Source organism: Nonomuraea sp. NPDC003560 (assembly GCF_042878785.1).
GTDB lineage: Bacteria > Actinomycetota > Actinomycetes > Streptosporangiales > Streptosporangiaceae > Nonomuraea.
In genome coordinates this window covers 111,441-340,347 of the sequence record NZ_JBIAOF010000010.1, presented here as the reverse complement: position 1 = coordinate 340,347, position 228,907 = coordinate 111,441, and the positions used below count along the sequence as shown (strand labels likewise).

General features: G+C 72.6%; 188 protein-coding genes and 1 tRNA gene (2 of these 189 only partly in view). 72 read left to right on the top strand and 117 right to left on the bottom strand.

Annotated features, from left to right (window positions below):
• The 7 genes in view from ACFYUV_RS35025 to ACFYUV_RS34995 are tightly spaced (each overlapping or abutting the next) and all read left to right on the top strand, a layout consistent with a single transcriptional unit that may run on beyond the window.
• Positions 1–3,441, top strand: the 3' portion of a protein-coding gene (locus ACFYUV_RS35025; protein ID WP_387676354.1) for an SDR family NAD(P)-dependent oxidoreductase. The gene continues 1,968 nt to the left of window position 1, outside the view; 3,441 of the gene's 5,409 nt are visible here — the last part of the coding sequence; the start codon falls outside the window, past its left edge; the stop codon is at positions 3,439–3,441.
• Positions 3,438–3,653, top strand: a complete 216-nt coding sequence (locus ACFYUV_RS35020; protein ID WP_387676351.1) for an MbtH family protein — start codon at positions 3,438–3,440, stop codon at positions 3,651–3,653. The genes ACFYUV_RS35025 and ACFYUV_RS35020 overlap by 4 nt, the downstream gene beginning before the upstream one ends.
• Entirely contained in the window at positions 3,646–6,786 is a 3,141-nt protein-coding gene (locus ACFYUV_RS35015; protein WP_387676348.1) for an amino acid adenylation domain-containing protein, read from the top strand. Before ACFYUV_RS35020 ends, ACFYUV_RS35015 begins: the two co-directional genes overlap by 8 nt.
• Positions 6,783–9,914, top strand: a complete 3,132-nt coding sequence (locus ACFYUV_RS35010; protein WP_387676345.1) for an amino acid adenylation domain-containing protein — start codon at positions 6,783–6,785, stop codon at positions 9,912–9,914. The genes ACFYUV_RS35015 and ACFYUV_RS35010 overlap by 4 nt, the downstream gene beginning before the upstream one ends.
• Entirely contained in the window at positions 9,907–12,939 is a 3,033-nt protein-coding gene (locus ACFYUV_RS35005) for an amino acid adenylation domain-containing protein (RefSeq protein ID WP_387676342.1), read from the top strand. Before ACFYUV_RS35010 ends, ACFYUV_RS35005 begins: the two co-directional genes overlap by 8 nt.
• The gene (locus ACFYUV_RS35000) at positions 12,936–16,556 is read left to right on the top strand and encodes an amino acid adenylation domain-containing protein (protein WP_387676338.1); all 3,621 of its coding nucleotides are present in this window, start codon (positions 12,936–12,938) and stop codon (positions 16,554–16,556) included. Before ACFYUV_RS35005 ends, ACFYUV_RS35000 begins: the two co-directional genes overlap by 4 nt.
• Positions 16,537–17,805, top strand: a complete 1,269-nt coding sequence (locus ACFYUV_RS34995; protein WP_387676335.1) for an MFS transporter — start codon at positions 16,537–16,539, stop codon at positions 17,803–17,805. The genes ACFYUV_RS35000 and ACFYUV_RS34995 overlap by 20 nt, the downstream gene beginning before the upstream one ends.
• Here ACFYUV_RS34995 and ACFYUV_RS34990 read toward each other — a convergent pair.
• From ACFYUV_RS34990 to ACFYUV_RS34945, 10 genes are all read right to left on the bottom strand, one after another.
• Complete coding sequence (locus tag ACFYUV_RS34990) at positions 17,774–18,793, bottom strand: LLM class F420-dependent oxidoreductase (RefSeq protein WP_358297780.1); 1,020 nt, start codon at positions 18,791–18,793, stop codon at positions 17,774–17,776. The two genes, ACFYUV_RS34995 and ACFYUV_RS34990, sit on opposite strands and share 32 nt — an antisense overlap.
• Positions 18,772–19,506, bottom strand: coding sequence for an alpha/beta fold hydrolase (locus tag ACFYUV_RS34985; RefSeq protein WP_358297783.1), 735 nt, complete (start codon positions 19,504–19,506; stop codon positions 18,772–18,774). Before ACFYUV_RS34985 ends, ACFYUV_RS34990 begins: the two co-directional genes overlap by 22 nt.
• On the bottom strand, positions 19,503–23,471 hold the full coding sequence (locus tag ACFYUV_RS34980) for an amino acid adenylation domain-containing protein (protein ID WP_387676331.1): 3,969 nt from the start codon (positions 23,469–23,471) through the stop codon (positions 19,503–19,505). Before ACFYUV_RS34980 ends, ACFYUV_RS34985 begins: the two co-directional genes overlap by 4 nt.
• A complete protein-coding gene (locus tag ACFYUV_RS34975; RefSeq protein ID WP_358297791.1) occupies positions 23,468–23,779 on the bottom strand; it encodes an acyl carrier protein in 312 nt (103 codons plus the stop codon). Before ACFYUV_RS34975 ends, ACFYUV_RS34980 begins: the two co-directional genes overlap by 4 nt.
• Before the next feature lie 226 nt (positions 23,780–24,005).
• The gene (locus ACFYUV_RS34970) at positions 24,006–25,682 is read right to left on the bottom strand and encodes a (2,3-dihydroxybenzoyl)adenylate synthase (RefSeq protein WP_387676329.1); all 1,677 of its coding nucleotides are present in this window, start codon (positions 25,680–25,682) and stop codon (positions 24,006–24,008) included.
• The gene (locus ACFYUV_RS34965) at positions 25,663–27,702 is read right to left on the bottom strand and encodes an acetate--CoA ligase family protein (RefSeq protein WP_387676326.1); all 2,040 of its coding nucleotides are present in this window, start codon (positions 27,700–27,702) and stop codon (positions 25,663–25,665) included. The genes ACFYUV_RS34970 and ACFYUV_RS34965 overlap by 20 nt, the downstream gene beginning before the upstream one ends.
• Before the next feature lie 95 nt (positions 27,703–27,797).
• Positions 27,798–29,354, bottom strand: coding sequence for an FAD-dependent monooxygenase (locus tag ACFYUV_RS34960; RefSeq protein ID WP_387676323.1), 1,557 nt, complete (start codon positions 29,352–29,354; stop codon positions 27,798–27,800).
• A gap of 6 nt (positions 29,355–29,360) precedes the next feature.
• Entirely contained in the window at positions 29,361–31,130 is a 1,770-nt protein-coding gene (locus tag ACFYUV_RS34955; RefSeq protein ID WP_387676320.1) for an FAD-dependent oxidoreductase, read from the bottom strand.
• Between the two features lie 27 nt (positions 31,131–31,157).
• Positions 31,158–32,018, bottom strand: a complete 861-nt coding sequence (locus ACFYUV_RS34950) for a VOC family protein (protein ID WP_387676317.1) — start codon at positions 32,016–32,018, stop codon at positions 31,158–31,160.
• 25 nt (positions 32,019–32,043) lie between these two features.
• A complete protein-coding gene (locus tag ACFYUV_RS34945) occupies positions 32,044–32,877 on the bottom strand; it encodes an alpha/beta fold hydrolase (protein WP_387676315.1) in 834 nt (277 codons plus the stop codon).
• Between the two features lie 237 nt (positions 32,878–33,114).
• Here ACFYUV_RS34945 and ACFYUV_RS34940 point away from each other — a divergent pair, with 237 nt between their 5' ends.
• Entirely contained in the window at positions 33,115–34,275 is a 1,161-nt protein-coding gene (locus ACFYUV_RS34940) for a PucR family transcriptional regulator (RefSeq protein ID WP_387676312.1), read from the top strand.
• Between the two features lie 61 nt (positions 34,276–34,336).
• Positions 34,337–34,849, top strand: coding sequence for a hypothetical protein (locus ACFYUV_RS34935; protein WP_387676309.1), 513 nt, complete (start codon positions 34,337–34,339; stop codon positions 34,847–34,849).
• Between the two features lie 48 nt (positions 34,850–34,897).
• Here the strand turns inward: ACFYUV_RS34935 and ACFYUV_RS34930 are convergent, their stop codons facing one another.
• The 3 genes from ACFYUV_RS34930 to ACFYUV_RS34920 form a co-directional block, all read right to left on the bottom strand.
• Positions 34,898–36,127, bottom strand: a complete 1,230-nt coding sequence (locus ACFYUV_RS34930; protein WP_387676306.1) for a serine hydrolase domain-containing protein — start codon at positions 36,125–36,127, stop codon at positions 34,898–34,900.
• A 195-nt stretch (positions 36,128–36,322) separates the two neighbouring features.
• The gene (locus ACFYUV_RS34925) at positions 36,323–37,582 is read right to left on the bottom strand and encodes a serine hydrolase domain-containing protein (RefSeq protein ID WP_387676303.1); all 1,260 of its coding nucleotides are present in this window, start codon (positions 37,580–37,582) and stop codon (positions 36,323–36,325) included.
• A 108-nt stretch (positions 37,583–37,690) separates the two neighbouring features.
• Complete coding sequence (locus ACFYUV_RS34920; protein WP_387676300.1) at positions 37,691–38,854, bottom strand: pyridoxal phosphate-dependent aminotransferase; 1,164 nt, start codon at positions 38,852–38,854, stop codon at positions 37,691–37,693.
• 108 nt (positions 38,855–38,962) lie between these two features.
• On the opposite strand from ACFYUV_RS34920, the gene ACFYUV_RS34915 reads away from it, so the two are divergent.
• Positions 38,963–39,733: a GntR family transcriptional regulator gene (locus tag ACFYUV_RS34915; protein ID WP_387676297.1), complete on the top strand. Its 771-nt coding sequence runs from the start codon at positions 38,963–38,965 to the stop codon at positions 39,731–39,733.
• Between the two features lie 82 nt (positions 39,734–39,815).
• On the opposite strand, the gene ACFYUV_RS34910 is transcribed toward ACFYUV_RS34915, so the two are convergent.
• From ACFYUV_RS34910 to ACFYUV_RS34860, 11 genes are all read right to left on the bottom strand, one after another.
• Entirely contained in the window at positions 39,816–41,309 is a 1,494-nt protein-coding gene (locus ACFYUV_RS34910; RefSeq protein ID WP_387676629.1) for a CoA-acylating methylmalonate-semialdehyde dehydrogenase, read from the bottom strand.
• Between the two features lie 71 nt (positions 41,310–41,380).
• Complete coding sequence (locus ACFYUV_RS34905) at positions 41,381–42,175, bottom strand: SDR family NAD(P)-dependent oxidoreductase (RefSeq protein ID WP_387676294.1); 795 nt, start codon at positions 42,173–42,175, stop codon at positions 41,381–41,383.
• Positions 42,172–43,356, bottom strand: a complete 1,185-nt coding sequence (locus tag ACFYUV_RS34900) for a glycine C-acetyltransferase (RefSeq protein ID WP_387676292.1) — start codon at positions 43,354–43,356, stop codon at positions 42,172–42,174. Before ACFYUV_RS34900 ends, ACFYUV_RS34905 begins: the two co-directional genes overlap by 4 nt.
• 28 nt (positions 43,357–43,384) lie before the next feature.
• The gene (locus tag ACFYUV_RS34895) at positions 43,385–44,713 is read right to left on the bottom strand and encodes an MFS transporter (RefSeq protein ID WP_387676289.1); all 1,329 of its coding nucleotides are present in this window, start codon (positions 44,711–44,713) and stop codon (positions 43,385–43,387) included.
• Positions 44,714–44,750: 37 nt separating this feature from the next.
• Positions 44,751–46,466, bottom strand: coding sequence for a hydantoinase B/oxoprolinase family protein (locus tag ACFYUV_RS34890; RefSeq protein WP_387676286.1), 1,716 nt, complete (start codon positions 46,464–46,466; stop codon positions 44,751–44,753).
• Positions 46,463–48,541, bottom strand: coding sequence for a hydantoinase/oxoprolinase family protein (locus ACFYUV_RS34885; protein ID WP_387676283.1), 2,079 nt, complete (start codon positions 48,539–48,541; stop codon positions 46,463–46,465). Before ACFYUV_RS34885 ends, ACFYUV_RS34890 begins: the two co-directional genes overlap by 4 nt.
• Before the next feature lie 114 nt (positions 48,542–48,655).
• A complete protein-coding gene (locus ACFYUV_RS34880) occupies positions 48,656–49,534 on the bottom strand; it encodes a hypothetical protein (protein ID WP_387676280.1) in 879 nt (292 codons plus the stop codon).
• A 73-nt stretch (positions 49,535–49,607) separates the two neighbouring features.
• Positions 49,608–50,015, bottom strand: coding sequence for a hypothetical protein (locus ACFYUV_RS34875; RefSeq protein WP_352325006.1), 408 nt, complete (start codon positions 50,013–50,015; stop codon positions 49,608–49,610).
• Positions 50,012–50,938, bottom strand: a complete 927-nt coding sequence (locus ACFYUV_RS34870) for an NAD-dependent epimerase/dehydratase family protein (protein ID WP_387676276.1) — start codon at positions 50,936–50,938, stop codon at positions 50,012–50,014. Before ACFYUV_RS34870 ends, ACFYUV_RS34875 begins: the two co-directional genes overlap by 4 nt.
• Positions 50,939–51,048: 110 nt before the next feature.
• Complete coding sequence (locus tag ACFYUV_RS34865) at positions 51,049–51,405, bottom strand: ArsR/SmtB family transcription factor (protein WP_387676273.1); 357 nt, start codon at positions 51,403–51,405, stop codon at positions 51,049–51,051.
• Positions 51,402–52,316, bottom strand: coding sequence for a ketopantoate reductase family protein (locus tag ACFYUV_RS34860; RefSeq protein ID WP_387676269.1), 915 nt, complete (start codon positions 52,314–52,316; stop codon positions 51,402–51,404). The genes ACFYUV_RS34865 and ACFYUV_RS34860 overlap by 4 nt, the downstream gene beginning before the upstream one ends.
• Positions 52,317–52,547: 231 nt before the next feature.
• Between ACFYUV_RS34860 and ACFYUV_RS34855 the strand changes: the two genes are divergently transcribed.
• Complete coding sequence (locus tag ACFYUV_RS34855; protein ID WP_387676266.1) at positions 52,548–53,450, top strand: endo-beta-N-acetylglucosaminidase H; 903 nt, start codon at positions 52,548–52,550, stop codon at positions 53,448–53,450.
• A 63-nt stretch (positions 53,451–53,513) separates the two neighbouring features.
• Here the strand turns inward: ACFYUV_RS34855 and ACFYUV_RS34850 are convergent, their stop codons facing one another.
• From ACFYUV_RS34850 to ACFYUV_RS34835, 4 genes are read right to left on the bottom strand one after another with little or no spacing between them, the layout of a single operon-like run.
• Positions 53,514–56,510: an alpha-mannosidase gene (locus ACFYUV_RS34850; RefSeq protein ID WP_387676263.1), complete on the bottom strand. Its 2,997-nt coding sequence runs from the start codon at positions 56,508–56,510 to the stop codon at positions 53,514–53,516.
• A 30-nt stretch (positions 56,511–56,540) separates the two neighbouring features.
• On the bottom strand, positions 56,541–57,455 hold the full coding sequence (locus tag ACFYUV_RS34845; RefSeq protein ID WP_387676260.1) for a carbohydrate ABC transporter permease: 915 nt from the start codon (positions 57,453–57,455) through the stop codon (positions 56,541–56,543).
• Position 57,456: 1 nt separating this feature from the next.
• Entirely contained in the window at positions 57,457–58,356 is a 900-nt protein-coding gene (locus ACFYUV_RS34840; protein WP_387676257.1) for a carbohydrate ABC transporter permease, read from the bottom strand.
• Positions 58,353–59,633, bottom strand: a complete 1,281-nt coding sequence (locus ACFYUV_RS34835) for an ABC transporter substrate-binding protein (protein ID WP_387676254.1) — start codon at positions 59,631–59,633, stop codon at positions 58,353–58,355. The genes ACFYUV_RS34840 and ACFYUV_RS34835 overlap by 4 nt, the downstream gene beginning before the upstream one ends.
• Positions 59,634–59,731: 98 nt before the next feature.
• Here ACFYUV_RS34835 and ACFYUV_RS34830 point away from each other — a divergent pair, with 98 nt between their 5' ends.
• From ACFYUV_RS34830 to ACFYUV_RS34815, 4 genes are read left to right on the top strand one after another with little or no spacing between them, the layout of a single operon-like run.
• The gene (locus ACFYUV_RS34830) at positions 59,732–60,763 is read left to right on the top strand and encodes a LacI family DNA-binding transcriptional regulator (RefSeq protein ID WP_352354547.1); all 1,032 of its coding nucleotides are present in this window, start codon (positions 59,732–59,734) and stop codon (positions 60,761–60,763) included.
• Between the two features lie 46 nt (positions 60,764–60,809).
• A complete protein-coding gene (locus ACFYUV_RS34825; RefSeq protein ID WP_387676251.1) occupies positions 60,810–62,030 on the top strand; it encodes a glycosyl hydrolase in 1,221 nt (406 codons plus the stop codon).
• Between the two features lie 45 nt (positions 62,031–62,075).
• Positions 62,076–66,287: an NEW3 domain-containing protein gene (locus ACFYUV_RS34820; protein WP_387676248.1), complete on the top strand. Its 4,212-nt coding sequence runs from the start codon at positions 62,076–62,078 to the stop codon at positions 66,285–66,287.
• On the top strand, positions 66,284–67,255 hold the full coding sequence (locus ACFYUV_RS34815) for a hypothetical protein (protein WP_387676245.1): 972 nt from the start codon (positions 66,284–66,286) through the stop codon (positions 67,253–67,255). Before ACFYUV_RS34820 ends, ACFYUV_RS34815 begins: the two co-directional genes overlap by 4 nt.
• A 276-nt stretch (positions 67,256–67,531) precedes the next feature.
• On the opposite strand, the gene ACFYUV_RS34810 is transcribed toward ACFYUV_RS34815, so the two are convergent.
• Positions 67,532–68,182 carry a TetR/AcrR family transcriptional regulator gene (locus ACFYUV_RS34810; protein WP_387676242.1) on the bottom strand — a complete coding sequence of 217 codons (651 nt, stop codon included), beginning with the start codon at positions 68,180–68,182 and terminating at the stop codon, positions 67,532–67,534.
• 140 nt (positions 68,183–68,322) lie between these two features.
• On the opposite strand from ACFYUV_RS34810, the gene ACFYUV_RS34805 reads away from it, so the two are divergent.
• Both ACFYUV_RS34805 and ACFYUV_RS34800 read left to right on the top strand, forming a co-directional pair.
• Positions 68,323–68,670, top strand: a complete 348-nt coding sequence (locus tag ACFYUV_RS34805; RefSeq protein ID WP_387676240.1) for a nitroreductase family deazaflavin-dependent oxidoreductase — start codon at positions 68,323–68,325, stop codon at positions 68,668–68,670.
• A gap of 28 nt (positions 68,671–68,698) precedes the next feature.
• On the top strand, positions 68,699–69,382 hold the full coding sequence (locus tag ACFYUV_RS34800) for a DUF4386 domain-containing protein (RefSeq protein ID WP_387676237.1): 684 nt from the start codon (positions 68,699–68,701) through the stop codon (positions 69,380–69,382).
• 72 nt (positions 69,383–69,454) lie between these two features.
• Here ACFYUV_RS34800 and ACFYUV_RS34795 read toward each other — a convergent pair whose 3' ends face one another.
• On the bottom strand, positions 69,455–70,930 hold the full coding sequence (locus ACFYUV_RS34795; RefSeq protein WP_387676234.1) for a S41 family peptidase: 1,476 nt from the start codon (positions 70,928–70,930) through the stop codon (positions 69,455–69,457).
• A gap of 167 nt (positions 70,931–71,097) precedes the next feature.
• Here ACFYUV_RS34795 and ACFYUV_RS34790 point away from each other — a divergent pair, with 167 nt between their 5' ends.
• From ACFYUV_RS34790 to ACFYUV_RS34775, 4 genes are all read left to right on the top strand, one after another.
• Positions 71,098–72,342 (top strand): sensor histidine kinase, encoded by a 1,245-nt coding sequence (locus ACFYUV_RS34790; protein ID WP_387676230.1) that lies wholly within the window; start codon positions 71,098–71,100, stop codon positions 72,340–72,342.
• A complete protein-coding gene (locus tag ACFYUV_RS34785; protein WP_387676227.1) occupies positions 72,339–73,043 on the top strand; it encodes a response regulator in 705 nt (234 codons plus the stop codon). Before ACFYUV_RS34790 ends, ACFYUV_RS34785 begins: the two co-directional genes overlap by 4 nt.
• A gap of 323 nt (positions 73,044–73,366) precedes the next feature.
• Positions 73,367–73,948 (top strand): RNA polymerase sigma factor, encoded by a 582-nt coding sequence (locus ACFYUV_RS34780; protein WP_387676224.1) that lies wholly within the window; start codon positions 73,367–73,369, stop codon positions 73,946–73,948.
• Complete coding sequence (locus tag ACFYUV_RS34775; protein ID WP_387676221.1) at positions 73,936–74,553, top strand: hypothetical protein; 618 nt, start codon at positions 73,936–73,938, stop codon at positions 74,551–74,553. The genes ACFYUV_RS34780 and ACFYUV_RS34775 overlap by 13 nt, the downstream gene beginning before the upstream one ends.
• Before the next feature lie 17 nt (positions 74,554–74,570).
• Here ACFYUV_RS34775 and ACFYUV_RS34770 read toward each other — a convergent pair whose 3' ends face one another.
• From ACFYUV_RS34770 to ACFYUV_RS34760, 3 genes are all read right to left on the bottom strand, one after another.
• Positions 74,571–75,119 (bottom strand): hypothetical protein, encoded by a 549-nt coding sequence (locus ACFYUV_RS34770; protein ID WP_387676218.1) that lies wholly within the window; start codon positions 75,117–75,119, stop codon positions 74,571–74,573.
• A 90-nt stretch (positions 75,120–75,209) separates the two neighbouring features.
• Positions 75,210–76,253, bottom strand: a complete 1,044-nt coding sequence (locus ACFYUV_RS34765) for a DUF5937 family protein (protein ID WP_387676215.1) — start codon at positions 76,251–76,253, stop codon at positions 75,210–75,212.
• Between the two features lie 57 nt (positions 76,254–76,310).
• A complete protein-coding gene (locus ACFYUV_RS34760) occupies positions 76,311–76,730 on the bottom strand; it encodes a hypothetical protein (RefSeq protein WP_387676212.1) in 420 nt (139 codons plus the stop codon).
• Between the two features lie 168 nt (positions 76,731–76,898).
• Between ACFYUV_RS34760 and ACFYUV_RS34755 the strand changes: the two genes are divergently transcribed.
• The 4 genes from ACFYUV_RS34755 to ACFYUV_RS34740 all read left to right on the top strand — a co-directional run bounded on the left by ACFYUV_RS34755 (position 76,899) and on the right by ACFYUV_RS34740 (position 82,445).
• Positions 76,899–79,586 carry an ATP-binding protein gene (locus ACFYUV_RS34755; RefSeq protein ID WP_387676209.1) on the top strand — a complete coding sequence of 896 codons (2,688 nt, stop codon included), beginning with the start codon at positions 76,899–76,901 and terminating at the stop codon, positions 79,584–79,586.
• A 144-nt stretch (positions 79,587–79,730) separates the two neighbouring features.
• A complete protein-coding gene (gene bla / locus ACFYUV_RS34750) occupies positions 79,731–80,702 on the top strand; it encodes a class A beta-lactamase (protein WP_387676206.1) in 972 nt (323 codons plus the stop codon).
• A 95-nt stretch (positions 80,703–80,797) separates the two neighbouring features.
• Entirely contained in the window at positions 80,798–81,397 is a 600-nt protein-coding gene (locus ACFYUV_RS34745) for a GNAT family N-acetyltransferase (RefSeq protein ID WP_387676203.1), read from the top strand.
• Between the two features lie 109 nt (positions 81,398–81,506).
• Positions 81,507–82,445, top strand: coding sequence for a hypothetical protein (locus ACFYUV_RS34740; protein WP_387676200.1), 939 nt, complete (start codon positions 81,507–81,509; stop codon positions 82,443–82,445).
• A gap of 71 nt (positions 82,446–82,516) precedes the next feature.
• On the opposite strand, the gene ACFYUV_RS34735 is transcribed toward ACFYUV_RS34740, so the two are convergent.
• Positions 82,517–83,782 (bottom strand): valine--pyruvate transaminase, encoded by a 1,266-nt coding sequence (locus tag ACFYUV_RS34735; protein ID WP_387676197.1) that lies wholly within the window; start codon positions 83,780–83,782, stop codon positions 82,517–82,519.
• 204 nt (positions 83,783–83,986) lie between these two features.
• A complete protein-coding gene (locus ACFYUV_RS34730; RefSeq protein WP_387676195.1) occupies positions 83,987–84,673 on the bottom strand; it encodes a hypothetical protein in 687 nt (228 codons plus the stop codon).
• A gap of 246 nt (positions 84,674–84,919) precedes the next feature.
• Between ACFYUV_RS34730 and ACFYUV_RS34725 the strand changes: the two genes are divergently transcribed.
• The 4 genes from ACFYUV_RS34725 to ACFYUV_RS34710 are packed head-to-tail and all read left to right on the top strand — an operon-like array spanning position 84,920 to position 93,954.
• A complete protein-coding gene (locus ACFYUV_RS34725; protein WP_387676192.1) occupies positions 84,920–88,582 on the top strand; it encodes an amino acid adenylation domain-containing protein in 3,663 nt (1,220 codons plus the stop codon).
• Entirely contained in the window at positions 88,575–92,279 is a 3,705-nt protein-coding gene (locus tag ACFYUV_RS34720; RefSeq protein WP_387676189.1) for a type I polyketide synthase, read from the top strand. The genes ACFYUV_RS34725 and ACFYUV_RS34720 overlap by 8 nt, the downstream gene beginning before the upstream one ends.
• Complete coding sequence (locus ACFYUV_RS34715; protein ID WP_387676186.1) at positions 92,276–93,718, top strand: amino acid adenylation domain-containing protein; 1,443 nt, start codon at positions 92,276–92,278, stop codon at positions 93,716–93,718. The genes ACFYUV_RS34720 and ACFYUV_RS34715 overlap by 4 nt, the downstream gene beginning before the upstream one ends.
• Positions 93,715–93,954: an acyl carrier protein gene (locus ACFYUV_RS34710; RefSeq protein ID WP_387676183.1), complete on the top strand. Its 240-nt coding sequence runs from the start codon at positions 93,715–93,717 to the stop codon at positions 93,952–93,954. Before ACFYUV_RS34715 ends, ACFYUV_RS34710 begins: the two co-directional genes overlap by 4 nt.
• Positions 93,955–93,995: 41 nt before the next feature.
• On the opposite strand, the gene ACFYUV_RS34705 is transcribed toward ACFYUV_RS34710, so the two are convergent.
• The 9 genes from ACFYUV_RS34705 to ACFYUV_RS34665 all read right to left on the bottom strand — a co-directional run bounded on the left by ACFYUV_RS34705 (position 93,996) and on the right by ACFYUV_RS34665 (position 103,377).
• Complete coding sequence (locus ACFYUV_RS34705; protein WP_387676180.1) at positions 93,996–94,658, bottom strand: hypothetical protein; 663 nt, start codon at positions 94,656–94,658, stop codon at positions 93,996–93,998.
• 25 nt (positions 94,659–94,683) lie between these two features.
• Complete coding sequence (locus ACFYUV_RS34700) at positions 94,684–95,415, bottom strand: BTAD domain-containing putative transcriptional regulator (protein WP_387676177.1); 732 nt, start codon at positions 95,413–95,415, stop codon at positions 94,684–94,686.
• A 74-nt stretch (positions 95,416–95,489) separates the two neighbouring features.
• Positions 95,490–98,570 carry an amino acid adenylation domain-containing protein gene (locus ACFYUV_RS34695; protein ID WP_387676174.1) on the bottom strand — a complete coding sequence of 1,027 codons (3,081 nt, stop codon included), beginning with the start codon at positions 98,568–98,570 and terminating at the stop codon, positions 95,490–95,492.
• A gap of 17 nt (positions 98,571–98,587) precedes the next feature.
• On the bottom strand, positions 98,588–99,256 hold the full coding sequence (locus ACFYUV_RS34690; RefSeq protein ID WP_387676171.1) for a hypothetical protein: 669 nt from the start codon (positions 99,254–99,256) through the stop codon (positions 98,588–98,590).
• Positions 99,257–99,353: 97 nt separating this feature from the next.
• Positions 99,354–99,590 (bottom strand): Lrp/AsnC ligand binding domain-containing protein, encoded by a 237-nt coding sequence (locus ACFYUV_RS34685; RefSeq protein WP_387676168.1) that lies wholly within the window; start codon positions 99,588–99,590, stop codon positions 99,354–99,356.
• Positions 99,591–99,624: 34 nt separating this feature from the next.
• Positions 99,625–100,260: a hypothetical protein gene (locus ACFYUV_RS34680; protein WP_352324698.1), complete on the bottom strand. Its 636-nt coding sequence runs from the start codon at positions 100,258–100,260 to the stop codon at positions 99,625–99,627.
• Positions 100,257–101,030 (bottom strand): HisA/HisF-related TIM barrel protein, encoded by a 774-nt coding sequence (locus ACFYUV_RS34675; protein WP_387676165.1) that lies wholly within the window; start codon positions 101,028–101,030, stop codon positions 100,257–100,259. The genes ACFYUV_RS34680 and ACFYUV_RS34675 overlap by 4 nt, the downstream gene beginning before the upstream one ends.
• A gap of 11 nt (positions 101,031–101,041) precedes the next feature.
• Positions 101,042–102,061, bottom strand: coding sequence for a zinc-dependent alcohol dehydrogenase family protein (locus ACFYUV_RS34670; RefSeq protein WP_387676162.1), 1,020 nt, complete (start codon positions 102,059–102,061; stop codon positions 101,042–101,044).
• Positions 102,062–102,126: 65 nt separating this feature from the next.
• Positions 102,127–103,377: an FAD-dependent oxidoreductase gene (locus ACFYUV_RS34665; RefSeq protein ID WP_387676159.1), complete on the bottom strand. Its 1,251-nt coding sequence runs from the start codon at positions 103,375–103,377 to the stop codon at positions 102,127–102,129.
• Between the two features lie 194 nt (positions 103,378–103,571).
• Here ACFYUV_RS34665 and ACFYUV_RS34660 point away from each other — a divergent pair, with 194 nt between their 5' ends.
• Complete coding sequence (locus ACFYUV_RS34660; protein WP_387676157.1) at positions 103,572–104,411, top strand: universal stress protein; 840 nt, start codon at positions 103,572–103,574, stop codon at positions 104,409–104,411.
• A 28-nt stretch (positions 104,412–104,439) separates the two neighbouring features.
• On the opposite strand, the gene ACFYUV_RS34655 is transcribed toward ACFYUV_RS34660, so the two are convergent.
• The 9 genes from ACFYUV_RS34655 to ACFYUV_RS34615 form a co-directional block, all read right to left on the bottom strand.
• The gene (locus ACFYUV_RS34655; RefSeq protein ID WP_387676154.1) at positions 104,440–105,720 is read right to left on the bottom strand and encodes an aminotransferase class I/II-fold pyridoxal phosphate-dependent enzyme; all 1,281 of its coding nucleotides are present in this window, start codon (positions 105,718–105,720) and stop codon (positions 104,440–104,442) included.
• The gene (locus ACFYUV_RS34650; protein ID WP_387676151.1) at positions 105,704–106,564 is read right to left on the bottom strand and encodes an arylamine N-acetyltransferase; all 861 of its coding nucleotides are present in this window, start codon (positions 106,562–106,564) and stop codon (positions 105,704–105,706) included. Before ACFYUV_RS34650 ends, ACFYUV_RS34655 begins: the two co-directional genes overlap by 17 nt.
• Positions 106,565–106,573: 9 nt before the next feature.
• On the bottom strand, positions 106,574–108,010 hold the full coding sequence (locus tag ACFYUV_RS34645) for an amidase family protein (RefSeq protein ID WP_387676148.1): 1,437 nt from the start codon (positions 108,008–108,010) through the stop codon (positions 106,574–106,576).
• Positions 108,007–109,410, bottom strand: coding sequence for an aspartate aminotransferase family protein (locus ACFYUV_RS34640; RefSeq protein ID WP_387676145.1), 1,404 nt, complete (start codon positions 109,408–109,410; stop codon positions 108,007–108,009). The genes ACFYUV_RS34645 and ACFYUV_RS34640 overlap by 4 nt, the downstream gene beginning before the upstream one ends.
• Before the next feature lie 60 nt (positions 109,411–109,470).
• Complete coding sequence (locus ACFYUV_RS34635; RefSeq protein WP_387676142.1) at positions 109,471–110,925, bottom strand: tryptophan 2,3-dioxygenase; 1,455 nt, start codon at positions 110,923–110,925, stop codon at positions 109,471–109,473.
• 271 nt (positions 110,926–111,196) lie between these two features.
• Positions 111,197–111,592: a carboxymuconolactone decarboxylase family protein gene (locus tag ACFYUV_RS34630; RefSeq protein WP_387676139.1), complete on the bottom strand. Its 396-nt coding sequence runs from the start codon at positions 111,590–111,592 to the stop codon at positions 111,197–111,199.
• Between the two features lie 34 nt (positions 111,593–111,626).
• The gene (locus ACFYUV_RS34625) at positions 111,627–112,454 is read right to left on the bottom strand and encodes a tryptophan 2,3-dioxygenase (protein ID WP_387676136.1); all 828 of its coding nucleotides are present in this window, start codon (positions 112,452–112,454) and stop codon (positions 111,627–111,629) included.
• Positions 112,448–113,314 carry a pyridoxal phosphate-dependent aminotransferase gene (locus ACFYUV_RS34620; protein ID WP_387676133.1) on the bottom strand — a complete coding sequence of 289 codons (867 nt, stop codon included), beginning with the start codon at positions 113,312–113,314 and terminating at the stop codon, positions 112,448–112,450. Before ACFYUV_RS34620 ends, ACFYUV_RS34625 begins: the two co-directional genes overlap by 7 nt.
• A complete protein-coding gene (locus ACFYUV_RS34615; protein ID WP_387676132.1) occupies positions 113,311–113,607 on the bottom strand; it encodes a hypothetical protein in 297 nt (98 codons plus the stop codon). Before ACFYUV_RS34615 ends, ACFYUV_RS34620 begins: the two co-directional genes overlap by 4 nt.
• Positions 113,608–113,830: 223 nt before the next feature.
• Between ACFYUV_RS34615 and ACFYUV_RS34610 the strand changes: the two genes are divergently transcribed.
• Together ACFYUV_RS34610 and ACFYUV_RS34605 are read left to right on the top strand one after the other, a co-directional pair.
• Positions 113,831–115,273 carry an amidase family protein gene (locus tag ACFYUV_RS34610; protein ID WP_387676129.1) on the top strand — a complete coding sequence of 481 codons (1,443 nt, stop codon included), beginning with the start codon at positions 113,831–113,833 and terminating at the stop codon, positions 115,271–115,273.
• Positions 115,270–116,487 carry an amidohydrolase family protein gene (locus ACFYUV_RS34605; protein WP_387676126.1) on the top strand — a complete coding sequence of 406 codons (1,218 nt, stop codon included), beginning with the start codon at positions 115,270–115,272 and terminating at the stop codon, positions 116,485–116,487. The genes ACFYUV_RS34610 and ACFYUV_RS34605 overlap by 4 nt, the downstream gene beginning before the upstream one ends.
• Positions 116,488–116,601: 114 nt before the next feature.
• Here ACFYUV_RS34605 and ACFYUV_RS34600 read toward each other — a convergent pair whose 3' ends face one another.
• A complete protein-coding gene (locus ACFYUV_RS34600; protein ID WP_387676123.1) occupies positions 116,602–117,657 on the bottom strand; it encodes an LLM class flavin-dependent oxidoreductase in 1,056 nt (351 codons plus the stop codon).
• 69 nt (positions 117,658–117,726) lie between these two features.
• Entirely contained in the window at positions 117,727–118,812 is a 1,086-nt protein-coding gene (locus tag ACFYUV_RS34595; RefSeq protein ID WP_387676120.1) for a DUF5937 family protein, read from the bottom strand.
• A gap of 100 nt (positions 118,813–118,912) precedes the next feature.
• On the opposite strand from ACFYUV_RS34595, the gene ACFYUV_RS34590 reads away from it, so the two are divergent.
• The 4 genes from ACFYUV_RS34590 (at position 118,913) to ACFYUV_RS34575 (ending at position 122,758) form a co-directional block, all read left to right on the top strand.
• Positions 118,913–120,157, top strand: coding sequence for an MFS transporter (locus ACFYUV_RS34590; protein ID WP_387676117.1), 1,245 nt, complete (start codon positions 118,913–118,915; stop codon positions 120,155–120,157).
• A gap of 52 nt (positions 120,158–120,209) precedes the next feature.
• Positions 120,210–120,731 (top strand): carbonic anhydrase, encoded by a 522-nt coding sequence (locus ACFYUV_RS34585; RefSeq protein ID WP_364338469.1) that lies wholly within the window; start codon positions 120,210–120,212, stop codon positions 120,729–120,731.
• Positions 120,732–120,858: 127 nt separating this feature from the next.
• The gene (locus tag ACFYUV_RS34580) at positions 120,859–121,599 is read left to right on the top strand and encodes a helix-turn-helix domain-containing protein (RefSeq protein ID WP_387676113.1); all 741 of its coding nucleotides are present in this window, start codon (positions 120,859–120,861) and stop codon (positions 121,597–121,599) included.
• A complete protein-coding gene (locus ACFYUV_RS34575; protein ID WP_387676110.1) occupies positions 121,589–122,758 on the top strand; it encodes a cytochrome P450 in 1,170 nt (389 codons plus the stop codon). The genes ACFYUV_RS34580 and ACFYUV_RS34575 overlap by 11 nt, the downstream gene beginning before the upstream one ends.
• Here the strand turns inward: ACFYUV_RS34575 and ACFYUV_RS34570 are convergent.
• Positions 122,748–124,223, bottom strand: a complete 1,476-nt coding sequence (locus ACFYUV_RS34570) for an SDR family oxidoreductase (protein ID WP_387676107.1) — start codon at positions 124,221–124,223, stop codon at positions 122,748–122,750. The genes ACFYUV_RS34575 and ACFYUV_RS34570 overlap by 11 nt on opposite strands.
• A gap of 170 nt (positions 124,224–124,393) precedes the next feature.
• Here ACFYUV_RS34570 and ACFYUV_RS34565 point away from each other — a divergent pair, with 170 nt between their 5' ends.
• Positions 124,394–125,644, top strand: a complete 1,251-nt coding sequence (locus tag ACFYUV_RS34565) for a cryptochrome/photolyase family protein (RefSeq protein ID WP_387676105.1) — start codon at positions 124,394–124,396, stop codon at positions 125,642–125,644.
• Positions 125,645–125,659: 15 nt separating this feature from the next.
• Here the strand turns inward: ACFYUV_RS34565 and ACFYUV_RS34560 are convergent, their stop codons facing one another.
• From ACFYUV_RS34560 to ACFYUV_RS34550, 3 genes are read right to left on the bottom strand one after another with little or no spacing between them, the layout of a single operon-like run.
• The gene (locus tag ACFYUV_RS34560) at positions 125,660–125,926 is read right to left on the bottom strand and encodes a DUF3303 domain-containing protein (RefSeq protein ID WP_387676102.1); all 267 of its coding nucleotides are present in this window, start codon (positions 125,924–125,926) and stop codon (positions 125,660–125,662) included.
• Positions 125,926–126,321: a hypothetical protein gene (locus ACFYUV_RS34555; protein ID WP_387676099.1), complete on the bottom strand. Its 396-nt coding sequence runs from the start codon at positions 126,319–126,321 to the stop codon at positions 125,926–125,928. Before ACFYUV_RS34555 ends, ACFYUV_RS34560 begins: the two co-directional genes overlap by 1 nt.
• The gene (locus ACFYUV_RS34550; protein ID WP_387676096.1) at positions 126,318–126,719 is read right to left on the bottom strand and encodes a rhodanese-like domain-containing protein; all 402 of its coding nucleotides are present in this window, start codon (positions 126,717–126,719) and stop codon (positions 126,318–126,320) included. The genes ACFYUV_RS34555 and ACFYUV_RS34550 overlap by 4 nt, the downstream gene beginning before the upstream one ends.
• A 98-nt stretch (positions 126,720–126,817) precedes the next feature.
• On the opposite strand from ACFYUV_RS34550, the gene ACFYUV_RS34545 reads away from it, so the two are divergent.
• Positions 126,818–129,166 carry an ATP-binding protein gene (locus ACFYUV_RS34545; protein WP_387676093.1) on the top strand — a complete coding sequence of 783 codons (2,349 nt, stop codon included), beginning with the start codon at positions 126,818–126,820 and terminating at the stop codon, positions 129,164–129,166.
• A 57-nt stretch (positions 129,167–129,223) separates the two neighbouring features.
• Here ACFYUV_RS34545 and ACFYUV_RS34540 read toward each other — a convergent pair whose 3' ends face one another.
• From ACFYUV_RS34540 to ACFYUV_RS34515, 6 genes are all read right to left on the bottom strand, one after another.
• Positions 129,224–132,049, bottom strand: a complete 2,826-nt coding sequence (locus tag ACFYUV_RS34540; RefSeq protein ID WP_387676090.1) for a BTAD domain-containing putative transcriptional regulator — start codon at positions 132,047–132,049, stop codon at positions 129,224–129,226.
• Positions 132,050–132,076: 27 nt separating this feature from the next.
• Positions 132,077–133,894: a potassium transporter TrkA gene (locus ACFYUV_RS34535; protein ID WP_387676088.1), complete on the bottom strand. Its 1,818-nt coding sequence runs from the start codon at positions 133,892–133,894 to the stop codon at positions 132,077–132,079.
• Positions 133,895–133,896: 2 nt separating this feature from the next.
• Positions 133,897–134,853: a hypothetical protein gene (locus ACFYUV_RS34530; protein ID WP_387676086.1), complete on the bottom strand. Its 957-nt coding sequence runs from the start codon at positions 134,851–134,853 to the stop codon at positions 133,897–133,899.
• A gap of 209 nt (positions 134,854–135,062) precedes the next feature.
• Positions 135,063–135,422 (bottom strand): hypothetical protein, encoded by a 360-nt coding sequence (locus tag ACFYUV_RS34525; protein WP_387676083.1) that lies wholly within the window; start codon positions 135,420–135,422, stop codon positions 135,063–135,065.
• 100 nt (positions 135,423–135,522) lie between these two features.
• Positions 135,523–135,900, bottom strand: a complete 378-nt coding sequence (locus ACFYUV_RS34520) for a hypothetical protein (RefSeq protein WP_387676080.1) — start codon at positions 135,898–135,900, stop codon at positions 135,523–135,525.
• Between the two features lie 87 nt (positions 135,901–135,987).
• Entirely contained in the window at positions 135,988–137,901 is a 1,914-nt protein-coding gene (locus ACFYUV_RS34515; protein ID WP_387676077.1) for an NB-ARC domain-containing protein, read from the bottom strand.
• 105 nt (positions 137,902–138,006) lie between these two features.
• Here ACFYUV_RS34515 and ACFYUV_RS34510 point away from each other — a divergent pair, with 105 nt between their 5' ends.
• A complete protein-coding gene (locus ACFYUV_RS34510; RefSeq protein WP_387676074.1) occupies positions 138,007–139,842 on the top strand; it encodes a BTAD domain-containing putative transcriptional regulator in 1,836 nt (611 codons plus the stop codon).
• A 143-nt stretch (positions 139,843–139,985) separates the two neighbouring features.
• Positions 139,986–140,804, top strand: coding sequence for a DUF4344 domain-containing metallopeptidase (locus ACFYUV_RS34505; protein WP_387676071.1), 819 nt, complete (start codon positions 139,986–139,988; stop codon positions 140,802–140,804).
• On the opposite strand, the gene ACFYUV_RS34500 is transcribed toward ACFYUV_RS34505, so the two are convergent.
• A complete protein-coding gene (locus ACFYUV_RS34500) occupies positions 140,794–142,605 on the bottom strand; it encodes a BTAD domain-containing putative transcriptional regulator (RefSeq protein ID WP_387676068.1) in 1,812 nt (603 codons plus the stop codon). The two genes, ACFYUV_RS34505 and ACFYUV_RS34500, sit on opposite strands and share 11 nt — an antisense overlap.
• 553 nt (positions 142,606–143,158) lie before the next feature.
• Between ACFYUV_RS34500 and ACFYUV_RS34495 the strand changes: the two genes are divergently transcribed.
• The 4 genes from ACFYUV_RS34495 to ACFYUV_RS34480 are packed head-to-tail and all read left to right on the top strand — an operon-like array spanning position 143,159 to position 149,731.
• Positions 143,159–145,393 carry a TOMM precursor leader peptide-binding protein gene (locus ACFYUV_RS34495; RefSeq protein WP_387676065.1) on the top strand — a complete coding sequence of 745 codons (2,235 nt, stop codon included), beginning with the start codon at positions 143,159–143,161 and terminating at the stop codon, positions 145,391–145,393.
• An 11-nt stretch (positions 145,394–145,404) separates the two neighbouring features.
• Positions 145,405–146,727: a SagB family peptide dehydrogenase gene (locus ACFYUV_RS34490; RefSeq protein ID WP_387676062.1), complete on the top strand. Its 1,323-nt coding sequence runs from the start codon at positions 145,405–145,407 to the stop codon at positions 146,725–146,727.
• Positions 146,724–148,994, top strand: coding sequence for a lantibiotic dehydratase (locus ACFYUV_RS34485; RefSeq protein WP_387676059.1), 2,271 nt, complete (start codon positions 146,724–146,726; stop codon positions 148,992–148,994). The genes ACFYUV_RS34490 and ACFYUV_RS34485 overlap by 4 nt, the downstream gene beginning before the upstream one ends.
• Positions 148,991–149,731 (top strand): thiopeptide-type bacteriocin biosynthesis protein, encoded by a 741-nt coding sequence (locus ACFYUV_RS34480; protein WP_387676057.1) that lies wholly within the window; start codon positions 148,991–148,993, stop codon positions 149,729–149,731. The genes ACFYUV_RS34485 and ACFYUV_RS34480 overlap by 4 nt, the downstream gene beginning before the upstream one ends.
• On the opposite strand, the gene ACFYUV_RS34475 is transcribed toward ACFYUV_RS34480, so the two are convergent.
• Complete coding sequence (locus tag ACFYUV_RS34475) at positions 149,717–150,652, bottom strand: LuxR C-terminal-related transcriptional regulator (RefSeq protein WP_387676054.1); 936 nt, start codon at positions 150,650–150,652, stop codon at positions 149,717–149,719. The two genes, ACFYUV_RS34480 and ACFYUV_RS34475, sit on opposite strands and share 15 nt — an antisense overlap.
• A complete protein-coding gene (locus ACFYUV_RS34470) occupies positions 150,640–151,833 on the bottom strand; it encodes a cytochrome P450 (protein ID WP_387676051.1) in 1,194 nt (397 codons plus the stop codon). The genes ACFYUV_RS34475 and ACFYUV_RS34470 overlap by 13 nt, the downstream gene beginning before the upstream one ends.
• A 223-nt stretch (positions 151,834–152,056) precedes the next feature.
• On the opposite strand from ACFYUV_RS34470, the gene ACFYUV_RS34465 reads away from it, so the two are divergent.
• Positions 152,057–152,599, top strand: coding sequence for a hypothetical protein (locus ACFYUV_RS34465; protein WP_387676048.1), 543 nt, complete (start codon positions 152,057–152,059; stop codon positions 152,597–152,599).
• 22 nt (positions 152,600–152,621) lie between these two features.
• Here ACFYUV_RS34465 and ACFYUV_RS34460 read toward each other — a convergent pair whose 3' ends face one another.
• Positions 152,622–153,209 (bottom strand): helix-turn-helix domain-containing protein, encoded by a 588-nt coding sequence (locus ACFYUV_RS34460; protein WP_387676046.1) that lies wholly within the window; start codon positions 153,207–153,209, stop codon positions 152,622–152,624.
• Positions 153,210–153,343: 134 nt separating this feature from the next.
• On the opposite strand from ACFYUV_RS34460, the gene ACFYUV_RS34455 reads away from it, so the two are divergent.
• On the top strand, positions 153,344–154,165 hold the full coding sequence (locus ACFYUV_RS34455) for an MBL fold metallo-hydrolase (protein WP_387676043.1): 822 nt from the start codon (positions 153,344–153,346) through the stop codon (positions 154,163–154,165).
• Positions 154,166–154,264: 99 nt separating this feature from the next.
• Here ACFYUV_RS34455 and ACFYUV_RS34450 read toward each other — a convergent pair whose 3' ends face one another.
• The 3 genes from ACFYUV_RS34450 to ACFYUV_RS34440 all read right to left on the bottom strand — a co-directional run bounded on the left by ACFYUV_RS34450 (position 154,265) and on the right by ACFYUV_RS34440 (position 156,897).
• Positions 154,265–154,969, bottom strand: a complete 705-nt coding sequence (locus ACFYUV_RS34450) for a hypothetical protein (protein WP_387676041.1) — start codon at positions 154,967–154,969, stop codon at positions 154,265–154,267.
• A 432-nt stretch (positions 154,970–155,401) separates the two neighbouring features.
• Entirely contained in the window at positions 155,402–155,920 is a 519-nt protein-coding gene (locus ACFYUV_RS34445; protein ID WP_387676038.1) for a hypothetical protein, read from the bottom strand.
• Between the two features lie 47 nt (positions 155,921–155,967).
• Positions 155,968–156,897 (bottom strand): zinc-binding dehydrogenase, encoded by a 930-nt coding sequence (locus ACFYUV_RS34440; RefSeq protein WP_387676035.1) that lies wholly within the window; start codon positions 156,895–156,897, stop codon positions 155,968–155,970.
• 75 nt (positions 156,898–156,972) lie between these two features.
• Between ACFYUV_RS34440 and ACFYUV_RS34435 the strand changes: the two genes are divergently transcribed.
• On the top strand, positions 156,973–157,614 hold the full coding sequence (locus ACFYUV_RS34435; RefSeq protein WP_387676032.1) for a TetR family transcriptional regulator: 642 nt from the start codon (positions 156,973–156,975) through the stop codon (positions 157,612–157,614).
• A 20-nt stretch (positions 157,615–157,634) separates the two neighbouring features.
• Here ACFYUV_RS34435 and ACFYUV_RS34430 read toward each other — a convergent pair whose 3' ends face one another.
• Complete coding sequence (locus tag ACFYUV_RS34430; RefSeq protein ID WP_387676029.1) at positions 157,635–158,222, bottom strand: TetR/AcrR family transcriptional regulator; 588 nt, start codon at positions 158,220–158,222, stop codon at positions 157,635–157,637.
• A gap of 17 nt (positions 158,223–158,239) precedes the next feature.
• Between ACFYUV_RS34430 and ACFYUV_RS34425 the strand changes: the two genes are divergently transcribed.
• On the top strand, positions 158,240–158,677 hold the full coding sequence (locus tag ACFYUV_RS34425; RefSeq protein ID WP_387676027.1) for an MFS transporter: 438 nt from the start codon (positions 158,240–158,242) through the stop codon (positions 158,675–158,677).
• Here the strand turns inward: ACFYUV_RS34425 and ACFYUV_RS34420 are convergent.
• On the bottom strand, positions 158,592–159,143 hold the full coding sequence (locus ACFYUV_RS34420; RefSeq protein ID WP_387676024.1) for a GNAT family N-acetyltransferase: 552 nt from the start codon (positions 159,141–159,143) through the stop codon (positions 158,592–158,594). The two genes, ACFYUV_RS34425 and ACFYUV_RS34420, sit on opposite strands and share 86 nt — an antisense overlap.
• 256 nt (positions 159,144–159,399) lie before the next feature.
• On the opposite strand from ACFYUV_RS34420, the gene ACFYUV_RS34415 reads away from it, so the two are divergent.
• Both ACFYUV_RS34415 and ACFYUV_RS34410 read left to right on the top strand, forming a co-directional pair.
• Positions 159,400–159,864 (top strand): polyprenyl synthetase family protein, encoded by a 465-nt coding sequence (locus ACFYUV_RS34415; protein ID WP_387676022.1) that lies wholly within the window; start codon positions 159,400–159,402, stop codon positions 159,862–159,864.
• Positions 159,840–160,301 (top strand): hypothetical protein, encoded by a 462-nt coding sequence (locus tag ACFYUV_RS34410; protein ID WP_387676019.1) that lies wholly within the window; start codon positions 159,840–159,842, stop codon positions 160,299–160,301. The genes ACFYUV_RS34415 and ACFYUV_RS34410 overlap by 25 nt, the downstream gene beginning before the upstream one ends.
• A 30-nt stretch (positions 160,302–160,331) precedes the next feature.
• On the opposite strand, the gene ACFYUV_RS34405 is transcribed toward ACFYUV_RS34410, so the two are convergent.
• Positions 160,332–161,645, bottom strand: coding sequence for a hypothetical protein (locus ACFYUV_RS34405; protein WP_387676016.1), 1,314 nt, complete (start codon positions 161,643–161,645; stop codon positions 160,332–160,334).
• A 221-nt stretch (positions 161,646–161,866) separates the two neighbouring features.
• On the opposite strand from ACFYUV_RS34405, the gene ACFYUV_RS34400 reads away from it, so the two are divergent.
• A complete protein-coding gene (locus tag ACFYUV_RS34400) occupies positions 161,867–163,687 on the top strand; it encodes a M4 family metallopeptidase (RefSeq protein ID WP_387676014.1) in 1,821 nt (606 codons plus the stop codon).
• 61 nt (positions 163,688–163,748) lie between these two features.
• On the opposite strand, the gene ACFYUV_RS34395 is transcribed toward ACFYUV_RS34400, so the two are convergent.
• Positions 163,749–164,090 (bottom strand): hypothetical protein, encoded by a 342-nt coding sequence (locus ACFYUV_RS34395; protein WP_387676011.1) that lies wholly within the window; start codon positions 164,088–164,090, stop codon positions 163,749–163,751.
• 122 nt (positions 164,091–164,212) lie between these two features.
• On the opposite strand from ACFYUV_RS34395, the gene ACFYUV_RS34390 reads away from it, so the two are divergent.
• Entirely contained in the window at positions 164,213–165,055 is an 843-nt protein-coding gene (locus tag ACFYUV_RS34390; protein ID WP_387676009.1) for a universal stress protein, read from the top strand.
• 16 nt (positions 165,056–165,071) lie between these two features.
• On the opposite strand, the gene ACFYUV_RS34385 is transcribed toward ACFYUV_RS34390, so the two are convergent.
• A complete protein-coding gene (locus ACFYUV_RS34385; protein WP_387676007.1) occupies positions 165,072–165,710 on the bottom strand; it encodes a TetR/AcrR family transcriptional regulator in 639 nt (212 codons plus the stop codon).
• A gap of 97 nt (positions 165,711–165,807) precedes the next feature.
• Here ACFYUV_RS34385 and ACFYUV_RS34380 point away from each other — a divergent pair, with 97 nt between their 5' ends.
• Positions 165,808–167,328: a carboxylesterase/lipase family protein gene (locus ACFYUV_RS34380; RefSeq protein WP_387676004.1), complete on the top strand. Its 1,521-nt coding sequence runs from the start codon at positions 165,808–165,810 to the stop codon at positions 167,326–167,328.
• Between the two features lie 25 nt (positions 167,329–167,353).
• Here ACFYUV_RS34380 and ACFYUV_RS34375 read toward each other — a convergent pair whose 3' ends face one another.
• Entirely contained in the window at positions 167,354–168,205 is an 852-nt protein-coding gene (locus ACFYUV_RS34375; protein WP_387676001.1) for an alpha/beta fold hydrolase, read from the bottom strand.
• Between the two features lie 69 nt (positions 168,206–168,274).
• On the opposite strand from ACFYUV_RS34375, the gene ACFYUV_RS34370 reads away from it, so the two are divergent.
• Positions 168,275–169,249 carry a DUF5937 family protein gene (locus ACFYUV_RS34370; protein ID WP_387675998.1) on the top strand — a complete coding sequence of 325 codons (975 nt, stop codon included), beginning with the start codon at positions 168,275–168,277 and terminating at the stop codon, positions 169,247–169,249.
• Between the two features lie 55 nt (positions 169,250–169,304).
• Here ACFYUV_RS34370 and ACFYUV_RS34365 read toward each other — a convergent pair whose 3' ends face one another.
• On the bottom strand, positions 169,305–169,892 hold the full coding sequence (locus tag ACFYUV_RS34365; RefSeq protein ID WP_387675995.1) for a TetR/AcrR family transcriptional regulator: 588 nt from the start codon (positions 169,890–169,892) through the stop codon (positions 169,305–169,307).
• A 102-nt stretch (positions 169,893–169,994) separates the two neighbouring features.
• On the opposite strand from ACFYUV_RS34365, the gene ACFYUV_RS34360 reads away from it, so the two are divergent.
• Positions 169,995–170,435 carry a DoxX family membrane protein gene (locus ACFYUV_RS34360; RefSeq protein ID WP_387675992.1) on the top strand — a complete coding sequence of 147 codons (441 nt, stop codon included), beginning with the start codon at positions 169,995–169,997 and terminating at the stop codon, positions 170,433–170,435.
• Between the two features lie 62 nt (positions 170,436–170,497).
• Here the strand turns inward: ACFYUV_RS34360 and ACFYUV_RS34355 are convergent, their stop codons facing one another.
• A complete protein-coding gene (locus ACFYUV_RS34355) occupies positions 170,498–170,845 on the bottom strand; it encodes a hypothetical protein (protein ID WP_387675990.1) in 348 nt (115 codons plus the stop codon).
• Between the two features lie 107 nt (positions 170,846–170,952).
• Between ACFYUV_RS34355 and ACFYUV_RS34350 the strand changes: the two genes are divergently transcribed.
• On the top strand, positions 170,953–171,405 hold the full coding sequence (locus tag ACFYUV_RS34350; RefSeq protein ID WP_387675987.1) for a hypothetical protein: 453 nt from the start codon (positions 170,953–170,955) through the stop codon (positions 171,403–171,405).
• Positions 171,406–171,504: 99 nt separating this feature from the next.
• A complete protein-coding gene (locus tag ACFYUV_RS34345) occupies positions 171,505–172,410 on the top strand; it encodes a S41 family peptidase (protein WP_387675984.1) in 906 nt (301 codons plus the stop codon).
• Between the two features lie 45 nt (positions 172,411–172,455).
• On the opposite strand, the gene ACFYUV_RS34340 is transcribed toward ACFYUV_RS34345, so the two are convergent.
• From ACFYUV_RS34340 to ACFYUV_RS34325, 4 genes are all read right to left on the bottom strand, one after another.
• Positions 172,456–174,507, bottom strand: coding sequence for a WD40 repeat domain-containing serine/threonine protein kinase (locus ACFYUV_RS34340; RefSeq protein ID WP_387675981.1), 2,052 nt, complete (start codon positions 174,505–174,507; stop codon positions 172,456–172,458).
• Between the two features lie 242 nt (positions 174,508–174,749).
• Positions 174,750–176,414 (bottom strand): TROVE domain-containing protein, encoded by a 1,665-nt coding sequence (locus tag ACFYUV_RS34335; protein WP_387675978.1) that lies wholly within the window; start codon positions 176,412–176,414, stop codon positions 174,750–174,752.
• Positions 176,415–177,049: 635 nt separating this feature from the next.
• On the bottom strand, positions 177,050–177,187 hold the full coding sequence (locus ACFYUV_RS34330; RefSeq protein WP_387675975.1) for a hypothetical protein: 138 nt from the start codon (positions 177,185–177,187) through the stop codon (positions 177,050–177,052).
• An 82-nt stretch (positions 177,188–177,269) separates the two neighbouring features.
• Positions 177,270–177,869 (bottom strand): TetR/AcrR family transcriptional regulator, encoded by a 600-nt coding sequence (locus ACFYUV_RS34325; RefSeq protein ID WP_387675972.1) that lies wholly within the window; start codon positions 177,867–177,869, stop codon positions 177,270–177,272.
• A 65-nt stretch (positions 177,870–177,934) separates the two neighbouring features.
• Between ACFYUV_RS34325 and ACFYUV_RS34320 the strand changes: the two genes are divergently transcribed.
• The gene (locus ACFYUV_RS34320; RefSeq protein WP_387675969.1) at positions 177,935–178,627 is read left to right on the top strand and encodes an SDR family oxidoreductase; all 693 of its coding nucleotides are present in this window, start codon (positions 177,935–177,937) and stop codon (positions 178,625–178,627) included.
• 299 nt (positions 178,628–178,926) lie between these two features.
• Here the strand turns inward: ACFYUV_RS34320 and ACFYUV_RS34315 are convergent, their stop codons facing one another.
• From ACFYUV_RS34315 to ACFYUV_RS34290, 6 genes are all read right to left on the bottom strand, one after another.
• Positions 178,927–180,198, bottom strand: coding sequence for an FAD-dependent monooxygenase (locus ACFYUV_RS34315; protein ID WP_387675966.1), 1,272 nt, complete (start codon positions 180,196–180,198; stop codon positions 178,927–178,929).
• Positions 180,199–180,389: 191 nt separating this feature from the next.
• Entirely contained in the window at positions 180,390–183,290 is a 2,901-nt protein-coding gene (locus ACFYUV_RS34310; RefSeq protein WP_387675963.1) for a tetratricopeptide repeat protein, read from the bottom strand.
• A 319-nt stretch (positions 183,291–183,609) separates the two neighbouring features.
• On the bottom strand, positions 183,610–184,863 hold the full coding sequence (locus tag ACFYUV_RS34305) for a hypothetical protein (protein ID WP_387675960.1): 1,254 nt from the start codon (positions 184,861–184,863) through the stop codon (positions 183,610–183,612).
• Positions 184,860–185,378, bottom strand: coding sequence for a SigE family RNA polymerase sigma factor (locus ACFYUV_RS34300; RefSeq protein WP_358298005.1), 519 nt, complete (start codon positions 185,376–185,378; stop codon positions 184,860–184,862). Before ACFYUV_RS34300 ends, ACFYUV_RS34305 begins: the two co-directional genes overlap by 4 nt.
• Before the next feature lie 83 nt (positions 185,379–185,461).
• Positions 185,462–186,691 (bottom strand): cytochrome P450, encoded by a 1,230-nt coding sequence (locus ACFYUV_RS34295; protein WP_387675957.1) that lies wholly within the window; start codon positions 186,689–186,691, stop codon positions 185,462–185,464.
• A gap of 51 nt (positions 186,692–186,742) precedes the next feature.
• Positions 186,743–187,684 carry an RNA polymerase sigma-70 factor gene (locus ACFYUV_RS34290; protein WP_387675954.1) on the bottom strand — a complete coding sequence of 314 codons (942 nt, stop codon included), beginning with the start codon at positions 187,682–187,684 and terminating at the stop codon, positions 186,743–186,745.
• 172 nt (positions 187,685–187,856) lie between these two features.
• Between ACFYUV_RS34290 and ACFYUV_RS34285 the strand changes: the two genes are divergently transcribed.
• Positions 187,857–189,044 carry an NAD(P)/FAD-dependent oxidoreductase gene (locus tag ACFYUV_RS34285; RefSeq protein ID WP_387675951.1) on the top strand — a complete coding sequence of 396 codons (1,188 nt, stop codon included), beginning with the start codon at positions 187,857–187,859 and terminating at the stop codon, positions 189,042–189,044.
• Positions 189,045–189,172: 128 nt separating this feature from the next.
• Here the strand turns inward: ACFYUV_RS34285 and ACFYUV_RS34280 are convergent, their stop codons facing one another.
• The 6 genes from ACFYUV_RS34280 to ACFYUV_RS34255 are packed head-to-tail and all read right to left on the bottom strand — an operon-like array spanning position 189,173 to position 197,870.
• Positions 189,173–192,799, bottom strand: coding sequence for a carbohydrate-binding protein (locus ACFYUV_RS34280; RefSeq protein WP_387675948.1), 3,627 nt, complete (start codon positions 192,797–192,799; stop codon positions 189,173–189,175).
• Positions 192,799–193,764: a Gfo/Idh/MocA family protein gene (locus tag ACFYUV_RS34275; RefSeq protein WP_387675946.1), complete on the bottom strand. Its 966-nt coding sequence runs from the start codon at positions 193,762–193,764 to the stop codon at positions 192,799–192,801. Before ACFYUV_RS34275 ends, ACFYUV_RS34280 begins: the two co-directional genes overlap by 1 nt.
• Positions 193,761–194,771, bottom strand: a complete 1,011-nt coding sequence (locus ACFYUV_RS34270) for a Gfo/Idh/MocA family protein (protein ID WP_387675944.1) — start codon at positions 194,769–194,771, stop codon at positions 193,761–193,763. Before ACFYUV_RS34270 ends, ACFYUV_RS34275 begins: the two co-directional genes overlap by 4 nt.
• Positions 194,768–195,619: a carbohydrate ABC transporter permease gene (locus ACFYUV_RS34265; protein ID WP_387675941.1), complete on the bottom strand. Its 852-nt coding sequence runs from the start codon at positions 195,617–195,619 to the stop codon at positions 194,768–194,770. The genes ACFYUV_RS34270 and ACFYUV_RS34265 overlap by 4 nt, the downstream gene beginning before the upstream one ends.
• Entirely contained in the window at positions 195,616–196,584 is a 969-nt protein-coding gene (locus ACFYUV_RS34260) for a carbohydrate ABC transporter permease (protein ID WP_387675938.1), read from the bottom strand. The genes ACFYUV_RS34265 and ACFYUV_RS34260 overlap by 4 nt, the downstream gene beginning before the upstream one ends.
• Positions 196,581–197,870, bottom strand: coding sequence for an extracellular solute-binding protein (locus tag ACFYUV_RS34255; RefSeq protein WP_387675936.1), 1,290 nt, complete (start codon positions 197,868–197,870; stop codon positions 196,581–196,583). Before ACFYUV_RS34255 ends, ACFYUV_RS34260 begins: the two co-directional genes overlap by 4 nt.
• 95 nt (positions 197,871–197,965) lie before the next feature.
• On the opposite strand from ACFYUV_RS34255, the gene ACFYUV_RS34250 reads away from it, so the two are divergent.
• The 3 genes from ACFYUV_RS34250 (at position 197,966) to ACFYUV_RS34240 (ending at position 201,098) form a co-directional block, all read left to right on the top strand.
• On the top strand, positions 197,966–199,153 hold the full coding sequence (locus ACFYUV_RS34250; protein WP_387675933.1) for an ROK family protein: 1,188 nt from the start codon (positions 197,966–197,968) through the stop codon (positions 199,151–199,153).
• Between the two features lie 27 nt (positions 199,154–199,180).
• Positions 199,181–200,428: an alpha-L-fucosidase gene (locus ACFYUV_RS34245; RefSeq protein ID WP_387676627.1), complete on the top strand. Its 1,248-nt coding sequence runs from the start codon at positions 199,181–199,183 to the stop codon at positions 200,426–200,428.
• 127 nt (positions 200,429–200,555) lie between these two features.
• Positions 200,556–201,098, top strand: a complete 543-nt coding sequence (locus ACFYUV_RS34240; protein WP_387675931.1) for a hypothetical protein — start codon at positions 200,556–200,558, stop codon at positions 201,096–201,098.
• 42 nt (positions 201,099–201,140) lie between these two features.
• On the opposite strand, the gene ACFYUV_RS34235 is transcribed toward ACFYUV_RS34240, so the two are convergent.
• The gene (locus tag ACFYUV_RS34235) at positions 201,141–201,542 is read right to left on the bottom strand and encodes a DUF4345 domain-containing protein (protein ID WP_387675928.1); all 402 of its coding nucleotides are present in this window, start codon (positions 201,540–201,542) and stop codon (positions 201,141–201,143) included.
• A gap of 60 nt (positions 201,543–201,602) precedes the next feature.
• Between ACFYUV_RS34235 and ACFYUV_RS34230 the strand changes: the two genes are divergently transcribed.
• The 3 genes from ACFYUV_RS34230 to ACFYUV_RS34220 all read left to right on the top strand — a co-directional run bounded on the left by ACFYUV_RS34230 (position 201,603) and on the right by ACFYUV_RS34220 (position 204,462).
• Positions 201,603–202,202 carry a TetR/AcrR family transcriptional regulator gene (locus ACFYUV_RS34230; RefSeq protein WP_387675925.1) on the top strand — a complete coding sequence of 200 codons (600 nt, stop codon included), beginning with the start codon at positions 201,603–201,605 and terminating at the stop codon, positions 202,200–202,202.
• A gap of 455 nt (positions 202,203–202,657) precedes the next feature.
• Positions 202,658–204,088: an endo-1,4-beta-xylanase gene (locus ACFYUV_RS34225; protein ID WP_387675923.1), complete on the top strand. Its 1,431-nt coding sequence runs from the start codon at positions 202,658–202,660 to the stop codon at positions 204,086–204,088.
• Positions 204,089–204,243: 155 nt separating this feature from the next.
• Positions 204,244–204,462 carry an EF-hand domain-containing protein gene (locus tag ACFYUV_RS34220; RefSeq protein WP_189654025.1) on the top strand — a complete coding sequence of 73 codons (219 nt, stop codon included), beginning with the start codon at positions 204,244–204,246 and terminating at the stop codon, positions 204,460–204,462.
• Between the two features lie 31 nt (positions 204,463–204,493).
• Here ACFYUV_RS34220 and ACFYUV_RS34215 read toward each other — a convergent pair whose 3' ends face one another.
• Complete coding sequence (locus ACFYUV_RS34215; protein WP_387675918.1) at positions 204,494–204,730, bottom strand: hypothetical protein; 237 nt, start codon at positions 204,728–204,730, stop codon at positions 204,494–204,496.
• On the opposite strand from ACFYUV_RS34215, the gene ACFYUV_RS34210 reads away from it, so the two are divergent.
• Positions 204,635–204,865 carry a helix-turn-helix domain-containing protein gene (locus ACFYUV_RS34210; protein WP_387676625.1) on the top strand — a complete coding sequence of 77 codons (231 nt, stop codon included), beginning with the start codon at positions 204,635–204,637 and terminating at the stop codon, positions 204,863–204,865. The genes ACFYUV_RS34215 and ACFYUV_RS34210 overlap by 96 nt on opposite strands.
• A gap of 60 nt (positions 204,866–204,925) precedes the next feature.
• On the opposite strand, the gene ACFYUV_RS34205 is transcribed toward ACFYUV_RS34210, so the two are convergent.
• Positions 204,926–205,456: a hypothetical protein gene (locus ACFYUV_RS34205; RefSeq protein WP_387675915.1), complete on the bottom strand. Its 531-nt coding sequence runs from the start codon at positions 205,454–205,456 to the stop codon at positions 204,926–204,928.
• A gap of 216 nt (positions 205,457–205,672) precedes the next feature.
• Here ACFYUV_RS34205 and ACFYUV_RS34200 point away from each other — a divergent pair, with 216 nt between their 5' ends.
• The gene (locus ACFYUV_RS34200; protein WP_387675912.1) at positions 205,673–206,824 is read left to right on the top strand and encodes a twin-arginine translocation signal domain-containing protein; all 1,152 of its coding nucleotides are present in this window, start codon (positions 205,673–205,675) and stop codon (positions 206,822–206,824) included.
• An 81-nt stretch (positions 206,825–206,905) separates the two neighbouring features.
• Positions 206,906–207,580, top strand: a complete 675-nt coding sequence (locus ACFYUV_RS34195) for an alpha/beta hydrolase (protein ID WP_387675909.1) — start codon at positions 206,906–206,908, stop codon at positions 207,578–207,580.
• Between the two features lie 78 nt (positions 207,581–207,658).
• Here the strand turns inward: ACFYUV_RS34195 and ACFYUV_RS34190 are convergent, their stop codons facing one another.
• Positions 207,659–209,254, bottom strand: a complete 1,596-nt coding sequence (locus ACFYUV_RS34190; RefSeq protein WP_387675906.1) for a sensor histidine kinase — start codon at positions 209,252–209,254, stop codon at positions 207,659–207,661.
• Between the two features lie 182 nt (positions 209,255–209,436).
• Between ACFYUV_RS34190 and ACFYUV_RS34185 the strand changes: the two genes are divergently transcribed.
• Positions 209,437–210,453: a nuclear transport factor 2 family protein gene (locus tag ACFYUV_RS34185; RefSeq protein WP_387675903.1), complete on the top strand. Its 1,017-nt coding sequence runs from the start codon at positions 209,437–209,439 to the stop codon at positions 210,451–210,453.
• A gap of 75 nt (positions 210,454–210,528) precedes the next feature.
• Here ACFYUV_RS34185 and ACFYUV_RS34180 read toward each other — a convergent pair whose 3' ends face one another.
• From ACFYUV_RS34180 to ACFYUV_RS34145, 8 genes are all read right to left on the bottom strand, one after another.
• Complete coding sequence (locus tag ACFYUV_RS34180; protein ID WP_387675899.1) at positions 210,529–214,263, bottom strand: SGNH/GDSL hydrolase family protein; 3,735 nt, start codon at positions 214,261–214,263, stop codon at positions 210,529–210,531.
• Positions 214,264–214,316: 53 nt separating this feature from the next.
• On the bottom strand, positions 214,317–216,701 hold the full coding sequence (locus tag ACFYUV_RS34175) for a S8 family serine peptidase (RefSeq protein WP_387675896.1): 2,385 nt from the start codon (positions 216,699–216,701) through the stop codon (positions 214,317–214,319).
• A 37-nt stretch (positions 216,702–216,738) separates the two neighbouring features.
• Positions 216,739–217,749, bottom strand: coding sequence for a hypothetical protein (locus tag ACFYUV_RS34170; RefSeq protein WP_387675893.1), 1,011 nt, complete (start codon positions 217,747–217,749; stop codon positions 216,739–216,741).
• Positions 217,746–218,339 carry an RICIN domain-containing protein gene (locus ACFYUV_RS34165; RefSeq protein ID WP_387675890.1) on the bottom strand — a complete coding sequence of 198 codons (594 nt, stop codon included), beginning with the start codon at positions 218,337–218,339 and terminating at the stop codon, positions 217,746–217,748. Before ACFYUV_RS34165 ends, ACFYUV_RS34170 begins: the two co-directional genes overlap by 4 nt.
• Positions 218,340–218,416: 77 nt before the next feature.
• Entirely contained in the window at positions 218,417–218,953 is a 537-nt protein-coding gene (locus ACFYUV_RS34160) for a hypothetical protein (protein ID WP_387675887.1), read from the bottom strand.
• Between the two features lie 307 nt (positions 218,954–219,260).
• Entirely contained in the window at positions 219,261–219,539 is a 279-nt protein-coding gene (locus tag ACFYUV_RS34155) for an SDR family NAD(P)-dependent oxidoreductase (RefSeq protein ID WP_387675885.1), read from the bottom strand.
• A gap of 362 nt (positions 219,540–219,901) precedes the next feature.
• Positions 219,902–220,750 (bottom strand): CPBP family intramembrane glutamic endopeptidase, encoded by an 849-nt coding sequence (locus tag ACFYUV_RS34150; protein WP_387675882.1) that lies wholly within the window; start codon positions 220,748–220,750, stop codon positions 219,902–219,904.
• 278 nt (positions 220,751–221,028) lie between these two features.
• The gene (locus tag ACFYUV_RS34145) at positions 221,029–221,958 is read right to left on the bottom strand and encodes a phosphotransferase family protein (protein WP_387675879.1); all 930 of its coding nucleotides are present in this window, start codon (positions 221,956–221,958) and stop codon (positions 221,029–221,031) included.
• A 63-nt stretch (positions 221,959–222,021) separates the two neighbouring features.
• Between ACFYUV_RS34145 and ACFYUV_RS34140 the strand changes: the two genes are divergently transcribed.
• Complete coding sequence (locus ACFYUV_RS34140) at positions 222,022–222,810, top strand: BBE domain-containing protein (protein ID WP_387675877.1); 789 nt, start codon at positions 222,022–222,024, stop codon at positions 222,808–222,810.
• Positions 222,811–222,902: 92 nt separating this feature from the next.
• On the opposite strand, the gene ACFYUV_RS34135 is transcribed toward ACFYUV_RS34140, so the two are convergent.
• Positions 222,903–223,139, bottom strand: coding sequence for a hypothetical protein (locus ACFYUV_RS34135; RefSeq protein WP_387675874.1), 237 nt, complete (start codon positions 223,137–223,139; stop codon positions 222,903–222,905).
• A 25-nt stretch (positions 223,140–223,164) separates the two neighbouring features.
• On the opposite strand from ACFYUV_RS34135, the gene ACFYUV_RS34130 reads away from it, so the two are divergent.
• Positions 223,165–223,272, top strand: a complete 108-nt coding sequence (locus ACFYUV_RS34130; protein ID WP_387676622.1) for a hypothetical protein — start codon at positions 223,165–223,167, stop codon at positions 223,270–223,272.
• A gap of 28 nt (positions 223,273–223,300) precedes the next feature.
• Here the strand turns inward: ACFYUV_RS34130 and selB are convergent, their stop codons facing one another.
• From selB to ACFYUV_RS34115, 3 genes are all read right to left on the bottom strand, one after another.
• Entirely contained in the window at positions 223,301–225,040 is a 1,740-nt protein-coding gene (selB, locus tag ACFYUV_RS34125) for a selenocysteine-specific translation elongation factor (protein ID WP_387675872.1), read from the bottom strand.
• Complete coding sequence (locus ACFYUV_RS34120) at positions 225,031–225,441, bottom strand: rhodanese-like domain-containing protein (RefSeq protein ID WP_387676619.1); 411 nt, start codon at positions 225,439–225,441, stop codon at positions 225,031–225,033. The genes selB and ACFYUV_RS34120 overlap by 10 nt, the downstream gene beginning before the upstream one ends.
• A 69-nt stretch (positions 225,442–225,510) precedes the next feature.
• Positions 225,511–225,606: transfer RNA gene (locus ACFYUV_RS34115), tRNA-Sec, on the bottom strand.
• A 147-nt stretch (positions 225,607–225,753) separates the two neighbouring features.
• Between ACFYUV_RS34115 and ACFYUV_RS34110 the strand changes: the two genes are divergently transcribed.
• A complete protein-coding gene (locus ACFYUV_RS34110) occupies positions 225,754–226,338 on the top strand; it encodes a hypothetical protein (protein WP_358298056.1) in 585 nt (194 codons plus the stop codon).
• A 38-nt stretch (positions 226,339–226,376) separates the two neighbouring features.
• Here ACFYUV_RS34110 and ACFYUV_RS34105 read toward each other — a convergent pair whose 3' ends face one another.
• The 5 genes from ACFYUV_RS34105 to ACFYUV_RS34085 all read right to left on the bottom strand — a co-directional run.
• A complete protein-coding gene (locus ACFYUV_RS34105; RefSeq protein WP_358298058.1) occupies positions 226,377–226,937 on the bottom strand; it encodes a hypothetical protein in 561 nt (186 codons plus the stop codon).
• 206 nt (positions 226,938–227,143) lie between these two features.
• On the bottom strand, positions 227,144–227,494 hold the full coding sequence (locus ACFYUV_RS34100; protein ID WP_387675868.1) for a hypothetical protein: 351 nt from the start codon (positions 227,492–227,494) through the stop codon (positions 227,144–227,146).
• Between the two features lie 50 nt (positions 227,495–227,544).
• Positions 227,545–228,099, bottom strand: coding sequence for a hypothetical protein (locus ACFYUV_RS34095; protein WP_352354283.1), 555 nt, complete (start codon positions 228,097–228,099; stop codon positions 227,545–227,547).
• Positions 228,096–228,662 (bottom strand): MauE/DoxX family redox-associated membrane protein, encoded by a 567-nt coding sequence (locus tag ACFYUV_RS34090; RefSeq protein ID WP_358298064.1) that lies wholly within the window; start codon positions 228,660–228,662, stop codon positions 228,096–228,098. Before ACFYUV_RS34090 ends, ACFYUV_RS34095 begins: the two co-directional genes overlap by 4 nt.
• 48 nt (positions 228,663–228,710) lie before the next feature.
• Positions 228,711–228,907 carry the 3' portion of a hypothetical protein gene (locus tag ACFYUV_RS34085; RefSeq protein ID WP_387675864.1) on the bottom strand. 91 nt of this gene lie beyond the right edge of the window, so only the last 197 of its 288 coding nucleotides appear in the window; its start codon lies beyond the right edge, outside the window; it ends in the stop codon at positions 228,711–228,713.

Below are 228,907 nucleotides of genomic sequence, written 5' to 3'. Positions count from 1 at the left end.
GTGCAGCTCATGCCCGACGAGATCGCGCCGATGCTGCCCGACGACGTCTCCGTGGCCACCGTCAACGGCCCCGGCACGTGCGTCGTGTCCGGCCCGTCGGAGTCGATCGCGGAGCTGGCCGAGATGCTGGAGGAGGAGGGCATCGGCTGCACCCGGCTGCGCACCTCGCACGCCTTCCACTCGGCGATGATGGAGCCGATGCTGCGCGAGTTCCGCGAGCTGGTCGCGGCGGCCCGCCCGGCCGCGCCGAGCCTGCCGTTCCTGTCCAACGTGACCGGCACCTGGATCACCGCCGCGGAGGCCACCGACCCGTCCTACTGGGCCAGGCACGTGCGCGAACCGGTCCGCTTCGGCGACTGCGTCTCGACGCTCCTGGCCGACGGTGAATGGATCATGATCGAGTGCGGGCCGGGCCGGCAGCTGTGCGGCCTGGCCGGCACCCAGCTGGCCGCCGGCGCGATCGCCCCGCTGCCGTCGCTGCCCGGCCCGCGCGACCGGGCCGGTGACGTCGCGGTCTTCTCGCAGGCCGTGGGCGCGCTGTGGGTGCACGGCATCGAGCTGAACGACTTCGGCGCCCCCGGCTTCCGCGTCTCGCTGCCGGGTTACCCGTGGGAGCGGCAGCGCGCCTGGATCGACCCCGACCCGCAGGGCGCCTTCGCCGGCGGCGTCGCCCACCCGCAGCAGGCCGACGGCCCCCTGCCGCCCGAGCGGTGGTACGGCGTGCCCGTCTGGCACCAGGCGCCGGCCCGTCCGGGGACGCCGTCGCCGGTCACGCGCTGCCTGGCCTTCGTGGACGAGGACTCCGCCGCGCTGGCCGACGCGCTGCGCGCCTCCGGGGCCGAGGTGCTGGAGGTGCGGCCGGGCGCCGCGTTCGGCGCCTTCGACGGGCACTTCACGGTGCGGCCGGCCGTACGGGAGGACTACGACGCGCTGCTGGAGGCGGTCGGCGAGATCCCCGAGCGGGTCGTGCACGCCTGGGCGCTCACCGGCGGCGAGCAGACGTGGGCGGCGCAGGACCGCGGCTTCTTCGGCGTCCTGGGTCTCGTGCAGGCGCTGTCGGCGGCCCAGCCGCCGGGCGGGGTGCAGCTCGACCTGGTGACCGCGGGCACGATGGACGTCGTCGGCGGCGACCTGACCAGGCCGGAGCACGCCACGCTGGCGGCCTTCGCCCGGGTCGTCCCGCTGGAGACGCCGTGGCTGCGCGTCCGCCACATCGACGCGCCGGACGGGGACGCGAACCGGCCGGCGGCGGTGCGGAGCGTCGCCGCCGAGCTGGGCCGTACGGCGGAACCCGGCGAGGCCGGGCTGCTGGCCCCGGTCGCCCTGCGCGGCGGGAAGCGGTGGCACCTCGGGTACGAGCAGGTGGAGGTGACCAGCGAGCCGGGCGAGCCGCGCGACGGCCAGGTGTACGTGATCACCGGCGGTCTGGGCGGCATCGGCGTCTCGCTGGCCGAGGACCTGGCGGCGCGGGCCCGCGTCGGCATCGTCCTGCTGTCCAGGAGCGGGCTGCCCGACGGCCCGCCGCGGTCGGCCCGCGAGGCGCGCGCCGCCGAGGCGATCGGCCGGATGGAGGCCGCCGGGGCACGGGTGCTGACCCTGGCCGCCGACGTGACCGATCCGGCGGACATGCGCCGGGTCAGGGACGAGACGCTCGCCGCCTTCGGCCGGGTGGACGTGCTCGTGCACGCGGCCGGCCTGCCCGGCGGCGGCATGGCCCAGATCAAGGAGCGGGAGGCGGCCGAGGCCGTGCTCCGGCCCAAGCTGCTCGGCACGCTGGCGCTGCAGGAGGCGTTCGGCGACCTGGAGCTGGAGGCCGTGGTGCTCTGCTCGTCGATCACCGCGGTGGCCGGCGGGTTCGGGCAGATCGACTACTGCGCGGCCAACAACTTCCTCGACGCGCACGCCCGCGCCGGACGAGGCTGGAACGCCGCCCAGATCGTCAGCGTCAACTGGGGCAGATGGCTGGAAGTCGGCATGGCGGTGGAGACGGCGGCGCCCGCCGGATTCGTCGCGTTGCAGCGCGGCGACCGGATCAAGGCGCTCGACCACCCGGTCCTCGACGCGCGGCACGCCGGCGAGATCGGCGGGCTCGACTGGTGCAGCGGCACGCTCTCGCCCGGCACGCACTGGGTGCTGGACGAGCACCGCATCGCCGACGTGCCGGTGCTGCCCGGCACCGGCCATGTCGAGCTGGCCAGGACGGCCGCCGAGGCGGTGCTGCCCGACGGCGGGCTCGTCGAGCTGCGGGACGTGGTGTTCGTCGAGCCGCTGTCGGTGGCCGACGGCGCGACCGCCGAGGTACGGGTGCTCTTCACCCCGGAGGCGGACGGCGCCGAGTTCCAGGTGCAGAGCATCATCGGCGGCTCGCACCGCACCCACGCCAGGGGCACGGCGGCCAAGGTGAGCCCGCCGCCCGCCGACCGCGTGGACCTGCGCGCCATCATGGACCGCTGCGTGTCCTCGGCGGACGAGCAGGGCGGCGTCCCGCTGTCGGGCCTGCTCACGCTGGGCGCGCACTGGCACCGGACGCTGACCGCCACGCATGTCGGCCAGCAGGAGGCGCTCGGGCTGTTCGAGGCCAACGACGCGCTGATGGCCGACCTCGACCGGTGGGGGCTGCACCCGGCCCTGCTCGACGCCGCCACCACCTTCAGCTGGGTCGCGGTCGAGGGCCACTACCTGCCGCTCGGCTACGGCCGCATCACCGTGTTCGGCAGCCTGCCCGAGGCGTTCTGGAGCCATCTGCGCATCACCAGCACCGACACCGACGAGGTGCTGGTCGTCGACGTCACGTTGATCGCGCCCGACGGCACGGTGCTGGTGCAGATCTCCGACTACGTCCTGCGCAGGATCGACACCGAGGCCGTGGTCTCCGGGGTCCGCTCCAGCGCCGGGTCCCAGGTCGCCGCCCCGGCCGCGTCGCCGGTCGCGGCCGACGACGCGGCCGGGATCAGGCCGGCCGACGGGGCCCGCGCCCTGCGCAGGCTGCTCGCCGCCCCGCTCGGCCCCCAGGTCGTGGTGGCGGCCGGCACGGTGGCCGAGCTCGTCGCCGGCGTCGGCTCGCTGACCCAGGAGACCGTCGAGAGCGAGCTCGATCCGGCGGCGGTCGCCGACCGGCAGGACAAGGCGCCCGCCGAGGGCTACGTCGCGCCGCGCAACGACGCCGAGGCCACGATCGCCCGCCTGTGGGGCGAGGTGCTCGGCGGCGACCACATCGGCGTCGACGACGACTTCTTCGAGCTGGGCGGCAACTCGCTCATCGCGGTGCAGCTGATCGCCCTGATCCGCAAGGAGCTCGGGGTCCGGCTGCCGATGCGCAACCTCTTCGAGGAGCCGACCGTGGCCGGGGTCGCGGCCCTGATCGACGCCGCCACGGCCGCCGCCCCCGAGCCCGCCCCCGCCGCCCAGACCATCCCCCGCCTTCCCCGGAGTTCCGCATGAGCACAGAGACCAGCACAGAGACCGGCACGGACACCAAGGTCGTACGCAACGACGAGGAGCAGTACTCCATCTGGCCCGCCGGCCGGGACAACCCCTCCGGCTGGCACGACGCCGGTTTCTCCGGCACCAAGGACGCCTGTCTGGCGCACATCGAGCAGGTGTGGACCGACATGCGGCCGAAGAGTCTGCGAGAGGCCATGGACAGTGAGTGATGCCTTCCCCGCATCCTCCGGCCAGGAGCGGATGTGGTTCCTTTCGCGCTTCGAGCCCGATCTGGCCGTCTACAACATCGGCATGGTCATGCCGATGGCGGCCAGGCAGCCGGTGGACCCCCGCCGGCTGGAGCGGGCGATCGATCTGGTCGTGCGGCGCCATGAGGCGCTGCGCACCACGTTCGACTTCCGGGACGGGCAGGTCGTGCAGATCGTCCACCCCGGCGCGCCGCCCACGGCGCTGACCGAGACGGACCTGAGCCACCTGCCGCGGGCCGCCGCCGAGGCGGAGCTGGCCCGCCTGGCCAGGGCGGACGCGGTGCAGCCGTTCGACATGGAACGGGCGCCGCTGTACCGCGGCCGGCACGTCAAGCTGGCCGAGGACGACCTGCGGCTGGCCGTCGTCTTCGACCACACGATCTTCGACGGCGTCTCCTCCATGGTCTTCATGGACGAGGTGGAGGAGTGCTACGACGCGCTGGGCGAGGACCGGCCGCCGAAGCTGCCCGAGCTGCCGATCCAGTTCGCCGACTTCGCCGTGTGGCAGCGCGGCAGGTTGTCCGGCGAGTTCCTGGAGACCGAGCTGGTGCACTGGCGCGAACGGCTGGCCGGGGTGCCCGCCGACCTCGCCCTGCCGGGCGACCGGCCGCGGCCGGCCCGCCGGAGCTACCGGGGCGGGATCCGGCTCGGCGCCTACTCCCCCGAGCTGTCGGCGGGCGTGGAGCGGCTGGCCAAGGAGCTCAACACGACGTTGTTCACGGTGATGCTCACCGCGTACGCCGCCGTGCTGTCGCGCTGGTCGGGGATCGACGACATCGTGGTGGGCACGCCGGTCGCGGGCCGGCTGCTGCCCGAGACCGAGCCGGTCATCGGCATGTTCGTCAACGCGGTGCCGCTGCGCGTGGACCTGTCGGGCGCGCCCAGCTTCCGCGAGGCGGCCGGGCGCGTGCGGGCGACGGTCGCCGAGGCGCTGGACCACCAGGAGCTGCCGTTCGAGCGGCTCGTGGAGGACCTGCAGCCGGCCCGGGACCTGAGCGTGCCGCCGCTCTACCAGGTGATGTTCAACCTGGCGATCCGCACCAACGAGGGGCAGATCGCCAACGGCACCGCCAAGGTGGACCTCCAGCTCGACGTCAACATGCGCGACGGGGTGCTGCACACCCGGCTGGAGTACGCCACCGACCTGTTCGACCCCGAGACGATCGAACGCTTCGAGGCGAACCTGCGCACGCTGGTCGAGGCGGCCGCCGCCGACCCCGGCCGGGCGGTCCCCGAGCTCCCCGTGCTCGCCGCGGACGAGCGTGCGCGCGTGCTGACCCTCGGGGACGGCGGGCCGCCGGCCGAGCCCGGCACCCTGCACACGTTGATCGAGGCCCGGGCCGCCGCGACCCCCGACGCCCCCGCGGTGCTCTTCGGCGACGTCACGCTCACCTACGCCGAGCTCAACGGCCGCGCCAACCGGCTGGCCCGGCGGTTGCGGCAGATCGGCGTGGAGCGCGGCCGGCCCGTCGCGGTGTGCGCGGAACGCTCGCCCGAGCTGGTCGTCGCGTTGCTCGCGGTGCTCAAGGCGGGCGGGGCGTACGTGCCGCTGGATCCGGAGTACCCGCGGGACCGGCTGGAGTTCATGCTGTCCGACTCCGGCGCGCGGGTGCTGCTCACCCAGCGCCACCTGCCGTCCTTCGGGCCGGTCGAGACGGTGCTGCTGGAGGACGACCACGACCTCGGCTCCGGCGACCTCGACCCGGTGACCGGGCCGGACGACGCCGCGTACCTGATCTACACCTCGGGCTCGACCGGGCGGCCGAAGGCCGTGGTCAACACCCATCGCGGCATCGTCAACCGGCTGGCCTGGATGCAGGAGACGTTCGGCCTGACACCCGGCGACGTGGTGATGCAGAAGACGCCGACCAGCTTCGACGTGTCGGTGTGGGAGTTCTTCTGGCCGCTGCTGCAGGGCGCCTGCCTCGTGCCGGTGCGGCCGGGCGGCCACCGCGACCCCGCCCACCAGCGCGACCTGGTCAAGCGGCACGCGGTGACCACGATGCACTTCGTGCCGTCGATGCTCGCCCTCTTCCTGGAGGAGGCGAACATCGAGTCGTGCACGTCCCTGCGGCGCGTGGTGTGCAGCGGCGAGGAACTGCCGCCCAGGACGGCGGCCCGCTTCTTCGAGCGCCTGCCCGGCGTGGAGCTGCACAACCTGTACGGCCCCACCGAGGCGGCCGTCGACGTCTCCTGGCACGCCTGCCGGCCGGGCGAGACGGTGATCCCCATCGGCCGTCCGATGCCCGGCTGCCGTCTGCACGTCCTCGACGAGCGCCTGGAGCCGATGCCGATCGGCGTGCCCGGCCAGCTGCACATCGGCGGCGTCCAGGTGGCCCGCGGCTACGCGGGACGGCCGGGGCTGACGGCCGAGCGCTTCGTCCCCGACCCGTACGGCCCGCCGGGCGCGCGGCTGTACGCCACCGGCGACCTGGCCCGGCTGCGCGCCGACGGTGAGCTGGAGTTCCTCGGCCGCATCGACGACCAGGTCAAGGTGCACGGCTGGCGGGTCGAGCTGGGCGAGGTCGAGGCGGCGCTGGCCGCGGACCCGCGGGTGCGCGGGGTCGTCGTCGCCCTGCGCGACGACGCGCCGGGCGGCCGCGGGCTGGTGGCCTACGTGGACTGGACGGGCGAGCCCAGCCAGTTGTCGCACGAGCTGCGCACCGGGCCGGCCCGCACGTTGCCGGCGGCGCTGGTGCCGCAGGCGTTCGTGCAGGTCACCGAGTTCCCCCTGGGCCCGAGCGGGAAGCTCGACCGGGCCGCGCTGCCGCCGCCCACCGGGCCCGGCCGCAGCGATCTGGGCACCACCTACGTCGCGCCGGAGACGCCGCTGGAGGAGGAGCTGTGCGCGCTCTGGGGCGAGCTGCTCGGCCGTGACCGGGTGGGCGTCGAGGACGACTTCTTCGCGCTCGGCGGGCACTCGCTGCTGGCCGTCCTGCTGATCACCCGGTACCGGGAGGCGTACGGGATCGACATGGACCTGCGGGTCTGCTTCGAGCTCACCACGGTGGCCGAGCACGCGCTGGCCGTGCTGGAACTCCAGCTCGGCGACGTCGAGCTGGACGATCTCCTGGCGGAGGACGCGGACGGATGAGCGAGGTGAGAGGGCGGCTGGCCCGCCTCAGCCCGGAGCAGCGCGCGGCGCTGGAGCGCAGGCTCCAGCGGCAGCCGAAGGCCCGGCCCGCCGGGATCCCCCCGCGCAGCGATCCGGACGCGCCGGCGCCGCTCTCCTACGGGCAGGAGCGGCTCTGGTTCCTGCAGCGGCTCGACCCCGCCGACGCCTCCTACAACATGTACATGGTGCAGCGGCTGCGCGGCGAGCTGTCCATCCGTGACCTGGCCGGGGCGCTGGCCACCGTGGCGGCGCGGCACCCGATGCTGCGGGCCCGCTTCCCCGCGGTGGACGGCGGCCCGGTCCAGGTCGTGGAGCCGGAGCTGAGGCTCGATCCGGTTGTGGTAGACCTGGCGGACCTGCCCGCCGCCGAACGCGAGGCCCGCGCCACGGCGATCGTGGCCGAGCTGACCAACACGCCGTTCGACCTGGCCACCGGGCCGCTGGTGCGGGTGCACCTGATCACCCTGTCGGCGACCGATCACGTGCTCTGCCTGGTCCTGCACCACCTGGTGGCCGACGGCTGGTCATTGAAGATCATCTTCTCGGAGCTGGCCGCCTGCTACACCGGGAACGCGGCCGGGCTGGGCGTCCCGTCGATCGACTACCGCGACTTCGCGGCCTGGCAGCGCGGCCGCGAGCCGTCGCGGGAGTCGCTGGACTACTGGCGCGCCAAGCTCGACGGCGTGCGGCCGCTCGACCTGCCCACGGACCGGCCGCGGCCGGCCGTACGGGTGGCCGACGGCGACTACTGCGCGCGGCGCATCGGCCCCGAGCTGACGGCCCGGCTGGAGCAGCTGGCCAGGGACGAGCGCGGCACGCTGTTCATGGTCCTGCTGGCCGCCTACCAGCTCCTGCTGGGCGCCCACTGCGGCGCCGACGACCTGACGGTGGGCTCGGTCATCGCCGGCCGCGACCGCCCGGAACTCCAGGACGTCGTCGGCTTCTTCCCCGAGACGCTCGTGCTGCGCGGCGACCTGTCCGGCGACCCGTCCTTCCGCACGCTGCTCGCGCGGACCAGGGCGACGGTGCTGGACGCGTTCGCGCACCAGGACATCCCCTTCGAGCGCCTGCTCAACGACCTCGGCATCCGCCGCGACCTGAGCACGACGCCGCTGTTCCAGGCGATGTTCGTGATCCAGGACAAGGAGGCCGGCGCCCTGCCGCTGCCCGGCGTCGAGGCGGAGATGTTCGACCCGGGCGCGACCCAGGCGAAGTTCGACCTGATGCTGGACGTCACCCAGTTCGACGGCTCCCTCTGGGCGATGTTGTCCTACGCCCGCGACCTGTTCGAGGAGGAGACCGCGACGCGGCTGCTGCGGCGGTGGGAGCGGGTGCTGGAGGCGGTCGTGCGCGACCCGGGCACGCCGCTGTCCGCGCTGCGCGCGGCCATGCTGCTGCCCGAGGACCGGCCGCCGGTCCTCGACACCCCGCAGCCGCCCGCGCGCGACGTGCTGGACCTCTTCCAGGAGCGCGTCCGGCTGGCGCCCGGCGCGACGGCGGTGAGCCACGGCGACCGCCGGGTCACCTACGCCGAGCTGGACGCCATGGCCGCCGCGCTGGCCGGACGCCTGGCCGCGGCCGGGGTCGGCCCGGACACGGTCGTGGGCCTGCGCGCCGGGCGCTCGGTGGAGCTGATCGCCGGGATGCTCGCCGTCGGCCGGGCGGGCGGCGCCTACCTGCCGCTCGACCCCGCGTACCCGCCGGAGCGGCTGCGGTGGATGGCGGCGGACGCGGGCGCGGCCCTGGTGCTGGACGAGGACGATCTCCGCGAGTCGCCGCAGGCGCCGCACGCCGAGGTCGCGGGGCCGGGCTCGCTGGCCTACGTGATCTACACCTCGGGCTCGACCGGGCGTCCCAAGGGCGTGGAGGTGCCGCGCGAGGCGCTGGCGTCGCGGGTGGGCTGGATGCGCGGCCACTACGAGCTCGGGCCGGGCGACCGCGTCCTGCAGTTCGCCTCGCCGAGCTTCGACACGCACGCCGAGGAGATCTACCCGGCGCTGGCCGCCGGCGCGGAGCTCGTCCTGTGCCCGGACGAGCCGCTGCCGGACTTCCTGAAGACGCCGGAGGGCGCCGCGCTCACCGTGCTGGACCTGCCCACGTCGTACTGGCAGGAGCTGGTGGCCATGGGCGTCGAATGGCCGCCCGGCCTGCGGCTGGTCATCCTGGGCGCCGACCCGCTGCCCGGCCCCGCGCTGGCCGCCTGGTACGCGTCCGGCCCGCAGGGCGTGCGGCTGGTCAACAGCTACGGCCCCACCGAGGCCACGATCATCGCCGCCACCGCCGACATGGACCCCTCGGAGGCGCTGCGCCGCCCGGCCGTGGGCGTCGCCCTGCCCGGCACCACGCTCCAGGTGCTGGGCCCCGACGGGCTCCCGGTGCCGGCCGGTGTCGCGGGCGAGCTGCACATCGGCGGCAGCGGCCTGGCCCGCGGCTACCGGGGCGCGCCCGCCCGCACGGCCGAGCGTTTCGTGCCCGGCCCCGGCGGCTCGCGCCTCTACCGCACCGGCGACCGGGCCCGCTTCCGCCTGGACGGCAGGCTGGAGATCCTCGGCCGCCTGGACCGGCAGGTGAAGGTGCGCGGTTACCGCGTCGAGCCGGGCGAGGTGGAGTCGGCGCTGCTCGCCCACCCGTCGGTACGGCAGGCCACGGTGGTGGTCCACGACGACCGCCTGATCGCCTACGCCGTCCACGACGCCGGGGACGACGCGTTACGCGAGCACCTCGCCGCCGAGCTGCCCCCGCACATGGTGCCCAGCGCGATCGTCTCGCTCGACCGCATCCCGCTGACCCCTGGCGGCAAGGTCGACCGGGACGCGCTGCCCGCGCCGGGCCGGCCGCGCGGCGCCGGCTACGAGCCGCCGGCCGGCGCGGCCGAGGAGCTCGTCTGCCTGGTCTGGGCCGAGGTGCTGGGGCTGGAGCGGGTGGGCGCGCTGGACGACTTCTTCCAGCTCGGCGGCCACTCGCTGCTGGCCACCAGGACCACGGCCCGCATCGCCGCGGCCATCGAGCTTGACGTGCCGCTCAAGCTGGCCTTCACCCACCCGACGCCACGCCTGCTGGCCGCGGCCCTGGAACACCTGGCCGAGGAGGCCGACGAGCGTGGATGAACGGCAGGCGCGCGTGCAGGCCCGCTTCCGCAAGGCGATCGCGGGCCTGGGCGCCGCGGAGCAGATCCCGCGACGCGCCGAGGGCAGCGATCCGCCGCTGTCGTTCGCGCAGGAGCGGCTGTGGTTCATGGAGCAGTTCGCCCCCGGGACGAGCGCGTACGTGCTGCCCGTGTCGGCCAGGCTGCGCGGCCCGCTCGACGCCGGACGGCTGCGGGAGTCGCTGGACGCCGTGGTCGCCCGGCACGAGAGCCTGCGCATGACCTTCCCCGCCGGCCCCGACGGGCGGCCGCAGGTGCGGGTGGCGGACCGGGTGCGGGTGCCGCTGCGCGTCGTGGACGTGCCGGACGAGGCGGCGGCCAGGCAGGTGCTCAGCGCCGACGCCGCGCTCCCCTTCGAGCTGGCGGACGGCCCGCTGCTGCGCGCCACCCTGGTACGGCTCGCGCCCGACGACCACGCGCTGCTGGTGGCGGTCCATCACATCGTCGCCGACGGCTGGTCGGCCGATCTCATCCTCCGCGAGCTGCTGACCCCGCCGCAGAGCGGGCCGCCGCTGGGGTACGGCGACTACGCGTCGTGGCAGCGGGAGCGGCTGAGCGGCGACCGGCTGGCCGGCGACCTGGCGTTCTGGCGCGCCGAGCTGGACGGGTTGCAGGTGCTCGACCTGCCCCTGGACCGGCCGCGCCCGCCCCGGCAGAGCTTCCGGGGCGGCTGGCACGACGTCCAGCTCGACGTGGCGGCGTTCGGCGAGTTGTGCCGGGCCGAGGGGGCGACGCTCTACATGGGGCTGCTCGCCGCCTTCCAGGTGCTGCTGGCCCGCTGGTCCGGCACGACCGGCTTCGCGGTGGGGTCGCCGGTGGCCGGACGGACCCGGCCGGAGTTCGAGGACATGGTCGGGCTGTTCGTCAACCTGCTGCCGCTGCGGGCGCGGCTGGCGGGCGACCCCGGCTTCGCCGAGTTGCTGCGCCGCACGCGGGACGGCGCGATCGAGGTCTACGGCCACCAGGAGCTGCCCTTCGAGAAGCTGGTCGCCGAGCTGGACCCCGAACGCGACGTCAGCCGCCCGCCGCTGGTCCAGGTGCTGTTCGCGCTGCAGAGCTACCGCGGCGACGGCGAGGGCTTCGAGCCGGACAGCACGACCACCCGGTTCGACCTGGAGCTCTACGCCGCCGAGCGGGGCGAGCAGCTGGAGGGCCGCTTCGTCTACAACGCCGAGCTGTTCCGGCCGGAGACGATCGAGCGGCTGGCGCAGCGGTTCGCCGCGCTGTTGCGTGCGGTGGTGGCCTCCCCCGACGTGCCGGTGGGGCGTCTGGACATCCTGCCGGACGAGGAGCGGAAGCAGCTCGCGCGGTGGAACGCCACCGACCGGGAGCATCCCGGCGGCACCCTGCACGAGCTGGTCTTCGCGCAGGCCGAACGCACCCCCGACGCGACGGCGCTGGTCTTCGAGGGCGACCGGCTGACCTACCGCGAGCTGGCCGAACGGGCCCGCGCGGTCGCGGCCGGGCTGGACGTGCGGGTGGACCAGCCGGTGGGCGTCTGCATGGAACGCGGCCTGGACCTGCCCGTCGTGCTCCTCGGCGTGCTGGCCGCGGGCGGCGCCTACCTGCCGCTCGACCCGTCCCACCCGGCGGAGCGCACGCGTGGCATGCTGGCCGACGCGGGCGCCGACCTGATGGTCACGGCGGCGGACGTACGGCCGGCTGCGGCGTCCGTGGTGCGGGTGCGTGCGGACAACCTGGCCTACGTCATCTTCACCTCCGGCTCGACCGGACGGCCCAAGGGCGTGGGCGTCTCCCACCGCGCGATCGTCAACCGGCTGCGCTGGATGCAGGACACCTTCCACCTCACCCCCCAAGACCGCGTCCTGCACAAGACACCCACCACCTTCGACGTCTCGGTCTGGGAACTGTTCTGGCCGCTCATCACCGGCGCGACCATGGTCATCGCCCGGCCCGGCGGGCATCGCGACACCGCCTACCTGCGCGACCTCATCAAGACCGAGAACATCACCACCACCCACTTCGTCCCCTCCATGTTGCAGGCGTTCCTGGAAGAAGAGGACGTCCAACTCCCGCCCCGGATCATCTGCTCCGGCGAAGCCCTCCCACCCGGCCACGACCTCCCAGGACTCCACAACCTCTACGGCCCCACCGAAGCAGCCGTCGACGTCTCCTGGCACCCCTGCCAACCCGGAGAAACCACCGTCCCCATCGGCAGACCCGTCGACAACACCACCCTGCACGTCCTCGACGCACACCTCCAGGAAGTCCCCATCGGCACCCCCGGCGAGCTCTACATCGGCGGCATCCAACTCGCCCGCGGCTACCTCGGCAAACCCGCACTCACCGCCGAACGCTTCCTCCCCGCACCGGGCGGACAACGCCTCTACAAAACCGGCGACCTCGCCCGCTGGCTCCCCACCGGCGAACTCGAATACCTCGGCCGCACCGACCACCAAGTCAAGATCCGCGGCATGCGCGTGGAGCTGGGCGAGATCGAGGCCGTGCTGCGCGAGCAACCCGGCGTGACGGCGGCGGCGGCCAAGCTGGTGAACGGCCGCCTGGTCGGCTACGTCGTCGGCGACGTCCCGGACCTGTCCGACGCGCTGCCGGATTTCATGGTCCCGACGGCGTGGGTGCGGCTGGACCGCCTGCCCGTCACCGCCAACGGCAAGCTCGACCGCGCCGCCCTCCCCGCGCCCGACCGCCCGGCCGACCTGCCGTGGGAGCCGCCGCGCGGCGCGGCGGAAATCGCCGTCGCGCAGGTCTGGCAGGAGGTGCTCGGCCTCGACCGGCCCGGCCGGCACGACACCTTCTTCGCCGTGGGCGGCGACTCCATCAGCAGTCTCAAGGTCGTGGCCCGGCTGCGCGCCACCGGCTACGACGTGGAACTGCAGCAGCTGTTCACCCATCAGGCGGTCGCCGAACTGGCCGCCGTGCTGCGGCCGCGGCAGGCCGTACCGGAGACCACGGCGGGAGCCTTCGACCTGCTCAGCGTGGCGGACAGAGAGAGGCTCACGCGATGATCATCGACGCCTACCCGCTCAGCGCCCTCCAGGCCGGGATGCTGTACCACAGCGAGCTGGACGGCGTGACCTTCCACGACCACACCACGCTCACGCTGCGCGGCACGTTCGACGAGACGGCCCTGGTCAGGGCGCTGGATGAGCTGTCGGCCCGGCACGAGGTGCTGCGGACGTCCTTCGACCTGACCGGGTTCAGCGAGCCCGTCCAGCTCGTGCACGACCGGGCGGAGATCCCGCTGACCGTCTCCGGCGGCGAGCCGGAGTACGGGCCGTTCGACTGGACGCGGGCTCCCCTGCTCCGCGTCCACGTGCGGCCCGAAGCCGACCGGTTCGCGCTGACCGTCTACTTCCACCACGCGATCCTCGACGGGTGGAGCGTCGCGAGGCTGGTCAGCGAGCTGCTGGAACGCTATGCGACCCCCGGGCTGGCGGTGGAGCCGCCGGCGGCGCGCTTCCGTGACCTGGTGGCGGCCGAGAAGGCGATGCTCGCCCGGCCGGAGGCGGCGGAGTTCTGGCGGGAGGCGGTCGCCGAGGCGCCGGAGGGCCGGTTGCCCCGGATGCCCGGCTATCCCACCGGCGGGCCGCGCGAGGTCGCGGTGCTCGCCACGGCGCTCCCCGGCGAGCTGGCCAAGGCGCTGGCCGAGCAGGCGGCCGCCGCCCGGGTGCCCCTGCGGTCGGTGGTGCTCGCGGCGCACGTGCGCGTCATGGCGCTGGTCACCGGCGATCCCGACGTCCTGACGGGGATGCTCACGCACAGCCGTCCGGAGAGCGAGGCCGGGGACGAGGTGCTCGGCCTGTTCCTCAACACCGTCCCGCTGCGGGTCCGGGCCGACGCGCCCGACCTAATCCAGCGGGTCTTCCAGGCGGAGGTGGCGGCGCTGCCGTACCGGCACTTCCCGCTCTTCGAGATCCAGCGGGCCAGCGGTCGCGCGCGGCTGCTGGACACGCACGTGGACTTCCGCGACTTCCACGTGAACGGCGCGGCCGCCACGCCCATCGAGGGTCAGGACTTCTTCGAGCAGACCGACTTCGCCTTCAGCACGGCCTTCGTCCGGACGCCGGGCCAGGGGCTGACGCTGACCATCTCCTACGACACCACGCAGTTCCCCGCCGACCAGATCGCGGCGATCCGGGACCACTACCTCCGCGCCCTGTCCAGAGAGATCGGCATCTCGCCGCAGGACGCGGCTCAGCTCGCACGCTGGAACGCCACCGAGCGGGAGCATCCGGGCGGCACCCTGCACGAGCTGGTCTTCGCGCAGGCCGAGCGCACCCCGGACGCGACGGCGCTGGTCTTCGAGGGCGACCGGCTGACCTATCGCGAGCTGGCCGAACGGGCCCGCGCGGTGGCGGCCGGGCTGGACGTGCGGGTGGACCAGCCGGTGGGCGTCTGCATGGAACGCGGCCTGGACCTGCCCGTCGTGCTCCTCGGCGTGCTGGCCGCGGGCGGCGCCTACCTGCCGCTCGACCCGGCCGATCCCGAGGAACGGCGGCGCGGCATGCTCGCCGACGCGGGGGCCGCGACCGTCCTCACCGCCGCGGGCTCCGGAGGCGGGTTCACGCCGCCGTCAGTGCGTGCGGACAACCTGGCCTACGTCATCTTCACCTCCGGCTCCACCGGACGCCCCAAGGGCGTGGGAGTCTCGCACCGGGCGATCGTCAACCGGCTGCGCTGGATGCAGGACACCTTCCACCTCACCCCACAGGACCGCGTCCTGCACAAGACCCCGACCACCTTCGACGTCTCGGTCTGGGAACTGTTCTGGCCGCTCATCACCGGCGCGACCATGGTCATCGCCCGGCCCAGCGGGCATCGCGACACCGCCTACCTGCGCGACCTCATCAAGACCGAGAACATCACCACCACCCACTTCGTCCCCTCCATGTTGCAGGCGTTCCTGGAAGAAGAAGGGATTCAGCTTCCGCCCCGGATCATCTGCTCCGGCGAAGCACTCCCACCCGGCCACGACCTCCCAGGACTCCACAACCTCTACGGCCCCACCGAAGCAGCCGTCGACGTCTCCTGGCACCCCTGCCAACCCGGAGAAACCACCGTCCCCATCGGCAGACCCGTCGACAACACCACCCTGCACGTCCTCGACCCACACCTCCAGGACGTCCCCATCGGCACCCCCGGCGAGCTCTACATCGGCGGCATCCAACTCGCCCGCGGCTACCTCGGCAAACCCGCACTCACCGCCGAACGCTTCCTCCCCGCACCGGGCGGACAACGCCTCTACAAAACCGGCGACCTCGCCCGCTGGCTCCCCACCGGCGAACTCGAATACCTCGGCCGCACCGACCACCAAGTCAAGATCCGCGGCATGCGCGTCGAACCAGGGGAGATCGAGGCCGTCCTGCGCGCCCAGCCGGGGGTCCGCGACGCGGCCGTCACGGCGCACGGGCACAGCCTGGTCGGCTACGTGGTGGGCGACGTGCCCGACCTCCAGGACGTCCTGCCCGACCACCTGATCCCGCGCCGGTGGGTGAGCCTGGACGCCCTCCCCCTCACCCGCAGCGGCAAGCTCGACCGGGCCGCGCTGCCCGCTCCGGAGACGGCGGGCGGCCGGCCGTACGTGCCGCCTCGCGACGAGGTGGAGGCGCGCCTCGCCACGCTCTACGAAGAGGTGCTGCAGGTGCCCGCGGCCGGGATCCTGGACGACTTCTTCGAGCTCGGCGGCCACTCGCTGAGCGCCCTGCGGCTGGCCGCCCGCATCCGCCAGGAGCTGGGGCGGAGCCTGCCCGTGGGCACCGTGCTGACCGCGCCGACGATCAGCAAGCTGGCCAGGGTGCTCCGCCAGCCCGAGGACCTGGCGCCGCCGAGCCACGTCGTGCCGCTCAACCCGGACGGCGACCGCACGCCGATCTTCTTCATCCACGCGCTCGGCGGCCAGGTCTTCCGCTACCACCCGCTGGCCCGCCGCCTCGGCCCCGACCAGCCGGTGTACGCCATCGCCGCGCGCGGGCTGGTGCCCGGCGAGGAGCCGCACGCCACGCTCGCCGAGATGGCCGACGCCTACGTGGCCGACCTGCTGGAGGTGCGGCCGGCGGGGCCGTACGTGCTGGGCGGGTTCTGCATCGGCGGGAACATCGCCCTGGAGGTGGCCAGGCGGCTGCGCGAGCGCGGCGAGCAGGTGCCGCTCGTCGTGCTCCTCTACGCCAACGCCGAGGAGCCCGTGGCCGAGGCGTCGCTGGAGGACGACACGGTCCTGCTGTTCCACGCGCTGGCCGGCGGCCCCGAGGAGACCCTCGGGCTGGACCCGGCCGAACTCGCCGCCCGGCCGCCGGAGGAGCAACTCCTGACGGTCATGGGCGCCGCGTCCGCCGCCGACCGGCTGGCGCCGGACACCGCCGAGGTCGAGCAGGCGCGCCGCTACCTGGCCGTCTTCCGGGCCAACGCGCACGCGGTCGGCGGCTTCCGGCACGAGCCCTACGACGGCGACGTCGCGCTCTTCGCGCCCAGGCGCGAGGACGGCAACTGGCCCTCCGTCGCCAAGGGGCGGCTCGCCCACGTCGCGATCCCCGAGGAACGCGTCCCCATCCTGTACGAACCCCTGGTCGCCGGAGCGGCCACCGAGATCAGAAGGTGGATGGATCATGGCATCCCCGACCAGTGAGCAGACGAGCCTCTGGAAGCACCCCGACTTCCTGCGGCTGTGGGCGGGCCAGAGCCTGTCGCAGTTCGGCTCGGCGATCAGTCTCTTCGCGTTCCCCGTCATCGCGGTCACCGTCCTGAACGCCTCCGAGGCGGAGATGGGCGTCGTCGGCTTCCTGCTGCGGCTGCCGATGGTGTTCTTCCTGCTGTTCGGCGTGCTGGCCGACCGGGTGCGCAAGCGGCCCATCCTGATCTGGACGGACGTGGCGCGTTTCGTGCTGCTGATGCTGATCCCGGTCGCGTGGTTCGCCGACCTGCTCACGCTGACCTGGCTCTACGGCGTCATCTTCGGGCTCGGCCTGCTCAGCACGCTCTTCCAGACGGCCTACCGGAGTTACTTCCCGTTCCTGGTGCCGCGGGAGAACTTCATGGAGGGCAACTCCAAGCTGCAGCTGACCGAGTCGGCCGCCCAGACGTTCGGGCCCGGCCTGGCCGCGGCGCTGCTGAAGGTGCTCGCCGCGCCCGCGCTGCTGATCATCGACGCGGTGTCGTACCTGGCCTCCGCGATCGCGGTGTCCCTGATCAAGCGGCCGGAGGCCCGTCCGGAGCCGGACGACACCACCCCCGCGCAGGTGCACAAGGCGATCTGGCAGGGCATGGGCTGGGTGATGCGGCACCGGCTGATCCGGCCGCTGGCCGTCTCCTCGGCCGTGTACTCGCTGTTCATCCTGGGCTCGATGAACTCGATCTACGCCCTGTACGTGATCCGCGACCTGGACGTGCCCGCGGGCTGGTTCGGCAGCATCCTGGCCGGCGGCGGCGTGGGCGCGATCATCGGGGCGCTGGTCGCCGTCAAGGTGATGCGGCGTTACGCGATCGGCAAGGTGCTGGTGTGGTCGATGGTGTACGGCAACCTGGCGCTCTTCCTCATCCCGCTGGCCGTCGGGCCGGTCTGGGTCTCGGTGGCGATGCTCGTCGTCGCGCAGCTGGTCAGCGGCGTCAGCTCGCAGATCTTCTTCGTCACCAACACCAGCCTGGTGCAGACGGTCACCCCGCCGCACCTCCAGGGCCGGGTGGTGGCCTCGATCTACTCGCTGGGCCTGATCCCCGCCCCGCTGGGCGCGCTCGGCGCCGGCCTGCTGGCCGGCGCCGTGGGCACGCGTACGACGCTGTGGGCGGTCATCGCCGTCGGCGCTCTCGTGCCGATCGCGGCGATGGCCTGGTCGCCGCTGGCCAAGCTCATCGGGATGCCGGAGCCAGACTCGCAATGAGCCGCAGCTGACGGCTGCGCAGCCGCCGGGTGGGCGTGACCAGGCCGACGATCAGCGTGGTCGCGCCCGCCTCCTGGTAGGCCGCCATCCGCTCGCGCACCTTGCCCGCGGGGCCGCACATGGTCATCGCGTCCACGAGCGCGTCGGGCAGCATCGCCATGGCCTCGCCCTGCCGCCCGTCGAGGAAGGCCTCCTGCATGCGGGCGGCCTCCTGCTCGAAGCCGAGCGTGGCGGCCAGGCGGTTGTAGAAGTTGGTCCGGCGCGAGCCCATGCCGCCGAGGTAGAGGGCGAGCATGGGCCGCATCATGTCGTAGGCCAGCTCCTGGTCCTCCTCGACGAGCGTGAGCACCATGGGCGCGACGTCCAGGTCGGCGCCGTTCAGGTGCTTGGCCATGCGGGCCAGGTGGTCGGGCGGGAAGTGGATGGCCAGCCAGCCGTCGGCGAGCTCGCCGGCCAGCGCGACCGTCTTCGGGCCCATCGCGGCCAGGTAGACGGGCAGCCGCTCCTGCACCGGCGCGACGGCCAGCGTCAGCTCCTTGCCCTCGCTGCCGGGCAGGGGCAGCGTCATCGTGGGTCCCTCGTGCCGCACCGGCTCGCCGTCCAGCGCCTTGCGCACCACCTGGAGGTAGTCGCGGGCGCGGGCCAGCGGCCGGTCGAAGCGCTCGCCGTGCCAGCCCTCGACCACCTGCGGGCCGGACGGGCCCACGCCCAGCCGGGCGCGGCCGCCGGAGACCTGGTCGAGGGTGGCCGCCGTCATCGCGGCGACCACGGGCTTGCGTCCCGACATCTGGAGCACGCCGGTGCCGAGCGCGATGCGCTCGGTCTGCCCGGCGATCCAGGCCAGCAGTGTCGCCGGGTCGGTCCCGTAGGTCTCGGCCGCCCACACGGACGAATAGCCCAGGGCCTCCGCCTCGCGGACCAGCGCCAGGTGGTCGGCCGGGCCGAGGCCCGCGCCGCCCCAGTAGCTCATGCTGTAACCGAGGCGCATCCCATCTCCTCAACGATCGCGGCGGCCAGGGCGTCGGGGGTCTCCTCGGCCAGCCAGTGGGTGGAGTCGAGCTCCTTCAACGCGGGCCTGTGCACGCTCTGCCGCCGCCAGCCCAGGAGGCCGCCCCGGGTCAGCGAGGCGTCCCTGGCTCCGTACAGGACGGAGATCGGCACCGGCAGCGGCGGCCCCGGCCGGTGGTGGTAGCCGGCCAGCAGCCCGAAGTCGGCGCGCAGCGCCGGCTCCAGCACCGGCCAGAGCGCCTCCCGGTCGGCCAGCTCCGGCGGGACGCCGCCGAGCTCGATCAGCTGCTCCCAGAACAGCCACGACGGCAACGACGGCAGGCGGCGCAGCAGCAGGGTCACGTCCGGCGCGGCGAACGAGCCCACGACCAGCCGTTCCGGCCGCCCGCCCAGCTCGACCACGCGCCGGCAGACGAGGAAGGCCAGCAACGCCCCGCTGCAGTAGCCGAACAGCGTGTACGGCTCACGCCACCCGGCCAGGTCGCGCGCCAGGTCGTCGACCAGCCCGTCGAGGTCGGTCCGCGGCTCCTCGGCGAGCCTGGCCTGGCGTCCCGGCAGGTTGACCGACCACAGGCCCACCTCGGGCGGGAAGTGCCCGGCGAGCTCGCCGAGCGAGGCCGGACCGCCGCCCGCGTGCGGGAAGGCGACCAGCGCCCGCTCCCCCTCCTTGACCTGGACGTACCACGGCGTCATCGGGCTTCCCCCAGGTGCAGGGCCAGTTCGGCCGGCGTCGGATGGTCGAACACGGCCCGCACCGAGACGGCGCGGCCCGCCAGCTCCTCCAGCGGGCCGATCAGCCGGACGGCCAGCACGGAGTGGCCGCCGTTGAGGAAGAAGTTGTCGTGCGGCCCGAGCCCGGGCCGGTTCAGCGCCTCGCTCCACAACGCCACCACCTGCCGGACCAGCCCGTCGCCCGCCTCCCGCGCCGGGGCGCGGCCCTCGTCGGGCACCTTCAGGTCGCGGTAGGCGATCTTGCCGTTGGCCGTGGTGGGCAGCCTGCCGACGACGATGTACCGGGTGGGGACGGCGTAGTCGGGCAGCCGCGTCCTGGCGAAGCGCCACAGCTCCTCCTCGGCGGTCTCGCCGGTGACCTCCAGGAAGGCGGCGAGCCGTCCGTCGGTCTGCGGGTCGCCGTCGAGGATCACCGCGGCCGTGCGCACCGCCGCGTGCTCGTGCAGCGCGGCCTCGACCTCGCCGAGCTCGATGCGGTGGCCGCGCAGCTTGATCTGCCGGTCGTCGCGGCCGAGCAGCTCCAGCCCGCCGTCGTGGCGGATGCGCGCGCGGTCGCCGGTCCGGTAGAACCGGCCGTACCGGTCGTGGTGGCCGAAGCGCTGCGCCGTCAGCTCGGGCCGGTCGAGGTAGCCCGCGCTCACCCCCGCGCCGGCGACGCACAGCTCGCCCGGCACGCCCGGCGGCAGCTCGCGGCCCGCGGCGTCGGTGACGAAGATCTGGGTGTTGGCCAGCGGCTCCCCGGCGGGCACCGGGTCGAGCGGCGGCTCGCGCAGCTCGGCGGCGGTGGACCAGATGGTCGTCTCGGTCGGCCCGTAGACGTTGAACACCCGGCAGCCCAGCCCCAGCAGGTCCCTGGCCAGGGCGGCGGGCATCGGCTCGCCGCCGCACAGCACCGTGCGCCCGGCCAGCTCGCGCCCGGCCTCCGGCGCGATCAGCCGCCACGCGGTGGGCGTGGCCTGCACGACCTGGACGTCGCTCGCGGCGATCAGCTCCAGGAACCTGCCCGGCTGCACCTGGTCCTCGTCGGAGGCCACGACCACGGTGCCGCCGGAGGCCAGCGGCAGCAGCAGCTCCAGCCAGGAGATGTCGAAGGAGGTGGTGGTGGACCACAGCACGCTGGTGGGCGCGCCCAGCCGGTCGGCGAAGTCGAGCACGAGGTTCGTCAGGTTCGCGTGCGTGACCTGCACGCCCTTGGGCTGCCCGGTGGAGCCGGAGGTGTAGATGACGTAGGCGATGTCCCCGGCCTCGGCGGGTCCGGGCTCCCCCGGCGTGCCGGGCATCGGCACGACCGGCGTCCCGCCCGCCCAGTGCGGACTGCCCGCCGCGACGACCAGCCGCGCCCCCGAGTCGGCCACCTGGAAGGCCAGGCGCGACTCCGGTTGCCGCACGTCCAGCGGCAGGAACGCGGCTCCCGCCTGCCACACGCCGAGGACCGCCGCCACCAGGTCCGCCGAGCGTCCCAGGGCCAGGGCGACGACGTCGCCGCCGCCCACCCCGCGCTCGCGCAGCAGGTCGCGGACCGCGGCCGCGCGTCCCAGCAGCTCGTCGTAGGTGACCTCGTGCCCGCCCTCGCGCACCGCCACGGCCGGGCCCGGCACGATGCGCCCGGCCAGCGTGCCCGGCCAGGTGCGGCCCGTGTCGTTGACCCGGTCGAGCAGCGCCCGGTCGGCCGGGGAGAACACGTCCGGCACGCCGCCGCGCGCCGCCTGCCGCACCACCGCGCACAGCCTGGCGGTGAACGCCGCGATCTCGTCCTCGTCGTGCACCTCGGTGCTGTGCACCATGCGGACGGTGAGCCGGTCCGGCTCCTGGATGACGTTGCACTGCATGTCCAGGCGGCTGCGGTCGATCAGGTTGTCGACGTATCCGGGCACCTCGCCCTGGATGTGCACCTTCTCGTCGCTCCAGGGCCGGTAGTTGAACATGTGCCGGAACAGCGGGACCCGCCAGTCGTCCGTGCCGTGCCCGCGGCGGGTCAGCACCGCCTCCACCGAGGCCCCGGCGTGCTCGACGCCCTCCGCGAACGCCTCCTCCACGCGCCTGGCGACCTGCTCGAAGTCGTCGTCCAGCTCGACGTGGACGCGCAGCGGCAGGGTGCTCACGGCGTAGCCGACGCGCCGGTGCTGCTCGCCCGTCTTGGTGCTGACCGGCATGCCGATCACCAGGTCAGGGCCGGCGCCGTGCCCGCGCAGCGTCAGCAGGAAGGCGGTGGCCAGCACGATGTTGCCGGTGGTGCGCAGCCTGGCGCGCAGCTCGTCCAGGGCCGCCACCGTCTCGGCGTCCACCTGCCAGGAGCAGGTGTGCCCGGCGAACGTCGGACGGCCCGGCGAGTGCCGGCTGCCCGGCAGCACCATGGCGGCGGGGTCGACGCCGTCGAGCCGGTCCAGCCAGTAGCCGATCGACTCCTCCGACGGCTCCCCCGGCTCCAGCATCGGCGCGGGCCCCGCCAGCTCCGGGGGCAGCGAGCCGTGCCCGGTCTGGCTGTCGTAGAAGCGGCCCAGCTCCTCCACCAGGAGCTGCATGGAGGTGCCGTCGATGATGATGTGGTGGCCGGCCAGGCACACCACGGTTCCCGCGCCGTCGGGCAGGGTGAAGTGTCCCACCCTGATGAGCAGGTCGCGGCCCAGGTCGAAGGGCTCGTCCAGGAAGGACTGCAGGTCCGCGACCAGCGTCTCCTCCGTCGTGGCCCGGGTCTCGACCTTCAGCTGGGCGTCCTGCGGGGCCACCAGGTGCCGGACGGGCGTCCCGTCCACCACGGGGAACCGCAGCCGCAGCGCCGGATGCCGCTTGACCAGCCGGTTCACCGCGATCTGCAGCGGCAGCCGGCGCAGCGGCGTCTCGAACCTGAGCGCCACCGCCAGGTTCGACACGCCGCTGTCCGGCGCGAGCTGCTCCAGCACCCAGAACGAGTACGGCACCGCGGACAGCGGGCGCGGCTCCTCCACGGAGGCGGGCAGCTCCGGCTGCGGCCTCGGGATGGGGACGCGTTGCAGCGGATGATCGGGGTCGAGCGCGGCCCAGTCCACCCGGCCGCCGCCCGTCCAGAACCTGGCCACGGCGGCCAGCAGCCCCGCCCGGTCGGGACCCGCCTCGACCGCGGCCCCGTCGGCCCCGGCGTTCGCCCGCGTGAGGGCGGCGAGCGTGTCGTGCGGCGAGGGGTCGTCCGCGAGTGCCACGGGGTCCGGGACGTCCGGCAGGACGCCCCAGGCGGCGAGGGTGGCCGCCAGCCCGTAGGCGGCGGTGAGGGCGGGTGACGCCTGGACGCCGCGGGCTTCGAGTACCTCTTCGCACACGTCCACGGCCTGGGTGAACACCGGCTCCACGCCGTACAGGCCGGCCGTCCCGGCGGAGAGGGTCAGGCGGACCGGCTCCTGCTCGTAGGCGTGCTCCCGGCCCAGCGCGAGGGCGGCCTCCGCGGCGCTCCGGCAGACCACCGCGCCGCGCACGGGGTGGTGGACGCGTCCCTGCTGGAGGGTGCCCGCCACGTCGGCGTAGCGGTCCTCCGGCAGCCCGGCGAAGAAGCCGGCCAGGCCGCGCCGTACCGACTCGGCCTCCTCGCGGGTGCGGCCGGACCACACCACGACCCGCGGACGGCCGTCGCCCGGCGCGTGCACCGGCGGGTAGCCCTCCTCGACCTCCAGGTCGTCGGGCCAGATCACCCGGTGCACCAGGTCGCCGTCGAGCAACGCCCGGTCGAGCAGCCGCAGGACCAGGGTGCCGCGCAGCGTTCCGGACGGCAGCTCGCCGGCGTCGGTCACGGCGAGCTCGCACTCCCCGGCCAGCAGCGCCGCGCAGGCCTTGCCCACCCCGCCGTACAGCCGGACGACCTGCGCTCCGGGATCGTGCCCGGCCTCCTCGACCGCCCCGGCCTCCAGCGGGAAGCGCCCCACCGCGATCACCGCGACGGGCTGTTCGTGCGAGGTCACCGACCTTCCTCGCGGATCCTGGCGCGCACGTCGCGGCGGCTGCCGCCCAGCGGACGGCGGCGGACGCCGTCCTGCCTGGCCGGGGCGGGCGCCTGGCCCTTCGCGATCAGCTGCGAGAGCGCGCGCAGGTTCGGGTGGGTGAACATCGCGGTGACCGGCAGCTTCAGGCCCAGCGCCTCAGTGATCTCCTCGTGCAGCTCGACCAGCGCGAGCGAGTCGAAACCGGCTTCGAAGAAGTTGAGGTCGGGATCGAGGGCGCGGCCTAACCTGCGCTCCACGAGTGATGCAACCGCGTCGGCCTGGGTCATCCGGCGTCCTTCGTCTCGCCTGCGATCGGACGGGATCACCGTCCACCTCCCAGCATCCTTCCCGAGCGCCGTAATCCACCACAAGCCCGTATTTATCGGGATTTCGGTCACGCAAAAAGTCCGTGGAGCCGCCGCGCCGGGCCTGACATGGCGCTACGCGGCCGACGAGCACGCACCGAGCAGGGACGCTCGCCGACCGTACGCGCCGGAGCGGCGGCCGGCTTCGTCACCCCCCGGCAAGCTCGGCCTTGAGGCGGTCGGCGATGTCGGTCCTGAGGGCCTTCTTGTCGATCTTCCCGACCTTGGTCCAGGCGAGCTCCTCGACGACGACGAGCCGTTCGGGCAGCTTGAAGCGGGCGACCTCCGCGCTCTCCATCCGCGCCCGGATCTCCTCCAGCGTGACCGTCGCCCCGGCCCGCGGCACGACGTACACGCACACGCGCTCCCCGAGCACGGGGTCCGGCATGGCCACGGCGGCGACCTGGCTCACGGCGGGCAGCCGGTACACGAGGTTCTCGATCTCCTCGGCCGAGATCTTCTCCCCGCCCCGGTTGATCATGTCCTTGTCGCGGCCGGCCACCACGAGGTTGCCCTCGGGGGTGCGCAGGCAGATGTCACCCGTGCGGAACCAGCCCTCGCCCGTGAAGGAGCGGGCGTTGTGCTCCGCCGCCCGGTAGTACCCGCGAGGGGTGTACGGCCCGCGGGTGAGCAGCAGCCCCGGCCGGCCGTCCGGCACGTCCCGGTCCTGCTCGTCCACGATCCTGATCTCGTCGGCGGGGCAGAGGGGACGGCCCTGCGTGCCGCACACCGTCTCCACGGGGTCGTCGAGGCGGGTGAAGTTCAGCAGCCCCTCCGCCATGCCGAACACCTGCTGCAACCTCGCCCCGAGCACCGGCTCGACCTGGCACGCCAGCTCGTCCGCGAGGCGGGCGCCGCCGACCTGGACGACCCGCAGGGTGGCGAGCTGCCCGGCGCCGTGCTGGGCGGCCCGCTCCAGCCAGCGGCCGGCGACCGCGGGCACCACCGCGGTGTGCGTGACGCCTTCCGCCTCGATCGTGGCGAAGGCCCGTACCGGCTCGGGCGAGGGCAGCATGACCACCCGGCCCCCGGCGAGCAGGACGCCCAGGATCCCTGGGCAGGCGAGCGGGAAGTTGTGCCCGGCGGGCAGGCTGACCAGGTAGACCGAGTCCTTCGTGACCCCGGCGACCTCGGCGCTGGCCCGGGCGTTGTAGGCGTAGTCGTCGTGGGTGCGGGCGATGAGCTTGGGCAGGCCGGTCGTGCCCCCGGACAGCAGGAAGACGGCCACGTCCCGGGAGGAGGGGGCGGGCAGGTCGAAGCCGGTCCGGCCGGTGGGCGGGCCGCACAGGGCCCGCAGGTCGACGCTTCCCGGCGCGACGTCGTCCCCGGCGACCAGCACCCGCCATCCGGCCCCGGTGGCGGCGCGCACGTCGGCCGCGAGGTCGTGGGCGAGCCGCTGGTGGTCGAAGTCCCTGCTCCGGTCGGGGACGGCGATCGCCACCGCCTCGGCGTGCACGGCCAGATACGTCAGCTCGGCCCGGCGATGGGCGGGCAGCGCCATCACCGGCACGATGCCCGCGCGCAGGCACGCCAGCAGCAGGACGACGAACTCCCACGAGTTGCCCAGCTGCATGACGATCCGCTCGCCCGGCGCGATGCCGAGCTCGCGCAGGCGCACGGCGGCGGCGTCGGCGCGATCGGCCAGCTCGCCGTACGTGAGGCGCAGCCCCGGCCCGTCGACCAGCGCGATGGCGTCCGGATGGCGGTCGGCGGCCTCCCGCAGCAGGGTGCCGATCGCGACCCCGGCCCAGTAGCCCTGCTCGGTGAAACGGGTGACGTCGGCGTCGGGCCAGGGCACGGTGTGCTCAGTGATCGGGGTGGGCATCGTCGGCCTTCCTGGTGAGGATGACGGCGTCAAGCGCGATCAGACCTCGCCGCGTGAGCCGGAGCGGATTGACCTCGATCTCGTCCAGGAGCGGGTTGGCGACGAGCAGGTCGCCGAGCCTGGAGACGATCGTGCCGAGGTCGTCGGGGTCGAGGACGGGGCCGCCGCGCCACCCGGCGAGCAGGGCCCGCCCGGCCAGTTCGGCCGCCATGCCGGCGGCTTCGCCGGGAGACAGCGGGGCGAGCCGGACGGCGACGTCGGCCAGGGCCTCGGCCACCGTGCCGCCCAGCCCGACGAGCACCACGGGCCCGAAGACGGGGTCGCGCCGCGCGCCGACGACCAGATCGATCCCGGCCGGCGCCATGGCCTCCACCAGGTAGCGGCGCGCGCCCGCCGCGTCCAGGGCGTCGAGCGCGGCGTCCAGGCCGGCGGAGGTGGACACGCCCAGGTGCACGCCGCCGATCTCCGTCTTGTGCAGGACGTCGGCGTCCAGCAGCTTGACGGCGACCGCCGTCCCGAGGGAGTCGAAGGCGGCGTGGGCGGCGGCCCGGTCCGCGCAGGCGTGGCGGGGCATGGTGGCCACGCCCAGCCGTCCGAGCAGGGCCTTGCCGGTGTGCTCGTCGTACCGGGCGGCCGGGACGGCCGGCGCCTGCCAGGGGGCGGAGGCGGCCGGGCGGGCCGTCCGCGCGCGGGCGTCGGCCAGCAGCGCGGCGGTGGCGGCGGCGACGCCGCGGGCGTCGGCGGCCACCGGGACGCCCGACTCGCGCAGGGCCATGCGGTCGCGGACGACGGCGTCGCCCGTGCCCGCCAGCCCGAGGACGACGGGAACGCCCCCGGCCAGGCCCTCGGTGACGGCGGCGACGACGTCGACCGCGTCCGGTTCGTGCAGGACGTACCCCGCGATGACGTGGACGCCGGGGTCGGCCCCGGTGGCGGCGAGCACCGCGCCCAGCTCGGGCCCCGGACGGCCGGTGTCCACCGGATTGCGCTGGAAGGTCAGCGGCGGCAGCAGCCCGGCCAGGGTCTCCCGGGTGCCGGGAGCGAGCTCGGGCACCCGGATCCCGCGTCCGCGCAGGTCGTCGAGGAGCAGCAGGCCCGGACCCGCCTGGGCGGTCACGACACCCACCCCCGGATCGGCGCACGGGCGGGCCCGCGTCACCGCGAGCGCGCCGACGGCGTCGACGAGTTCGCGTTCGTCGTCCACCAGGACCGCCCCCGCCTGGGCCAGCGCGGCGCGCGTGGTGCGCCAGGAGGTCGCCAGCGCCCCCGTGTGCGAGGCGGCGAAGGCCCCGACGTCGTGGCGGCCGACGACCAGGGCGACGACCGGCCGGGTCGCGGTGAGGCGGCGCACGCTCTCGACCAGCCGGGGCCCGTCCGCCACCGACTCCACGTGCAGCGCGACGGCGGTGGTGCGGGGGTCGCCGGCGAGGTGGTCGAGGACGTCGGGGGCGGTGACGCCGGCCGCGTTCCCGAGGCCGACGGCGAGACTGACGCCGTGCCCCGCCTCGGTCAGCGCGAACGCCAGGGCGTGGTTGACGCCGCCGCTGGCGGCCACGACGGCGACGGAGCCCGGCCGCACCCGGTGGGCGCCGGGGACGAAGCTGGCGGTCAGCCGCGCGTGCGGGGCGAGGAAGCCGCTGGTGTTGGGGCCGAGGAGGCGCAGGCCCGAGTCCCGGGCGATGGCGGCGAGCCGTCGCTGGTGCTCGATCCCGGCGCCGCCCGCCTCGGCGAACCCGCCGCCGCACACGACGGCGGCCCGCACGCCCGCCTCCGCCGCCTCGGCGAGCACGCCGGCGCAGGCCGCGGCGGGCACGCAGAGCAGCGCGAGATCGACGGGCCCCGCCGCGGCGGCGGCGCCGACGGACGGGTGCATGGCGTCGTCGCGTGCGTTCACCAGTGCCAGGAACCCGCCGAAACCGGACAGCGAACGGGCCATGGCGGCGCCCAGTTTGCCGGGGTCCCGGGACGCGCCGACCACCGCGACACCCCGCGGCCCGAACAACGGGCCCAGGTCGCCCATGAGAGCACCCGGACCGGGTCCGAGGCCGTCCACGCGAGCACGCGGACCGGATCCCAGGCCGTCCACGAGAGCACTCCGATCGGAGCCGAGGCCGTTCATGACAGCACTCCGACCAGGTCGGCGCGGCCGGAGAGCACCGTGGTCAGGGCGCGGTCGCGGTCGGGTTCCGGTTCGATCAGCAGTGCGGGCAGTCCCGCGCGCATCCGTGCCTCCTCGCACAGCCGGGTACGGGTCAGGGCCGTGCCGCCGTGCACCGCGACCAGGGTCGCCCCGGCCGCCGCGAATCCGGACAGGTCGGGCAGCCCGTCCTCGGTGTCCGGCGCCTCCACCAGGGCGCCCCACGCGCCGGGCAACGGCGTCGCGGAGAGCGGCAGCTCGTTCCTCCCCCGGACGGCGGCGGGCGCGCCGTCCGCGCCGGGCAGGACGTCGAGCAACCGGCCGGACGCCGACCACCCGGCGGCCTCGAAGCCCGTCTCCAGGGGCGCTGCGCCGTGCAGGTCCCGCCACCGGCGATGGGCCGACGCCACGAACCCCGGCGCGCGTCTGGCCAGGCGCGCGTCGGAGATGCTGCGGGACAGGAAGTGGTAGGCGAACTGCCACGGCTCCAGGGCGTCGTGGTAGCCGCCGAAGCTCTCCCACCAGGCGAGGCTGGGCCGCGCCGAGTCCTGGATGTGCCGGACCGGCGGCTGCGCGGCCCGCTCGTAGCTCGCGAGCGCGGCGGCCAGGTCGCCGGGGTGCCCGGCCAGCGCGCGCGCGAGCGCGACGGCGTCCTCCATGGCCATCTTGGTGCCCGAGCCGACGGAGAAGTGCGCGGTGTGCGCGGCGTCGCCGAGCAGCACGACGGGCCGCGGGGCCGTCGTGTGCCAGTGGCGGGTGCGGCGGGTGCGGAAACTGGCCCACCGGGAGTTGTTGGTGAGCAGCCGGCCGCCCTCGATGTGCTCGGCGAACAGCGTCTCCAGGTACGCCTTGGAGCGCAGGTCGCTCACGCCGGGCGGCCGGCTCTCGTCGAAGGCGTCGAGACCGGCCCGCCGCCAGGACGCCTCGTCGGTCTCCACGATGAACGTCGACATGGCGCCGGAGATCGGATACCCGTGCACCGCGAAGACGCCGTCGGGGCCGCGTTCGTGGACGAAGGTGAGCCCGTCGAAGAGGTGGTCGGTGCCGAACCAGATGAACTTGGCCGCGGCGGTCTCCACCTGGGAGCCGAGGCCGGGGCCGAGTTCCTCGCGGATCCGCGAGGAGGCCCCGTCGGCGGCCACCACCAGGTCGTAGCCGGCCAGGTCGGCGAGCCCCACCTCGGTGGAGAACCGCAGGTCCGCCCCGACCGCGCGGGCCCGTTCCTGCAGGAGCAGGAGGAGCGTGCGCCGGACGACCGCGGCCATGCCGTTGCCGCCGCACCTGATCCGCTCGCCCTTCAGCCGGACCTCGATGTCGTCCCAGTGCCTGCCGTGCTCGGCCAGGGCCGCGCGCAGCACGGGGTCCGCCTCGTGGATCGCCTCCAGGGTGCGGTCGGAGAAGACCACCCCGAAGCCGAAGGTGTCGTCGGCGCGGTTGCGCTCGAAGACGGTCACCTCGGACGACGGGTCCGCCTGCCGGATCAGCGCGGCGAAGAACAGCCCGCCGGGCCCGCCGCCGGCCACCGCGATGCGCATGGCCCGCTACTCCTTGGTCGCCGGGCCGAGGATCCGGCCGAGCACGGCGCCCAGCGCCGCCTCCGGATCGTCCGCCATCGACGCCGACCGCCAGGCCACCATGTGGTCGGGACGGACCAGGAGCACCCCGTCGTCCCCGACCTCGGACAGGGCGCGGTAGTCGCCGTAGCTGTCCTCGTAGTCGCAGCCGCGGCCGATCGACCGCACCCGGACGGGCACGCCCAGCCGCTCGGAGACGCGCTCGGCCGCCTCCCGCCAGGCCGCGCCGCCGATGCCGGTGAGCAGGGTGAACCGGCCCCGCCCGCACAGGTCGAAGGTTGAGACGCGCTGCTGGTCCCTGGTCAGCCACACGTGCGGCAGGTGGCGTCCCGGACGGGTGGAGGCGAAGTAGTAGACCTCCTCGTCCCGCGGCGCGGGCTGCTCGGGCGTGCCGTCGGGCACGATCGCGCCGGACGTGTAGTGCTGGTTGGTCTCGACGCCGTGCGTGTTGAAGCACATGATCGTGGCCTGCATCGCGGCGTCGAACGCCTGCCGCCGCTCGCCGCCCTCGGCCGTCGGCGGCAGCAGGCCGTCGAGGGCGGCGCGCAGCTCCTCCGCGCCGGAGGCGGGCGGCAGGCGCAGCGCCATGAAGAGCTGCGGCATCAGCCCGTCGCTGCGCTTGGCGCGCTGGACGATCTGCCTGGCGACCGGCAGCCGCTCGTCCCGGTAGCTGTCGAGCAGCGCCGGGGCGGCCTCGCCGCGCACCACCATGGCCAGCTTCCAGCACAGGTTGTAGCTGTCCTGGATGGAGGTGTTGGAGCCGAGGCCGTTCATGGGCGAGTGCCGGTGCACGGCGTCGCCGACGCAGATGACCCGGCCCGCCATGTTGTCGGTGGCGTAGACGTCGTTGACCGCCCAGGTGGAGATCGACTCGACCTTCACCGGCACCTGGTCGTCGCCGATCAGCTGGCGGGCGATGCGGACGCCGTCCTCCTCGGTGAGCGTGGGCTGACCGGCCTCGACGTCGTAGCCCCACACGCCGACCCACTTGGTCCACGGGCGCACCATGCGCAGCACGCCGATGCCGTTGCCGTCATGACCGACGCCCGGCTGGACGAACCAGTACATGTCACCCGGACGGTGTTCGACGAAGCGGGTGAGGTCCGCCTCGAACACCACGTTGATCGAGCCGCCGAGCCCCATCTTGCCGACCAGCGGCAGGCCCGCCTGCGCGGCGACGGTCGAGTTGCCGCCGTCCGCGCCGATCAGATACTTGCTGCGGATGCCGTACTCCTGGCCGGTCAGCCGGTCCTTGACCAGGGCGGTCACGCCGTCGTCGTCCTGCGTGAAGGTCAGCAGCTCGGTGTTGAAACGCACCGACGACCCGCGCGCGGCGGCCGCGTTGACCAGGATGGGCTCCAGCACGTGCTGCGGCAGGTCGCACACCGAGCACGGGCTGGCGAGGTCGTGCTCGGCCTTGAAGTGCGGGTGGGTGTACCACGTGCGCAGGCGGCCGAGCTCCTGGCCGGCGAGGCTGGTGGCGTACACGTGCTCGCCCATCAGGTGCTGCGGGGTGGCGTACCTGGTCACCTCGCCCTCCAGCCCGAGGTCGCGCAGCACCTCGACGCCGCGCTGGTTGGTGATGTGCGCGCGAGGCGTGTTCGAGACCCCGGCGTACTTGTTGAGCACCACGTTGGCGATGCCGTACGTCGAGAGCAGCGCCGCGGCGGTGGCGCCCGCCGGGCCGGCGCCGACGATCAGCACGTCCGTCTCCACGACGGGGGTGGGGGTTTCCATGTCAATGGCTCCTAGAAGGGAGGGACGTCAGTGCCGGTGGCCCCAGAGGTCGGGACCGGGGATCTCGGTGACCTGCCAGGTCGCGTCGTCGATGAGCACGCCACCGCTGCCGAACTCGGTGTGCACGCCCACCGGGGACTCGGCGTAGAAGGAGAACATCTGGTCGTTGCTGTGCCGGCCGAGCGTCATGGTGACCGGGACGTCGCGGTCGAGCACCAGGTCGTAGGTGCGCCCGACCTGGTCCATGTCGGGGACCTCCAGCATGAAGTGGTGCAGGAACGGCTGGTGGATGCCGAAGAACGGGCCGTCCACGAAGGCGATGCTGTGGTGGCGCGGGTTCGTGTGCAGGAACGTGGCCTGGAACGGCCTGCGCATCGTGTCGCTGATCTTGAAGCCCAGGACGTCGGTGTAGAACCGCTGCTGGGCCGCCACGTCCGGGCTGGCCAGCACCACGTGGCCGAGGCCGAGGTCGCCCGTGACGAACCGCTCGATGTCGCGCGCCGAGGTGAACTGCCCCTCGCCCGCCGAGGCCCCGTGGAACAGCTCGACCCGGTTGCCGGCGGGGTCGAGGAAGTGCGCCATGCCGGCCACGCGGCGGATCTCCAGCTCGCGCTGGGTCGCCTGGCAGGCCACGACGCCGTGGTCGCTCAGCTCGTCGAGCGCGGCGCTCAGCGCGCCGGCGTCGGCGACCTCCCAGCCGTAGTAGGCGCCGCCGTCCTGCTCGCCGGCCTCGACGGTGATGCGGTGGTGCACGTCGTCGATGCGGAAGTGGGTGGCGCCGTCCTCCCCCGCGACCCGTTGCATGCCGAGGATGTCCGTGGCGTAGGCGGTGAAGGCGTCCGGCTCGCGCGCGGACAGGCCGAGGTAGCCGAGCTGCTTGATGTCCATGCCTGATGTCTCCTGTCGTACGAGGTCAGAACGCGTCGGTGAGGAAGCCCCGCAGCAGCGCCGCGTACTCGGCGGCGCGCTCGATCTGCACCCAGTGGCCGCAGTGCGGGAAGATGTGCAGCTGCGCGTTGGGCAGGTGCTGCTGGAGGAAGACGCTGGAGTCGGGGGTGACGAACCGGTCCTCGCGGCCGTGCACGACGAGGAACGGGTGCGGCATCCGGCGCAGCGCCGACGGCGGCACGGCCATCTCGGCGGGCGAGGAGGAGAAGAAGCGCTCGAAGGAACGCCGCACCTCGGGCCGCATGACCTCCTGGTAACGCGTCTCGGTGATCTCCGAGATCGACGTGCCGAGCGCGTCCTCGTCGTAGACGAACCACTTGGTGAGGTTCTCCAGGGCGCTGATCGTCGGGTCCTTGTAGAAGGACACCATCCGCATGACCTCGGGCGTCGGCTGCGAGTGCCCGCCCGCGCTGCCCATCAGGGAGATCCGGGCGAAGCGCTGCGGCGCCGTCATCACCAGGTGCATGGCCAGGGCGCCGCCCATCGAGTTGCCGACCAGGTGCGCCCGCTCGACGCCGCGGGCGTCCATCAGGGCGAGCACCTGCTCGACGCGCATGCGCATCCAGCCGGTCAGGCTGCCCGGCATGTCCTCGGGATGGTCGGTGCGGCCGTAGCCGACGAGGTCGGGAGCCAGCACGTGGTAGTCGTCGCCGAGGGCGGGCATGAAGCCGCTCCAGTTGGACACCGCGTTGGCGCCGGGGCCGCCGCCGTGCAGCAGGATCACGGTCTCGCGGTTGTCGTCGCCGCTTTCCAGAAAAAACGTGGAATAGCCGTTGGTCTCGACGGTGCGCTCGGTCACTGGAATGGGTTCCTTCCCGTGCTGTACGGGCATTGCCCGGCATGATCTGTTGATCGGGCGGACGGCTGTGATCGGCCCGCGCGGCGACGGCGGGGCTTGCCACCCGCACCCCTCGCATTGCTAACTTGTGCGCTGTCGCACCACCGTAGACGGACACCACGTTGATGCGCTTCGTACGATCTGTCGTTAGTTGTCGGCGCCGATCCGACGCTGTGTCGCAGGAGAGGAGCAACCCCGGTGAGCCTTGATGACGCCGTGCAAGATCTGGCCGATCGCCTGGGCGTCGCGCTCGTGGTGGTCGATCAGGACCTGAGGATCGCGGCGTTCAGCGTCCACGACACCGACGCGCGGCTCGCCCGGCTGGCCCGGTTGCTCGCCGGCTCGACCGCCCCGCTGACGAAGCCGCTGGTGGAGCAGCATCGGCTGCGCCAGGCCAGGCACGGCGTGCGGGTCCCCCAGGACGACGGCGAGCTGGTCGTGCTGCCGTTGCGCCATGAGCAGCAACTGCTCGGCTACGTCTATTACGTCGAGGACCGGGAGGCGCCGCGCGCCGACGACCTGGCGCTGCTGGAATCGGCCGCGCCGGAAATGGGCGCGCTGCTGTCGCTGCGCATCTCCGACCGCCGGCACGGCACCGAGAATTCCCGGCAGCTGCTCGCGGAATTGCTCGGAGAATCGCCGGAGAAACGCGCGGAGGCGGCCGGGAAACTCGTGCGGGACAATCTCATCGACGATGTCGAGCATTATTCGGTGCTCGTTCTCCGGGCCCCCGACTCGGCGCCCAGATCCATTACCCGGCTGGCCGTCGAGGCGACTCTTGAATTCACCACGAGATCGACTACGGTGAAAATCGTCGGCGCCGTTCTCGGGGCCGAAGGAATTGTTCTCTTCCCGCGTCCGGTGAATCGCGACAGGCTCGAACGCGCGCTCGCCGGGCCGGGTCTGGAGGCGGTCGTGGCGGGCGTGGGCGGCGTGCAGCCGTCGCTGGCGCAGGCGGTCGAGTCCTACCACGAGGCCCGGCTCGCCCAGCGTGCCTCGCGCCTCGATCCGCAGCGGTACGGCAAGCGCGTCTTCTGGGACGAGCTCGGCCTCGACCGCCTGTTCCTGCAACTACCGCTCGACCGGCTGACGCCGAGCCAGTTCCCCGACGGAGTGCGGCGCCTGCTGGACGCGCCGCACGGCGTCGAGCTCGCGGCGACGCTGGAGGGCTACCTCGACAGCGGCGGCGAGATCCAGAGCGCGGCGCGGCGGCTGCGCATCCACCGCAGCACGCTCTACTACCGGCTCGACCGCATCCGCGAGGTCATCGGCTGCGACATCACGGACGGGTCGATCCGCCTGGAGCTGCACGCCGGTCTCCGCATCGCCCGCCTCGCCGGCCTGTGGCCGCACGAATGAGCCCGGCGGCGCGATGGGCGCCGCCGGGCGCCCGTCCGCCCGACCTCATCAGGGGAGCGTCATGAGCCTCGACCACACCCGAGCGACCCGGCTGTGCCCGGTGAACGACCTGGACGACCGTCTGCGGGCCGCGGTCACGGAATACGCCGGGCAGCAGCTGCTCGGCGACCTGGCGGAGACGGCCGACGTCTGCTGCGAGACCCGCAGCGTCCCCGTCCTGCCGCCGGGCCGCGGGCGGCGCGGCCTGCTGAGCGGGCTGTTCGGCGCGTCCAGGGCGGCCGGGCCGGAGGTCGGGCCGTTCACCACGGCGGCCGTCGTCACGCCGGGCGTGATCGTGATCGCCACCGTCACCGACCGGGGCACGCAGGTGCGGCTGGGCGCCAGGCTGGCGGACGTCTCGCTGCACGTCGCGGACCCCGCGCTGTACGGGCGGGCCACGGGGGTCGACGTGCAGGCGCGGTGGTTCGGGTCGTCGGAGGCGAGCTCGTACCTGCTGCCGCTCGACACCGGGCCGGCCGGGCAGGCGTTCCTGGCCCGGCTGCGCGAGCTGACCGCCGCGGCCCGGCACAGCTGAGCAGTCAGGCGCGGCCCGTGCCCGCCTCGTCGCCGGAGCGGGCCCCGGTCAGTCGTCGAGGGCCTGGTAGAGGGTGGTCCAGAAGTCGTTCATCAGGTGGGCGGGGTTCGGGACGGAGTAGCCGAGCTGGCAGAGCAGGATGCCGGTGAGCCCGTTGACCGGGTCGGCGTAGGCCGAGGTGCCGCTGCCGCCGTCCCAGCCGAACTGGCCGACCGGGGCGTAGTCACCGCGGTAGGTGCGCACCGCCATGCCCATGCCCCAGCCGCCCTGCTGTCCCTGGCCGAAGGAGATGTGCACGTTGTTCCTGGCCAGGGCGGTACGGGCGTCGTTCTGCTGCGGAGTGAGCCGGTTGGTGGTCATCAGCTCGACGGCGGGCCGGGACAGGACGCGGGTGCCCTGGTGGGTGCCGCCGTTGAGCAACATCCGGAAGTAGGCGTGGTAGTCGTCGGCCGTGGAGACCAGGCCGCCGCCGCCCCCCTGGAACGCCGGCGGCTTGCTCCACCGTCCGCCCTCGGGCTCGTCCCAGACGAGGAACTCGCCGGTGACCGGGTCGGGGGCGTACAGGGCGGGCAGCCGGTCGAGCTGGTCGGCGGGCACGTGGAAGCCGGTGTCGGTCATGCCGAGCGGTTCGAAGACGCGCTCGCGCAGGAACTCCTCGAACGGCCGGCCGGTGACCCGGGAGACGAGCACGCCGACCAGGTCGCTGCTGATCTGGTACTGCCACTGCTCTCCCGGCTGGTACATCAGTGGCAGCTCGCCCAGGCGGCGCATCCACTCGTCCGGCTCGGGCATCTCGACCGGCAGGTTCGGGGTGAGGCCCCGCTCGAAGATCGCGTTCATGATCGGCTTGCCCAGCGCGGTGAAGTCCATGCCGAGCCCGAAGGTGGAGGTCAGCACGTCCCGCACGGTGATCGGCCGGTGGGCCGGGACGGTGTCGTCCAGCGGCGCGCCGGGGCTGGTGAGCACGCGCCGGTCGGCCAGCTCGGGCAGCCACGGGTCGACCACGTCGTCCAGCCGCAGCCGGCACTCGTCCACCAGCACCATGGCCGCCGCGATCGAGACGGGCTTGGACGTGGAGGCCATCCGGAAGACGGTGTCGCGGCGCATGGGTGCGCCGCCGTCGTGCCGCATCGTGCCGATCGCCTCGACGTGCGTCTCCTCGCCGCGGCTCACCAGGGCGACCAGGCCCGGGATCCGCCCCGAGTCGACGTGCCGGGCCAGCACCTCGCGCAGCCTGCGCAGCCCCTGCTCGGAGAAGCCGTTCCCGCCGATTGCCATGATCGTGTCTCCTTGTCGCGGTGGTCGATCCGCCGGATCCGTCACCGGTCCGGCGGCCATGCGTAGACCCTCGCGGACAGCCCTGACACCGAGCCGTCACCGCACTGACACCGCCGCTGACACGACCGTTGCCGGCATGCCGATGCCGCCGGGGTGAGCCGGCGGCATCGACGTGAGCCGTGGTGAGCGGTGACGCTAGCGCTTGACGGAGACCAGCCGGTCCACGGCGAACGGGACGATCTGCGGCTGCGCCGCCGTCGTGCGCGCCGCGCTCTGACCGCAGAGCCCCAGCAGCAGGTGGTCGACGGCGGCGTAGTCGATCGGGCTGATCACGATGTTGCCGTTCTCGTCCAGGCTCTGGTACTTCGTGCGGTTGACGCCCATGGAGAGCTGGCGGGCGCCGTCCGGGCTGGTGTAGGAGTCGGTGGCCATGCCGAAGACGCCGCCGCTGTGGCCCCAGAACCGTCCGCACGGCAGGTCGGTGGCGTAGATGCCGAGGCCGTAGGCGTCCGACACGCCGGCCACGGGCACGGTCTTCTGCATCTCGGCCAGCTCGGCCGGGCCGATCAGCCCGCCGCGCAGCAGCACCCGGTAGAACTGGTTGAGGTCCTCCATCGTGGACACGACGGCGCCCGCCGTGGTGATCCACGACATGTTGTAGACGCTGTAGTCCTTGGGCGGGTCGATGAAGCCGAACATCGACTCGTACGCCTTGGAGTGCGGGCCGGGGATGACCGGCGTGCGCGGGAAGGACGTGTGCCGCAGCCCCGCCTTGCGGATGACGTTGCGGGTGATGTACTGCTCGGCGTTCTCGCCCGTCACCTTCTCCAGGAGCAGGCCGGCGATCAGGTAGTTGGTGTTGGAGTAGATCCCCGGCGTGGCGCCCGGCTCGCCGGTGGGCGTGGCGGCCAGGCCCAGCTCGACCAGCTCCCGGCGGGAGAAGGTGCGGAAACGGTTGTCGTCGAGGCTCTCGAACGTGCCCTGGAGCAGCGAGGGGAAGGCCGGGCCCACGTGGTCGGCGATGTGGCTCGTGTGGTTGAGCAACATCCGCACGGTGATCTTCTGGCCGCGCTCGCCCGGCACCACGTCGGGCAGGTAGCGGGCGATGGGGGCGTCCAGTTCGACGGCGCCGCGGGCCACCTGCTGGAGCAGGGCCACCGCGGTGAACGTCTTGGTGATGCTGCCGACCCGGTGCGCCATGCCGGGGCGCACGGGGCGCTTCGTGGCGACGTCGGCCACGCCGGAGGCGCCCCGCCAGCTGCGCTCGCCGTCTCGGACGGTCGAGTAGATGCCGTACATGCCGGCCTCGTGCACGGCGTCCAGCGACTGCCGCAGCGCCTGCCGGTCGAGGCCGGTCTCCCGAGCCGGGGCGGCCTGGGCGGGGCTGGCCGCCAGCACCATCCCGGCGGTCAGGACGACGGCCGAGGCGTTCTTTCCAAGCGTCCGGATGTTCATGGCGTAAGCATGATCCGAACGCGGTTCCGCGGTCAGTCGCGGCTGTCATCGGCTCACCATGACAGGAGTCATGAACCGTCCCGCCGCCCGTGCCGACGGGCGGGCACGTCAGGACGCTCGGCGGGCCTGTGCGAGGCCGCGGACCAGCTCGGCGAGCGTTCCCTCGTCGGAGCCGAACGTGATGCGGACATGCGTGTCGGGAGCGTGCATGTCGGCGCCGCGCACGGTCGCGATGCCGTTCCGCAGGAGTGCGCGGTCGATGGCGGCCGGGGTCTCACCGAGGCATGAGCAGTCGGCGAGCAGGAAGGCGCCGCCCGTGGGCCGTACGGGCGGGGGGAAGCCGCTGGCGGCGAGGCCGTCGCAGACGAGGTCGCGCTTGGCCTGGTAGGTGGAGAGCGCCAGGTCGAGCCAGTCGCGTGGGCCGGTGAGTGCGGCGACCGCGGCCCGCTGCGGAACCACTCCGCAACACACCGCCTCCCACTCGAAGCGGCGGTTGAGCGCGTCGATGACGGGTGGCGGCGCCAGGACGTAGCCGAGCCGCCAGCTCGCCAGCGCGTAGTACTTGCTGAGGCTGGTGACGGTGACCAGGTGCGGCCAGCGGTCGGCGAATGCCTCCACCGGGTGGTAGCGGTGGCCGTCGTACGTGAAGTGCTGCCATGAGTCGTCGGAGATGACGAGGAGCCCGTGGCGGGCGGCGAGGTCGACCACGGCCGCGAGGGTCGCGGCGTCGGGGAGGTAGCCCGTCGGATTGGTCGGATTGCACAGCAGCACGGCCCGGCTGCGGCTGGTGACGGCGGCCTCGATGCCGGCCAGGTCGAGCGCCCAGCCGTCGCTCTCGCGGGACGGGACGCCGACCGGCGTGGCGCCGGCCTCGCGGATGGCGCCGTCGAAGAAGTAGGTGGGGGTCGGCACGATCACCTCGTCGCCCGGCGCGAGCACCGTGCGCAGCACGAGGGAGAGCCCCTGCATCGCTCCGTGGGTGATCAGCAGGCGGCGCTCGGGATCGACGCGCAGGCCGTGCTCGCGCTCCAGTTCGGCGGCGATCGCGGCGCGCAGCTCCGGCAGGCCGCGGGTGTCGCGGGGGTCGGGCAGGTCCATCGCGCCCGCCACCGCCCGCCGTACGTGCTCGGGCATGGGCAGGATCGGGGCGCCGACGAGCGGGAGCATCCGCACACCGTCGCGTGCGCCGCGCTCCGCGCGGGCGCGGGTGCTCATCGCCCCCAGCGCCGGGAAGTCGCTCGCGGCGGGAAGGGACCAGGAGTTTCGCTGCATGGAACGAAGCATCGCATACTGAGATATCAACAACAAGAATAAATATCTCTATCCGAGGCGGGACGGCCGAGCTGCTGTATCAACGCTGAGAATTGGTATTCTGGCGCGATGTCCGACATCCATGGCGTGGTCAGCGGAACGCCGCACATCCCCGCGCTGCTGCTGGTCGGCACGGACGAGACCGGCCTCGACCGCACGAGCCAGGCCTACCGGGCGATCAGGCGCCAGATCATCGATCTGACCCTGCCGCCCGGCAGCAGTTTCACCGAGACGTCGCTCGCCGAGCAATGGCGGATCAGCAAGACGCCGGTGCGCGAGGCGCTGGCCCGGTTGCGGCGCGACGGGCTCGTGACCGCGCTTCCGCGCGCGGGCTACGTCGTCAGCCCGATCACGCTGCAGGACACCGACGCCCTGTGCGCCCTGCGGACGCTGCTGTCCGGCGAGGCGGCCGCCGCCGCGGCGCGTCTCGGAGTCACGGCGCCGGCGCTCGAACGGCTCGAAGCGCTGTCCAAGGTGCCCATCGCGCTCGCGGCGGGCGAAGTGGAACAGGAGGAGTCGCTCCAGGCCGGCATCGAGTTCGAGGGCATCATCGCCAACTTCAGCGGCAACCCTCGCCTCGGCAAGGCCATCGTCGACGTGCTCGACGAACTGGAACGGGTTCTGCGCATGGCCGCGTTGATCGATCCCGGCATCGCGAGCCCGCCCGGCGAGCTGGGGGCCGTCTACGAGGGGCTGCGCGCGCGTGACGTGGACGCCGCCCGGGACGCGATGCGCGCGCGGTGCGAGCGCGTGCGCCGCGACCTGCTGCAGGTGCTGGCGAAGAGCACGTCGGTGAGCCGGGCGCACATCGAGCTGCCCGGGTCGCGCCCGCGGGCGTAGCCCGCGCCGGGCCGGGGTGGGCCGGGCGGGGGCCGGGCCTCCGGGGTGCGGCGCGAGGCCGGTCGGAGGCCGGGCCGTCCGGTCAGACCGCCGTCGGGAAGGAGAGGTCGCCGCGGTGGCGCGGGCCGTCCTCCCGCTCCTCCGGCCACCGGCTGGTGACGGCCTTCGCGCGCGTGTAGAACGCGACGCCCTCCGGACCGTGCATGTGGTGCGCGCCGAACAGCGACTGCTTCCAGCCGCCGAACGAGTGGAACGCCATGGGCACCGGGATCGGCACGTTGACGCCGATCATCCCGACCTGCACGGAGCGCTGGAAGAGGCGCGCCGCGTGGCCGCCCCTGGTGAAGATCGCCGTGCCGTTGGCCAGGTTGTTGCCGTTGATCAGGTCGATCGCCTCGTCGAGCGAGCCGACCCGCACGACGACGAGCACCGGGCCGAAGATCTCGTCGCGGTAGACGTCCATCTCGGGCGTGACGTGATCGAACAGCGTCGGCCCGACGAAGAAGCCGTCGCCCTCGATGTCGAGCTTGCGCCCGTCCACGACGAGGTCGGCGCCTGCGGCGACGCCGGAGTCAATGTAGCTTCCGATCCGTTCCAGCGCCTCCGCCGACACGACAGGCCCCATCTCGGACCCGGCCTCCAGCCCCGGTCCGACCTTGATCGCCTGCGCCTTCTCGCGCATCAGCTCGACGAGCGGCTCGGCCACGTCGCCGACCGCGACGGCGACCGAGATCGCCATGCAGCGCTGGCCCGCCGAGCCGTACCCGGCCGCGACCAGATGCTCGGCGGCGTGGTCGAGGTCGGCGTCGGGCAGCACGACGGCGTGGTTCTTGGCGCCGCCGAGCGCCTGGACGCGCTTGCCCCCCGCGGTCGCGCGCTCGTACACGTACCGCGCGACCGGCGTCGAGCCGACGAACGACACGCCGTCGATGTCCGGATGGTCGAGGATCGCGTCGACCGCGACCTTGTCGCCGTGGACGACGTTGAAGACGCCGTCGGGCAGACCGGCTTCGGCGTAGAGATCGGCGATGAGGTTGGCCGCCGACGGATCGCGTTCGGAGGGTTTGAGCACGAACGTGTTGCCGGTCGCGATCGCGATCGGATGCATCCACAGCGGGACCATGGCGGGAAAGTTGAACGGCGTGATCCCGGCGCAGACGCCGAGCGGCTGCCGGAACGAGAACAGGTCGACGTCGGTCGAGACCTGGTCGGAGTACTCGCCCTTGAGCAGGTGCGGGATCCCGCAGGCGAAGTCGATCACCTCCAGGCCGCGGACGAGCTCGCCTCTGGCGTCGTCGAGGACCTTGCCGTGCTCGGCGGAGACCAGCCGCGCGAGGTCGTCGAGGTGCTTGTCGACCAGCTCGCGGAAGGCGAACATCAAGCGCGAGCGCCGCATGACCGAGGTGTCGGCCCAGCCCGGCAGGGCGGCACGCGCGGCCCGTACCGCGGCGTCCACGTCGGCGGGCTCGGCCAGCAGCACGTCGGCCTGACGCGCGCCGGTCGCGGGGTTCCATACCGGGGCGGTGCGGCTCGACCGGCCGGCGGTCTCGCGGCCGTCGATCCGGTGCCGGATCATCCTGACTGTCCCTGTGCTCACAGAAAGCTCACCTTCTCGTGGGGTGCTGGTTGCGGGTGTTCGGCAGCGCGTCAGACGATCAGGTCGCCGCCGTTGATGTCGATGGCCGCCCCGGTGATGTACGCCGCGCGGTCCGAGGCGAGGAAGGCGACGAGCTCGGCGACCTCCCAGGGCTGCCCGACGCGGGGCACCGGGAACGACCGGGTGGCGCGTTCGAGCGCCGCTCCGGGCAGCAGCGCGCGGGCCATCGGGGTGTCGATGAGTCCCGGGCAGACGGCGTTCACCGTGATCCCGTCGGGCCCGTAGTCCTTCGCCAGGTGCCGGGTGAGCCCGAGGACGCCGTGCTTGGCCGTCGTGTAGTGGGCGCCGCCCGCGGTGCTGATGGTCTTGCCGGCGGTGGAGGAGAAGTTGACGATGCGGCCCCAGCTCCGGGCGCGCATCGCGGGAAGCGCCTGCCGGCAGCACAGGGCCGTCCCGAGCACGTTGACCGCCAGCACCTGGTTCCACTCGGCCCGGGTGATCTCCTCGAACGGGGTCGGCGGTGCGACGCCCGCGGCGTTGACCAGGATGTCCAGCCGCGACAGCTCCGCCAGCAGCGCGGCGAACGCCCGCTCGACCTGGTCGCCGTCCGTGACGTCCACCGCGAGCGACCGGACGCGGTCCGCCGGCACGGCCAGCGTCGCCGCCAGCTCTCCCGGGCCGGGCGCGGCCAGGTCGAACACCGCGACGGTGGCGCCGCGGCGGGCCAGCGCGTGTGCCGCGGCCAGGCCCATGCCGCGGGCCCCGCCGGTCACGATCGCGACCCGGCCCGCCAGCTCGCGGCCGTCGGCGCTGGTCGGCGCCCGCAGCCCCTCGGCGGTGCTCATGAGCCGGCCAGGACGGCACGCGCGCGGCCGAAGGCGGCCGCCGCCCGTTCGAGCTGGCCGGCGGTGTGCGCGGCCGAGACCTGCACCCTGATCCGCTCCTCGCCGGCCGGGACGACCGGGTGGGAGAGCGCGAAGGCGAGCACGCCCTCGCGGCGGAGCGCCGCCGCCACGTCGCGGGCCAGCGTGCCGCCGCGCAGCATCACGGGGATGATCGGATGCTCCCCCGGCGGCACCTCGTAGCCGAGGTCGCGCAACGCCCGGCGCAGCCAGGCGGTGTTGGCGGCCAGGCGTTCCCGCAGGTCGGGACGCCGTCGTGCGATGCGGATCGCCGCCAGCGCCGCCCCGGCCAGCGCGGGGGCCATGGCGTTGGTGAAGATGTAGGGCCGCGAGACCTGGCGCAGCGTCTCGACCAGCGCGCGGTCGCCCGCGACGAAGCCGCCGGCCGCGCCGCCCAGTGCCTTGCCGAGCGTCCCCGTCAGCACGTCGACGCGTCCCTTCAGTCCGAAGTGCTCGGCGGTGCCGCCGCCGGTCGTGCCCAGCACCCCCGTGGCGTGCGAGTCGTCGACCACGAGCACCGCGTCGTGGCGTTCGGCCAGCTCGCAGAGCCGGGGCAGCGCGGCGACGTCGCCGTCCATGCTGAAGACGCCGTCGGTGACGATGAGGCGGTGGCGCGCGCCGGCGAACTCGATGAGGTGGCGTTCGAGCTCGTCGAGGTCGGCGTGGGCGAAGACGCGCCGCCGGGCCCTCGTGAGGCGGATGCCGTCGATCAGGCTGGCGTGGTTGAGCGCGTCGCTGAGGACGACGTCCTGCGGGCCGAGCAGGGCGTCGAAGAGGCCGAGGTTCGCGTCGAAGCAGGAGTTGTGGAGCACGGCGTCCTCGGCGCCGACCAGCTCGGCGATGCACGCCTCCAGCTCGCCGTGGACGGCCCGGGTGCCGCAGAGCACCCGGCCCGCCGCCACCCCGAGCCCCGTCTCGCGCAGCGCCCGCCGGGCCGCGTCGAGGACCTCCGGGTCGCCGGCGAGCCCGAGGTAGTCGTTGGAGGCGAAGTTCACCAGCCACTCGCCGTCCACGCCGAGCGCCGGCCCCTGGGGGCCCGAGACCACGAGGTCGCGGCGCAGTCCGGTGGTCGCCCGGCGTTCGTCGAGCTCGGCCCGGAGCCGGTGCAGCAGCGCGGCGTTCACGCCCTGCCTCCCTGCCGGTCGGCGGCGGTCATGACAGGCTCCCGTCCAGCCGCTCCATCCGGCGTCCCGCGGTGAGCAGGACGGCCAGCCCGGCGGCCATGATGATCGCGATGGCCAGCAGCGCGTACGTGAAGCTGCCGGTCGCGGACGCGATCGTCCCGGTGAAGTAGGGACCGATGAATCCGCTGACGTTGCTGACGGAGTTGATCAGGGCAATGCCGGAGGCGGCGGCCGCCTCGGTCAGGCCGATCGCCGGGATCCGCCAGAACTGCGGCATCGCGGTGATGATCCCGGCGACGCTCAGGCAGACGGCGAGCACGAACAGCGTGCCGCTGCTGGTGAAGGTCGCCAGCAGCAGCCCCGCCGCGCCGAGCGCCATCGGGACGGCCGTGGCCGTGACCGCCGTCCAGCGCGCGGCCAGGCGAGCCCAGGTCAGGAGGGCGACCGCGGCCACCACGTAGGGGATCGCGGACAGCAGCACGCTGCTGACGTCGGCGGACTCACCGACGCTCTGCGTGAGGGACCTGATCATCGTGGGCAGGAAGAACTGCAGCGGATAGAGCCCGAACGCGATCGCGAACCACGTCACGGCCATCGCCCACACCCGGCCGCTGGTCAGCGCCTGACGCAGCCCGGTGAGCGCCCCGCGGGCGCGCTGTTCGGCGGCTTCGGCGGCCAGGACGTTCTCGATGGCGGCCTTCTCCTCGTCGTCCAGCCAGCGCGCGTCGGCCGGGCGGTTCGGCAGGAAAACGAAGATCAGGACGCTGACGACGACCGTCAGGATGCCCTCGACGAGGAACAGCGCCCGCCAGCCCGCGATGCCGAACAGGCTCTGGCCCCACTCCAGCAGTGCGGCGGCCAGCGGTGAGCCGATGATCGAGGACAGCGGGATCATCACGATGAAGGTCGACAGCGCCCAGGACCGCTGGCGGCGCGGGAACCAGAACGTCAGGTAGAGCAGGATCCCGGCGGCCAGACCGGCCTCGGCGAACCCGAGGAGGAGCCGCGCGGCGAACAGCGTGGCCGGGGAGTTCACGGCCGCGGTCGCCGCCGTGACCAGCCCCCACGTGATCATGATGCGGGCGATCCACTTCCGCGCGCCGAACCGGCTCAGCATCATGTTGCTCGGCACTTCGAACAGGACGTAGCCGATGAAGAACAGTCCGGCGGCCAGGCCGATCTGGCCGCTGCCGAGGCCCAGGTCACGGGACATGGGCGCGGCGATGTAACCGACGTTGGCGCGGTCGATGTAACTCGCCACGTAGGCGAGGCCGACCAGCGGCATGATCCGGACGCCCACCTTGCGCCAGGTGCGCGGTGAGACGGTGCTCGGTGGGGTCGCGACGGGTGAACTCATGGGGGGTTCCAATCGGTGTGGGGGGTGTGCGGCGGCTTCAGCGCGCCCGGCCTCGCAGCCTGGCGGTGGCGTCCCGGTCGATCACGCCGTCCGCGGTGATCACGACGCCGTAGTCCCGTTCGGCTCCCTCGTGGCTCACCTTGCCGTCGAGGACGTCTTCGAGGACCAGTTCAGGGATGCGTTCGAAGGGGACGCCGTGCCCGCCGCCGCCGGCGGTCACGTGCCGGTGGCGGGTCCCCGCGGTCATCTCGAAGTGCGGTTTGGACTCCAGCACCCGTTCACCGGGACCGCCGGGGTCGAGCATGTTGAGCGAGGGGGTTCCCGGCGCGCCGCCGGCCAGCCCGTACGGCAGGAACGTGCGCCGGTCGGACCTGATCTGCACCTTGGCCTCGGCCGCCAGCAGCGTCATGTCGCGGAAGGTCGCCAGGCCGCCGCGCCAGCGGCCCGCTCCGCCGCTGTCGGGGAGGTAGCCGTAACCGTCGATGCGCAGGTGACCGGAGCGTTCCAGCTCCTCGACCGGCGTGTTGGTCAGGTTCGCGCCCAGAGAGCTGATCCCGTCCACGCCGTCGCGGTCGGGACGCGCGCCCCACGCGCCCGCCAGCGGGTCCCACAACACCATGGACTCCCCGTCCGGCCCGACGAGGCCGATCGCGATCCCGTCAGGTCCGCCCTCCCCGGCGGCCGGCACCCGGGCGGGGAACACCGGGGCGAGCGCCCCGAGCACGGCGTCGATGATCCGGAAGCCGACGAGCCCGCGGGCGCCGCGCGCGGCCGGCCGCCGGCCGTTGAGGATGGAGGCTTCCGGGATGACGAAACTGAACGGCCGGTAGAAGCCGCTGTTGGCCGGGATGTCGGAGGCGAGCACGCCCTGCAGGGCGGCGTAGGCGGCCGAGCGGGTGAAGGAGGCCGTCGCGTTGAGCGCGGAGTCCACCTGCGGCGAGGAGCCGGTGAAGTCGAGCTCGATCCCCGACCCGGACAGCGTGACCTTGACGCGGATCGGGATCGGCCCGGCCCCCAGACCGTCGTCGTCGATGTGGTCGAGGAACTCGTAGGCGCCCGGGACGGCCTCGGCGAGCGCGGCGCGCAGCAGGGTCTCGGAGTAGTCGAGCAGCTCGTCGACGAGGGCGGCGAGCCCGTGGACGCCGTGCCGCGCCGCGAGGGCGCGCAGCCCCTCGGCTCCGGTGTGGCAGGCCGCGAGCTGGGATTCGAGGTCGCCGCGCAGCAGCTCGGGCTCGCGGACGTTGCGCAGGATCAGCCGCAGGAACGTCTCATTCACCGTGCCGGCCTCGACCAGGCACGACGGCGGGATCTGCACCCCTTCGGCGAAGATGCTGGTCGACTGCACGGCCATCGAACCGGCGGCCCACCCGCCGACGTCGGTGTGGTTGACGACCGTGACCGCGAAGCCCAGGAGGTCCTCCCCGGCGAACACCGGGGCGACCGCGAAGATGTCGGGCAGGTGCATGCCGCCCAGGGACGGGTCGTTGAGCAGGTAGACGTCTCCCGGACGGATCCGGTCGCCGAACTCGTCGAGGATCGCCTCCATCGCGTCCGGAATGGACCCCAGGTGCACCGGCAGGGTGTTGGCCTGGGCGATCACCCGGCCCCGCGCGTCGCACAGGGCGGCGGAGAAGTCCATGCTGGACGCCACGAGCTGCGAGTGGGCCGTGCGCAGGATCGTGATCGCCATCTCGTCGGCGATCCCGGTGACGGCGTTGCGGAAGACCTCGAAGGTCACGGCGTCGCGGATCATGAGGCGCTCCAGGTGATGACGATGTTGTTGAGCCGGTCGCGGTGCACCCGGGCGCCGGGCGGGACGAGGGTGGTGGCGTCCATGTCCTCGATGACCATCGGCCCCTCGACCGGTTCCGGGCCGAGATCCGACCGGCCCACGACGGGCGTGGGCACGGTCCGGTCGAACCGGCATTCGCGGACGGCGAGCTCGCCGCCGGGGGCGAGGGGCAGGCTCAGCACGTCCGCGATGGACACCTGGGTGGGGAGCCGGCCGCGTACCCGGAGGTTGACCAGCTCCACCAGCTCGTCCGTGCCGGCCCGGCCGTAGGTGCGCCGGTGCTCTGCGTGGAAGCGGGACCGCGTCTCGGCGAGCAGGTCCTCGGTGAGGTCGCCGTCGGGCACCCGGATCCGCAGTTCGAACCGCTGGCCGCGGTAGCGCATGTCCAGGAGCCGGTCCACGACGGCGTCGGCGCCGAGCTGGTCGCGTACGTGGGCGGACAGCCGGGCGAACTCCGCGGCGAGCGCGCCCACGTCGGCGAAGCCGGCCCGGTACGGGGTGAGCTCCTGGCGTTCGGTGTCGGCCACGAGCAGGCCCAGGCTGCTGAACAGTCCCGGGTGCACGGGCACGATCACGGTCGAGATCCCGAGTTCGCGGGCCAGCGCGGCGGCGTAGAGAGGGCCCGCGCCGCCGAAGGCGACCATGGTGGCCTCCCGCGGGTCACGCCCTCGTTCGCTGGTCACCGCCTTGACCGCGGTCGTCATGCTGGACACCGCCACCTGGTACGCGCCGCGCGCGGCGCCCGCCACGTCGTCGCCGAGCTGCTCGGCCACCGGTGACAACGCCTTCACGGCCAGCTCCGGGTGGATCGCCACCCGGCCGCCGGCCAGCGCGTCGGGGCTGAGGTAGCCGAGCGTCACGTTGGCGTCGGTGAGGGTCGGCAGCTCGCCGCCCTGGCCGTAGCAGGCAGGACCGGGACGCGAGCCGGCGCTGACCGGCCCCACGTGCAGGGCGCCCGCCGCGTCGACGGAGATGATGCTGCCGCCGCCGGAACCGACCTCGGCGATGTCGATCGACGGCGCCCGCACCGGATACCCGGCGCCGGAACTGAGACCGCGGGCGCCGTTCATGCCGCCGCCGACCTCGTAGTCGGCCGAGACGAACGGTTCGCCGTGCTCGATCAGGGACGCCTTCGCCGTGGTCCCTCCCATGTCGAACGCGACCACCGTGGACAGGCCGACCAGCTGGGCGAGCTTCTGCACGGCGGTGACGCCGGCCGCCGGGCCGGACTCGATGATCTGCACCGGCCGCCGCGCGACGGAGGCCGCGTCGAGCAGTCCGCCGCTGGACTGCATGACGAGCAGGGGCGCGCGCACCTTCGCCGAGCGCAGCCCCGCTTCCAGCCGGGTGAGGTAACCGTGCACGGTGGGGCCGACGTAGGCGTTGACCGTGGCGGTGCTCGTGCGCTCGAACTCGTGCGGCTGCGGGGAGACGTCGACCGACGCCGTGACGTACACGCCGGGCAGTTCGGCCTGCAGCAGTGCGGCGACCCGCCGTTCCTCGTCAGGGCGGACGTAGGAGTTGATCAGGCACACGGCCACCGCTTCGATGCCGTCCGCGCGCAGGCGTCCGGCCAGCGCGCGGATCTCGTCCTCGCTCGCCGGTGGGGCGAGCCGGCCGTCGGCCGTGATCCGCTGGTCGAGTTCGTGCCGGTCGCGTCGCCGGGCGAGGGGTTCGGGCTTGGACCATGACAGGTCGTAGAGCACCGGCCGGCGCAGCCGTCCGATCTCCAGCACGTCGCGGAAGCCGCGGGTGGTGACCACCGCGGTGCGCACGCCGTTCATCGACAGGATCGCGTTGGTGGCGACGGTCGTGCCGTGCAGCATCGCGACCACGGCCTCGGGCCGGGCACCGGCCAGGGAGAGCACGCCGGTGGTCGCCGCCACCACGCCCGCGCCGTAGTCGGGCGGGGTGGACAACACCTTCATGGGGACGACCTGGCCGTCCGGCCCCAGCGCGATGACGTCGGTGAAGGTGCCGCCGATGTCGGCGCCGACTCGCCAGCCGGACGGTCGAGGATCGTGACTGGGGGGCACTGGATCTCCTTCGTTCTACGGAGCGACTGGGATCACAGTACGAGTGGGTTGAGATATCAGCAATGCCTAGTTGTCATTTTTATGCGAGTCAGGTGATATGACTTGCTTAGGTCGTCAGCGTGCTTCCGGCTGATCCGGCAGGCGCACGACGGCGGTGCCGGCCTGGGACTCGCCGAACCCCCAGCCCGCGACCAGCGAGCAGCCGACCGCCTCCAGGACGTCGGTCCACGGCCAGGGGCCGTCGCCGCAGTAGAAGCCGCCCTCGCTGCGCGCGTCGTCCTTGGCGAGACAGAGCATGCGGAGATGGTCGCGGAGCGCGGGATGCGCGACCGCGCCCAGCCGCGCCTCCCAGGGCTCGACGGCGGAGCGGGCGTACCGCATGTCGGAGACGGACACCAGGTGGCCGGGGCCGCGTTCGGTGAACGTGGCGGCCCGCAGCGCATCGGTGAGGGTGCCGTCGGTGGCGACGCGCAGCAGCACGGTCAGCCAGCCGTTCAGTCTCTCGCACTCCTCGCCGGTCAGATCGACGCCGTGGCGGCCCAGGAGCGGCCCCAGCCGTGCGCCGTGCACCAGGACCTCATCGGCTTCGCCCGTTTCGTCGGCCGCGGACACGGCCCGCAGGTCGGCGACGAAGGCGTCGCCGAACGGCCGGGGGCCCTTGTGCCCGCCCTCGCCCCATGCCCCTGTTCCCGCCACCAGATCGGGGTCGAACCAGAACAGCGACCTGCCCAGGTCGAACCGCCAGGTCCACGGGGAGAAGGGGTGTTCACCGTCCGGATCCGGGAGGCTCCTCGCCTCCCGGCCGGACAGCGCGTCGGCGGTGGCCCAGGCGTTCGGGAACAGGAACTCGTCGAAGGTGTCCGAGGCGTAGTACACGCCGTACCTGGCGGCAGGGTGCACGGCCGGCTCTCCGCCGAGCAGGATCTCGAACGCGCCGGCCAGCGCGGCGTCCCACTCGCTGAGGTCAGCCGCCGGGTACGTCTCGGATGTCACGATGAGCACTCCTTCATGTCATGGCACGCGGATTGTCGCAAGCTATCGGACACCGAGCTGCACTGCCGTTGGCCTACCTCTGCGCCCGTGACCGGCGGCTGAGCTGCCTGCGGTGCACCACGAGGCCGGCCAGCGTCAGCAGGGAGAGGAGGGCGAGCTGCCACCAGTTGTCCGGGTTGCCGCCGAGGTCCAGGTCGGCCGCGTGGTTCACCACGTGCAGCGTGTTGGCGACGAGGAACCCGACCAGCACGACCGACAGCACGTCGCGCCACACCAGCGCGCTCAGCATCATCAGCCCGATGCCGATCTGGAAGACCCCGGCGTCGTGCAGGAAGTGCACGTGATTGGGGAAGCGGGCGAAGACCGCGAAACCTGCCGGGTCGAGGCGCATCCACACGCCGAAGCCCAGCATCGTCAGCGCGCCGACCGCCACGGCCGCCTGGACGAAGATCCTGGCCGGCCTGCTGTAACCGTTCGTCATCTCATGTCCTCCAGTCCGTCGGGAACGCTCGGGTGCACCGGGGTCCAGCCCAGGTCGCGGGTGGCCTTGGCGTGCGAGACCCGCATCGTGGTGTCCATCAGCAGGCAGCCCAGGTACGGCACGGCCAGCCGGACCAGCCATCTCGGAATCACGACGGGACGCGGTGTGCCGTGCGCGCGGGCGACCGCGGTCAGGAAGTCGCGCCAGCTCATCGGCCGGTCGTCCACGATGTTGTACGCCTGGCCCGCGCCGCCGCGTTCCATGGCCGCGACCGCGGCCGCCGCGGCGTCGTCCACGTGGACGAAGCAGGTGGTGCCGGTGCTGCCGCGCGGCAGCACCGGTGCCCGCCTGCGCATCATGTCGGCGAACAGGTCGCTGAAGGCGTTCCTGCCGTAGAACATGCCGTAGCGCAGGGCGACGCCCTCGATGCCTTCGGCGGCGAACACCTGGCTCTCGGTCGCCACGCTGGAGTCGGTCACCAGGTCGGCGACGGTGCCGACGTGCACGCCGAACTCCTCGTCCTCGGTCAGCACGCGGTCGCCGTGGTCGCGGTAGCCGTACCCGGTGATCAGCGACTGGGTGACGAACCGGCGCGCGCCGACGGCCCGCGCGGCGTCGAGCAGGTGCGCGGTCCCCCGGTCGCGCAGGGCGAGGGTGGGGTCGTCGGGGCGCAGCCTGCGCGAGGCGCCGCGCAGCGCCGTGGCCTGGTGCATGACGACGTCGGCGGCCTGCCCGTCGAGCGCGCGCAGCAGCGCGTCCCGGTCGAGCACGTCGGCGACGACGGCGTCCGCGCCGCGTTCGGTGACGAGCCGCCGTTTGGCGGGATCGCGGACGACGGCGACCACGTCGTGCCCCGCCGCGGCCAGCGCCGACAACAGCGGAAGCCCGATCGCGCCGGTCGCCCCGGCCAGCAGTACCTTCATCGCCCCTGCTCCTTCACACGTGGGCCTGGATGGACAGCACTGCGAGGACGGGACAGCCGGTCCCGATGTGACAGACCGGGACGGGAAGGCGCGCGGGCGGACGTCGATCTCTAGTGACCGCCCGGCTGTTCGCCGAGGCCGGAGGCGCACGAGATGATCATCGTGATGAGGTCGCGCAGGGGCGTCAGAAGCTCCGGATAGGCGCCGGCGTTGAGGTCGTACAGCCGCAGGGTGCCCTTGCGCCGTACCGTCAGCAGATCCGCGTCGCGCAGGATCTTGAGGTGGTGGGAGGTGGCGGGCTGGGACAGCTCCAGGTGCGCGGCGATGTCGCCGACGCTGCGGGGCTCCGCGGACTCCAGCAGGTGGACGACGATCTCCTGCCTGCGCTCGTCCCCGAGGGCGGTGAACAGCGGCCGGGTCCGCGCGAACAGCGCGAGGACGTTCCGGGCCTCGATCGGGCCGCTCATGCGGGCAACGAGTCGCGCACGGCGGACAGGCGGCCGACCGGCAGCGCCCTGGCGGCCCCTTCGGCGATCCAGCCGTCCAGCATCAGGCGTGTCTGCGCGCTCACCTTCGTGAAGTGCGTCTCCAGGTAGCGGCGCAGGTCGAAGGGGAGCAGCCGGGGCAGCACGCGCAACGCCAGCCCCACGGCCCAGGACGGAACGGGGACGGGAGCGCGCAGCCCGTGCTGTGCGGAGACCACCGCGACGGCCTCCCGGACGGCCGCGGCGGCGCCCCGCAACCGCGGGCCCGACGCGGGCAGCCGCCAGCCGGAGGACTCCAGCGCGGCGATGTAGGGGATCATCCGGGCGGCGGTGAGCTCCCCCGCGCCGGCCCGCGTCACCCGCCTGGCCCGCACGCCGCCGGCCCGCAGCGCGGCGACGACCTGCGGGGCGCGCGCTCCGGTGACGCCCGTCGCCGTGCCGGGCGGCACCCAGTACGCCACCCCCGGGCCGGGAACCTCGCGCTCCAGCGGCGCCTGGTAGGCCAGCAGCGTCGGCGTCACCTGGACGATCTGCTCCCGCGGCCAGACGCCGGCGAGGGTGCGCAGATCGCCCGGATCCTGGCCGATGGTGACCACCGTCGCCGCACCGGTCACCGCGCGCAGCGCGCCCGTCCAGTCGCCGCGCAGGGCCGGCGAGTCCACGCAGAGCCACACCATGTCCCACCGTTCGCGGGGCGGCTCGCTGCGCACCTCGTACGGCGTGACGCGCTCGGCGACCGGCGCCCGCCCCCGCCTGAGCCGGTACAGCGAAGCCCCTTCCCAGCCCTCCCGGCCCGGCCGCACGAGATAGCTGACCCGGGCCCCGCCCGCGGCCAGCCACGCCCCGAAGACCTGCCCCAGGGCGCCGGCACCGACAATCAGCACCTTCGTCATCACTGCTCCATACATCTAAATATTTGGATATACGGAACATTACCACCGCAGAGATCTCCGGCGCCCGCGGCGTCTTTTCCGCGCCGGCGACACCTTGACAGCGGGCCCCGGGCTGCCGATGATCGAGGCGCTATACCGATTTATCTCCAGCCCCCACACAGCCTCATGAGAACGAGTGGACTGGACTTAACCGATATAGCAATTCATCCCCCATGCCCTGAGGAGCCGATCGTGAGTTCACCGCTCATGCGCAGAAGGACCCTGCTGGCAGCGCTGGCCGCGACCACCGTGGGTGCCGCGTTACCCACCGCGGCACACGCCGAGCGCCGCGCGGCCGGCAAGACCGGCCCGCTCTCGGTGGTCTACATCGAGGTCAACAGCGAGAGCATGACGAACGTCGCGAAGTACACGCTCGCCCGAGGCGGTGCGCAGGTGTTCGACATCGCGGTCATCTTCGCCGCCAACATCAACTACGACGGCACGAAGGCCTACCTCCACTGCAACGAGAACGTGCAGCGGGTGCTCGACAACGTGGCGACCGAGGTCCGCCCGCTGCAGCAGAGGGGCATCAAGGTCCTGCTGTCCATCCTCGGCAACCACCAGGGCGCCGGGTTCGCGAACTTCCCCTCCCAGCAGGCCGCCGACGCGTTCGCCCAGGAGCTGGCCAACGTGGTGACGACGTACGGGCTCGACGGCATCGACTTCGACGACGAGTACGTCGAGTACGGCAGGAACGGCACCGGCCAGCCGAACGCCTTCTCCTTCGTCTACCTGGTCCAGGCCCTGCGCCAGAAACTGCCGAACAAGCTCATCACGCTGTACGACATCGGCCCGGCCGCCGACCGCCTGTCCTACAACGGCGTCAGCATCAACAACACCTTCGACTACGCCTGGAACCCCTGGTACGGCACCTGGTCCGTGCCGAACGGCCCGACCTCCAGGTCCCGCCTGTCACCGGCCGCCGTGTCGTTCACCGGCACCAGCTCGTCCACCGCCGCCTCCCTCGCCCGCCGTACGGTCACCGAGGGGTACGGCGTCTTCCTCACCTACAACCTCACCTCGGCGAACACCGCCTCCTACATCTCGGCGTTCACCAACAAGCTGTACGGGAGCTCCGCCGTCTACACCCCCTGACGGCTCCGCCGTGAACGCAGGTGAGGGGCGCCCGGACGGGCGCCCCTCACCGGGAACGTGCGGTCAGCGGCCGAGCCGCAGGGTGACCAGCTCGAACGGCCGCAACGTCACCGGGATCGACCGGCCGGGCCGCTCGGGCTCGGCCAGCGGGCGCTCCAGCAGGTCGGTCACGGTCACCGAGCTGACGGGGAAGCCGGCCGTGAGCGTGGCCGCCGCCCGGCCGCCGCGCGACTCGTGGAAGCGCACCACGACGTCGCCGCTGCCGTCGTCGGCCAGCTTGACCGCGGTGATCACGACCGCGTCGTCGTCCACCGTGACCAGCGGTTCTACCTCGGCGGCGCCGGACAGCACCCGCTCGGGCAGGTTGAGGAACCAGCCCTCGCGCACCGCGTCGCCGATCGTCGCGCCGGGCAGCAGCGCGTGCCGGAAGGTGTGCCTGCCCTGGTCGGTCTCGGGGTCGGGGAAGCGGGGGGCGCGCAGCAGCGACACCCGCAGGGTCGTGGTGGTGCCGCCGTCCTCGCGCACGGTCCGGGTCACGTCGTGGCCGTAGGTGGAGTCGTTGACCACGGCCACGCCCCAGCCGGGCTCCTCCAGGTGCACGAACTTGTGGTTGCACGCCTCGAACTTGGCCGCCTCCCAGCTCGTGTTGGTGTGGGTGGCGCGGTAGGCGTGGCCGTACTGGCTCTCGGCGGCGTAGCGCTCGGCGCGCACGTCGAGGGGGAAGGCCAGTTTGAGGAACTTCTCCGTCTCGTGCCAGTCGACCTCGGTGGCGATGTCGACCCGCCGCCCGTCCAGCGAGATCACCTGCGTGACGGACGAGCCGCCGAACGAGCGGGTGACGCGGACCGAGCCGGGCCGCTCGCCGGCAGTCACCTCGTCGGCCGCGGTGAGGTCGGTGACCGTGTTGCGGTAGAACTCGTCCACGTCCCAGGCGTCCCACATGTTGGGGAAGTCCTGGTGCAGCTGGAGCAGGTTGGCGGCCTGGCCGGGGGGCAGGGTCTCGCGCCGGGCCCGCAGGTCGTAGGCGGAGACGATCAGGCCGCGCCCGTCCACCTCGACCCGGAGCAGGCCGTTGTCCAGCACGAAGCCGCCGCCCTCGCGGGGCTCCACGGCCGTCGGGGTCCCCGGTGCGGCCGCGGCCGCGCCACCGGCCGGGACGCCGTTGCGGGCGTGCGGGGCCGCGTTGAAGACCAGCTCGTGGGGGCCGTCTCCGGCCAGGGCCCGCTGGGCGTCGTCGATCAGGCCGGTCAGCTCCTCGGCCAGCGCCGCGTAGGTGGCCCTGGCCTCGCGGTGCACCCAGGCGATCGACGAGCCGGGCAGGATGTCGTGGAACTGGTGCAGCAGCACCGTCTTCCAGATGCGGTCCAGCTGCTCGTACGGGTAGGGCGCGCCGGCCCGCACGGCGGCCGTGGCGGCCCACAGCTCGGCCTCGCGCAGCAGCGACTCGCTGCGCCGGTTGCCCTGCTTGGTCTTGGCCTGGCTGGTCAGCGTGGCCCGGTGCAGCTCCAGGTAGAGCTCGCCCACCCAGACCGGCGGGTCGGGGTACTCGGCCTCGGCCTTGGCGAAGAAACCGGCGGGGGTCTCCCAGGTGACGGTGGCCGAGCCCTCCAGGTCGCGCAGCCGGGCGGCCTTGGCCACCATCTCGCGGGTGGTGCCGCCGCCGCCGTCGCCCCAGCCGGTGGGGGCCAGCGAGTGCCGGGCGACGCCCTTGTCCTTGAAGTTGCGGGCCGCGTGCGCGATCTCCCGGCCGTTCATCGAGCAGTTGTAGGTGTCGACCGGCGGGAAGTGCGTGAACACCCGCGACCCGTCGATGCCCTCCCACAGGAACGTGTGGTGCGGGAACGTGTTCGTCCGGCTCCACGAGATCTTCTGGGTGAGCAGCCGCTTCGAGCCCGCCGCCTTGATGATCTGCGGCAGCCCGGCCGCGAACCCGAACGTGTCCGGCAGCCACACCTCCTCGTTGTCGACGCCGAACTCGTCGATGAAGAACCGTTTGCCGTGCACGAACTGGCGGGCCATGGCCTCGGAGCCGGGCATGTTCGTGTCCGACTCCACCCACATGCCGCCGGTCGGGACGAACCGCCCGGCCGCCACGGCCTTGGTCACCTTGGCCCACACCTCGGGCCGGTGCTCCTTGATCCACGCCCACTGCTGTGCCTGCGACATCGCGAACACGAACTCCGGCTCGTCGGCCAGCAGCGCCGTCATGTTGGAGGCGGTACGGGCGACCTTGCGGACGGTCTCGCGCAGCGGCCACAGCCAGGCCGAGTCGATGTGGGCGTGCCCGACCGCGCTGATCCGGTGCGCCGAGGGCACGGCGGGCGCGGACAGCACGCCGGCCAGCTCGGCGCGGGCCGCCCCGGCGGTGGCGTTGACGTCCTGGAGGTCGATCGCGTCCAGGGCGCGGTCGACGGCCCGGGTCAGCTCCGCGCGGCGGCCACTGTCGGCGGGCAGCTCGTGCATCAGCTCCCCCACCACCTCCAGGTCGATGATCAGGTTCCACACCGTCTCGTCGAACACGGCCAGGTCCATGCGCGCCAGCCGGTACTGCGGCTCGCTGCCCGCCGTCTCCTTGTCGCCGAGCAGGGTGGGCACGAACGGCTTGTAGTCGAGCACGACCGGGTTCGAGGCCGCCTCGATCCGCAGCTCGACCCGCTCGCCGCCGGTCACCGGCGCGCCGACGCGCACCCACTGGTTACGCGGGTTGAGCCCCTTCACGGGCGTGCCGTCGGGCAGGTAGACCAGGCCCTCGCACTGGAAGCCCGGCATGTTCTCGTCGAAGCCGAGGTCGAGCACCGCCTCGACGGTCCGGCCCGTCCAGGCGTCCGGGACGGTGCCGGTCACCGTGAACCAGCTCGTCGCCCATGGCGCGCCCCACGCCGCGCCGACCGCGATCGGCTCGGTCGGGGCCGCGAGCCCTTCGGCGACGGGGACGGGCTCGCCCGGCGCGGTCCAGACGCGCACGTCCATCGGCACGGACTCGGGGTGGACGGCCGGGCGCAGACGTTCGTCCAGCACGCGCTTGAGACGGGCTTCGACCAGTGTGCGGTCGTCATGCATGGAGAGAGACTCCTCGTTCTCGGAACCGGCTCAGCCCTTGATCGCACCCTCGGCGACGCCACGGAAGAAGAAGCGCTGCAGCGAGGCGAACAGGAGCACGATGGGCAGGAAGGAGATCATTGTCCCAGCGGCGATGAGACGGGGGTTGGCGCTGAACGTGCCGTTGAGGTACTGCAGTCCGACGGTCAGCGTGAAGTTCTTCGGGTCGTTGAGCACGATGAGCGGCCACAGGAAGTCGTCCCAGGCGCCGATGAACGCGAAGATCGTGATCACGCTCAGCATGCCGCGCACGTTCGGCAGCCCGAGGCGGACGAGCCGCTGCCAGGGGGTCGCCCCGTCGATGACCGCCGCCTCGTCCATCTCCTTGGGGATGGCCTGGAAGGCGGTGCGCATCAGCAGCACGTTCAGCATGCCGATCGCGCCGGGCAGGGCCACGCCCAGCAGCGTGTCGGCCAGGCCCATGCCGCGGACGGTGACGTACTGGGAGACGATCGTCACCTCGCCCGGCAGCACGAGCGTGGACAGGAACAGCACCAGGAGCAGCTTGGCGCCCCGGAACTCCAGCCGGGCCAGTGCGAACCCGGCCAGCGTCGCGCCGACCGCGTTGCCGCCCACCACGATGACCGCCACGATCACCGAGTTGAGCGCGTACGTCCACACGGGGATGGTGTCGGCGACGCGCGCGTAGTTCGCCAGCGTCGGCTGGAGCGGGACGAAGCTCGGGGTCTGCGCGAAGACGTCCTCGAACGGGCCCTTCAGCGAGGTGGACAACTGCCACAGGAACGGCACTATCGTGATCGCCAGGACGAGCAATAGCAGCGCGTACCGCAGGACCAGCTCTCCTGGCGTGGTGGCGCCGAACCCGCCCCGGCCCCGGCGGCGGCCGTGCCGCCCCGGGCGGGCCGCCGCGGCGGCGGGTCGCGCGCTCGCCTTCATCGCCGCCATGTCAGTCCGCCTTCCTGTTGAGCCGGGTCAGCAGGAGCATCGGGCCGATCGTGATGACGAAGAGCAGGATGCTCAGCGCCGAGGCGTAGCCGAAGTGGCCGTAGAAGCCGCGGCTGTACATCTGGATCAGCATGACCAGCGACATCGCCCGCCCGCCCGGCCCGCCGGTGCCGTTGGACAGCACGAAGAGCTCGGAGAACACGCGCAGGGCCGACACCGAGACCAGCACCGACACCAGCAACATCGTGTTGCGCACGCCGGGCACCGTCACGCTCCAGAACCGGCGGACGGCCCCCGCCCCGTCCACGGCCGCGGCCTCGTGCAGTTCGCGCCGCACGTTCCCGAGCGCCGACAGGTAGATGATCATGTAGTAGCCCAGCCCCTTCCACACCGTCAGGGTGATGGCGCTGAGGACCAGCAGCCACCGGTCGGTCAGGAACGGCAGCGGCCCCTGCAGCACGCCCAGCGCCTGCATGAGCCCGTTGATCAGGCCCCGGTCGCTCAGCAGCCAGCTCCAGATCAGCGCGACCACCACGGCGGAGGCGACGACCGGCGTGTAGAAGGCGGTGCGGAAGAACGTGATGCCGGGGATCTTCTTCTCCACCAGGATCGCCAGCAGCAGCGGCAGCAGGGTGAGCACCGGCAGGCAGACCAGCATGAAGACGACGCTGTTGAGCAGCGCGTCGCCGAGCTGGTCGTCGTCGAGCATGCGGCCGAAGTTGGCCAGCCCGGTGAAGTGCCCCCCGCTGAGCGGCTTGGCGTTGGTGAAGGCCAGCACCAGCGTGTTCAGCGAGGGCCAGACGTTGAAGACGAGCAGCCACAGCGCGGCGGGCGCCACCAGCAGCCAGGGGGTGAGCCGGCGGCGGAGGGCGCCCTGTGCGGGAAGAGCGGGGGTGATCACTGGTTGAGCAGCTCGTTGCACTTGGCGACCGCGGCGTCCAGCGCCTCCTTGGCGGAGACCTCGCCGTTGAGCGCGAGGGCGATCTGCTGGCGGATGAACTTGCTCATCGCCTCGGTCACCTCGACCGGCTGCAGCACCTTGGCGGTGGCCAGCGACTTGAAGGCGATGACCTTGGCGTCGCCGGCGTTGGTGCCGTCGCTCCGGGTGAAGAACGGGTCGCCGGCCGAGGCCTTGGTGCTGGGGAAGACGCTGACCTCGTGCGCGAACGCCGCCTGGTTCTCGGCGCTGGTCACCCAGCGGGCGAGCGCGATCGCCGCGGCCGGGTTCTTGCTCTTCTTCGACACCGACAGGCCCTGCACGTACAGCGGCGGGGTGCCCATCGCGGTCGAGGGCACGACCTTGGGCGCGAGGGAGGGGTTGTCGGTCTTGACGGCGATGATGTGGTTGGCGCCGGCCGTCGTCCAGGCCACGGTGCCCTCGTTGAACAGCTTGGCGTTGCCCGCGTAGGTGTCGGTCAGCACGTCGCGCGGCAGTAAGCCCTCCTTGAAGGCGGCCCGGTACTTCTCGATCACCGCGACGGCCTCGGGGGTGTTGAAGACGAAGCTCTTGCCGTCGTCGGACAGCAGCTTCACGCCTGCCTGGGCCAGGTCGCCCAGCTCGGGGCGGCGGCTCATCAGGTAGGTCTTGCCGCCGGACTTCTCCTTGTAGGTCCGGGCCTGCTCGACCAGCTCGTCGAACGTCGTCGGCGGCTTGGCCGCGTCGAGGCCGTTCTTCTTCATCAACTCGGAGTTCCAGTAGTTGACGTCGGTGTTGAGGTACCAGGGATAGCCGTACGTGCCCGGGTAGCCGCGGAAGGTGTAGGCGTCGATGCCGCCCGCGACGTACTCGTCGGCGAGCTTGGGGTCGGCGGCGGCGACGTCGAGCAGCATGCCCTGCTGGACCAGGGGCCTGGCGAAGTCCGGGGGCAGGTTGGTGACGTCGGGGAGTGTTCCGGAGGCGGCCTGGTTGAGTACCTTCTCGGAGTAGGCGTCCGCCGGCTGGTCGAGCCATTCGACCTTCGTGCCGGGGTACTTCTTCTCGAAGGCGGCGACGACGCCCTCGACGTACGCCGTGAACTTGGGCTTCAGGGCCCACGTCTGGAGGCTGACAGTGCCCTTCACCTCTCCCGTGGCCGCCGCGGTCGGGGCGGCGGCTCCCGGCTCGCCGGACCCGCCGAGACCGCAGCCCGAGACGACCATGACGGCTGCCACCGCCGGTCCCGTCCAGTACCTACGCATGGCGCTCTCCTTGGTTACTAAATCGCTCTAGTTGCGGGACTATTCACCTGGCTAGACTCGTGTGTCAATAGCTGAGACGAATTCGTGAAGGAGCAGTGGTGCGCCGACCGACGATCACCGACATCGCCGAGCGGGTCGGGGTTTCCAAGGGCGCGGTGTCCTTCGCGCTCAACGGCCGCCCGGGGGTCGGAGAGGCCACCCGCGCGCGAATCCTGCAGGTGGCGAAGGAGATGAACTGGCGTCCGCACAGCGCCGCCCGCGCCCTCGGCGGGGCGCGCGCGGAGGCGGTGGGCCTGGTCATCGCCCGGCCCGCCAGCGCCCTCGGCGTGGAGCCGTTCTTCGCCCAGTTACTGTCCGGCCTGCAGGCGGGGCTGTCGGCTCAGGCCGTCGCGCTGCAACTGCTGATCGTGGAGGACGCCGAGGCCGAGATGGAGATCTACCGCGAGTGGACCTCCGCCCACCGGGTCGACGGCTTCGTCATGGTGGACCTCATGGTCCGCGACCCGCGCATCGCGGTGCTGGAGGAGCTCGGCGTGCCCGCCGTGGTCCTGGGCGGGCCGGGCAGGCACGGGTCGCTGTCGAGCGTCTGGGCCGACGACCGGGAGGCCATGCTGTCGATCGTGGACTACCTGGCCGCGCTCGGCCACCGCAGGATCGCGCACGTCGCGGGCCTGCCGGCGTTCCGGCACACCCAGCGGCGGGCCCGCGCGCTGCGCGACCGCGCGGGGCGGCTGGCCCTGGAGGAGGCGGTGTCGGTGCACACCGACTTCAGCGACTCCGAGGGCGCCGCCGCGACGCGCGCGCTGCTGTCGCGGCCGCGCCGGCCCACCGCCATCGTCTACGACAGCGACGTGATGGCCCTGGCCGGGCTGGGGGTGGCCGGCGAGATGGGGGTGAAGGTGCCCGACGACCTGTCCATCGTGGCCTTCGACGACTCGGTGCTCACGCGGATCACCCACCCCGCGATCACCGCGCTCTCCCGCGACACCTTCGCCTTCGGCAAGCGGCTGGCCGAGGTGATGCTGGAGGTCATCGCCGACCCTGAGCAGCGCAAGGACGTCAAGACCGAGACCCCTCGGCTGACGGTCCGGGAGAGCACGGCGGCCCCGGGGGCTTGGCAGGGCGACTAAATCGCTTTAGGCTCCGCCGGGAGATCGTACGACCCCCGGAGGACGCGTGCCCCTGCTCGACCCCATCCGCCACGGCGCCAACTACGTGCCCTCCGCCGGCTGGTTCCACAGCTGGCTCGACCTGTCGCTCGACGCGGTCCGCCGCGACTTCGAGGACCTGGCCTCGATCGGCCTGGACCACGTGCGCGTGTTCCCGATCTGGCCGTGGATCCAGCCCAACCCGGGGCTGGTCCGGCAGCGCGGCGTGGCGGACCTGCTGGCCGTGATCGACGTCGCGGCCGAGTTCGGCCTGTCCGTCGCCGTGGACCTGCTCCAGGGGCACCTGTCCAGCTTCGACTTCCTGCCCTCCTGGGTGCTCACCTGGCACCGTCGCAGCCTGTTCACCGACCGCGGCGCGCGCGACGCCATAGCCGCCTACGCCGACCGGCTCACCCGGGCCGTCGCCACCCGCGGCAACGTGTTCGCCGTCACGCTGGGCAACGAGGTCAACAACCTCTACCCCAGCAACGCCACCACCCCCGAGGCGTCCACGGCGTGGGCCGCCGAGCTGATCGACGTCGTGCGTGCGGCCGCGCCCGGCCTGCTCGCCCTGCACTCCCTGTACGACGCCACCTGGTACGACCCGGAGCACCCGTTCCGTCCCGCCGACAACGTGGACCTGGGCGACCTGACCACGGTGCACTCCTGGGTGTTCAACGGCGTCTCCGCGATCGACGGCCCGCTCGGCCCGGCCACCGTCTCGCACGCCGACTACCTGGTCGAGCTGGCCGCCGCCACCTCGCTCGACCCGGCCAGGCCCGTCTGGCTGCAGGAGATCGGGGTGCCCAGGCCCGACGTGCCCGAGGCCGGGACCGCCGAGTTCGTCCGCCGCACGCTCGACGCGGTGACCGCCAACCCCGCCCTGTGGGGCGTCACCTGGTGGTGCTCCCACGACCTGGACCGTTCCCTCTCCGACTTCCCCGAGCGGGAGTACGAGCTGGGCCTGTTCACCGTGGACCACCGTCCCAAGCCGGCGGCCAAGGAGCTCGCCGCGATCATCGACGAGCGCCGCGGCCGTACCGAGGCGCGGCGTCCGGCCCTGCGGTGCGACGTGGACCTGCGGACCGAGCCCGGACGCCGGGCCGAGGTCGCGCCGGGCAGCGCCTTCCACGCCGCATGGGTCCGGCTGCGCCAGTCCGGGCCCGTGGCCATCGTCGCCGGCGACCGCGCCGACGACCCCGGCCACCTCGCGACCCGGGGGATCGGCAGCGTCCTCACCCCGGAGTGAACGACGGGCCTGCCGCAAGATCATCGATTTCCTGAAGGGAAGACCGTGTCAGTCGCCATCGTCTCCGTGGAGTCCACGGACCTGTTCACGGGCACCGAGGACGCCCCGCGCCAGGTGCTGCGCGTGACGCTCGACGGCCCGCCCGCCCGGGTCGTCGTCACCGGCCCGGGCGTGTCCGGAGAAGCGGAGGGCGCGGGCGTGGTCGAGGTCCCGCTGGAGATCGCCGGCCCGGTCCCGGGGGCCGAGCTGCCGGTCGTGGTGACGGCGGGCGGCGCGCGGGCCGAGGCCGTGGTGGTCGTGGCCGAGCCCGGCTGGACGATGTTCCTGGTCTCCCACTTCCACTACGACCCGGTGTGGTGGAACACGCAGGCGGCCTACACCTCGCCGTGGGAGCTGCTGTCCGGGGACGCCACCACCCGCCCGCTGTGGGAGCGCAACGGCTTCGCGCTGGTGGAGGCGCACCTGGACCTGGCGCTGCGCGACCCGGTCTACAAGTTCGTGCTGGCCGAGATCGACTATCTCAAGCCGTACTTCGACGTCCATCCCGAGCGCCGGGCCGACCTGCGGCTGCTGATGGAGCGCGGGCAGGTGGAGCTGGTCGGGGGGACGTACAACGAGCCCAACACCAACCTCACCGGCGCCGAGGTCACGATCAGGAACATCGTGTACGGCATCGGCTACCAGCGCGACATCCTCGGCGGGGATCCGGCGACGGCGTGGCAGCTCGACGCGTTCGGACACGACCCGCAGTTCCCCGGCTACCTCGCCGCGGCGGGGCTGACCGGCAGCGCGTGGGCGCGCGGGCCGTTCCACCAGTGGGGGCCGATCCAGAAGAACTTCCGCGAGGCCAAGGACGACGCCCGGGTGATGCAGTTCCCGAGCGAGTTCGAGTGGATCGCCCCCTCGGGGCTCGGCGTGCTGACGCACTTCATGCCCCACCACTACTCGGCCGGCTGGTGGATGGACTCCGCCGCCGACCTGGCGGGCGCCGAGCACGCCGTCTACGAGCTGTACCGCAAGCTCAAGCCGGTCGGGGCGACGCGGAACCTGCTGCTGCCCGTGGGCACCGACTACACCCCGCCCAACAAGTGGGTCACCGAGATCCACCGCTCCTGGAACGCCCGCTACGTCTGGCCGCGCTTCGTCTGCGCCACCCCGCGCGACTTCCTCGACGCGGTCCGGGCCGAGCTGGCGGCCACCGGACGCCGCCCGAGCCCGCAGACCCGCGACATGAACCCGGTCTACACCGGCAAGGACGTCTCCTACATCGACACCAAGCAGGCGCAGCGGGCGGGCGAGGTGGCCGCCGTGGACGCGGAGAAGCTGGCCACCCTCGCTGCGCTCGAAGGGCTCGGGAGCTACCCCGAGGCCGCGCTGGACAAGGTGTGGCGGCAGCTCGCCTACGGGGCACACCACGACGCGATCACCGGCAGCGAGTCCGACCAGGTCTACCTGGACCTGCTGTCCGGCTGGCGCGAGGCGTACGACCTGGCGGGCGCGGTGCGCGACGTCTCGCTCGCCTCGCTGGTCGCCCGCGTGGACACCGGCGGCGAAGGCGTCGCGGTGGTCGTCGCGAACACGTTGTCGTTCGACCGGTCGGCGCCGGTGGCCGTACGGCTGCCCGCCGGGCTCGACGGCGGACGGGTGCTCGACGACGCCGGCGCGGAGGTGCCGTGCGTCGTGGACCGGGGGACCCTGCGGTTCCTGGCCGAGGACGTGCCCGCCACCGGCTGGCGCACCTGGCGGTTCCTGCCGGGATCGTCCCGGCCCGGTGCGGCCGCGTGGACGTCCGCGCCCGGCGTCACCGTCGAGAACGCCGGCTACCGCGTCATCGCCGACCCCGGCCGCGGCGGCTGCCTGTCCTCCGTCCTGGACAAGAAGGCGGGACGCGAGCTGCTACGGCCCGGCTGCGTCGGCAACGAGCTGCGCGTCTACGAGGAGTACCCCGCCCACCCCGACTTCGGCGAGGGCCCCTGGCACCTGGTGCCCAAGGGCCCGGTCGTCGGCGCGGCGGAGGGCGCGGCCCAGGTGCGGCGCGAGACCTGCCCGCTCGGCGAGCGCCTGGTGATCACCGGGACGGTGGACGGCATCGGCTACGAGCAGACCGTCACGCTCTGGCACGGCGTGGACCACGTGGACCTGACCACCCGCGTCCTGGACTACCGCGGGGCCGACCGGCTGCTGCGGCTGAGCTTCCCCGCCGACCTGCCCGGCGCGCTGCCGGTGAGCGAGGTGGCCGGGGCCGTGGTCGGGCGCGGGTTCGCCCTGCCCGACGTGGACGCCGCCGAAGCGCCGTGGACCCTCGACAACCCCGCCAACACCTGGTTCGGCCTGGGCTCCACCGCCCGCGTCGCGCTCACCGGCCCCGGCGGCCGGCCGCTGGGTGAGCGGGCGCTCGGCGTGGCGGAGGTGGTCGTGCCCGGCCCGGACGACGCCGCCGGCGTGCGCGACCTGCTGATCGCGCTGGTCAGGGCCGGGGTCACCGCGACCACGGCCGGTGCGGACTGGTCCAGGTACGGCTGGCTCGACGTCGACTCCAACCTCCCCGACTTCCGCATCATGATCGGCGGGCCGCGGGAGAACGACGCGGTGCGCGAGCTGCTGGACCGCGCGGGCCCGGCCTATGCCGAGGTCCTGGAGCGGGACGGGCGCGTCTGGGTACCCGCCGCCCGGCCGCTGCGCGAGGTCTGGCGGCCCAACGCCGACCTGCGTGACCTGCGGGCGCTGCCGGCCCTGGTCACCACCGATCCCGCCGCGCTGACCGCCGACCTCGCCGACGCCCGCGTGAGCTCCGCCTGCCCCGGCGAGGTCCCGGAGTCCGAGCTGCTCACCGGCCACACCGTCGCGCTGCTCACCTACGGCCTGCCGGGCTTCGCCGTCGATCCGGCCGGCACGTTGCACCTGTCGCTGATGCGCTCGTGCACCGGGTGGCCGTCCGGGGTGTGGATCGACCCGCCCCGCCGCACGCTGCCCGACGGAGCGGGCTTCCAGCTCATGCACTGGACCCACGAGTTCCGTTACGCGCTGGTCTCCGGCGAGGGCGACTGGCGCACGCTGACGCTGCCCGCCCGGGGGCAGGAGTTCAACCATCCGCTGTACGCCGTGCTCGCCGAGCCGCACGGGGGCCCGTTGCCGCCGACCCGGTCGTACCTGAAGGTCGAGCCGGCCCGGGAGGTGCTGGTCGGCACCGTCAAGCCGGCCGGCAACCCGACCGCGCACGGGTCGGCCGCCGCGGCGGACCCGGCTTCCGGGGTGACCGTGCGCCTGATGGAGTCCACCGGACTCGGCCGCGACGCCGTCCTTTCCGGTGCGCTCGCCCTCACCGAGCCGCACCGCGCCGACCTGCTCGAACGGCGGCGCGAACCCGTCCAGGGGGCCGTCACGCTGACCGGCGCCGAGGTCGCCACCGTGATCGCCGTCCCCGGCCTGCCGTTGGGTGGGTCGGCCCGCGGCGGCGCGGTGCTGGGGCCGGCTGCCGAGGTGGCGCAGCCGGTGCACGCGCGGTACTGGCTGCACAACCGGGGGCCGGCGCCGATGGGCTACCTGCCGGTGAGCGTCACGGCGTCGCCGGGCCTGGTGCGGACCGAGGGCGAGCCCGCCGGACTGTCGGTGGTGCTCTCCTCGCACCTGCTCGACGCCGACGTGGAAGGAGCCGTGGAGATCCTCGTCCCCGAGGGCTGGACGGCCGGTCTGACGCGGCGCCCGTACCGGCTGGCGGCGGGCGGGCACGTACGGTTCCCGGTGACGGTGACCCCGCCCCGGGGCGTCGAGCCCGGCCTGTACTTCGTCACCGCCCGGATCCAGCATGACGGCCAGACCGTCGAGGACGTGGTCACCGTCGCCGTCGGCGACCTGCCCGGCGTGCTGCCCGTGCCCGGTGACGTCCCCGAGGAGTGGGTGGCCGCGCAGGGCAGCAAGGACCGTCCCGGCCGCGACACCGGCCTGTCGGTGGAGGTGACGACGCCGTCGGTGCGCGTCGCTCCCGGCGGGCGTGCCGTGCTGGGGCTGGCGCTGCACAACCGCACGAACGGTGAGATCCGGGGCGAGCTGCAGGTCGTCTCGCCCTGGGGCACGTGGGACCTGATCGCCGCCCCGGTCCGCGGGTTCGTCCTGGCGGCCGGCGAGAGCACGGTCGCCGAGTTCGAGGTGTCCGCACCCCGCGACGCCGTCCCCGGCTCCGCCTGGGCCCTGGGCAAGGTCATGTGGTTCGGCCGCTGCCAGTACGCCCCGACCGTCGAACTGGTGGTGACCCCATGACCCACCGTTCCCACCCCGCCCATCCCCGGCCCCGCGCTGAGACCTCCGCCCCGACGCCCCAGGCGAACCGTCCCACCTCCGTCCCAACACCTCAGGTCAGTCATCCGGACTCCGCCCACGCGCCCGTCACCGGCGAGCCGGTCGCGCCCGGTGTGGGGCCGGTGCTCGGCTGGCTCGACGGCTGCCCGCTCCCCCGCTCTGAGCTGGACCGACGGCTCGCAGCCCTGCGGAGCGGCCCGAGGTCCTCGGCGCTCCCGGCACCGGGCACGGCCGAGGACCGGCAACTCACGCGCTGGGTGGCCCAGGTGGTGCTGACCGAGCAACTGTGCGCCGCCGAGGCCACAGCCCGCGGACTCCCCCTGGAGAAGCCCCCACCACCCCGCCCCAACCAGCCCCCCACCGACGCCCCTGCGGTACGGCGGGACCAGCCCCCCGCCGACGCCCCTGCAGTACGGCCGGGCCGGCGAGCCACCGACGCCATCGCGGTACGGCTCGGCCAGCGGGCGGCGGTTGAGCTGGGTTCGATCGCTGCGGCGGCCTACGAGGGCAGCGCCGCCGTCCGGGCCGTCTACGAGGCCGTCACCGCCGACGTCACGGTCTCCGCGTCGGAGGCGGCCGCGTATCGGGAGGCCACCACGCGCCCGCCCACCGGACCGACATGGCGGCTACGCACTCCGGACGGCGAGTTCGACGCAGACCCCGGTTCGCTGCCCGTCGCCCTGGCCGAAGCCCTGGCCGCCACCGTACCGGGCCAGACGGTGACCGCCGGCCCTTGGACCGCCACCCTCGTCACCCGCCACGACCCCGTCCCGGACCGAGATGCACCCGCCGACGGCCTCCTCGACTCCGCGCGCAGGGTGGCGTTCGTACGCTGGCTCGACCACGCCCGCGCCCACCGGCTACGCCTGGTGCCGGGCCTCGAACACCCCGGCGACCCCGCCCAACCCGACAACCACCACCGCCACTGACGTCACCATCCACCCGGCCGGACCGGTCCGGTCTCAGCCCCGACCCCGCCGACGTACTAGCTCCGTCAACGGGCATGTGGCATGTGCCGGCCCCTGACGTGCTCCCAGGCGGGCGGCGGTAGCCGAGCGCCGACGACGTGGAGCGGCCCGTCCAAGCCCCTCGCCCTCCACCAGACGGCGGCACTGTCCGACACGGCCGGCCGGTCGGCCACTCACGTTGGTGCTCTCGCTCCTGTTCGCCACCCGTATCGAGAAGTTCACCCGGGGTTCGCCCGATCACTGGACGCTTCGGCGCGCTTCGAGGGCGTCCAGGATCAGGTCGAGGCCGTAGCCGAATTCGCTGGTGTAGTCGTAGCCCGGTCGCAGGGCGTGGTCGCGGATCATCTCGGCGAGGTACGGCAACTCCTTCTCCGGCAGTTGCCGGAGGATGTCGCCGGCCACGTTCTCGACGTCGTCCGGCGTCGCCATCGGCAGGTTCGCCTCCTGCAGGACGAACCCGGAGACGTAGCTGTCGATCAGCGACACGGCGTGCGCGGCCATCGGCAGCGTGAACCCCGCCTCCCGCAGGACCCCCAGGACGGCGTCGTGGTGGCGCAGCGTCGCCGGTCCCGGATCGCGGCGGGAGTCCATGAGGCCGAGGGCCCAGCTGTGCTGCGACAGGACCGCGCGGGCGGAGACGGCTCGCGTACGGATCGCGTCGCGCCAGTCGTCGCATTCGGCACCCGGCAACTTGATCGCCGCGAACACCATGTCGACCACGCCGTCGAGGATCGCGTCCTTGTTGGGCACGTGGTGGTAGAGCGACATCGCCTCCACGCCCAGTTCCTGCGCCACCCGGCGCATCGTGATCGCCTCCGCGCCGCCGCGGTCCGCGACCCGGATCGCGGCTTCCAGGACGAGGACTCTGCTGAGCGGTTGCGGCGGCATGACGGCTCCGGGGACGTGTGCGGGTTGACAGCCTTACGAGCGTAAGCCAACCTTACAGACGTAAGCAGCCTTACGGTCGTAAGGCCGTCTGGGGTGCAGAGAAGGAGATTTCCATGCCGATGCCGAGGTGGTGGGGGCACGTGAACAAGAAGGTGTTCAATCCCCGCGCGATGACCGGCGGAAGATGGCCGGTGCTGATTCACGTCGGCCGCATTTCCGGCGCCACGTACCGCACGCCGCTCGACGCGCATCCCGTCGACGGCGGTTACCTTTTCGTTCTGGTGTATGGGTCGCGTTCGGACTGGGTGCAGAACGTCCTGGCGGCCAGAAATGCGCGGCTCCGGGTCGACGGGAGGGACGTGGAACTCACCGCCCCGCGCCTCGTCGGTGAGGACGAGGCCTTCCAGGCCCTTCCCGAGAAAGTGGCACGCCCGCCGAAACTGCTCCGCATCACCGAGTTCCTGCGCATGGACCTGCTCACAGGCTGACCACCACGACGATCTCGGGACAAGAATCGTGCACACGAACAGGCGGGCGACCGCGATTGCCGGTGCCCTGGTCATCCTGGGTATGATCGCCGGCGCACTGAGCGTCGTTCCCGCCGTCGACGAACCACGCCGTCTCGCTCTCGTTTCCGCACACGAGGGCCAGGTCATCCTCGGCGCGGTCGCTCAGTCCATCATGATCCCCGCGTATGTCGGGTTCGCGCTGTGCCTGTATCCGATGGTGCGGGCGGAGAACGACAGACTCAGCGCGGGTTTCCTCGGGTTCAGGCTGATCGCGGCGACGTTCCACTTCATCGGCGTCATCATGCTGCCCTTGTTTCTCGTGCTGGGCCGGGAACTCGCCCAGGCCGACGCCGTGGCCGCATCCAGCATCGAGGTCTTTGGAGAAGTACTGCGGACGGCGCGCGACTTGGTCAATCATGTCGCATTGATCATCTCGCTCAGTCTTGGAGATCTCCTGTTGTTCCGCATTCTGTGGCGGTCGAGATCTGTCCCTCGATGGTTGTCCGGGTGGGGATTCCTGGCAATAGCGGCAGCCGTGTCGGCGAGTTTCCTGGTGCTGCTCGGTGTGACTGACGTCGTAACGCCGCTCTACCTGGCCATGAATGCGCCACTGGCCCTGCAGGGCTTCGTCTTCGCCGTGTGGTTGATGACAAGAGGTTTCGTCACGCAGAAGGCATCTTTGAGGCACTAGCAGCGGGGCCGTTCACCCCGATTCCCATGGCCGGCCGCCGCCCGCGGCCGGCCTGTTCCTGGGGCGGAGGCGCTACCGTCGCCGCCGGCTCGTCAGGTAGGAGAGGGCCTTGGCGAAGGCGGCGTCGTGGCCCCCGTTCAGTTCCTCGTCGCTGAGGACGCCGGGAACGGACAGGTGGGGCGGGATGCCCGTGACGTCGAAGGTGGTCCCGTCGCGGGTCAGGAAACGTTCGTTGGGCAGAGCGAAGCTCCACCCGTTGGGCAGCCTCCGCCACAGGAAGTCGGAGAAGGCTCCCTGCGTGTTCTCCCCGATGCGCTCGGGCCGGGGCGTCCGTCCCATCATGGCCTGGGTGAAGGTCTCGCCCGCGCTGATGGTCAGGCTGCTGGTGAGCATGGCGATGGGGCCCGTGTACACCGGGCCGGTCGCCGGCCGTACGGGTACCGGCTGGGGGCGGGTGAACCCGGGCGGATCGCCGGGGGTGTTGCGGGCCTGCTTGGCGTACGCCTGGTACGGCCTGCCGGTGAGCCTGGAGGCGAGCCGCAGGCCGAGTGCGTCGTAGCCGCCCAGATTGACGCGGACGTCGATGATGAGACCGCGCAGCCGGCCGGGCCCCGAGGTGCGGGACACGGTGAAGATCTCGTCGAGCGCCCGGTCCAGCTCGGCCGCGTTGGGCTCGTAGCCGCCGTCGGCGTAGCCGTCGAACGCGCCCAGCCGCAGGTAGCCCAGGCCGTCCGGGAGGTCGGCGTACCCGATCACGCCTCGTCCCCACTGTTGCAGGGGCTTGCGGGTGTCGTTCTTCTCGACGAACTCCCGGACGCGTTCGTTGAAGGCGATGAAGGCCGGCACCCCGTCCAATTGCCTGGTGCCCGGACGCAACGGTCTGGCGAACTGCCTGCCGCCCGCGATGAGCGCGGTGTGCGCGTCGCCGAGCTCCTTGAGGATGTCGCGCAGGACGGCGAACAGCTCCTCGTCCCCGCTGTCCGGACCGATCCTGGACCGGTACCGGTCCCGTACGGCTCGCCAGTCGACGCCCTTGGTGGCGAAGAACGGGTAGTTCTCGGCGAAGGTCGTCCAGAAGACGTCGAACACCTTCACCGGATCAGCGGGCGTCGGGGTGGCACAGGCCCCGGGCAGGCGGGGCAGCCTCCGCAGGCCGATGGCGCCGACGCTGCCCGCATACCGTAGCCGCGCCCGGCCTGGCCCCCGCGTCTGGACGACGATCCGCCGGCCGCCCTCCTGGGCCGTGAAGGACGCCGAGTCGCGCGTGCGCGCCGTCTGTTCCGCCGAGAGCACCCCACGCAGGCAGCTGATCGCCGTCGTGTCGTAGGTGATGAGCCGCCCCTGGCCGATGCCGAAGACGGTGCCGTACCCGTCGGCCCGCCAGAGGCCGTCCAGCGGCTGCCGTCCGGCGGCGGCGTCCGCGGGCGGTGTGGCGACCTGTCCCGCCACGGCGACGCCCAGCGCGGCCAGTACGGCGGCCAGTCGCCGGAGCGTCCGTCCGCGCCCCCTCTTTCCGCTGTCGGTGCCGAGATCGTTGTTGTCGTTCATGGGGTCCGACGCTAGGCAGCGTGCCCGGCCGGGCACGTCACACCACGGAGCCGTCCATACCGGTCATACCTTCTGGCCATCCGGCCGGCGCGTCATACCCAGGTGGGAGGCCCGAAGTCGGCTCTGGGGCTGATCCGTCCGCGAAGGCCGGCGGCTACGGTGATGGCATGTCGCGCGCCTTCACCACGGCCCCGGCCCCGGCCGGACCGGCGGTCCTGTCCGCGCTCCGGTTCGCGAGGGTGCGGGCCGGAGCGCCCTGGGTGGTCGCCTGCTTCATGTTCGCCATGAACGCGGGGATGCTCGCCACCGTCTACGACGCTCCGGTCGAGCTGACGGTGGCGCTCGCGGCGGCCTGCGCGGCTCCGGTGACGATCTGCGGGCGCCGGCCGGTGACCGCCTGGCTGCTGCTCTACACCGGGATGCTGGTCACGCCGCTGCTGGTCGCGCCGCCGCCGGCGAACAATCCATGGCCGTGGCTGCCGATGCCCGTGGTCGCCTATCTGATCGTGCTGTTCGTGCTGGCGCAGCACCGGCCGCGATGGATGCTGGCGGCCGTGTGGGCGCTGTCCATCCTCGGCGCGCTGGCGGACGTGTCACTGGTGCCCATGTCGTCCACGGACCGGGCCGTGGCGCTGCAGCTCGTGGCGGCCGTCGTGCCGGTGCCGTTGATCGTCGGCGACAACGTGCGCTGGCGCCGCCGGGCCCGGGCGCGGGTCGCCGAGCAGGAACAGGTCAGCGCGGCCGAACGGGCCCGGCGCGAGCTGCTGGAGGAACGGACCAGGATCGCCAGGGAGATGCACGACGTGGTGGCGCACCACATGTCGGTGATCGCCGTACAGGCCGCCAGCGCGGCGCGCAGGCTCGGCGGGGTGCCCGCCGGCGCCGAGCGGGAGTTCGACTCCATCGGGGCGGCGGCCCGGCAGTCACTGGCCGAGATGCGGCGCCTGCTGGGCGTGCTGCGCAGCGACGACGCGCTGCCGCCGCGCGAGCCGCTGCCGGGTCTCGACCAGTTGGGCGTGCTGGTGGAGAGTGCCAGGCGGGCCGGCGCACCCGTCGAGCTGACGGTGAGTGGCCTGCCCGCGCACATACCCCCCGGCATGGAGCTGCCGGTCTACCGGATCGTGCAGGAGGCGCTCAGCAACGTGATCCGGCACGCGCCGGGCGCCGCCACGGCCGTGGCGGTCACCGGGAACGGGTCCGGACTGCGGGTCGTGGTCGAGAACGCGCCGCCCGCGGGCGCGGGGCTCGCGCTCGCCGAGCCCGCGGGCACCGGTCACGGGCTGGCCGGGATGCGAGAACGGGCCGCCATGGTGGGCGGTGTCCTGCTGACCGGGCCGACGCCGCGGGGCGGGTTCCGGGTCGAGCTGACGTTACCCCTGGTGCAGGCCGGACACGAGAAGGAGCACCCATGACGATCCGGGTGCTCGTCGCCGACGACCACGCGATGGTCCGGGCGGGCTTCGGCGCCCTGCTGGCCGCCGAACCGGACATCGAGGTCGTCGGCGACGCGGCCGACGGTGAGCAGGCGGTGAACCGGTCAAGGCGGCTGCGGCCCGACGTCGTCCTCATGGACGTCCGCATGCCCGGCATGGACGGCCTGCGGGCGGCCCGGCTGCTCCTGGCGCCGCCCGGCGGCCAGTACAGGCCGCGTGTGGTGATGCTGACCACCTTCGACCTGGACGACTACGTCTACGAGGCGCTGCGCGCAGGCGCCAGCGGGTTCCTGCTGAAGGAGGCGCCGCCCGCGGACCTGGTCTCGGCCGTACGGGTGGTGGCGGCCGGCGACGCCCTGCTCGCCCCCTCGGTGACCCGGCGTCTCATCGAGGAGATCGCCCGGTGCCGGCCCGCGTTGCCTGGCGCCGCCCCCCTGGTGCAGTCGCTGACCGAGCGGGAGTCCGAGGTGCTTGTGCACGTGGCCCGCGGCCTGTCCAACGCCGAGATCGCCGCGGCCCTGATCGTCGCCGAGCAGACGGTCAAGACGCACATCGGCCGCATCCTGGCCAAGCTCGATCTCCGCGACCGCGCCCAGGCGATCGTCTTCGCCTACGAGAGCGGCCTCGTCGTACCCCGCTCCGACCTCCCGGCGCACGGGAACTGGAGAACGCCGACTTGAGAGGGCGGTGAGAAGTCGGCACACGCGCGCCTGCCCCATTTTGAACGTCCAGACCGAGCCCCGTCTGGCGCAGGCGTCCGCCGGCGGCTGCCCGAGATCGGGAGCAGTCGTACCTGCCCATCCGCCGCGGCCACGGCCTTTATCGGCGTTTTCGCTGGTCGTCGGGTATGCGTCGGACGTTCGGCACATGCTCCGGAAGTGACTGGCCCCCGGACTTTTCGCCGGACCACTTTGCACCTGTGCCGCCCGCGTTCCCCCGTGAAGGATTTCGGGCCGGCGCGGTAAGTACAGGTGACCGCATACGCCAGGAAAGGTCGGTATGCATGACAATCCCTCGCGAAGCAGTCGAGGTCGACGACGCGCTCCTCATCGAGAGATCGCTGAACGAACCCGAGATCTTCGCCACGTTGTTCGACCGGCACGCGCCGCTCCTGCACCGTTACGTCGCCAGACGATTGGGCCCCAGCGAGGCGGAGGACGTCGTCGCCGACACCTTTCTGGCCGCCTTCCAGCACCGCGGCGGCTACGACAGGAATCGTGCCGATGCCCGACCGTGGCTGTACGGCATCGCCTCCAACCTGATCGGCCGACGGCGGCGTACCGAGATGAGCCTCTACCGCGCGTACGTGCGCAGCGGCGTGCATCCGGCGGAGCTGTCCGGCTCCCGGGTCGAGGACGAGGTCAACACCCTGGCCGTCAACCGCCCGCTGGCGCTGGCCCTGATGGAGCTCGCGCCGGCCGATCGCGACGTGCTGCTGCTCGTCGCCTGGGCCGAACTGAGCTACCAGGAGGTGGCCGACGCGCTGGCCATCCCGCCGGGAACCGTCGCCTCGCGACTCAACCGGGCCCGTCTTCAGATCCGGCAAGCCCTGAGCAAAGAAGGAGAACGCCGATGGACGCCCTGAAAGCCATGTGGCAGACCGTTCCCCCCGCCACCCCGGACGAACTCGCCGGCGCACGGCAGCGACTGCTCCGCGGGATGCACCCCCGGCGACGCGTCGTCACCGGCCCTCGGCTGCTGGTCGCGGCCGGAGTCGCGGCGGCGATCACCATCACACCGTTGGTCGCCGGGACCGGGCCCGCCGCCCATGCGGTGACCAGGGGCCCGGACGGCACGGTCGAGGTCACCGTCAACGAGCTGCGTGATCCCGCGGGCCTGGAGGCCAAGCTCGACGCGGTGGGCATCAAGGCCGACGTGACCTTCCTGGCCCCGGCCACGCGGTGCGCGGGCCCGCGATTCACCGGCGTGGACCGCGCCTACGGCGGGGAACCCGCCTCCGACGCGGGCGAGCTGCGTTCACTGGTGGAAGAGTCGCGATCGTACAAGGCGACCCGGGTGAAGTCCGTCCGGACGATCCAGATCTTCCCGCAGTACATCAAACCGGACGAGACGCTCGTGGTGGAGTTCCGCGACAACGGGAACCCGGAAGTGCCCTGGCAGCTCGGCGCCTGGCTGGCCGAGGCGGGCACCCCCGTGAAGCCGTGCACGCCCGTCGCGGGCGCCCAGTGAAGGCCGCCGCGGCCAGCTCACCACCGCTCCACCCCCGCATGCTCTGACCTGTGGGAAGCGGCAGGCGGGGTGGACGGCAGCCGGCCGAGGTGGATGGCGGCGTGCCAGTACGCCGGGTTCCCGGGCACGGTCCACGCCCTCTGCACCACCGCACCGAGCCCGGGCGCGTCCCAGGACTCCGCGCCGTACCGGCTCAGGTCCGTCAGGATCGCGTCATGCACCGCCCCGAACCGGTGCAGGAGCAGCGAGGCCGGGAGGTGCCGGCCCGCCTCCACGCCGCCGATGTTCAGCGCCTGCCCGACGGCGGGGTCCTCCCAGCGTGGGTCGAGGCTCCAGTGCGACCGGCCGGCGGCGGCCTCTGTCAGCACCGCCAGGTTGATCTCGTCCCACATCAGGACGTGCGCGATGAGGTCGTGCAAGGAACGGCAGAAGTCGCCGAGCGGGCCGGAATCCACCAGATGGTCGGCGTCGAGCTGCTGCTCGGTGAGGCCGGTGACGCGAGCGAGGAGGATGTCCCGATCGGCGCGCAGGCGGCCGATCGCCTCTTCCGGAGACAGGATCGTCATGGTGGTGCTCCCTCGATGAAGTGGTTGGGAGGGACTTCAGCACCACCGCGGCCGTCCGGCCAGCGGACTGACGAATGCGATCAATCGTGCTCAGCGCAGCAGCAGCGACAGCACGTCCTTGCCCAGCTCCTCCATGACGTCGGCGGCGAGCCGGTACCGCACGAACCGTCCCTGACGGGCCGTGGTGGCCAGTCCCGCCGCGGCCAGGGCGCGCAGGTGCCGGTTCACCTGGGTCGGGTCGACGTTCCACAACATCGCGATCTCGCCGGCCGTCCGCGGTTCGGTGGCGATCGCCCGAGCGACCTCCAGGCGGCCCTGGTGGGCGAGGGCCTCCAGCCGTCGCCGCACCACGGCGGCGGAGGGCACGGGGAGGCCGGCGTCGACGGGATGGAGGAGAAGGAGCGGCCGGCCGGGAACGTCGGCCACGTACAGGTGGGGACGGATGAAGGTGCTGGGCGCGACGACCAGCCCGCGCCGGGACACGTCATGACGGGCGGCCTGGATCTTGGCGATGCGGACGGCCACCCCGGCCGGGGCGAGCTCCATCGCGGGATCGAGAGCGGCGAGCGCGGGCCCGGGCCCGTGCCGGGAGGCCAGGTCGGCGAAGCGTCGTGCCCGCCCGGCCAGCACCGGCCGGATCCGGGTCCACTCGGCCTCGAACCACTCCTGCCGGCTGCGACGCAGGAACGACAGGAAATCCGCGACCGCGTCCTGCGGACGCCTGACGAGCGCTTCGACGCGGGCCGCCACCGCCGGATCTCGCGCGCGCGACCACTGGAGCGCGACCTGCCGGTCGCCCGAGGGAGCGATCGGCCGCAGCAACTGACCTGCCAGCTCCTGGACGGGCATGGCACGCAGGTGTTCGAGCCGGTCGTCGAAGCTCTCCGCCGGGGGCTCGGGGGTGACGAACGGCGTCGCTCTGATGGCCTGCGCCGTCCACCACCACGATCGGGTCCAGGCCGCCAGGTCAGGGCTCATCGCCGTGAGGATCTTCGCCGCCCAGTCCTCCAGGCCGTGGTGACCGGGGTCGCGCAGGACGTGCAGCGCCGAGCCGAACTCGGTCATCGCCGATACCGCCGGCAGCAGGGACCCCGCCTGCATGCACCGGTCGAGGCCAGTGATCACTGTGGGCATGGAACCGATCCCATCATCCCCGCGGCCGAAGCCGGTACGCCGGGACAGAGGCGCGGCTCAGGCCCTGCGCAGGCCGGCGAACTGCAGGCCGGTGAAGCCCGCCACCACCACCGCCTGGACGATCACGTAGGCGGTGCCCAGACCGGTCAGCGGGAACCACCCGGCGATCAGCGTCTCCACACTGGCGATCACCCATGCCACGTTGACCACCATCACCGCGACCACCGCCGCCCTGTTCACCACCGGACGGGCGGCAAGGCGGAGCAGGGAGGCGGCGAAGGCCACCAGGAACACGCCGGCCGGCACGAGGAGGGCGGCGGGCAGGCCGAACATCGAGCCGAAGATCGCGGCGACGGCCAGGAAGACGAGCCCGTTGGCGCCCGACCCGACGGCGTCCTGCTTGAGCGCGAAACGCAGCAACGTGGCCTCGGCCTTGGACCCGGCGGCGGTGGTGGGCGCGGCGGCAAGGGCAGCCATGATCAGATCCTTTCGTCGGTGCGGGATGCCGTCATCCCTGCTGCCGTCGAAACTACGCAGGCCGGTGGCGCGCCGAATCTGTCATCGTGACGGTAGTGCCAGGTCACGGTCATTGCTCACCGCTCCCACCCGGAAGAGGCACATGTCCGTACCGCTAGATTTTCGGCCATGTTGTATGGGCGGGCTGCGGAGCAGGCGCAGGTGGACCGGCTGCTGACGGACGCCCGGTCCGGACGCAGTGGCGTGCTGGTGGTGCGCGGGCAACCGGGCATCGGGAAGTCCGCCTTGCTCAGCCACCTGACCGAGCGCGCCGCGGGGGTCCGGGTGCTGCACGGGGTCGGCATCGAGTCGGAGGCGGAGCTGCCGTACGCCGCCCTGCACCTGCTCCTGCGCTCCGAGCTCGACCGGATCGACGCGCTGCCCGAACCGCAGGCGGCGGCGCTGCGGGGCGCGCTGGGGATGGGCGCGACCGCTCCGGTGAACCGGTTCCTCGTCGGGCTCGCCCTGCTCAGCCTGCTGGCCGAGATCGCCGGCGACGGGCCGCTGCTCTGCCTGGTCGACGACGCGCAGTGGTTCGACCGGGCTTCCGCCGACGCCCTGATGTTCGTGGCGCGACGGCTGGACGCGGAGGGCGTCGCGCTGGTGTTCGCGGGCCGGGAGGAGTTCGACCCGCAAGGGCTGCCCGAGTTGTGGCTGGACGGCGTGGACCGTGAGGCGGCCGTCGCGCTGCTGACCGAGTCGGCCGGGGATCTGGCGCCGAAGGTGCGTGACCGCGTCCTGGCGGAGGCGGGCGGCAATCCGCTCGCGCTCCTCGAACTGCCGTCCGCGTTCACCGCGGAGCAGCAGGCCGGGCAGCCGAACCCGTTCACCGCGATCCCCGTCGCCGGACGGGTGCAGGAGGCGTTCCGGCAGCAGATCAGGGCGCTGCCCGGCACGGCGCAGACGCTGCTCGCGGTGCTCGCCGCCGACGACACGGGCGACCTCGGGATCGTGCTGCGCGCCGCGGAGTCCTTCTCCGCCCGGCTGGCGGATCTGGAGGCGGCGGAGCAGGCCAAGCTGATCGCGGTGAACGGCGCCACGGTGACTTTCAGGCACCCGCTCATCAGGGCCGCCGCCTACCGGAACGCGCCGTTGACGTCCCGGCTGGCCGTGCATCGCGCGCTCGCCGAGGTGCTCGACGGCGGCGAGCACGCCGACCGCCGGGCCTGGCATCTGGCCGCGGCGACGACCACGCCCGACGAGGACGTGGCGGGCGAGCTGGAGTCGGCCGCGGAGCGGGCGCGCACGCGTTCGGGCTATGCGGCCATGGCCGCGGCCTACGAACGGGCCGCCGAGCTCACCCCCGACACCGCCAGGCGGTCGGTACGGCTGGCCGCCGCGGCCGTGGCGGCCAGCGACGCGGGACAACTGGCCCGTGCGGGCGCACTGGCCGGACGGGCCAGTGAGGAGATCAGGAACCCGCTGGCCCTCGCCCACCTGATCCAGGTGCGCGCCCATCGGGAGTTCGAGCAGGGCAGCCCCGCCACGGCCGGTGACCTCATCATCGCCGGCGCGGAGCGGGTCGCCCCGCTCGACGCGGAACGGGCGGCCTACCTGCTCGTGGAGGCGATGCGGTGCGCGTGGTACGCCGGTGACCCGGGCCTGGCGGCGCAGGCGGCGAAGCTGCTCAGGGCGCTGCCCGAGGTGGGGTCTCCGCTGGTGAGCGGCGCGCTCGGGCTGTCCGCGCTGGCCAACGGCGAGCTGTCGGACGCCGTCCCGCTCATGCGGGGGCTGGTGCTCGCTCCCGATCTGTCCGGGCTTCAGGTGCCGGGGCTGACCTTCGTGGCCCAGCTGTGTGCGCCGATCGGGCGCTACGGCCTGGCCGAGGCCATGGCGGCGCGCGTCGAGGCCGAGTGCAGGGCCCACGACATGGGCGGCTGGCTGACCGTCGCGGTGGAGATCCGGACGGAGGCGCAGATGTTGCTCGGCAGGTATCGCGAGGCGGCGTCCCGGCTGGAGGAGAGCATCGCGGTGGTCAGCGACCTGGGGCAGTGGAACGGAGCCGTCGTGCTCGCCGCGCTGCTCGCGGTGACGCGCGGCGAACTGGGCGACGAGCTCGGTTGCCGGACGACGGCCACGACCGCGGTGGAACAGGCGAGAGCGCGCGGGCTCCGTACGGCCGAGGCGATGGCCCTGGCCGGGCTCGGGCGGCTGGAGCTGGCGCTGGGCCGTCCGGAGGCGTCGCTGAGGATGCTGGAGAGGATCTCGCCCGCCAACGCGCCGGTGTCCGTCTTCTCCGCCCCCGACCGGATCGAGGCCGCGGTCAGGGCCAAGGAGCCCGAGCTGGCGGGCGAGCCGCTGGCGTACTACCTGGACTGGGCGGCCGGTGTCGGCGTGCCGTCCGCCGATGCGATCGCGCTGCGCTGCCGCGCCCTCGTCGAGGACGACGAGCACCTGTACGAGCAGGCCGTCCGGGCGCACGAACAGGGCGAGCAGCCGCACGAGCAGGCCCGCACGCGGCTGCTCTACGGCGAGTGGCTGCGGCGGGCGCGCAGGCGCGCCGCCGCCCGCGCCCAGTTGCGCGCCGCGCTGGAGACCTTCGACCGGCTCGGCATGGCGCTCTGGGCCGAGCGGGCCCGCGCGGAGCTGCGCGCCACCGGCGACGTGCCCGCGGCCCCACGCCGGCCGGACGACCCGCTCAGCGTCCTCACGGCGCAGGAGAGACAGGTGGTACGGCTGGCCGCCACCGGCGCGTCCAACCGTGACATCGCGGCCCAGCTGTACCTCAGCCCGCGCACCGTCGGCTACCACCTCTACAAGGCCTTCCCCAAGCTCGGGATCTCGTCGCGGGCGGAGCTGGCCGCGATCGTCGCCTGAGCGTCGAGGTGCGCGAAGCGATTACCTGGGCGGATATCCGGATCCTTATGGTTCGGGGTCTCATATCGCTATTGGACGTCCCGCTGCCGCCTCTGGTCTCCTGGTCGCGCTCAGGAAGACCCGGATCGAGATCGGGGAGTCGGGATGAGAGACGTTCCTTACGGAGAGCTGCGCACCAGGCTCGGCGCCTCCGTGCTGGCGACCTCCACGGCGATGGCGGCCGTCGTCGGACTGGCGGGGACGGCGGGGGCCGACACGCGCTCGGCGTCCGCCGTCGCCGCCGCGCGGCCGGAGAGCGGCACGGCCGGCGTCAGGAAGCAACTGCGCGCGCTGGAGGACTCCTACCAGGGACGCATCGGGGCCTACGCGATCGACACCGGCACCGGGAAGACCGTCTCCTACCGCGGCGGCGAACGATTCGCCGCCGCCTCCACCTTCAAGGCCATCCTGTGCGGCGCCATCCTGAACAAGGCCCGCACGACCGATCCCGGCCTGCTGGACCGCACGCTGCACTGGACGGCCAAGGACGTGGTCGCGAACTCGCCGATCAGCGGACTGCCGGAGAACGTCAAGAACGGCATGACCGCGGACCGGCTGTGCCACGCGGCCGTCACCGCCAGCGACAACACCGCGGCGAACGTGCTGCTCAAGCAGATCGGCGGACCCGCGGGGCTGACCCGCTACTACCGCTCGCTCGGGGACCCGGTCGGGCGGCTCGACCGCTGGGAGCCGGAGCTCAACGACTGGAAGCCGGGCGAGAAGCGCGACACCGTCAAGCCCGCGTTCATGGCCCGCGACCTGCAGAAGCTCAGCCTGGGCGGCGCGCTCGTCCCCGAGGACCGGCAGCGACTGAACGACTGGCTGCGGGCCGGCGTCACCGGCGCCGAGCGCATCCGGGCCGGGGTGCCGCGGGACTGGATCGTCGGCGACAAGACCGGGGGCGGCACCGGCGCGTACGCGCCGGGCAACGACATCGCCGTCGCCTGGCCGCCCTCCGGCGCGCCGGTGATCATCGCGATCTACACCAATCGCACCGACCCGGCCGCGACCATGGACAACAGCGTGATCGCCAAGACGGCCACCGTGCTGGTCCGCGGGCTCGGCCTCGCCAAGTAGGGCGAATGTGGCTGGTCGGGTCGGGCCGGCCCGGTAGTGACGACCTGGGGTAATTGCCTCGCGCAGGAGCCGTCCCGTGCTCTACCGTCGCGGCCATGACGTCATGCGATGCGTCCGAAGGCTTCCGGACCGCTCCCGATGGTGCCGGGCTGGTGATCCGGCGAGAGACCGCTGACGATCAGCGGGATGTGCGGGAGGTTCACACGCGCGCCTTCGGTGACGGCGAACGGGTTCCCGGGCTCGTGGAGGCGCTTCGCGTTGCGGAGGCCGCGCTGGCGCCGATGTCCTTCGTCGCCACCGTTGACGACCGGGTTGTCGGACATGTCCTGCTGAGCGCGACCCGGTTGGACGCTCCGCGCCGGATCGTGGACGTCCTGTCCCTGTCGCCGCTGGGCGTGCTCCCGGAGTTCCAGCGTCAGGGGATCGGCACCCGGCTCATCGCGTACGCCCTCGACGCGGCCGACAGCCAGGGGGTGCCGTTGGTGTTCCTGGAGGGTTCGCCGCGTTACTACGGCACGCGCGGCTTCGAGGGTGCCTGCGCGGCGGGCTTCCGTTCGCCGTCGCTGCGCATCCCTGAAGCCGCGTTCCAGGTCGCCCGGTTGTCCGCTCACGAGCCGTGGATGACGGGCACGTTCGTCTACTCGGAGCCCTTCTGGGCCTTCGACTGCGTCGGCCTGCGCGACCCCGAGAGCTGAGGGCCCGGTCGAAGCCGAACGGAATCCGGCGCGGGTGTCGCAGGCAACCTTGTGCGGCGCTCACGCGTATGGGGTGGGGACAGCACTTCCCGACCTCTGGAGGAAAGACATGAAGCTCGCGACCGCACGGGTCCGGCCGCTGATCGCCGTCGGCACCGGCCTGGCCGCCGTGGGCGTCGCCGCCCTGCTGGGCCTGCCGAGCGTGGCGGAGGCATCGCAGACACAGCTCGCGGCCGCCGCGTCGGCTCCGGCGGAAGGCGCCTACTGGCATACGCGGGTGCTGACCCAGCGCACCGGTCCCCGCCAGATGGGCGGCGGCGCGAATCGCTACTGGGTGGTGGAGCAGGCGCTCACCGAGGAATGGACGGCACCTGACGGCAAGGCGTGGCTCGGGTACCGGAACGCGGGGGCGTACCCGAAGAGCGCGGCGGACCGGAAGGCGTGGCGTCGCGACGGTTCGCCGTCCAAGTGGACCCGCACGGCCGACGGCCAGGTCGTGAAGCTGTCGACCGAGCCGGACAAGGGGCACGTCGGGCCCGTACGCGGCAGGAACGACAAGTTCTTCCTGGCCGGGCAGTGGCTGACGTACGACGAGGTCCAGCGACTGCCCGCGGACCCGGCCGGCTTGAAGTCCTGGCTCTCCGAGGCCGCGCGGGTCTCACGGGTCAAGCAGGACGACGTGGACCAGTTCGTCACCGGGGCGCTGCCGGAGATGCTCCATCAGCTTCCGGCGCCCAAGAACGTCCGCGCCGCGGCCTACCAGGTCCTGCAGACGATGCCCGCCGTCCGTTCGCAGGGACAGTCCAAGGACGGCATGGGCAGAGCCGGCGCGGCGCTGTCGATCGACCACCCGAAGGTCGTGCAGAAGAACGGACTGACGATCAAGGAGCAGACCGGCCTGATCGTGGACACCGGCACGATGCTTCTGCTGTCCAGGACCCGGACGACCGCGATCAGCGGCAAGCTGTCCCTCAACGAGGCCACGACCGACACCATGATCGAGACGGGCTGGACCGACAACCCGCCGGCCGTGCCCGCCTTGCCGTAGCGGCGTCACGGCGGCGGGGCCGCGCCGGGCCTGGGCTCATGGGAGGCGGCAGGTCCGGGCGGCGCGGGCCTTCAGGAGCCGCGGCGCAGCTCCAGGAGGCCCTCGGCGATCCTTCCGACGCCCTCGGCGATCACGTGTTCGTCGGCGGTGAGGCTGATCCGGAAGCACCGCCTGGCGTGGGACGCGGCCGTGGCGTCCGACGCCGGGGTCGCGAAGAAGTGGCGGCCGGGGACGACGAAGACCTTCTTGGTCTTCAACAGCCGGTACAGGGCCATGTCGTCGAACCAGTCGTGATCGATCCACAACCAGCAGAACATGCCGCCCTCTCCGGCGTGCAGCCGCCAGGTGACGGACTCGGGCAGGAGGTCGGCCAGCAGGCGCTCGGCGTACAGGCGGCGGGCTCGGTAGAACGGGTTGATCACCGTGGCGGCGAGCCGGTCCAGCAGCCCCGACGACAGCGCCCTGGCCGCCACCCGCTGCATGAGCTGCGGCGCGTGCAGGACGGAGTTGGCCATGAACGACACCATCGCCCGGATGTACCGGGACGGCCCGATCGCGAATCCGACGCGTTCGGCGGGCATGCCCGCCTTGGACAGGGTGAAGCAGTTGATCAGGTGGTCGTCCCACTGCGGGGCCACCCGGGAGGCGGCGACGCGGGGGAAGGGGGCGCCGTAGGCGTGGTCGACGATCAGCGGCACGTCGTGGCGCCGGGCCAGGCCGACCAGCCGGGCGAGCTCGTCGCCGTCGATGCTGCGGCCGGTCGGGTTGCTGGGGCTGGACAGCAGGAGCATGCCGACCTCGGGACATCGTTCCACCGCCTCGAAGTCGAAGGCGTAGCGGAAGGACCTGTCGCCGGTCAGCTCGATCTCGGGGGCGATGCCGGTCACGCCGTCGGGGTCCGTGGACAGGCCCAGGTAGCCGGCGTAGTCGGGGGTCATGGGCAGGACCACGCGCTGGAACGAGCCGTCGGCGGTCTGGCCGGAGAACAGCGCGGTGGCGATGAAGAAGAGCATCTGGCTGCCCGGTCCCACCACGACGTTGTCGGCCGTGATGCCCCAGCCGTACCGGGCGTTGAAGGAGGTGACGATCTCCTCGACCAGGGTGGGCATGCCGCGCGAGGGCCCGTAGCGGCTGCTGGTCGCGGCGAAGTCCTCTGCCACGACGGTCGCGGTCAGGTCCCTCCAGGCGTCGATGACCTCCTTGATCTGGGCGGGGTTGCCGATGCTCAGGTTCAGCCAGTCGGACGCGCCCGAGGCGGTGGAGGTCGCGACGTCCTCCATGATGCTCCGCAGGCCCGACATGTCAGACATCTTCTGGCCGCTCCGCGATAACTTCATTCTTGCGTGTCCCTTCTCGGATCTGGCCCGCCGCCGGCACACACCCGCGGTTTGTCGTGATCAAGCGAGTCCACCTCATTAGTCGTCGCCGCACAAGACGGTGACGACGTGCGCCGGCACGGGCGGAGCGCGCCGCCGGGCGTCCTGCACCAAGATCCAGGTCGCGGGGCGGAGAGCCGCGCCTGCGAGAAGGGATCGCCGGGATCAGGGCCGGGGCTCGTACGGGTCGGCGGCCGCGGCGGCCCAGTACTCGCCGATGCTCTCCTCCATCAGGCGGGCGGCGAACACGGCGTCGTCCGCGCTCTGGCCGCGCCGCAGGCCGTGCTCGGCCACCGCCAGCGCCTGCCGTTCGAGCTCGTCGGACTGCCCGCCGCCGTAGTAGACGACGAACTCCTCCGGCACGTCGAGCCCGGTCTTGGACAGGCGGGCGAGCATCTCGTCGCTGTCGGGGAAGTAGCGGACCATGTCCCAGTACAGGGCGAGCGCGGCGTCGGCCTGGGTACCGAGGAAGCCTAGCCAGCCCCACGTCCCGGCCACCTGATAGGCGGCGGGGTCGGCCGGCCAGCGGTGCAGGCGTTCCTCGTCGAGGTCCAGGGCGGCCATCACCTTGCGCAGTTTGGGCCGGGCACGGTGGATCAGGCCGAGCATGCCGTCGAAGAACTCGACCGCGAGCGGGTGCGGGTCGCGGGCGATCAGCGTGGCGAACGCCGTGATCTCGGCGGGGTGGCACTTGTGGGTCACGCCCACGAGCTGCCTGACGTGGTCCATCGTGAGCGTCCCGGCGTCCATGCGTTCGAGGAACCGGTTGCGGACGGGGTTGTCGTCCCGCATCTGCCGCAGCCGCCGTACGGCCTGGCCGGCCAGGGGGGTCTGCTCGAAGTCGGTGTACATGGTTCTCCCCTCGTCGATGGGACGTGCGTCCGCCTCCCTCCTGCCAACCCGGCCTGACATGCGGCTGATCGTGCTGTGACAGGGCTCTGACGTGCGCGGCGGTCGCCGTGTGCCCCCGTGGCGGGCCGGGTAGGGGCGGCGCCCGGCCCGCGGATTCCCGCGAGCAGGCGATCGGACGAGCAAGCCGGCGCGATCACGCGAGCAGACGCTCACGCGACCACCTGACCAGTCGAACGGGAGCTCCCAGTGACACGACGACCGCAGGAAGGGATCGAGGCGTTCCTGGCAGAAGTGGGCGGCGACGCCTCGCCGGGACCGCATGAGACGACCGTGGAACGGCCGATCCCCGTTCCGCCGGACGCGGCGCGGGAGCCGGCGGTCCTCCTCGTGGCGGGCCTCGCCGCCCTGCTGTCCCTGTACGGCGCGGACGGCGGCGTGCGGCTCGCCCTGCACCGCCCCGGCGACGGCCCGCCCCGGACGGTCGAGGTGCGGGTCGGGGTGGACGTCCCGTTCTCCCGGCTGTGCCGGGAGGTGTCGGAGTGCCCCGCCCTCTCCCCGCCGCCCGACACCCTCACCGTACGGACGACCGGCCCCGGCCGGACCGCATCGGGCCCGCTGCACGTGCGCCTGGCCCTGGAGGACGGACGGCCACGGGCCTGGCTGGGCGTGTCCGGCCCCCGCCCGGCCACGGAACGCGTCGGACAGCTGACCGGCCACCTGGGCGCGCTGCTGGACACGGTGGCCGGATCGCCGGACCGGCGGCTGGGCGACCTCGACCTCGTGAACCGCCCGGATCCGGCCCCGGCGGCGCGGGCGGCGTCCGGCGCGACCGTCCACGACCTCGTCCGGGCACAGGCCGAGGCTCGGCCGGACGCGGTGGCGATCGTCGGGGACGGCGAGCGCGTCACGTACGGCGAGCTGTGGCGGCGGGCCACCCGGATCGCGGGCGGTCTGACCGCAGCGGGGGTCCGGCCGGGAGATCCCGTCGCGCTCAGGCTGCCGCCAGCTCCCGCCACCGTGGAGGCCATCCTCGGCACGCTCCTGGCGGGCGCCTGGTACGTCCCGATCGATCCCCGCCATCCCGAATCCCGGGCCTCGTTCATCCTCCAGGACAGCCGCAGCCGGCTCCTGGTCGAGGAGACCCCGTCCGGCGGGAACAGCGCCGTCACGCTCGACGCCCTCCCAGCGGCGGCCGGGCCGTCCGGCGACGGCCCGCTGCCTGAGCACCCGGGGTCGTCGCCCGCCTACTGCCTGTACACCTCGGGCACGACGGGGCGGCCGAAGGGCGTCCTGGTCACCCATGCCAACGTGGTGTCCCGGATCTCGGGCCCGCAATTCCCCTTCGACTTCTCACCGCGCGACGTATGGGCGCAGTTCCACTCCTGCGCCTTCGACATGTCGGTCTGGGAGATCTTCTGCTGCCTGGCCACCGGCGGCCGGCTGGTCGTCATGCCGGACGGGGACGTCCAGAACCCCTGGGCGCTGCGCGAGACGCTGCTGCGCGAGCGCGTCACCGTCCTCAACCAGACGCCGTCGGCCTTCGCCCGGCTGGTCGCCGTGGACGACGCCGCCCCCAAGCCGCTGCCGGACCTGAGGTACGTGCTGTTCGGCGGCGAGCGGCTGGACCCGCCCCGGTTGCGCGCCTGGCGCCGCCGCCATCAGGGCGTCCGGCTGGTCAACCTGTACGGGATCACCGAGGCCACCATCCACGCCACGGCCCACGAGGTGACCGCCGAGGACTGCGAACGGGACGTCAGCCCGATCGGCCACCCCCTCCCGCACACCAGCGTGCACCTGGTGGACCCGCGTACGGGACGGCGGCTCGTCCCGGAGGGCGCGACCGGCGAGATGTGGCTCGGCGGAGCGGGCGTCGCCGCGGGGTACCTGCGCCGGCCGGAGCTCGACCGGGAACGGTTCGTGCGGGACGCGTTCGGCGCGGACGTGCTCCTGCGGACCGGCGACCTGGCCCGCCGCGGCCCCGACGGCGGCCTGCTCTACCTGCGCCGCATGGACGACCAGTTCCAGTGGCACGGCTACCGGATCGAACCGGGCGAGATCGCCGCCAGGCTCCGCGAGCATCCCGGCGTCGGCGACGCGGCCGTGCTGCTGGAGGGCGGCTCCGAGGGCAGGATCGCGGCCTACCTGGTGCTCTCGGACGCGCCGCCGACGCCCGACGAGCTGGCCCGCCACCTGGCCGAACGGCTGCCGCCGTACATGATCCCGCACGCCTACGCCACCGTGCCCGGCCTGCCCCTGACCGTCAACGGCAAGCTCGACGTCGAGGCGCTCGCCGAGAACGCCGCCGACCTGCGCAAGACGGGCGCGGACGAGGCGCCGGCCTCGGCCACCCAGCGGCAGATCCACCTGGCCGACCGCCTGCTGCCCGGCTCCTACCAGGAAACCGTCGCCTGGCGGGCGGCCGGGCGGCTGGACGACGGCGCGCTGCGCCGGGCCGCGGCCGAGCTGACCGGGCGGCACGAGGTCCTCCGCACCCGCTTCCGCTCCGGCGAGCACGGGCTGCGCCAGCTCGTCGGCGAACCCTGGCAACCGGACGTGGACGTGCGGGAGATCCGGGCGCGGGAGGTGTCCGCGGACGACGTCGCGCGGTGGGTGGCCGGGGCTCCCGCTCTGGACCCGGCCGCGGGACGGCTGCTGCACCTGGCCGTCCTGCGACCCACCGCCGGGGACGACGTGCTGGTGCTGCGCCAGCACCACCTGGTCACCGACGGGGGCTCGGTGCGCGTCCTCATGCGCGACCTCGGCCGCTGCTACGCGGCCGCGCTGGCGGGCGGCGCACCGCCGCCGTGGGAGGGGCCGCAGTTCCGCGACGTCGCGGCGGCCGAACTCGCCGGGGACGACGAGGCCGCGCTCGCCCGTGCCGAACGGCGTCTGGCCGGCGCGCCGAGCACGATCCTGCGGCCGTCCGCACATCCCGGCGAGGAGCCCGTCACGGTTCCGCTGCCGCCGGTGCGGGGTGAGGAACTGCGCGCCGCCGGGCGGCGGCTGCGGGCCACCCCGTTCACGGTGGTGGCCGGTGCCGTGGCCGCCGCTCTGCACCGCTGGACCGGGCGCGACGACGTCACCTTCGGCGTGCCCGCCGAGAACCGGGCCGACCCCGCGCTCGCCCAGGCCGTCGGGCCGTGCGTCAACCTGGTGGTCCTGCGTTCCCGCACCGGGCCGGCCGGCACGCCGGACGAGCTGATCGCCGTCCTGCGCGACCAGATCGCCGAAGCCGTCGACGACCAGCGCGTGCCCTACGAGCGGGTCGTGGCCCGGCTGCGACCGGCCCGGCGGCTGGACGCGGCCCCGTTCTGCGAGGTCCTGCTCGCCTTCGAGACCGGCGACGCCGGCGAGCCGGCCGAGCTGGGCGGGCGCCCGTTGACCAGGATGCGCTTCCCGGAGACCCGGCCGCACGCCGCCCACCCCGTCATGATCACGGCCTGGGCGGACGCCGACGGCGGCCTGGACGGGACGATCACCTGCCGTGGCGGCCTGCTGGACGAAGGCGACGCGGCCCGCCTGGCGCGGCTCGTCGCCGCGGCCCTGGACGACCTCGCCCGGGGCCGGGCCACTCCTCTGAGGCCCGGCGGCCCGCCGGCGGCCGCCCCGCCGCGGGCGGACGCGGGAGGCGCCGGCCGCCCGGGCGGGCCGACGGCGGCGCTGGAGGAGCACGTCCTGGGCGTGTGGCGCGAGGTGTTGCGCCGGCCGCGGATCGGCGTGGACGACAACTTCTTCGAGGCCGGCGGCGACTCCGGCCTGCTCACCCGCGTCCAGGTGCGGCTGGAGGACGAGCTCGGCGCCGAGGTGCCCGTGACGGTGTTCTTCGCCTGCCCGACCGTGCGCTCCCTCGCCGCCCGCCTGGCCGCGGACGGCGTGGCGGCGGCCGTCGAAGGAGGCGGGCATGCCTGACCTGATCGCCATCGTGGGCATGGCCTGCCGCTTCCCCGGCGCGGCTGACGTGCGGCAGTTCTGGCACAACCTGCGCACCGGCGCCGACACGATCGAGCGCCGCCCGAGCCCGCGCGGCGGCGCGGACCCGTCCGGCGAGGGGTTCGTCGCGGCGTACGGCGTCATGCCGGGCGCGGCCCTGTTCGACTGGCGCTACTTCGGCTACAGCCGGGCCGAGGCCGCGTCCGTGGATCCGCAGCAGCGGGTGTTCCTGGAGACGGCCTCGCTCGCGCTCGACGACGCCGCCCTCGACCCGGCCCGCTTCGACGGCGCGATCGGCGTCTTCGGCGGCTGCGACCCTCCCCTGGTCAAGGACGGCGCTCCGGAGACCGCCTGGGACAAGGACATGCTGGCCACCCGGGTCGCCTACAAACTCGGCCTGCGCGGACCCGCGATCACGGTGCAGTCGGCCTGCTCGACCTCGCTGCTGGCCGTGCACCTGGCGTGCCGGAGCCTGCGTGACGGCGAGTGCGACGTGGCGCTGGCCGGGGGCGTGCGCATCGGCGTCCATCCGGAGGGCGGCTACCGGCACGCCGAGGGCGACGTGCTCTCGCCCGACGGCTACTGCCGGCCCTTCGACGCCGGGGCCCGCGGCACCGTGCCCGCCGACGGCGTGGGCGTCGTGGTGCTGAGGCGGCTGGCGGACGCCCTGCGCGAGCGGCACGAGATCGTCGCGGTCGTCCGCGGGTCGGCGGTCAACAACGACGGCGCCCGCAAGGTGGGCTTCACCGCTCCGTCCGTGCAGGGGCAGCGGGACGTGACGGCGCGCGCCCTCGACGCGGCGGGCGTCGATCCGGCCGAGGTGTCCTACGTCGAGGCGCACGGCACCGGGACCCGGCTCGGCGACCCCGTCGAGGTGGCGGCCCTGACCCAGGCGTTCCGCGCGCACACCGGGCGGACCGGGTTCTGCGGCCTCGGCTCGGTCAAGGGCAACATCGGGCACGCGGGCGCGGCGAGCGGCGTCGCGGGCCTCATCAAGACCGCGCTGATGCTCCGGCACGAGGAGATCGTCCCGAGCGTGCACTTCGAGCGCCCCAACCCGGACCTGGGCCTGGACGGCGGTCCCTTCCACGTCGCGACGGAGCGGCGGCCGTGGCCCGGCCCCGCGCTGGCCGGGGTGAGCTCGCTCGGCATGGGCGGGACCAACGTCCACGTCGTGCTCGCCTCGCCGCCGGCGCTGACGGCGGGCCCGCCCCGTCCTGGGCCGCGGGTGCTGTGCCTGTCGGCGCACAGCGGGCCATCCCTGTCCGCCTACCGCAAGGACCTCGCCGACCGGCTCGGCGCCGCCGACGCCCCCTCGTTGCCGGACGCCGCCCGCACGCTGAGCCTCGGCCGCCGCGAACTGCCCCTGCGGCGGGCGGTGGTGGCCGAGACGCCGGAGGCGGCCGCCCGCGAGCTGGCCAGGGAGACCACTCCGCTGCGGGCGCGGGACGCCGGCCGGGTCGCGCTGCTGTTTCCCGGCCAGGGCGGTCCGCGGGCCGGCGGCGCCGCCGAGGCGCTGCGGGCCTGCCTGCCTGCCGTGCGGGAGGCCGGCGCGCGCGCCCGGTCCGTCCTCGCGAAGCGGCTCGGGCTCGACCCGGACGTCCTGGACCGGGACGGCGACGACACGCTCGTCCAGCAGGTGAACCTGTTCGTGCTCGGCTACGGGATCGCGCGCCAGCTCATGGACTGGGGCCTGCGGCCGGTCGCCGCGCTGGGCGCCAGCCTGGGCGAGTACACCGCGGTGGCCGCCGCCGGGCTGTGGACGTTCGAGGACGCCCTGGTGCTGGTGGCGGAGCGCGCGACCGCGATGCGCGCCTGCCCGCCCGGCCGGATGCTGGCCGTCGATCTGCCGCTCGACCGGGTGGCGGAGGCGGTGCCCGGGTTCGGGCGGGACACCAGCCTGTCGGTGGCGGTCGAGGACGTCGGCCGTACGGTCCTGGCCGGCCCGCGCGAACGCGTCGAGCGGCTGCGCGCGGAGCTGGCGGCGGCTGGAGTGGCCCACGCGCCGCTGCGGACGGGCCACGCCTTCCATTCCCCGTCCATGCGCGCGGCCGCCGACGCGCTGTCGCGGGCCGTCGCCAGGACGCCCGTGCGGGGCGGCCTCGACTTCACCGTGCTGTCCGGCCTCACCGGCGAGCCCCTGGACGCGGGGACCGCGGCCGATCCCGGCTACTGGGTGGCGCAGCTGTGCGGCACCGTCCGGATGCGCGCCTGCGCGGGCAAGCTGCTGTCCGGCCCGGCCGAGCTGTTCGCCGAGCTGGGCGCGGGGACCGCGACGACGGCCTCCCTGCGGCGCCATCCGTTCTGGAACGCCGATCTCGCGGCCGTCGCCCTCCCCGGCCGCCACGGCACGGACAGGACCGGCGTGCTGGACGCGCTGGGCTACCTGTGGGCCCACGGCACCCCCGTGAACTGGCCGGACGTGGACGCCCCCGACCAGGACGCCCCCACCGGGGACGACCCCGACCAAGACCACCCCGACCGGGACGACGCCGGGGCCTGGCGACGACGCCCGCTCCCGGCTCCGCCGTTCGACCCGGTCACGCCGGACGACGCCGCCGTCCTCCCGCCGCCCCCGACCTCCCACGACCGGCCGGACGCCTCCCGCACGTCTTTGGAGGACCTGTGGCGGGACGCGCTCGGCGTGGACGCGGTGTCCCCCGAGGACGACTTCTACCGGCTGGGCGGCGAGTCCCTGGGCCTGGTCCGGCTGGCCGCCGCCGCGCGGGAACGGCTGGGGGCCGAGATCCCGGTCGGCGTCCTCGCCGACCGCCCCACCTTCGGCCACCTGCTCGACCTCGCCGAACGCCGCACCTTCGGGCATCTGCTCGACCTCGCCGACCGGCCCTCCGCCGGCGACGGGCCGGACGCCGAGCCCACGCTCCTCGCCCGGGGCCCGTCGCCCGACCCGATCTTCCTGGTGCCGCCCGCGTCGGGCAGCTCGCTCGCCTACCGGCCGCTGGCCGGCGCCCTGACCGGCCGGACCTGCCTCGCCTTCGACACCCCCGGGCTCGTCGCCGGGACCCGACACCCCGGCACGGTCGAGGCCCTGGCCGCCGGCCACGTACGACAGCTCCGGCGGGTACGGCCGGACGGGCGGCCCGTCGTCCTGCTCGGCTGGTCGATGGGGGCGGTCGTGGCCCACGAGATGGCCAGGCAACTGACCGGGGACGGCGACCCGGTCGCCCTCCTGATCTGCGTGGACGGGCATCCGCCACCAGGACCCGGCATCCCCGTGGGCGCCCACCCCCGCCACCTGGCCGACGCGCTGAGCCACCTGCGCCACCTGCGCCGTGCCCGCCGCAGCCCCGGCGGAGCCGCCACCGGGACCGCCACCGGAGCCGCCACCGAGGCCGGGCGGCGCATCGCCGGGCTCGTCGAGGCGTCCGGCGACGGTTTCGACCTCGCGGGGGTCTACCGCCGCAACCTGCGCGCGCTCCTCCTCCACCGCCCCCGCCCGGTGCCCTGCCCGGCGATCGTCCTGCGGGCCGGCGCCTCGCCGCGCCGCTGCCGGTGGCTGGAACGGCGACTCTCGTCCCTGTACCCGGCCGGAGTACGGGTGCGGCCGATCCCCGGGGACCACTGGAGCGTGCTGACCGACGAGGGAGCCGCCGCGATCGCCCACGCCGTGCAGGACGTCCTGCCCCCGACCACCCGAGAGGTGAGCCGCCCATGAACGTGACCGTGCCCGACATGGTGTCGCGGATCGCCGCCGCCCATCCCGGCCGCGTCGCGATCGAGGACGACCGCGGCGGCCTCACGTACGGCGAGCTGCTCAGACGCGCCGTCAGCGGCGCCGCGGCCCTGGATCGGGCAGGACCGCCGGGCGCGCCGGTCTGCGTGCGCCTGCCGCGGGGGCGCGACTTCGTGGTCGCCGCGCTGGCGGCCATGTTGTCCGGCCGCCCGTACGCGCCCATGGACGCGGCGCTCCCCCGGCGGCGGCAACGGGCCCTGCTCGACCAGATGGGGCCGGGCACGATCCTGGTGTCCGGCCGCTCCGGCCGCACGCCCGGTGAGCTCGACCGGGGCGGGACGGAGTTCCGGCGGGCCTGGGCCCGGGCCGCCTACATCGTGCACACCTCGGGGACCACCGGGACGCCCAAGGGGGTCCTGGTCGGCCACGAGAGCCTCGCCAACCTGGTCTCCTGGCACCACCGCACCTACCGGACGGGCCCGCGCACCCGCCAGCTGCACACCGCCGGCCTGGGATTCGACGCGGCCGTGTGGGAGATCTGGCCCTGCCTGTGCGCCGGGGGCACGCTCGTGGTGGCCCCCGACGAGGTGCGGGTCTCGCCCGTGGGGCTGGTCGAGTTCGGCCGCGAGCGGGCGATCGACATCCTGTTCGCCCCCACGCCGCTCGCCGAGATGATCGTCGAGCTGGACGCCGACGACGACATCCCCTGGCGCACGATGCTCACCGGCGGTGACGCGCTGCGCCTGCGCCGGCTCCCCCGGGGCTGGAACCTGGTCAACCACTACGGGCCCGCCGAGGCGACCGTCTGCGCCACCTGGCACCCCGTCGGACGGGTGCCGGACTCCGGCCTGCCGCCCATCGGCCGGCCGATCGACGGCGCCCGCGTCGTCCTGGTTGACCCGCGGGGACGGCCCGTGCGAGCCGGGAGCACCGGGGAGGTCCACATCGGCGGCACGGTGCTCGCGCTCGGCTACCATCGCAGGCCCGAGGAGACCGCCCGCCGCTTCGTCACCCTGCCCGGCCTTCCCGGCCGCTGGTACCGGACGGGCGACCTGGCCGCCGCGAACGCCCGCGGCGAGCTGGAGTTCCAGGGGCGGATGGACGACGGCCAGCTCCAGGTGCGCGGCGTACGCGTCGAGGCCGCCGAGATCGAGGCCGCGTTGCTGCGCCATCCGCGCGTCCGACAGGCGGCCGTCGCCACCGTCGGCGACACGCGGGCCCTCGGCGCGCTCGTCGTGGTGTCCGGGCCGTGCCCCACCGTGGGGGAACTGCGGCGCTTCATGTCGGCGGACCTGCCGGAGAGCGCCATCCCCACCCGGGTCGTGCCCGGCCCGAGGATCCCGTTGACGCCCAACGGCAAGATCGACCGGCCCGGCGTGCGGCGCCGGCTGGCGCAGGAGCAGAAGAGGAGCGGGCGATGACCATCCCCCTGACCGGCATGGTGGAGATCTGGCGTGAGGTCCTCATGGTGGACGACGTCGGCCCCCGATCCGACTTCTTCGACCTCGGCGGTCACTCGCTGGCGGCCACCCGCATCGTCCAGCGGGTCGAGGAGGTGTGCGGCGTCCGTCTTCCGGTGTCCGCCGTCCAGGACCATCCGACGCCCGAGGCCCTGACCGCCCTCGTCGCCGGCCCGCCGGGCGCGGGCCGGGGTTAGGGATACGGGCGGGCAGGGTCTGGTCCCGGGCCGCCGGAGCGTCAGCGGGCCGACACCGCTCGCCAGAAGTACCCCATGACGTCGCGCATCACGTCGCTGAGGCGCAACGCCTCGTCCGGGTCGTCGCCGGCGTCGAGCCCGGCCTGGACGAAGGCGACGGCCGACGCGCTCAGCCCCTCCGGCTCGCTGCCGTAGAAGGCCACCGCCTCCTCGGGCGCGCCGATGCCGGAGCTCCGCAACCAGGCGCCCAGCTCGTCGGAGGTGGAGAAGTACGAGCGGACGTCCACCAGCGAGGCGGCGCCCAGACCGGCCCGGTTCGCGTTGAGCGCGAGCCAGCTCAGGTAGGAGCCGTAGGCGTAGGCGGTGAAGCCCTCCGCCCGGCCGTCGGCTCCGGTGCGCGGTTCGATGGGCAGGACGCGCGCGCAGTCCAGGAGCTTCGTCCGGGCACGCGACGCCATTTCCTGCAGGCGCAGGCAGTACACGTCCTCAGGCTTGCCGGTGAACCTGGACGCGGCCAGCGCGTAGGCGGCGAGTTCGGTGCGGTTCAGCCGCACCTCGAATTCCAGCAGCCGCCGCAGATCCGCCGGCGTGAACCGGTTCGCACGCAATTTCGCGACGATCGGATTGTCGATCGGGTTTTCCGCCGTCCGCCGGTCGATCTCCTGCACGAGGGAGACGGCGTCGAGCCTGCGGTCGGTCTTCATATCGGTTTCTCCTTGTCTGGTCCGGCTATTTGGTGGATCGATTGAGAATGGCCAGCATTTGCCTTTCCAGCGCGGGCGAGGGGGACAGCCCGATCTCTTTCGCGAAGGACACGCGGGCGAGCTGGTAGATCCCGAGCGCGTCGGCGGGACGGCCCGCGCGATGCAGCGCGACCATCAGCTGTGAATAGAGCCGTTCTTCGAGGGGGTTCTGCAGCACCAGCGCCTCCAGCTGGGGGATGATCTCGACGTGCCGGCCCAGGTCGAGGTTGATCTCTATGAGGCTGGCGGTGGTCAGCATCCGCCGGCTCTCCAGGAGCTGCGCGGCCTGGTCCCTGATCGGGCCGCGCGGCACGTCCTGCAGCGCCGGGCCGCGCCACAGCGCCAGCGCCTCGCGGAGGAGGGCGACGGCCTTGTCCGGCTCGGCCGACTTCAGCGTGTTCGCCGCCGCGTCGAGCTTTTCGAAGCGCACGGCGTCGATCGCGTCGGCCGGAACCTGGAGGCAATATCCGGGATAGCGCGTCTGCAGGGATATCGGCAGGCCGTGGCGTTCCCGCCAGCGCATGATGGACATCCGCAACCGGGACGCGTGCGCGTGGAGCGCGTTCGCCGCCTGCCTGGGCGGGTCGTCCCGCCACAACTCGGCGACCAGGTCCTCGACCGGGACGACGTCGCCGTGCCGGAGCAGCAACGCGGCGAACAACGAGCGTTTTTTCGGGCCGGCTATCTGAATCCGGTCTTCATCGACCCTGACTTCCAATGGGCCCAGAATGTCAAATGAGATCATCATCGCCCGCATCGATTGTGCCGCGCCCGGCCACTGTAAATATTAACTTACCCACGGAAACCACGTGGAAAATGTGTTTCCCGGGATGCTGTTGTGCTTTGATGCAGGTAGCCGGTTTCGCGCAGCCATCCGATATAGAGGTCGAGCAGTCCGGCGTCCACGGGTGGGCAGGCGGACGGCACGTCCGGGGCCGCCTCGGCCAGGTTCGTGAGATCCGGCTCGGGCAGGGCGCCGGCGAGCTGCCGGGCCGCCACTGAGCCGTCCACGGCCTGCTCGCCGGTGAGCAGAGTGAGGTACCCGGCCAGCGGCGCGGCCGGGTCGGCGGCGCAGAGACGTTCCATCTCCCGCACCCAGTCGTCCCTGGAAGTGACCCGGACGGGGTAGCCCTGCCGGCGCAGCCGCTCGACCAGCAGGGGCAGTGCGGCGGGGCGCGGGTTCGCCAGATGGTAGACGCGGCCGCGCGCGGGCGCCCCGGCCAGCAGCGCCACGACGGCCTCGGCCACGTAGTCCACGGGGACGAAGTCCAGGCGGAGCGGCACGTCCGGCGCGAGCCCGGTCTCGGCGATCGCCTTGATCACGGCGGCCATCATGGTGCCGGTGTTCCACACGCCCCGGTCCCGGCTGCCGGTGATCTCGTACGGCCGGTAGAGGGCGACCGGCAGCCCACGCCCCGCGGCCTCGCCCAGCAGGGCCTCGGCCACCCATTTGGTCTCCGCGTACCCCTGCCGCAGCCGTTCCGGACGCGGCAGCGGATCGTCCTCGCGCACCCGCCCGCCGGCGGGCGGCCCGTCCGCGGCGGCGAGCACGTCCACCGTGGACACGTGGTGGAAGGGGCGCGCGCGCCCGCCGTGGGCGGCCAGGCGGACGAGCGAGCGCACGCCGCCGACGTTGACGTCCTGGAGCCGGGAGTAGGGATAGACGAAGTTCACCCTGGCGGCGGCGTGCAGGACGACGTCCGTGCGGCCGGCGAGCCCGTCCAGCTCCGCCGCCGTCAGCCCCAGGCCGGGCCGGGCGAGGTCGCCGGGCACCGCGGTCACCCTCGTGTCGAGGTCCGCCGTCGGCAGGCCGTACCTGCGCAGGGCTGCGCCGATCCGGCGGATCCCGTCCTCGCCGTCCGCCGCCCGCACGAGGCACGACAGGCGCAGGTCCGTGGCGTCGAGCAGCCGCCGGACCAGGAAGGCGCCCAGGAACCCGGTCGCGCCGGTGACCAGGATCTCCCGAGGGGGCGCCGGGTCCGCCGGGCCGAAGCGGAGGCCGGGGTCGAGCCGGGCCTCCCGGGCGAGGTCCACGTCCCTTTCGCCGTCCGCGCCGTCGGCTTCCGCGCCCCCGCGCAGGGCGGCGATCCGGGTGGCGAACGCCTCCAGCGACGTGGAGTCCAGCAGCGCGCGCACCAGCGCGGGGCCGGGGAGGCCGCCCATGCCGGGACGGGCGCGCAGCGCGGTGACGATCTGGACGGCCTGCAACGACGTACCGCCGAGCTCGTAGAAGTCGTCGGCGCGGGACTCCACCGGCGTCCCGAGGACGGCCGCCCACACGTCGGCCGCGCACCGCTCGACCTCGCCCCGCGGCGGGGCGGCGGGGCCGGCCGGCGGCTGGTCGCCGGCCCCGGCCAGGGCGCGCGTGTCCACCTTGCCGCTGCTGTTCAGCGGCAGCTCGTCAGCGACCGCCACCCGGCCGGGGACCATGAACGCGGGCAGCCGGTCCCGCAGGAACGCCCGCACCCGTAGCGCGAAGGACCGCCGGTCCTCCGCCCGCCGCGGCACCGCCCACGCCACCAGCGCCCGGTCGCCCCGCCCGGACTCCCGCACGGCCACGGCGGCCTCGCGCACCTCCGGATGGGCCGCCAGCTCCGACTCGACCTCGCCGATCTCCACCCGGTAGCCGCTGACCTTGACCTGCCGGTCCAGGCGGCCCAGGAACTCCAGCACGCCGTCCGGCCGCCAGGCCGCACGGTCGCCGGTCCGGTACATGCGCGCGTCCCCGCCGAGGAACGGGTCGGGCAGGAAACGTTCGGCCGTGCGTTCCTCGTCGCCCACGTAGCCGAGCGCCACGCCGTCGCCTCCGACGTACAGCTCCCCCTCCTCCTCGGGCTCGCAGGGGCTGCCATCCTCGCGCAGCACGTAGCAGGTGGAGTTGGCTATCGGCCGTCCGATGGGCACGCGTTCGGCGTCCGGCGGCAGCCCGGTCACCTCGTGGGCGGTGGAGAACGTGCCGTTCTCCGTGGGGCCGTAGCCGTTGACCAGGTGCTCGGGCGGGCCGGCGGCCAGGACGCCGCGCACGCAGTCGGGGTTCAGCACGTCCCCGCCCGCCACCAGATAGCGCAGCGAGGAGAACATGCCGGGATCGGCGAAGCCGAGCTGGTGGAACAGGCCCGCGCTGAGCCACAGCACGGTCGCGCCGCGCTCGCGCAGCTCGCGGGCCAGGTCCGGCGGCGACAACAACGCCTCGGGCTCGGGCACGACCAGGTGGGAGCCGTTCAGGTGCGCCCCGAAGATCTCGAAGCAGGACACGTCGAACGTCGGGTTCGTGGTGGCCAGGACGACGTCGTCGGGGCCGAACGCGGCGCAGTCGGTGCCCGTCGCCAGCCGGACGGGCCCGCGATGCGGTTCGGCGACCGCCTTCGGGACGCCGGTGGACCCGGACGTGAAGATGACGTAGGCCGGATCGGTCGCCGAGGCCACCTTCGCCGGCAGCGGCCCGGCCTCGGGCACCGGCCCGTCCAGCAGCAGCACGTGCCGCGCGTCCGGCAACGGACGCCGGTGGGCGCGCGTCACGACGTGCTCGACGCCCAGCCGCCGGGCCAGCTCGCGCAGCCGGGCCGCCGGGTCCTCGGGGTCGAGCGGGACGTACGCGCCGCCCGCCTTGAGCACGGCCCAGATCCCCACGACGGCCTCGGCCGACCGTTCCACGGGCAGGGCCACGGGCGTCCCCGCCCGCACGCCCTGTCGCCGCAGCACCCTGGCCAGCGCGTCCGCGCGGCCGGCCAGCTCCCGGTAGGTCAGCGTCCGGCCGCCACCGGTCAGCGCGGGCGCGTCCGGGGTCCGGGCGGCCTGGGCGTCGAACAGCTCGGGCAGCACCGCGTCGCGCGGGTAGGGCCGCGCGGTGTCGTTCCATTCCTTCAGGCTCATGTGGGGTCCTCTCCAGCTCAGCCGGTGTGCGCGGCTGCCTTCCAGAAGCTGCCGATGTGCTCCTCCAGCTGCCGGGCGCGGGTGATCGCGGTGGCCTTGTCCTCGCCGTTCCGCAGGCCGTGCTCGACGACCTCCAGCGCCCGCCGTTCCAGTTCGTCGGACTGGCCGCCCTCGTAGTAGTCGACGAACTCCTGCGGCACGTCCAGCCCCTGCTTGCGCACCGCTTCGAGCAGTGCCTGGCAGCCGGGGAAGTAGACCGTCATGTCCGTGTGGAGGGCCAGCGCGTTGTCGGCCTGGCCGCCGTGCAGCGCCAGCCACGAGACGCAGCCGTTGAACGCCTGTGCGTCGGGCCCGGACGGCCACCGCCCCGCCGCGTCCGGGTCCATGCCCAGCGGGCCGACGCAGGCCAGCAGCTTGGGGTGCGCGTCGTACACCAGGCGGGCGACGTCCAGGTAGAGGCCGACGACGGGGCTGTCGGAGAAGCGGGCGATCACGGTGCCGTACGCGGCCAGCTCGGCGGTGTGACACTGCAGCTCGATCCCGACGAGCCGGCGCAGGTGCTCCAGGGTGAGCCCGCCGACCTCGGCCAGGTCCAGCAGGCGGTTGCCGACCGGAGAGCGGTCGCGCAGCCGTTGGAGCTCGGTGACGGCGGAGGTTGCCAGGGCGAGCTCTGCGGTGGCGGTCATGGTGAAGCCTTTCTCTTGTGCGAACCTGTCTGCGTTCCCCGAGGCCGTGACAAGGGCCTGACGCGGACCTGACATCCGGCTGCCGTGCCGCGCGGCCCTAACCGAGCAGCGTGCGGACGATCAGCTCGGCGGCGAGGTCCTGCCCGCCGGCCTGGCGCAGGCGCGCCATCGTCCCCCGGAGCTGCGCGCCGTCCTCGCAGGCCACCCGCACGGTCAGGTCGAAGTCACCGACGACCACGTGCGCGCCGACCACGCCGCTGATCTCGCGCAACCTTCGCTCGTAGTCGCGTGTCGTCACCCCGGGGGCCAGGCGGACGTGCACGTCCGCCCTCATGCCGGGCTCCTGCCGTGGCGTCCGGGCCGTCCCCTCACGTGCGGGCCGCCGCCGTCCAGAGCAGGGCCATGTACCTGTCGCACAGCCGGGCCGCGCGCAGGGCCTCGCCGGGGTCGTCGCCCCGGGCCAGGCCGTCGTCCACGACCGCCGCGGCGTCCTCGGTCAGCAGGGGGTCGGGGCTGTTGCCGTAGTAGGCCGTGAACTCCCCGGGCACCGTCACGCCGTGCTCGTCCAGCAGCCGCACCAGCTCGACGGCGCCGCCGTAGTAGACGCCGTCCGGGGCCGAGTACAAAGACAGGGCCATGGCCGCCTGGCTGCCGTGCAGGGCCAGCCAGGAGACGTACCCGCAGAAGGCGTGCGCGGCCAGGTCGTCGCCGAGGTCCGGCGGCTCGCCCAGGCGCTCGGCCACGACGGCGAGCGCGGCACGCGCCTCGTCCACCAGCCCGGCCACCTTGAGCAGGAAACCGGCGGCCGGCGGGTGCGGGAACTGGGTGAGCAGCTCGCCGTAGGCCACGAGCTCGGCATGGTGGTAGGCGCGCTCGATCGCGACGAGGCGGCGCAGGTGGCCGACGGTGACCCGGCCGTCGGCCGCCAGGGCGAGCAGCGGGTTGGGCGGCGGCGACTGCGCCCGGGCCCGCGCCAGCTCCTTGATCAGCGTCTCGGCGGTCATTCCGCAGCGCCTTCCGCCGGGTTTCTGAGGCCGCCCTTGTCGAGGAACTCGTGCGCCTGGGTCATCGTGGCCTGGCCGCTGTGGAAGAGGTTGTTGACCAGGGCGTGCCGGGCGCCGCCCGTCGTGAGCCCCTCGTACAGGTGCTCGACGGCGCCGGCGCCGCCGGAGGCGATGACCGGGACGCCCACCGCCGAGGCGATGGCCGGGGTCATCTCCAGGTCGTAGCCGTTGCCGGTGCCCTCCTGGTCGAGGCTGTTGGCCAGCAGGCGGCCGGCGCCCAGGTCGGCCAGCATCTTCGCCCAGACGACGGCGTCCAGGTCGGTCTCCTGCTCGCCGCCGCGGATGGCGACGTTCCAGCGGCCGTCGCCGGCGCGGGCGACGTTCATCACGCCCACCACGCGGCCGGATCCGTGCCGCTGCACGAGCGTGTGCAGGACCGACGGGTGCTCCACCGAGGTGGTGCTCAGGCCGACCGCCGCCGCGCCCGCCGCCAGCAGGGCCTCGGCCGCCTCGATCGAGGGCATGTAGCCGTTGTCCACGGTGACCCAGAACGTGCCGCCCGTCCCGCTCAGCGCCTGGATCAGGGGCAGGAACGTCTCGTGCTCCGTCCATGGCTCCTGCACGTCCACGAAGATCGGCCCGGCGCCGTCGCGCAGGTAGACCGAGGCGATCTCGACGGCGTCACCGGGGTCGGCCAGGCCGGGGATGCCCGAGGGGGGCGTCGCCCTGCCGCCGGCCACGTCGATGCACGGGATGATGAGGTCGTTCATGATGTCCTTTCTCATTCGGATCGGGGGTCGCCGACCGGCCCCGGGGCGGGGACGTCCGGTCGTCGTTCGGTGAGCAGCACCTTTCCCGCGCCGCCGGTCCGGGCGCTGTGCCGCACCGCCGCGCTGACCTCGGGCAGCGCGTACCGGCCGGCCACGTCCACGCCGGGCCAGCCGTCGGCGACGTCCGCGACCACCTCCTCGGTGAGGCGGGCGCGGTCGTGCGGCTCCAGCGCGGCGAGCCGTTCGGGCAGCCAGAACCCGCGCACGGTGAGGGAGGAGAAGATGACCTGGCGGGACGGCAGCGGGATCGGCTCGCCGGACAGCGCCCCGAACACGACCAGCCGGCCACCGGGACGCAGGCAGTCCAGCAGGCCCCGGCCCACCTGGCCGCCGACCGAGTCGATCGCGGCGGCCGCCCCGCCCGACGTGACGGCCAGCACCCGGTCCACCCACGGGCCGGCGGAGACGTCGATCACCTCGTCGGCCCCCAGCAGGCGCAGCGGCGTCACCTGTTCCGGCCGCCTGACCAGGTGCAGGCACCGGATCCGGCGTCTGGCCGCGTAGGCCAGGACCATCCGGCAGACGGCCGACGCGCCCGCCGACAGCAGCAGCCACCCCCCGGGCGGCACGTCGAGCTGGTCCACCAGCAGGCGCGCCGCGAACGGGTTCACCGTGAGCTGGCAGGCGACCTCGTCGGGCATGGCGTCCGGGACCGGGATCAGTTCGGCGGGCGCGGCGCTGACGTAGTCCTGCCAGGTGCCGGTGGCGGCCACGGCGACCCGCGCGCCCTCGCGGTACGTGCCCGCCCGGTCGGCCCGCTCCACCACGCCCACGCCCTCGAAGCCCGCCGGCGAGGGGAACGTCGCCTCTCGTCCGTACTCTCCTCGCACGTACATGAGGTCGGAGGGGTTGATCGGCCGGGTGGTCATCCGTATGAGCAGGTCGTCCGGCCCTTTGACGGGGACGGGCACGTCGTCCACGGACAGGACGGCGGCGGGGTCACCGTGATGACGGAACCGCACGGCGCGCATGACATACCTCCTTGCCTCGGTCGGATTCGTCTCGGTCGGACTTGTCTCGGTGGGACTCGCCTCGCTCAGACGGACAGGAGCTGCGCCAGGCGCGGCGAGCGCGGCGCGAGCCTGCGGGCGACGGCGACCGCCGACCGCACGGCCGACTCCTGGCTGGAGACCCACGTGGTGTACTGGCCGGCGAGGTGCAGCCCACCCCGTCCCTGCAGCGCGTCGAGGCGGCGCTGCGCCCGGACGGCCGCGGGCGTGATGAGCAGATGCCGGTAGTCCTCCCGCAGGATCACCTGCCTCGGCAGGCGGTCGCGGTGGGTGAGCTGGCTCTTGAAGACCTCGACGCCCCTGGACGGGCCGAACCAGTCGGTGCTCTCGCTCCAGCCGTCGTGCACCTCGAACGCGCTGGTCGACCAGTGGGCGCGGCTCTCCGGCAGGTACGCGGGATCCAGGTGCAGCGCGTACGTCGTGTCCACCGGCTCGAAGCCGGCCAGGACGTCACGGACCTCCTGGGTGCCCGCCAGCGGCCCGAGCAGCCGCACCGCCTCCCACGGCGGCACCGCGAGGACCAGCTCGTCCACGACGTGCCGCTCGCCGGCGGCGTCGAGGAGCTCGTAGCGCCCGTCCGCGCGGCGGACCTGCCGCACCCCGGCCGCGGTCCTGATCCTGGCGGCGGGGGCCCGCGCGGCCAGGGCCCAGGCCGTGCTCTCCAGCCCCGGGAGGAGCTGCTGCCATCTCGGCTCGCCCGCGGTGTTGACGTAGAAGGCGACGGCGGCGCGGGCCGAGAGGGTCTTGGCCTGTTCGAGGCTGCAGCAGAACAGGAAGGCCGGGCGGGCGTACAGCACGTCCCGTTTGATCTCCTGGCTCACCGGCAGGGGCTCGACCAGGTCGGCCAGCGGTCGTTCCCAGCTGACGTCCTCCTTGTCCCATTCGGTGGCCCGCTGGAGGAAGGCCCCGACCGCCTGCCAGGCCGCCCCGAGCCGCTCGTCCCGGGGCCAGGACGGCTCCGGGGTGTGCGGGCTGACCAGCAGCGGCTCCCGGCGTCCCGCCTTCAGGACGGTGAGCGAGGCCGGCAGGTCCACGAACTGCTCGTCGCCGTACCCCAGCAGCTCCAGCAGCCTGCGATGCGTGGGGAACAGGTCCGGCGAGATGTCCTGGGCGCCGAGGTCGAGTGTCGCCTCGCCGCCGTCGGCGCGGACGCGGACCGACCGCATCGTGCCGCCGACGCGGTCGCGGGATTCGAGCACCACGGTCTCGCAACTGTCGGCCAGGAGCCAGGCCAGGGTGAGCCCCGACAGACCGGCTCCGACGATTCCGACACGCATGTCATTTCACCTTGAGAAAGCTAGAGGGGACGTGCTCCGGTAGCGCGCCATTACCCGTCGCCCTGGTGATCGCACGGCAACTTCCGGGGAAATCGCGAGGCGTACGGCTGATGTCAGCGCGAATTCAGGGCCATGTCAGGAATGCGTGGCAGCGAATTGTCCGGCAATGCCTGCGCGATGAAGGAGGAATTCGTATGAACGGGCCGTCGAACAGGGCTCCTGTGGTGGTCGGCGCCGACGTGTCCGCGCCTTCGTCCGTCGCCCTGGAATGGGCGGCGGAGGACTCGATCCGCCGGAAAAGGCCGTTGCGGATCGTGCATGCCATGGATTTGGCCGGATATTTCGCGGGGCCTCCGGCGGCCAAGGCGTTCGCCGCTCCGATGATCGTCGAGTCGGCGTACGAGATCGCCGTGGGGGTCGCCGCCGACGCGCTGGCCCGGGTCCGCGGCGGGCGGCGGCCCCCGGCGGTGACGGCGCACGTCGCGCCCGGTGCGCCGGCGGCCGTCCTGCGCGACGCGGGGCGGGACGCCGTCGAGATCGTGATCGGCCACCGTCCCCGCAACGAGGTGATCGACCTGCTGTTCGGCTCGGTCGCCCTCGCGCTGACCGCCAGGGCCGACGCGCCGGTGGTCGTGGCCAAGCGCGCGATGGCACGTCCGTACGACGACGTCGTCGTGTTCCTGGAGCCCGGGCCCGCGCCGGACGCCCTCCTCGGCTACGCCTTCCGGACCGCGTCCGCGCACGGCGTCCGGCTGCGCGTCCTGCGCGCCGACTCGGCCGACGGGCCTTCGCTCGGCAGGTGGCGGCGGCTGCATCCGGAGGTCCGGGTGCACGAGCAGCGCTGCGAGGGGGACGCCCGCTCCGCCCTCCTGGCTGCCTCGGTCGCGGCCCGCCTGCTCGTGGTGGAGTCCCGGCGTACGGCGGGGGTTCTGGCGTGGCGGCGGCCGTGGGGGCTGGCCCGGCTGATCCGGCGCTCGGCGTGTCCGGTGGCGATCGTCCCCGCCCCAGCGAACTCCGGGCGGCTCGGGCCCTGAACGGCCGTTCGAACCGCGTCGGCCGGCGTCATGCCCAGCCGAGTCCGTGGCGGGCCAGGCGGTCGAGCGCCTCGTCGAGGATCGGGCGGGGATGGCCCAGGAACAGCCGCACATGGGCGTGGTGGTCGCCGGGAGGGCCGGCGGTGACCATGCTGCCGGTACCCGGCAGCACGCCCGCCCGGTTCAGACAGAGACGGCGATAGCCCTCTTCGCCGCCGGTCTCGTCCACGTACCGGGGCGGGACGCGCAGGCGCAGATAGGACGTGCATTCGCCCGCGTGGCAGGCGTGCCGGGGGAAACCGAGATCGGCGGTCAGACGTGCGGCGGCGTGCCGGCGGGCGTCGGCGTAGTGGGCTCGCATGGCCCGCAGGTAGATCTCGCAGGCGGGGTCGCGCAGCCAGCGGGCCATGGCGGCCTGGAGGGGCAGGCCGCTGCCGTAGGAGTGATGGTGCTGCAGCGCCGCCAGGGCCGCCAGCGTTCCCGGATGAGCGGTGAGAGCGCCGACGCCCCAGCCGTTGCAGTGGAACTGCTTGCCGAGCGTGCGGACGGCGAGCCAGGGCGGCGCGTCCCGCGAATGCCGCCCGATCTCCGCCAGCAGGATCTTCAGCGTGTTGGTGGGCCGGACGCCCGGGTCGTGAACGGCGTAGTAGGCGTCGTCCACGAGGACGGCGGCACGGTGGTCCAGGGCCGTGGCGATCATGGCCCGGACGGTTCGCGCGTCCCAGTTCGCGGCGGTGGGGTTGTGCTGGGCGTTGAGCACCAGCAGCGGGCGGCCGGTCGCCGCCGCTCGTTCCAGCTCCGCCGCCACCTGGTCAGGGACGGGCTGGTAGCCTTGCTCGGCATCGACCGCGTAGTACCGGACACGGCACCCGAGAGGCGCGAAGACCCCGGGGTAGTCCCATCCGGGCGCCGGGACGAGCACGGTGGGCGGCGCCGCGCCGTCGCGTACGAGCAGCCGGCCGAAGTCGAACATGGCCGCCCGGGTGCCGTCCTGGCTCACCGCCACCTCGTAGTCGGCCGGGCCTGACGGGCGCGGCAACCGGTGCGTGGTGGCGATGTGCTCGGTCAGCGCGCGTCGCAGGTCGGGCAGCCCGTACGGCGAGAGCGTGTAACCGTGGCTCAGATCGGGCAACCCGCGGGACAGGGCGGCCACGAGGCCGGGAGCCGCCTGTGTCCAGGTCTCCCCCAGGCTGAGATAGATGAGGCCGGCCGGATCGCCGCCCGAGTCCCGGTAATGCTCGATGAGGCGGGCATCGCCCAGCGGGTTGGCCAGCCGGCCGCTGTCGAGGACGTCATGTAACGCGTGCATCGTGTCTCCTGCCGTGCGCCTCGGATGTCGCCGCGACCCGTCGCCGCAGCGCCGCCAGTTCCTCTTCGCGCAGGACGATGCCGAAGGCGTTCAGCACGTCGGGCAGGCCGTCGGAATCCACCGAGCTCTCCTCGGCGTGCTCCGCGGTGACTCGCGTCAGCGTGTGACCGCGGAGCTTCAGCCGGGTGGCGCCGGACAGCCGCTGGAGGTACAGCTCCCGCTTGAGCATCGAGCGGGGATGCGTGCTGAGGTAGTGGTGCGCGACGGCGAAGTCGACGGGCGGGCGTGCTTCCAGGCTCAGCAGGTACAGGCATTCCCACTCCCCGTTCCGGTTCACCTCCACACGACACTGGTGGTCCCGGTGGGTCCGGACGCGGAACCCGCGCGAGCCCTGTGCGGTCACCTCGCCCGGCCGCAGCGACAGCGGGTCGAGGAAGCCCTCCTCGCCGAAGCCCACATCGCACAGCCAGGCGTCGCCGTCGGCCAGGACCCGCAGGGCCATGTGCGTGCGGGGACGCGGGCCCCGGCCGCCGAGGATGACCCGGGCCGCCAGGCGGTCCACGCGGAAGCCGAGGCGTTCCAGGACGCAGCCGAAGAGCAGGTTGTGCTCGTGGCAGCAGCCGCCGCGCGGCCGTCGGCACATCTTGTCCACGATGTCAGGGACGTACAGGCTCGGCGTGCGGTCGAGGAGCAGGTCGATGTTGTCGAACGGCAGCGTGGTGGCATGGGCGCGGTGCAGCAGGGTCAGCAGGGACGGTCCGGCGGTGCCGGGCAGCGTGCCGGGAGTCACGCGGGCCAGATAGGCGGGCAGGTCGAGCGCGTCGGTGTCCCACAAGTCGGACACGGCTCCTCCTCAAGGGTCGTGGTGGGCGGGGCCGCCGGCCGGTTCGGCGGAGGAACGCCAGGTCCGGGCGCATCGCGCGGCCAGTGCGAGCAGAAATCTGTCGGTATGGGGCGGGGTGTCGAGGAGCAGCCCGACGGGCAGCCCTTCGGGGGTCGTACCGGCGGGCAGGCTGATCGACGGCCAGCCCATGACCGCGGCGAAGGCGGTGTTGCGGATGTAGGAGAGGAAGACCGGCTCGGGCCGGTCGAGGACGCTGACCTCGGCACCGACGTCCGCGGGCGCGGCGGGCAGGATGGTCGTGGGCGACAGGAAGGCGTCGGCCCGGTGCTCGCGCAGCAGGCCGGCGGCTGCGCCGGCGAGGTCGTCCTGAACGCGCAGGGCGTGCCGGTAGCGCTCGGCGGGGACCACTGGGCCGTGCAGCAGGGGAGCGAGCACGTCGGCCACGTCCGGGCTGGCGATCCGGCGGATCAGTTCGCCGGGGTCGCGGCAGGTCTCGCAGCGGGCCAGGTAGAAGGCCAGCTCGTGCCAGGTCTCGTGCAGCGGCACCGGCAGCGCGGCCTCGCCCAGCAGGTCGGCCGAATCGGGCAGGTCGACCTGCACGAGGTCGGCTCCGGCGGACCGCAGCTCCCGCAGGCAGCCGGCGGCCACGGCGGCTACCCGGGGGTCCAGCCCCGTCCAGGCCGGCCGTGGCAGCAGGAGCCGGATCCGCCCGTCAGGGGGCAGCGGCGCCCGCGGGTACGCGTACCGCTCCGCCGGGTCCGCGGCCAGGAGGCCGTCGAGGAAGGCGACGTCCGCCAGGTCCGTGGCGACGACGCCGACGGTGTCCCGGGTCCGGGAGATGCGCAGCACTCCGGCGGCCGGATAGCGACCGGTGGTCGGACGCATGCCGACCAGGCCGCAGAGCGCCGCCGGGATGCGGACCGAGCCGCCGGTGTCCGTGCCGAGTCCCGCCGGGGCGAGCCCGGCGGCGACGGCCGCGGCCGTTCCCGAGCTGCTGCCGCCGCAGATGTGGCCGGGGACGACCGGGTTGCCCACGGTGCCGAAGGCGGCGTTCTGGCCGGTGACGCCGTAGGCGAGCTCGTGCATGCCGGTCTTGCCCAGGGCCAGAGCGCCGGCGCCGGCCAGACGCCGCCACACCTCCGCCGAACGGCCGGGCCGATGGCGGCTCAGGGCCGGAGTTCCGGCGGTGGTGGGCAGGAGGGCGACGTCGATGTTGTCCTTGACGGCGAGCGGGATGCCGTGCAGGGGGCGGCGGGCGGCGGGGTCCGCGCGATCGGCGGCCCGCGCCGCTGTCAGCAGGCGGTCGGCGTCCAGGGTGACGAAGGCGTTGCACGAGGCGTGCTCGGCACACCGATCCAGGATCTCGCGTGCGTGTTCCGCACAGCTCAGACGGCCCTCGCGCAGCAGTCGCGCGGTCAGCGCGAGCGAGCGGGCAGGACGACTCATGGCATCGCCGGAGCAGGCGCCAGGAGATCCGGATGGCGCTCGGCCAGGTAGGGGCGCAACGTGTCGAGGGCGTGGGCGAAGGCGGCGGCGAAGGCGGTCACGTCCGCGTCGTCCATCGGCAGGCCCAGGCACAACAGGCCGTGCCGGGCGGTGAGGAATCCCTGGTTGAGCAGGTGCAGGTGGAGCAGGGCACGCAGGTCCTCCCGTCCGTGCCGCAGGGCGGCCGTCGCGGCGGCATCACGGGGCCGGTCGGCGCCGAAGTGGAAGTAGCCGAGCGAGCCCGCTCCCACGGCGTGGCCCGCGATGCCGCGCTCACGGGCGGCATCGTCCAGCAGGGCACGCAGCCGTTCGCCCATGGCGTTGAGCCGGTCGACGTCGTCGGGGCCGAAATGGTCGAGCGCGGCGATGCCGGCGGCCAGCGAGAGATTGTTGGCCCCGAACGCGCTCGCATGGTAGACGGGGTCCCGCCCGGACGGGTCGAAGATCGCCATGACGTCGGCCCGGCCGCCGAACACGCCGATGGGCAGCCCGCCGCCGATGATCTTGCTGAAGGTGGTGAGGTCGGGCCGCAGGTCGTGGCGGACCTGCCAGGGGCCGATGCGGAAGGTGGCGCACTCGTCCAGGATGAGCAGCACGCCCTCCTGTTCGGTGGCCGTCCGCAGGCCCTCCAGGTATCCGGGCTCGGCGGGCACTCCGCCGCCCACGCCGAGCATCGGCTCGACCAGCACGCCCGCCACCTCGCCGCGGCAGGTGCGCAGCACCCTGCGGACGGCGTCGAGGTCGTTGAACGGCACGGTCACCACGCACTCCAGCACCGCGCGCGGCACGCCTTGGGCCAGGCGGGCGTCGGGCAGGCCGGGAAGCCGCTGCGGGAAGCGCGGACCGGAGGTGATGAAGGCGCTGACATGGCCCCAGTCGTGGGTGCCGTGGTAGCCGCCGTCGATCTTGACGATGAGGTCGCGGCCGGTGAAGGCGCGTGCCGTGCGGATGGCCCACATCGTCGCCTCCGTGCCGGAGTTGCAGTAACGCAGGCGTTCCAGCGCGGGGACCCGGGCGCACAGCCGCTCGGCGTGCTGAATCTGCAGCAGACTGGGGCCGCCGGGCGCGGTGCCCCGGCCGACCTGCTCGCGCACGGCGGCCACCAGGGCGGGATGGTTGTGCCCGTGGACCAGCGCGCCGTAGTTGGACAGCACGTCGAGATACCGGTTGCCGTCCACGTCCTTGACGTGGGCGCCTTCGCCCCCGTCGAAGTACAGCGGGTACGGCGTGTAGGTGATCATCGAACGTGTGTCGCCGCCGGGCAGCACCTCCGCCGCAGCTTGGAAGGCGGCCCGTGAGGAGGGGCTGCGGGCGGCGTAGTCGTCGAGGATGGCCTGGGCCACATGGTCGGCGTCGGACATGGTCTTTTCTCCGTTCGATGGCGGCTCGGCAGGGCGGGATGCGATGCGCGAGGGCGCGGGTCAGCCCTTGTGGCGGGCGGCGGGGCAGTGCTCGGGGTTCAGTGCCGGCCGGGCGTGGTCCGGCCCGAGGTCGGACCTGGCCTGCCACAGCTCGGGGAAGAAACGGTGCTCGACGCTGCGGCGCAGCCAGCCCACACCTGCCGTGCCGCCGGTGCCGGGCACGCCGCCGATGGTGCGCTCGACGGTCAGCAGGTGCCACGAGCGCCATCTGCCGAAGGCGGCGGCCACGTCCGTCAGCGCCTCGGCCAGCCGGAACAGGTCGTCGTCCGGCCCGCGGTCGCGGTAGAGGGCGGCCCATGCCGCGCGCAACGCCTCGCCGCCGGGCTCGCCGGGACGGCCGGGCACACCGGTCTCCGTCCCGCGCCTGGCCAGCAGGGCGGTCGCCTCGTCGTAGAGGCTGGTCTGGCGAAGAGCTCGGTAGACCTGCTCCGCCACGCCCGGCACCCCGGCGTGCCGGCGCGCCATCTGCTCGGACTTGTGGCCGAGCACGAACTCCACCATGCGGTACATGTAGGAGTCGATCCCGGAGGCGCCGTCCAGTTCGCCGCGGAAGGCGCCGAACTCCGGCGGTGAGATCGTCTCCAGCACCGACCAGGCGTCGGCCAGCAGGTCGATGGTCCGGCCCACGCGCCGCAGGGCCCAGGTCGCGTCGTCCACTCGGTCCTCGACCAAGGCCAGCCGGGCGGCGCAGGCCTCCTCGTACACCAGCTTGAACAGCAGTTCCTTGACCTGGCCCACCAGATAGAACGACATCTCGGCCGGTTGGCGGGTGTGCGGGTGCTGCAACGACAGCAGCACGTCGATGCTCTGGTAATCGATGTACGGCGTCCTGGTCACTGTCGTCCCAGGCCCTTGGGCCGCGGCCCGGTAGAGCTCGGCGAAACGTGGGTCGACGTGCGCGGCGTCGCCGCTGTATCGGTCGGCGAAACGCTCCTGGTACGCGGCGAAGGTCGCCGGATCGGCGTGCAGGAACAGGATGTCGTGCAGGGCCATGTGGCGGATCGCGAACAGCGGGCGCGGCGCGCGCGACACCGCGAACCCGGGGTTGCGGGCGGCCGGTTCCGGGCAGCCCGGATGGAACTGGCCGATCATGAGCCCGTCCGCCACCACGTCCCCTTTGACCCGCCGATGCGCTTCGTCCAGCAGCGGCGTGCGGTGCTCGGGCAGGCCCCGCACCAAGGTGACCAGCGTGGCCAGGCCCTCCTTACCGTCGGGCGGCCGCCGCCGGGCGAACCGTCCGGCCTGGGCGCGCATCGCGGCGCACAGCTCGTCCAGGCCCTCCTCCTCTTCCAGCGCGGCCACCTCGATCGTGACGGTCCCCGCGTCCAGGGCCGAGCGCACGAAGGGACACACCGCGTTGTCCCGGCCCAGTTCCGGATGCGGACGGGTGAGATAGTCCTCGAACCACGGCAGGATCGCGGCGGCCTCCGCCGCGGAGGCTCGCTCCAGCTTCATGGGAACTCCTTGGTCATGGAGTCGACGTACGGGACGCCGCGCCGGAAGGTTCCTCCCGGCAGGCGCCGCCTCCTACCCGTCGCCCCATGCCGCGAACGCCGGTCTGACTCGACGTAGGCCGGACGTCAGGACCGGGTAAGGCGCAGGTCAGGATGGCGGAACGGGGACCCGCGTCGTCGCGCCGGCACATGGAGCGGCAAGGCGCAGGTCGCTGCGCCCGCGGCGGCCGTCCTGGTGTGGTGCCGTTCCGTGCGCCGGTGTGCCGGTCGGGTCAGTCCTGGTCCGGGCGCTCCTCCACGATGGCCTTGAGCTGTTCCATCGCGGTGATGACCCGGGGGAAGCCCGCGTAGGGCAGGCACTGGATGAACGTCTCGGCGATGTCGGAGACCGGGACGCCGACGTTCAGCGCGGAGTTGATGTTCGCCCGCATCGGCGCGTCGCCGATGCCCATCGCGGCCAGGGCGGCGAGCCGGACGAACTGCCGTTCGCGCAGCGACAGCACGGATCTGCTGTAGATGTCGGCGAAGGCGAACTCGACCAGGAACCGTCCGAGATCGGGCGCGATGGCGGCGAACTCGTCGAGCATGCGTCCGCCGTCTGCGGGGTCGATCTCGTTCATCAGCTCCAGGCCGCGCTGGTGGCGCGGGTCCTGAGGTCGGTCGCTCATGGCGGGGCTCCTGGGCGCGTGAGTGTGGTGCCGGTCAGGGGTCGAGAACGGTGCGGGCGGCGTAGATCTCGGGGAAGAGCGGCCGGTCGACCAGGGAGGCCAGGTACGGCACGCCGCGGGAGCCGCCGGTCCCCCGCTTGTCCCCGATGACGCGCCGCACGGTGCGCATGTGGCGGAACCGCCACATCTGATGCCGCTCCTCCAGCTCCACCAGGCGTTCGGCCATCTCGTACTCGGCGGCGTGGGCCCGCTGGTCCTCGTAGACGCGGCGGAGCACGGCGACGATCACCTGGTCGGGCTCCTCGTGACAGCTGTGGGTGCGGTCGAGGTAGCGGGCGGGGACCGGATGCCCTGCCCGGTGCAGGAACCGGATGAACTCGTCGTACACCGTCGGCTGCGCGATCGCCGCGCGCAGGGCGTCCTGCCGGACGGACCCGTCGTACTCCTCGACCAGTTCGGGGCGCTTGTCGCCGAGCCGGTACTCCAGCATCCGGAGCTGGACGGACTGGAAGCCGGTGGCGCCCCCGAGCACCGGGCGGAACTCGGCGAAACGGTCGGGTTTGAGAGTGGCGATGACCGACCATTGCTCGATGAGCTGCCGCTGGATCACGAAGATCCGGTCGAGGGAGCAGAACGCCGATCGGAGCCGGTCGTGCCGGAGTTCGCGGATCGCGTCGTCGAGCTCGTGCAGGATCAGCTTCACCCACAGCTCGGTCGTCTGGTGCTGCACGATGAACAGCAGCTCGTCGTGGTGCGGCGGCTCCGAGACCGGGCGCTGGGCGCCGAGCAGCCGGTCCAGGCAGAGGTAGTTCTCGTAGGTCAGGCCGGCGGGGGCGGTCGCGCGCCGACGACGTCTCAGCATGACCGCTCCCAGTTCATCCCGGCCTCCGCCAGCCGGTGCAGCGCCGTCTCGACGCTGCTCAGCGGCGGGCCGAGGAACATCCGCACGTAGGGGACGGCCATGGCCTGTCCCTCCTCGGGCGCCGCCTGCGGGGTCATGGTGCCGGCGCCCAGCAGCACCCCGGCACGGCGCAGGCAGTCGCGGCGGAACCGGGTGACGCCGTCGCACGCGTCCGCCGCGTACGGCGGCGGCACCCGGAACAGGAAGTAGCTGGTGCAGTTTCCCGGGCAGAGCGCCTCGGCGGGACAGCCGAGCTCCTGCCGGAGGAAGCGGGCCGCCCATGCCCGTTTGTCGGCGCATCCTTGCCGGAACGCCCGCAGGTACGGCTCGGACTCGCCGCCGTCCAGCCACCTCGCCATGGCGTTCTGCAACGGCACCGCGGCGGTGAAGGAGCGCTGGAGCTGGAAGTCGTTGACGAGCCTGTCCAGGATCGGCGGCGGCGCGATGCTGACCCCGATGCCCCACCCGTTGCAGTTGAACTGTTTGCCCAGGGAGCGCACGGCCAGCCAGCGGACGGGCCGGTCCCCGGCGCCTGGGCGGGCGAGCCGTTCGGCGAGCAGCCGCAGGGCGCTGGTGGGCGCGGTGCCCGGATCGGTGACCCCGTAGTAGGCGTCGTCGATGAGCAGGTTCGCCCGCGCCTCGACGGTCAGGCGCACCATGTCGGCGACGAGGTCTTCGTCCCAGTTGACGCCGGTGGGATTGTGCTGGGCGTTGATGACGACGATGACCCCGCGCGGATCGCCCGCCCGTGCCAGCGCCTCGCGCAGCGCCTCCGGCACGGGCTGGAAGCCCTGCGAGGCCGCCAGCGGCAGGTAGTTCATCCGGAAACCCAGCCCGGCGAACACCCCCGGTAGTCCCAGCCGGGCGCGGGGGCGATGACGGTGGGGGACGCGGTGCGCGGCGCGTCGGCCAGGATCAGCCGTCCGTAGTCGAACATGGCGTTCCTGGTCCCCGAGCACGTGACGGCGACCTCGAAGCCGGTGCCCGCGGTGAAGCCGGCGGGCAGGGCGTGGGTGCGGGCGACGGCGTCCAGGTATTCCGCCACCCATTCGGCGTCCTTGAAATGGCCGCGCAGCCAGGAATCCTCGGTCACCTCGTCGAGAACGGTTCCCATGTCTACTCCGCCGTCCGATGATTCCGGTGGTCGGCACGATTACCCGGCATATTCGCGTTTTAACAACAGACTTTTCGCGGCTTTCATCACACCGGCCGCAAAAGTCTCCTGAGTGTCCGGTGAACTCTCGTTCCAGCCCTATGACGGGCCCATTCCGTCCCGCCGGTAGGTGTTACGTTGGATTGTGGCCGGCTCGTGCGGCGCCCCTGAAAGGTGAACGCTCATGTGTGACGACGTGGCCGCCTGGAGTTCAAGTGCGGCCGTCAACGCAATTCGGGACAGGCGCATATCCGTTTCCGAATACGCGCAATGTCTGCTCCGGCGATGCGCGGAGGAGTCGCTCGGCGCGTTCGTCTCGTGCGACGAGCGCGTCGTCCTCGACGCCGCCGCGCAGGCCGACACGGCGGACCGGCGCGGCCCCCTGCACGGCGTCCTCATCGCGGTCAAGGACAACGTCGACGTCGCCGGTCATCCCACCACCGCCGGCACGCCGGCGCTGCGCGCCCATAATCCCGGGCGGGACGCCGAGATCTGGCGGCGGCTGCGCGCCGCCGGCGCACTGGCGCTCGGCAAGACCAACATGCACGAGCTGGCCGTCGGCATCACCGGCAACAATCCCGGTTTCGGCCCCGTCCGCAACCCGTGGGCCGCCGATCGGTTCGCCGGAGGCAGCAGCAGCGGCAGCGCCACCGCCGTGGCCGCCTTCCTGGCTCCGGCCGGTCTCGGCACCGACACCGGAGGTTCCGTGCGGATCCCGGCGGCCCTGTGCGCCGTGTTCGGCTACCGCCCGTCCGCGGGCCGGTATCCGCAGCGCGGCCTGCTTCTGCTCTCCCGCACCAGGGACACCGCCGGCTTCCTGACCCGCACCATGCGCGACATCGTGCTGCTCGACTCCGTCGTGGCCGCGCCCGGCCCCGCCCCCGAACCGGTGCGCTGGGCGGGGCTGCGGCTGGGCGTGCCCCGCCGGCCGTTCTGGGAGGGGCTGGACCCGTCGCTGGCCGCGGTGGCCGAACGCCGCCTGGAGGAGCTGAGCTCGGCCGGCGCCGTGCTGGTCGAGGCCGGCCTTCCGGCGGGCGCCGGCGCGTCGCTCGCCCGCGACGCCATGACGGTGGCCCTGTACGAGGCGGCCTGGGAGATCCCCTACTACCTGGCCCAGACGTCGCCCGCGCCCACCCTCGACGAGGTGCTCGCCCAGGTCGCCTCGCCCGGCGTGCGGGCGGCGCTGAACGACGCCCTCGGCCCGGCGCGCGCGTCGGCCGCCGACTACCGGGCGGCGTGCGAGAACCTCTCCCGTCTGGCCGGCGCGCTGTCGGACCATCAGCGGGCCCAACGGCTGGCCGCCCTCGTCTATCCCACCACTCCACTGCCTGCCCAGCCGTTCGCCTGCGAGGAGTCCGTGGTGATCGACGGCCGGGAACATCCCACCTTCCCCACCTTCATCCGGAACACCGACTGGGCCGGCGTCCTCGGCCTGCCCGCGCTGAGCCTGCCCGCCGGCCTGACCGCGGACGGGCTTCCCGTCGGGCTCGAACTGTGCGCGCCTGCCGGCGCCGACGCCCATCTGCTCCAGATGGGCTGCGCCTACGAGGAGATCTGGCCGCCGCCCGCCCTGGAGCCGGCCACCGCCCACCGTCCCGGCCTCCTGCCGAAGGTCCTGGGCCGATGACCAGCCCGGGCGAGCCGCACCTCCTCGTCACCGCCGCGCAGGGCTGGGACGGCCTGCGCGACGACTGTCTGCGCCCCTTCGAGGTGCTCATGCGCGGCGACCGGATCGTCGAGACCGGCACGCGCGTGGAGCGTCCGCGCGGGACCCGCGTCCTGGAAGCCTCCGGGACGGCGCTGCCCGGCCTCATCGACTGTCATGTGCACGTGGCCTCCGGTGACGGCACGGGCGGCAGACCCGCCTCCCGTCAGGCCCTCGACGCGCTGCCCGCGTTACGGACCCTGTTGACGCACGGCTTCACCACCGTCCGTGACCTGGGCTGCCCCGCCGCGGACCCGGTGACGGTGGAGCTGGCCCGCGCCGTGGAGGCCGGGCTGATCGAGGGGCCGCGCATGCTCGTGGCCCCCCACATCATCTCCGCCCGCGGCGGCCACGGCGATCCCCGTTCCACCCTGCAGCCGCCCTACGGAGGCGGCGCGGCGGCGGTCGCGGACGGGGTGGACGAGGTCGTCCGCCAGGTCAGGATCGAGCGCCAGCTGGGCGCCCACTGGATCAAGTTCGCCGCGACCGGCGGCTTCGTCAGCCCCGCGGACGCGGCGGACACCGTCGCCTACACCCAGGAGGAGATGACCGCCCTGGTGGCGGCGGCTCGTGACCTGAACCTGCCCAGCGCCGCGCACGCGCACTTCGACGAGGGCGTCCGCCGGGCCGTGCGCGCGGGCGTCCGCAGCGTGGAACACGGCACCTTCGCCACCGACGAGACCCTGCGCATCATGGCGGAACACCGGACGACTCTGGTGCCCACTCGATGGGCCTGCCACGTCTACATCGACCATCTCGACGACCCGCGGTTCTGGGTGGGCCAGCCGGCGGGCGCGCGGGACAAGGTGGCGCCGGTGGCCGACGACATCCTGCGCAACGCACGCCGCCTGCTGTCGGGTCAGGTCCCCGTCGCCTTCGGCACGGACGCGGGGACCGTTCCGTTCGAGGACAGCTGGCGAGAGTTCGTGGTGCTGGTGTCGGAGGGGATGACGCCCCTGGCCGCGCTCCGGGCCGCCACCTCGCAGGCCGCGCGGCTGCTCGGCCGGCCCGATCTGGGTGTCCTGCGGCCCGGCGCGCGCGGGGATCTCGTCGTCGTCGCGGGAGATCCGTTCGCCGACATCGAGACGATCGGTGAGGTCGCCCACGTCGTCCAGGGAGGGCGGGTGCGCAGCTGAAGATCCCGCCGGCCGGCAGGCGGAAGGGCGGCCTGCTGTTGCCGCCCGGCGGCCCGGCGCGAACGGTGGTGTCGGGCTGCTCGCCGTGCTCGGTCCCGTGCGCGGCGGGTCCGGTCAGGTGAGGAGTTCGGCCAGGCGGGCCATCTCGGCGGGTGGGTCGATCACCGGCTGGATGAGCAGTTCGTCGACGCCGGCCCGTTCGAGGGTGGCGATGCGGGCGCGGAGGTCGTCGCGGGTGCCGACCAGGGCCAGGGTGTTCATCAGCGAGGGCAGGATCAGGTCGCGATCCTCCGGCGCGATGCGTCCGAGGTAGCCGGGGTAGAGCTTGGTGTGCCGGTCGGGCGCGGTGGCGGTGGTGCCGCGCCGCTCGAGAAGTCGCCGCACGGCCTCGCGTTCCCCGGGGTCCAGACGCCCGGCGAAGGCGTCCGTGTCGGCGGCCGTGTCGGCGGCGAAGGTCAGCAGTGACAGGACGAGGTGGCCGGTCGCGTCCCTGGCCGCGTCGCCGCGGGGATCCTCGTCCTCGTCCAGTACGTGCAGTGCGGTGACCACGTAGGAGGCGGGGTCGCGGGGTGCGCCGTGGGCGGCGTGGCGGCGGGCGTCGTGCAGGGCGCGCCAGGCGGTGGGGTCGAGCAGGCCGAAGGAGATCAGGCCGGTGCCGCGGCGGCCGGCGACGGCGGCGGCCTTCGGCCCGGTGAGCGCGGCCACGACGAACTCGATCGGGTCGTCCGTGTCCACGTGCGCCCCGGCGTGCAGGAACCGGACGTCGCGGGCCCGGTCGCCCTCGCGGTACTCGACGCTCCGCCCGGCACACAGGTCCTGCAGCGCGGCGGTGAAGTCCTCCATCGCCGCCACCGACGCCGGCCGCATGCCCAGCGTGCGCCGGGCGGTGTTCCCGGTGCCGACCCCGCAGATGATCCGGCCCGGCGCCAGGGCGTTGAGGCTGGCCAGCCCGCTCGCGGCGGCCGGGGCCGAGCGCAGCGCCGGTGAGGTCACGCCGACGCCCAGCCTGATGCGGCTGGTGGCCTTCGCGCACAGCCCCAGGGCGACGAAGGGGTCCCCGTGGAGCATCGGGCTGTCGTTCACCCAGAAACTGTGCAGGCCCAGCTCCTCGGCCCGCACGGCGAGATCCTCCACACCGGGCTGGGCGGCGACCACGACGCCTGCGCGCATCTGACCTCCACGAGAGAGTCTCCGAGAAAGGATCGGCTCGAACGTCCTCAGCCTGACAGCCGAAGCCGCTCAGCGCAGTACGGCCGCCAGCAGATCCGCGCCCAGCGCCGTCAGGTCGGGGACGTTGACGGTGTATCGGACGTAACGGCCGTGCCGCCGGGCTGTGAGCAGGCCCGCGCGGCGCAGGACGGCGAGATGGCGGGAGACCTCCGGAGGTGAGAGTTCCCAGGCGTCGGCCAGCTCGCCGGTGGTGTGCGGACCGCGGGCCAGGGTGCGCAGCAGCCGCAGCCGCACCGGATGCGCCAGCGCCTCCAGCCGCAGCGTGACCGTCTCCAGCGACACCGGCTCCGACGGGCCCGCCTCGGCCACGGGGTACTGCACCACCGGCTGCCATCCGGGCGCGTGCACCACCACCAGGTGCGGGCGGCCGAAGACGCTGGGGAGGAAGGTGACCCCCGTGCCGTGGGCGGTGGTGGCGTTGTCCTGCAGCTTGTCCACGACGATGCGGGTGCCGTCCGGCGCCAGGGTGACGGCGCCGGAGACGGACGCGAGCGCCGCCCCCAGGCCCTGGCGCTTCAGCAGGTCGTTCTTCAGGCGCAGGTCGGTGGCCAGTTGTGCGGCGACGCCCGTCCAGGCGGCGTCGAAGAACGCCTCGGCGCACTGTTCGAGGGTGTCGCGCACCCGCTCCCGCACGGCGGCCGGGTCCGCGAGCAGCCGTTCCGCGAACGCCTCCTGGAGCGCGCCGCGGGCCTGGGCCAGGTCCAGCGCCCGCTCGCGCGCCGTCACGTCGGTGAGCGGCGACGGCGCGGCGAAATGCACCCGGTTGCTGCCGCACGTGGTGATGAGCGCGGCGGTCACGTAGGTCTCGTCGTCGATCCGGTCGACATCGTCCAGCTCCTCGGCGAGGGTCGGCCGGGGACGCGCGGGGACCAGGAAGTCGGCCCGCGAGGAACGCCAGAGGAACTCCGCCTCCCTGAGCCGCTCGGCCAGCTCCGGCCGCAGCCCGGCCCAGACGTCCCCGGCCCAGCCGGCGAGCTGCGGGTGGTGCCCGGGTTCGGCCAGCACGTGCAGCATCGCGGTCAGCTCGGCCAGCGGGGAGGCGGCGAACCGCAGCCGCCCGGACGGCAGGCCGCCGATGTCGATCCTCAGCGTCATCCCCCCATCATCCCTGGTCGGACGGCCGACGACCGCGTCGGTTGACGGTGTCCGTCAACTGGCGGAGCCGTCCCCCGCGGCCGGACGCATGGTTGACGCCATGGCATCCACCACCACGATCCGGCCGCGCGCCCTCGTCCGCGCCTCCGGAGGCCCCCGCTACGCCGTCGCCCTGGCCGTGGACGCGCTCGGCACCGGCCTGCTGCGGCCCTTCCTGCTGCTCTACGGGGTGACGGTGCTGAGGCTGTCCGCGCCGGTCACCGGCATCGCCATGACAGCCGGCGTCGTCGTGGGCCTGGTGTGCATGCCCGCGGTCGGCCGGTGGCTGGACCGGGGCGCACGCAGCACGGTCGTGGCCGCGTCGATGCTGGTGCGGGTGCTGGGAGTGGCGCTGCTGCTGGCCGCCCCGGCGGGGCACGTCTGGCTGTTCGCGACGGCGGCGCTCTTCCTCGGCATCGGCAACCAGGCATGGCCGGCCGCCCACGCGGCTCTCGTGGCCACGGTCGCCCACGGCCGCGACCGCGACGCCGCCCTCGCGGCGGGCCGCGCCCTGCGCAACGCGGCTCTGGGCGTGGGCGCCCTGCTCGCCACCGCGTGCCTGGCGGGCGGCGCCGCCGCGTTGCAGGCGCTGGCGGCCGTCACCGGGCTCGCCTATCTTGCCGCGGCGGGCTTGGCGTGGTCGGTGCGCCTGCGTGCGCGGCCGGCCGCCGCTCCGGCCACGGACGTGACCGGCGGGCCCGCGCCCCGGATGCGCGCGCTGCTGGCCGCCAACGTGGTCTACGTCTTCTGCCTCAACGTCCCCGAGATCGCGGTGCCCCTGGTCCTGGTGACGCAGATGCACGCGTCCCCGGTGTGGCCGGCGGCCGTCTTCGTGGCCAACACGGTGCTGGTGGTCACCTTGCAGGTGCCGGTGACCGTCCTGCTGTCCCGCTTCTCGCGGCGGACCGTGCTGGCGTTCGCCGGCGTGCTGCTCGCCGCGTCCTACCTCGGCTTCCTCGCGGCCACCTCCCTGGGGCCCGGCTGGGGTGTCCCGGCCGTCGCCATGGTGTCCGTGGTCTGCACCATCGGCGAGATCGTCTACGCCGGCAGCGCGACGGCGCTCGTCACCGCCCTCGCGCCGGCCCCTCTTCTGGGACGCGCCCTCGCCCGCTTCCAGCTCTCCACGGGCTTCGGCCTCGCCGTCTCCCCGGCGGTCATCACCGCCCTCGCCGCCCACGGACCGGCCGCCCTCTGGGGCACCCTCTCCACCGCGACCCTCCTGTCCGCCTCCGCCGTCGCCGACCGCCGTGTTCGCCGTCGGCGCAGGGGGGCTACACAGCGGGGCAATAACCTGTACAGTCAGTAGGGAATGTGGACTATGACCGCGGGCCGCGGCACGTGACAGGAGGACGTCCCCCATGAGCGTCACCGACCAGCTGATCGCCAACTCCGAACGCTACGCCGCCGCCTTCGACTCCGGCGACCTGCCGCTGCCGCCCGCCCGGGGTGTGGCCGTGCTTGCCTGCATGGACGCCCGGCTCAACGTCTACGGCCTGCTCGGCCTGCGCGAGGGCGACGCGCACGTGATCCGCAACGCCGGCGGCGTCGTCACCGCCGGCGAACGTCGCAGCCTGGCCATCAGCCAGCGCCTTCTGGGCACCCGCGAGATCATCCTCATCCACCACACCGACTGCGGCATGCTCACCTTCACCGACGACGGCTTCAAGCACGACATCTACCAGGAGGTCGGCGTCAAGCCCGACTGGTCCGCCGAGGCGTTCCAGGACCTGGAGGCGGACGTGCGCCAGTCGGCCAGGCGCATCCAGGCCGACCCGTTCATCCCGCACAAGGACTCCGTCCGCGGGTTCGTCTACGACGTCGCCACGGGCCGGCTGAACGAGGTCAAGCTGGACGCCGGCCCGCAGGGCTCGTCCGACTGATCGGGTGCGGATCCGGCGTGCCTCGCCGGGTCCCGCGGCTGTGCGCCCGTCGGACGTCCGCGGCCCGGTTAATCCGCGGCCCGGTTAATCGGTGGCGGGCGGGGCGGTCGCCGGGTTGACTGCACGGGTGACCGCGTTGCCCGTGCCCGCCGACCTGGCCCACCTCGTGTCCGGGAGCTGGGTGCTGGCCGGCGACACCGTGCCGCGAGGGTTGCCCTACCCCGCCGTCGACCTGCTCGTCATGCCCGACGGAGAGTGCCGGCTGGCCGGTCCGGAGACGCGCGTCCGGCAGGGACGGCTGCCCGGGGGCGGGCCCCTGGTCGGCGTGCGGCTGCGCCCGGGAACGGTGACCGGGCTGTTCGGGGTGGCGGCCGACGAGGTGCCACTGGCCGGGGCACCCATCGACGTCGGACGGCCGGTGGGAGCGGTGGGCGAACGGCTGGCCGGGGCGCTGGCCCTGGTACGGGCGCGCGCCGGCCGATGCCGGGTCGACGAGCGGGTGCGCGTCGTGCTGACGGCGATGCACGCGGCGCCAGGTGCGCCCGTGGAGCAGCATGCCGCCCGGGCCGGGCTGTCCGAGCGGCAACTGCGGCGGCGGTTCGGGGTGGCGGTCGGGCTGCGGCCCAAGTCCTACGCGCGGGTGGTGCGGCTGCACCACGCGCTCGCCGCCGCGCGCGCCGCGCTGGCCAGGGGCGAGCGCCCCGACTGGGCGGCCATCGCCGTGCGCAGCGGCTGCTACGACCAGTCGCACCTCCTGGCCGAGTTCCGGCACGCGGTGGGCGCACCGCCGACCACGCTCCTGCCCGGTGGCCGTTTTCTCCAAGCCTCGGCCGGCCGGGGGCCAACACACTCGACGCATGACCGATGACGTCGTCAAGGAGATCCTCGACTGGTACCGGCGGACCGCACAGGACGGTCTGGCCGGGGACGGGGTGCGTTTCGCCGAACCGTCGCAGAGCTGGCTGGTGCACGGCTACCCCGAGGTGAAGCAGGTGCTCACCGACCACCGGACGTTCTCGTCCGACGAACTGCGCCACAGCGCGCAACCCCCGCCGCACCGGGACAACCCGCTGCTCGGCAGTCTGTCGGCGATCGACCCGCCCCGGCACCACCTGCTGCGCCGGCTGGTCAGCCGGGCCTTCACGCCCCGCGCGATCCAGTCGTTGCTGCCCTCGATCACCGACACCGTACGGACGCAACTGGCCGGCGTGGACGGCGAGCTGGACGTGATCGGCCGGCTCGGTCACCCGTTGCCCGTGCGCACCATCGCCGCGCTGCTCGGCGTGGAACCGGACCGGCAACCGGACTTCGTGCGCTGGACCGAGGCCATCACCTCCTTCGCCGGCGCGTTCAGTGAGGACCCGGCGCGCCGGGCCGCGTTCCGCGCCGCGCACGCCGAACTGGCCGCGTACTTCGGCCAGGTGTTCGCCGAGCACCGCGCCCGCCCCCGGGGCGACGTGATCGGCGCCCTGCTGGCCGCCGAACCGGACGGCAGCCGGCTCTCCGACGAGGAACTGCTCGACTTCTGCACGCTGCTGCTCGTCAACGGCCACGAGACGACCAGGACCCTGCTGGTCAACACCGTGTTGTGCCTGGCGGCCCACCCGGAGGCGCCGGCCCGGCTGCGCGCCGCCCCTTGGCTGGTGCCCGCCGCCGTCGAGGAGGTGCTGCGGTTCCTGCCCCCGATCGGCGGCACCGACCGCTTCACCACCGGCCCGGCCGCCATCGCCGGGCACCCCGTCGAGGCCGGTCGGCGGGTGGTCGCCATGGTGCTCTCGGCCAACCGGGATCCCCGGGTGTTCGCCGAGCCGCAGGAGTTCCGGCTCGACCGGACGTCCGACGAGCACCTCTCCTTCGGCCACGGTGTGCACTTCTGCCTCGGCGCGCACCTGGCCCGGCACGAGGTCGCGATCGCGGTGCACGCACTGCTGCACCGCTTCCCCGGTCCGTGGTCGCTGAGCCGGATCGCGACCGAGCGCACCCCGGTCGGCATCGACGTGCTCGATCTGGCGCTGGTCAGCTCGTAGCCGCGGATCGATCCCTGCGGCGGGCCGCGGCGGCCACGTTGACCGGCATCCGGCCGAAGATCAGGCCGTGGAAGGGCGAGATCGCCCACCAGTACAGATGGCCGAGCAGGCCGTGCGGATGAAATATGGCACGTTGCGTGTAGATCGTCCGGCCGCCGGAGCGGGTGACGCCGAGCTCCAGCCAGGCCAGTCCGGGCAGCCGCATCTCGGCGCGCAGCCGCAGCAGCCGTCCGGGCAGCACCTCCTCCACCCGCCAGAAGTCGATCGAGTCGCCCACCCGCAGCCGGGCCGGATCGCGCCGGCCGCGCCGCAGCCCCACCCCGCCCACCAGCCGGTCGGCCAGGCCCCGCAACTGCCACGCCACCGGCAACGAGTACCAGCCGTTACGGCCGCCGATGCCCTCGATCACCTGCCACAACGCCTCCGGACTGGCCTGCACGGCCAGGCTGCGGTCGTCCACGAAGAGGCTGCCGCCCGCCCAGTCGGGATCGGTGGGCAGCGGATCGCTCGGCGCGCCCGGCGTGGACGCCGAGGACCAGCGCGTGGCGACGTCGGCCTCCTTGATCTTCATCAGCGCCAGCGACACCGCCCGCCGGAAGCCGACCAGCCCGCCCTCGGGGTCGGGTACGTGGCGGGCGATGTCGTGCTCGCCGCACACGGCCTCGTTGCGCAGCGACTCCACCAGCGGGCGCGCGATGCTCGCGGGGACGGGCGTGACCAGCCCCACCCACAGGCTCGACAGCCGGGGGGTGAGCAGCGGCACCGGGATGATCAACCTCGGCGGCAGCCCGGCCACCTCGGCATAGCCGTGCATCATGTCGGCATATGTGAGGACATCAGGGCCGCCGATGTCGAACCCACGGTTGACCGTTCCCGGCGCATCCGCCCACGCCACCAGGTAGCGCAGCACGTCCCGCACCGCGATCGGCTGCGTCCGGCTGCGCACCCAGCGCGGCGTCGTCATCACCGGCAACCGCTCGGTCAGGTAACGCAGCATCTCGAACGAGGCCGACCCCGATCCGATGATCACCGCGGCCCGCAGCACCACCGCCGGGACCGCGCCGCGCAGGAAGATCTCCCCCACCTCGGCCCGCGACGACAGGTGCGGCGAGAGTCGCTCGTCCGCCGTCAACCCGCCCAGATAGACGATCCGGCGCACGCCCGCCTCGGCCGCCGCGGCCGCGAACGTGCGCGCCGCCAGCCGGTCCCGCTCGGCGAACCGGCCGCTCGTCCCCATCGCGTGGATCAGGTAGTACGCGACGTCCACGCCGTCCAGCGCCCGGCGCGTGCGCTCGGCGTCGGTGGCGTCGGCCTCGACGGCCTCGACGCGGTCGGCCCACGGCAGATCGCGCAGGCGCCCGGCCGAGCGCACCATGCACCGCACGTCATGACCGGCGGCCAGCAGCTCAGGCGCCAGCCGCCCGCCGATGTACCCCGTCGCCCCGGTCACCAGGCACAATGCCATGCCCACGCACCTTCCCCGTTCCCCGGGCCTCATGCCGGAGCGGGCCGGTCATCGTCACGTCCACCAGCACTGCCGCCGCGCGCGTGCGGGCGCGGCCGGCGGGGCATCTGTGAGGCATGGCTGAGGTGCACGGTCGCGGCAGGCCGCGGGGGGCCGTGAAGGGACCGTCGATGGACACGGTGATCGTCCTGCTCAACAGGGACCTGCGGGTGCACGACCACCCGGCCCTGACGGCCGCCTGCGAGCGCGCCCGCGCCGTGCTCCCCCTGTTCGTGCTGGACGAGACCGTTCCCGCCGGCCGCCGCCGCGGCTTCCTGCTGGAGTGCCTGGCCGACCTGCGGGCGTCCTTGCGGGCGCGCGGCGGCGACCTGCTCGTACGGCACGGCGACGTCGTGACCGAGACCATGAGGCTCGTCCAGGAAACCGGAGCCGAGGCGGTCTTCGCCAGTGCCGACGTCAGCCTGCTGGCCAGGCGCAGGCAGGACCGGCTGGCTCGTGAACGCATCGCGTACGAGCTCTTCCCGGGGGTCACGGTGGTGCCGCCCGGCACGCTCACCCCGTCCGGGGGCGGGGATCACTACCGGGTCTTCACGCCGTACTGGCGTGCCTGGAGCCGGCACCGGCACCGTCCCCTGCTCGCGGCCCCCGACCATGTGCCGACGCCCCGCGACCTCGACGCCGGGCGGCTGCCGGGCCCGGCCCGGCCGGAACCCGTGCCCGGCGGCGAGACCGCCGCACGCGACCGCGCCCGCCGGTGGATCCGCCGCGCCCTGCCGGGGTACGCCGACGGCCACGACGACCTGGCCGGCGACCGCACCTCCCGGCTGAGCCCGTACCTGAGGTTCGGCTGCCTGTCGCCGCTGGAACTGGCCCGCCTGGCCGCGGGCAGCGAGCCGTTCGTCCGCCAGCTGTGCTGGCGCGACTTCCACCACCAGGTCGCCCACGCCTTCCCGCGGATCAACCGGGATGACTACCGCCCCCGCGGCCACCGCTGGCGCGACGACGAGGACGCGCTGCAGGCCTGGCGGGAGGGCATGACCGGGCTGCCCATCGTGGACGCCGGCATGCGCCAGCTCCTGGCCGAGGGCTGGATGCACAACCGGGCCCGCCTCATCGTCGCCTCCTACCTGGTCAAGGTCCTCGGGATCGACTGGCGGGCCGGCGCCCGGCACTTCTTCGAGCACCTCCTCGACGGCGACGTGGCCAACAACTCGGGCAACTGGCAGTGGATCGCCGGCACCGGCAACGACACGCGTCCCAACCGCGCCTTCAACCCGCTGCGCCAGGCCCAGCGGTACGACCCGGCGGGCGACTACGTGCGCCGCCACGTGCCCGAGCTCGCCGGCGTGCCCGCCGCCCACGTGCACCAGCCGTGGCTGCTGGGCACTCCCCCGGCCGGGTACCCACGTCCGATGCTCTGACCGGCGACGTCCGGATCAGCCGTCAAGGGCGGCGGCGGTCGCGGCTCCGGGCACCACCGGCACGATCTCGAACTCGACGAGGTCCGACCACTCGGCGACCCAGCGTTGCAGGAGTGCGATGTCGTCACATTCCATGAGCTGGAAGCAGCGGCTCAGGTCGGCCGTCACCCAGCTGGAGACGAACACCAGACCTTCGCCGGTCATCCGGCCCTTCTCCCGGAACCGCCGGTAGACGGCCTTGGCGTCCTGGCCGCGGAAGCGTTCGATCACCATGAACAGCATCAGTCCTCCGACGGCTCCCCGTCCGGGGCGGGCCGGAAGCCGGAGCACAGGATACGCAGCCAGGCGATGCGCTCGCCGGCGACGCCGTAGTAGACCTGCTGTTCGACCAGGTAACGGGTGGCGCCGGTACGCACCTGGAGGCGGTAGGCGAGATGGTTCCGGTCGCCCACGCGGCCGGTGGCGACGTGCAGGAGACGTTCGATGTCGTCGCCGGGTTCGAACCACTGGCCGAGGATGATCCGGTCCACGACCTCGCCGGGGTCGTCGGCGTCCCAGTGGGCTCCGGGGGTGAGCGCCTTGAAGTCGACCGGGTCGCCGAGCAGGGCGTGCAGCGTGTCGCGGTCCTTGGCGGCCAGCGCCCGCGCGAACGCCGCTCCGAGCGCGTCCCCGTTCACCGGCGTTCCTCCGCCGCCTGGAGGGTCACGGGACGGCCGTGCTCCTTCCAGGCGTTGAGCCCTCCGTCGAGGTGGGCGACGTCGGCGTAGCCGAGTTCCCGCAGCGCCAGGGCGGCGAGCGCGGAACGACCGCCCGACGCGCAGTACAGGATGGTCGTGGCGGCGGGATCGAACTCGGGCCGATGGTGGGGACTGGCCGGATCGGCCCAGAACTCCAGCATGCCGCGCGGCGCGAGGACCGCGCCGGGAACCCTGCCGTCGCGGGCCACCTCGCCCGGTTCGCGCAGGTCGATCAGGGTCACCGTGCCCGATTCCAGGGCCTCGGCCACCTCTGCGACCGACAGGTTGCGTATCCGTGCGCGAGCGTGCGCGATCATTTCGGTGACGGAGCTTGCCATGCGCGGGTCCTTTCAGGAGGCTTCCGTCATCACACCTCATGCTCGAAGCCGGCACATCCGTGCTCAGTACGGAGCTTTTCTGGGGGATGATTCGCGTCATGAAGGACGCCGCGCTGCCGGAGGCGTTACGGTCCGCCGGGGTCACCAGGCGGGAGGCGGAGGTCTTCTGGCTGGTCGGTGACCGGCTGGCGAACCGGGAGATCGCCGACCGGCTCAGGCTGTCCGAGCGGACCGTGGAGAGCCATGTGTCGTCCCTGCTGCGCAAGCTCGGCCACCCGGCCAGGCGGGACCTGGTCGAGGGCGCGGCGCGGCTCCGGCGCCGGGCGCACGCCCTGCCCAGGCCGTTGTCGTCGTTCGTCGGCAGGGAGCGTGAGCTTCGCGACCTGGCCGGGCTGGTCGCCGGCGGCCGCATGGTGACCCTGACGGGGCCCGCGGGCATCGGCAAGACGCGCCTCGCCCTGCGCCTGGCCCACGAGGCGGCCGGATCGGCTCCCGCGGTCCTGGTCGATCTGGCCTCGGCCGCGCCCGGCAGGCCGGTCGAGCGGGCGTTCGCCGACGCGCTCGGGGCGGGCGGCGACGGCAGGGACCTCGGCCCGCAGATCGTCGCCGCGGTCCGGGCGCGCCCGTGCTGGCTGCTGGTCGACAACTGCGAGCACGTCGCCGACGCCGTCGCGGCCCTGCTGGCCGGGCTGCTGGCGGCGACCGGCGGGCTGCGCGTGCTGGCGACCAGCCATGGGCCGCTGCGGGTGAGCGGCGAGGTCGTCTACCAGGTGCCGCCGCTGCCGGTGCCCGGCGAGGGCGCCGAGCCCGGCGAGATCCTGGACTGCGCCGCCGTCCGGCTGTTCACCGACCGCGCGGCCGCCGTCGTGCCCGGCCTCGCCGTCACGCCGGCCGACGCGGCGGTGGTCGCGACGATCTGCCGCCGCCTCGACGGCTTGCCGCTGGCCATCGAACTGGCCGCCGCGCGCACCCGGTTCGCCTCGCCCGGCGAGCTGCTGCGCCTGCTCGACGACCGGTTCGCGCTGCTGACCGACGCGCCGCGGCCCAACCGCCACCGCACCCTGGAGGAGGCCCTGCGGTGGAGCTACGACCTGCTGGACGGCGACGAGCGTCTCCTGCTGGACCGCTGCTCGGTGTTCCCGGGCGAGTTCGACTACGACACCGCGACGCTGGTGCTGGCCGCGCCGCCGCTCACCGGCGCCGGTCTCACCCGGCTCTTCCCCCGCCTGCTGGACCGTTCGTTGATCTCCGCCCGGCGCCAGGGCGGGGAGACGCGGTACCGCCTGCTCGACAGCGTCCGCCAGTTCGCCGGCAACAGGCTGGCCGAACGGCAGGAGTACGAGGAGATCCACGACCGCCACGCCCGCCACCATCTGACGCACGCCGTGTCGCTCGCCCCCGCGTTGCGCGGCCAGAACCAGCCGGCGGCCCTGCGCTGGTTCGCCGACCGCTGGACCGACCTGCGGACGGCCATGGGACGCGCCCTCGACTCCGGCGACACCGCCGCGGCCTGGGGCCTGCTCACCGGCATCGGCACCGGATGGGAGATCCTCGGGGCCCGCGGCGAGCTGTTCACCTGGGTGAACGCGCTGCTCGACCGTCCGCTCCCGGACGGCTCCGCCGGGGTCCGCGCCGCGATCACGTCCTGCCTGCTGCTCTGCTACCAGGACACCGACAGGGCGCTGGAGCTGGCCCGCCGGGCGGCGGAGCACGCGGCGACCGAGGAGGAGCAGGCGTCGGCCGCCCTGGCGGCCGGCCAGGTGGCGCTCTACCGGCGCGGGCACGCCGAGGCGGCCCGGGCGCTCGACGGCGCGGCCGCGGTGTTCGGACGGCTGGGCGACGACTGGCATCACGCGCTGGCGTTGTCCGTGCTCGGGAGCATGGCGGGCGACACCGCGACCGCGGTGGACCGGCTCCGCGCCGCGGCGGCCCTGTTCGGCCGCCTGGGCGACCACGTGAAACGCGCCAACTGCCTCAACCACCTCGCGGGCCGCCTGATCCGCGACGAGGTCCGCCTGGCCGAGGCCGAGACCTGCCTGAACGAGGCGCTCGACCTCGCCCTGAGCACCGGAAGCGACCACGAACGCCTGCACGCCCAGCTCCACCGGGCCCGCCTCACCCAGCACGGCGACGACCAGGAGGCGGCGACGGCGCTGCTCACCGAGCTCCTGCCGGAGTTCCACCGCATCGGAGACCTTCGCTGCGCGACCTACTGCCGTCTGGGGCTCGGCCGCGCGGCCGCCTCGCGCGGCGACCACCGGCGTGCGCGACGCCATCTGCTCAAGGGCGCCGGCACCGCGATCTCCCTCAACGACCACAACCTGATCGCCGCCGGCCTGCGGCTGCTGGCCGAGATCGAACACGCCGCCGCACTCACCGCCGGCCGTGGCACGCCACCCGCCGAACTGCTCGAAGCCCTCAAGGCCGCGGACGCGGGACCCGGGTGAGCGCCGGGCGTCGTCGTCCGGCCGCGGCCGCCGGCTTCACCTGGAACGCCTGGCGGCTCAGAACGCGTCGAGCAGCAGGCGCACGTCGGCGGCCTCCGGCAGCGAGAGCCGGTCGAAGACGTGCAGGGCCTCCTGCAGGCAGGCCCGCGACCGTCCCGGCTGGCCCCGCTCGCGCAGCGCCCGGCCGAGCACGGTCAGCGCCATCCCCCGCCCCCACTCGTCGCCCACCTCCGTGAGGATCGCGAGCGCGTCCTCGGCGTAGTCGAGCGCCTGCTCGGGCGCGCTCCCGGCCAGGTGCGTCTCGGCTATCCGGAAGAGCACCGCCCCCTCCCACGTCCGCTGCCTGAGCCTGCGGTACTCGGTGAGCGCGAGCTCCAGCTTGACCAGGGCCTCGCTCGGATGGCCCGCTTCGCGCAGCACGATTCCCAGCTGATAGGCCGCGCTCGGGTCCGGCCGGCCACCGCCGAGGTCCAGGGAGATCTGCTCGGCCTCCCGCGCCGCGGCGATCGCCTCGCTCACCCGGCCGAGGTCGATCAGCGCCCGTGCCAGATTCCCCAGTCCGAGCGCCAGGTCGGCCTTGTCGTCCAGTGAGCGCCACACATCGACGGCCTGGACGTACCAGTCGACGGCCTCGGTCAGCTGCCGCCTGCTCATCGCGCTCAGCGCGAGGAGGTTCAGCGACTCGGCATAGGTGTCCAGGTCGCCCTGCCGGCGGCTGAGGTCGCGGCTGGCCAGGCCGTCCTCGGCGGCGGCGTCCAGACGGCTCCTGCTCACCAGGGTCAGCCCGCGCAGGCAGCGGGCCTGTGCTTCCAGGGCTCTGTCGGCCGACTCGACGGCTGCCGACACGACCAGGTCGCCGAGCCGTTCGTAGCGCGCGGGGTCCGACTCGTACCCGAGCGCGTCCGCCGCCATGTCCAGCAGCTGCACGACCTGGGACACGGAGGTGCCGGTCGTCCGCGCGGCCTGCTCGACGCACCCGAGCAGGCCCTGCTCCTCCTGGTCGATCCACTCGACCGCGGCCGGCGCGCCGGCGAAGTACAGCCCGGCCAGGCGGGTTCGCACCTTGGCGGGCCGGCGGTCGCCGGGATACAGCAGCCGGAACGCCGAGGCGACGGACGCCAGGTAGAAGTCGAGCAACCGGCCGAGCGCCGACCGCCGTACCCCGTGATCCTCGGACCGGGAACGGGCATAGATCTTGAGCAGGTCATGGAAGCGGTAGCGCCCGGGTGACGGCGACTCCAGCATGCTGACGTCCACCAGCCCCTCGCACACCGCCTCGGCCTCGTCCTCGGGCAGGTCGAGCAGCGCGGATGCCGCCGGCAACGAGACACCGGCGGCATCCGGCACGGCGAGCAGCCGGAAGGCCCGCGCGTGCGCGGCGTCGAGCTGCTCGTAGCCCAGCGAGAAGGTGGCCTCGATGGCCAGGTCGCCGGCCCGCAGCTCGGCCAGCCGGCGGCGTTCGTCCGCCAGCCGGTCGCGCATGGTGGCGACGCTCCAGTTGGGCCTGGCCGCCAGCCTGGCGGCGGCGATCCTGATCGCCAGGGGGAGGAAGCCGCAGGCCCCGACGAGGTCCAGTGCGGCGCCGCGCTCGACGGCCACGCGGTGCTCGCCCACGATCCTGGTGAACAGCGCCAGCGCCTCGACGGGGCCGAGGACCTCAAGATCCACCTGGCGGGCGCCGGTGAGCCCGGTCAGCCTGGCGCGGCTGGTGACGAGCACGCCGCAGCGTGGCGAGCCGGGCAGCAACGGCCGCACCTGGCCGACGTCGCACGCGTTGTCCAGGACCACGAGCATGCGCCGATCGGCGAGCACGGAACGGTACAGCGCGGCGCGTTCCGCCAGTTCCTCCGGCGGGTCGTCCTGCCCCAGCGCCCGCAGGAACGAGCCGAGAACCGCGGTGGGCTCGGCCGGCGTGGCTCCGGCGCCACGCAGGTCGACGAAGAGCTGCCCGTCCGGATAGTCGCCGGCCAGCCGGTGGGCGACGTGAACGGCCAGGGTCGTCTTGCCCACTCCCCCCACGCCGGCGACGGCCGAGATCACCAGGGCCGAGCTGTCGTCGGCGCGCAGCGCGGCCGCGATCGCCTCGACCTCCTTCTCCCTGCCGGTGAAGTCGGCGACGTCGGCGGGCAGTTGCCTGGGCGGGCGCCTCGGCCCCGCCAGGTGCGCCGCGGGCCGTGCCGTCCGGCCGAGTGCCGGGTCGGCGCTGATGATCTGCTGGTAGAGCTCGGCCAGCTCCCGGGACGGATCCACGCCCAGCTCGTCGGCGAGCAGCCGGCGCGTGTCCAGGTAGACGCCGATCGCCTCCGCCTGGCGGCCCGACCGATAGAGCGCCAGCATCAGCAGCGCCCGAAGCCGCTCCCTGGTCGGGTGGCTCGCGCACAGCGCGGTCAGCTCGGAGATGACCTCCGCGTGGCGGCCGTTCCCGAGGTCCTGGTCGAGGCGGCGTTCGAGGATGGTCAACTGCCGCTCGGCCAGCCGGACCCGCTGGGCCTGGGCGTAGAAGCCCTCAAGCCCGGCCAGCGGCTCGCCCTGCCAGAGCGCCAGCGCCTCGGCGTACCGCATCTCGCCGTGGAGTCGCTCCACCTCCGCGACGTCACGCAGGCCGCCGTGCAGTGCGTAGCCGTCCCCGATGGAGAACACGACACCGTCGCCGAGCACGCGGCGGAGCCGTGAGACGTAGGTGCGCAGCGTGCTGAGCGCGGTGCGCGGCTGTCGCCTGCCCCAGACCGCGTCCACGAGCTGGTCGTTGCCGACCGCCCGGCCTCCGGCCAGCAGAAGCATGGCCAGGACCAGGCGCTGCTGCGGCGAGCCCAGATCCAGCTCCTGGTCGCCGCGCCAGGCGCGCACCGGGCCCAGCAGGGAGAATCTCAGGTCCTGCGCCATGTCGTCCGCTCCTCCGTCAGTCCGCTGTCAGTCCTCGGAGAGGACGATCACTCTGTCGCCCGGCCGGAACGCCAGCGGGGCTGATTTGTCGGGGTTGAGGGTGACTCCGTGCTGACGCGCCTGACCGGCGGAGGCCGTCAGGCGGTAGCCGATCGCGGTCTCGCCGCGCCGCCTGGCCGCCTCGATCACGGTGCCGAACGTGGCGGTGGCGCCCGGGACGATGTAGTCGCTCGCCGGCTTGAGATAGATCTCCGAGCCCTCGTGGGAGAAGAGCTGGTCGAAGACCCGGCCCAGGTGCCGGTTCTCGGCGAGCTGGGTGAGCAGCAGGCTGACCAGCTTGCCGCTGACCACGAAGTCGTCGGCCTCGGCGATCTCGGCGAGCTTCCTGTTGCGCTCGTCGTTCATCTCGCTGACGATCGCCACGCCGGTCCGCATGTCCCGCAGGTGCAGCAGGGTCACCAGGGTCCTGGCGTCGGCCTTCTGAGCGTCGTAGGCGCCGTCGGAGAGCACGATCGCGTGGTCGTAGCCGCCGATGCCGAGCGACTCCAGCGCGGTGCGGCTGGTGACGTCGACCTCCTTGGCGGAGACGAGCACACCGGGTGGCAGGGGCTGGTCGGCCAGGCCGGGCCCGGCGAGATGGACCTCGGAACCGGTCAGCAGGTAGGGCGCCAGGTCACGCAGGATCCTGGACCGCCGGTGGTTCGAACCCATGATCAACGTCCTGGTCGGCTCCCGCCGCGGTGCGCCGGGACGGGCGATCGCCTCCTGGCGCACCACGGCCGGCGCCGCCGCCAGGCGGATGGCCGAGTCGTCGGGGGCGATGAGGATGAGCTCATCGCCGTGCCTGATCACGCTCTGGCTCGGCGGGTTGAGCACCACGGAGCCGTCGCCGTGGCGCAGGCCGATCGGCGCCGCGCTGGCGTAGGCGAACAGCGCCTCGCCGTACATCCTGCCGACGAGGGCGGGCTCGGCCTGGATGTAGATCTCCTCGCCGTCGAAGTCCAGCAGGTCGCTGTAGACGGTGGACAGTCCGGGCTGACGGCACGACTGCGCGACCAGGCGGGCGCCGAGGTCCTGCGAGTCGACGATCTCGACGTGCGCCCCGCCCGCGAGCCGGGCGGCGGGCAGATTGCCGCTCTCGGTCACGGCGGCCACGGTCGGCGGCCGCGTCCCGGCCCAGGGACGGTTGCCCAGCGCGAGCAGGATCTTGATCAGCTCGGCGTCGTCGGTGGGCAGCACCAGGATCGAGTGAGCCGTGTCCGGGCTCACCAGATCCAGGGCCGTCGGCTCCGCCGGATCGCCGCTGCGCGCAACGATCCGGGTACGCCCCACGTCACCGAGCCGGTCGCGTAACTCTTCCTCCATCTCGACCTTGTCCCGGTCCGCCAGGACGGCCACGACCGGGCGCTTCTCGCTCTCCTTGGCCTTGACCAGCTCGGAGACGATCGCGAAGACCTCCTCCGACCAGCCGAGGACGACGCTGTGCCCGCTCTCCACCACGCGGGACCGGCCCTTGCGCAGGTTCTCCAGCTTCGCGTCCAGGCCTGCGGTGAGCACGCCGACCAGGGCGCTGACGATGAAGATCCCGCCGATGGTGACGAAGAGCATCATGAGGACGAAGAAGGGGCTGCCCTCGTCGCCGCCCATGGTGCCCGGATCGAGGGTGCGGAGCAGGCTCATCCAGGCGACGTTCCACCAGGGCCCGTTCTCCCCCGCGACGGGCGCGGCGATCACGGTGACGACGCCGACGAGCACCAGCGACGCCACCGCCAGCCAGCCGATCAGGGCGGGCGTGCCCTTGGACATCGTGTTGTCGAACCAGTAGCGCAGTCGCTCACGGGACACGGTCACTGCTCCCCGGTTCCGGGATCCTGCGCCTCCAGGGCGTAGCCGCAGGCCTTGACCTCGCCGGTCTCGGGATCGGCGAAGTCCGGGTCGAACTCGATCCTGCCCAGCGTGGTGCCCTCGATGGAGCGGCGGAAGGTCTCCTGCCTGCCGCAGTCGTAGAGCACGTAGGCGCCCTCCTTCTCACCCAGGAGCAGGAACCTCTCGTCCGGGTTGTCCTTGTTCAGCGGCTTGCCGTCGCCGTCGCCCACGGTGGCCCACTGGTTCTGGAAGCCGACGGTCTGCAGCAGGGCGTTGCCGTTGCCGTTGGCGGCGATGTCGACGGCGCCGTGGACCATCTGGGCGACCAGGATCAACCCCAGCCCGATGCCGAACAGCGCGCCGGTGAGCACCTTCATGCCGGCCCGGCCCGTGTCGCGGCTCCGCATCAGGCGGAACGGCACCAGCAGTCCGAAGACCGCGACGAGCACGACGGCCACCAGGAGCCGGCCGCCGGACAGGTCCCACAGCGTGCCGAAGTAGGCCCAGTAGGCGACGACGGAGACGAGAGCGCCCATCGTGGCCGCGATCCAGGGTTGTTCCCGCAGCCGGCGCGTCAGCCGGCCGACGGATCCGCGGGTGGCCAGGTTGAGCAGCCAGCCCAGCGCGACGAGCAGCCCCACGCCGGGCAGAGCCACCAGGAAGAGCTCGATCAGCGTGCCGATGAGCCGGCCGAAGATCGTCGCCTGGTCGAGGCCGGCCTGCTCGGGGGTGATGCCGAACACCACGTAGACCTGGGCCAGGCCCAGGTACAGCATGGCGTACATGCCCACGGCGACCGGCACGGCGACCGAACCGATCTTCTCGAAGACGTCGAGCACGCCGCCCTTGGCCGTCGCCTGCTCAGGTGCGGGGGCCGCGGGAGGTGCCGGGAGCGGAGGAGCCAGGGTCTGTTCTGGCGGAAATGGCTGATGAGTCATGGGAGGAGAGACTGGGTCGTGCGCCTCTACACCTGGTTGACGGGAGATAAACGTCTTCGTCCACAGGGCGTCCACGCGGGTGGCCGTGCCCGGGTCCGTGCGCGTCCGGCGGGACGGGGAGGCGCCGGCGGGACGGGACACATGAGAACGGCCGGCGGCAGATACGATCTGCCGCCGGCCGTGTGTCCGGATGTGCTGACGTGCCGGGCTCAGCCGGCCCGGCAGGCGGAGTTCAGCGCCGTCGTCCTCGCGTCCGTGCCCTTCTGCGCGGCGTCGATGCCCGCTTCGTCACCTGCGTCGATGGCGGCGTCGGCGGCGTCGAGCGAGGCGGCCATGTCGTTCATGGCCGCCCTGACGGCGCCGTCCGCCTTGCCCGCCTGCTCGGTCAGCACCGACTTGTACGCGGCGTTGATCCCCTTGACCGCCTCCGCGCCCTGCGCGGAGGCGAGTTCCTTCTCCCAGGTCGCGCTGGCCGCCGCCGCCGCGTCGCACGCGTCGGCGGAGGTGGAGCCGCAACCGGTCAGGAACGGTACGGCGGTCATCAGGGCGATGGTCATCACGATCTTCATGGCGCCAGATCCTGCGAGGTCCACCTTGACGGCTGATGAACGCCCCGCTCCACGCGGAGCTCCCGCCGCAGGCGGAGCGGGCGGCGGTGAACGGCGTCGGTCAGGCGGCGCAGGCGGAGTTGAGCTTCGACACGGTGTCACTGGCCTGGACGGTGTACTCGTCGGCCTCCTCCGGCTCGCCGATCGAGGCCAGCTCCTCGTACAGCAAGACGGCCGCGTCCTGGGCCTCCTTGACCTTCTCGTCGACGTTCAGCCCCTTGAGCTTCCGCGCGCTCTCGCTGTAGAGCTGCTTCATCGCCTCAAGGTCCCCGGCCTTGTTCTGCAGCTCGGTCAGCGTGGTCGTCATGACGGCTCGCAGTTCCTTGCACCCCTTGATGTCGGCCACGGCGGCGCTCTCGGCGCCGGAGCCGCAGGCCGCCGCCCCCAGGGTCAGGAAGGCGAGGGCTGAGAGGCTCAGTGCGAGTCTGTGGCTGGTCATGTCTTCTCCTCCGTACTGTCGACATGGGTCACGACAGCCTTCGCCGCGGCCATGGACAGCCGGTCATCAACCGGTGAACCCCTCCCGTCAGGCGATCCCGAGACGGCGGCGGACGGCTCGTCCCTCGGCCATGTCGTAGGGGCCGAGGATCGCGTCGGCCTCCTGCCAGCAGCGCCGGGCCCGTTCCGGTTCCCCGAGGTCGGTCCACGCCTGTCCGAGCCGGCTCAGGATCCTGCCGGCGAGCAAGGGGTCGTTCATCGACCGGTAGAGCGGCAGCGCCTCCTCGCCGACCTGCACCGCCTCCTGCGGGCGTCCCAGGGCGCGGTAGGCGTCCATGAGGCGGTGGGACGCCCACGCCGCCCTGAGCGGCAGGCCGCCCTCGCGGTAGGCGCGAGCGCTTTCCAGCAGGCTGTCGATGGCCTCCTCCAGGTCGCCCGAATGGAACGCCGCCGCGGCGGCGCCCAGATGGTTGACCCCGATCCCCTGGGTGTCGCCGATCTCGTGCGCCAGGCGCAGCCCCTCCCGCACGTGGGCCCTGGCCTCGGTGACGAACCCGGCGTCGCCCAGCGCCATGGCCAGCAGGCCGTGGGCGCTGGCCGCCAGCTGGGGGCTGTGCTGCGCCTCGGCGACGGCCAGTGCCGCCGACAGCAGGCTGATCGCCTCGTCGACGCCGCGCACCCGCAGCGCGCCCAGTCCCAGGGCGTGCAGGACGGCGCCGAGGATGAGGCGGTCGTCGATCTCGGTCAGCCCCGTCACCTCCGCCAGCAGCGGCACCTCTTCCGACAGGACGCGGGTTCCCGAACGTCCCGCCTGCTCGACCGCCGCGCTGACGTTGGCCTGCTCGGCGCGTACCCAGGCGCGGGCGGCGGGCGCGTCGGCGAAGATCAGCTCGGGGCCCTGGTGCCCGGCCTGATGGACGAACCCGGGGAGCGAGACCCGGCAGACTCCTCTGATTCCGGCGAGGTAGTGGTCGAGCAGCCGGTCGAGTGCGGCCGTCCGTTCGCCCGCCGGGTCCGCCCGCTCGGCGAGCCCTCTGGCGTACAGGCGGACGAGATCGTGGTACCGGTAGCGGGCGGGCCCCCGCGACTCCAGCAGGCTCAGGTCGACGAGTGACTCGCAGAGGTTCTCGGCCTCCGCCCGGCCCACGTCCAGGACGGCCGCCGCGGCGGCGACGGACAGGTCGGGCCCGTCCATCAGCGCCAGCAGCCGGAACGCCCGGGCGTGATCGGCGTCGAGCGGCTCGTAACCGAGCGCGAAGCACGACTCCACCGCATCGCGGCCGATCTTGAGCTCGGCGAGCCTGCGCCGCTCGTCGGCGAGCCGCCTGGCCAGCATCTCCACGCTCATGCCCGGCCGCGCGGCGAGTCGCGCCGCCACGATCCGCACGGCCAGCGGCAGCAGCCCGCAGGACTCGACCAGCTCGACCGCCGCCGCGGGCCGGGCGGCGACCCGTTCCGCCCCCGCGACGCGGGCCAGCAGTTCCAGCGCCTCTTCCTCGCGGAACAGGCCGAGCCCCTCCTGATGCGCGCCCGGCAGGTCGCCCAGCCACGACCTGCTGGTCACCAGCACCGCGCAGGTGGCTGCGCCGGGCATCAGCGGCGCGACCTGCGCGGCGTCCGCGGCGTCGTCGAGCAGGATCAGCACCCGCCGTCCCGACAGCACCGAGCGCAGCCGCGCGGTCCGCTCGTGCACCCCGGAGGGGATCTCCCGGGCGCTGAGCCCGAGCGCCCGCAGGAAGTCGGCGAGCACGTCCTCGGCCCGCAGGGGGGTTGCTCCCGTGCCGCGCAGGCTCGCGTAGAGCTGCCCGTCCGGGTAGGCGGCCCGTGCGGCGTGCGCCACGTGCAGCGCCAGCGTGGTCTTGCCGATCCCGCCCGCCCCGGAGACGGCCACCACGGTCAGCGCGTTGCCCGGGCTGGTGAGCCGCTCCGCCAGCTGAGCGATCAGCTGCTTCCTGCCGGTGAAGTCAGGAATGTCAGCCGGTAACTGTGCTGGCCGCAACACCGAGAAACCCACCCCAAACCTGATCCACAACGAGTCATCGAAGAAAGCAAATGACTATCATTCGTACAAATATTCCGAAGGCGCGGTATGGAACGATCTCATAGGTTGTACTTTTCGGTACTGGGTCCCGTTCGGGCCTGGGAAGGCGACAAAGAGCTCAACCTCGGCTCGCCGCAGCAGCGCGCGGTGCTCGGCGCCCTCCTCCTCCACGAGGGCCGGGCGATCACCTGCGACGCGCTCATCGCCGCGATCTGGGGGCAGGACCCGCCGTTGCGCGCCCTCAGCACCCTGCGCACCTACGCCTACCGCCTGCGCAAGGTGCTGGAACCCGACCGGTCCAGGCCGGGCGTGGTCGTCTCCGCGGGCACCGGCTACGCCCTGTCCGTCCCCAGGGACGCGCTGGACGTCGCCGTCTTCGAGGACAGGTACGCCGAGGCCGAGAAGGCCCGAGCGGAAGGCGACCCCGCTCGTGCCCGCACGCTGATGTCAGCGGCCCTCGGTCTGTGGCAGGGCGACGCCATGGACGGTACGGCCGGGCCGTACGCGGAGGCTCAGCGCGACCGGCTCGGCGATCGCCGCCTGAGCGCCCTGCAGGTCAAGCTCGAACTCGACATCGAGCTCGGACGAGCCACGGAGGCCGCGGCGGAGCTGGCCGTGCTGTCCGCCGCGCACCCGCTGCGGGAGTCGCTCAGCGCGCTGCTGATGCTGGCCCTGTTCCGCTGCGGCCGGCAGGCGGAGGCGCTGGAGGTCTTCGACGGCACCAGGCGTCTGCTCGCCGAGGAACTCGGCATCGACCCGGGAGGCGAGCTCAGGGAGCTGCACCAACGCATCCTCACGTCGGACCCTCAGCTGCTGCCCGCCCGGGTCGACCCCGGAGCCGGCCCGGGGCCCTCACCGGCCCGCCACGAGGACGAGGCACTCCCCCGGGTGGCCCAGCTGCCGGCCGACCTGTCCGACTTCACCGGCAGGGAAGACGAGGTCGCCCTGCTCAGCGAGGTGCTGAAGTCCGGCTCCGGGCAGGCGACCACCGTGGTGAGCCTTTCCGGCAAGGGCGGCGTGGGCAAGACGGCCCTGGCGATCCACCTCGCCCATCTGCTCAGCGACGCCTTCCCCGACGGCCAGCTCTACATCGACCTGTGCGGAGCCGGCGGCCGGCCCGTCGAGCCCACCGCGGCGCTGCGCGCGTTCCTGTGCGCGCTCGGCCATCCCGACCTGGACGTCCCCGAGGACCCGGCACAGCGGGCGGCGCTGTTCCGCAGCTTCATGGTGAACCGCAGGATGCTCGTCGTCCTGGACGACGCCGTGGACGACGCGCAGGTCAGGCCCCTGCTGCCGGGGACAGGAGGCTGCGCCGTGCTGGTGACGAGCAGGGCCAAGCCCGCGGGGCTGCCGACCACCGGCCGAGTCGACCTCGACGTGCTCGGACCCCGCGACGCGGTGCGGCTGTTCACCCGGATCGTGGGGGAGGATCGGGTCGCCGCCGAGCCGGCGGCGGCGCAGGACGCGGTCGCCCTGTGCGGGTTCCTGCCGCTCGCGGTGCGCATCGCGGCCTCCCGGCTGGTCTCCAGGCCGCTGTGGACGATCTCCTCCCTGGTCAGGAGGCTGGCCGACGAGCGCACCCGCCTCTCCGAGCTGCGGCTCGGCACCATGACCGTCGAGGCGACCTTCCGGATCGGCTACGAGCGGCTCGACGCGACGCAGGCGCGCGCCTTCAGGCTGCTCACGGCGCTCCCCACCACCTCGTTCCCGCTGCCTGTCGCGGCGGGAGTGCTCGGCCTGGAGACCCTCGACGCGGAGGAGATCGTCGAGAGCCTGGTGGACCTGGGCATGCTCGACTCGCCCAGCCCGGGGCACTATCGCTTCCACACGCTGCTGTGGCTCTACGGCCGGACCCTCACCGAAGCGTCGGGCGAGCTCGCCGTGCCACTGGTCATGACCTGAGACGATGGCCCGTCGTCGTCGACAGCCGATCGACGGCACATTGACGGAACCGCCGGTGGCGCACGCGCAGCGCGGAGACCATCCGTCCATCGGACACCAAGATCGTGGCTGCAGGATCCGAGGATCGACTCAGACCTGGAGACATGATGAAGTGGAATCAGCTCACGACGGGCGCCGGCGTGCTGCTCCTCACCACCCTGCTGTCCGCCTGCGGCGGCACGGAGCAGCCGGTGGCCGCCAAGGAGGAAGCCCCCAAGGCGACCCAGGCAGCCGGGGGGAAGTTCGTCGCCGAGTACGGCGAGGCCGACACCGACCTCGCCGCCGAAGGGCTGCAGCTGCTGAAGCCGGGCAAGGTGCTCGAAGGCTTCGCCGCCAGCCTCAACGGCATGCTCGTCCTGCCGTACGACGTCACACTGGCCGGCGAGCAGTGCGGCGAGGTGAACGCCTACTACAGCCCCGACGAGAAGAAGATCACCATGTGCTACGAGCTCGTGGCCGACGGCTTCACCCGGTACCGCGACAAGGCCGGGTCGGAGGAGGAGAACGACCAGCACGGCCAGGCCAACCTCGTCGACACGCTGTACCACGAGCTCGGCCACGCCGTGATCGACCTCTACGACCTGCCCGCCCTCGGCAAGGAGGACGACGCGGCCGACCAGTTGTCCGCGCTCATGATGTCCCAGAACGACGACGACTCCGCGAGCGTCCAGACGATCAACTACTACTTCTCGTCGGCCGGCGACCAGGACCGGGCCGCGCTCCCGTTCTACGACGAGCACTCGATGGACGAGCAGCGGGCCTTCAACTACATGTGCTGGATCTACGGCTCCGACCCCAAGGCCCACGCCGACTGGGTCGGGGAGGACGGCCTGCCGGAAGAGCGCGCCGCGAAGTGCCCGGCCGAGTACGACAAGCTCGCCAACTCCTGGACGAAGCTGCTGGAACCGCACATCAAGGGCTGAGGGCGAACTGCGGGACACCGGCCCGCACGCCTTCGAGCACGGCCCACCGCACGACAGGCTGGGTGAACCGCAGCGGCGACCCGTCACTCAGGATCCCCATGCCGACCAGCGCCGACAGGGCGGCGGCCGCCTGGCTGTCCGGCAGACCGGCCAGGTCGGCCACAGCGTGGAACTCCGCGTCGTGGTCGAGTGCCGCGACCGCCTCGGCCAGCGCGGCGGCCCCGGGCCCCGCGTGGCGGAGCTGGCCGGCCACCCACCGCTCGATGGAGGTGGACCGCTCCCCCGCCCCCTGCGCCCGCATGTGCTCGGTGAGCAGGAACGTGTTGCCGCCGGTCGCACGCAGGCACGAGGAGATGAACGCGGGCTCCGGTTCCGCGCCGAGCAGCTCGCCGGCAAGGGCCTCCGCCGCCTCGCGGGGCAGACCGCCCAGGCGCACGAGGCCGAAGATCGAGCAGAGCGACTCCAGCAGCTGACCGTCGCCGGCCGGGACGCCGGTCGCCCTGCTCGCGGCGACCAGGAGGGGCGCCCGCTCGATGCGCCTGGCCAGGTAGGCCAGCCAGCGCAACGAGCCGGGGTCGCACCATTGCAGGTCATCGATGAGGATCAGCAGCGGCACCCGCTCCGCCAGCCGCACGGCCAGCCGGTAGAGCGCGTGCAACGCGTCCGGACCGCCCGACGACGGCCGGTTGTGCCAGACGATGTCGGCCGCGGGCTCGACCGTCCCGCTGAGCAGTTGCTGCCGCTCCTGCGCCGGCAGGGCGTACAGGATGGGCTCGAAGATCTGCCGGGCCACGCCGTAGTCGTACTCGCTCTCCAGCGGATGCGCCTGTGCCTGCGCCACCTGGAATCCGCGCATGTCGGCCAGGGCCTCGACCCCCCTCAGGAGCTGGGTCTTGCCGGCGCCCGGCACGCCGTCGAACAGCAGGCTGCCGCCGGTGCCGGACTCGGCGGCGGCCATGGCCGCACCGGCGGCCGCGAGCTGATCGTCCCTGCCGAGGCAGCGCAGGCGGGCGACCGGCTTCCTGGTCGCAACCGGCGCCGGCGGCAGGTCGAGCTCGGCGGTCTGCGCGAGGATGTCGGCCTCAAGCTTGCGCAGCTCCGGCCCCGGATCGACGCCGAGCTCATCGGCCAGGTAGCGACGCGCCTCGGCCAGTACGGCAAGCGCGTCGCCCTGCCTGGAGGAGCGGTAGAGGCCCAGAGCGAGCAGCCGCCAGCCCTCCTCGCGGGTGGGCTGGGCGCGCGCGTGCGCCTCCAGCGCCGGCACGGCCTCGGCGTGCCGGCCCAGGGCGAGCAGGGTGTCGAGTCTGCGTTCCGTCGCCCCGAGCTGGAGTTCCTGCAGCCTGGTCGCCTCTCCCCGCGCCCACAGGGTGTGCGCGAACTCGGCGTAGGCCGGGCCCCGCCACAGGCCGAGTGCCTCGTCGACCAGGTCGAGGGCGGTACGTGGCTCTGTGGCCGCTCTGGCCTGCTGCAGCAGCCGCTCGAACCTGGCCGAGTCGAGTGCCGCCTCCTCCACCCGCAGGACGTAGCCGCGCGGCTCGGTGATCAGCACGGACGGCCTTCCGGGCTCCTGCGCGGGCGGCTCGACCACGCGACGCAGCCGGCAGACGAACGTCCGCAACGAGGACAGCGCCTGCGGCGGCGGGTCGCCCTCCCACAGGTCGTCCAGCAGCTGGTCGACGGGGATGACCCTCCCCGGCGACAGCAGCAGCCGGGCGAGCACCGCCCTGTTGCGCGGCGTGCCCACCTCCAGACGTTCGTTCCCCCGCCACACCTCGACAGTTCCGAGCACGCCGAAACGCATCGACCGCATCGTTGACCCCCCAACGGTTCCGATCTGAACGCAGGCAATGGTGAGGGGGGCCGGTAGACGTTTCATGGACGAAGAATCGACGCCCCGTCCATCGCCCTGGCCGCCGTCCCGTGCCTCAGGTTGCTGCCGTGGCACGTTCCTGCCGTCTGCTTTTCATGGCGAATTCCCGGAATGGCGGGCAGAGTGGCTCCCGTTCGCCGGAATCACCGAAAGGAGGAACCATGGACCACTCCATGGGAACGGCTCCGGAACTGACGATCGAGGACCTGAGCCAGGACGCCGACACGGCGCCGTCGTCAATCAGCTCCGTTTTCTGCGTGGGCTGCGACTGATTATCGAAAGGACGGACATGGAAGACGTCAGGATCGCCGCGATGGACATCACCATCGAGGAACTCGCGGACGCCGAAGGAATCGCACGGGGCTGCACCAGCACCGTCCTGTGCTTCACCCTTCCGCCGACGTAAACAGCTGCTGATCTGAACGACAGCCGATTCGGCCTCCCACGCGGGGGGCCGAATCACTTTTCACCCGAAGGAGCAGAATTGCCGGTCGCCATTGGATTCACCAGGTTCGCCGCGGCGCATGTGGTGCCCGAGCACGGCGTGTTTCTCATGTCCGAACACCGTCAGCTCCTTCTGCGCGGCGCGTTGATCGAGAAGATGGCGCCTCTGCTGGACGGATCCCGCACCCGCGCCGAGGTCGTCGGCGAGCTGGCCGCGGCGTACGGGGCGGAGGCCGTGGAGCGGGCGCTCGGGCTGCTGGCCGAGGCAGGGCATGTCGTGGAGATGGATCCGGGCATCGATCGGCGGGCGGCGGGGTACTGGGAGCGTGCCGGGCTGAACGGCGACACAGCCTGCGAGTCGGTGCGCGCCGGCAGCGTGCGGCTGCTCGCGCTGGGCGGCACCCGGCGCGAGTGGTTCACCGTCGCGGCCGACGAGGCGGGGCTGCGCCTGGGCGGCGCCGAGGCCGGCCTCACCGTCGTGCTGACCGACCACTACCTGCACTCCGAGCTGGCCGGCATCAACCGGGCCTGCCTGCGCGAGGGCCGCCCTTGGCTGCTGGCCAAGCCGACGGGCACGACGATCTGGATCGGCCCGCTGTTCCGGCCCGGACGGTCCGCGTGCTGGGCCTGCCTGGAGCACCGCCTGCGCGGCCACCACCCGGTCGCCTCCTTCGTACGGCGGGCCGGCGGCCTGCCCGAGTTGCCGCTGGCGGCCACGGACGTCCCCGCCGGCGTGGCCGTCGCGGTCCGGCTGGCCGCGCTGGAGGCGCAGAAGTGGCTGGCCGGCGTGCGCACGGAGGAAGACGCCGTGATCACGCTCGACACCCTCACGTTGACGCCGGAGCGGCACGCGGTGCAGGCGAGACCGCAGTGCCCCGAATGCGGCACCGCCGACACCAGCCCCGACCGCGTCCCCGACGCCGTGCGATTCACCGACCGCGTCAAGGCGGCCACGTCGGACGGAGGGCACCGGGCCCGGGATCCCGAGCGGTTCCTCGCCGACCACCAGCATCTGGTCAGCCCGGTCACCGGCCTCGTCCCCCGCCTGGTGAGACAGGAGACCGACACCGACCTGCTGCACACCTACACCGCCGGGCACAACTTCGCCGCCCGCGCGCGCGACCTGGACGGGCTGCGGTCCGGCCTGCGCATGAGCAGCGGCGGCAAGGGCCGCAGCGACGTGCAGGCCAAGGCCGGCGCGCTGGCCGAAGCCATCGAACGCTACTCGGGCGTCTTCCAGGGGGACGAGCCCCGCGTCACCGGCTCGTTGCGCTCACTCGGGGACCGGGCCGTCCACCCCAATGCCGTCTGCCGCTACAGCGACCGGCAGATCAGCGAACGCGACTCCTGGAACGCCGGGGACTGCCTGTTCCATTGGGTGCCCGAGGCGTTCGACGAGGACGCCGAGATGGAGTGGAGCCCGGTGTGGTCGCTGACCGAACAACGCCATAAATACCTGCCGACCGGCTCCCTTTACTACCAATATCCCGGCGGCGGCCCGGTGAAGGCCGATTCCAACGGCGCCGCCGCGGGATCCAGCACGGAGGACGCCGCGCTGCAGGGATTCCTGGAACTCGTCGAGCGCGACAGCGTCGCCATCTGGTGGTACAACCGAATTTCCCGCCCGGGTGTGGAGCTGGCCGCATTCGGTGACGACTATTTCTCCCGATGGCAGCACGAGTACCACCGGATGAACCGCGAGACGTGGATTCTCGACCTCACCACCGATCTCGGCGTCCCGGTGGCCGCGGCCGTTTCCCGGCGATATGACAAACCGGCGGAGGACATTCTCGTCGCGTTCGGCGCGCATTTCGACATGCGCATCGCCATTTCGCGGGCCATGACCGAGATGAACCAGTTCCTGCCCGCGGTGCTGCCCATGAGGGCCGACGGCACGGGTTCCTACGCCTACGACGATCCGTACCAGGTGCGGTGGTGGCGTACGGCGACCGTCACGAACCAGCCCTACCTGCTGCCCCACGCGACCCTGCCCGCCCGGACGGCCGCCGACCATCCCTGCGTCTTCCGTCCCAACCTCCGTGACGACCTGCTGGAGGCGCAGCGGATCGTGGAGGGCAAGGGGATGGAGATGCTGGTGCTCGATCAGACCCGGCCGGACACCGGGCTGCCCGTGGTGAAGGTCATCGTGCCCGGGATGCGGCATTTCTGGCCCCGCTACGCGCCCGGACGCCTCTACGACGTGCCCGTGGAGCTGGGCTGGCTGCCGGAGCCGCGCACCGAGGACCAGCTCAACCCCATCGGCGTCTTCGTCTGAGGAGTGGTGAGATGAACCCCGAGCTGTCACCGCGCCTGGCCTTCAGGGAGGGCGTGCAGGTGCTGCCGGAAGGCTCGGTCACGCACGTACGGCACGCCATGGCGACCTTCCGCCTCCGTGGTGTGCCGCCTGCGCTGCGGGCCGCGCTCCAGCGCCTCGCGGTTGAGCGCGTCACCTGCGACCCGGAGCTCGACCGGCTGTGCGCCCGGCTGTCACCGCTGGTCACCAGCTTCCTCGTCGACCCGGAGGACCGTCCCGTGCTGAGCGTCGAGCGGCTGACGCGCACCGCGACGTTCGCGCCGGCGCCCCTCGCCGCCGGGACGCGGGTCCGGCTCTCCCGGTTCGCGATGTCCCGCGCGCACCAGGGAGACATCGTCCTGGAGTCGCCGCTGTCGATGGTCCGCCTCCGCTGGCACTCGGACGAGGGCTGGCGATTCATGGCGGGCCTGTCGGCCGGCCGGGCGGCGTCCGGGCTCACCGACGCCTTCCTGCACGCCGCCGGGCTGCTGGAGCTCGACACCGGCAGCGGCTTCCACGAGCCGGACGTCCTGCGCCAGTGGGAGTTCCACGACCTGCTCTTCCACTCGCGCAGCAGGCTGGGACGGCACGGCGAGCCGTTCGGCGCCACGTACCCGTTCAGAGGGGAGATCCCGCCGCGGCCCGCCGTGAGACGGCCGCCCGCGGGGCGGGTCGTCGGCCTCCCCGCACCCGACCTGGACGCGGTCTCCGAGCGCGATCCGGCTTTCACCGACGTACTGGAGCAGCGGCGCTCGATCCGCGAGTACGGACAGCGGCCGCTGCGGGCGGACCAGGTGGCGGAGTTCCTGTGGCGGGTGGGACGGGTGCGTTCGCTCACAGACGCCGAGGGGCTGCCCTACCAGGCCAGCTCGCGGCCCTATCCGTCCGGCGGCGCCTGCTACGACCTGGAGCTCTACCCGCTCATCGACAGGTGCGACGGCCTGGCCCCCGGGATCTACCACTACGACCCGCTGGGTCACCGGCTGACCGGCGTCGAGGCCCGCCCCGCCGACCTCGCGCGGATCCTGGGCGACGCCCGCTCGGCCGCCGGACTGGCCCGCTCCCCCGACGTCATGTTCGTGATCACCTCGCGCTTCCAGCGCCTGTCCTGGAAGTACCGGGGCCTGGCGTACGCGGCCACGCTCAAGAACGTCGGAGTGCTCTACCAGACGATGTACCTGGTGGCGACCGCCATGGGACTGGCGCCGTGCGCGCTCGGGTCGGGCGACTCCGACCTGTCGGCCCGGGTGCTCGGCCTCGACCGTCTTGAGGAGTCGGCCGTGGGCGAGTTCATGCTGGGCAGCCGTCCCTCATGACGCCGGTCGTGCCCCTGGTGCTGATGAGGGTGGCCGGACTGCCGGTGCGGGATCTCGACGCGCTGGTCGCCCCCGAGCTCGGCGGCCTGCTGGAGCGGGCCGCCATCCGGCGCGACCGCGCGGAGGAGCTCGGCCGCCGGGTCGCCGGCGCCCTGCACGACGTCGTCCCCCGCCTGTCGGACGAGGCCCGGCGGGAGGCGCTCAGGCTGCGGCGCGACGCCCACAACGGCCGCTGCTCCGACCGCACGCGCGCCGCCGCCGGCGCCGTGGAAGGGCACCTCGACCGTGAGCTTCGCGATCTCGTCGGCTCCTGGCTCCGCTCGGTCACCGCGCTGCGGGAAAGCCTGGCCGAGACCGACCGGGCGGCGGCCGCGCACGTCGCGGCGGCCGGCCGTCAGGTGTTCGGCCTGCTGACCCGGCCCGGCATCATGAGCACGCTCGCGCTGGCGAGCCCCGCCTTCACCCGCGTCCTGCTCGGCCCCGGATCCGCCCGGACGTGCCCGCCGGACAGCAGGACGTGCCGGACCGCCGTGTCGTACGCCACCAGGGCGGCGCTGAAGCCGAGCCCGTTCGGGGCGCTGGGCCGTACCGTCCCCTCGACCGCGACGGTGAGCTCTCCCCTTCATCTGGCGGTCGCCCTCGTCCGGGCCTGCGCGCAGCACCCGCGCCTGTCGTCGCGGTTCCCCTCCCGCGTCAACCCGAGCCTGCGCGACGTCGCCGGAACCTGGTACGCGATGCTGCCCTGCTACGACGTGCCCACCGGGCTCCTGCCGCATCGCTGGGACGAGCTGACCGACGCCTCCCTCTACGTGCCCGGCCACCTCATCCCTGACCACCCGGACAGCGCCCGCCCTCTCGACAACTGGCCCCTAGCCGGGACGGAACTGGCCGGCAGGTGGGTGGAGATGGGGCTGCTGCTCCCCGATGTCCCGTGGCGATCCGGTGAACGCGACTGGCTGGCCCGGATCGCCGACCGCGTGCCCACGGGGCCCGTGTCCGGCGCCCTCGCCGAGCTGAAGCGGGCCGAGCAGCGGATGCCGGCCGCCGACGCCGCCGAACGGGTACGGCTCGACGCCCGGGTACGGCAGGCCGCCGCCGACGCCTTCGAACGCCTGGAGACCTCCCCGCCCGCCTGGCTCCGGAACGCCCCCCTGTTCCACGAGACCCTGCCCGCCGACGACGTTCCGCTGCCTGCCCTCCCCCCGCAGGTGAGCGAGGACCTGGGCGTCGTGGCGGCGCGGATCCGGGCCGAACTCGGCCGGACGCGCCTGTACGAGGGCCTGGTCCGGCACTTCGTCGCCCGATACGGCCCCGGCGGGCGCTGCGAGGACCTCCTGGAGTTCCTCTACACCTATCCGTGGACCAGCGCCCCCTCCCCGGCGCGCCCGCCACAGCCCGGCGGCACGCTGGGCTTCCCCGCCGCCACGGTGTTCTACCAGCTCGCCGCGGACGACCGCGCGGCCCTCGACCGGGGCGACTACACCCTGGTGGTCAACCAGGTCTGCGTCGAGCCGGGCGGGCAGGCCGCGCGCTGGGACGGCACCCACGGCACGGCGGACACGCTGCGGGCCTGGATCTCCTCCCTGCACCCGGGGTGCACGGTGTACGAGCTGCTCGCCGGAGCGGACTTCGCCGCCGTGCAGATGCCGGCCGCCCGGCTCTTCGAGTGCGTCGCCTGGCCTTCCGACCTCGGCCCTCCGCAAGGCCGCGACCTGCGTGGCTTCGCGGTGACCCACGACCGCCGGACCGGCACACTGCAGGTCCGTGATCCGGCGGGCGCCCGCGCCGCCTTCGTCTACCTGGGCGCCATGCCGCTGCCCCTGCTGCACGGGCCGGTGCGGCTGCTGGCCACGCTGACGCACCCCTGGATCCCGGCGTCCCTGGAGACGCCGGGACCTCCGGGAACGCCGGCCGCGAGGATGCGGCAGGGCAGGGTGGTCATGAGCCGGGCGCGCTGGCGGCTGCCCGCCGCCGCCGTCCCGCGGCGTACCGGCTCGTGGGCCCGGCACCTGGCGGACCTCGACGTCTGGCGGGCCGCTCATGCCGTCCCGCGCCAGGTGTTCGTCCGGCGCGGCGGGCGCAAACCGTTCTGGGTGGACTTCCGCGCGCCGCACACCATCGCGCTGCTCGACCACGAGCTGACCGGCGGGGAGATCGAACTGACCGAGGCTCTGCCCACCCGTGAGCAGCACTGGGTGCGCGACGACTCCGGCCGCGCCCGTGCCGCCGAGTTCGTCGCCCTCGTCCGGCTGGACGGCGGCGCATGAGGCGGGACTGGCTCTACTACCGGCTCATCGTCGAGTCTGGAGACCGTCTCCAGGACGTGGTGGAGCACCCGCTGAGCCGGCTGGTCGGGGCGGCCGGTGGGATCGACCGCTGGTTCTTCCTCCGGTTCACCGACCGGTGGGGCCCGCACGTCCGGCTGCGCCTGGCGGCGACGCCGGACCGGATCTCCGGGCTACGGCGGCTCGCCCGGCAGGTGTTCGAGGTCCGGGACGCGTGGCCGAAGGGCCTGGCCGAGTCCTGGCGCGGTGCGGCACTGTCCCTCTACGAGCCCGAGTCGGCCAAGTACGGCGGCGTCGCCGGCGTGGCGAGCGCCGAGCGGGTCTTCCATGCCTCCAGCGAGCTCGCCTTGTTCCTCGCCGGGCCCGGCCGGCGGGAACGGCGGCTGGCCACCGCGCTGACCCTCACGCGGACGGCGGCCGAGCTGCTGCCGCCGGCGGGCCGCAGATCGTTCCTTTACCACATGGCGTGGTACTGGACCGGCCACGACCAGGAGCGGCGAGCCAGGATCCGCCTGCTCGCCGGCCGCCGTCCCGTGGAGCCGGTCCCCCTGAGCGGCCCCGCGTTCGGCCTGTACGTGCACCACCTGGAAAGGGCCCTGGCCGAAGGGCCTCGGCCCGCCCCGCACCTGCTGTTCCACTTCGTCCACACCACGAACAACCGGCTCGGCCTGAACGTGCTGGAGGAAGCGCTGATCGCCGAGCAGCTACTCCTCGGCTGACGGAGTCAGCTCCTTGGCCAGGTATCCGGCCTGGAAACGGCTCTGCGCGCCCAGCGTCTTCATGATCTCGGCGATGTGCCGGCGGCACGACCTGACCGACAGCCCGATCGCGCGGGCGATGAACTCGTCCTTGGCCCCCTCCGCCAGCATGGCCAGGATGGTCGACCGGAGGTCGTCCAGCACCGGCGCGCTGTACTCCGCGGCGAACTGCTCCCCCGACGTCCAGTACGACTCGAAGACCCGGTGCGCGAACGCCACCAGCGTCGGCTCCCGGATCACCAGCATCATCGCCGGCTCTCCGGACGCCGGGACGAGCGCGACCCTGGCGTCCAGGACGAAGACGCGCGCGGGCACCTCGGCGACGCTGCGCACCTGCGCGCCCATCCCGGACGGGTCGAGCACGTCCTGCCGGGACCTCGCGATGCGCCGGTGCGCGTGCGGGCACAGCAGCCGGACCGCGACACCGCGCTCCAGCGCGCGGCGAAGCCCGCGCGCAACCGATTCCTCCCCCGGCTGCGCCACGGCCACCTCCTCGACGCAGGCGGACAGCTCGCTGTCGAGCAACGCCTCCGCCTCCGCCATGGGGACGGCGGTGACGGCCTGCTCCCGCCACCCGTCGAGCGCCTGCACGTACAGCGGCCCAACCTCGGCCAGCACGCTGCGGGTACGTTCCAGCCGCAGCTGTTCCAGACGGAGCCGGGCCTCCTCCTGCAGAGTCTCGGCCGCCACCAAAGCCGGCCCGATCGCGTGCAGGCGGCCTCCGGCGTCCTCACGCAGCAGGCCCATGCCGGTGAGCCAGGTGGTGGCCCGCGCAGGGGGCTCCCGGAGCCGGAGGCCCTCCCGCAGTTCGGCCATGGTGGCCCCGCCATGCCGCACCACGTGCAGATAGATCTGCACGGCCTCGTCGCTCAGCTCGGACATCGGCGCTCGTCCCACACCACGGGCAGCTGCTCGAAGTCCTCGGTCGTGGTGCCCCCCACCTGCCGGAGCTCCGCCACCGGAACGGCCAGCCGGAGGCCGGGGAGGCGGCGCAGGATCGCGCTCACCGCCTCAGTGAGTTCGACCCTGGCCAGCCCGGCGCCCACGCAGTGGCGCGGCCCGCGGCCGAAGGCGAGATGCGGTGCCGGAGAGCTCCGCGTGACGACGAAACTGCCCGCATCGGGGAAGACGCCCGGATCCCTGTTGGCCGCCGGCACGTTGAGCAGGATCCCGTCCCCCTCCCTGATCGTCACCCCGCCGATCCTGAGGTCGGCGTGCGCGTAACGAGGTATCCCGTGGGTGTTGGCGGACGCCAGCCGCAACCCCTCCTCCACCGCGGCCTCGACGAGATCCGGACTCCGCCGGACCAGCGCCCGCTGGTCGGGGCAGGCCAGCAGGAAGGCCGTCACGAAGTCGACGCGCAGGGCCGTGGTGGCGTACCCGCCGAAGAGCACCGCCGCGCCGAGGCGCGCGAGCTCGGCGACGGAGAACGGGCTCTCGGCGACGACCAGATCGCTCAGCAGGTCCCGTGCCGGCCGGCGGCGCCTGCGGTGGAGCAACTCCTCCATGTATGCGACGAGCCTGCCCCAGGCCGCCCAGCTCCGCTCCGGCTCGCTCAGCAGGCTCGCCTCGTCTGCCCAGGCGGCGAAGTCGTCACGGTCGGCGTACGGCACGCCGAGCAGCTCGCAGATGACCCGCCCGGCCAGCGGACGGGAGAAGCAGACCCGCAGGTCCGCCGGGGGACCGTGGGCGGCCACGCCGTCCAGCACCTCCTCCACGGCGTGCCGGACGAACCCGCGGAGCGCGGCCGTCCTCCTGGCGGAGAAGGCCGGATTGAGCAGCCGCCGCATCGCGGCGTGATCCGCCCGCTCGCTCGCGTGTGCGCCCGCCGGGCCGCCCAGCCGGATCGAGCCGGACAGTCGGGCGGCACGTTCGGGGCACGGGTGGGATCTTCCCAGCCGCCGGTCCGACAGCAGGTCGCGAACCTCGGCGTAGCCCGTCACCAGCCAGGCAGGGTCCCCTGCCGGTGTCGTCACCCTGCGGACGGCCGGGCCTTCCAGGTAACCGGCGGCCAGCTCGAACGGGTGGAGTCCGGGAAACGGAAGCCGCGGTAGTTCTTGCACGAGTCATCCCCCAGGTCGTTACGATCATCCCGATCCAAGAACTCGATGATCGACAGCCGGTTGACACAAGGTTGACGGCAGCGCCTCAGCCGCCCCGCACCGGCGGCTGCGAAGGATGTCACCGCGCCGTCCGGTACGCGACGCCGGGCACGGCTGACGAGCTTCTCACCGGAATCGTGCCGGCGTGACGCAACCTTCGCGGGTGCTCGCGCATGGAGAAGACATGCAGTTCGACATCACTCACGGCCCTCCCCGTTCGCCGGCCGCCGCGGCGTCGGTCGACGCGGCGGTGACCGAGTTATTCCTCTATCACCGGCTCGCCCTGGTACGGCTGGCGTTCCTGCTGGTCGGCGATCAGGAGACCGCCGAGGACGTGGTCCAGGACGCCTTCGCCGGCTCCCGGTTCCTGCTGTCGAAGCCCCTCCGCCCGGCCGTCCGGGCCACCGTCCTGCGCCTGCTGGCCGACCTGCCGACGACCGCGGTCCGGGGGGTGGTCAGGGACCCGCTGAGCCGCGAGGGCCTGGCCGTGGACTTCGGCGAGGGCAAGCGGTACTTCAGGGAGTTCGGCGAGGACGACGAGGTGATCGAGGACCATACGACCGTCCTCGACCCGGCGACCGGCGAGATCCTGGCGGAGGTCACCAAGGCCGGCGAGGACGCCGTGGGCCTGTCCGAAGGACAGACCGTGGACTCCCAGACCTGGACGCCGACGACGGGCTGGACCGACGACCGCCCGGAACGCCCGCGGAACTGCCGTCGCCTGTAGCCGGAGGGTGCTTCACGGCCGATCAGGTTCGGCGTGAGATGAACATGATGTACTCGCAGGGAGCGTTCGTCCGGTTGGCGAAGCCGTGGTCGGCGTCGGCCTGGAAGAACAGGGAGTCACCGGTCTCCAGGGTCTCGTTGATCCCGCCGATCGCGACGGTGAGACTGCCTTCGAGCACCAACAGCTGTTTCTCCGTACCCGGCGGATAGGCGGGCAGCAGCCCGGTGGACACCTGGGCGGGGAGGTGGTGGAAGACCATCTCGGCTCCTCCCGCGCCCGGGGCCGCGGACACCATGTGCCGCTCGAAGCCGGTCTCCGGGTCACGGAACACGGGACGATGGTTCCTGCGCATGACGACGGCCACGCCGGACGCGGCCCCGGCCGGCGCGCCGATCAGGTCCGAGAGCGACGCGTCGAGCGCGTGGGCGATCCTGGACGCGACGCCGATCGTCGGGCTCTTCTCACCGCGTTCGACCTTGGACAACATCGCCCGGCTGACCGACGACTGCGCGGACAGCTGCTCCAGCGTCAGGCCCGCCTCCTCGCGACGTCGCCGCACGTTGACGCCGAACGCGCCGGCCAGGTCGTCACCGTGCTGTGGTTCGGCCACGTTTCCGTCTTTCTCGACCACCGTGCTCCTCGATCGTTCCGTCCCTCGCTGTCCCACAGTGTAGGGTTTCTTCTAAAGAAGACAGAGTCTTCTATCGAAGATGGGCGATGCGCGCCCGACATGACGGAGGTTCCATGCGTTTCACTTCGGGTGGCCGGCTCCACGCCACGTTCGAATTCGGCGAGCTGCGGGTGATCTCGTTGCGCGACGGGTACATCGACATGCCGCCCACACGGCTGCGCGACGAGGACGGGCGCACGCTGGGCGAGCTGCCGGCCGCCGTCCCGCTGGCCGGCGGCAACCTGCGGCTGTCGGTCAACGCCTTCTACGTCACCGACGGCACGCGGTCGGTGCTCATCGACACCGGCGCGTCCGACGCCTGGCACGTCCCCACCATGGGGCTGATCTACGACGCGCTCGACGAGGCGGGGGTCGACCGCGCCGACGTGACGGACGCGGCCATCACCCACAACCACGAAGACCACGTGAGCGGCCTGATCGCGCCGGACGGCTCAGAGGCGTTCCCGAAGCTTGAGCGCGTGTGGATCGGCGCGGGCGACGTCTCCGTCTTCGCCGGGCGGCGGCTGGAGCCGATCCGCGACCGGGTCGTGCCCGTGTCGGAGAAGGTGGCGATCAACGAGTGGGCCACCGCGCTCCCGACGCCGGGCCACACCCCCGGGCACACCGTCTACGAGATCAGCAGCTCCGCCGGCCGTCTTCTCGTCTGGGGCGACACCGTTCACGTCCCCACACTGCAGTTCGATCGGCCGAAGGTGTCCTGGGAGCTCGACGGCGACCAGACCGAGGCCCGCGCCGCGCGAGCGGCGCTGCTCGAACGACTGAGCCGGCCACACCACTTCGTGGCCGGCGCCCACCTCGACTCACCCGGCATCGCGCGCGTGACCCCCTCCGGCGACGGCTACGCGCTGGACTACCTCGCACCGCCGATCGGCTGATCGCCCCCGCCGGCTCCGGGCCGCGCTCATGACGGCGGCCACGGAGTTCCCGGGCGGCGTCGCGTCCGGGCCGCCCCGTGGCGGCCCGGCAGCCGTCGCTTACTCGCTGGAGAGTCGGGCGTTCTCGGCCTTTCTGAGATCATCTGCCCGCCACTTCACCCACTCGGGATGTTTGCCGGTGGGGTCCCCCAGCCCTCCCACGTACAACGAGCGATATCTGCGGTAGTCCCCGTAAGGGAAGTCGTCCATGTCCTTGATCAAAGCGTTCAGCCTGAACGGTTTGCCGTGGTCGTCTATCGTCAGCGTTCCGGGACGGCCGGCGACCAGGTAGTTCACCGCGAACGAGAAGCTGCAGTAATGTTCGGCCGTCGTCGTCACGAACTGCAGGACGATGTCCTCGCCCCGAACCAGCGAGATGGTCTTCTGGTCGAAGTAGTCTCCTTTCCAGCTCCATCCCGTCATGAGTTGCGCCCGGGAGTCCGGCTGGTCCAGGTCGAAGCCGAGGCGGATGACATCGTCGTCGGCGCCTCCGGGAGGGCTGTAGAACAGTGTCCCGTCGAACGGGGAGGAACACTGTTTGACGGCGTTGATCTCGGTGATGCGGACCTTGTGCTCGCTGTTGCCGCGCAGGATCACCTGGGCCTGGAGCCAGTCAAGCTCGACGGAACCGTGCTCCCGGAACCATGATTCCTGTCCTTCGGCGGGAAGCCGGTTGAGCGAGGCGAGTTCGGTTTGTGACAACTCGACAGGAGCTGGCAGAACTCGCGTGGGGTTGGGCTCCGGATCTATCTTCACGAAGTCCACCAGAATTGGTCGACCCTCCGCTTCCTTCTGCAAGGTAGGTGAAGTAGACGTCTTCGTCGGAGCAGGCGTGGCAGGCACTCCCGTCGAGGAGAACGGACGCTGAACGGCCCAGGTCAACACGCCTACCAGCACGGGCGTCGCCACTGAGACGCCTATCCACTTCGCCCAGGGCCTGTGCCACCACCTGCGCCGAGCAATCAGGTGATCATGACGACGGGGAGGGCGCGCAGCCGGCATCTGCGGTCCCGCCTTTCTCGGCGAATCCTCGCTTCTGCGGCCACTATGGATGACATCCTCCGGCGAATCAACCGATCAGCTCCCATAGGTGCCGGCCGAGTTCGGCACCGCGTTCCTCCAGGGCGACGACACGAGGAGCGGGCCCGGCTGCGGCTCGATCCCCCCGAGCACGCCGGGGTCGCGCTCACGCGTCGGTCACCACGACGTCCTCGCTCCTGACGTGGTGTCGAAGGTCGTCGCCCTGTAGTACTCGCCGGTGGCGGTCAGTCCGACCGTGTACGCCTGCCCGGCCGGGAACGTGTACTGCAGCGGGACCAGCGGCTGCACCTCCACGTCCGGCGGGTGCGCCGCCTCCTCCGGGCAGGCGCGGCCGTACACGGGGACGGCGTCCAGGCCGGGCCGGGGCGTCGCCGTCCGGGCCCGGCTGGGCACGGCCACCGGACCGTACTCCGGGTTGTGGAACCACGCCTTCTGCCCCAGGTACCAGGTGGCGGTCCACTCGCCCTGCCGGTCGGCGACGACGTAGCGCCGCCCGGTGGCGGCGCGGGCGGCCGCGGGTCCTCTTCCCCGTCGATGTGGTGGTGCCGCGAGGTGCGCCGCATGGCGCCGTCGGTGAGGTGCATGGGGCCGAACCCGCCCGCCGTACTGGGCCTGCCGCCGTTGCAGTCCCAGCGCGACTCCATGTACGAGACGGCGAGCAGGACGCTCCTGCACGCCGTGTCTCCTCGCGGCCTGTTCGAACGCCTCGTCCAGCCCGCCTCTCACGCCAGGTCGAGCACCGCCTTGCCGTGCACGCGGCGGTCGAGGAGGGCGGTCGCCGCCTCGGCGGCGTCGTCCCAGCCGCCGCGCCAGGTGATCTCCGGGCTCAGCGTGCCGTCCGCGACCCGCCCGGCCAGCCAGGTCAGGTCGCGGTGCAGGCCCTGGCAGTAGAGCAGGTGGAAGGTCACCAGCGAGCGGTCGTGGCGGTCGGGCCCGCCGAACAGCGCGCCGAACGGGAAGTTCTCGCCCTCGCCCGTGGAGTGGCCGACGGCGACCAGCGTGCCGCCCTCGGTGAGCTGCTCGAACGCCTCGACCAGCGGGACGCCGCCGAGCAGGTCCAGGACGCCGTCGAGCCGTCCGCCGCTCTCGGCGGGGGCGGTGACGACCTCGTCCGCGCCGAGCGCGCGCAGCCCGTCGCCGTGCCGGTCCGGGTCGCCGGTGGCGGCGATGACGTACGCGCCGCCGAGCCGGGCGAGCTGCACGGCGTACCGGCCGACGCCGCCCGTCGCGCCGGTGACCAGGACGCGCCGCCCCAGGATCGGCCCGAGGCGGTCGAGCGCGCGCAGCGCGGTGGCGCCGGCGACCGGGATCGTGCTGATCGCGCCGGGGTCCGCGCCCTGCGGCACCACCCCGATCCGATCGGTCGGAACGGCCCGCAGCTCGGCCCACCCGCCGTCCCAGCCCAGCGTGACCACGGGCGTGCCCGCGGCGGGCCCCGAGCCGTCGGCCGCCGCCTGGACGACGACCCCCGCCGCGTCCCAGCCGAGCACCGTGCCCTCAGGCGCCTCCTGCAGGGCGTGCCTGACCTCGCCGTAGTTGAGCGACGTGGCGGTGACGCGGACCAGCGCCTCGCCGGACGCCGGCACCGGGTCGGGCGCCTGGCCCACCCGCAGACCCCCGGGAACGGAACGGTCGACGATCAAAGCGCGCATGATGACGTCCTCCAAAGTGCCACTGAGTGGCATAAGCCTATAGGAGGCATATGCGCTCCGGATACACTGGGGACGATGACCGCCGACCTGCTGCCGCTCCGCGAGCGCAAGAAGCTCAAGACCAGGGCCGCCCTGGTGGACACCGCGCTCGCGCTGTTCACCGAGCGCGGCTTCGACCAGGTGACCCTCGACGAGCTGTGCGCGGAGGTCGAGGTCTCCAAGCGCACGTTCTTCCGCAACTTCGCCAGCAAGGAGGAGGTCGCCTCCGCCCCGCTGGAGGCCCTGTGGACCGCGCTCCTCGACGACGTCGAGCACGCGCCGCTCGGCGGCCGTCCCGTGCTGGAGGTGCTGCAGGAGGCGATGCTCGCGGCGGTGCGGCGGATGTCGGCGGACGGGCCGGAATGGGTGGCCCGCGTGCGGCTCAGTCAGGAGCTGTCGCAGCGTACGCCGTCCATCGCCGCGCACGGGCTGCAGTTCTGCGACCGCACCAGCGCGGCCTTCGAGACCACCCTGCGCAGGCGGCTCGGCCTCGGCGACCGCGACCACCGGCCCAGGCTGGCGCTCGACCTGCTGGTGGCCGCCTTCCACGCCGCCCTGCGCGGCTGGACCACCGCCTCACCGGACCCCACGCTCGACGACCTGCTCGCCGAACTGCGCACCGTCTTCGCGGCCACGCCGCAGGCGGCCACGTTCACCGGCGACGAGCCGGGCCGCTGAGCCCCCCTGGGCCAGCAGGTTCAGGCCAGCCCATCCGCCCGGCGGTGGAGCCCGTCGAACATGACGGCCAGAAGCTGATCACGGTGTGCGGGGGTCCGCTCCACCGCCCAGGCGACTGAAGCGATCAGCGAGAAGAGGGCGGACGCGTCCACATCGGGCCGGATCTCCCCCGCCTGCTGCGCCCTGGTCAGCAGTTGCGCCCCGGCGGCCTTGACGGCCTGGCAGGTGGCGTGGAGTTCGGACGCGGGGTCGGCGAGGCTGGCCACGAGGGCGTCGACCAGGCCGCGATAGGCCATGACGTGCTCGACGGCGGCCGTCGTCCAGGTGATCAGGGCCCTGCTCGGGGACGGTGAGGCGAGCAGCTCGTCCGAGCGCGCCCGCAAACCGCGCAGGCTGTCGCCCAGCAGTGCCTCCAGCAGCGCCTGGCGGGTCGGGAAGTGCCGGTAGAGCGTCACGTTGCCGACGCCGGCGGTGCGCGCGATGTCGTTCAGCGACGCGCCGACGCCGTGTTCGGCGAACGCCGCCTGGGCGGTCGTCAGGAGCCGCTCGTAATTGCGTCGCGCGTCTTTGCGCCCCACGGGCCGGGCCCGCGTCGACCGATCCGCCACCGGAACCCTCCACACATTTGCTCGCCATCGTGCTGATCTGCCAGACGATGTTCATCCTGGACACCAACGTGGTGAACATCGCCCTCCCCGACATCCAGCACGACCTCGGCTTCTCCGCGGCCGGCCTGTCCTGGGTGCTCAACGCCTACATGCTGGCCTTCGGCGGTCTGCTGCTGCTCGGCGGTCGCGTGGGCGACATCGTCGGCCAGCGGCGGGCGCTCGTCGGCGGAGTGGCCGTCTTCACCCTCGCCTCACTGGCCGGAGGGCTGGCCACGTCGGCCGGGATGCTGCTGGCGGCCCGTGCCGGTCAGGGGAGACGCCGCAGGCCGAGGCCGACACGGCCGTGCGGGCCTCGGTGCCAGCTGCCGGTCACCTCGCCTTCCACTCGGGGGCCAGGATGGAGTGGACGACCGAATCACGCCACCCGCCGGCCAGCTTCAGGTGCCCGCGGATGACGCCCTCCTCGACCATCCCCAGCCTGCTCATGACCCGCCCGGACGCCTCGTTGAGCGGGCTTCGCGCGCCCCAGACGCGGTGGACACCGAGCTGCTCGAACCCGAGCCGCAGGAGCAGACGGACGACCTCGGCGCCCAACCCCTGACGCCACCGGTCCGCGCGCAGCGCGAACCCGATCTGGGCACTGTTCTGCAGCGGGTGGCCGAAGTCGATCGAGACGCGCGCGAACGCCACCAGCTCGCCGTCCGGCAGCACCGCGGCGAGGCAGTAGTCCGTGCGCGGGTCGTTGCGGGCCGACTCGATCACGCCCGCCATGGTGCTCTCGACCTGCTCCCGGTTTCGGGGCTCGAAGCTCATGTGCTCGGTGACCCGCGGGTCGCCGTAGATGGCCAGAAGCCCGTCGACGTCTGTCGGGACGAACTCCCGGAGGGCCAGCCTCGGGGAGGAGATCGTGACCGGGTACATGCACGCCGACCTTACTCGCCGCCCGCGCCGAGCGGCCGGTGTTCCCCGGGCCGGACGACGGAACCCGCCTTGGCGCGGAAGGCGGGCATCTGGTCCAAGTGGTCGGTGACCAGGAAGCCGCGCGCGGCCGCCCGAGCGCCTTTACAATGTAGATTAAATCTGGGCATCGGCGACACACCGGCCCGCAACCCGCTCTCCCCCACACTCACCGCTTAACCTGCAGAAACACACCCGGGGAAGAACGGAGCCGCCCGACATGCCTGCCGCCCCGCCCGGACCCGGCCGCACCGCCGAGCAGATCCTCGCCGACACGGCGCGGATCACCGATCCGGCGCTCATGCGCGCGGTGAACTGCCTGCCCTCACCGCTGCGGGAGAGCGTGTACCACCACTACGGCTGGGCCGGCCGGGACGGCGGGCCGGCCACCGGTGTCCGCGGCGGAACCGGACGCAAGGGCATCGCCTTCACCCTGCTGTGCGCGGGCATCGACGGCGGCCCGGTCGAACGCGGCCTGCCCGCCGTCGTCGCCGGCAACCTCCTCATGAACGTGGCCACCCTGCACGACGACATCGTCGACCTGGAGGCCCGGCGTCGTGGCCGGCCCACCGTCCTGGCGGCCTACACCACCGGGCACGCCATCATGGCCGGTGACGCCCTACTGGCCCTGGCGTTCTCCCACCTGGGCGAGCACCCGCGGTGTGCTGCCTGCCCGCCCTGCTGACCGACGCCTCCGGCGCGCAGGTGGAGGCCGTCGGCCGGTTCGGGTTCCATCTCGGCATGGCCGTGCAGTACCACAACGATCTGTCGGACCTGTGGCCGGCGGAGCAGCTCAGCCGGTCGCGCTACGGTGACGTCCGCCGCCGCAAGATCACGCCCACGGTCGCGGCGTGCCTGGAATCAGGGCACCGCGACAGCGGGCGGCTCGCCGCGTTCTACCAAGGGGACGGCGAGCCCGCCGAGGAGGGGCCGGCCGCCGTCGCGGACCTGATCGACCGGTGCGGCGGCCGCGCCTGGACCCGTGAACGGAACCGCGCGCACCTGCGCCTGGCCCTCCGGAGCCTCCAGGAAGCCGACCCGCCGCCGGCCGTCTACCGCGACGCGGTCACCCTCGCCGGCATCGACCTGGTGGGCGATACTGAGCCCCCGCCCACCAGGTGAGCCGTTCCGGCTGATCCAGGGGCGGAGCCGTCAGTGCGGCACGTCCAGACCGGCGCTGAGGGCCGCGTCCATCGCCGCGGTGACGAACTGCTCGTAGGTTCCCATGCCGTTCTTGAGGCCGAACAGGTCGGTCTGCCGGTACTCCACGACCACGTGCGTCGCCTTGTACGGCGTCGTCTTCTGCCCCATGGAGTACGTGAACCACTCCGCCGGCCGTCCGGGGAAGGGCTCGTGGGCGGGGTAGCCGCGCGGCGGGGACATCGCGTCGTAGGCGATGCCGCGCGGGCCGTCGCCGCTCATGTGGAGGGCCAGCGTCTCGTCGCCCTGGCCCGGGTCGCCGCCCTGGATCGAGCGCAGCCACCAGAAGAGGCTGAGCTGGTTGTCATACGTCTGCCGCCCGCCCAGACCGTACGGCCGGGGGCACACCCGGGAGTTCTTGTCCCCGTCGGACAGGGCGTTGACCATGGCGTCGAAGGCGGACCGTTCCACCTCCGTCAGCGCGTTCATGTAGACCGAGCGCAGGTTCGTGCGCGGCAGCAGCGCGAAGCCCGCCTTCGGCCCGTCGCCGGAGGTGAGGTTCTGATGGGCGAAGACCCACAGGATGTACTGGATCAGCGTGACGAACCCGATGAGGTTGGCCGTCTGGTGACGTCCCTGCAGCCATGCGGCCACCCGGGCGCTCGGGTCGAAGCCGAGCACCCCCAGCCGGGCGGGCAGCTCGGCCAGCGGCACGTCCAGGGTGGCCTGAGCCGTGCCGTGGACGAGGTCCCTGCCGGCGGTCAAGGCCAGCACGTCGCCCTTGGCGTAGACGGGCGTCATCACCGGGTTGCCGGCGAAGTCGAAGTCGCACCGCTTGATGGGCGCGGCGAGGGACACGGTGATGATGTTGCCCACGTTGGTGCCCGGCACGAAGCGCAGCCCGTCGGTCGGCTGGACGTCGTCGTGGGTCCTGAGGTGTCCCTGGGCCACGCGCACGGCCTGCGTCCTGGCGCTCGTCCGGGCCCTGCTCGATCGCCGGGTGCCGGTCGTCGCCTCGTCCTCCTGCTCGTCGGACCGCAGGAACGTGGCGGGAAGCTTGGTGGTGTCGGGTGAACGGCCCGTCAGCAGGCTGATCAGCTCGCCGATGAGGACGAGCTGACGGCGCAGGGCGGCCCACGTCGTCACCGAGTCGGTGATGATCTCGACGTCGCCGCCGTCGGACTCGATGGCGATCCCGGGGTCCTGCCAGTAGCAGACGCGTCCCTTGGACGGCAGGGCGTCCTCGGTCTGCCAGCCGTTCTTGGTATCTGCCAGAAACCTCAGCTCGTTGCGCTGGAACTGCCATTCGAACCCGATCCTGGGCATGGACGCCTCCTGGGGGATGTGTGTGGCTGCCCCTCCCGAGCAGGTCCGGCGTGCTTCAGATACGTGCTGACGGTGGAGTTCCTTCTGTCATCGGCTCTGGCCTGAATGGCCATAAATCCCGATTTTTCCGCCTATTTACCTCGATATTGACCTCCTGTAGTTCATCAACTCAAATGCAGGTGACCCCGTCCATCGCCCGCCGGCGCAAGAGGAGCGGCCCCATGAGACGCAATGCCGTGTTAGCCCTGGTCACGAGTGCCGTCTGTGTGCTCGTGGCCACTTCGGTCCCCGGCCCGGCGAACGCCTCCAAAGGCGATCCCGCCGACCTCCTGGTGAAGGCCAGGCCCGCACTGCTGCACAGCTCGACCGAGGACGCGTACGTACGGCAGGCCCCGATCGAAGGACAGAACGGGCTGCGCTACACGCCCTACACCCGCACGTACGCGGGGCTGCCCGTCTACGGCGGCGACTTCGTCGTGGTCAGCGCGGCCACCGGCGAGGTCCTGAGCACCTCCGTCTCCCAGGACAGCCCCCTGGACGTGGCCACCACGCCCAGGCTCGGCGCCGCCGAAGCAGTCCGCGTGGCCAGGGGCCAACTGCCCCAGGTCTCCTCGATCGCCGCGCCCCGGCTGGTGGTCATGGCTCAGGGACGCGGCCGGCTGGCCTACGAGGTGCTCGTCCACGGCGCCGTCGGCGGCAGGGAGAGCAGGCTGCACGTCTTCGTCGACGCGCTGACCGGCGCGGTCGTCCTGAAGTCCGACGAGGTCAAGGCGGGGGTGGGCAACAGCTACTACAACGGCAACCCGGTCACCATCGGCACCATGGCGACCGGCTCCTCCTTCGCCATGATCGACCCGGTGCGGCGGAACGTGCGCTGCGGCGGCCCGAACGGCTCCGCCTTCACCGGGCCCGACGACTACTGGGGCAACGGCAGCGGCACCAACCTCGAAACCGCCTGCGTCGACACGCTCTTCGCGATCGACACCGAATGGGACATGCTCAAGACCTGGCTGGGACGCTCCGGCTTCAACGGAGCCGGCGACGGCTACCCCGCCCGCGTCGGCCTGAACGACGTCAACGCCTACTGGAACGGCGTCAACACCGTCTTCGGCCACACCTCCGACAACCTGCGCCAGCTCACCGCGATGGACGTCGTGGCGCACGAGTACGGCCACATCGTCTTCGCCACCACGCCCGGCCTCGACCTCGGCGACAACGAGAAGGCCATACTCAACGAGTCCACCGGCGACATCTTCGGCGCGCTGACCGAGCAGTACGCCAACGAGCCCGCCACCCTCGACCCGCCGGACTACACCGTCGGCGAGGAGGTCAACGTCGACGGAACCGGCCCGATCCGCTACATGTACAAGCCGTCGCTGATCCCCGGTCACCCCGACTGCTACAGCAGCGCGGTGCCGTCGATGCCGCCCCAGGTCGGGGCCGGCGTCCAGAACCACTGGTTCTACCTGCTGGCCGAGGGCAGCAACCCGACGAACGGCCAGCCGCCCAGCCCGACCTGCGACTCCTCCTCCATCGTCGGGCTCGGCGCGCGCAAGGCGGGCCAGATCTACATGGGCACGCTGCTGCGCAAGACCTCCGCCTGGCCGCACACCATGGCCCGCCGCGCCTCGCTGCAGGCGGCCCTGGACATGTTCCCCTCGTCGTGCCTGGAGTACAACACGGTCAAGGCCGCGTGGAACGCCGTCCGCGTGCCCGCGCGGGCCGGCGAGCCGTACACGTGCGACTTCTCGGTCGCGGTCAACCCCGCCGCAGCGACCGTGCAGCCCGGCCAGACCGTGAGCGTCACCGTCGGCAGCGCCGTCGTCTCGGGCGCCCCGCAGCAGATCTCGCTGTACGCCAGGGGGCTTCCGGCGGGCATGACGGCGTCCTTCAGCCCGTCGAGCATCACCACCGGCGCCACCTCCACGCTGACCGTCACGGCCGGCGCTAGCACCCCGTCCGGCACCTACCCGATCACGGTGCTGGGCGACGGCGTCGCCCTCGACCACACAGCCACCCTCACCCTGACCGTGGCCCCATGAGCCGATGACGCCTCAGCCGGGCTGTGCCCGGCTGGGGTCGCGGCGGCCGCGCAGGCGAGCGCTACAGATCGCCCAACGCTGACAGAACCCGCCCGATCCAGGCGAACAACCGCAGGATCTGACGGAAGGGCCAGACCGCCGCCCAGAAGACCGGTTCGAGCCACCGGAACGGGCCGAGGAGAAGGGCCATGACCATCATGACCGCGTCCGGATCCAGTGATCGCAGGACCCAGCACCACCCTCGATGCCCCCACCTGCGGTGCAGCACCAGCAACACCAGTACGGGCGGCAGCGTCAGGGCCGCCGCGACCGCGAGCGCGGACGGTCCCGGCAGCCAGATCCCGGCCGCTCGGCCTCGGACGGCTCGTCCGCCCCGGACGGGCCTTCCCTGCGGCTGAGGCATCGTTCACCCGCCCTGATCTACCAGGGCCGTCTTGTGATCCACTGGTGGTCGCCGGTCACGTCAGACATGACGGTGGGCGGGTTCGGGGTAAGGGAAGGGCGGGGGCTCGGGGGAGGCGGAAGATGGCTGGACGGATCGTGGCGGGCGTGGACGGCTCGCCGCCCTCGATGGCGGCCGTCGAGTGGGCCGCGGCGGACGCCCGCAGGCGCTCGCTGGCGCTGCGGCTGGTGCACGTGTGCGAGCCGTGGACAGGCGACGTCGGGACGGCCGAATACTGCGCCGGGATGCTGGAAGCGGCGGCGGACCGGGCGCGCGGCCTGGTTCCCGGCGTGGAGGTCGGCACGGAGATCCTGCCCGGTCCGGTGGTGGACGACCTGGTGCGGGAGTCGGCGGAGGCCGACAGCCTGGTGCTGGGCAGCAGAGGGCGGGGCGGTTTCGCCGGGATGGTGCTCGGCTCCACGAGCCTGGCGCTGGCCGGGCACGCCGCGAGCCCGGTCGTGGTCGTCCGGGAGGCCGCCACGATGCGCCGCGGCCGGATCGTGGTCGGATACGACGGCTGGCAGTCACCGGCCGCCATGGAGTACGCCCTGAAGCAGGCCCGTGCCCAGGACGCGGAGCTCCTGGTGCTCTACGCCTGGCGGCCGCCGATCCTGTCCTCGTACGCCTCCGCCTACAGGATGACCGGCGAGAGCTTCGAGGAGAACGCCCGCGACGCCGCCCAGGAGGTGATCCCGTGGCGGGAGGGGAACCCTGACGTGCGGATCGTGGACGAGCAGGTGTGCGATCATCCGGTCGCCGCCCTCAGGAACGCGTCGTCCACGGCCGACCTGGTCGTGGTGAGCTCGCGCGGGCTGGGCGACTTCGCCTCCACGATGCTGGGCTCGGTGAGCCACGGGGTGCTCCACCACGCGGCCTGCCCGGTGGCCGTGGTGCCTCCTGGCGGGGCCTCCAGCGCGCCCCGTTGACGGGCCGGACGCCCCGTCACCCGAACCCGCCGGACCTGACGGGCTGCTCGCCAGGGGCGATGTCGGCGAACAGCCTGTCCAGATGCAGGTCGATCGCGGTGAGGGCGTCCTGGGGGGTGATCACGTCCAGTTCGAGGAGGGGGGTGAGGCCGGTGAGGGCGAGGAGCAGGTTGGTCTCGGTCGCCGGGTCGCGGTCGGGGGCGATGTGCCCGTCGGCGATCGCCTGGCGGACCAGCCGCTCGACGAGGGCGCGCCCCTGGAGGAGGCCGCGGCGCGCCTGCTCGTGGACGGCCTCGTCGTGCAGCGCCTCCAGGACGTAGGCGGCGCTCATCCGGCTGGTGGCGCGGGCGTCGGCGTGCAGGGGCAGCATTTCCGAAAGCGTCAGTCGCAGCACGTCACGCGGGTGCGGACGGTCGCCGAGCCCCGCGAGGCCCTGCTCGACGCGCAGCGAGGTCTGTTCCGAGGCGAAGTCCATGGCGAAGGAGAGCATGGCGGCCCGGGAGGCGAAGTAGTGCTGCAACTGCCCGAGTGAGATGCCCGCCTCCTGCGCCACCACCCGTGTCGTCAGGTGCGCGACGCCGCGCTGCGCCACCACCCGCCACAGCGCGCGGGCGATCGCTTCGCGGCGTTCGCGGTGGTCCACCTGTTTCGGCATCGCGGGCCTCTCCCTCGTCACTCCGAGCCTTTCCCATACAGTTGACATAATACACTTGACCTATAACCATGGGGGTCCGTTCGAGGAAGGAGCCGTCATGTCCGAAGAGCCGAGGGTGCGGACCGCGGAAGGGGTGGTGCAGGGGCGCCGGCGGCAGGGCCACGCGGTGTTCCGCGGCATCCCGTATGCCCAGCCGCCGGTGGGAGCGCTCCGTTTCGCCGCGCCCGCCCCGCCGCACCGCTGGGACGGCACGAGGCAGGCGGCGGAGTTCGGCCCCCCGGTGCCGCTGTCCCTGCCGGTAGAGGTGGGTCCGCCGCGGGGCACGGACTGGCTGACGCTCGACGTCGGCACCCCGGATCCGGGCGCGGCCGGGCTGCCGGTGCTGGTGTGGCTCCCCGTGGGCGGCTACGTCTCGGCGGTGTCGAGCGACCCGATGTACGACCCGGCGGCGCTGGCCGGGGCGGGGCTCGTCGTGGTGACCGTCAACTGCCGCGTGGGCGCGGAGGGTTTCGCGTTACTCGACGACGCGCCGCCCAACCGCGGCTTCCTCGACCAGATCGCCGCGCTGGAGTGGGTGCAGCGGAACATCGCCGCGTTCGGCGGCGACCCCAGCCGGGTCACCGTGGCCGGTCAGTCCGCCGGGGCCGGGTCGGTCGCCGCCCTGCTGACGATGAAGCCGGCGCGCGGCCTGTTCCGGCGGGCCATCGCCCACTCGGCGCCGGGGCTGCACAGCACCCCCGCGCTGGCCCGGCAGGTCACCGCCGCGCTCGCGGACCGGCTCGGCGCGGCGGCCCCCACCGCCGCGGCCCTGCGCGACATCGCCCCCTGGCGCCTGGCCGCGGAGCTCACCTCCTTCAACGCCGCCCTCCATGAGCACCGGGAGAGCTGGGGGCGGCTCACGGGGACCGGCACCGCCCTGTGCCCCGTCGTCGACGGCGAGGTTCTGCCCGAGACGCCCTGGTCGGCGCTGACCGGCGGGCGCGCGGGCGGGATCGAGCTGCTCGCCGGCCACACCCGGGACGAGTTCCGGCTGTTCAGCGTCATGAGCGGGCGGCAGGGCGGCTTCACCGAGCAGGACGCGCGCACGGCCCTGGAACTGCTCGCACCCCGGCCGCATGGCGCGCGGGCGTACCGCGCCGGGTTTCCGCAGGCCGGTCCGGAGGAGCTGGTGGAGACGGTGTACTCCGACGCCCTCTTCCGCATGCCGTCACAGCAGCTGGCCGAGGCCAACGCCGCGGCCGGCGGCACCTCGTACCTGTTCGAACTGTGCTGGACCGCCCCGGCGCTCGGCGGCGCCCTGGGCGCCTGCCACAGCCTCGACGTCCCCCTGGCGTTCGGCACGCTGGACAGTCCCATCGGCGCGCAGCTCCTCGGCGACGAGCCCGCCCCCGAGGCCGTCGCGCTCTCCCGCGAGCTCAGGGAGGCATGGGTGCGCTTCGTCACCACCGGCGACGCGGGATGGGCCGCGTACCGGCCCGACCGGCGGCTGACCCGCGTCCTGGACGCCGAGCCGGCCACTCTCCCCTACCCCGAAGAGGTCTCCCGCCGGATCTGGGCAGGCCACTCCCCCGCGCCCTTCGACCTCTCGCAGGGCGGAGAGACGGTGCCGCGGCGATGAGGACGATCTCCGGCCGGGTGTGCGCTCACCTGGGCACCTGACGCAGGAACGCCGAGGTGGTGGCCACGAACCGGCCGGCGTCGTCGAGCCACGGAAAGTGCCCTGCCCCGGCCTGTACGACGAGCTCGGCGCGCGGGAACAGCGCGGCGACCTCGGCCACCGCGGCGGGCGGGGAGTTCAGGTCCACCTCGCCCGCGAGCAGCAGCACCGGCGAGGTGAAGCGGGTGAGCGCGGCGCGGGTGGCGTCGGGGGCGAAGGCGCCCTCGGCACCGAAGACGGCTGCCGCCTCGTTGTTCCGCTGCTCGTCCTCGGCGGCCTTGTGCGCCTGGGCCGTCCCGTCCCAGCGGCCGTACCAGAACGGCGCGATGGCCTGGAAGGCGTCGCCGGTGGCCTGGCCTGACATGACCTTCTCCAGGGCCGCGAACGCCTCCGGGAACCAGGGCTCCCCCTCGCGCAGCCGGGCGGTCTCCCGCCGGACCTCCTCGGTGATCCTGACGCCGACGGCGGCGACGCTCGGAGCGACCAGAACGAGCCTTCCGACGCGTTCCGGATGGCGAGCCGCGTAGAGCACGGCCAGATTCGTGCCCCCGGAATGGGAGAGCAGGTCCATCCGGTCGAGCCCAAGGTGCTCGCGCAGGGCCTCGACGTCGTCGACAAGGCGGTCGCAACGGTACGAGGCGATGTCCGGCGGCACGGCGGACCGCCCGGTGCCCCGCAGATCCGCCATGATCAGCCGCCGGTGCGCCGAGAGGCCCCCGAGGTCGCCGAGATAGGCGGAGGCCTGCATCGGCCCGCCGGGCAGGCAGACCACAGGGGGACCGTCGCCGGACACGTGGCAGGCGAGCTGGAGGCCGTCGTGGGAGGTGAAGAAGTCCATGCCCGCCAGCCTGCGGGGAGACGGCGCGCCGCGGCTATCGTTAAGCCACGGCTACATGATGAGGGGCGGATGGCGGTCGAGATCAGGTTCACCGCGGCGTCGGTCGCGAAGGTGCGATTCGCCGTCTCACCGCTGGGCGAGACGGTGCTGGCGCTGCGGATCCTGTTCGGCACGGGCGGTCATGCCGTCCACCGGCCCTGGGTGCGCCAGGCGCGCCCGCTGCTGGCGCGCGAGCGCGAGCTGCCGCTGCTGCGCGCGCTGATCGCCGGGCCGCTGCCGTCGTTCCTGTTCCCGGCGCCGGCTGAGCGCCTGCCGTCCATCGCGACGGAGCTGGACCTGGTACGCGCCACGCAGGACGACTTCTTCCGGCAGGAGTACGGCGCGGTCCTGGGCATGCCGGCCGAGGACGTCCCCGAGCCCGCGACGGTCCTGCCAAGACTGGCCGAGGCGCTGCACCGCTGCCACGAGCTGCTGATCGCGCCCCAGTGGGGCCGGATGTGCGCCGTGCTGGAGGCCGACATCGGACGGCGTGCGCTGACCCTGGTGGAGGGCGGGGTGCAGGCGCTGTTCGCCGAGTTGCACCGCGACATCGCCTGGGAGGACGGCCAGCTGGTCGTGCACGGCCGGCGCACCCCGCACTCCGTGTTCACGGTGGACACCGGCGGGCATGGCCTCGTTCTGCAGCCCAGCGTCTTCAACTGGCCGGACGTGGGCGTCGACAAGGCCCCGATCGCCGCCGCGTCGATCCGCTATCCGGCGATGGGCGTCGGACTGCTCCGGGAGTCGCCCCGACCGGCGCTGACGGGCCTGATCCCGGTGCTCGGCCACACGAGAACGCTGATCCTCGCCGCCTTGGCCGAACCCCTGACGACCGCCGCCCTGGCCGCCCGCCTGAACATCACGCCGAGCGCGGTGTCACAACACCTGGGCGCGCTGCGGGGGGCGGGGCTGGTGTCGACACAACGCAAGGGCCGCACGGCCCTCCACCTGCGCACGGAACGAGCGACCCACCTGATGGACGGTCCGGCCCCGAACGGTCACTGACACGACGAGATCCAGGTCTCAGGGTGCAGGACGGGCGAGGCCGCCGGCCGTCCGATCACGGGCTGCCCGCCCCGCCCGCCACGGCGCCGAGGACGAGGCGGAGCATCGAGCGGGCCAGGGCCTCCGGGTCTCCGTCCGCGCTTTCCGGCAAGGCGCCGCTCAGCCACAGGGTGGTGAAGCCGTGCGCCAGCGACCACGCGGCGACCGTGGTCGTCCGGTCGTGTTCCGCGCCCGGCGACAGCGAGTGGGCGCTGGCGTTGAGGACGTCCGCGGCGCGCTGCTGCGCGGATCGAACGCCGGGATCGTCCACCCGGTAGAGCTCCGGCCGGAACATCACCTCGAAGTGGGGCCGGTGGTCGAGGCCGAAACGGAGGTAGGCGACGCCGACCTCCCACACGTCGGAGGCGGCGTGCTCAAGAGCGTCGGCGAACATGGTGAAGCCCTCGGCGGCCACGGCCGTCAACAGCCCTTGCTTGTCGCCGAAGTGGTAGGCGGGGGCGGCGTGCGAGACGCCGGCCCGGCGGGCCAGCTCGCGCAGGCTCCATCCGGCCGGGCCGGATTCGCCGATGGCCTGCAGCGCGGCGTCGATGATGACGCGCCGCAGGTTGCCGTGGTGGTAGGACGGCTGGCTGATGTTCCTCACCTCCGCGTTCCAAGGCTCAGCGGGACGACCACACCCTAGCTTGACATTGACAAGATGACGAACCTCCCTCCAATCTGTCCAATGACAAGATTGGAGGACGGAATGGTTCCGTTCATCGCCCTCATCGGTGGCTTCGTCGTCCTACGGCTCGTCGGCCTGGTCGGCGTCGACGCACTGGACGCCTGGCAGCCGGCCCTGCGCGGCGCTCTGGCCCTGATGTTCGTCCTCACCGGCGTGCCCCACTTCCTGCCCTCGTGGCGCCGCGACTTCGTCGCGATGATCCCGCCGTCGTTCCCGCAGCCGGCCCTGCTGGTCACCCTCACCGGCGTCCTGGAACTGGCCGGCGCCGCGGGGATGCTGTTCGCGCCGGTCGCGCCGTACGCGGCGATCGGGCTGGCGCTGCTCATGATCGCCATGTTCCCGGCCAACGTCTCGGCGGCCCGCCGCGGCCTCACGCTGGCCGGGAAGCCCGTGACCCCGCTGCCGGCCCGTACGGCCCTTCAAGTGCTCTTCATCGCCGCCGCCGTCGCGGCAGCCGTATGAGCTTGGGGGCCGTCGATCCACACGTCGGCGTCCGGCGTCGGCGGGTTCGCGGGAAAGCTGGGCTAGCAGTTCACGGTGCGGTCATAGGAGCCGAAATGCCAGGGGTAGTAGATGGTCTCGGAGTCGCGCAGGGTGCGGCAGTAGGAGTCGGGGCCGTGTTTGACGACGACCTTCACCTTCATCGTCCTGCCGCAGCGATTCGAGATCCAGACCGTTTTCCTCTTCTTGCTCACACTCCGCTCGATGCAGGCCGGCGCCGTGGTTCTCCCTGCCGCCACGGACGCCGGAACGGCCTGCCCCTGGGTGACGGTCGCGCTCGCGGGCGCCGGGAACGAGGTGACGCCCAGCGTGAGCGTTGCCGCACAGGCCAGACCGGACAGCGGAGCCTTGATCGCACGGACGATGTGCATGGTCACTCCCTGTTTCATTCGAAGATGGGTCGAACGTCATGGGGAGTCTGAACCGCGCCGCGTTGAAGATGCATTGAGGATTCGTTGAGTCGGCAAGCTGATCGCCAATGAGCGTCCCCGCGACCATGCGCGCGCTGCAGCAGACGTCCCTCAACGGCCCACAGGACATGCGCCTGATCGTCGACGCGCCGGTGCCGAGCCCCGGCCGGGGCGAGGTCCTGGTCCGCGTCACCGCCGCCGGGGTCAACTTCGCCGACATCTCGAAGGCCCACGGCGTGTTCGCGGGCGGCCCCGGCCTACAAGCACCAGATCCACATCATCGGCCTCAATATCGGCGTGCTGAGCCAGGCGGCACCGCAGGCTCTCGGCGTGACGTGATCGCGACAACCGCCAACGGCCGCCCGTCCGCCGTCGTGTACCACCGGGACGCGGACGGCGCGCTCCGGGCCGACGGCGTCGTGGTGCTGACCCCCACCGCCACCGGCATCGCCCGTGTGATCAAGTTCCACGATCCCGCGCTGGTCACGACGTTCGGCTTCCCGGACGCGCTCATGCACTGACCCGCCGACGAGCCCAGCCGTGCAGGCCGTTTCGCCGCCTGCCGAAGGCGTTTCAAGCGTCTTTGACGTCTTCGGAGGGGCGGTGCTCTACTTCCTGCCATGACGCCCCTGACGAACCTCCGGCCTGCCCCCGTCATCGACGAGACGGCCCGCCTGCTGACCGAGCACTACATCTTCCCCGAGATAGCCGAGCAGCTTGCCGACCTGCTACGACGACGCCTCGCCGAGGGCGCCTACGACGTCGGCGGCGCCGAGGAGCTCGCCCGTCTGGTCACCGCGGACCTGCAGTCCGTCAACGGCGACAAACACCTGAGGCTGAAGCACCACGCCGACCCGGTGTCCCCCGAGCAGGGCGCGGCCACCCTGGAATCCATCCGCCGCGACTACGACACCTCGCTGGGCGGTGCGCCCCGGGTGCAGCTGCTCGACGGAGGAGTCGCCGTGGTGGAGCTGGCGCCGATGCTGTTCCCGCTGGACTGGGCCGCCGAACCGCTGAGCGCCGCGCTCACCTTGGCCTCCCGCGCCCAGGCGCTGATCGTGGACCTTCGCGACAACCGGGGCGGCGACCCGGACACCGTCGCCTTCGTCTGCAGTTACCTGCTGGACGAGCGCACCCACCTCAACACCATGCACTGGCGCGGCGGCGAGCGCGGCGAGCAGTCCTGGAGCCTGCCGCACGTTCCCGGCGCGCGTTTCGGCGGCAGCAAGCCTTTGTACGTGTTGTCCAGTGGCAGCACCTTCTCCGCCGCCGAGGAGCTGGCCTACGACCTGCAGCAGCTCGGCCGCGCCGTTGTCGTCGGCGAGCCCACCCGCGGCGGCGCGCACCCGTGCAAGGGCTGGACCGTGCATCCCCACCTGGAGGCCACCGTGCCCACCGGCCGCGCCGTCAACCCCGTCTCGGGCGCGAACTGGGAGGGCACCGGCGTGCAGCCGGACATCCCTTGCGCCGCCGCAGACTCCCTCGACCGGGCGCACGCCCTGGCCCTCGCCCGGCTGGCAGGCTGACGCAGCCGAGCTCATCGTCGGTGCGGCACCGGACGCGTAACCGGGTCACGGGTCTTCGACCGGCCACAGCCGGCAGCCCTCGGCATCCACGAACCAACCTCCTGAGGCCAGGAAGGTTCCATCGGGGTGGAAGGCCAGCGCAGCAGCCCTGCGGTCGGTCACGGTCGCCTTCGCCCGGCCGGTCGCCGTGTCCCACAACCGGATGCCTTCCTTGTCGGCCACTGCCAGGGTGGCGCCGTCCGGGCTGAAGGCGAGGGCATCGACGTCCGCGTTGCTGATGGTGCGCAGCCCGGTTCCGTCATCGGATGTCAGGGAGCAGCCGTGCGCGCCGCCCAGCGCGTACTGCTTCCCGTTGGGGCCCACGGCGACCGCCGAGCCTTCTCCGTCGGGGCCGATCGCCTCCAGGTCGCCGCTGCCGAGGTTCCAGCGCCAGAATCCGTCCGTCCCGTCGGCTGCGGTGAGGTTCTCCCCTGCCAGCAGGATCGAGCGGCCGTCGTCGATGAACGCCGCCGAGTTCACCGCGGAACCGGCCTTCGTGGCGAACGGCAGCTTGCGCTTCGGCTCCTTGGCTGCGACGTCCCAGACGACACAGATCTCGGCGGCTTCGAGGTTGCCGACCGGGATGTTTCCCGCGACGACGAGTTGGGCGCCGTCCGCGCTGAACGCCATCGTGCGAGCGCCCCCGACCGGCGAGGGGAGCGAGTGCGTCACCTTCCCGGTGGAGGGGGCGCGGAAGCTCAACGGCACCTTCATCCCGGCTGTCACCAGTGCGGAGCCGTCGGGGGTGAAGGCCATGGCGCCGTTGACGGAATTCTCGTCGGAGAAGTCGGCGATCATCTCGTGCGAGTCGGCGGCCCACAGCCAGCCGTCGCCGGAGATGTTGCCTCCCGCGATGGTGCGCCCGTCCGGGCTGAACGCGACCGCGTACAGATCCTCGTCGGTCAGCCGGTTGCGGCGGGACCAGAGGTTCCAGCCGATCGGGACCGCCGCGGCGCCCAGCGCGGCCAGACCGCCGAGCAGGAACCGGCGCCGGGTCGGGCGGCGCCTGCCGGCGGGCATGTCGGAGCCATCGGGTGCCTGGTGATCCGGCTGGTGCGGGTACCGCTCCGTATCACCGGAAGCGTCCAGGGCTCGACCGTGGTCGGGATCGTGTCGGGTGCTGCCCTGGTGGGTGCCGGGATCGGAAGGCGGGACGGGCGCCAGGTCCGGCGGGGTCTGCAGCTGACGTTCGGCGATCATCGTCGCGAACGGCGGCGGAAGCCATCGGGTGGTCGTCCGGGTGGGGTCGGTGAGTTCTCTGAGAATCTCGGCCACGCCGGGACGGTCACCGGGATCCTTGGCCAGGCAGCGCTTCACCAGCTCCGTCAGGGGGGCGGGCAGGCCGGTCAGGTCGGGTTCGTCGTGGGCTATGCGGTAGACGACCGCCTCGGCCCGTCCCGCGCCGAACGGGCTGCGACCGGTGGCGGCGAACGCCAGGACGAGCCCGAGGGAGAACACATCGCTGGACGGACCGATCTCCCGGCCTCGTGCCTGTTCCGGGGACATGAACGACGGGGTGCCGACCACCGCGCGGGAGAGGGTGTGGGAGGTGGCGTCCAGTGCACGGGCGATGCCGAAGTCGATGACGCGGGGGCCGTCGGCGGCGAGGATGACGTTGGACGGCTTGAGGTCGCGGTGCACCAGGCCGCAGGCGTGGATCGCGCCGAGCCCCTCGGCCAGTCCCGCGCCCAACACGGTGATCGCCTCCGTGGGCATCGGGCCGTGCGCTTCGACGGCCTGGTGCAGGGACGGGCCGGGAATGTAGGCGGTGACCAGCCAAGGCGGGTCGGCCTCCGGGTCGGCGTCGACGAGTTGGGCGGTGTAGAACCCGCCGACCCGGCGGGCGGCCTCGGCCTCCAGGGCGAACCGGCTCCGGAACCCGGGATCGTCGGCCAGGTCGGGCCGCACCAGCTTCACCGCGACTGGGCGGCCGCCGGGAGAGCGCCCCAGGAACACCTGTCCCATCCCGCCACCACCCAGCCGCCCCTCCAGCCGATAGGCCCCCGCCTGGCGCGGATCACCCGGCCGCAAGGGCTCCGGCCAGCGCGGGAAGTTCATCGCACCTCCGTATGCAGGTCCTGGAAGCGTTCCAGCACGCGGTACGCCCGGTGGACGGAGAAGCGTTTGTCAGCTTCGCCCGCTTGCGATCCATCGGCGCACACCCCATCGAGAAGAACACAGGTGTCTGTCCATCGGAGATCTTTTCCGGAAAACCGTCCGCGGGGAGAGGCGTGAGCGCTGCGACTCATGCGAGTGTTGAGCCTGCTGTCCCAGGCGCAAGCGAGGGGAAATCACCGCTTTCAGGCGCGGATGAAGCCGTTGACGATGAGCGGGAGCGACGCGTCGAGGCCGGCCACGTTCAGGACGCCTTCGTCCTTCGCGTCGCCGATCGAATGTCCCGCGGGCGTCATCGCGGCGACGACCACGCGAGCGTCGGCGTTGACGGTGCGGCGGTAGGCGTCGAGGCCCTGCGTCGGGTGGGAGCGTCCCGCCCAGGTCTCGTTGTCGGTGAAGACGATGATGCCGTCCACCTCCATGCGCTGCTCACGCGCCCACGTGAACGGCAGTGACAGGTCCGTGCCGCCGCCCGACGGCTGCCACGAGGCGATCTCGCGCAGGTTCGTGCGCGGGGTCACCTTGGAGGCGTGCACGGACGTGTCGACGTCGATGACGTGCAGGTCGCCCTTCTCGATGCGCGACAGCATGACCGCCATCGCGTTGCCCACCTCGTACGGGGAGCCGATCGGGGAACCGCCCACCCGGACCCCGCCGCCCCAGCTCATCGATCCGGACGAGTCGACGGCGACCAGCAGCCGCTTCCCGGACGGCTCGACCGCGCCGAACGACAGCTCGTACGTCTCCTCCAGCGCGTCGAGGATGGCCGGGACGGGCTGCCAGGTGTGCACGTCGGCGCGCGGGTCGGGCTGCGCCTGCCCGGAGGCGTAGACGCGCATCGCGAGCCAGGCGTCCATCGGGTGGATGCGGGCGCGCAGGATCGCCTGCTGGTCGGTGAGCCGCAGCACCGCCCGCGACGTGGCGTCCGCCATCGGCTTGAGGGTGCCGAGCCGGGTCATGCGGGCCAGGTTGCGGATGAGCGCGGTCAGGCCGACGGTCTCGATCAGCGCCTCCCACACCGACGGCTCCTTCAGAACCGAGTCCGGCAGGAACTCCCACGGCACCTTCGCCTCGGTGACCACCCGGACCGCGTCCTCGGCGGTGGTGACGGCCTTCGCGGTCAGGAACCGGTCGACGGCGGGCAGCTCGTCGCGCGCCTCGTCGTCGGAGACGTTGCCGGCGATCCAGCCGAACAGCGTCCTGCGCTGGTCGGAGTCGGCGACCGGGTGGGCGATCCGCAGCACGTCCCGCAGCGCGAACGCCTCGCCCTGCGGCGTCCTGCGCTGGGCCGCCTTGCACGCCTTGAACGCGACCGCGTCGGCCTCGCCGGTGAGGAACCAGGAGCCGAGCGCCGTGCGCAGGCTCCGGCCCATCGTGGGCGCGGTGCCTCGACCGGTCGCCTTGCCGCCGAGGTTCTTGTAGTAGCCGAAGAACTGGGCCAGGTGGTCGGTGGTCCGGGCGACCTTCGCCAGGGCCTGCTTGGCCGCTCGGCGGGTGTCGTCGTCGCCCTTGGCGTAGCAGGCGGCGAGCGCGAACAGGGCCGGACGCTGCTTCGGCGCGCGCGGCGGCCGGGCCGTCGAGATGTCGGTGAGCAGCCTGACGACGCGCGGACCGTCCTCGGCGATGGCCTGGAACAGCACGCCCGCGTTGTCGGCGGTCAGCTGGTTCTCGCCCACGTAGTAGGTGCCGCCGGTGGTGCCGAGGATGAGGAAGTCCTCCAGCTTGCGCCACACGTCCTTGGCGAACGCGTAGCCGCCGGCAGCGTTCCGCACCTGGTCGGTACGGCCGGGGATCGGCTGCGTCTGCGGGGTCGCGAACGCCGAAACGCTCGCGAGAGGGTCACGTGCCATTGTCAGCTCCTTGCTTTCGACCCGCCCGAGGGCGGATATGACGAAGGGGAGCGGATGTGGTGACGTCCACCGGCCTTTATGACAGACGCTCTTCCAGCTGAGCTACCATCCGGCCTTGCCGGGTGGGCAGGACTCGAACCTGCGACAACCTGTTCCCGATAACCGACGAACTTCGACCCGCTCCCCTGCCTGTGCGCGTCAGCCTTGCCGGCGCCGGGGCTCGAACCCGGACAACTCGAATGGGAATCGATGACCGATCGAATTCGACCCGTACCGCCGGCAAGGCTGACGTGCGATCAGGTCTGGAACCGGCACGGATATGGGTGCCCCACCGGCCGTTACGGTGCTCTGCCATTGAGCTACACGGACCGAGATCCGTGGCGGGATTCGAACCCGCAACCACCGGCTTAGAAGGCGATAACCGATGAGATTCGACCCGTGCCGGCACCGGACCTGACCAGCTTCGCGCGGCCCGGAAAGGCGCGGATGTGCGTGGCGGGCACCGGAGGGTTCTTTGTTGGAGAAAGATGACCGACGCCCATTCGACCCGCGCCTTTCCGTGTCTCGCGAAGCTGATCCCACAGTAGCGATCAGCGTGCCGCATCACACCTGAATATCGCCGAGATGGGGAAATATCAGCCCATCGTCCCGAGCAATGCACCGACCCGCCCTGTTCCGGCGGACGGCGTCGTCACCGCCTGCTCGGCAGCGGTGCGGCCGAAGTGCGGTTCCTCGGCCAGGGTCAGGAAGATCTCGATGTCACGCAGTTCCACGCCTGCTCTGTCCGCTCCTCCTGAAAGATGAGCTTTCCAGACTCATTGATCGGCGGAACGGGCGAATCACGTGCGGCGTCCCCTAGGGAGTGGTCTGGTCGCCGGTCAGTGCCGTGCGGGCGGCGGCGAGGATGTCCTCCGACAGCGGGTCGCCCGCGGTGGCGCGGGCCAGGACGAGGGCGCCGACCATGGTGCACAGCCGCACGACGCCGTCCTGGTCGGCGGTGGCGAGCCAGGCCGCGGTGTCGCCGACCTGCTCGGTGAACACGCGGCGAGCCTCCGCGTCCCCGTGACCGCGGGCGATGTCGACGGCGAGTCCGGCGGCGGGGCAGCCGTCGGCGGCGTTGTCGCGGTGCGTGGCGGAGAGGTAGGCGTCGATGAACGCCCGCTGGGCGGCTTCGCGATCTCCCTCGTGCCGTTCGAGCGCGCCGGCGCGAACGTCGGCGTGCTCCTCGAAGGCGCGCGCGGTCGCCTCGCCGATGAGGGCTTCCTTCGAGGCGAACTGTTTGTAGAAGCCGCCGTGGGTCAGACCCGCGGCCTTCATCAGGTCGGCGACGCTGACCTCGGTGCCCTGCTCGCGGAAGAGGCGGGAGGCCGTGTCGACGACCCGCCGGCGGTTCTGCCGTGCCTGCGCCTGTGATCCGCGTCCCATCTGCGCCCCCATTCGGATGTCAGTTGTCATCTATCCTATGCTGCGGCAGATAGATTACGTTCATCATCTATCTCATCCGCATCAAGGAGGCAGGCATGGTTCTGAACGGCGCGGTCGCGGTGGTCACCGGTGCGAACCGGGGTCTGGGGCGCCACCTGGCCGCACAGCTGCTGGACCGCGGCGCATCGGTCTACGCGGCCGTCCGCCGCCCCGACGACCTGGACCTGCCAGGAGTCACCCCGCTGCTCCTCGACGTCACCGACCACGCGTCGATCCGGGCTGCCGCGCGGATCGCCACCGACGCGACCGTCCTGATCAACAACGCCGGGATCTCCACCGGCACGCCTCTCATCGGCGGCGACCTCGACGCGGTGCGCCGGGAACTGGAGACGAACTTCTACGGCCCCCTCGCCGTCACCAGAGCGTTCGCCCCGGTCATCGAGGCCAACGGCGGAGGTGCGATCCTGAACATCCTGTCGGTGATCTCGTGGTTGCACCCGGCGCGAGCCGGGGCGTACGCGGCGGCGAAGGCGGCCGCGTGGGCGCTGACCGACGCGGCCCGCGAGGAACTCCAGCCCAGGGGGATCAGCGTCTCGGCACTCCATGTCGGCTTCATGGACACCGACATGACCGCCGGGCTGGACGGTGTCCCGAAGGCGGACCCCGCCGACGTCGCCACCCAGGCACTCGACGGGCTCGCCGGCGGCCAGGCCGAGATCCTGGCCGACGACCTCACCCGCCGGATCCGTCAGGCTCTGGCACGAGGCCCCGTCCCGACCGGCAGGTGATCGCCCGGCGCGAGCCGGACCGGCCGTTCCGCGCGCCGCCTTCCGGAGACGACGTTCACCGATCTCCTCTGGCGCGGTTGCCGGTCATGGATGGTCCTTCTTGCGGTGTTTCATGCTGGACCAGCTTCGCCGGTACGGCGTGGGGAACAACGCAGGATTCCGCAATGGTGCGTCAACCGCGGACTTGACACCGATCGGCGGCGCTTCGAGCATGGTGTGCGGTCCCGGCGCGGGTCGTCCACAAGCCGTACGGGCCGGCGAGGGGTGGGGGTGGTCCCTCTCGACACGCCATGTGGCACCTACGGCTTGGCCGGCGAGGTGGTCGGGGCTGCGGAGTCCGGTATCCCCGCGTAGTCGGGCAGCTCGACGCCGTTGATCGCGCGCCCGACCAGCTCGGTGAACCATTCGCCGGTGAAATCGGGGCGCGGCTCGGCGTCCGGCCCCGCGACGACGCGGCTGCGGGCGTTCAACCGGCCGATCTCCTGGTTGGCCTCGACGAACGAGCGCATCCGCGCCTCGTAGCGGGCGAACCCGGCGTCGGGGTCCCATCCGGCGGCGGCCAGCTCTCCGGCCAGCAGGTAGGCGCCGACCAGCGCCAGCCCGGTGCCCTGCCCCGACATCGGCGAAGAGCTGAACGCCGCGTCCCCGAGCAGCCCCACCCGTCCACTCGACCAGCGGCCCATCACCACCTGGGCGACCTGGTCGAGGTAGAAGTCCGGGGTGTCGTCCAGGTGCGCGAGGATGTCCGGGGTCAACCAGCCCAGGCCCGCCATCCGCTCACGCAGCAGGACCTTCTGGGCCGCGATGTCACGGTGGTCGACGTCGAAGTCGGCCGCGGGGAAGGAGAAGATGGCCATCGCCCGGGTGGCGTCCTGGATGGGCCGCAGGAGGGCGGAGCGACCGGACTCCTGATCCTGGTACTCCAGCAGCCAGCGGTCCAGCCCGAACTTGTTGGGCACACTGTAGAAGGCCAGCACGTGCCCGAGGTGGCGGAGGAACCGCTCATGCGGGCCGAAGACCATCGCCCGCAGCGCCGAGTGCAACCCGTCGGCCCCTACCACCAGGTCGAAGCGCCGCCGGTCGCCGCCCGCGAAGACCACGTCGACCCCGTCCGCGTCCTGGGCGAGCTCCGCGATCCGGTCGCCGAAGACGTACTCGACGCCGTCGCGGGTGTCGTCGTAGAGCAGCTGGGACAGGTCCCCGCGCAGGATCTCGATGTCCGCGATGTACCCGTCGCCACCGTCGTCGTCGGCACGGAAGGTCTCCAGCACGTGCCCGTCCGCGTCCACGGTGTGGGCGCCGGCGGTGTCGGTGCACGCCGCGCGCACCGCCGCGTCCAGCCCCATGCGCACGATGACCTCCTTGGCGACCCCGCGCGCGTCCACCGCCTGCCCGCCGGGACGCAGCTCGGCGGCCCGCTCCACCACGGTCACCTCGGCCCCCCGCCGGCGCAGCCAGTGGGCCAGCGCGGGTCCCGCGATGCTGGCCCCCGCCACCAGCACCCGGGGACCGCTCACCCGCTGCTCGCCGGTCCGGATGGTGTGCTCCTGCTTGGAGTCGTCGACGCTCATCACTGCCTCCATGTGCTTCCTCCCGCGCTGAACGTTCCCAGCACAGGGCCACCGCTGCCGGTGTGTCCAGCCGTATCGACCACGCATCCGCACAGAACTCATCGGCGCGCCCGAAGTCGCGTCCACGCTCCCGCGCCGGGTCCCCCAGGGTCGCTTCGCGTTTCCGCGCTCAGGTGAGGCCGTTCCTGCGCTCAGGTGAGGCTGAAGGGGGCCGGTTCCACGTCGAGCTCTCTCATCGCCTCGGCATAGAGCCGGTAGCGTCGACGGGCCTCACCATGGCGGCGGGCCTTGGCCAACGTCCGAACCAGGTCCAGGTGGGCCGCCTCGTCGTAGGCATCCCGTTCGAGCAGCCGGAGCAGGTAGCGCACCGCTCCGTCGGGGTCGTCGGCCGCCGCCGCGAGCGAGGCCAGCTCGCGAAGCAGGGCCTGGTGCACGGCGCGGGCCTCCTCACGAAGAGGCTCCAGCCACTCGGCGTAAGGAGAGTCCTCGCAGACGTCCCCGGTGTAGCGGGCTTCGGCCGCGACGAGCAGATCCTCGTCCTCGGCGGCGAGCGCCTCGGCGGCGGCGCAGAGGAACTCCTCGACATCGGTACGGAGTCCGACCAGCTGGATGCTGTACTTGTCGGCGCGCACGAACTCCCCCGGGCCGAACTTCCGTTGCGGATCCAGGACCGAGCGCACGGTGGACAGAGCGACCGAAAGCCGGTTGGCGCAGGACGCGGGCTCCTCACCCGGCCAGAGGATCTCCATCGCCGCTTCCCGGGCGACAGTGCGGCCGCGTTGGCACGCCAGCCAGGTCAGCAGGTCGCGCGCCTTGCGGGACTGCCATTCGACAGCGCCGCCGCGGCGGCTGAGCCGTACTCCGCCCAGCATGCACAACCGCACGGCGTCCTGGTCGAGGAGCGTGATCCCGCGGAGCAGGCCGGCGCCGGAGCCGTGCGGCCCGCGGACGCCGGCGCGGCGGAGCTCCTGCTCCGCCTCGTCGAGGCCGGAGCCGCTGAGCCGCGCGCGGGCGAAGGCGTTACGCGCGATGTCCACGGGGCTGCCGATCTGCGCCCAGATCTCCGCTGCGGAGGCCAGCAGGTCTGCCCGCTCGCCCGGGGATTCGGCCACGGTGAAGGCCGACAGTTCCAGGGCTTCGGCGATCTTGGCCCGGTCGCGGCGGCTGACGGCCGCCTCGTGGGCGGATCGGGCGTAGGCGCCGGCTTTGGTCCGGTCGCCGGTCTCCGCCCAGACCCAGCCGGCGGCCAGGAGCGCGTCCACCCGGCTGGAGCCGCCGCCTGCCGCGACCGCGCGTTCGGCCAGCTGTACGGCCAGCGCCGGATCGTCGACCGCGTGGACACGGGCCAGTCCGGCCAGGACCGTCTGGGTCAGATGGGCGTTTCGGAGTTGTTCGGCATGCTTCAGGGAGTTCTCGAAGCTGATCCGGGCATGCATCAGCTCCCCGCGCTCCAGATAGACCTGGCCGAGCCCCGCCAGTGGGTGGCCGAGCTTGTCGCTGCCCACCCGGCTGAAGATGTCGCGGGCCCGTCGGAAGTCGGCCAGGGCTTCGTCGAGCCTGCCCAGGCCCATGAGCGCCTCGGCGCGGTTGTGCAGGGCGATCGCGGTCTGGACGGGGTCCCCGACCAGGTCCGCTCGCCGTACCGAGAGGTCGGAGTCGGCGATGGCCTCGTCGTAGCGGGCCTCCTCCGTGCGGCTCGCGGCGCGGTTGGCCAGGACGCGCGCCGACAGCAGCAGGTCTCCCGCGCTCTCCGCGGCGGCGAGGGCGAGGGCGCTGTGCCGTTCGCTTCCGGCCCCGTCGCCGGCGTCGTGGGTGACCATGGCCAGCGCGGTGTGGGCGCAGGCGGCAGCGCGTTCGTCCTGGCAGCGGGTGGCCATCGCCAGGGCCTGTTCGGCCAGCTGGGTCGCCTCCGCGCTCTCGCCGACCAGCCAGCGAGCGCTGGCGGACCAGGCCAGCAACATCGCCCGGTCGGAGGAGCTCGACGAGGGCAGCGGAAACGCCGAGCCGTCGAAGCCGCCGGCCAGCTCGAACGTCGACAATGCCGCCTTGTAGTCCCCCCGCTGGTAATAGATCATCCCCATCCGCCAGGCCACCGCGGGGTCGGTGGCGTCGACACGGCGAAGGCACTCCAGCGCGCCGGCCCAGTCCCCCTGAACCTGGCGGGCCCGCCCCTCGGCCAGATTCACGGCACACGTCCGCCGCTCCTCCGGTACGGCGACGCAGGCCCGGACGAGCTCAGCCGCGTGCCCCTCGGCGAGCAGCGACGCATGCCACCTTTCGATCATCGCCACCCGATGGCCGGGCTCGGCACAAACCGCCAGCGCCTCCCGGACGAACCCATGCGACTCATACCAATGGGCCGCCGCCGACCCCCGTCCGGCATCGCCCATGAACTCCCTGACCAGGGTGGACACCACATAGCCCTGATCGCAGGGCGTGATCAGGATGTGCTGAGCGGCCAGAGCGCGGAGCTCCTCGCGGGAGACGGCGACCCCCATCGCCTGGCACAGCTCGTGAGTGAACCACGGCAGCCGAGCGGTCGCGCGGAGGAACTCCTCGTGCTCGTCCTTCACCACCTCCTCGACCAGATAGTCGAACACCGGCGTGGCGGCGATCCGTTTGGCACGGTCCGACCGGGGCAGGCCGCTCAGCCAGCTCAACGTGAGCCGTACGGCGACCGGCCACCCCTTGGTGAGCTCGTGAACCTCCTCCGCCAGGTCGTCCGCCCCCAGGACGATCGAGGCGAGCGAGCGGGTCTCGGCAGGAGTGAAGGCCAGCTGTTCGGCCGACACCTGGAAGACATGGCCGAGGCCGCGCATGCGCTGGATCGGGAAGGGCACGGCGGAGCGTGAGATCAACACCAGGTGAAGGTCGTCGCCGCCGTGGTGACAGAGCTCTTCGAGCAGGCGCGCCCCGGGGGTGCCCGGCTCGATCCGCTCCACCTCGTCGATGACGAGGACGGTCGGCCGGCAGACGGCGGCGGCCAGTTCGGTGGCGAGCCCGGCCGAGCGGATCCACCCGGCCGGCGCGCCCAGGGCCTGGCAGATCTCTTCGATCAGGGTGGCGTCGTCGGCCCAGGTCAGCCACGTCACCGGTTGATCAGGCCGGGCCCGCGTCCAGCCGCGTACGGCTGAGGTTTTGCCGCCGCCCGGGCCCGCGGTCACCACGGTGAGCCGGTGTCGCGGGATCTGATCGAGAAGGGCGGTGAGTTGCGCTCGTGCCAGCAGAGGCTCGGTCGCCGTCACAGCGAGAAGTATCTGCCGGGCTGGACCCCAAGGCAACCGAAAGATCCATTTCTTCCGGAGGCCGAGGTCAGGCTCGCGATGCTCCGCCACAGCAACGGGCTGACCGTGGAGTTCGACGACAGCCGGCCGCTCCCGCGCCGGCCCCGGCCGCTGTCGTCCTGGGGCGTCAGCCGCTGGGGAAGCCGGGCGCCGAGACGCTGCCGCCCCACGGGGGCAGCCGGTAGGCGGCCAGCTTGCGGATCTTGCCGGTGGTCACGTCGATGGCGTAGGCGATGTCTCCGAGGTCGGGCCACCGGTCGGAGCCCGGGTCCCGTATGGCGGTGCCCAGGGCCAGGACCTCACGCTCGTTGAGCCAGTATCCGAGCCGGTGCGGGTTCAGCTGCCGCGGCGGGTCGAGCTTGACCTCGGACCTGACCTGGCCGCTCGCCCGGTCCATGGTGACGATCTTGTCGTACGGCTCGCTGTTCGTCACGGTCTCCCCCTTCGCCGCCGGGCCGGTCAGCATGGCCACGGTCGTGCCGTCCGGGCCGACGGCTCCCGTCAGCGCCCAGGTCTTCGGCTCGGCGAAGACCGTCACCTTGCCGTCCGAGAGCACGCCGAACCGGCCGTCCTCGTGCTCCACGACCATGGGGACGCCCTCGTCGGCGGGATGGAGGGATTGCCAGCCCTTGGGCACCTCCTCGACGACCCGCCCGCTCTCCACGTCCACGACGACCTGGGGGATGCCGACCAGGTTCAGGCCGAGCCGGCGCCCGTCCGGCGAGAAGGTGATCAGCCCGCCGCCCTTGACCATGGCCTTGCGCCTGACCACCTGGGGGATGTCCCAGACCTGGCCGGTGTCGAGCTCGCGGACGGCGAAGCGTTCACGCCCGGGGACGTAGTAGGCGATGCGGCGTCCGTCGCGGGAGATCGCCAGCGGGGCGGCGGTGTTCATGTAGTTCTTCTTGGTCTGGTCGGTGTAGACGCTCAGCGCATCGGCGACCCGGTACCGGGTTCCGTCCTGCAGGACCACCTTCCACTGCAGGCACGTCTCGTCGGCCACCGGCGCGTTGTCCGCGCCGGGCTTCCATGCGTCCTGGCAGAAGTCGTAGTAGGCGTAGCGCACCGGCCCCACCCCGGACGCGGGCAGCACGGCGCGGACGGGGACGAGGTCCTCCGGCGACGGTGTCGGCCCCGCGGGAACGCCGCGGAAGGTCGGAGCGGACGAGGGCGTACCCCTCGTGACGGCGCCGACGTCGGCGGGCCCGCCGGGATTGACGAGAAGGGTGACGGCCAGCGTCAGTGCGGCGACGGCCGCGACCGCGGAGCCGCTGATCAGAGTCGTTCGCGTACGCCGGGCGCCCCGCAGCGCGACCTCGGCGAGATCGACGTCGGGCGCCTGCCGGGCGATCGCGTCGAGCTCGTCACGGAACCTCGTCATCGCGGCACCTCCACCGGATCGATTTCGGACAACAGATCGGCCAGTTCGGGCGCGAGGACGCGCAGGCGGCCCAGGGCGTAGTGGGTCTGGCTCTTGACCGTGCCGGCTGAACAGCCCAGCGCCTCGGCGGTCTCCTCGACGCTGAGGTCCTCGTAGAAACGCAGCACGAGGACGGCGCGCTGCCGTGGAGTCAGCCGGACGAGCGCCTGTTGCAGGACCATCCGGTGCAGCCCGGCGGACTCCGGATCGTAGGCCGGTTCCGGCGGGCTGCTGGTCAGGATGTCCGTGCGCCTGCGCCGCAGCCAGGACACGTGCTCGTTGACCAGGGCCCGCCGGGCGTACGCCTCGGGGTTGCCGTCCTTGGCCAGCTTGGGCCAGTGCCGGGCGATCCGGGTCAGCACGGTCTGCAGGAGGTCCTCAGCCCGGTGGGCGTCTCCCGTGAGCAGGTACGCGGTGCGCATCAACGCCTGTTGGCGGGCGCTGACGAACTCCCTGAATCCCTCATATTTGTCCATGCGACTCCTTCCGCCCTAATGAACGCAGGACCTCGGAAGCCGGTTGGAGGCGATCCACCTCCGATGCGCGCGTCCCGTCCTGCTCACCAGGTGACCGGGAGTTCGTGCACGCCGTAGATGACGGCGTCGGTCTTGAACGGCAGGTCCCCGGCGGGTGCGGCGAGGCGCAGGGTGGGGATGCGGCGGAACAGGGTGTCGAAGACGATCCGCAGTTCCATCCGGGCCAGGTTCTGGCCCAGGCACTGGTGCGGGCCGAAGCCGAAGGCGAGGTGGTGGCGGGCGCCGCGCTCGACGTCGAGTTCGCCCGGGTCCTTGAACACCGCCGGGTCCCAGTTGGCCGACAACATCGAGACGATGACGCCCTCGCCCGCCTTGATGCGCACCCCGCCGATCTCCACGTCTTCGGTGGCGAGCCGGGAGGTGACCCCGTCGGCGATGGTGAAGTAGCGCAGCAGTTCCTCCACGGCCATGGGCGTCCTGTCCGGGTCGGCCTTGACCAGGGCCAGCTGCTCCGGATGCGTCAGCAGCCCGACCACGCCGAGCGAGATCATGTTCGCCGTGGTCTCGTGCCCGGCGGTCAGCAGCAGGAAGGCCAGGCTGACCAGGGCCGCGTGGTCGAGGACGCCCTCCTGGCGTTGCCGGGCGATCTGCCGGCCGAACAGGTCATCGCCGGGTTCGGACTCCTTGCGGGTGACCAGGTCGTCGAGGTAGGCGCGTAGTTCGGCGAAGGCGCGCCGGCGCTCTTCCAGGGAGGTCCGCCGCACCATCATGGCGGTGCGGCTCTGGAAGAAGTCGTGGTCGGCGTACGGGACGCCGAGCATTTCGCAGATCACCAGGGAGGGCACCGGCAGCGACAGCGCCCGCACCAGGTCGGCCGGCCGCTGGTCGGCGGCGAGCAGGTCGTCGATGACGTGGTCGACGATGTCCTGGATCCGCGGGCGCAGCGCGGCCAGCCGCCGCACGGTGAACTCGCCGATCACGGGACGGCGGGCCGCGGCGTGTTCGGCGCCGTCCATGCCGAGCATCAGCGGGGGCTGGCTGCGCAGCTGCTGCAGAGTGGCCGCGTCGAGGGTGTAGAGCGGGAAGCCGTCCTTGCGCTTGTCGGAGGAGAAGCGGCCGTCGGCGAGGACGGCCCGGCCCTCCTCGTGCCCGGACACCCACCACGCCTGGCCTCCGCCGGCCAACCGGATCCTGTTGATCGGCGCCTGCTCGCGCAGTCGTTCGTAGGCGGCGGGCGGGCTGAACGGGCAGCCGCGCTCGACCGGCAGTTCCAGGTCGGCGAGTTCGCCGGTGTGGGCGACGTTCTCTGTCATGAATGACCTCCCAGCATGAGATCTGGTGAATGTGTTGCCGCTTGTGCGGGTTCAGCGCAGGGTGAGCGGAGTCTCCGATGCGATGCGGGTCAGCTTCCGCGGGTTGCGGACGTAGTAGAGGCCGGTGACGCGGGCGTGCTCGACGCGGGCCGCCATGACGCCGTCGATGTCGCCGTCCACGCGCAGGAGGAGCGCCGGGTTGCCGTTGACCATGGTGGGCTCGGCGGTGAGGGTGATCCGGGCCTTGCCGAGGCCGCCGACGATCATGCGGGCCACCTTGCCCGCGCCGGTGATCGGCTGCGGAGCGGCCCGCTTGACGCCGCCGCCGTCGCTGATCAGGACGACGTCCGGGGCCAGCACGTCGAGCAGGCCCTGCAGGTCCCTGGTCTCGACCGCGCGCTGGAACGAGGCCAGCACCGCCCGGGTCTCGTCCGGGGAGGCCGCCTCGCGCGGGCGGCGGGCATCGACGTGCCGGCGGGCGCGGTGCGCGATCTGGCGCACGGTCGCCGGGGTCTTGCCGACCGCGGCCGCGATCTCGTCGTAGCCGACGTCGAAGACCTCGCGCAGTACGAAGACGGCTCGTTCGGTCGGCGACAGCGTCTCCAGCACGAGCATCAGCGCCATCGACACGCTCTCGGCGAGCTCGACGTCCTCGGCCACGTCCGGCGCGGTGAGCAGGGGTTCGGGCAGCCAAGGGCCGACGTACGCCTCCTTGCGGCGCTTCATCACGCGCAGCCGGTCCAGCGCGCGCCGGGTGGCGATCCGCACCAGGTAGGCCCGCTGGTCGACCACTTGCCCGAGGTCGACCTTGACCCAGCGCAGCCAGGTTTCCTGCAGGGCGTCCTCGGTGTCGGCCACCGAGCCGAGCATCTCGTAGACGACGGTGAACAGCAGGTTGTGATGGACGAGGAACGCCTCCGTCGCCGGGTCCGTCCGTCGGCCGTCGGCGGTCGGCCGGGCTGCGCCTGTCGTCGCGTCCCTGCGCTCGTTCATCCCTGGCTCCTGCCTGTCGCCCTCGCAAATCCTGCTCCATGCACTAGGCGTCGGCTCACCCCGCCGTGTGACAGCCGTGACCGGTGACCCACGTCACATGGCCGCACTGTCACAGAGGCGAGGGCGCCGACGCCCCACTCAGCAGGAGCAAGCGAACCGACAGGAGCACCACATGAAGCACCGCGTCGTCGTCCTCGGCGCCGGCTATGCCGGGGCCTACGTGGCCGGGAACCTGGCCCGCCGGCTGTCCCCGGCGGACACCGAGATCACCGTGGTCAACGCCGAGCCGGACTTCGTCGAGCGGCTGCGGCTGCACCAGCTCGCGGCCGGCCGGCAGATCGAGGCTCACAAGCTCGCCGACGTCTTCGCGGGCACGGGCATACGGCTGCGCCTGGCCCGGGTGACCGCCGTCGACCCCGAGCGCCAGATCGTCCACACCGACGCCGGCGAACTCGGCTACGACACGCTCGTCTACGCGCTCGGCAGCGGCGTCGCCGACCGCGGCGTCCCCGGCGTGGCCGAGCACGCCTTCCACGTCACCGCCCGGCCCGCGGCGCTGCGCCTGCGCGAGCGCCTGGACGGCCTGGTCAGGCAGGCCGAGGGCGGGAGGGTGCTGGTCGTCGGCGACGGGCTGACCGGCATCGAGACCGCCACCGAGTTCGCCGAATCCCGGCCCGGCCTGTCGGTGACGCTCATCGCCCATGGCCGGCTCGGCGCCCGGCTCTCCGCCGGAGCCCGCGGCCATCTGCGTCGGGCCTGCGACCGGCTGGGCGTCACCGTCCTGGAGCACGCCAGCGTCGAAGCCGTCGAGGCATCAGGGGTGCTGTGCGCCGACGGCACCGTCCTGGCAGCCGGCGCCACCGTCTGGACCGCCGGGTTCGCGGTCAGCCCCATCGCCGCCGCCGCCGGGCTGGAGGTCACCGGCAACGGGCAGATCATCGTCGATGACACCATGCGGTCGGTCTCGCACCCGAACGTCTACGCCGCCGGCGACAGCGCCCACGCCACGGGCGACAACGGCCGGCCGCTGCCGATGTCCTGCGCGTCGGCCGGCTCCACCGGCCGGCGGGCCACGGACGCGATCGTGGCACGCCTGACCGGCCGCGACATCGCGAAGAGCAAGCTGCACCACCCGGGCAACCACATCAGCCTCGGACGGCGGGACGGAATCCTCCAGCTCGTCGACGACGAAGCGCAGCCGAAACCGAAGTACGTGGGCGGCCGGAAGGCCGCGCGGATCAAGTCCGGCATCCTCCAGATCTCGCTGTGGGGCATCTCGCACCCGACCTTCGGCCTGCCCAAGCGCCGGCACCGCCTGCCCGCCGCGCCGGACGCGTCCGCCGAGCAGGCGCTCACGTGACCGCCTCCTTGACCGCTTCGACACCACCGCCGCGGCCGACGGCCGGGCGGACCAGCTCAGGTGCGGAACCCGGGGGAAATGCCGAAGCGACCCGGCCGGGCCGGCCGGGTCGCTTGGAGCAAGTGCGGTCAGCCCTTGGTCTGGACCGTGGCCGACAGTTCGATCGGGAGCGTCGTGCCGTCGGCCGCCAGCGGGCGGACGGTGAAGGTGTAGCTCGTGCGGCCCCGGAGCCCGGTGACCCGAGCCGTCGTCCCCGTCACCCGCATGACCTCCGTGCCGCCGTTGAAGACCGCGTAGCCGGTGGCGGCCGGCACGGACGGCCAGGTCAGGGTCACCGACTTGGCGTTGACGTTGCCGACGCCGAGTTCGGCGCCGTTCCAGGTGTTGGGCGTCTCGACCACGAACGCGTCGATGATGAGGAACTTGTCCGCGCCGTTGACGACCTTGATGGTGTGCTCGCCCATCGGCAGCCCGGTGAGCTGGAACACCCGCTGGGCGGTCAGCCGTACCGGGGAGTCGCAGTCGACCGTGGCCTTGAGCTGGCCGTCGACGTAGATGTCGATGGTGCTCATGTCGGAGTAGCGTTCGGACAGCAGGCTGATGCCGGTGCCGGTGAAGGCGAACTCGACGGCCTGCCCGGCGCGCCAGCCGGCGTGGACGTCGTCGCCGTAGTCGCCCAGCCCGCGGTCGGGGCTGTAGGTGAAGTCGTCGTCGGGGTAGGCGATGCGCTTGTCGGTGTCGTTGACGTAGGTGAGCACGACCTTCGGGTCGGTTACGGTGATCTTGTGCTCGCCGGAGAATCCGTCGTGGATCGCGGTGATCGTGGCGCTGCCCCAGGTGCGGGGGGTGACGAGGCCGTCCGCGTCCACGGTGGCGATCGACGGGTCGGAGCTCTTGAAGGTGACGCCCTCGGTGACCGGGGTGCGGGTGCCGTCCGCGCCGACCGTCGCGACGGACAGCCGGGCGGGCTCGCCGACCTTGAGGGTGCCGGCGCCCGTGACGTCGAGTGCCTTGATCGCGGCGGTGGAGGCGGTGAGGGTGAACTTGTCGAGTGCCAGCCCGCTGCCCTCGCTCACGATCCGGAGGGTGTGCAGGCCGGCGGACATCTTGCCCCAGGTGGTCACGTTCGCGTCGTCGGACTTGGGGACGAAGACCGTGGTGCGGTCGCCGTCCACCTCGAACCTGAACGTGGTGTCCTGGGCGGCCGAGCCCTTGAAGGTCACCTTGTACATGCCGGTGTTCGGGACGAACACGTTCTCGTAGCGCAGGTAGTCGTTCGGGTCGATGCCGCCGACGACGCCGTCCTTGGTGACGACGCCCGTGTCGGGGCCCTTCCAGTTCCACTCCTGGTCGGTGTTCCACTGCATGGTCCAGCGCTCGGCCTCGACGGTCTGCTCGGAGGTGCCCTGCAGGTCGAGCCGCAGCCAGTTCCAGACGATGTTGGAGCTCGCCTCGATCCAGACGACCTTGACCGAGTGCTCGCCCGCGGTCAGCGGCAGGACGAAGTCCTCGGTCCGCGGGCTGAGCATGCCCGCGGTGGGGCGCAGGCTCAGCGGTCCCGTGGCGTCGGCGCCGTCGACCTCGACGCGGAACTTCAGCGGCTTGTCGTTGACGGTCGAGTAGCGAAGCTGCAGCAGGTACTTGCCGTCGGCGGGGACGCTGACGGCGTCGAAGCGCGACCAGTCGCCGGTGTCGATGGAGGTGACGCCGGGGGTGCCGTCGTCGCTGTCGGCGAGGTCGGTGTTCTGGGTGCCCTGCTGCCCGGTCGCCGACTCGGCCTGGAGGGTGATCGACTCGGGCCGTTCCAGGGTGAACCGCATCCAGTTGAGGAAGAACCAGCGTCCGTCGGGCCGGGTGAGCTTGATCGTGTGCCGGCCCTCGGTGAGCGGGATCCGCCGTTCGAAGGTCCTGTAGGTGTTGTAGCCGCCGGAGTCCGGCACCTTGACGGTGGTCACCTCCTTGCCGTCGACCTCGACCTTCAGGTGGTTGGCCTCCTCGGAGGAGGCCCGGAACTCCACCCGGTAGGTGCCGGTGGCGGGCACGTCGACGTTGTCGTACTCGGCGGACTCGCCGGCGGCGTCCATGTAGAGCGCGCCGAGGCCGCCCTCGGGCGGGGTCTCGACGCCGTAGGCGCCGTTGGCCGCGGTGTAGTCCTCGTTCTGGACGGTGAACTGCGTCAGCGGGGTCGTCGGCCGCCCGGCCGGTACGGCTTCCGCGGCGACCCGGACGGCGCCGATCGGGTAGACCTTGTCCTTGCCGCCCGGCATCGCCAGCTCGATCCGCGGCCTGCCGTCCGCGCCGAGCATGGCGACGGCCACGTCGTAGGAGCCCGCGGGCAGGTCGGAGGGGAGGGTGAAGGCCGAGTTGATCTGGCGGACGTCGCCCTTGAAGAGCTTGGTCTGGTCGAGGGTGGCGTCGGTGCCGCGCCACACGACGTCGCCGGTGGACCTGTCGGTGAAGCGCACCTCGACCGGGTAGCGCCGGGGGCTGAAGCCGACCGCGTTGTTGGTCCAGGTGTGCGAGATGCGGAACTCGCCACCGGGCCTGACCTCGGTGTCGTAGGTCGCGGTGGGCATCAGGAAGCGGTAGCCGGTGAAACGCGCCAGCGTCTCGAACCACTCGCCGTAGGCGTCCTTCATCGGCTGCCAGTTCGCGAAGCCGGTGTTGTTGATGCCCTGGAGGTTGGAGTGGTAGCCCTCCAGCGAGTTCTTCACGAACAGCCGGGGGTTGTTCAGCATGATCGTGGGGTTGTCCCAGTTGGAGCCCTCGGACACCTGGATCATGTCGCGGCGGAGCCTGCGGTTGACGTACGGGGCCTGCGCGGTGTCGCCGTAGTTGTGCCAGACGAAGCCGGCGTTGACCGTGTCGGACCGCACGCCCCAGTTCTCGAACGTGGCCGCCTTCTCGTAGCCGAACACGCTGAACCGCTTGGCCTGGGTGTCGGCGTCGGGGTCGTTCTTGTTCACCTCCGCGCCGGCGTTCTGCATCATGACCATCGACTTGTCGAACGCGTCGTCGTAGATCTTGAGGATCGCCTGGAGCGTCGAGACGCGGGTGGCGTTGTCGGGCCACGGGAAGTTCATCGCGTCGTTCCAGCCCGACCACTCGCCGAACAGGGAGAAGGCGCGCAGGTCCACCCACGCCACGCCCGGGTCGCCGTCGTAGCGGCCGGCGAAGGCGTCCACCGCGCGCTTGAGCCGGTCCAGGTAGATCGGGTTGTAGTAGATCGGCTGCTTGGAGAAGTAGTCGTTGTACGGCGCCATCCGGAAGGGCACCCCGGCCTTGTCGAACAGCCAGGCCGGCGGGTACTCGTACGGGAAGACGCCCGGATCGTTCTTGTAGTCGGGCGCCTCCGACATGAGCAGCTGGAACTCGACCGTCTTGCCCTGCTCGTTCACCCGCTTCATGAACGCGTCGAGGCGGTCCCAGACGAAGACGCCGTCGTCGGGCTCGAAGTCGGCCCAGGCGAGCTGGAGCCGCACCACGTCGGCGTCGGCGGGGATCTTCTTCCTGCCTTCGATGAAGTCGGTGATGCCCGGGTCGTTGGTGAAGGTGTAGCCGGGCGTTCCCGGCGTCCGGTGCGTGTTCACGTCGAACGCGGTGCCGGTGTACGGGTTGCCGTGCAGGATCTCGTGGGTGTCGGAGAAGGTCACCGTCGTACGTCCGGTGGCCGGTTCGGCGGCGGAGGCGGCGGGCGCGGGCAGCACCAGTAAGGCGGCGGTCATCGTGGCGGCGCCGAGGGCATGGCGGATCATCAGATCTCCAGGGGGACGGGGGCGGCGTCGTGCAGGGAGCGGTAGGCCGCCTCGACGAGGGCGACGGTACGGTGGCCCGCCCTGGCGTCGGGCTGGCGGGCCTCGCCGTCGCGGACGGCGTCGAGGAAGGCGCGGATGAGCAGGTCGTCGAGCGGCGCGCCGTACCCGTGCGCGAGCGGGCCGCCGTTCCATCCGGTGAGGACCCCGGAGAAGGGCGCGATGTCGGCCACGCCCTCGGTGCCGATCACGGTGAGGGTGACCAGGTCGCCGGTGTTGGGACGGCCGGGCGGGCGCGACCAGGAGCAGTCGATGGAGGCGATGACCCCGTCGCGGTAGCGCAGGGAGACCAGCCCGGCGGTCTCGACGGCCTTGCCCGGGTTGGGGATGGAGTTGGCGATCGCGTAGACCTCGACCGGGTCGTCGTCCAGCAGGTCGGCGAGCAGGTCGGCGACGTGCACGACGTGGTCGGTCAGGGCGCCGCCGCCGCTGCTCGCCGGATCGGTGAACCAGTCCCGGCTGGTGGGGACGCCGCCGCAGTTGGTGGCCGCGATCGACACGATCCGGCCGAGGTCGCCCCGCCGTACCGCGGCCCGGAGGTCGGCGTAGGCCGGCGCGAAGCGGACGGGGAAGGCGGTCATGAGAACGGTTCCCGCGGCGCGGGCGGCCGCCAGCATCGCGGTGGCGTCGGCGAGCGAGGTGGCGAGCGGCTTCTCGCAGAGCACGTGCACGCCCTCGTCGGCGGCGCGCAGCGCGAACTCCCGGTGACGCGTGTTCTCGGCGCAGATCACCACGCCGTCGGGCCGCCAGGCCCACAGTTCGTCCTCGGTCTCGAAGGCGGTGACGCCGTCCGGGACGCCGTCGTAGCCGTCGGCGTAGGCGCCGATCTCCACGTCGTCGCAGCGCAGGAGCGCGGCGGCGTACTCGGCGGCGTGCAGGTGGGCGAAGGAGAGCAGGGCGATCTTCATGCGGCTTCCAGGGGCTTGAGGTCGACCGGCCGGCCTTCGGCGGCCGAGCGGGCGACGGCGTCGGCGATGCGCATGGCGGCCAGGCCGTCCAGCGCGGTGACGCGGGGCGGGACACCGGTGGCGACCGAGCGGACGAAGTCCTCGATCTCGGCCCGGTAGGGGCTGGTCAGCGGGGAGAAGTCGGGCAGGATGTCGGGCGCGGGCACGGCGTCGCCCTGGTAGCGGTAGGGGCGGCGCTCGTCGGAGTCGGCGTGCAGCAGCCCGTGCGAACCGGCCACCTCGAACAGCGTCCTGAACTCGATCGGCGCGGTGGTCCAGGTCGCCGTCAGCACGGAGATCGAGCCGTTGGCGTGCGTGAGGAACGCCTGGGTGCTCTGGCTGCCGCCGACCGCGTGGGTGCGGGCGAAGACGCGCTCGACCTCTCCCCCGATCCAGCGGGCCATGTCGATGTCGTGGATCATGAGGTCGAGCAGCACGCCGCCGGAGAGCGCCTCGTCCAGGAACCAGCCGCCGGCCGGGCTGCGGCCCTGGCGGGTGTGCCGCTGCACGGCGACGCTGCCGATGTCGCCGCGGGTGACGGCCCGGTGCAGTTCGGCGTACTCGGCGAAATAGCGTACGACGTGCGCGGGGAACAGCGGGACCCCGGCGTCGGCGAAGCGGGCGACCAGGTCCTCCGCCTCGGGGAGCGTACGGGTCAGCGGCTTCTCGCAGATCGTCGGCAGGCCGTGGCCGAGCGCGGCGAGCGCCAGTTCGTAGTGGGTGTGGGTCGGCGTGCAGATGTCGACGACGTCCGCCGCCTCGAACAGGGCGTCCAGGCTGGGGACGATCCGGCCGCCCCCGTGGCGCCGGGTCAGCGCCTCGGCGTCGTCGGCGATCGAGTGGACGACGACGTCGTGGCCGAGGTCGAGCCAGGCCGGGAGGTGCGCGTTGGCGATGCCTCCGGCGCCGATGAGTCCGACCGTTGCGTGCATGGGAGATCCGTTCCTTGTCAGGTGCCGATGCGTCATTTGCCGATGCCTTGCGTCATGCCGTTGACGATGCGGCGGCCGAACCAGAGATAGGTCGCGATCATCGGGAGCACCACGATGACGACGCCGGCGAAGAGCCCACCCCAGTTCGAGGTGTATTGCATGTTGGAGTAGAAGTTGAGCAGGGCGACGTTGAGGGTCTGCGCGCTCTGCTCGGGGACGAGCATCAGCACGATCACGGTCTCGTTCCACAGGCTCAGCGCGTTCAGCACGGCCACGGTCGTGATGCCGGGCTTGGCCAGCGGCACCATGATCTGCAGGAAGGTCCGGAACGGCGACGCGCCGTCGAGGGCGGCCGCCTCCTCCACGTCGCCGGGCAGCGAGCGGAAGTAGCCGATGAGCACGAAGATGCTGAACGGCAGGCTGAGCACGACGTAGAACAGCGTGACGGTGATCCGCGTGTCCCAGGCGCCGGTGACCCAGTCGATCATGAACCGGGACAGTCCCGCCCCGATGAGGACCATGGGGACGGCGAACGCCTGGAACGGGATGCTCATGCCCACCGCGAAGAAGGTCGCGACAGGACCGCTGGAACGCCCGCCCAGCCGTGCCACCGCGTAGGCGGCGGGGATGGACAGCGCCATGATGAGCACGACGGACACGAGCGTGAGGACCACCGAGTTGACCGCGGCGGCTCCGAGCCCGGAGTCCGACCACGCGGTGACGAAGTTCTCCCACATCCAGGTGGCGGGCAGGCCGGCCGGGTTGTCGAAGATCTCCCGCGAGCTCTTCAGCGAGTTCAGCAGGACCCAGACCACCATGCCGACGTTGAACAGCACCCAGGCCCAGATCAGGGCCCTGATCAGGGCGAGCCCGGCGCGGATCATGCCAGCTCCAGTCGTTCGCGCCGCTGGATCCTGCGCGACAGCACGATCAGGACGGCGGTGATCACCGTCATCACGATCCCGATCGCCGCGGCCTCGCCGAGCTGGGCCAGTCCGCCCTCACGGCCGCCGGTGACCCGGAGGTACTGCTCGACGGCGAGGGTCCTGGCCTCGGGGGGCGGGGTGCCCGCCGTGCCGACGAAGGCGATGACGATCTCGAAGGTCTTGATGCCGGCGATCGCCCAGAGCGAGGCGGCGATGGCCAGCATGTCCCTGGTCAACGGGAGCGTGACGTAGCGGAACTGCTGGAGCTCGCTCGCGCCCTCGATCCTGGCCACCTCGTAGTAGCTCGGCGGGATGCCGTCGACCGCGGACATCACCAGCACGACGTAGAAGCCGGCCGCGCTCCAGACCACTCCGGCCATGATCACGTTGAAGATCAGCTCGGGCGCCAGCCAGGGCTGGCGCAGCTCGGACAGGCCGAGGGCCCCCAGCACGGTGTTGATCAGTCCGTCCGGGTTGAAGAGGAACGAGACGGCGAGGCCCACGGCGATGGGCGAGATCATGAACGGCAGGAAGACGGCCGCCCGGATGAACGCGCTGCCGCGCGCCGCACGCAATACGATCATGGAGGCGCCGGCGATGAGGAACAGCGCCAGGCCCACGACCAGCGTCAGGATCAACGTCTGCACGAACGAGGCACGGAACAGCTCGCTCCCGGCCATCGACACGTAGTTGGCGAAGCCGACCCAGGAGAGCTCGGTCCCCAGCCCTGACCACTCGGCGAAGCTGAGCGCGACGCCGAACAACGACGGCAGCACGAAGAAGACCAGGTAGGCGATCAGTGCGGGAAGCAGCATCGGCAGGTACAGCCGGCGGCGCTCGCCCTGGAGCGCGCCGCGGGACGCCTTCGCCCGCCTGCCCGCGGACGGAGCCCGCAGGGCGGTGTCGGACACGGTCACGGTCATCCGTTCATGGCGGCGGTCTTCGCCTTGCCCTCGGCCAGGAACTCCTCGGCGCTGAGCTTGCCGGCGACGAACTTGTCGTCGAGGGGGAGGAAGACGTCGGCCAGCCACTTGGGCTGCACGGTCGAGACGCCGTCGCCGTCGAGCGTGACCTGCTCGGCGTCACGGATGGACGCCTGCAGCTGCTGGAGCTCCACCGGGGCGGGCGAGTCGGCGCGCGAGGGGATGTTGGCCGCGTCGGTGCCGATGCGGTCGATGTACTTCTTCTGCATGGCGAAGGCCAGGAAGTCGGCGACCGCCTTCTGGTTCTTGGACTTGGCGTTCACGCCCCAGCCGAGCGCGCCGACCGTGGCGACCGCGCCCTTGGCGGGGTCGACCGGCGGGAAGGCGATGATGCGGGGCTTGACCGCGGCGGCGCGCAGCGAGGCGGTCTCGCTGCCGAGCCAGGAGCCGTTCAGGATGAAGCTGTGCTTGCCGCCCGCCCAGGCGTTCTGCGCGGCCGGGAACTTGGTGGCCATGTAGTCGGGCTCGAACAGATCGGCCTTCACCAGCGACTCCAGCGCCTTGGCCGCCCGCTTCACCTCGGGCAGGTCCCAGGCGGCCGGGTCGGCGGCGAGCTTCAGCAGGATGCCGGGGCCGGCGGTGGACAGCAGCATCTGGTGGATCCAGAAGGAGTTGTAGGCGTTGACCGAGCCGTCGAGCGCGATCGGCGCGCGGCCGGCCGCCTTCTCCTTCTTGGCGATCTCCAGCAACTCGTCGAACGACTTGGGGGCGAAGTCGGGATACTTGGCGGAGTCGTACCACAGGCCGATGGAGAAGACGCTGTGCGGGACGAAGCCGTACCCCTTGTCGTCGCCGATGGCCTTGAGCACGCTCTTCGGCAGGACCTCCTCGATGGTCCTGTCCTCGCCCGGGATCTTCGTCCTGAAGATCGGGCCCATGTCGCCGAGCACGCCGGCGGCGCGGAACTCGGCGGTGTGGTCGATGGCGGTGTCGAAGAAGTCGGGACCGGCGCCGGTGGCGACGGCGTTCTTGACCTGCTGCTCCTGGCCCTGCGCGAGCCACTGAACGTCGATCTTGACGCCGGTCTGCCGGGTGTAGTCGGCGATGACGCTCTCGAACAGGTTCGCCTGGGGGGTGCCCTTCGCCCACTTGCCCCAATAGAGGAGGCTCGCGGGCGCGGCGCCGGCGGAGGCCGACGGACCGGCGTCCTGGAGCTTCTGGCCGCACGCGCCGAGGGCGAGCACGGCGGAGGCGCAGGTGGCGACGGCTATGGCGCGATTACGCATGGATGGTCCCTTCTGGCTGGGAGGCACGGTTGGCAATAATAAATACACTTTGTGTTTTAATGGAAGACGTCTTGGGATACGAAAGGGCCACGTGAGTGCTGATCGGACGTGAAGCGAGCCTGCTGCGCCAGCCCGTGGGCCAGTCGCGCCTGCGCCGCATCAATTCGCTGGCGGTGATCGAGGCGATCCGCCTGGAGCCTCTCACCATCCCGGCGATCGCCCAGGTCGTCGGGCTGTCGAAGACCGCGGCCGACACGGTGGTGGGCGACCTCGTGGCCCTCGGCTGGGTGACGAGCGTCGAGCCCCTCTCCCCCACCGGAGCCGGGCGGCCGGCCAACCGCTACCAGTTCAACGCGGGCGCGGCCGTCGTCGCCGGCATCGACATCGGCCAGCACACCACCCGCGCCGAGCTCGCCGACCTGAACGGCGAGGTCCTGGCCACCCACTCGATCACCGTCTCCGTCGCGGACCCGCCCGAGGCCGTCCTGGCCGACGCCGTCGGGGTGGTCGACCGGCTCCTCGCCTCGCAGGGCCGCGGGCGCGCCGACGTGTGGGCGATGGGGGTGTCCGTGCCCGCCGTGGTCTACCAGGACGTCGTCACGCGCGGCCTCGACGACTGGGAGGGGCTCAACGTGCGCACCGCTTTCGCGTCGTCCTTCGAGTGCCCCATCGCCGTCGAGAACGACTCGAACCTCGCCGCGTTCGCCGAGGCGTGGAAGGGCAGCGCCGCCGAGGCCGCTTCGATGGTCTACGTGCACTCCGGCAACCGCACCGGGGCGGGGGTCGTGCTGAACAACACCGTCGTGCGGGGCGCGAACGGCGCCGCCGGCGAGATCGGCGCACTGCCGCAGATGGGCTGGGAGCATGCCCAGCAGCACCTGCACGACGTCGAGCTCACCGACGGCCGCCGGGTCAGCAGGGAGGGCGTGTTCGACGCCGCCACCGCGGGCGACCCGCTCGCGGTGGCCGCCGTCGACCGGTTCGCCGACGTCATCGCGATCGGCATCGCCGCGCTGGTGCTCACCGTCGACCCCGAGATCGTGGTCGTCGGCGGCGGCAACGTCCAGGCGGGCGACACCTTTCTCGACCCGCTGCGCCGCCACGTCGAGAGGCTGTGCACCGTACGGCCCGCGCCCCCGATCGTCCCCTCTGCGTTGAAGGATCGCGCGTCGATCACCGGCGCGGGCGGCCTGGCCGCCACCTCCGTCATGGAACAGCTCTACGCCTCGGCCCTGGGCGGCAAGACGCTCTCCAGCGCCTCGACGCCGCCCTGGAAATGGTAAGAACCGAAGAAGGATCCCCCCGTGCCCATGCAACCCTGGTTCACCGACGCCAAGCTCGGCATCTTCGTCCACTACGGCCTCTACGCCGTCGAGGGAGTGGCCGAGTCCTGGTCGTTCTACTACGGCGACATCTCCCGTGAGGACTACCTGGCCCAGCTCGGCGGATTCACCGCCGACGGCTATGACCCCGCGGCGTGGGCGGAGCTGTTCGCCCAGGCCGGAGCCCGGTACGCCGTGCTCACCACCCGGCACCACGACGGCTTCGCGCTGTGGGACAGCGCGTACGGCGAGCTGAACGTCACCGCCTCCCCGGCGGGACGCGACCTGGTCGGCCCCTTCGCGGACGCGCTGCGCGAGCGCGGGCTGAAGGTCGGGCTGTACTACTCGCACTCCGACTGGAACCACCCCGACTACCCCAGCGTCGTCGGCCCGCAGGCCCACCCGAGCCCCTACGTGACGCCTCCGGAGGGCCGGGAGGACCCGGCCGCGTGGGCCCGCTACCTGGCCTACCGCGACGGCCAGGTCGACGAGCTCGTCGAGCGGTACCGGCCCGACCTGCTGTGGTTCGACGGCGAATGGGAGCGCTCGGAGGAGCAATGGGGCATCGACGCCCTCGCCGACCGCATCCTCGCCGTACGGCCGCGGACCGTGCTCAACGCGCGCATGCTCTCGCGCGGCGACTACGCGACGCCGGAACAGGGCGTCCCCATCACGCCGCCCGACGGCCCGTGGGAGCTGTGCCTCACCATCAACGACAACTGGGGTTTCCGCCCGGACGACACCAACCACAAGCCCGTGGGCCACCTGGTCCGCTACTTCGCCGAGACCATCGGCGCGGGCGGCAACCTCCTGCTCGACGTGGGCCCCACCGCCGACGGCCGCATACTCCCCGAACAGGCCGACCGCCTGAAGGGCCTCGGCGCCTGGATCGACCGGCACGCCGAGGCGGTGTACGGCACGACCGCCGGGCTGCCGGCGGGCCACCACTACGGCCCGAGCACGCTGTCCGCCGACCGCAGAACCCTGTACCTGACCTGCTTCGACCCGCCCCGCGACACGGTGACGGTGCGCGGGCTGCGCAACACCGTCCTGCGCGCCAGGGTGGTCGGCGCCGACTGCGAACTCGGGCACTCGATCACCGGAGAGCTCAACGGCGTGCCCGGCATCCTGTGGATCGACGCGCCACCCGCGCACGCGATCGACCCGCACGCCACGGTGCTCGCCCTGGAACTCGACGGAGAGCTGGACCTCTACCGCGGCAGCGGCCGCGACTAGCCGTCACGGGCCGAGGTCGCGTCCGGGAGGAGCGGACGGTTCGAGCGGGCACTTCGAGCGGGCAGTTCGAGCGGACTCCAAGTGCGTTGCAGCCGAGCCACAAGCGGGCTTCCCTAGCCTCGCGATCATGCTGACGACCCTGGTTGTGACCGCCTCCCTCCTGTTCACCGGCGCGCCCGCGCAGAGCGCGGCGACCAAGCCGCTGACCTTCCGCGGCATGACGCTCCAGATCCCTGCGACCTGGAAGGTCGGAAAACAAGACAGGTGGGGCATTCACGTCAGGACCGGCGGCTGCGACCGGCGCGCCGTCGAGTGCCGCGGGTTCTACCTCGTCGGGCCGGAGGGCATCTCTCTGGCCCGCCACGGCAACCCCTACGACCCCGAGGAGCCGTACCACCCGGGCAACGGGCTCGCGAGCTGCGTACCCGACAAGCGCTACATAGAGGACTTCCCCGGCAAGCTCGTCGCCCGTGGCACCCGCCCGGTCGGAGCGGGACACAAGGCCACCTACCGCGTCTGGCGGGTCGGCTGCACGACGCAGTCGGCCAAGCGGACCGGCGTCTCCTATCAGGAGCGGATCTGGCACCTGCCCAAGTCGAGGATCCTCGTCTTCGACCAGTGGAGCGACGGCCGGCTCGGCACGATTCTCCAGCGGGCGACCTGGAGCTGACCCCGCCGGTCGCGGTGCTCGCGCCCCGCTCGGCCGGGCCGCTCAGGCCGAGCAGGCGCGCTCCTCCTTGCCGGCGAGCCAGAAGAAGACCGGCGGCAGCACGAGTTCGACGACCGCCAGCACGATCTGGAACCCGTGCGGCCGGCCGGACACGGCGAGCGAGAGCAGCCGCCCCACGCCGCCCAGCAGGAAGACGGCGGCCAGCCACCGCACCACCCCGGCCGGGATCGGGCGCTGCCGCGCCGCCCACACCCACGCCAGCCCGTAGCCGGCGAAGGCGGCCCCCATGAACCGGCCCCAGCTGTCGATCGTCGGCCCCGCGGCAGCGGCGCCGGGGATCGCCGCGTTGCCGAGCGCCACGTGGAGCAGGCCGATCAGCACGCAGGCCCATCCCATCAGCTGGGCGAGCGTACGCAGCGCCTTGACCATGATCTCTCCCGCCATAGTTGACATGTGTCTACTACGGTGGCGCGCTAGTAGACGTGTGTCAACTAGACTTGGTCCATGCCTCCACGCCGGCGACTCACCCCTGACGGGCGCCACGCCCAGCTCCTCGCCGTCGGCGCCCGGCTCTTCGCCGCCCACCCCTACGCCGACGTGCTGATGGAAGAGGTCGCCGAGCAGGCCGGCGTGTCACGGGCGCTGCTCTACCGGCACTTCCCGAGCAAGCAGGCCCTCTTCGCCGCCGTCTACCAGCAGGCCGCGGACCGGTTGCTCGCCGAGACGCGGCTCGACCCCGCCCATTCGCTGCGTGAGCAGCTCGTGCAGGGCATGGACGTCCATCTCGACTACTTCGTGGCCAACCGCAACGCCGTCCTCGCCGCGAACCGGGTGCTCGCGGGCGACCCGGTGATCCAGACGATCATGTCGAACGAGCTGGACGCGCTCCGGGCGCGGCTGCTGGCGGTCCTTCCGCTCGCGGGCGACGACGTCCGCGAGGCCGTCTCCGGGGTCCTGAAGAGCTGGCTGGTCTTCGTCCAGGTCCTCTGCGTCGACTGGCTCACCCGCGAGACCTGCACGCGCGATCAGCTACGCGACATCTGCGTCGGCGCGGCCCTCGGCGCCCTCGAACCCCTGCTCGCCGCCACCCCGGCGAGCCGCTGAGAGCCGCGTCGCGGACGCCGCTCCCCCGGCGCCGCGGCCATCACGCTCCCCCCTTGATCTGCGAGCGCCAGTGCAGAGACCCGGGGATGCGGCGCCGAGGCCGGTTCGAGGACTGAATGAGGGCGAATCGAGGCGGAATGCCCTAGTGTCATGGGTCTGGTGGGGGGACCAGCCTCTCACCGGTCATGCCCGTGACCGGACAGGAGCCCACGATGGCCCACCCCTCGCGAGGGCGCCTGCCCGTGCAGGACACCCGCAAGCGGTCCGGCCCCCTCCCCGCGCGCCCGTTCCGTCTCGGAAGCGGTGGAAGGCGGGGCACGTGACGGCGCCTCCCCGGCCCGCGCGCCCGCCGCGGTCGCGGTGGCCCTCCTGCCCCCCTCATTTACGACGAGCTTCCGGCTCGTGAGCCAATTGCGAAAGAAGCGATGAAACTATCCATCATGTCCCTCGCCGGCATGAGCGCCGTTCTGCTCGGCGTCGTGGCGACGGCCGTCATCCCCGCCTCCGCCGCCGAGGAGACCCTGCGCACCGTGGCGGCGGCCCGGAACCTGCGCATCGGGGCGGCCGTCAACGACCGCGCCCTGGAGACCGACAACGGCTACCGCGACAAGCTCAAGTACGAGTTCAACAGCGTGACCCCCGAGAACGCCATGAAATGGGTCAACGTTGAGCCCGAACAGAATGTGCACACCTGGGCCAAGGCGGACGCCGTCGTCTCCTTCGCCGAGGAGAACAAGCAGACGGTCCGCGGTCACACCCTCGTCTGGCACGGCGGTCTGCCCACCTGGGTCAGCGACGGCTCACTCAGCGACGAGAAACTGCGCGACGCGCTCAAGCAGCACATCCAGACCACCGTCAAGCGTTACGCCGGCCGGGTCGCCGTGTGGGACGTCGTCAACGAGGTCCTCGCCGAGGACGGCACCCTCAGGCAGTCCATCTGGCTCAAGCGCCTGGGCCCCGGCTACATCGCCGACGCCTTCCGCTGGGCCCACGACGCCGACCCCACGGCCAAGCTCTACATCAACGACTTCAACGCCGAGTGGAACAACCGCAAGCGGGACGGCCTCTACAAGCTCGTACACGACCTGCGGACTCAGGAAGTGCCGATCGACGGCGTCGGCTTCCAGACCCACGCCATGATCGCCGACCCGCTGCCCGCCACGCTGCCGCTGACACAGCTCAAGGACACCCTGCAGCTGTTCGCCGGGCTGAAGGTCGACGTGGCCGTCACCGAGCTGGACGTCCGGCTCAAGCTGCCGGTGGACGCGAGCAAGCTGGCCGCCCAGGGCGAGGTCTACCGCCGGGCCGCCGAGGCGTGCCTCGCCGTCGCCCGCTGCGTGTCCCTGACCATGTGGAGCCTCACCGACAAGTACTCGTGGGTGCCGTCCGGGGTTCCCGGCTGGGGCGCCGCCCACCCTCTGGACGAGCAGCTGGCCAAGAAGCCCGCCTACCTCCAGCTGCGGTCCGGGCTGACGGACCGGGACTTCACCTCGACCGCCGTCGCGAGTCACTCCGAGAAGTGCCTGTCCTTCTCCGGCACGCAGGTCGTCCAGGCGGAGTGCGGGCCGGGCCAGCGGCTGCTGTTCCGCCGCGTGGCGACGAAGACCTACCAGATCTCCGACCCGTCCGGAGAGCAGTGCCTCAAGGTCGGGATCCCGAGGGCGGGGATCGAGAACAGCCTGACCCGCGGCTCGTGCGCGCCCTTGCTCAGCGACTACCGGTTCGAGCTGCGTCCGTCGGGGGACGGGCAGCAGATCGTGTCCCTCAGCAACTCCAGATGCGTCGCCGCCAAGGACCGGAGCACCGCCACGGGAGCCGTCCTCGAACTGGTGCCGTGCTCGGGCACCCCGGTCTGGGAGCTGACCGACATGCCGGGACACCCGTAGCAGCCGGAAGGAGCCCGGTTCCCGGCGCCGGGCGGGCCGACCGCCCGGCGCCCGCCGGAACCACCCGGCAGGGGTTTTCGGCCCGTCGTCCCTCGCCCGGGTTCGGGGTTGTGCTTCGATGTTGCTTTGTCCGTACATCGAAGGAGAGGTCACCGATGCCAGACCTTGACGACCCGGCCGCCACGTTCAGGGAGTTCGACCGCGACCGGGACGGATACATCACCCGCGAGGAGTTCGCGCTCGCCATGAACGCCCGCGGCGAGGAGGTCACCGCGGCCGAACTCGACTCCATCTTTCACGCCTCGGACGAGCACGACGGGGACGTGGACGGGCGCATCTCGCTGGCGGAGTTCCTGGTGGCCTGGAACAAGTGACGGCACACTCGCCCTGACCCGGCGGCCGGCGTCACCGGAGATGATCGGCCGCCCAGGTGCGGAACGTACGGGGTGAACGTCCCAGCACCCGCTCGACGTCGGGGATGAGCCGGGCGTTGCCGTCCCGCGCCACCAGCCGGGAGCCGTCGACCGCGACGCCGGCGAACGTCACCTGCGCGGCCTGTTCGCCGACGCCGTCGGCCTGTCGCCCAAACGCTACGAACGCATCGAACGCGTCCGCAAGGCCCTCGCCCTTGGTCGCGCCCACGGCCGCTGGGCCGACCTGGCCACCGCCACCGGCTACTACGACCAGTCCCACATGACGGCCGAGTTCCGTACGTTGATGGGCGTCACACCGGCCGCCTTCTTCCAGGGCCGCCTGCCCGCCCTCCAGCCCTGCTGACCCACCGGCGGCGGTCGCCCCTCGGGTCGGGCGCGCAGTCCGTCTCCCAGGCGGGCCGGTTCACAGCGAGCCGATGCTCAGGGTGAGCGGGCCGGAGACGCCGGCGAGCCCCTGCGTGGTGAGACAGGCCAGAGGCTTCGTGCTGAACATGGCGAACGTGCCGGTCCATTGCGCTCCCTTGAACTCGCCGTCGACCACCACGCCCTTGATCAGAACGACGGTTTCGGCGCCGTTGAGCGAGACGGTGGAGGTGGAGGACAGCGTGCTGGTGTTGTCGTTGTTCCAGGTGATCTTCCGGCTTCCGGCCCTCGTGCCGGAGGTGCAGGAGAACGTCCCGGTGGCGGAGAAGGTCGACGTGGCCTGGAAAATGGTGGGATCACTGGTGGAGACGCAGTCAAGCAGAGGGGCCTTCCCGCTGACCGTGACCTCCCGGGGCTGATCGGTGAGGCCGGGCGTGTAGGTCACCGTCTGGGAACCAGTGCACTTGGTGATCCCGACCGCGGCGCGTGCGCCGGTCGCGGCCGGGACGAGCATGGCGGCGAACATGGCGGCGAACATGGCGATGAGCAGCGCGAGGCCGCCGATCGCCATGGCGGCGAACCGAGGCGCGCGCGAGGCGGACACGACCGGCGTAACGCCCTTGAGGATGGACATTCCCTCTCCTGCCTACGACGCAATGGCCACAGTTGTCGGAACTCACTTGTCCCGAGCTGAGAACCCAGAAATCTGCTACTTACCGTTACCATACACAAACATTAAGTCAACATTCCGGTCCAGCACACCTCGGGCCGGAGTGGGAGTGACGGTGTGACGAAGGGCCTGGCGTCGGCGGACGATCTCGTCGGCGCTGCGGCGGACGGCGGCTCTGGAGAGGCAGGTCAGACAGTGGTCACACGCAGAACGTTCCTCGGCACCGCCACCGCAGCCGGTGCCACGACGCTGCTCGGCGGCAACGTCCTGCCCGTCGCACGTGCCGGCACGTCCCCGTCGGACGCTGCCGGGCTTCGGCCGGCACGCGACGCGATCCGTGCGGTCAACGCCGACACGCGGCGGAACTACGCCGCGCTGAAAGCCGGCCTCGTCAACCACCTGAGCCCGGTCATCGTCGTCCAGAACGACCATCGGGGTGGCCTGTACAGCCTCGTCTCGAACGGGCGGGTACTGGAGTCGCTGCACCCGGTCGACGAGATCTACGAGCTGGCGAAGTCGATCGCGCACCTCCCGCTGGGCATCTTCACCGTCATCGCCCCGTACCTGCCCAAGCAAGTTCCGGCGTTCCAGAGCGCCAGGATCGATCCGCACGACCTGGACATGGTCGCGTTCAAGGGGCCGGCGGACGGCTGGGTCCAGCCGCTCAAGGACGTCTCCGCCACAATCAACACGGCCCGGCGGCGACTCGACGAGGCGGGACTTCCGCCTAGTCTTCAGCAGTCGTGCGCGAACATTCTCGACAGGTCACGCGAATTCATCGCCCACACCACACGAAGCCGCTCCTTCGACATGGATTCCTTCGAGGACTACTCGGGCAGCGTGTATCCGAACATCCGCACCAACATGTACTGGGCGTCCAAAGTGCAGATCGAAGGCGTCGCGGACATCATGACCCGCTGGCGCGGGCAACTCGGCGACAACGCGTGGAAAGGTCTGTACGTCGTCGTCTTCACGATCTGGACCACCTCCTCCCTGAACCAGAACTCGCTCGTCATCAAGAAGTTCATGGACCCGGCGCAGGCCGACACCCACCTGATCGACCTGTCCACGGCCGAGCTCCCCTCCGAGCCGATCCCCGTCGCCCTGGACAACGTGGCCCGGATCGTGCAGGACAAGATCGCAGCCGAGATGATCTTCTGCACCGACACGAAACTCGCCGACGCTCTCAAGGGCCCGGACGAGCTTCTGTCCGGCGAGATCCTGCGACTGCTCGGCCGCGCGCCCGACGCGCAGGCTCGGCCATGCTGATGCCCTGGGCAATCGCCGGAAAGCCCTGGCACGACACGCCCCATGTCCCCATCGATCACCTAGGAGCCTAGGAGTCCCTTCATGACCACCGTGATCCTGGTCCACGGCGCCTGGCACCGGCCGAGCACGTGGACGAGGCTCCAGCCCGAGCTGCACGCGCTCGGCTACGCCACGCGCACGCCCGCGCTTCCGAGCGCCGGCGAACGTCCCACCGCGGGCATGCACGACGACGCCGCCGTGCTGGCCGCGGAACTGGCCGCGGTCGAAGGCCCGGTCGTGCTGCTCGCCCACTCCTACGGAGGCATCCCGACGACCGAGGCCGCCACCGGAGCCGGCAACGTCGAGCGGCTGATCTACCTGGCCGCGTACCTGCCGGACCGGGGACAGTCGTTGTGCACCCTCCACGGCCTGCCGGACCCCGACGACACGAGCGGCCTGTTCCCCCTCATCGACCAGCCACGCACCTCGCTCTACGGCGACCTGCCGGACGCCGAGGCCGAGCGGGAGATGAGCCGCCTGGTCAACCAGACCAGGCGGTCCTTCACGGAGAAGGCCGACACGGCCGGGTGGCGCGACATCCCCGCCACCTACATCGTCACCGAGCGGGACCAAGCCGTCCCGCCCGCCTTGCAGGAGCGGATGGCAGCCCGAGCCGCCGAGATCCGCAGGCTGACCAGCGGCCACTGTCCGTTCCTGTCCCAGCCGCGCCGTCTGGCCGCTCTGGTCGACGGCATCGTGCGGTCCGCGGCCGGCTGAACCCTGCTCGCCGCCGTCCGTACGCCGACCGGGAGAGAGGGTCGGCGCTGAGCTCGCCCGATGTCCGGGCCGGGCGGATCACGCCGCGTGCCTGGTGGGCAGCAGGGCGGTGAGCAGCCAGCCGCCGTCCTCGGCCGGGCCGGCGGTGAGGGTGCCGCCGAGCGCGTGGGCGCGTTCGCGCATGCCGCGCAGCCCTTGCCCGGAGGAAGGCAGGCTGAGCAGCGCGGCGGCCGGGCGGCCGTTGCGCACCTCGACGGCCAGCCCGCCGGGGGCAGCGGTGAGGCTCACCCGCACCCAGGTGCCCGCCCCCGCGTGTTTGAGCACGTTGGTGAGCCCCTCCTGGACGATCCGGGCGGCCGAGGCGCGGGCCATCAGAGGCGCCCGCGCCACTTCGGGGCCGATGTCGAGCTCGACGAGCAGCCCCGCCGCGCTCATGCGTTCGGCCGACCGGCGGATCACGGTGGCCGGGTCGGCCAGCAGGTCGGGCTGCTTGTCGGGGTCACGCAGCAGGTCGAGCAGGCCGCGGAGGTCTTCGAGCACCTGGTGGCCGGCGTCATGGATGTCGGCGAGCGCCTGGCTGGAGGGCCCGCCGGGGTCGGCGTAGCGGGCGGCGCCGGCTCGCAGGACCATGGCGCCGACGTGGTGGGCGACGATGTCGTGCATCTCGCGGGCGATGCTCTCGCGCTCGGCCAGCTGGTCGGCGCGCACCTGAGCCAGGGCGCGCTGTTGCGACTCGCGACGGCGCAGCCGTTCCGCCTGGTGCGCGGCCTGCCGGGCCCGCAGATAGCGGCCGCTCGCCACGGGGGCCACGACGAGCGTCATCAGCGCCAGGACCCGCGTCGGCTGCGACCCGGCGTCGGCCGGCGCGGCCGTGAAGGCGGCGATGGCGAGGACGGCGACGAGGTGGACGACGAACGTCCAGAGCCAGGAGGCCACGCGCATGGCGAACACGCCCACGGCAACCAGGACGAGCATGACACAGGTGGCCGTCGCCTCCTCGAAGTACCGGTCGGCCAGCAGCATGAGGACCACCTGAAGCACGAACACCAGCCCCGGCAGCCGCCGCGCGACGCCCAGGGACAGGCCCGCGAGCACCACCACCGACGCGGTGACCCAGACCGGCTTGCCGGCGGTGTCCCAGCCCGTCCAGGTGTTCAGGACGGTCAGGGTGAGCCCGCCGCCGGCCAGCAGCACGTCCGGAGTGACGTCGCGCTCGGGCAGGCGTCCGGCCGGGCCGCGCAGGTAGACGCCGATCAGGACGGGCACCACGACGGCTCCGGCGCAGTACCACCAGGCGTTGGCCGTGAAGGGGTGGGCGGGATCGGCCAGGTTGACCGCGGTGGCCACGCCCACGACCAGGGCCGAGCAGGTCACGGTGAGCGGCCGCGTCCTGTGGGCGACGACGCCGAGGGCCGCGAGGAGCAGGATCTGCACGGTGTTGACGGTGAACGCGCCGAGCTGGTCGGTGAGGACGAGCAGCCCCGCCAGGTAGCCGGCCACCGCCACCGGCCACCGCCGCAGTAACCCCATGGGAGCCCCGGCCAGCACGGAGAAGGCGCCGCAGATCACCACGGGCGCCGACGCGGTACCCCAGGTGTGCCAGGTGGTCAGGACGTCGAAGCCGATGGCGGCCGTCACGAGCAGGACATCCAGCGCCTTGCCACGCCATCGCATGCGTCAACGGTATCCAGGCGGTTCCGGAGATCGATACTCCTGTAGGAGGAGACCTCCTCCTCCTACTGGCCGGTCGGGCCGGCGCCGGCCGGACGCCCGACTACCGTCACGTCGACAGATTCGCCGCGCAGCGGATCAGCCTAATTTCGGTGTCACCTGAAAGAACGTCGAAAGGGCTGGTCATGAAGACGACGCGGTTGGCGGGGATGGGGCTCGCGGTCGGCACGGTGCTTGCGTTGTGCACGATCGCGAGCCCGGCCCAGGCCACGGAGGAAGGCTGGGACCGAGCGGCCGGCTGCGCCGATGCGCGGGCGGAGGTCTCCTCCATCAGCGGCTGGGTGTCGCCCAACGCCTGCACGTTCATCAGGCGGCAGATCACGTTCGGCAAGGTCACCACCCCTGACCGGGTGGGCGCCTATGTCGACCTCTGGTCCAAGGACGCGACGCTGTGGGAACCGGCGAAGGCGAGCACTCCGCTGCTCCAGGGCGAGGAGGCCATCAGAAGGTCGATCAGCGGAACGCTCAGCCTGATCCCCGACTTCCGGTTCCGAGGCACGCGCGTCGCGGTGAACGGTCCCGCCGTGATGTTCGAAGCGCGCAACGAGGCCACGGTCAAGGGACACGAGGTCGCCTACGACGCGGTCTACCGGGTCCAGCTGACCGACGGCGGCAAGGTCGTGCAAGGCCGCCGCTACTACGACCGGCACACCCTGCTCAGGCCGCTCGCCCCCGAGCTGCCCGACCTGTTCGCCGGCGTCGCCGACGGCGGCAGCCCCGACCAGGTCCGCAGGCCGGTCCTCGGCCCCGACGAGCTCGTCGCCCGCGCCAAGGCGTGGAACGACGAGGACGCGCAGGCCCTGGCGGCGCGGCTCACCGGTGCGCCGCTGTCCGCCCCCGGCCTGAACGGCGGCACGCTGCGCACCACCCAGGGCAAGCTCGCCTACCTGAACAGGTTCTTCGCACAGGTCAGCGACGTCCGGCTGGAGCCGGGGCAGGCCGTGAAGGTGAACGGCGCGACCTACCTGGAATGGCACGGCACGCTCCTGCCCAAGGGCCAGACCGACGCGATCAGCTTCGGCATCGTCGAGCGCGTCGACGACACCGGCGGCGTCTCGAACGGCTGGACCCTGACCTTCGACCAGCTGCCGCTCGTCGCCGACGAAGCCGAGATCGCCGAGCTGTACGGCAGGCTGCGGTAGCCCTCGGGTCCTGATCAGGGGGCGGGCGCAGGCCCCGCCTGCGCCCGCCCGGCGACGCGTTCCGCCGCCTTCCGGTCAGCCGTTCAGTGCGGACTGCACCAGCGCGGCGTACGCTCGCTGGCCCGCGGGGTTGGGGTGGTAGGAGGCTCCGTCGGTGGTGATGTCGATCGCCCGCACGTACGGGTCGTCGTCGCAGATGGCGTGGCCGGTGAAGGCCGGCACCGGGTCGATGAAGGAGATGTCGACCCCCTGCTGGCGCAGGCGGGCGATGACGGCCGCGCTGACGGCGTTCATCCGGTCGGTCATGTCGTTGAGCCACAGGGCGTCGAGCTGGCCGATGCGCAGGGAGCTGATGCAGGTCAGCGGCGCCTCGTTCTGCACGTTGAACAGGTGCGGGTAGCCCAGGACGATGACGCGGGCGTTCGGCGCCTTCTGGTGGATCTTGGTAAAGGTGTCGGCGAGCGGGCCGTCGAGCGCCGCGATGGCCCGTTCGGTGCTGTCGTCGCGGCAGTTGAGGCCGACGGTGCAGCGGCTGATGACGTCGGAGAAGCCGGCGTCGTTGCCGCCGATCGACAGGGTCACCAGATCGGTGTCGGCGTCCAGGTAGCCCTGGTCGATCTGCGGCGGCTCGCCGTTGGCGTACGCGTCGCCCGCGACGTGCTTGGTCTGGGCGCCCGAGCAGGCCAGCAGGGCGAAGCCGGTGGTGCCGTTGCCGGTGCGCGCCTCGCTCTCGATGGTGGCGGACGAGCCGGGCCATTTGATCATCCGCGCGTAGGCGTCGGCCTTGGACCGGTGGCAGGTCGAGCCGCGGGTGCCGAGGGTGAAGTTGCTGGTCTCGTCGTACGGCTCGTTGCCCTGCCCGGCCGAGTAGGAGTCGCCGAGGCCCACGTAGTCGACCTTGGGCTTGGTCGTCGGGATGAAGGCCATGGCGTCGAAGGCGATGTCCCAGTCCCAGTTGCGGCCCTCCTCGCGTCTGGTCAGGTTGCTGAGCGACACGCTGGCGCCCGAGTCGAGGTGGAACACGCCGAGGTCCACCCAGGTGTTCTTCTGCCAGTACTGGCCCACGACCCGGTGCCGGGTGGGGGCGTTGCCGCCGGGATCGATGACGTAGTCGGCGAGCTGGGTGTGCGCGCCGATCTCCGGGATGTGCACCTTGATGCGCGTCCACCCGGTCATGGAGCTCGGCGGGCGCCAGATGCCGGTGACGCCGAACTTGAGCTGGCCGGCGTTGGTGGCGTCCCTGGTGTGGGTGAACCAGAAGTGGTCGCCGAAGCCGCCGCCGAGCTGGTGGAAGTCGACTCTGGAGACGTACGGCGCGGGCTCGGCCTCGTTGAAGTACAGCGTGAACGAGCCGTAGTTGCCCCAGGTCCTGCTGCAGCCCGAGCGCACGATCGGCACCGAGGACGGCACGTCGTCCACGACGTAGGCGTTGGCCGGGATGCCGCTGAGCGAGCAGTTGGGCGCGTAGTGGGTGCCGTCGGGCTGCTCGGGATAGGAGGTGTCGAAGCGCAGCAGCTCGTGGCCGCACACGCCGCTGCCGCACATCCGGTACCACGTCGGGGTGTGCCACCAGCACTTCAGGTCGTACTGGCCGGAGGCGTCCTTGTGCTTGCACGGCGCGGCCGCGTCGCCCGGGTCGCAGTCGTTCTTGCCCGGCTCGCAGAAGGACGAGACGAGCGGCTTGGCGGCGTTGCGGTCCTCGACGCTGACCCACCAGGCGGGACGGAAACCGGGGCCGTCCGGGGTGGAGATGGAGTAGGCGGCGAAGCCGATGACCTTCTCCTCGTACGGCCACAGCTGCGGCTCCGCGGGGTCGTGCGGGTTGCTGTTGAAGAAGTGGCGGTTGGCCGGGTAGACGGGGTTGGCGGGGTTGTTGGCCCAGCCCACCCCCCACGGCGAGCCGTCGTGCTGGTCGGGGTGGAAGCCCGAGTTGTAGGCCCAGATGGCGAAGATCCAGTTCTCCAGCCACGCCGAGTCGCCGTTGCTGTGGATCAGCCCGGCGTTGCGGGTCTGGTTCCACTTGTCCTGCAGGATGCGCAGGCCGGCGGCCATGTTCGTGGCGTAGTCGACGGCGATCTCCCGCTGCTGCCAGGCGGGCAGCGCGACCTCGCAGAAGTTCTCGTCCGGCTTGCAGGGACGCTCGTGTCCCTGCTTGCGCATGCCGTCGGTGATCTGGGTGATGCCGTACCCGCAGTCGCTCTTGTCCCAGTTGATCACCCAGTCGTCGGAGGGGTCGTCGTTGTAGAGCTCACGGCCGTAGTAGTTGCCGATCAGCGGGTTGCCGGTGCTTCCCGGCAGCACGTGGCCGGTGGCCTGCCAGAGGTTCGTCTCCTGCGACATGATGCCGAGGAACACCTGCACCGGGACCCGGCCGCCGCCCGCCAGGGAGAGCGGCGGGAACTCGCCCTGCGGCCGCCACTGCGTCAGGCCCGACTGCTTCCAGCCGGTCGGGCGCAGCATCGTCAGGTTGCCGACCACCGCCTGGTCCGCCGCCCACTCCACCTGGCGCGGCGTCGGCTGGTACACCTGCGTGTAGGGATCGTTGCGCGGCACGGAACAGTAGGCGCCGGTGTCGACGGTGCCGGTCATCGACGTGGCGGCCGTCACCGCGAGGGAACCGGTGCCGGTGTCGGGCACGCCGTCCGAGGTCCGTACCGTGAAGCCGGTCTCCCTGCCGGTGGTCGTGATCCTGGTCTTCAGATGGACGACCTGGGGCTCGTCGGGGCGCTGTGACGTCATCGACCGCACCCACTCCGCGGACGGCTCCCGGCCCGATCCCATCGAGGGCCGCGTCTGCGGCAGGACGGCCAGCCGCCCGTGCGAGGAGAGCCGGGCCGTGGCGGGGACGTCCACGCGGGTCACCGGGGCGGGCAGCGGCCGCGCGGTCGTGAGGCTTCCGGTGAGGAACACCTTCCCGCCCGTGCCCGCGCGCACGTCGACCTCGGTGAGCGGCCCCGAGGCCAGCTCCGCCGCCTCGCCCCCGGCGACGGGCACGCGGCGCACGCGGGCGACGTCCCCCTGGTGCTCCATGAACACCACGCCGCCGCCGGCGTCGGCGGCCAGCCTGAACGGCACCGACGCCGCCCTGGCGAGGTCACGCGGCTTCCCGCGCGCGGGAAGGAACCGCAGGCTGCTGCCGGCGGCGGCCACGATGCCGCCGTTCACGGGGATGGCGGACGTGACCTGCCCGGCCTGCTCGACGGGCGCGGCCATCCGCCCCGAGGCCGCGTCGAGCACGGACAGCCGGGTGCGCGCCGGCGGGCCGCCCGGCTGGTCCCCTCCCCTGGCCTGCGTGATCACGCTGCGCTCTCCCTGGCCGCAGCCGGGGTTGAAGTAGGCGAGCGAGGAATGGATCGGCAGCTTGGTGACCTTGCCGGTGGGCACGTCGATGAGCGCGGTGAAGGCGCCGCGGTCGAACAGGTCCGCCTGGTTGGTGAAGGCGCGCGGCGCGTACACGGCCACCGCCTTCCTGCCGGAGGCGGTGAAGCAGACGTTGCCGATCCAGCGGTCGGTCTCGAAGCCGGGCTCGCTCAGCGTCGCCAGCGTGCGCCAGGTGTAGCCGGTGCGTTCCTCGGCCGTCAGCAGGTGGAAGCCGGTCGCGTCGCCCTCGGTGGTCCAGGCGAGGTCCGGCGAGGTACGCCAGTCCGCGGCCAGCACGCGGTCCCGCTCGGCCGGGGCCACCGACGAGGAAGGCTCCTGTGGCGGCGGGGTGTCCGGCGGAGCGGCCGCGCCCGCCGGAACGGTCAGCCCGGCCGTGAGCAGCGCGGCGGCCGCGCCGATGCCGAGCGCTCTGATCGTGGGTCTGTTCATGACGGGCTCCAAGGGGGGTGGCGGATGGCGGGCGGAACCGCAGAGCCTGGGGGTCAGCCGGTGAAGCAGGCGTAGACGTCCACCGAGATCTTGACCGGGGACGTGCCGGTGTTCCTCAGCACGACCGTGCCGTCCGGGCGGAGCGCGGCCGTGGCGAAGCCGACCGTGTTCCGGCCCGCCGCGTACGCGACCGTCCGCACGCCGGCGGCGCTGCCGGAGGGGACGACCTCGACCGTGCCGTTCGCCGTCCCGGTGGCGGTGACGGCGACGCCGACGGCCGTGACGCCCGCCGAGGGGATGTCGCCGCCGGAGGGACGCAGCACGTACGTGCCGCCGGCGGCGACCGTCACGCCGTCGCCGACCCGGACGGGGGCGATCGCCTTGACGAGTGAGGCCCGTTCGGCGGCGGTGTAGTAGCCGCTCACCTCGACCGAGACCTCGGCCGCGCCGCCGCCCAGATTGTGCACATTGATCTTCCCGTCGGCGCCGGGCCTGACGATGGTGAAGAACTGCACGGGGGTGTTGGCGGGGTAGTCCACGTTGGCGTCGGCCGGGAAGGCGTCCCCCGCGGGATAGACCCGGATCGTGCCGGTGGATGCGCTCTTGACCAGCACCGTCAGGGCGACGCTCTGCGGGGAGGGCAGGCCGGGCGTCGTGAGTTCGAGATTCCCCAGCGCCGCGACCGGCACCCGGTCGGCGATCCGCGACGGCGCCACCGGGTGGTAGGTGCCGCCGACGTCGGACGCGGCGTGGTCGAGGGTGTAGCCGTGCACGTCGAGGTAGACGCGGACGGCCTGGCCGCTGCGGTTCTCCAGCTTGAGCGCGCCGTCCTGGCCGACCTTCGCCACGACCATGGTGGAGGCGTACCGGCTGGCGTCGTAGAAGAGCACGTCGCCCTTCGGTTCGGGCGCGCCGGAGGGGTAGACGGCCAGCGAGCCGGTGTTGAAGAAGTCGCCCTTGGCGGCGATGTTGACCGCGACGGCGGCGATGCCGTCGGCGGGGAGCCCGGCGACGCCCGCGAGGGGGACGGTCAACGTCGAGTTCCCGCTGATCTGCACGTTGCCGAGGACGCGGGTGCGGGTCTGGAAGAGCTGGTGCGGGCCGGGGCGGGCCGCGGAGCCGAGAGCGGCCTCGTCGAGCTGGATGCGGGGAGTGCTGCCGCCGCCGTGGGCGATGGGCTTGCCGGTGTCCTTCAGCGCCGCCTCGATCTCGGCCGGCGTGGCGTCGGGACGCGCCTGGCGCAGCACCGCCAGAGCCCCGGCGACGTGCGGGGCGGCCATCGACGTGCCGCTCATGGACTGCCACCGGCCGCCCGGCACCGACGAGACGATGTCCGTCCCGGGGGCGAACAGGTCCAGCAGCGGGCCGCGATTGCTGAAGGAGGACACCTCGTCCTGGTCGGTGGTGCTGCCCACCGCGACGGCGGAGGAGACGCAGGCCGGGGCGCTGACGGCGTCGGTGTAGCCGTTGTTGCCCGCGGCCACGACCGTGAGGGCCCCGGCGGCGAGCAGCCGGTCGATCGCGGGTCTGCGCGGATCGTCGTCGCACGGGGAGGTGTACCTGCCGCTGCCCAGGCTGAGGTTGACCGCGGCCACCGGGACGCCCCCGTCGATCAGGTCCAGGACCTTCTCCATCCCCGCGAGCTGGGCGCTGACGAAGCTCAGCAGGCACGGCGGCCCGGCGCTCCCGCAGTAGGAGAAGGAGTCGAACCTGCTGTAGACCTGGACGGCGACGAGGCCGGCCCCCGGAGCGACCCCGCCCGCCGCGTCGCCGGTCTCCTGCCCGGCGACGATCCCGGCCACGTGCGTGCCGTGGGCGCAGTCGAGGTAGGCGCACGGCCCGCTGTCGGCGTCCGCCGCTCCGGGACCTTCCTGCTGGTCGGCGCCGTCCGGGCACAGGCTGGAGGCTCCGTAGGCGGCGTCGCTGGGCGAGAAGCACGCCTCGGCCACGACGCGCCCGCCGAAGAACGGATGGTGAACCGCGACACCCGAGTCCAGGACGGCCACCGCGCTGCCCTCGCCGGTCAGCCCCGCCTCCCGGGTGCGGTCCGCGCCGATGAGGGGCACGCTCTCGGCGAGCGTGGGCGGGACCGGCACGTCCTCCGACACGCTGACCACGCCTGGCTGGGCCGCCAGCCGGTCCACCTCCGCGCGGCCGGCGCGCACGGTGAGCACCGGTAATCGCGACAGCGTCTGGATCACCCGTCCGTGGCCGGCCGCGGCGGCGGCGGACAGGCCGGCGCGGTCCCGCGTCACCACGTTCACGCGGACCTCGCGGCCCGCGGACAGCTTCGCCGCCAGCCCGGGATCCACGCGGGGGCCGGACGCCGCCGCCGAGGCCGCCCGCGACGGCTCGGGCGGCGCCGCGACGAGGGCCGTCATGACGGCCGTCATGACGGCGGCCGCGGTGATGAGGCGGCGGACCAGGGGTTGCTTCATGTGCACTCCGCTCGACGAAGGACGTGCCTCGGCAGGCTCACTGGCCCGCCAGTACCGCCTTGGCACGCCGCACCCAGGTGGTGAAGACGGACAGCGACTCGGTCAGCGCCTGCCGCTGGTCGCGGACCATGACCTCTTCGTAGGCGCGCTTCGCCGCGCGGTACGTCGGCAGCAGGCCGGCGCCGTCCGCGCAGGCGGCGTCGTCGGCCGCGACCTGCTTCTCCGCCTGTGTGGCGGCCACACCGGGCTCCCGCCCGGCCCAGCGCAGATCGGCTCGGGCGCTCATCGGGCTGTCGTAGGCGTACCCCTTGGCCGTCATGCAGCTCACCCACTGGTTCAGGGCCCGTGCGACGGCGGTGTGCTCCAGGGCGAGGAAGCTCGCGTCGTCGGCCAGCAGCCGGGGGTCGGCGGCCAGCGCGTGGTCCTGGCCGAGGACGCTGGTCTCGCCGCTGGTCGCGCAGCCGCCCTGGGGGATGGACTGCCCCGGCCCGGTCGTGGCGGCGGTACCGTCGTAGGCCGCCATCTCCTCCGCCGTGGGCGCACGCTGGTCGGCGGGCTCCGCGGCGGCGGCCGCCACGGCCGGGTCGAGCGCGGGCCTCGGGTATCCGGACCGGGAGGCCGCCGTCGCGTCGAGGGGTTCGATCAGGTCGGCCTCGACGTAGTCCTCGGGGTTCCAGTTCCGTACGACGCCCGCCGTCCAGGCGGAGAAGCCGAGCGACTGCATGCACGTGGCGGTCGCGGCGTCCTTGGCCAGGTCGATGGTGTGGATGTCGGCCATGGACGTCATGTACGGATCGAGCGGCATCGGCAGCCCCGGATCCGACGGGACGGCGGTGAGCGCCGGCTCCGGGATCGGGGACGGCTCCGGCCCGAGCGTCCCCGTGGGCCCGGGAACCGGCAGCACCTCGCCCGTGGTGGGCAGCGGGTCGGGGTCGAGGGTCGGGGAGGCGGCCGAGCTGTACGCCGCCGGCTGGAGGTTGACCGCGGTGATCCCGATGGTCAGCAGGACGGCCCCGGCGGCCAGCAGCGGTGGTGTGCCCTTTCTCATTTGCCGTTCCTCCTCCAGAAGCACTCGCCCTTGCCGATCCATCTGCCCTCGGTGCAGTATTCGCGCGAGTAGAGAATGACGTTGGAATAATGGAAGGGCTGCAGCACGCCCAGGGTGTCGTGCCATCCGTCGCCCCGGCAGCCCTGCCAGTTGTACCAAATGAGAAATCGCCGACTGTAGATGCGGCTGTAGACGCTACGGCCCTTCCACTGCTGCTGGGCGCCGCCCCACCAGCTCCATTGCGTGACCGGGCACGCGGCGCCGTTGTAGTCGGGGGTGAAGGTGGAGTTCCAGCGGTCCATCGATTTGCCGCTGTTCACGTTGCGGACGCGGTAATAGCCGGCGCTGGTCTTGGTGTCCTTCCACAACTGGTTCTTGCCGCCGTTGTAGCGCCAGACGGAGACGATGCCGCCATTGGCCTTCGATTTCTGGTAGACCTCCAGGTACTGGCGCGTGTATTCGTTCTGCCAGCGGTATGTGCCGTCCGCGTGCGCGGCGGCGGGGAGGACGGCCGCCACGGTCGCGACCGCGGCGACGACCGTCACCGCGGCCCGCGTGGCCGTGCGGACGGCGGGACGAGAGCCTTTCATCGTGTGGATCTCCCTTCTGCGCGGAAGGTGCGAGGGGTTCCGGCCGGCACGGGGACGCACCGGCCGGCGGCGGCTGCTCACGAGCCCTGGACGTGCCACCATCGCGTGCACCTCCAGCTGCTGCCGCCCTTCACGCAGGCCCTGAAGTAGCGGCCGGTCACCTCGTTGACGCCGCCCGTGGTCCCGCTGCTCGCGCCGCTGGGGATCGTCTTGTGGCAGGCGTGGTAGGACGAGCCGCCGGTGTCGGACCAGTCGAGCGAGACCTTGTCGCCCGATCGCAGGCCGCTGCCCCAGGCCCACCAGATGCTGGAGTTCCACGTACCGCTGTAGAGGCCCGCCCCGCCGCGGGAGGTCCCGGCCACGTACTCCAGCCGGGACCTGTCGCCCTTGGCGGGGTAGTAGTCGTACGGGTCGTAGTCGGGCCCGCAGGAGTAGTTGATCAGTCCCGCCGCGTGGACCTCCTCCGAGATGATCACGTCGCCGTCGTCGGTCGCCGGCTCGCGGGACGGGGTCGGCGACGGCTGGGGCGAATGGGCCAGCGCGGGCGGCGTGGCGAGAAGAGCGGCGGCGGCCACGCCGAGTACCAGGGCGGAAGCGACTCGTACTGCTTTCACGTGTTGTCACCTTTCGGAGGGCTGGATGCCGCGCCTCGGCGTGCGAGCGCGGGCGCGACATCCATCGCCACGGGTGGGGGACGGGCACGTTCGCCCGGATCTGCCTGACGGTCGGTCGAGGAACCGCTTCGAGGCGAGTTCAGGCCGGTGAGGCGGGGGGACCGGCCCGCCGTACGCGATGCGGCGGGCCGTCGTTCGTGCGCCAATGTATCCACGGGCGGTCTTGACTGTCGTCAATCAGCCGGTGGACGTACGGCTCCACCCACCGCAGTAGCCCCTGCCGCCCTGTCAACCAGCGTCGTATTCCTCACCCCGGGTTCCGGGTTCCGGGTTCGCCGGTGAGCACGCTGCCCGCCTGAGTCAGACGGGCCGGCCGATTGGACGGACCGAGGACGCGGTCCGCGTGGCCGGCGTCGTCGAGGAAGCTCTTGAGCCGGCCGGGGGCGCGCCGGGTGACGGCGACCCGGTGGCCACGCCCGAGCAGGAGCCGGGCGGTCGCGGCGCCGATCCCGCTCGTGCCACCGGTGATCAGGACCGTCTTTCCCGCGACCGGCGATGCGCCGGAGTCAGTGAGTGAGATGTGCATGGCGTCCACCCTGTGGCGCGGCGCGGGCCCGCGACAGTTGCTCCCCAAGGTGGGGACGAGATCCCCTGGCGCCGACGGCGCCGCCCCGGAAAGCTGTGCCCATGTCGAACACGAGATACGCCGAACTCGGCGGCTTCCTGCGTTCGCGACGCGAGCGGATCCGCCCCGAGGAGGTCGAGCTCGCGCCCGGCCCGCGGCGCCGCGTCCCCGGTCTGCGTCGCGACGAGGTCTCCGTTCTGGCCGGCGCCTCGGTGGAGTGCTACACCGAGCTCGAACGGGGTGCCGGCTCGCAACTCTCCGACCAGATGCTCGCCGCGCCCGGCCTTGGGCGTAGGCGACCTCGATGCCGCAAGATCACCGCCTCACGATTCTTCGCTACCCTGCCCGAGCAGCCCTGCCTCGCGGGAATCGCGGACGAGCCGCGTCCGGCTCGGGCGCATCAGCCACACGGCGGCGGCGAGCGTGAGCACCCAGCCGATCACCTCGATGAGCAGGTGATCCGTGGCGTCGGGGACGGATTGCAGCAGGTACACCCGGACGCTGTTGATCGCTCCGTGCGTCAGGACCGCGGGCCAGACGCTCCCCGACCGCCGGCGAAGTGCGAGCAACAGCGGCGCCCATGGCAGCATGCCCGCGAAGTAGATGACGATGTCCCAGAGGGGTCGATCACCGATGACGGCGAGGACCGGCAGGTGCCAGACGATCCAGACCAGACCGCTGACCAGGGCCAGCGGCCAGAATCCCCATGACGCGGCGCGCGTCGCCAGCCAGCCGCGCCAGCCGAACTCCTCGCCGACGGCGAAGACCGACTGCATGAGGAAGACCGGAACGATCCATATGGTCGCCGCGAAGATCTGGTCAAGGGGGTTGAGCTGCCAGATCCCCGATGCCAGTGCGATGGCGGTCTGGATCGCGGCGATCGCGGCGATGAGGCCGATGCCGATGCCCGCCCACTTGGGTGTGCCGCGCCACCTGGTGGCGAACGTCTCCCGGAACGTCCCGGGCCGTCGGGCAAGCCACATGATGATCGCTGCGAGCAGCGGGGACTGCTGCATGATCGGAGTGATCAGGTTGTAGAGGTCCGTCGGGACGAGCCGGAAGACCATCGGAACGGACAGCGCGAAACACAGCAGCACGGCGATCGCGAAGAACCACGTGACATCGATGGCGGTTGATCTGCCAGAACGGGAGCGCGCGGAGGAGGCAGTCATGCTGACCTCGTTTCGTCCGGGCGCGAGGATCCAGCAGCGGCGCCGGCGTCGGCCGGGGCTGTCCAGCCGACGAGCATGACGACGCTGAGAGGTATGAGACGTTGGGAACGCACGATGTCGAAGCTAGGGCGGAGGAATCGGCCCGGCCTCACCCGAAGGGGTGAGCCCGGCACCACCCGTCAGGATGGAATCCGTGGCGAGCAGGGGCGGGGGGCTTCTGCCGTGCCTGCGGGTTCGGCGGGGACAGGAGTTCGCGTAGCGCTCGACGTACGGAGCCATCAGGACAGATCGGCCCAAGGAGTGGGTGGGGCTGAGGTGAAGAAGCGGAGCAGGCTGAGGAGTCGGCTGGCCGGAGGTGCGGTCCAGTGGCGTGCGCCCGGGCGCGGGACGGGGTCCTCCAGGCGTCCCAGCGCCCAGGTGAGGTGGAACCACAGCACGCGAGCTTCCCAGGTCGGCGGGCCCGTGGGGATGCCGGCTTCCTGCCGATAGCCGGCGAGCATGGCCGGGATGCCGGTCAGGGGCACCTTGGCGAAGTCGGCGGCGGGGTCGGCCCATGCGGCGTCGCCCCAGTCCACGATCCCGTTGAGCTGGGCCGTCTGCGGGGAGATGAGCAGGTTCTGGGGAGCGATGTCGCCGTGGATCAGGACCGAAGGCGGGCTCGTGGGGAGATGCGGTGAGAGCCGGTCGAACCATCCGGTGAGCCAGCGGGCGGTCTCGGCGTCGATCCAGCCGTCCTTGAGGAGGCGGTCGGTGAGTGCCCAGGGGTCCGCGTTGCCGTCGTCCGTGGGGACGCCGGCAGGGGCGGGTGCGGTGTCCGGAGTGAGCCGATGGAGTTTGCCCAGCTCCCGCCCGGCTTGCTGGTAGATCCGTTCGGTGTCCGCGTCGGGCAGGTCAAGGCTTGCGAGGTCCGTTCCGCGCGTCCGGGTGAGCACCATGTAGGGGACGTCCACCACCGAGCAGGTGTCGTCGAAGGCGACGATCTCCGGGGTGCGTACGCCGGCGCGCCGGGCGTACGGGATGACCACGGCCTCCTTGACCAGGTCCGGAAGGAACTGCTCGGTCCGCGGGATGCGCAGGACCAGGTCGTCGCCGAGCAGGAGGACATGGTTGGCCACCCCTTGCGGGAGGGGCCGTATGTGCTCGGCGGTGGTCCCGAACAGGCCGGCGATGGCGGCCAGGGTCGCGTCACTCGTCTCGTATCCCGACATGATCGATCATGCTGGCACGGACGCGGTCCGCGGCGCACTGCCGCAGCGCCTCGAAGCCCTCACTTGCCCGTCACCGCGGTCGCGGCCGTGATCCAGGGCTGGACGGCCTGGAACGCCGACCCGGCGACGCCGCGTGCGGTGTGCTGCTGCTTCGAGCAGCTCAGCGACTCGGGCATGCCCTCGGCGCCGACGGTGACCGGGACCTTCATGGGCGCCCCCGGCGACCTCGGACCGATGCTGGACCGGCTGACCGCCGCAGTGGGCGAGCCCGAAACCGGCCGCGTGCTCGTCCCCTGCGACTATCTCCGGGCCGCCTCCGAAGCGGACCGCTGGGGCGGCGGCACCTGGGGACCCCGCGTCGCCTTCGCGGCCAAGTCCCACATCGTGCGCGAACCGATGACCCCGGCATCGGCGGCCGAGATGGCCGCGGCTCTTGAGCGGCTGCACCGGTTGCCCGGTGTGGGCGGGGCGAGCGGCCTGCTCATCGACGCCCTCGGCGGCGCGGTCGGCGATCGCCCGTCGGATGCCACCGCCTTCCCGCACCGGGCCGCGGTCGGCGTCGTGCAGTACCACTCCTACTGGCACCAGTTCACCGACCGCGCGCACATCGGCCGCAGGCTCCAGTGGCTACGCGACGTCCACGCCGCCATGCGGCCGCACCTGGGAACCGGCGGCTACACCAACGGCATGGATCCCGAACTCACCGAATGGGCGGCGGCCTACCACGGCGGGAACTACCCCAGGATGCAGCGCGTCAAGGCCGCCTTCGATCCCGAGCAGCTGTTCACCTTCCGCCAGGCGGTCACCCCCGGGCCGCCCCTCGCGGATACCGAGGGTCCGCGGGGCAGGTGATCTCATGGCGGAGCCGGGATCCGATGGGCCCGCCCGTTCCTGAGCCGATCACCTGCGGCAACGCCCGCAGCGCCGTCGGCGCCGAAGGAGGATCAGGTCAACTTCCGGTTCCGGTGAACGATCTCCCTGTCGCCCTTGCAGGGGAACCAGGCGTAGTGCACGCGGATGCGGTAGTGCCCCTTGCGCCCGTCGAGGGCGAGGTTGGGCAGTTCGGTGCCGCTGAGGCTGTCGTTGAGCACGATCTGGCCGCCCGGGCTGTAGTAGCCGACCTCGACCACCTTGTCCCAGCCCTTGGTCTCCGTCGTCGCCGTCGCCCGTGGCTTGTCCAATCGGCAGATCGGCCGCGAGCTGTCCATGACCGAGACGACCGTCAAGGCACACGTCAGCCGCGCGCCGGCCAGACCGCGCCTCGCCAACCGGGTGCAGGCGGCGACCCTGGTACACGAGGCCGCCCTCCGCTGACCCGCGGGCCCGCAGGTGCACGGGTGCGTCAGCGCCCCACGGGCGGGACGCAGATTCGGGAGTCGTTGTCGACCCGACGGGTGTGGCCCCGGGCGTCGAGGTACTCCAGGAGCGGTACGGCGACGCGGCGGCTCGTGCCCAGGGCCGTGCGGGCCTGGCTGACGGTGAAGGGCGCGGGCAGCGTGCTCAGCACGGCGACCGCCAGCTCCGGCGCGTCCGGCAGGAGGACGACGTTCCGCCCGATGTGCAGCAGCGCCGCCGCACGCATGGCCGCGCCGAGGGCGGCGCCGGTCAGTTGCAGCTCGGTCAGGCGCTCGGCGGTGGGGGCGTCGAAGGGACGGCCGGCGAGGTCGCTCCGCAGCCGGGCGACGGCCTTCTCGACCTGCGGCGGCATCGGCGCCCGCGCCCGGTCGCCATCGATGATCACTCCTGCTCTGACCGTCAACGGCTCGGCGACCAGCGCCCGCGCCAGCCGCCGGTCGGGCAGGCCGAGCAGCCGGGCGGCGGCCTCCACCGTGATCCCCTGGTCGCGCTGCGACACCTGCTCCGTCAGGCGGCGCCGCAGCTCGGACCAGTGGCCGGGGTCGGCGAACCAGTCGCCTGTCACCGGCGGCCCATCGGGGGCGGCGCCCATCGCGGTCAGCTCGGCCCGGCTCAGCAGTCCGTGCCAGCGCAGCAGGTCGGCGGCGGTGGGCACGGTCACGCCGGCGAGCGCGGCTCCCCTGACCGCCGCGGCTCCCCGTCGTCGCAGGGGCGCCGGCCGTACGTCGAGGACGCGCACCCCCGCCACGATCATCCGGCGGCCCGGATCGCGGAGCAGGCCGTGGTCCCCGGCCCTGAGCGGCAGGGGCCGGGCCAGGGTGAGACGGGCCGTGCCCGCGCCGAGAGGGCGCAGCCGGACCGGGACGGCGGCGGAGCCCAGGTGGAAGACGAGTTCCCGGCCGACGTCCGCGCCGGGCTCCAGGCGCACGTCCGCCGTCCGGGTGGTGATCCAGGCGTCCGGGGTCAGCAGCGGGGTGCCCCGGGGCAGCGAGTCGCGATCGGCGCCCCTGACGTTGACGGCGACGCGGGCCGTCGCCGACACCGCGTCCCGCCGCTGGTTGAGCGTCTGAAGGCCGCGGACCTGGAGCCGGTCCGGCCCGGCGAGCAGTTCGTCGCCCACCCGCAGCGTGCCGTGCGTGAGCGTGCCGGTGACGACGGTTCCGGCCCCGGTGACGGTGAACGCCCGGTCGATCCACAACCGCACCGGGCCGTCCCGGCGCGGTTCCGGGAGGCCGGCCGCGAGCCGGTCGAGCGCGGCGGACAACTCGGGCAGGCCCTGCCCGGTCCGGGCGCTGACGGAGACGGCGTCGATCCCCGACAGGCTCGTCCCCTCCAGGTGGAGGCGGGCCTCCTCCAGCGCCGGTCCGGGATCGGCGAGGTCGGTGCGGGTGACCACGAGCAGGCCGTGCCGCACGTCCAGGGCGTGCAGGGCGGCCAGGTGCTCGGCGGACTGGGCCCGCCACCCCTCGTCCGCCGCCACCACGAACATGACCGCGGGGCAGGGGCCGACGCCGGCGAGCATGTTGGTGACGAACCGCTCGTGCCCGGGAACGTCGACCAACGCCAACTGCCGGCCGGAGCCGAGCGTGGTCCAGGCGAAGCCGAGGTCGATCGTCATGCCCCGGCGTCGTTCCTCGGCCCAGCGGTCAGGGTCCATCCCGGTGAGCGCGCGGACCAGGGCCGACTTGCCGTGGTCCACGTGCCCGGCGGTGGCGATCACCCACATGCGCGCTCGGCGGCCGTCAGCCTCGTGTCCGTGCCCGGTTCGCCCGGACCGCGCGGCCGGGTGAGGACGGCGGGGCGGCTCACCCTCAGCCCGTCCGCGATCCACGCCTGGAAGCCGCCGATCACGTCGGTGGCGTTCGCCAGCCCGATCTGCCTGAGGGCCGAGGCGGCCAGGCTGGAGGAGTATCCCTCGTCGCACAGGACGATCCAGCGGATGTGCGCCGAGGTGGCCTCGGGGATCCGCGCGGCGCATCGGGGATCGAGCCGCCACTCCAGATGGTTGCGTTCGATCACGATGGCGCCGGGCACCTCGCCGCCGCTGCGCCGCTGGAATTCCGGCCGGGTGTCCACGATGTAGGCGTCACCACGACTCGCCGCGGCGAGAGCCTCGGCAGGCGGCAGGCGGCGCAGCCCGGCACGTGCCCGAGCCAGTAACGCGTCGATGCTCAGCAGGACTCCAGGGGTGAGGTCTGGCGGAGGCGGACGGGAATCGAACCCGCCGCGCCGAGATGCTCGGCGCCATCGGTTTTGAAGACCGAGAGGGCCACCAGGCACCCGGACGCCTCCGCTGGTGATCTTAACCCGCTCGGGGGCTCCGACTGAAGATCTTTCTCACGCCGGGCCACATGCTCGCGGACGGCGACCACGGCGCACCGCGCTGTGGTGATCCACTGACGTCTGGCCACCTCCGGCGGCGAGGTGTACAACTGGATAATGATCTTCAAAGGTGTACGCAGGGGATCGATCTGGGCGGCGCTGGTGGCGCTGCTGCCGTCCTTGACCGCTTGTGCCACCGGGGAGGCCGACGCGGGAACGGCGGCGCAGTCGTCCGGCCGGCCGGGAAGCCTGGCGAATCCGCGGGTGCTGAACTGCGCGAACCGCAACGGCGAGTTCCCGGGAGAGAAGACGGCGAGCCGCACGGCCGAGCCGGACGACCTCGTGGTGGGGCCGTTGCTCATCCCCGGGCTGCTCGCGTGGGGCGACGCGCGGGCCGAGCAGTACGGAAGCGACCACAGGTTCAAGGTCGGCGCGCTGGTCAGGAAGGGCAAGACGATCACGGTGTCCATCCCGGCGAAGTTCCACGACAGCGCGGGCCTGCTCTACTCCGAGCCGTCCAGGAACGCCCGCACCCCGGCCGAGGCCGATCACTCGGTGTCCTTCACCGCGTGCTCCGACCACGACACGATGTTCGTGGGCGGCTTCTACGTGAAGGAGCCCGCGTGCGTCCCGCTGGAGTTCCGGGTGCCGGGCGAGCCCGTCGTCCGGCGTGAGATCTCCTTCTTCAACGGCGCCTGCTGACCTTCGACGCGCCGCCCGCGCGAGCGGCGGGCGGCGCGTCAGCCCAGGAACGACGAAGCGACGACGCCGGCGAACACGACCGTGAGCAGGCCCAGCATCAGCCGCCTGACCGGCTTCTCCTTCTCCATGAGCCAGTCGATCAGCCACATCGGCTCAGGGATCTCCACCAGGTCCTTCGACGACGGCACGATCGCGACCAGCGCGAAACCCGGCCAGGTGAAGCCGATCGCGTAGGCGAGACCCGCCCACCACGGCACCAGGCCGAACAGCGTGACGCCGAGCGCCGCCCAGGTGAGCGAGGTGACCCTGAACGTGGTCAGGACCAGGCCGGTGTCCAGCCCCCACAGGAGCGCTCCCCTGGCCGGGCCGAACCGGTAGAAATGCTGCTGCGGAGTCTGGCGCCGCCACATGGGCGTGCGCAGCCCGAACAGGCCGGAGTCGATGACCAGGCAGGCGAGCATCACCGTCGCCGCGGCGAGCTTGGCGCCCGTCCCGGGCATCCCGCCGAACAGGCCGGAGCCGAGCAGGTGCACCAGCCCGTACGCGAGCAGCGCGGAGAGGCTGAAGCCGAGCATGAGCATGAGGATCGGCCGGTACATGGGCTTCTCCCCGGGAACTCTCCCCTGGACCAGGGGGCGGAGGTATCCGACGAAGGAAAGACCTCAAAAGCTGAACAACTGCGCGAAGCCCGCGCTCGCGATGAGCAGGAGCAGCGCGAAGGTCAGCCAGGTGTCAAGGGACACGACATCCTCCATCCGGAGTGGCCGGCCGCGGCCATCGCGCCGGACCGGCCACCCGGTCGCTGTCAGCAGCCGTTGGCGTTGACGGTCCAGCCGGCCGAGCAGATGAACGGGCCCGTACCGCAGTCGGCGCCCTTCGTGCACTCACCGCAGGCGTACTTCCGCTGGTACGGCGCCGAGCCGCTACAGCACTGCCACACCTTCATGCTGTAGCCGGACGGGCAGACGTACTGTCCGCTGCTGTTGGTCTTGCAGAACGTGTTGGGGAGGGCGAGGTTGCAGCAACGCCAGTTCGCCGCCGCCGCCGGCTTGGTCATCACGGTCGCGCCCGCGACCGCGCCGATCGCCGCGACGCCGACCCTGCCCATCCAGCCGAGGAATCCTCGCCGGTTCGACGCGTCCGGTCCTTCCGACATTTTGTGGAGGTGATCCATGTTGGCCTCTCTGGCCGTGGGGTGAAATCGGATCAGTGCCGTACGGAGGGCTTGCCGGCCAGGTTGTGCTTGTAGGGAACAGGGGCGGCCGCGTACATCTGCCTGACCGTCGGCACCGTGTGGGCCCGTGTCAGCTTCCCCTCGGTGACGTGGAGTGCGACGGGTGTGATGTCGAGCCCGATGCTGCCGACGATGCTCTCGTCCTCGTCGAGGACCACCCGCTCGCCGTACAGCCCGAACTCGGCGATGAACTCGTTGCCGTCCCCGGACACCGGGACGACCACGACCCACATCGATGGCGGCACCGCTCCCCCACGCAGCGCCGACGCCAGGTTGTGGCAGGTCTCGCACTTGTTGGACAGGAACAGCACCATGGCCCGCTCGGCCTCGTCGAGGGCCGCCGGCAGGCCGAAGCGGCTCGGCGGGGCACCCTCCAGGGTTCCCAGCTCCACCGGGGTGGGCTTGTCCTCCATGTCGAGGTAGCCCCGGATCTGCTTGACCTGCTGGAAGAGTTCCACCTGCGCGCCGATCTGGACGAACAGCACCACGGCCAGCAGGCAGATCACGATGAGCAGCACCGTCGTCATGCGGCGTGCACCTCCGCTTCGGGTTGGGTGGGGTCGGGAAGCACCATCCGGTCCTCCCGCAGCGGGCGCAACAGGCGCAGTTCGGCCCTCAGCTTCCAGGCGACCATGGCCAGCAGCGCCACGGCCAGGCCGAGCAGGCCCTCCTGCCCGGTCCAGGTCGGCGGGTTCGCCTCGGCCAGCACGACAAGCGCCAGCCACAGCGGGAGGTACAGCACCTGGCGCCAGCCGAGCACCGCGCCGCCGTTCCCGAAACAACCGCACTTGATCTTCTCGCCACGGCTCAGCGCGCGGATCCCGGCGCCGGCGAACGCCAGCGCCAGCAGCACGATGAGCGCGCGGGGCCACAAGGCGGACGGCGCCACCGTCAGGCCGATCACGGCCAGCATCTCGACGCCGATCACCGCGATCGCGGCATGCCTTCCCAGAGCCGCCGGACCGAGTTGTGCGATGGTCCGGCCGAGTTCGCGGTGGGTTATGGTCTTTGACAGTGTCGCTATCAGGAAAACCACGATGAGTACGGCCTGAGCAGCGGCTCCGGTCGCAACTGCCGCATTCAGATTCATCCGTCGCTCCCGTCAGGGTCGGATGAACGAAAAAGTATGGTACGGGCCTTAAATGATCAACTCTTGACAAGATCGATTTCGCGGGATACCCGAGGACGGCGCCCGGTCGGTCGCGCTTTGGGCAAGTGCGTACCGTCGCCCGGGACGGCCTGGGCGACGTTCGCCGTGATCGGCCAGAAGCAGCGCGAACACCCCGGTGCCGCAGCCGATGTCCAGCACTCGGCGCGCCTTGAACTCCTCCGCCA

Excerpts from the sequence above, each read along its gene's own strand:
- ACFYUV_RS35020 (WP_387676351.1), top strand. The coding sequence starts at position 3,438 with ATGAGCACAGAGACCAGCACAGAGACCGGCACGGACACCAAGGTCGTA.
- ACFYUV_RS35010 (WP_387676345.1), top strand. The coding sequence starts at position 6,783 with ATGAGCGAGGTGAGAGGGCGGCTGGCCCGCCTCAGCCCGGAGCAGCGC.
- ACFYUV_RS35000 (WP_387676338.1), top strand. The coding sequence starts at position 12,936 with ATGATCATCGACGCCTACCCGCTCAGCGCCCTCCAGGCCGGGATGCTG.
- ACFYUV_RS34995 (WP_387676335.1), top strand. The coding sequence starts at position 16,537 with ATGGCATCCCCGACCAGTGAGCAGACGAGCCTCTGGAAGCACCCCGAC.
- ACFYUV_RS34990 (WP_358297780.1), bottom strand. The coding sequence starts at position 18,793 with ATGCGCCTCGGTTACAGCATGAGCTACTGGGGCGGCGCGGGCCTCGGC.
- ACFYUV_RS34985 (WP_358297783.1), bottom strand. The coding sequence starts at position 19,506 with ATGACGCCGTGGTACGTCCAGGTCAAGGAGGGGGAGCGGGCGCTGGTC.
- ACFYUV_RS34975 (WP_358297791.1), bottom strand. The coding sequence starts at position 23,779 with ATGACCCAGGCCGACGCGGTTGCATCACTCGTGGAGCGCAGGTTAGGC.
- ACFYUV_RS34970 (WP_387676329.1), bottom strand. The coding sequence starts at position 25,682 with ATGCCCACCCCGATCACTGAGCACACCGTGCCCTGGCCCGACGCCGAC.
- ACFYUV_RS34965 (WP_387676326.1), bottom strand. The coding sequence starts at position 27,702 with ATGGGCGACCTGGGCCCGTTGTTCGGGCCGCGGGGTGTCGCGGTGGTC.
- ACFYUV_RS34960 (WP_387676323.1), bottom strand. The coding sequence starts at position 29,354 with ATGCGCATCGCGGTGGCCGGCGGCGGGCCCGGCGGGCTGTTCTTCGCC.
- ACFYUV_RS34955 (WP_387676320.1), bottom strand. The coding sequence starts at position 31,130 with ATGGAAACCCCCACCCCCGTCGTGGAGACGGACGTGCTGATCGTCGGC.
- ACFYUV_RS34950 (WP_387676317.1), bottom strand. The coding sequence starts at position 32,018 with ATGGACATCAAGCAGCTCGGCTACCTCGGCCTGTCCGCGCGCGAGCCG.
- ACFYUV_RS34935 (WP_387676309.1), top strand. The coding sequence starts at position 34,337 with ATGAGCCTCGACCACACCCGAGCGACCCGGCTGTGCCCGGTGAACGAC.
- ACFYUV_RS34930 (WP_387676306.1), bottom strand. The coding sequence starts at position 36,127 with ATGGCAATCGGCGGGAACGGCTTCTCCGAGCAGGGGCTGCGCAGGCTG.
- ACFYUV_RS34925 (WP_387676303.1), bottom strand. The coding sequence starts at position 37,582 with ATGAACATCCGGACGCTTGGAAAGAACGCCTCGGCCGTCGTCCTGACC.
- ACFYUV_RS34920 (WP_387676300.1), bottom strand. The coding sequence starts at position 38,854 with ATGCAGCGAAACTCCTGGTCCCTTCCCGCCGCGAGCGACTTCCCGGCG.
- ACFYUV_RS34915 (WP_387676297.1), top strand. The coding sequence starts at position 38,963 with ATGTCCGACATCCATGGCGTGGTCAGCGGAACGCCGCACATCCCCGCG.
- ACFYUV_RS34910 (WP_387676629.1), bottom strand. The coding sequence starts at position 41,309 with ATGATCCGGCACCGGATCGACGGCCGCGAGACCGCCGGCCGGTCGAGC.
- ACFYUV_RS34905 (WP_387676294.1), bottom strand. The coding sequence starts at position 42,175 with ATGAGCACCGCCGAGGGGCTGCGGGCGCCGACCAGCGCCGACGGCCGC.
- ACFYUV_RS34895 (WP_387676289.1), bottom strand. The coding sequence starts at position 44,713 with ATGAGTTCACCCGTCGCGACCCCACCGAGCACCGTCTCACCGCGCACC.
- ACFYUV_RS34890 (WP_387676286.1), bottom strand. The coding sequence starts at position 46,466 with ATGATCCGCGACGCCGTGACCTTCGAGGTCTTCCGCAACGCCGTCACC.
- ACFYUV_RS34875 (WP_352325006.1), bottom strand. The coding sequence starts at position 50,015 with ATGACGAACGGTTACAGCAGGCCGGCCAGGATCTTCGTCCAGGCGGCC.
- ACFYUV_RS34870 (WP_387676276.1), bottom strand. The coding sequence starts at position 50,938 with ATGAAGGTACTGCTGGCCGGGGCGACCGGCGCGATCGGGCTTCCGCTG.
- ACFYUV_RS34865 (WP_387676273.1), bottom strand. The coding sequence starts at position 51,405 with ATGAGCGGCCCGATCGAGGCCCGGAACGTCCTCGCGCTGTTCGCGCGG.
- ACFYUV_RS34860 (WP_387676269.1), bottom strand. The coding sequence starts at position 52,316 with ATGACGAAGGTGCTGATTGTCGGTGCCGGCGCCCTGGGGCAGGTCTTC.
- ACFYUV_RS34850 (WP_387676263.1), bottom strand. The coding sequence starts at position 56,510 with ATGCATGACGACCGCACACTGGTCGAAGCCCGTCTCAAGCGCGTGCTG.
- ACFYUV_RS34845 (WP_387676260.1), bottom strand. The coding sequence starts at position 57,455 with ATGGCGGCGATGAAGGCGAGCGCGCGACCCGCCGCCGCGGCGGCCCGC.
- ACFYUV_RS34835 (WP_387676254.1), bottom strand. The coding sequence starts at position 59,633 with ATGCGTAGGTACTGGACGGGACCGGCGGTGGCAGCCGTCATGGTCGTC.
- ACFYUV_RS34815 (WP_387676245.1), top strand. The coding sequence starts at position 66,284 with ATGACCCACCGTTCCCACCCCGCCCATCCCCGGCCCCGCGCTGAGACC.
- ACFYUV_RS34810 (WP_387676242.1), bottom strand. The coding sequence starts at position 68,182 with ATGCCGCCGCAACCGCTCAGCAGAGTCCTCGTCCTGGAAGCCGCGATC.
- ACFYUV_RS34795 (WP_387676234.1), bottom strand. The coding sequence starts at position 70,930 with ATGAACGACAACAACGATCTCGGCACCGACAGCGGAAAGAGGGGGCGC.
- ACFYUV_RS34790 (WP_387676230.1), top strand. The coding sequence starts at position 71,098 with ATGTCGCGCGCCTTCACCACGGCCCCGGCCCCGGCCGGACCGGCGGTC.
- ACFYUV_RS34785 (WP_387676227.1), top strand. The coding sequence starts at position 72,339 with ATGACGATCCGGGTGCTCGTCGCCGACGACCACGCGATGGTCCGGGCG.
- ACFYUV_RS34780 (WP_387676224.1), top strand. The coding sequence starts at position 73,367 with ATGACAATCCCTCGCGAAGCAGTCGAGGTCGACGACGCGCTCCTCATC.
- ACFYUV_RS34775 (WP_387676221.1), top strand. The coding sequence starts at position 73,936 with ATGGACGCCCTGAAAGCCATGTGGCAGACCGTTCCCCCCGCCACCCCG.
- ACFYUV_RS34770 (WP_387676218.1), bottom strand. The coding sequence starts at position 75,119 with ATGACGATCCTGTCTCCGGAAGAGGCGATCGGCCGCCTGCGCGCCGAT.
- ACFYUV_RS34765 (WP_387676215.1), bottom strand. The coding sequence starts at position 76,253 with ATGCCCACAGTGATCACTGGCCTCGACCGGTGCATGCAGGCGGGGTCC.
- ACFYUV_RS34760 (WP_387676212.1), bottom strand. The coding sequence starts at position 76,730 with ATGGCTGCCCTTGCCGCCGCGCCCACCACCGCCGCCGGGTCCAAGGCC.
- ACFYUV_RS34755 (WP_387676209.1), top strand. The coding sequence starts at position 76,899 with ATGTTGTATGGGCGGGCTGCGGAGCAGGCGCAGGTGGACCGGCTGCTG.
- bla (WP_387676206.1), top strand. The coding sequence starts at position 79,731 with ATGAGAGACGTTCCTTACGGAGAGCTGCGCACCAGGCTCGGCGCCTCC.
- ACFYUV_RS34745 (WP_387676203.1), top strand. The coding sequence starts at position 80,798 with ATGACGTCATGCGATGCGTCCGAAGGCTTCCGGACCGCTCCCGATGGT.
- ACFYUV_RS34740 (WP_387676200.1), top strand. The coding sequence starts at position 81,507 with ATGAAGCTCGCGACCGCACGGGTCCGGCCGCTGATCGCCGTCGGCACC.
- ACFYUV_RS34735 (WP_387676197.1), bottom strand. The coding sequence starts at position 83,782 with ATGAAGTTATCGCGGAGCGGCCAGAAGATGTCTGACATGTCGGGCCTG.
- ACFYUV_RS34730 (WP_387676195.1), bottom strand. The coding sequence starts at position 84,673 with ATGTACACCGACTTCGAGCAGACCCCCCTGGCCGGCCAGGCCGTACGG.
- ACFYUV_RS34720 (WP_387676189.1), top strand. The coding sequence starts at position 88,575 with ATGCCTGACCTGATCGCCATCGTGGGCATGGCCTGCCGCTTCCCCGGC.
- ACFYUV_RS34715 (WP_387676186.1), top strand. The coding sequence starts at position 92,276 with ATGAACGTGACCGTGCCCGACATGGTGTCGCGGATCGCCGCCGCCCAT.
- ACFYUV_RS34710 (WP_387676183.1), top strand. The coding sequence starts at position 93,715 with ATGACCATCCCCCTGACCGGCATGGTGGAGATCTGGCGTGAGGTCCTC.
- ACFYUV_RS34705 (WP_387676180.1), bottom strand. The coding sequence starts at position 94,658 with ATGAAGACCGACCGCAGGCTCGACGCCGTCTCCCTCGTGCAGGAGATC.
- ACFYUV_RS34695 (WP_387676174.1), bottom strand. The coding sequence starts at position 98,570 with ATGAGCCTGAAGGAATGGAACGACACCGCGCGGCCCTACCCGCGCGAC.
- ACFYUV_RS34690 (WP_387676171.1), bottom strand. The coding sequence starts at position 99,256 with ATGACCGCCACCGCAGAGCTCGCCCTGGCAACCTCCGCCGTCACCGAG.
- ACFYUV_RS34685 (WP_387676168.1), bottom strand. The coding sequence starts at position 99,590 with ATGAGGGCGGACGTGCACGTCCGCCTGGCCCCCGGGGTGACGACACGC.
- ACFYUV_RS34680 (WP_352324698.1), bottom strand. The coding sequence starts at position 100,260 with ATGACCGCCGAGACGCTGATCAAGGAGCTGGCGCGGGCCCGGGCGCAG.
- ACFYUV_RS34675 (WP_387676165.1), bottom strand. The coding sequence starts at position 101,030 with ATGAACGACCTCATCATCCCGTGCATCGACGTGGCCGGCGGCAGGGCG.
- ACFYUV_RS34670 (WP_387676162.1), bottom strand. The coding sequence starts at position 102,061 with ATGCGCGCCGTGCGGTTCCGTCATCACGGTGACCCCGCCGCCGTCCTG.
- ACFYUV_RS34665 (WP_387676159.1), bottom strand. The coding sequence starts at position 103,377 with ATGCGTGTCGGAATCGTCGGAGCCGGTCTGTCGGGGCTCACCCTGGCC.
- ACFYUV_RS34660 (WP_387676157.1), top strand. The coding sequence starts at position 103,572 with ATGAACGGGCCGTCGAACAGGGCTCCTGTGGTGGTCGGCGCCGACGTG.
- ACFYUV_RS34655 (WP_387676154.1), bottom strand. The coding sequence starts at position 105,720 with ATGCACGCGTTACATGACGTCCTCGACAGCGGCCGGCTGGCCAACCCG.
- ACFYUV_RS34645 (WP_387676148.1), bottom strand. The coding sequence starts at position 108,010 with ATGAGTCGTCCTGCCCGCTCGCTCGCGCTGACCGCGCGACTGCTGCGC.
- ACFYUV_RS34640 (WP_387676145.1), bottom strand. The coding sequence starts at position 109,410 with ATGTCCGACGCCGACCATGTGGCCCAGGCCATCCTCGACGACTACGCC.
- ACFYUV_RS34635 (WP_387676142.1), bottom strand. The coding sequence starts at position 110,925 with ATGAAGCTGGAGCGAGCCTCCGCGGCGGAGGCCGCCGCGATCCTGCCG.
- ACFYUV_RS34630 (WP_387676139.1), bottom strand. The coding sequence starts at position 111,592 with ATGAGCGACCGACCTCAGGACCCGCGCCACCAGCGCGGCCTGGAGCTG.
- ACFYUV_RS34625 (WP_387676136.1), bottom strand. The coding sequence starts at position 112,454 with ATGCTGAGACGTCGTCGGCGCGCGACCGCCCCCGCCGGCCTGACCTAC.
- ACFYUV_RS34620 (WP_387676133.1), bottom strand. The coding sequence starts at position 113,314 with ATGAACTACCTGCCGCTGGCGGCCTCGCAGGGCTTCCAGCCCGTGCCG.
- ACFYUV_RS34615 (WP_387676132.1), bottom strand. The coding sequence starts at position 113,607 with ATGGGAACCGTTCTCGACGAGGTGACCGAGGATTCCTGGCTGCGCGGC.
- ACFYUV_RS34610 (WP_387676129.1), top strand. The coding sequence starts at position 113,831 with ATGTGTGACGACGTGGCCGCCTGGAGTTCAAGTGCGGCCGTCAACGCA.
- ACFYUV_RS34605 (WP_387676126.1), top strand. The coding sequence starts at position 115,270 with ATGACCAGCCCGGGCGAGCCGCACCTCCTCGTCACCGCCGCGCAGGGC.
- ACFYUV_RS34600 (WP_387676123.1), bottom strand. The coding sequence starts at position 117,657 with ATGCGCGCAGGCGTCGTGGTCGCCGCCCAGCCCGGTGTGGAGGATCTC.
- ACFYUV_RS34595 (WP_387676120.1), bottom strand. The coding sequence starts at position 118,812 with ATGACGCTGAGGATCGACATCGGCGGCCTGCCGTCCGGGCGGCTGCGG.
- ACFYUV_RS34590 (WP_387676117.1), top strand. The coding sequence starts at position 118,913 with ATGGCATCCACCACCACGATCCGGCCGCGCGCCCTCGTCCGCGCCTCC.
- ACFYUV_RS34585 (WP_364338469.1), top strand. The coding sequence starts at position 120,210 with ATGAGCGTCACCGACCAGCTGATCGCCAACTCCGAACGCTACGCCGCC.
- ACFYUV_RS34575 (WP_387676110.1), top strand. The coding sequence starts at position 121,589 with ATGACCGATGACGTCGTCAAGGAGATCCTCGACTGGTACCGGCGGACC.
- ACFYUV_RS34570 (WP_387676107.1), bottom strand. The coding sequence starts at position 124,223 with ATGGCATTGTGCCTGGTGACCGGGGCGACGGGGTACATCGGCGGGCGG.
- ACFYUV_RS34565 (WP_387676105.1), top strand. The coding sequence starts at position 124,394 with ATGGACACGGTGATCGTCCTGCTCAACAGGGACCTGCGGGTGCACGAC.
- ACFYUV_RS34560 (WP_387676102.1), bottom strand. The coding sequence starts at position 125,926 with ATGCTGTTCATGGTGATCGAACGCTTCCGCGGCCAGGACGCCAAGGCC.
- ACFYUV_RS34550 (WP_387676096.1), bottom strand. The coding sequence starts at position 126,719 with ATGGCAAGCTCCGTCACCGAAATGATCGCGCACGCTCGCGCACGGATA.
- ACFYUV_RS34545 (WP_387676093.1), top strand. The coding sequence starts at position 126,818 with ATGAAGGACGCCGCGCTGCCGGAGGCGTTACGGTCCGCCGGGGTCACC.
- ACFYUV_RS34540 (WP_387676090.1), bottom strand. The coding sequence starts at position 132,049 with ATGGCGCAGGACCTGAGATTCTCCCTGCTGGGCCCGGTGCGCGCCTGG.
- ACFYUV_RS34530 (WP_387676086.1), bottom strand. The coding sequence starts at position 134,853 with ATGACTCATCAGCCATTTCCGCCAGAACAGACCCTGGCTCCTCCGCTC.
- ACFYUV_RS34525 (WP_387676083.1), bottom strand. The coding sequence starts at position 135,422 with ATGAAGATCGTGATGACCATCGCCCTGATGACCGCCGTACCGTTCCTG.
- ACFYUV_RS34520 (WP_387676080.1), bottom strand. The coding sequence starts at position 135,900 with ATGACCAGCCACAGACTCGCACTGAGCCTCTCAGCCCTCGCCTTCCTG.
- ACFYUV_RS34505 (WP_387676071.1), top strand. The coding sequence starts at position 139,986 with ATGATGAAGTGGAATCAGCTCACGACGGGCGCCGGCGTGCTGCTCCTC.
- ACFYUV_RS34500 (WP_387676068.1), bottom strand. The coding sequence starts at position 142,605 with ATGCGTTTCGGCGTGCTCGGAACTGTCGAGGTGTGGCGGGGGAACGAA.
- ACFYUV_RS34490 (WP_387676062.1), top strand. The coding sequence starts at position 145,405 with ATGAACCCCGAGCTGTCACCGCGCCTGGCCTTCAGGGAGGGCGTGCAG.
- ACFYUV_RS34485 (WP_387676059.1), top strand. The coding sequence starts at position 146,724 with ATGACGCCGGTCGTGCCCCTGGTGCTGATGAGGGTGGCCGGACTGCCG.
- ACFYUV_RS34480 (WP_387676057.1), top strand. The coding sequence starts at position 148,991 with ATGAGGCGGGACTGGCTCTACTACCGGCTCATCGTCGAGTCTGGAGAC.
- ACFYUV_RS34475 (WP_387676054.1), bottom strand. The coding sequence starts at position 150,652 with ATGTCCGAGCTGAGCGACGAGGCCGTGCAGATCTATCTGCACGTGGTG.
- ACFYUV_RS34465 (WP_387676048.1), top strand. The coding sequence starts at position 152,057 with ATGCAGTTCGACATCACTCACGGCCCTCCCCGTTCGCCGGCCGCCGCG.
- ACFYUV_RS34455 (WP_387676043.1), top strand. The coding sequence starts at position 153,344 with ATGCGTTTCACTTCGGGTGGCCGGCTCCACGCCACGTTCGAATTCGGC.
- ACFYUV_RS34440 (WP_387676035.1), bottom strand. The coding sequence starts at position 156,897 with ATGCGCGCTTTGATCGTCGACCGTTCCGTTCCCGGGGGTCTGCGGGTG.
- ACFYUV_RS34435 (WP_387676032.1), top strand. The coding sequence starts at position 156,973 with ATGACCGCCGACCTGCTGCCGCTCCGCGAGCGCAAGAAGCTCAAGACC.
- ACFYUV_RS34420 (WP_387676024.1), bottom strand. The coding sequence starts at position 159,143 with ATGTACCCGGTCACGATCTCCTCCCCGAGGCTGGCCCTCCGGGAGTTC.
- ACFYUV_RS34415 (WP_387676022.1), top strand. The coding sequence starts at position 159,400 with ATGCCTGCCGCCCCGCCCGGACCCGGCCGCACCGCCGAGCAGATCCTC.
- ACFYUV_RS34405 (WP_387676016.1), bottom strand. The coding sequence starts at position 161,645 with ATGCCCAGGATCGGGTTCGAATGGCAGTTCCAGCGCAACGAGCTGAGG.
- ACFYUV_RS34400 (WP_387676014.1), top strand. The coding sequence starts at position 161,867 with ATGAGACGCAATGCCGTGTTAGCCCTGGTCACGAGTGCCGTCTGTGTG.
- ACFYUV_RS34395 (WP_387676011.1), bottom strand. The coding sequence starts at position 164,090 with ATGCCTCAGCCGCAGGGAAGGCCCGTCCGGGGCGGACGAGCCGTCCGA.
- ACFYUV_RS34390 (WP_387676009.1), top strand. The coding sequence starts at position 164,213 with ATGGCTGGACGGATCGTGGCGGGCGTGGACGGCTCGCCGCCCTCGATG.
- ACFYUV_RS34385 (WP_387676007.1), bottom strand. The coding sequence starts at position 165,710 with ATGCCGAAACAGGTGGACCACCGCGAACGCCGCGAAGCGATCGCCCGC.
- ACFYUV_RS34380 (WP_387676004.1), top strand. The coding sequence starts at position 165,808 with ATGTCCGAAGAGCCGAGGGTGCGGACCGCGGAAGGGGTGGTGCAGGGG.
- ACFYUV_RS34375 (WP_387676001.1), bottom strand. The coding sequence starts at position 168,205 with ATGGACTTCTTCACCTCCCACGACGGCCTCCAGCTCGCCTGCCACGTG.
- ACFYUV_RS34370 (WP_387675998.1), top strand. The coding sequence starts at position 168,275 with ATGGCGGTCGAGATCAGGTTCACCGCGGCGTCGGTCGCGAAGGTGCGA.
- ACFYUV_RS34360 (WP_387675992.1), top strand. The coding sequence starts at position 169,995 with ATGGTTCCGTTCATCGCCCTCATCGGTGGCTTCGTCGTCCTACGGCTC.
- ACFYUV_RS34355 (WP_387675990.1), bottom strand. The coding sequence starts at position 170,845 with ATGCACATCGTCCGTGCGATCAAGGCTCCGCTGTCCGGTCTGGCCTGT.
- ACFYUV_RS34350 (WP_387675987.1), top strand. The coding sequence starts at position 170,953 with ATGAGCGTCCCCGCGACCATGCGCGCGCTGCAGCAGACGTCCCTCAAC.
- ACFYUV_RS34345 (WP_387675984.1), top strand. The coding sequence starts at position 171,505 with ATGACGCCCCTGACGAACCTCCGGCCTGCCCCCGTCATCGACGAGACG.
- ACFYUV_RS34340 (WP_387675981.1), bottom strand. The coding sequence starts at position 174,507 with ATGAACTTCCCGCGCTGGCCGGAGCCCTTGCGGCCGGGTGATCCGCGC.
- ACFYUV_RS34335 (WP_387675978.1), bottom strand. The coding sequence starts at position 176,414 with ATGGCACGTGACCCTCTCGCGAGCGTTTCGGCGTTCGCGACCCCGCAG.
- ACFYUV_RS34325 (WP_387675972.1), bottom strand. The coding sequence starts at position 177,869 with ATGACAACTGACATCCGAATGGGGGCGCAGATGGGACGCGGATCACAG.
- ACFYUV_RS34320 (WP_387675969.1), top strand. The coding sequence starts at position 177,935 with ATGGTTCTGAACGGCGCGGTCGCGGTGGTCACCGGTGCGAACCGGGGT.
- ACFYUV_RS34315 (WP_387675966.1), bottom strand. The coding sequence starts at position 180,198 with ATGAGCGTCGACGACTCCAAGCAGGAGCACACCATCCGGACCGGCGAG.
- ACFYUV_RS34305 (WP_387675960.1), bottom strand. The coding sequence starts at position 184,863 with ATGACGAGGTTCCGTGACGAGCTCGACGCGATCGCCCGGCAGGCGCCC.
- ACFYUV_RS34300 (WP_358298005.1), bottom strand. The coding sequence starts at position 185,378 with ATGGACAAATATGAGGGATTCAGGGAGTTCGTCAGCGCCCGCCAACAG.
- ACFYUV_RS34295 (WP_387675957.1), bottom strand. The coding sequence starts at position 186,691 with ATGACAGAGAACGTCGCCCACACCGGCGAACTCGCCGACCTGGAACTG.
- ACFYUV_RS34290 (WP_387675954.1), bottom strand. The coding sequence starts at position 187,684 with ATGAACGAGCGCAGGGACGCGACGACAGGCGCAGCCCGGCCGACCGCC.
- ACFYUV_RS34285 (WP_387675951.1), top strand. The coding sequence starts at position 187,857 with ATGAAGCACCGCGTCGTCGTCCTCGGCGCCGGCTATGCCGGGGCCTAC.
- ACFYUV_RS34280 (WP_387675948.1), bottom strand. The coding sequence starts at position 192,799 with ATGATCCGCCATGCCCTCGGCGCCGCCACGATGACCGCCGCCTTACTG.
- ACFYUV_RS34275 (WP_387675946.1), bottom strand. The coding sequence starts at position 193,764 with ATGAAGATCGCCCTGCTCTCCTTCGCCCACCTGCACGCCGCCGAGTAC.
- ACFYUV_RS34270 (WP_387675944.1), bottom strand. The coding sequence starts at position 194,771 with ATGACGCATCGGCACCTGACAAGGAACGGATCTCCCATGCACGCAACG.
- ACFYUV_RS34265 (WP_387675941.1), bottom strand. The coding sequence starts at position 195,619 with ATGATCCGCGCCGGGCTCGCCCTGATCAGGGCCCTGATCTGGGCCTGG.
- ACFYUV_RS34260 (WP_387675938.1), bottom strand. The coding sequence starts at position 196,584 with ATGACCGTGACCGTGTCCGACACCGCCCTGCGGGCTCCGTCCGCGGGC.
- ACFYUV_RS34255 (WP_387675936.1), bottom strand. The coding sequence starts at position 197,870 with ATGCGTAATCGCGCCATAGCCGTCGCCACCTGCGCCTCCGCCGTGCTC.
- ACFYUV_RS34245 (WP_387676627.1), top strand. The coding sequence starts at position 199,181 with ATGCAACCCTGGTTCACCGACGCCAAGCTCGGCATCTTCGTCCACTAC.
- ACFYUV_RS34240 (WP_387675931.1), top strand. The coding sequence starts at position 200,556 with ATGCTGACGACCCTGGTTGTGACCGCCTCCCTCCTGTTCACCGGCGCG.
- ACFYUV_RS34235 (WP_387675928.1), bottom strand. The coding sequence starts at position 201,542 with ATGGCGGGAGAGATCATGGTCAAGGCGCTGCGTACGCTCGCCCAGCTG.
- ACFYUV_RS34230 (WP_387675925.1), top strand. The coding sequence starts at position 201,603 with ATGCCTCCACGCCGGCGACTCACCCCTGACGGGCGCCACGCCCAGCTC.
- ACFYUV_RS34225 (WP_387675923.1), top strand. The coding sequence starts at position 202,658 with ATGAGCGCCGTTCTGCTCGGCGTCGTGGCGACGGCCGTCATCCCCGCC.
- ACFYUV_RS34220 (WP_189654025.1), top strand. The coding sequence starts at position 204,244 with ATGCCAGACCTTGACGACCCGGCCGCCACGTTCAGGGAGTTCGACCGC.
- ACFYUV_RS34205 (WP_387675915.1), bottom strand. The coding sequence starts at position 205,456 with ATGGCGATCGGCGGCCTCGCGCTGCTCATCGCCATGTTCGCCGCCATG.
- ACFYUV_RS34195 (WP_387675909.1), top strand. The coding sequence starts at position 206,906 with ATGACCACCGTGATCCTGGTCCACGGCGCCTGGCACCGGCCGAGCACG.
- ACFYUV_RS34190 (WP_387675906.1), bottom strand. The coding sequence starts at position 209,254 with ATGCGATGGCGTGGCAAGGCGCTGGATGTCCTGCTCGTGACGGCCGCC.
- ACFYUV_RS34185 (WP_387675903.1), top strand. The coding sequence starts at position 209,437 with ATGAAGACGACGCGGTTGGCGGGGATGGGGCTCGCGGTCGGCACGGTG.
- ACFYUV_RS34180 (WP_387675899.1), bottom strand. The coding sequence starts at position 214,263 with ATGAACAGACCCACGATCAGAGCGCTCGGCATCGGCGCGGCCGCCGCG.
- ACFYUV_RS34175 (WP_387675896.1), bottom strand. The coding sequence starts at position 216,701 with ATGAAGCAACCCCTGGTCCGCCGCCTCATCACCGCGGCCGCCGTCATG.
- ACFYUV_RS34170 (WP_387675893.1), bottom strand. The coding sequence starts at position 217,749 with ATGAGAAAGGGCACACCACCGCTGCTGGCCGCCGGGGCCGTCCTGCTG.
- ACFYUV_RS34165 (WP_387675890.1), bottom strand. The coding sequence starts at position 218,339 with ATGAAAGGCTCTCGTCCCGCCGTCCGCACGGCCACGCGGGCCGCGGTG.
- ACFYUV_RS34155 (WP_387675885.1), bottom strand. The coding sequence starts at position 219,539 with ATGCACATCTCACTCACTGACTCCGGCGCATCGCCGGTCGCGGGAAAG.
- ACFYUV_RS34150 (WP_387675882.1), bottom strand. The coding sequence starts at position 220,750 with ATGACTGCCTCCTCCGCGCGCTCCCGTTCTGGCAGATCAACCGCCATC.
- ACFYUV_RS34145 (WP_387675879.1), bottom strand. The coding sequence starts at position 221,958 with ATGTCGGGATACGAGACGAGTGACGCGACCCTGGCCGCCATCGCCGGC.
- ACFYUV_RS34130 (WP_387676622.1), top strand. The coding sequence starts at position 223,165 with ATGACCGAGACGACCGTCAAGGCACACGTCAGCCGCGCGCCGGCCAGA.
- selB (WP_387675872.1), bottom strand. The coding sequence starts at position 225,040 with ATGTGGGTGATCGCCACCGCCGGGCACGTGGACCACGGCAAGTCGGCC.
- ACFYUV_RS34110 (WP_358298056.1), top strand. The coding sequence starts at position 225,754 with ATGATCTTCAAAGGTGTACGCAGGGGATCGATCTGGGCGGCGCTGGTG.
- ACFYUV_RS34105 (WP_358298058.1), bottom strand. The coding sequence starts at position 226,937 with ATGTACCGGCCGATCCTCATGCTCATGCTCGGCTTCAGCCTCTCCGCG.
- ACFYUV_RS34100 (WP_387675868.1), bottom strand. The coding sequence starts at position 227,494 with ATGTCGGAAGGACCGGACGCGTCGAACCGGCGAGGATTCCTCGGCTGG.
- ACFYUV_RS34095 (WP_352354283.1), bottom strand. The coding sequence starts at position 228,099 with ATGACGACGGTGCTGCTCATCGTGATCTGCCTGCTGGCCGTGGTGCTG.
- ACFYUV_RS34090 (WP_358298064.1), bottom strand. The coding sequence starts at position 228,662 with ATGAATCTGAATGCGGCAGTTGCGACCGGAGCCGCTGCTCAGGCCGTA.